This window comes from Mesotoga sp. UBA5557, assembly GCF_002425715.1.
Classification (GTDB): domain Bacteria; phylum Thermotogota; class Thermotogae; order Petrotogales; family Kosmotogaceae; genus Mesotoga.
In genome coordinates, this window is sequence record NZ_DIMV01000018.1 from 1 (window position 1) to 176,504 (window position 176,504).

General features: G+C 45.1%; 179 protein-coding genes and 4 tRNA genes. 112 read left to right on the forward strand and 71 right to left on the reverse strand.

Annotated features, from left to right (window positions below; all coding sequences use genetic code 11):
* The 9 genes from rpsB to B3157_RS01350 all read right to left on the reverse strand — a co-directional run.
* Positions 1-728 (reverse strand): 30S ribosomal protein S2 (gene rpsB, locus B3157_RS01310; RefSeq protein ID WP_292588267.1); only part of this gene is annotated, 728 nt, incomplete at its 3' end.
* A gap of 78 nt (positions 729-806) precedes the next feature.
* Positions 807-1,193, reverse strand: a complete 387-nt coding sequence (rsfS, locus tag B3157_RS01315; protein ID WP_103133826.1) for a ribosome silencing factor — start codon at positions 1,191-1,193, stop codon at positions 807-809.
* A gap of 106 nt (positions 1,194-1,299) precedes the next feature.
* Positions 1,300-3,126, reverse strand: a complete 1,827-nt coding sequence (gene glmS, locus B3157_RS01320; protein WP_292588270.1) for a glutamine--fructose-6-phosphate transaminase (isomerizing) — start codon at positions 3,124-3,126, stop codon at positions 1,300-1,302.
* Between the two features lies 1 nt (position 3,127).
* Entirely contained in the window at positions 3,128-4,126 is a 999-nt protein-coding gene (gene plsX, locus B3157_RS01325; protein WP_292588272.1) for a phosphate acyltransferase PlsX, read from the reverse strand.
* A gap of 3 nt (positions 4,127-4,129) precedes the next feature.
* On the reverse strand, positions 4,130-4,312 hold the full coding sequence (gene rpmF, locus B3157_RS01330) for a 50S ribosomal protein L32 (RefSeq protein ID WP_099829059.1): 183 nt from the start codon (positions 4,310-4,312) through the stop codon (positions 4,130-4,132).
* Positions 4,313-4,329: 17 nt separating this feature from the next.
* The gene (locus B3157_RS01335; protein WP_103133829.1) at positions 4,330-4,866 is read right to left on the reverse strand and encodes a YceD family protein; all 537 of its coding nucleotides are present in this window, start codon (positions 4,864-4,866) and stop codon (positions 4,330-4,332) included.
* Positions 4,867-4,924: 58 nt separating this feature from the next.
* On the reverse strand, positions 4,925-5,614 hold the full coding sequence (locus B3157_RS01340; RefSeq protein ID WP_099829061.1) for an ABC transporter ATP-binding protein: 690 nt from the start codon (positions 5,612-5,614) through the stop codon (positions 4,925-4,927).
* Positions 5,598-6,359, reverse strand: coding sequence for an ABC transporter permease (locus B3157_RS01345; RefSeq protein WP_214078705.1), 762 nt, complete (start codon positions 6,357-6,359; stop codon positions 5,598-5,600). Before B3157_RS01345 ends, B3157_RS01340 begins: the two co-directional genes overlap by 17 nt.
* Positions 6,343-7,263, reverse strand: coding sequence for an ABC transporter substrate-binding protein (locus B3157_RS01350; protein WP_292588281.1), 921 nt, complete (start codon positions 7,261-7,263; stop codon positions 6,343-6,345). Before B3157_RS01350 ends, B3157_RS01345 begins: the two co-directional genes overlap by 17 nt.
* Positions 7,264-7,479: 216 nt before the next feature.
* Here B3157_RS01350 and B3157_RS01355 point away from each other — a divergent pair, with 216 nt between their 5' ends.
* Genes B3157_RS01355 through B3157_RS01375 form a run of 5 tightly spaced genes read left to right on the forward strand, consistent with a single transcriptional unit; the run spans position 7,480 to position 13,290 of the window.
* Positions 7,480-7,752, forward strand: a complete 273-nt coding sequence (locus B3157_RS01355; RefSeq protein ID WP_103133832.1) for an HU family DNA-binding protein — start codon at positions 7,480-7,482, stop codon at positions 7,750-7,752.
* Between the two features lie 48 nt (positions 7,753-7,800).
* Positions 7,801-8,697 carry a DUF881 domain-containing protein gene (locus B3157_RS01360; RefSeq protein WP_292588286.1) on the forward strand — a complete coding sequence of 299 codons (897 nt, stop codon included), beginning with the start codon at positions 7,801-7,803 and terminating at the stop codon, positions 8,695-8,697.
* 5 nt (positions 8,698-8,702) lie between these two features.
* Positions 8,703-10,520: a peptidoglycan DD-metalloendopeptidase family protein gene (locus tag B3157_RS01365; protein ID WP_292588288.1), complete on the forward strand. Its 1,818-nt coding sequence runs from the start codon at positions 8,703-8,705 to the stop codon at positions 10,518-10,520.
* The gene (locus B3157_RS01370) at positions 10,517-11,614 is read left to right on the forward strand and encodes a YncE family protein (RefSeq protein WP_292588290.1); all 1,098 of its coding nucleotides are present in this window, start codon (positions 10,517-10,519) and stop codon (positions 11,612-11,614) included. The genes B3157_RS01365 and B3157_RS01370 overlap by 4 nt, the downstream gene beginning before the upstream one ends.
* A 14-nt stretch (positions 11,615-11,628) precedes the next feature.
* On the forward strand, positions 11,629-13,290 hold the full coding sequence (locus B3157_RS01375; RefSeq protein ID WP_292588292.1) for an Ig-like domain-containing protein: 1,662 nt from the start codon (positions 11,629-11,631) through the stop codon (positions 13,288-13,290).
* An 11-nt stretch (positions 13,291-13,301) separates the two neighbouring features.
* On the opposite strand, the gene cysK is transcribed toward B3157_RS01375, so the two are convergent.
* The 3 genes from cysK to B3157_RS01390 form a co-directional block, all read right to left on the reverse strand.
* Positions 13,302-14,189, reverse strand: a complete 888-nt coding sequence (gene cysK, locus B3157_RS01380; protein WP_292588294.1) for a cysteine synthase A — start codon at positions 14,187-14,189, stop codon at positions 13,302-13,304.
* Positions 14,186-14,719 carry a serine O-acetyltransferase EpsC gene (epsC, locus tag B3157_RS01385; RefSeq protein WP_349680352.1) on the reverse strand — a complete coding sequence of 178 codons (534 nt, stop codon included), beginning with the start codon at positions 14,717-14,719 and terminating at the stop codon, positions 14,186-14,188. Before epsC ends, cysK begins: the two co-directional genes overlap by 4 nt.
* Before the next feature lie 89 nt (positions 14,720-14,808).
* Positions 14,809-15,972: an MFS transporter gene (locus B3157_RS01390; protein ID WP_292588298.1), complete on the reverse strand. Its 1,164-nt coding sequence runs from the start codon at positions 15,970-15,972 to the stop codon at positions 14,809-14,811.
* Positions 15,973-16,018: 46 nt separating this feature from the next.
* Between B3157_RS01390 and B3157_RS01395 the strand changes: the two genes are divergently transcribed.
* Positions 16,019-17,398, forward strand: coding sequence for a hypothetical protein (locus B3157_RS01395; protein WP_292588300.1), 1,380 nt, complete (start codon positions 16,019-16,021; stop codon positions 17,396-17,398).
* Between the two features lie 13 nt (positions 17,399-17,411).
* Complete coding sequence (locus tag B3157_RS01400) at positions 17,412-19,043, forward strand: capsule assembly Wzi family protein (RefSeq protein WP_292588302.1); 1,632 nt, start codon at positions 17,412-17,414, stop codon at positions 19,041-19,043.
* 130 nt (positions 19,044-19,173) lie between these two features.
* On the opposite strand, the gene B3157_RS01405 is transcribed toward B3157_RS01400, so the two are convergent.
* Positions 19,174-20,268 (reverse strand): AI-2E family transporter, encoded by a 1,095-nt coding sequence (locus B3157_RS01405; protein WP_292588305.1) that lies wholly within the window; start codon positions 20,266-20,268, stop codon positions 19,174-19,176.
* A gap of 74 nt (positions 20,269-20,342) precedes the next feature.
* On the opposite strand from B3157_RS01405, the gene B3157_RS01410 reads away from it, so the two are divergent.
* Positions 20,343-20,987, forward strand: a complete 645-nt coding sequence (locus tag B3157_RS01410) for a hypothetical protein (protein ID WP_292588306.1) — start codon at positions 20,343-20,345, stop codon at positions 20,985-20,987.
* A gap of 84 nt (positions 20,988-21,071) precedes the next feature.
* Here the strand turns inward: B3157_RS01410 and B3157_RS01415 are convergent, their stop codons facing one another.
* The 3 genes from B3157_RS01415 to argF all read right to left on the reverse strand — a co-directional run bounded on the left by B3157_RS01415 (position 21,072) and on the right by argF (position 23,605).
* Positions 21,072-21,623 (reverse strand): TetR/AcrR family transcriptional regulator, encoded by a 552-nt coding sequence (locus B3157_RS01415; RefSeq protein ID WP_099829074.1) that lies wholly within the window; start codon positions 21,621-21,623, stop codon positions 21,072-21,074.
* A gap of 93 nt (positions 21,624-21,716) precedes the next feature.
* Positions 21,717-22,655: a carbamate kinase gene (arcC, locus tag B3157_RS01420; protein WP_214061357.1), complete on the reverse strand. Its 939-nt coding sequence runs from the start codon at positions 22,653-22,655 to the stop codon at positions 21,717-21,719.
* A gap of 8 nt (positions 22,656-22,663) precedes the next feature.
* A complete protein-coding gene (argF, locus tag B3157_RS01425) occupies positions 22,664-23,605 on the reverse strand; it encodes an ornithine carbamoyltransferase (protein WP_214061358.1) in 942 nt (313 codons plus the stop codon).
* Positions 23,606-23,768: 163 nt separating this feature from the next.
* On the opposite strand from argF, the gene argS reads away from it, so the two are divergent.
* From argS to B3157_RS01460, 7 genes are all read left to right on the forward strand, one after another.
* The gene (gene argS / locus B3157_RS01430; RefSeq protein WP_292588311.1) at positions 23,769-25,400 is read left to right on the forward strand and encodes an arginine--tRNA ligase; all 1,632 of its coding nucleotides are present in this window, start codon (positions 23,769-23,771) and stop codon (positions 25,398-25,400) included.
* On the forward strand, positions 25,400-26,716 hold the full coding sequence (gene rlmD, locus B3157_RS01435; protein WP_292588529.1) for a 23S rRNA (uracil(1939)-C(5))-methyltransferase RlmD: 1,317 nt from the start codon (positions 25,400-25,402) through the stop codon (positions 26,714-26,716). Before argS ends, rlmD begins: the two co-directional genes overlap by 1 nt.
* Before the next feature lie 311 nt (positions 26,717-27,027).
* Entirely contained in the window at positions 27,028-28,116 is a 1,089-nt protein-coding gene (locus tag B3157_RS01440) for a hypothetical protein (RefSeq protein ID WP_292588313.1), read from the forward strand.
* A gap of 58 nt (positions 28,117-28,174) precedes the next feature.
* Positions 28,175-28,852, forward strand: a complete 678-nt coding sequence (locus B3157_RS01445; RefSeq protein ID WP_103133847.1) for a PspA/IM30 family protein — start codon at positions 28,175-28,177, stop codon at positions 28,850-28,852.
* Between the two features lie 481 nt (positions 28,853-29,333).
* Entirely contained in the window at positions 29,334-29,477 is a 144-nt protein-coding gene (locus tag B3157_RS01450; protein WP_292588316.1) for a hypothetical protein, read from the forward strand.
* Positions 29,477-30,190, forward strand: coding sequence for a hypothetical protein (locus B3157_RS01455; protein WP_214060473.1), 714 nt, complete (start codon positions 29,477-29,479; stop codon positions 30,188-30,190). Before B3157_RS01450 ends, B3157_RS01455 begins: the two co-directional genes overlap by 1 nt.
* Before the next feature lie 85 nt (positions 30,191-30,275).
* The gene (locus B3157_RS01460) at positions 30,276-31,181 is read left to right on the forward strand and encodes a bifunctional enoyl-CoA hydratase/phosphate acetyltransferase (protein ID WP_292588318.1); all 906 of its coding nucleotides are present in this window, start codon (positions 30,276-30,278) and stop codon (positions 31,179-31,181) included.
* Positions 31,182-31,377: 196 nt separating this feature from the next.
* Here the strand turns inward: B3157_RS01460 and B3157_RS01465 are convergent, their stop codons facing one another.
* Entirely contained in the window at positions 31,378-32,229 is an 852-nt protein-coding gene (locus B3157_RS01465) for a PHP domain-containing protein (RefSeq protein WP_292588319.1), read from the reverse strand.
* Here B3157_RS01465 and B3157_RS01470 point away from each other — a divergent pair.
* Positions 32,206-33,135 carry a serine/threonine protein kinase gene (locus B3157_RS01470; protein WP_292588321.1) on the forward strand — a complete coding sequence of 310 codons (930 nt, stop codon included), beginning with the start codon at positions 32,206-32,208 and terminating at the stop codon, positions 33,133-33,135. The genes B3157_RS01465 and B3157_RS01470 overlap by 24 nt on opposite strands.
* Position 33,136: 1 nt before the next feature.
* Here B3157_RS01470 and B3157_RS01475 read toward each other — a convergent pair whose 3' ends face one another.
* Genes B3157_RS01475 through thiI form a run of 4 tightly spaced genes read right to left on the reverse strand, consistent with a single transcriptional unit; the run spans position 33,137 to position 36,445 of the window.
* Positions 33,137-33,976, reverse strand: a complete 840-nt coding sequence (locus B3157_RS01475) for a polyprenyl synthetase family protein (RefSeq protein WP_292588323.1) — start codon at positions 33,974-33,976, stop codon at positions 33,137-33,139.
* Positions 33,963-34,493 carry a bifunctional nuclease family protein gene (locus B3157_RS01480; RefSeq protein ID WP_214061547.1) on the reverse strand — a complete coding sequence of 177 codons (531 nt, stop codon included), beginning with the start codon at positions 34,491-34,493 and terminating at the stop codon, positions 33,963-33,965. The genes B3157_RS01475 and B3157_RS01480 overlap by 14 nt, the downstream gene beginning before the upstream one ends.
* A gap of 10 nt (positions 34,494-34,503) precedes the next feature.
* Positions 34,504-35,256, reverse strand: a complete 753-nt coding sequence (locus tag B3157_RS01485) for a lysophospholipid acyltransferase family protein (protein WP_214078724.1) — start codon at positions 35,254-35,256, stop codon at positions 34,504-34,506.
* Positions 35,231-36,445: a tRNA uracil 4-sulfurtransferase ThiI gene (gene thiI / locus B3157_RS01490; protein ID WP_292588328.1), complete on the reverse strand. Its 1,215-nt coding sequence runs from the start codon at positions 36,443-36,445 to the stop codon at positions 35,231-35,233. The genes B3157_RS01485 and thiI overlap by 26 nt, the downstream gene beginning before the upstream one ends.
* 81 nt (positions 36,446-36,526) lie before the next feature.
* Here thiI and B3157_RS01495 point away from each other — a divergent pair, with 81 nt between their 5' ends.
* The 22 genes from B3157_RS01495 (at position 36,527) to lepB (ending at position 50,671) form a co-directional block, all read left to right on the forward strand.
* Positions 36,527-37,243, forward strand: coding sequence for a tetratricopeptide repeat protein (locus tag B3157_RS01495; RefSeq protein WP_214059999.1), 717 nt, complete (start codon positions 36,527-36,529; stop codon positions 37,241-37,243).
* Positions 37,243-37,737 (forward strand): hypothetical protein, encoded by a 495-nt coding sequence (locus B3157_RS01500; protein WP_292588331.1) that lies wholly within the window; start codon positions 37,243-37,245, stop codon positions 37,735-37,737. The genes B3157_RS01495 and B3157_RS01500 overlap by 1 nt, the downstream gene beginning before the upstream one ends.
* Positions 37,730-38,533, forward strand: a complete 804-nt coding sequence (locus tag B3157_RS01505) for a carbon-nitrogen hydrolase family protein (RefSeq protein WP_214059997.1) — start codon at positions 37,730-37,732, stop codon at positions 38,531-38,533. Before B3157_RS01500 ends, B3157_RS01505 begins: the two co-directional genes overlap by 8 nt.
* Before the next feature lie 49 nt (positions 38,534-38,582).
* Positions 38,583-38,658 (forward strand) — tRNA-Lys (locus tag B3157_RS01510).
* A gap of 124 nt (positions 38,659-38,782) precedes the next feature.
* On the forward strand, positions 38,783-39,349 hold the full coding sequence (infC, locus tag B3157_RS01515; protein ID WP_292588531.1) for a translation initiation factor IF-3: 567 nt from the start codon (positions 38,783-38,785) through the stop codon (positions 39,347-39,349).
* Positions 39,318-39,521, forward strand: coding sequence for a 50S ribosomal protein L35 (gene rpmI / locus B3157_RS01520; protein ID WP_214059995.1), 204 nt, complete (start codon positions 39,318-39,320; stop codon positions 39,519-39,521). Before infC ends, rpmI begins: the two co-directional genes overlap by 32 nt.
* Positions 39,522-39,544: 23 nt before the next feature.
* Positions 39,545-39,904 carry a 50S ribosomal protein L20 gene (rplT, locus tag B3157_RS01525; protein WP_214059994.1) on the forward strand — a complete coding sequence of 120 codons (360 nt, stop codon included), beginning with the start codon at positions 39,545-39,547 and terminating at the stop codon, positions 39,902-39,904.
* A gap of 40 nt (positions 39,905-39,944) precedes the next feature.
* Entirely contained in the window at positions 39,945-40,367 is a 423-nt protein-coding gene (locus B3157_RS01530; RefSeq protein WP_292588335.1) for an OsmC family protein, read from the forward strand.
* A 23-nt stretch (positions 40,368-40,390) separates the two neighbouring features.
* Positions 40,391-41,170: an Mrp/NBP35 family ATP-binding protein gene (locus tag B3157_RS01535; RefSeq protein ID WP_292588337.1), complete on the forward strand. Its 780-nt coding sequence runs from the start codon at positions 40,391-40,393 to the stop codon at positions 41,168-41,170.
* Complete coding sequence (mtnA, locus tag B3157_RS01540; RefSeq protein ID WP_292588339.1) at positions 41,170-42,216, forward strand: S-methyl-5-thioribose-1-phosphate isomerase; 1,047 nt, start codon at positions 41,170-41,172, stop codon at positions 42,214-42,216. Before B3157_RS01535 ends, mtnA begins: the two co-directional genes overlap by 1 nt.
* A 22-nt stretch (positions 42,217-42,238) precedes the next feature.
* Positions 42,239-43,528 carry a serine hydroxymethyltransferase gene (glyA, locus tag B3157_RS01545; protein WP_292588342.1) on the forward strand — a complete coding sequence of 430 codons (1,290 nt, stop codon included), beginning with the start codon at positions 42,239-42,241 and terminating at the stop codon, positions 43,526-43,528.
* Positions 43,515-44,153, forward strand: a complete 639-nt coding sequence (gene upp / locus B3157_RS01550; RefSeq protein ID WP_165775336.1) for a uracil phosphoribosyltransferase — start codon at positions 43,515-43,517, stop codon at positions 44,151-44,153. The genes glyA and upp overlap by 14 nt, the downstream gene beginning before the upstream one ends.
* A complete protein-coding gene (locus tag B3157_RS01555; RefSeq protein WP_292588345.1) occupies positions 44,122-44,916 on the forward strand; it encodes a carbohydrate kinase in 795 nt (264 codons plus the stop codon). Before upp ends, B3157_RS01555 begins: the two co-directional genes overlap by 32 nt.
* A 4-nt stretch (positions 44,917-44,920) precedes the next feature.
* Entirely contained in the window at positions 44,921-45,487 is a 567-nt protein-coding gene (locus B3157_RS01560) for a thymidine kinase (RefSeq protein WP_099829096.1), read from the forward strand.
* A 243-nt stretch (positions 45,488-45,730) separates the two neighbouring features.
* Positions 45,731-47,047, forward strand: a complete 1,317-nt coding sequence (ffh, locus tag B3157_RS01565; RefSeq protein ID WP_214078733.1) for a signal recognition particle protein — start codon at positions 45,731-45,733, stop codon at positions 47,045-47,047.
* 31 nt (positions 47,048-47,078) lie between these two features.
* The gene (rpsP, locus tag B3157_RS01570; protein ID WP_214078734.1) at positions 47,079-47,369 is read left to right on the forward strand and encodes a 30S ribosomal protein S16; all 291 of its coding nucleotides are present in this window, start codon (positions 47,079-47,081) and stop codon (positions 47,367-47,369) included.
* Entirely contained in the window at positions 47,369-47,602 is a 234-nt protein-coding gene (locus B3157_RS01575) for a KH domain-containing protein (RefSeq protein WP_099829099.1), read from the forward strand. The genes rpsP and B3157_RS01575 overlap by 1 nt, the downstream gene beginning before the upstream one ends.
* Entirely contained in the window at positions 47,599-48,159 is a 561-nt protein-coding gene (gene rimM, locus B3157_RS01580) for a ribosome maturation factor RimM (RefSeq protein WP_292588351.1), read from the forward strand. The genes B3157_RS01575 and rimM overlap by 4 nt, the downstream gene beginning before the upstream one ends.
* Positions 48,156-48,899: a tRNA (guanosine(37)-N1)-methyltransferase TrmD gene (gene trmD, locus B3157_RS01585; protein ID WP_292588353.1), complete on the forward strand. Its 744-nt coding sequence runs from the start codon at positions 48,156-48,158 to the stop codon at positions 48,897-48,899. Before rimM ends, trmD begins: the two co-directional genes overlap by 4 nt.
* Positions 48,889-49,473, forward strand: a complete 585-nt coding sequence (locus B3157_RS01590; protein ID WP_214060766.1) for an RNA methyltransferase — start codon at positions 48,889-48,891, stop codon at positions 49,471-49,473. Before trmD ends, B3157_RS01590 begins: the two co-directional genes overlap by 11 nt.
* Position 49,474: 1 nt before the next feature.
* The gene (gene rplS / locus B3157_RS01595) at positions 49,475-49,822 is read left to right on the forward strand and encodes a 50S ribosomal protein L19 (protein ID WP_099829103.1); all 348 of its coding nucleotides are present in this window, start codon (positions 49,475-49,477) and stop codon (positions 49,820-49,822) included.
* Positions 49,823-49,828: 6 nt separating this feature from the next.
* Positions 49,829-50,671 carry a signal peptidase I gene (gene lepB / locus B3157_RS01600; RefSeq protein WP_214060765.1) on the forward strand — a complete coding sequence of 281 codons (843 nt, stop codon included), beginning with the start codon at positions 49,829-49,831 and terminating at the stop codon, positions 50,669-50,671.
* A gap of 18 nt (positions 50,672-50,689) precedes the next feature.
* Here lepB and B3157_RS01605 read toward each other — a convergent pair.
* Positions 50,690-50,778: transfer RNA gene (locus B3157_RS01605), tRNA-Ser, on the reverse strand.
* 50 nt (positions 50,779-50,828) lie between these two features.
* Between B3157_RS01605 and folE2 the strand changes: the two genes are divergently transcribed.
* From folE2 to B3157_RS01625, 4 genes are read left to right on the forward strand one after another with little or no spacing between them, the layout of a single operon-like run.
* A complete protein-coding gene (gene folE2 / locus B3157_RS01610) occupies positions 50,829-51,593 on the forward strand; it encodes a GTP cyclohydrolase FolE2 (protein WP_300980214.1) in 765 nt (254 codons plus the stop codon).
* Positions 51,594-51,596: 3 nt separating this feature from the next.
* Positions 51,597-52,274 (forward strand): 16S rRNA (guanine(527)-N(7))-methyltransferase RsmG, encoded by a 678-nt coding sequence (gene rsmG / locus B3157_RS01615; protein WP_214060763.1) that lies wholly within the window; start codon positions 51,597-51,599, stop codon positions 52,272-52,274.
* Positions 52,271-52,975 carry a 16S rRNA (cytidine(1402)-2'-O)-methyltransferase gene (gene rsmI / locus B3157_RS01620; RefSeq protein WP_214060762.1) on the forward strand — a complete coding sequence of 235 codons (705 nt, stop codon included), beginning with the start codon at positions 52,271-52,273 and terminating at the stop codon, positions 52,973-52,975. The genes rsmG and rsmI overlap by 4 nt, the downstream gene beginning before the upstream one ends.
* Complete coding sequence (locus tag B3157_RS01625; RefSeq protein WP_292588360.1) at positions 52,965-53,603, forward strand: site-2 protease family protein; 639 nt, start codon at positions 52,965-52,967, stop codon at positions 53,601-53,603. Before rsmI ends, B3157_RS01625 begins: the two co-directional genes overlap by 11 nt.
* On the opposite strand, the gene B3157_RS01630 is transcribed toward B3157_RS01625, so the two are convergent.
* Both B3157_RS01630 and B3157_RS01635 read right to left on the reverse strand, forming a co-directional pair.
* Positions 53,600-54,586 (reverse strand): DHH family phosphoesterase, encoded by a 987-nt coding sequence (locus tag B3157_RS01630; protein ID WP_292588363.1) that lies wholly within the window; start codon positions 54,584-54,586, stop codon positions 53,600-53,602. The two genes, B3157_RS01625 and B3157_RS01630, sit on opposite strands and share 4 nt — an antisense overlap.
* The gene (locus B3157_RS01635) at positions 54,583-55,404 is read right to left on the reverse strand and encodes a purine-nucleoside phosphorylase (RefSeq protein WP_214060760.1); all 822 of its coding nucleotides are present in this window, start codon (positions 55,402-55,404) and stop codon (positions 54,583-54,585) included. The genes B3157_RS01630 and B3157_RS01635 overlap by 4 nt, the downstream gene beginning before the upstream one ends.
* Before the next feature lie 136 nt (positions 55,405-55,540).
* On the opposite strand from B3157_RS01635, the gene acpP reads away from it, so the two are divergent.
* Genes acpP through B3157_RS01660 form a run of 5 tightly spaced genes read left to right on the forward strand, consistent with a single transcriptional unit; the run spans position 55,541 to position 60,775 of the window.
* Entirely contained in the window at positions 55,541-55,792 is a 252-nt protein-coding gene (acpP, locus tag B3157_RS01640) for an acyl carrier protein (protein ID WP_099829110.1), read from the forward strand.
* A gap of 29 nt (positions 55,793-55,821) precedes the next feature.
* Positions 55,822-56,727, forward strand: a complete 906-nt coding sequence (locus tag B3157_RS01645) for an RluA family pseudouridine synthase (protein WP_292588365.1) — start codon at positions 55,822-55,824, stop codon at positions 56,725-56,727.
* Complete coding sequence (locus tag B3157_RS01650) at positions 56,724-57,488, forward strand: hypothetical protein (RefSeq protein ID WP_292588367.1); 765 nt, start codon at positions 56,724-56,726, stop codon at positions 57,486-57,488. Before B3157_RS01645 ends, B3157_RS01650 begins: the two co-directional genes overlap by 4 nt.
* Positions 57,416-58,927 carry a DUF5693 family protein gene (locus B3157_RS01655; protein ID WP_292588369.1) on the forward strand — a complete coding sequence of 504 codons (1,512 nt, stop codon included), beginning with the start codon at positions 57,416-57,418 and terminating at the stop codon, positions 58,925-58,927. The genes B3157_RS01650 and B3157_RS01655 overlap by 73 nt, the downstream gene beginning before the upstream one ends.
* A gap of 24 nt (positions 58,928-58,951) precedes the next feature.
* Entirely contained in the window at positions 58,952-60,775 is a 1,824-nt protein-coding gene (locus B3157_RS01660; protein ID WP_292588371.1) for a PEGA domain-containing protein, read from the forward strand.
* Positions 60,776-60,806: 31 nt separating this feature from the next.
* On the opposite strand, the gene B3157_RS01665 is transcribed toward B3157_RS01660, so the two are convergent.
* The gene (locus tag B3157_RS01665; RefSeq protein ID WP_292588372.1) at positions 60,807-61,517 is read right to left on the reverse strand and encodes a pseudouridine synthase; all 711 of its coding nucleotides are present in this window, start codon (positions 61,515-61,517) and stop codon (positions 60,807-60,809) included.
* A 91-nt stretch (positions 61,518-61,608) separates the two neighbouring features.
* Here B3157_RS01665 and recJ point away from each other — a divergent pair, with 91 nt between their 5' ends.
* From recJ to B3157_RS01685, 5 genes are all read left to right on the forward strand, one after another.
* Entirely contained in the window at positions 61,609-64,752 is a 3,144-nt protein-coding gene (recJ, locus tag B3157_RS01670; RefSeq protein WP_292588374.1) for a single-stranded-DNA-specific exonuclease RecJ, read from the forward strand.
* Between the two features lie 4 nt (positions 64,753-64,756).
* Positions 64,757-65,017 carry a DUF3343 domain-containing protein gene (locus tag B3157_RS12840; RefSeq protein ID WP_366934675.1) on the forward strand — a complete coding sequence of 87 codons (261 nt, stop codon included), beginning with the start codon at positions 64,757-64,759 and terminating at the stop codon, positions 65,015-65,017.
* Entirely contained in the window at positions 64,998-65,708 is a 711-nt protein-coding gene (gene ruvX / locus B3157_RS01675) for a Holliday junction resolvase RuvX (RefSeq protein ID WP_292588377.1), read from the forward strand. Before B3157_RS12840 ends, ruvX begins: the two co-directional genes overlap by 20 nt.
* Positions 65,687-65,762: transfer RNA gene (locus B3157_RS01680), tRNA-Arg, on the forward strand. Before ruvX ends, B3157_RS01680 begins: the two co-directional genes overlap by 22 nt.
* Before the next feature lie 24 nt (positions 65,763-65,786).
* Positions 65,787-66,797: a rod shape-determining protein gene (locus B3157_RS01685; protein ID WP_214060755.1), complete on the forward strand. Its 1,011-nt coding sequence runs from the start codon at positions 65,787-65,789 to the stop codon at positions 66,795-66,797.
* Here B3157_RS01685 and B3157_RS01690 read toward each other — a convergent pair whose 3' ends face one another.
* On the reverse strand, positions 66,798-67,616 hold the full coding sequence (locus B3157_RS01690; RefSeq protein ID WP_292588379.1) for a DUF368 domain-containing protein: 819 nt from the start codon (positions 67,614-67,616) through the stop codon (positions 66,798-66,800).
* A gap of 143 nt (positions 67,617-67,759) precedes the next feature.
* Between B3157_RS01690 and sufC the strand changes: the two genes are divergently transcribed.
* Genes sufC through sufU form a run of 5 tightly spaced genes read left to right on the forward strand, consistent with a single transcriptional unit; the run spans position 67,760 to position 72,754 of the window.
* Positions 67,760-68,512: a Fe-S cluster assembly ATPase SufC gene (gene sufC / locus B3157_RS01695; RefSeq protein WP_292588381.1), complete on the forward strand. Its 753-nt coding sequence runs from the start codon at positions 67,760-67,762 to the stop codon at positions 68,510-68,512.
* A gap of 2 nt (positions 68,513-68,514) precedes the next feature.
* Entirely contained in the window at positions 68,515-69,909 is a 1,395-nt protein-coding gene (gene sufB, locus B3157_RS01700; RefSeq protein WP_099829120.1) for a Fe-S cluster assembly protein SufB, read from the forward strand.
* Positions 69,910-69,919: 10 nt separating this feature from the next.
* Positions 69,920-71,116 (forward strand): SufD family Fe-S cluster assembly protein, encoded by a 1,197-nt coding sequence (locus B3157_RS01705; RefSeq protein WP_292588385.1) that lies wholly within the window; start codon positions 69,920-69,922, stop codon positions 71,114-71,116.
* Positions 71,094-72,317 (forward strand): aminotransferase class V-fold PLP-dependent enzyme, encoded by a 1,224-nt coding sequence (locus B3157_RS01710; protein ID WP_292588388.1) that lies wholly within the window; start codon positions 71,094-71,096, stop codon positions 72,315-72,317. Before B3157_RS01705 ends, B3157_RS01710 begins: the two co-directional genes overlap by 23 nt.
* Positions 72,314-72,754: a Fe-S cluster assembly sulfur transfer protein SufU gene (gene sufU, locus B3157_RS01715; RefSeq protein WP_214060751.1), complete on the forward strand. Its 441-nt coding sequence runs from the start codon at positions 72,314-72,316 to the stop codon at positions 72,752-72,754. The genes B3157_RS01710 and sufU overlap by 4 nt, the downstream gene beginning before the upstream one ends.
* Before the next feature lie 48 nt (positions 72,755-72,802).
* Here the strand turns inward: sufU and B3157_RS01720 are convergent, their stop codons facing one another.
* Both B3157_RS01720 and B3157_RS01725 read right to left on the reverse strand, forming a co-directional pair.
* The gene (locus B3157_RS01720) at positions 72,803-73,075 is read right to left on the reverse strand and encodes a chromosome segregation protein SMC (RefSeq protein ID WP_214060750.1); all 273 of its coding nucleotides are present in this window, start codon (positions 73,073-73,075) and stop codon (positions 72,803-72,805) included.
* Entirely contained in the window at positions 73,072-74,775 is a 1,704-nt protein-coding gene (locus B3157_RS01725; RefSeq protein ID WP_292588391.1) for a tetratricopeptide repeat protein, read from the reverse strand. The genes B3157_RS01720 and B3157_RS01725 overlap by 4 nt, the downstream gene beginning before the upstream one ends.
* 97 nt (positions 74,776-74,872) lie before the next feature.
* Between B3157_RS01725 and secG the strand changes: the two genes are divergently transcribed.
* From secG to B3157_RS01750, 5 genes are all read left to right on the forward strand, one after another.
* Positions 74,873-75,124 (forward strand): preprotein translocase subunit SecG, encoded by a 252-nt coding sequence (gene secG, locus B3157_RS01730; protein WP_099829126.1) that lies wholly within the window; start codon positions 74,873-74,875, stop codon positions 75,122-75,124.
* A gap of 12 nt (positions 75,125-75,136) precedes the next feature.
* A complete protein-coding gene (tyrS, locus tag B3157_RS01735; protein WP_292588393.1) occupies positions 75,137-76,330 on the forward strand; it encodes a tyrosine--tRNA ligase in 1,194 nt (397 codons plus the stop codon).
* Between the two features lie 89 nt (positions 76,331-76,419).
* Complete coding sequence (locus B3157_RS01740; RefSeq protein ID WP_292588395.1) at positions 76,420-78,108, forward strand: S-layer homology domain-containing protein; 1,689 nt, start codon at positions 76,420-76,422, stop codon at positions 78,106-78,108.
* A 116-nt stretch (positions 78,109-78,224) separates the two neighbouring features.
* Positions 78,225-79,481, forward strand: a complete 1,257-nt coding sequence (locus B3157_RS01745) for a hypothetical protein (RefSeq protein WP_292588397.1) — start codon at positions 78,225-78,227, stop codon at positions 79,479-79,481.
* A gap of 53 nt (positions 79,482-79,534) precedes the next feature.
* Positions 79,535-79,963, forward strand: coding sequence for a hypothetical protein (locus B3157_RS01750; RefSeq protein ID WP_292588399.1), 429 nt, complete (start codon positions 79,535-79,537; stop codon positions 79,961-79,963).
* Between the two features lie 1,140 nt (positions 79,964-81,103).
* Here B3157_RS01750 and B3157_RS01755 read toward each other — a convergent pair.
* The 5 genes from B3157_RS01755 to B3157_RS01775 form a co-directional block, all read right to left on the reverse strand.
* The gene (locus tag B3157_RS01755; RefSeq protein WP_214079299.1) at positions 81,104-82,765 is read right to left on the reverse strand and encodes an ABC transporter permease; all 1,662 of its coding nucleotides are present in this window, start codon (positions 82,763-82,765) and stop codon (positions 81,104-81,106) included.
* 10 nt (positions 82,766-82,775) lie between these two features.
* Positions 82,776-83,747, reverse strand: a complete 972-nt coding sequence (locus B3157_RS01760; protein ID WP_214060443.1) for an ABC transporter permease — start codon at positions 83,745-83,747, stop codon at positions 82,776-82,778.
* Positions 83,748-83,832: 85 nt separating this feature from the next.
* Complete coding sequence (locus B3157_RS01765) at positions 83,833-85,557, reverse strand: ABC transporter substrate-binding protein (RefSeq protein ID WP_292588403.1); 1,725 nt, start codon at positions 85,555-85,557, stop codon at positions 83,833-83,835.
* Positions 85,554-86,726 (reverse strand): ABC transporter ATP-binding protein, encoded by a 1,173-nt coding sequence (locus B3157_RS01770; protein WP_099830624.1) that lies wholly within the window; start codon positions 86,724-86,726, stop codon positions 85,554-85,556. Before B3157_RS01770 ends, B3157_RS01765 begins: the two co-directional genes overlap by 4 nt.
* On the reverse strand, positions 86,723-87,709 hold the full coding sequence (locus tag B3157_RS01775; protein ID WP_300980517.1) for an ABC transporter ATP-binding protein: 987 nt from the start codon (positions 87,707-87,709) through the stop codon (positions 86,723-86,725). Before B3157_RS01775 ends, B3157_RS01770 begins: the two co-directional genes overlap by 4 nt.
* Positions 87,710-87,874: 165 nt before the next feature.
* Between B3157_RS01775 and B3157_RS01780 the strand changes: the two genes are divergently transcribed.
* From B3157_RS01780 to B3157_RS01800, 5 genes are all read left to right on the forward strand, one after another.
* The gene (locus B3157_RS01780; RefSeq protein ID WP_292588411.1) at positions 87,875-88,996 is read left to right on the forward strand and encodes an alanyl-tRNA editing protein; all 1,122 of its coding nucleotides are present in this window, start codon (positions 87,875-87,877) and stop codon (positions 88,994-88,996) included.
* Between the two features lie 12 nt (positions 88,997-89,008).
* Complete coding sequence (gene dnaB, locus B3157_RS01785) at positions 89,009-90,355, forward strand: replicative DNA helicase (protein ID WP_180979883.1); 1,347 nt, start codon at positions 89,009-89,011, stop codon at positions 90,353-90,355.
* Positions 90,355-91,116 carry an ABC transporter ATP-binding protein gene (locus B3157_RS01790; protein ID WP_214079301.1) on the forward strand — a complete coding sequence of 254 codons (762 nt, stop codon included), beginning with the start codon at positions 90,355-90,357 and terminating at the stop codon, positions 91,114-91,116. The genes dnaB and B3157_RS01790 overlap by 1 nt, the downstream gene beginning before the upstream one ends.
* Positions 91,113-91,676 (forward strand): multidrug transporter, encoded by a 564-nt coding sequence (locus B3157_RS01795; RefSeq protein ID WP_214079302.1) that lies wholly within the window; start codon positions 91,113-91,115, stop codon positions 91,674-91,676. Before B3157_RS01790 ends, B3157_RS01795 begins: the two co-directional genes overlap by 4 nt.
* 89 nt (positions 91,677-91,765) lie before the next feature.
* Positions 91,766-92,191: a hypothetical protein gene (locus tag B3157_RS01800; RefSeq protein ID WP_292588417.1), complete on the forward strand. Its 426-nt coding sequence runs from the start codon at positions 91,766-91,768 to the stop codon at positions 92,189-92,191.
* Between the two features lie 46 nt (positions 92,192-92,237).
* Here B3157_RS01800 and B3157_RS01805 read toward each other — a convergent pair whose 3' ends face one another.
* The 10 genes from B3157_RS01805 to B3157_RS01850 form a co-directional block, all read right to left on the reverse strand.
* On the reverse strand, positions 92,238-93,266 hold the full coding sequence (locus B3157_RS01805) for a M42 family metallopeptidase (protein ID WP_292588418.1): 1,029 nt from the start codon (positions 93,264-93,266) through the stop codon (positions 92,238-92,240).
* 16 nt (positions 93,267-93,282) lie between these two features.
* Entirely contained in the window at positions 93,283-94,239 is a 957-nt protein-coding gene (locus B3157_RS01810; RefSeq protein ID WP_292588420.1) for a SufB/SufD family protein, read from the reverse strand.
* Positions 94,232-94,969, reverse strand: a complete 738-nt coding sequence (locus B3157_RS01815; protein WP_292588422.1) for an ATP-binding cassette domain-containing protein — start codon at positions 94,967-94,969, stop codon at positions 94,232-94,234. Before B3157_RS01815 ends, B3157_RS01810 begins: the two co-directional genes overlap by 8 nt.
* A 101-nt stretch (positions 94,970-95,070) precedes the next feature.
* The gene (locus tag B3157_RS01820; RefSeq protein ID WP_292588424.1) at positions 95,071-97,821 is read right to left on the reverse strand and encodes an O-antigen ligase family protein; all 2,751 of its coding nucleotides are present in this window, start codon (positions 97,819-97,821) and stop codon (positions 95,071-95,073) included.
* Positions 97,822-97,893: 72 nt separating this feature from the next.
* Positions 97,894-98,283, reverse strand: coding sequence for a secondary thiamine-phosphate synthase enzyme YjbQ (locus B3157_RS01825; protein ID WP_214061199.1), 390 nt, complete (start codon positions 98,281-98,283; stop codon positions 97,894-97,896).
* A 5-nt stretch (positions 98,284-98,288) separates the two neighbouring features.
* Positions 98,289-98,564, reverse strand: a complete 276-nt coding sequence (locus B3157_RS01830) for a cell division topological specificity factor MinE (RefSeq protein WP_006491911.1) — start codon at positions 98,562-98,564, stop codon at positions 98,289-98,291.
* A gap of 16 nt (positions 98,565-98,580) precedes the next feature.
* The gene (gene minD, locus B3157_RS01835) at positions 98,581-99,393 is read right to left on the reverse strand and encodes a septum site-determining protein MinD (RefSeq protein ID WP_214061182.1); all 813 of its coding nucleotides are present in this window, start codon (positions 99,391-99,393) and stop codon (positions 98,581-98,583) included.
* Positions 99,394-99,470: 77 nt separating this feature from the next.
* Positions 99,471-100,649 (reverse strand): class I SAM-dependent rRNA methyltransferase, encoded by a 1,179-nt coding sequence (locus B3157_RS01840; protein WP_292588434.1) that lies wholly within the window; start codon positions 100,647-100,649, stop codon positions 99,471-99,473.
* The gene (locus tag B3157_RS01845) at positions 100,646-101,746 is read right to left on the reverse strand and encodes an iron-containing alcohol dehydrogenase family protein (protein ID WP_292588436.1); all 1,101 of its coding nucleotides are present in this window, start codon (positions 101,744-101,746) and stop codon (positions 100,646-100,648) included. Before B3157_RS01845 ends, B3157_RS01840 begins: the two co-directional genes overlap by 4 nt.
* A 4-nt stretch (positions 101,747-101,750) precedes the next feature.
* On the reverse strand, positions 101,751-102,818 hold the full coding sequence (locus tag B3157_RS01850; RefSeq protein WP_214061185.1) for a polysaccharide pyruvyl transferase family protein: 1,068 nt from the start codon (positions 102,816-102,818) through the stop codon (positions 101,751-101,753).
* A gap of 98 nt (positions 102,819-102,916) precedes the next feature.
* Between B3157_RS01850 and B3157_RS01855 the strand changes: the two genes are divergently transcribed.
* Positions 102,917-104,278 (forward strand): ComEC/Rec2 family competence protein, encoded by a 1,362-nt coding sequence (locus B3157_RS01855; RefSeq protein WP_292588438.1) that lies wholly within the window; start codon positions 102,917-102,919, stop codon positions 104,276-104,278.
* On the opposite strand, the gene B3157_RS01860 is transcribed toward B3157_RS01855, so the two are convergent.
* The 4 genes from B3157_RS01860 to B3157_RS01875 form a co-directional block, all read right to left on the reverse strand.
* The gene (locus B3157_RS01860) at positions 104,209-104,676 is read right to left on the reverse strand and encodes a Fur family transcriptional regulator (protein ID WP_292588440.1); all 468 of its coding nucleotides are present in this window, start codon (positions 104,674-104,676) and stop codon (positions 104,209-104,211) included. The two genes, B3157_RS01855 and B3157_RS01860, sit on opposite strands and share 70 nt — an antisense overlap.
* Before the next feature lie 28 nt (positions 104,677-104,704).
* Positions 104,705-105,733: a transcription termination factor NusA gene (gene nusA / locus B3157_RS01865; RefSeq protein WP_214079309.1), complete on the reverse strand. Its 1,029-nt coding sequence runs from the start codon at positions 105,731-105,733 to the stop codon at positions 104,705-104,707.
* Between the two features lie 21 nt (positions 105,734-105,754).
* Positions 105,755-106,213: a ribosome maturation factor RimP gene (gene rimP / locus B3157_RS01870; RefSeq protein WP_292588442.1), complete on the reverse strand. Its 459-nt coding sequence runs from the start codon at positions 106,211-106,213 to the stop codon at positions 105,755-105,757.
* Between the two features lie 106 nt (positions 106,214-106,319).
* Entirely contained in the window at positions 106,320-107,456 is a 1,137-nt protein-coding gene (locus tag B3157_RS01875) for an ABC transporter permease (RefSeq protein ID WP_292588444.1), read from the reverse strand.
* 241 nt (positions 107,457-107,697) lie between these two features.
* On the opposite strand from B3157_RS01875, the gene B3157_RS01880 reads away from it, so the two are divergent.
* Both B3157_RS01880 and B3157_RS01885 read left to right on the forward strand, forming a co-directional pair.
* Positions 107,698-109,032, forward strand: coding sequence for a hypothetical protein (locus B3157_RS01880; protein ID WP_214061189.1), 1,335 nt, complete (start codon positions 107,698-107,700; stop codon positions 109,030-109,032).
* A gap of 110 nt (positions 109,033-109,142) precedes the next feature.
* Complete coding sequence (locus B3157_RS01885; protein WP_103133904.1) at positions 109,143-109,367, forward strand: S4 domain-containing protein; 225 nt, start codon at positions 109,143-109,145, stop codon at positions 109,365-109,367.
* Here the strand turns inward: B3157_RS01885 and B3157_RS01890 are convergent.
* Both B3157_RS01890 and panB read right to left on the reverse strand, forming a co-directional pair.
* Complete coding sequence (locus B3157_RS01890; RefSeq protein ID WP_292588448.1) at positions 109,357-110,085, reverse strand: biotin--[acetyl-CoA-carboxylase] ligase; 729 nt, start codon at positions 110,083-110,085, stop codon at positions 109,357-109,359. The two genes, B3157_RS01885 and B3157_RS01890, sit on opposite strands and share 11 nt — an antisense overlap.
* Positions 110,086-110,133: 48 nt before the next feature.
* Complete coding sequence (panB, locus tag B3157_RS01895) at positions 110,134-110,934, reverse strand: 3-methyl-2-oxobutanoate hydroxymethyltransferase (RefSeq protein WP_214061190.1); 801 nt, start codon at positions 110,932-110,934, stop codon at positions 110,134-110,136.
* A gap of 225 nt (positions 110,935-111,159) precedes the next feature.
* On the opposite strand from panB, the gene B3157_RS01900 reads away from it, so the two are divergent.
* The 8 genes from B3157_RS01900 to gltX are packed head-to-tail and all read left to right on the forward strand — an operon-like array spanning position 111,160 to position 118,573.
* Positions 111,160-112,245: an FtsW/RodA/SpoVE family cell cycle protein gene (locus B3157_RS01900; RefSeq protein WP_214061191.1), complete on the forward strand. Its 1,086-nt coding sequence runs from the start codon at positions 111,160-111,162 to the stop codon at positions 112,243-112,245.
* Positions 112,246-112,267: 22 nt separating this feature from the next.
* Positions 112,268-113,182, forward strand: a complete 915-nt coding sequence (gene ftcD / locus B3157_RS01905; RefSeq protein WP_214061192.1) for a glutamate formimidoyltransferase — start codon at positions 112,268-112,270, stop codon at positions 113,180-113,182.
* A gap of 2 nt (positions 113,183-113,184) precedes the next feature.
* Positions 113,185-114,396 (forward strand): imidazolonepropionase, encoded by a 1,212-nt coding sequence (gene hutI, locus B3157_RS01910; protein WP_292588453.1) that lies wholly within the window; start codon positions 113,185-113,187, stop codon positions 114,394-114,396.
* The gene (locus B3157_RS01915; protein ID WP_214061194.1) at positions 114,393-114,860 is read left to right on the forward strand and encodes a 23S rRNA (pseudouridine(1915)-N(3))-methyltransferase RlmH; all 468 of its coding nucleotides are present in this window, start codon (positions 114,393-114,395) and stop codon (positions 114,858-114,860) included. Before hutI ends, B3157_RS01915 begins: the two co-directional genes overlap by 4 nt.
* Positions 114,861-114,880: 20 nt before the next feature.
* Complete coding sequence (locus B3157_RS01920) at positions 114,881-116,248, forward strand: hemolysin family protein (protein WP_214061195.1); 1,368 nt, start codon at positions 114,881-114,883, stop codon at positions 116,246-116,248.
* The gene (locus tag B3157_RS01925) at positions 116,202-116,594 is read left to right on the forward strand and encodes a cytidine deaminase (RefSeq protein ID WP_214061196.1); all 393 of its coding nucleotides are present in this window, start codon (positions 116,202-116,204) and stop codon (positions 116,592-116,594) included. Before B3157_RS01920 ends, B3157_RS01925 begins: the two co-directional genes overlap by 47 nt.
* A gap of 1 nt (position 116,595) precedes the next feature.
* Positions 116,596-117,132: an NUDIX hydrolase gene (locus B3157_RS01930; protein WP_214061197.1), complete on the forward strand. Its 537-nt coding sequence runs from the start codon at positions 116,596-116,598 to the stop codon at positions 117,130-117,132.
* Complete coding sequence (gene gltX / locus B3157_RS01935; RefSeq protein WP_214061201.1) at positions 117,125-118,573, forward strand: glutamate--tRNA ligase; 1,449 nt, start codon at positions 117,125-117,127, stop codon at positions 118,571-118,573. The genes B3157_RS01930 and gltX overlap by 8 nt, the downstream gene beginning before the upstream one ends.
* 35 nt (positions 118,574-118,608) lie before the next feature.
* Here the strand turns inward: gltX and B3157_RS01940 are convergent, their stop codons facing one another.
* From B3157_RS01940 to B3157_RS01970, 7 genes are all read right to left on the reverse strand, one after another.
* Positions 118,609-119,568 carry an ABC transporter permease gene (locus B3157_RS01940; RefSeq protein WP_214061198.1) on the reverse strand — a complete coding sequence of 320 codons (960 nt, stop codon included), beginning with the start codon at positions 119,566-119,568 and terminating at the stop codon, positions 118,609-118,611.
* Positions 119,565-120,620, reverse strand: coding sequence for an ABC transporter permease (locus B3157_RS01945; RefSeq protein WP_214079315.1), 1,056 nt, complete (start codon positions 120,618-120,620; stop codon positions 119,565-119,567). The genes B3157_RS01940 and B3157_RS01945 overlap by 4 nt, the downstream gene beginning before the upstream one ends.
* On the reverse strand, positions 120,617-122,158 hold the full coding sequence (locus B3157_RS01950) for an ABC transporter ATP-binding protein (protein ID WP_214079368.1): 1,542 nt from the start codon (positions 122,156-122,158) through the stop codon (positions 120,617-120,619). The genes B3157_RS01945 and B3157_RS01950 overlap by 4 nt, the downstream gene beginning before the upstream one ends.
* Positions 122,159-122,298: 140 nt before the next feature.
* Entirely contained in the window at positions 122,299-123,321 is a 1,023-nt protein-coding gene (locus tag B3157_RS01955; RefSeq protein ID WP_099830655.1) for a BMP family lipoprotein, read from the reverse strand.
* A complete protein-coding gene (locus B3157_RS01960; RefSeq protein ID WP_214079316.1) occupies positions 123,318-125,639 on the reverse strand; it encodes a hypothetical protein in 2,322 nt (773 codons plus the stop codon). The genes B3157_RS01955 and B3157_RS01960 overlap by 4 nt, the downstream gene beginning before the upstream one ends.
* Positions 125,640-125,657: 18 nt before the next feature.
* On the reverse strand, positions 125,658-126,263 hold the full coding sequence (udk, locus tag B3157_RS01965) for a uridine kinase (RefSeq protein ID WP_099830657.1): 606 nt from the start codon (positions 126,261-126,263) through the stop codon (positions 125,658-125,660).
* Entirely contained in the window at positions 126,263-126,916 is a 654-nt protein-coding gene (locus B3157_RS01970) for a redox-sensing transcriptional repressor Rex (RefSeq protein WP_214079317.1), read from the reverse strand. Before B3157_RS01970 ends, udk begins: the two co-directional genes overlap by 1 nt.
* 148 nt (positions 126,917-127,064) lie before the next feature.
* On the opposite strand from B3157_RS01970, the gene B3157_RS01975 reads away from it, so the two are divergent.
* From B3157_RS01975 to B3157_RS02095, 25 genes are all read left to right on the forward strand, one after another.
* Positions 127,065-127,400 (forward strand): hypothetical protein, encoded by a 336-nt coding sequence (locus B3157_RS01975; protein ID WP_214059767.1) that lies wholly within the window; start codon positions 127,065-127,067, stop codon positions 127,398-127,400.
* Positions 127,400-127,936, forward strand: coding sequence for a DUF4416 family protein (locus B3157_RS01980; protein WP_214079318.1), 537 nt, complete (start codon positions 127,400-127,402; stop codon positions 127,934-127,936). Before B3157_RS01975 ends, B3157_RS01980 begins: the two co-directional genes overlap by 1 nt.
* The gene (gene rimO / locus B3157_RS01985) at positions 127,933-129,234 is read left to right on the forward strand and encodes a 30S ribosomal protein S12 methylthiotransferase RimO (RefSeq protein WP_214079319.1); all 1,302 of its coding nucleotides are present in this window, start codon (positions 127,933-127,935) and stop codon (positions 129,232-129,234) included. Before B3157_RS01980 ends, rimO begins: the two co-directional genes overlap by 4 nt.
* Positions 129,221-129,760: a CDP-diacylglycerol--glycerol-3-phosphate 3-phosphatidyltransferase gene (gene pgsA, locus B3157_RS01990; protein ID WP_214059770.1), complete on the forward strand. Its 540-nt coding sequence runs from the start codon at positions 129,221-129,223 to the stop codon at positions 129,758-129,760. The genes rimO and pgsA overlap by 14 nt, the downstream gene beginning before the upstream one ends.
* A 1-nt stretch (position 129,761) precedes the next feature.
* Complete coding sequence (gene thpR / locus B3157_RS01995) at positions 129,762-130,334, forward strand: RNA 2',3'-cyclic phosphodiesterase (RefSeq protein ID WP_099830662.1); 573 nt, start codon at positions 129,762-129,764, stop codon at positions 130,332-130,334.
* Positions 130,318-131,367: a recombinase RecA gene (gene recA / locus B3157_RS02000; RefSeq protein ID WP_099830663.1), complete on the forward strand. Its 1,050-nt coding sequence runs from the start codon at positions 130,318-130,320 to the stop codon at positions 131,365-131,367. The genes thpR and recA overlap by 17 nt, the downstream gene beginning before the upstream one ends.
* The gene (locus tag B3157_RS02005; protein WP_099830698.1) at positions 131,367-131,804 is read left to right on the forward strand and encodes a regulatory protein RecX; all 438 of its coding nucleotides are present in this window, start codon (positions 131,367-131,369) and stop codon (positions 131,802-131,804) included. Before recA ends, B3157_RS02005 begins: the two co-directional genes overlap by 1 nt.
* A 55-nt stretch (positions 131,805-131,859) precedes the next feature.
* The gene (gene rny / locus B3157_RS02010) at positions 131,860-133,395 is read left to right on the forward strand and encodes a ribonuclease Y (RefSeq protein WP_099830664.1); all 1,536 of its coding nucleotides are present in this window, start codon (positions 131,860-131,862) and stop codon (positions 133,393-133,395) included.
* A gap of 44 nt (positions 133,396-133,439) precedes the next feature.
* Positions 133,440-133,515, forward strand: a tRNA-Thr gene (locus B3157_RS02015).
* Positions 133,516-133,557: 42 nt separating this feature from the next.
* The gene (tilS, locus tag B3157_RS02020) at positions 133,558-134,949 is read left to right on the forward strand and encodes a tRNA lysidine(34) synthetase TilS (protein ID WP_214079320.1); all 1,392 of its coding nucleotides are present in this window, start codon (positions 133,558-133,560) and stop codon (positions 134,947-134,949) included.
* A gap of 4 nt (positions 134,950-134,953) precedes the next feature.
* On the forward strand, positions 134,954-136,855 hold the full coding sequence (ftsH, locus tag B3157_RS02025) for an ATP-dependent zinc metalloprotease FtsH (protein ID WP_214079321.1): 1,902 nt from the start codon (positions 134,954-134,956) through the stop codon (positions 136,853-136,855).
* Positions 136,856-136,868: 13 nt separating this feature from the next.
* Positions 136,869-137,276, forward strand: coding sequence for a thioesterase, FlK family (locus B3157_RS02030; RefSeq protein WP_214079322.1), 408 nt, complete (start codon positions 136,869-136,871; stop codon positions 137,274-137,276).
* The gene (locus B3157_RS02035) at positions 137,269-138,744 is read left to right on the forward strand and encodes a B12-binding domain-containing radical SAM protein (protein WP_214079323.1); all 1,476 of its coding nucleotides are present in this window, start codon (positions 137,269-137,271) and stop codon (positions 138,742-138,744) included. The genes B3157_RS02030 and B3157_RS02035 overlap by 8 nt, the downstream gene beginning before the upstream one ends.
* Positions 138,716-139,435: a response regulator transcription factor gene (locus B3157_RS02040; RefSeq protein WP_214059776.1), complete on the forward strand. Its 720-nt coding sequence runs from the start codon at positions 138,716-138,718 to the stop codon at positions 139,433-139,435. The genes B3157_RS02035 and B3157_RS02040 overlap by 29 nt, the downstream gene beginning before the upstream one ends.
* A 4-nt stretch (positions 139,436-139,439) precedes the next feature.
* Positions 139,440-140,690, forward strand: a complete 1,251-nt coding sequence (locus B3157_RS02045; RefSeq protein WP_214059777.1) for a sensor histidine kinase — start codon at positions 139,440-139,442, stop codon at positions 140,688-140,690.
* Positions 140,687-141,988: a thymidine phosphorylase gene (locus B3157_RS02050; RefSeq protein ID WP_214059778.1), complete on the forward strand. Its 1,302-nt coding sequence runs from the start codon at positions 140,687-140,689 to the stop codon at positions 141,986-141,988. Before B3157_RS02045 ends, B3157_RS02050 begins: the two co-directional genes overlap by 4 nt.
* Positions 141,989-142,000: 12 nt before the next feature.
* Positions 142,001-143,674 carry a phosphodiester glycosidase family protein gene (locus tag B3157_RS02055; RefSeq protein WP_214079324.1) on the forward strand — a complete coding sequence of 558 codons (1,674 nt, stop codon included), beginning with the start codon at positions 142,001-142,003 and terminating at the stop codon, positions 143,672-143,674.
* Between the two features lie 28 nt (positions 143,675-143,702).
* Positions 143,703-145,775 carry an elongation factor G gene (gene fusA, locus B3157_RS02060; protein ID WP_214079325.1) on the forward strand — a complete coding sequence of 691 codons (2,073 nt, stop codon included), beginning with the start codon at positions 143,703-143,705 and terminating at the stop codon, positions 145,773-145,775.
* Positions 145,756-146,154: a DUF503 domain-containing protein gene (locus B3157_RS02065; protein WP_292588479.1), complete on the forward strand. Its 399-nt coding sequence runs from the start codon at positions 145,756-145,758 to the stop codon at positions 146,152-146,154. Before fusA ends, B3157_RS02065 begins: the two co-directional genes overlap by 20 nt.
* A gap of 16 nt (positions 146,155-146,170) precedes the next feature.
* The gene (locus tag B3157_RS02070; RefSeq protein WP_292588481.1) at positions 146,171-147,397 is read left to right on the forward strand and encodes a hypothetical protein; all 1,227 of its coding nucleotides are present in this window, start codon (positions 146,171-146,173) and stop codon (positions 147,395-147,397) included.
* Positions 147,369-147,962: a bis(5'-nucleosyl)-tetraphosphatase (symmetrical) YqeK gene (gene yqeK, locus B3157_RS02075; protein ID WP_292588483.1), complete on the forward strand. Its 594-nt coding sequence runs from the start codon at positions 147,369-147,371 to the stop codon at positions 147,960-147,962. The genes B3157_RS02070 and yqeK overlap by 29 nt, the downstream gene beginning before the upstream one ends.
* Positions 147,949-148,659, forward strand: coding sequence for a hypothetical protein (locus B3157_RS02080; protein WP_292588485.1), 711 nt, complete (start codon positions 147,949-147,951; stop codon positions 148,657-148,659). Before yqeK ends, B3157_RS02080 begins: the two co-directional genes overlap by 14 nt.
* Complete coding sequence (locus B3157_RS02085) at positions 148,659-149,861, forward strand: LCP family protein (RefSeq protein WP_292588486.1); 1,203 nt, start codon at positions 148,659-148,661, stop codon at positions 149,859-149,861. The genes B3157_RS02080 and B3157_RS02085 overlap by 1 nt, the downstream gene beginning before the upstream one ends.
* 4 nt (positions 149,862-149,865) lie before the next feature.
* Positions 149,866-150,816, forward strand: a complete 951-nt coding sequence (locus B3157_RS02090) for a GAF domain-containing protein (RefSeq protein WP_292588488.1) — start codon at positions 149,866-149,868, stop codon at positions 150,814-150,816.
* A gap of 126 nt (positions 150,817-150,942) precedes the next feature.
* Entirely contained in the window at positions 150,943-152,106 is a 1,164-nt protein-coding gene (locus tag B3157_RS02095; protein ID WP_292588490.1) for a type III PLP-dependent enzyme, read from the forward strand.
* 31 nt (positions 152,107-152,137) lie between these two features.
* Here the strand turns inward: B3157_RS02095 and B3157_RS02100 are convergent, their stop codons facing one another.
* Genes B3157_RS02100 through B3157_RS02150 form a run of 11 tightly spaced genes read right to left on the reverse strand, consistent with a single transcriptional unit; the run spans position 152,138 to position 164,430 of the window.
* Positions 152,138-152,986: a rhomboid family intramembrane serine protease gene (locus B3157_RS02100; protein WP_214060421.1), complete on the reverse strand. Its 849-nt coding sequence runs from the start codon at positions 152,984-152,986 to the stop codon at positions 152,138-152,140.
* Between the two features lie 14 nt (positions 152,987-153,000).
* A complete protein-coding gene (locus B3157_RS02105; protein ID WP_292588494.1) occupies positions 153,001-153,921 on the reverse strand; it encodes a hypothetical protein in 921 nt (306 codons plus the stop codon).
* The gene (locus B3157_RS02110; protein ID WP_292588495.1) at positions 153,918-155,606 is read right to left on the reverse strand and encodes an Rqc2 family fibronectin-binding protein; all 1,689 of its coding nucleotides are present in this window, start codon (positions 155,604-155,606) and stop codon (positions 153,918-153,920) included. Before B3157_RS02110 ends, B3157_RS02105 begins: the two co-directional genes overlap by 4 nt.
* Positions 155,588-156,457: a 4-(cytidine 5'-diphospho)-2-C-methyl-D-erythritol kinase gene (gene ispE, locus B3157_RS02115; RefSeq protein ID WP_292588497.1), complete on the reverse strand. Its 870-nt coding sequence runs from the start codon at positions 156,455-156,457 to the stop codon at positions 155,588-155,590. The genes B3157_RS02110 and ispE overlap by 19 nt, the downstream gene beginning before the upstream one ends.
* On the reverse strand, positions 156,418-156,996 hold the full coding sequence (locus B3157_RS02120; protein WP_292588499.1) for an NUDIX domain-containing protein: 579 nt from the start codon (positions 156,994-156,996) through the stop codon (positions 156,418-156,420). Before B3157_RS02120 ends, ispE begins: the two co-directional genes overlap by 40 nt.
* Before the next feature lie 18 nt (positions 156,997-157,014).
* Positions 157,015-158,085, reverse strand: coding sequence for a hypothetical protein (locus tag B3157_RS02125; RefSeq protein ID WP_292588501.1), 1,071 nt, complete (start codon positions 158,083-158,085; stop codon positions 157,015-157,017).
* On the reverse strand, positions 158,082-160,676 hold the full coding sequence (locus B3157_RS02130) for a CBS domain-containing protein (protein ID WP_292588503.1): 2,595 nt from the start codon (positions 160,674-160,676) through the stop codon (positions 158,082-158,084). Before B3157_RS02130 ends, B3157_RS02125 begins: the two co-directional genes overlap by 4 nt.
* Positions 160,651-161,997, reverse strand: coding sequence for a sigma-54-dependent transcriptional regulator (locus B3157_RS02135; RefSeq protein WP_292588505.1), 1,347 nt, complete (start codon positions 161,995-161,997; stop codon positions 160,651-160,653). The genes B3157_RS02130 and B3157_RS02135 overlap by 26 nt, the downstream gene beginning before the upstream one ends.
* On the reverse strand, positions 161,972-163,282 hold the full coding sequence (locus tag B3157_RS02140) for a sensor histidine kinase (RefSeq protein ID WP_214079338.1): 1,311 nt from the start codon (positions 163,280-163,282) through the stop codon (positions 161,972-161,974). The genes B3157_RS02135 and B3157_RS02140 overlap by 26 nt, the downstream gene beginning before the upstream one ends.
* Complete coding sequence (locus tag B3157_RS02145) at positions 163,269-164,051, reverse strand: SAM hydrolase/SAM-dependent halogenase family protein (RefSeq protein WP_099830689.1); 783 nt, start codon at positions 164,049-164,051, stop codon at positions 163,269-163,271. The genes B3157_RS02140 and B3157_RS02145 overlap by 14 nt, the downstream gene beginning before the upstream one ends.
* Positions 164,032-164,430 carry a GIY-YIG nuclease family protein gene (locus B3157_RS02150; RefSeq protein WP_292588509.1) on the reverse strand — a complete coding sequence of 133 codons (399 nt, stop codon included), beginning with the start codon at positions 164,428-164,430 and terminating at the stop codon, positions 164,032-164,034. Before B3157_RS02150 ends, B3157_RS02145 begins: the two co-directional genes overlap by 20 nt.
* A 118-nt stretch (positions 164,431-164,548) precedes the next feature.
* Between B3157_RS02150 and B3157_RS02155 the strand changes: the two genes are divergently transcribed.
* The 4 genes from B3157_RS02155 (at position 164,549) to B3157_RS02170 (ending at position 167,770) form a co-directional block, all read left to right on the forward strand.
* Positions 164,549-165,610: an alanine racemase gene (locus B3157_RS02155; RefSeq protein WP_214079340.1), complete on the forward strand. Its 1,062-nt coding sequence runs from the start codon at positions 164,549-164,551 to the stop codon at positions 165,608-165,610.
* Complete coding sequence (locus B3157_RS02160) at positions 165,607-166,422, forward strand: GNAT family N-acetyltransferase (RefSeq protein ID WP_292588512.1); 816 nt, start codon at positions 165,607-165,609, stop codon at positions 166,420-166,422. The genes B3157_RS02155 and B3157_RS02160 overlap by 4 nt, the downstream gene beginning before the upstream one ends.
* A 475-nt stretch (positions 166,423-166,897) precedes the next feature.
* Positions 166,898-167,176, forward strand: a complete 279-nt coding sequence (locus B3157_RS02165) for a hypothetical protein (RefSeq protein ID WP_292588514.1) — start codon at positions 166,898-166,900, stop codon at positions 167,174-167,176.
* Between the two features lie 336 nt (positions 167,177-167,512).
* Positions 167,513-167,770: a hypothetical protein gene (locus B3157_RS02170; protein WP_292588516.1), complete on the forward strand. Its 258-nt coding sequence runs from the start codon at positions 167,513-167,515 to the stop codon at positions 167,768-167,770.
* Between the two features lie 20 nt (positions 167,771-167,790).
* On the opposite strand, the gene B3157_RS02175 is transcribed toward B3157_RS02170, so the two are convergent.
* Genes B3157_RS02175 through B3157_RS02185 form a run of 3 tightly spaced genes read right to left on the reverse strand, consistent with a single transcriptional unit; the run spans position 167,791 to position 170,816 of the window.
* Positions 167,791-168,603, reverse strand: a complete 813-nt coding sequence (locus B3157_RS02175) for a carbohydrate ABC transporter permease (protein WP_099830523.1) — start codon at positions 168,601-168,603, stop codon at positions 167,791-167,793.
* Complete coding sequence (locus B3157_RS02180; protein WP_349680353.1) at positions 168,600-169,529, reverse strand: sugar ABC transporter permease; 930 nt, start codon at positions 169,527-169,529, stop codon at positions 168,600-168,602. Before B3157_RS02180 ends, B3157_RS02175 begins: the two co-directional genes overlap by 4 nt.
* Before the next feature lie 54 nt (positions 169,530-169,583).
* Positions 169,584-170,816 carry an ABC transporter substrate-binding protein gene (locus B3157_RS02185; protein WP_292588522.1) on the reverse strand — a complete coding sequence of 411 codons (1,233 nt, stop codon included), beginning with the start codon at positions 170,814-170,816 and terminating at the stop codon, positions 169,584-169,586.
* Between the two features lie 293 nt (positions 170,817-171,109).
* Between B3157_RS02185 and aglA the strand changes: the two genes are divergently transcribed.
* The 4 genes from aglA (at position 171,110) to B3157_RS02205 (ending at position 174,270) form a co-directional block, all read left to right on the forward strand.
* Positions 171,110-172,528 carry an alpha-glucosidase AglA gene (aglA, locus tag B3157_RS02190; RefSeq protein WP_214079343.1) on the forward strand — a complete coding sequence of 473 codons (1,419 nt, stop codon included), beginning with the start codon at positions 171,110-171,112 and terminating at the stop codon, positions 172,526-172,528.
* A 140-nt stretch (positions 172,529-172,668) separates the two neighbouring features.
* Complete coding sequence (locus B3157_RS02195) at positions 172,669-173,232, forward strand: DNA-3-methyladenine glycosylase I (RefSeq protein WP_180977929.1); 564 nt, start codon at positions 172,669-172,671, stop codon at positions 173,230-173,232.
* Positions 173,233-173,585: 353 nt separating this feature from the next.
* Complete coding sequence (locus B3157_RS02200; protein WP_292588540.1) at positions 173,586-173,726, forward strand: hypothetical protein; 141 nt, start codon at positions 173,586-173,588, stop codon at positions 173,724-173,726.
* Positions 173,727-173,874: 148 nt separating this feature from the next.
* Positions 173,875-174,270 carry a DUF5700 domain-containing putative Zn-dependent protease gene (locus B3157_RS02205; RefSeq protein ID WP_292588524.1) on the forward strand — a complete coding sequence of 132 codons (396 nt, stop codon included), beginning with the start codon at positions 173,875-173,877 and terminating at the stop codon, positions 174,268-174,270.
* A 7-nt stretch (positions 174,271-174,277) separates the two neighbouring features.
* On the opposite strand, the gene B3157_RS02210 is transcribed toward B3157_RS02205, so the two are convergent.
* The gene (locus B3157_RS02210) at positions 174,278-175,465 is read right to left on the reverse strand and encodes an anaerobic nitric oxide reductase flavorubredoxin (protein WP_292588525.1); all 1,188 of its coding nucleotides are present in this window, start codon (positions 175,463-175,465) and stop codon (positions 174,278-174,280) included.
* 410 nt (positions 175,466-175,875) lie between these two features.
* Here B3157_RS02210 and B3157_RS02215 point away from each other — a divergent pair.
* The coding region (locus tag B3157_RS02215; RefSeq protein ID WP_292588527.1) for an HAD family hydrolase at positions 175,876-176,504 on the forward strand (629 nt) is incomplete at its 3' end.

Genomic DNA, 176,504 nt, shown 5'->3' on the forward strand with positions numbered 1-176,504 from the left:
TTTTCGGCAGTCGATTCTTTCTTAGTTTCGAGAGCAGCGGCGTTTAGACCCTCTCTGCCCTCAAGAATAGCATCGGCCATGGTATGAACGATCAACTGAATTGCCCTTATGGCGTCGTCGTTTCCGGGGATTATGAAGTCTATTACATCTGGATCACAGTTGGTGTCTGCTATACCGATAACCTTTATGCCGAGTTTGTTGGCTTCTGCAACGGCGATCTCTTCTTGTTTGGGGTCAACAATGAAGATAACATCGGGAAGCTTCTGCATTTCTTTGACACCGCTCAGGTTCTTTCTAAGCTTATCGAGCCTTTTGTTGATCATGCTCTGCTCTTTCTTGGGTAGAGCGGCGAGCTTTCCCGACTCTTCCATTTCTTCGAAGTTCTTGAGAGCCTCGATTCTCTTCTTGATCGTAGCGAAATTCGTCAAAAGGCCACCGAGCCAGCGGCTGTTGACGTAAAAGGAGTCACATCTCTTCGCTTCTTCCTGTACGATTTGCTGAGCCTGTCTCTTTGTGCCAACAAAAAGGAACGTTGCACCTTCCTGAGCAGAATTTCTCACATACTCATAGGCCTCTTCAATGAGCTTAAGTGTCTTCTGAAGGTCTACGATGTAGATGCCTTTTCTCTCACCATAAATATACGGCTTCATCTTGGGGTTCCATCTTCTCGTTCTGTGACCGAAGTGAACTCCGGCTTCGAGAAGCTGTTTCATAGATACTACCGACACAAATACACCTCCGTTTTGGTTTTCCTCCGGCTTTGCGCCGATCGACCCCTACAGAAGGGGCACCGGGATCGACTGCGATTACTGCCGTGTGTTGTCCTCGTCAGCGACGAGATCTCTATATGTGTAACGCTTTGCATTCAACCAAAGGTCTTCGAGAGAATAGAACTCTCTTCCCTTCTTACTGAATATGTGGACGATGAAGTAACCGCCATCTATTACCAGCCAATCATAGCCTTTTCCTTTGTCATAGTAGATGATCTCGACGGTTTCCTTTTCGATGTACTCGAGTATCGCCTCTCGAAGAGCACCCATATGGGGGTCAGAATTGGCGGTTGCTACGACAAAGTAATCAGATAGATTTGACACCTTGGAGACGTCCAGTATTACGATGTCTTCTCCATGCTTTTCATCCAAAATGTCTGCGATCTCCTTAACTACGTTATCCAAATTGATTCTCCTATTCATATCATGGTCATCCGTTGACGGTTCACCGTACTCCGAAAAAACCCTTCAGAAAACGATCCATGCAAAATCACTTCCAGAACCGCGCCAAAATCGATCTTGATTCTCTCTATTCAACAGTGACGCTCTTAGCCAGGTTTCTCGGTTTGTCTGGATCTAGCCCTCTCTTAACCGCGATGTAGTATGCGAAGAGCTGCAGATAAGGTGACATCACCAGCGGATATAGGGGATCGAGAACACGAGGAACCTCGATACGACTGTTCACGGTCTTTGAGACTTCTTTATCGTTCTCTGAACAGATAGCCAGAACCTTTGCATCTCTTGCTCTGGTCTCCATTATGTTGGAAATCATCTTCGACTTCAATTCATCCTCAGGAACTATTGCAAAGACCGGAAAGTCCTTATCCAGTAAAGCTATAGGGCCATGCTTGAGCTCTCCGGCCTGATAACCGCTTGCGTGAATATAACTGATCTCTTTGAGCTTCAAGGCGCCTTCAAGGGCAGTTGCATAGCTATACCCTCTGCCCATGTACATGAAATGTTTGAAATCGGAGTATTCCGCTGCCAGTCTTTTACACTGTTCGTTAGCGGCTGGGAGTGTATTCTCAAAAACCGTGGGCATCCCTTCCAGCTCATTAACAATCTTTGCGATATCTGAACTGCTTTGACCTATGATGCTGGAGATGCAGGCTCCCAGAAGAAGCAGGACTGCAACCTGTGCGACGTAAGTTTTGGTGGCTGCCACACCTATCTCCGGACCGGCATTTATATAAATCACTGCGTCGCTCTCTCTCGAAATTGTGGACCCAACAACATTTGTAAGAGATATGATTCTGGTTCCAAGTCTTTTCGCCTTACGAATCCCCTCAAGAGTATCTGCCGTCTCACCTGATTGGGAAATAGCTATGACAAGGTCACTGAATCCTTCCGGCAATCTTCTGTAACGAAATTCTGAAGCCACTTCAACTTCTATCCGAATCCCAGAATAGTCCTGTATGAATCTCTGGAAGACTAATCCTGCGTGGTAACTTGTTCCGCAAGCCAGTACAGTTATCGATCTAGCCTTCGCGATCTCTTCTTTCAGATGATCAACCTCTTTGAACCTGGGAGCTCCATCCTTGATTCTGGACATGAGAGCATTTCTAAGAGTCTGTGGCTCTTCGAATATCTCTTTGAGCATGAAATGATCATAGCCGCCCTTTTCAGCCGAGTCCTCGCCCCAGGTTATCCTAGTTGACGATTTTCTAACAGATGTGCCGTCCAATCTGGATATACTTACACTGCCTGGACGAATTACGGCAAGTTCTCCATCATCAATGAAGTAGACGTCTCTAATATGCTTCAATAGAGGCGTAACGTCTGAGGCAAGATAGCCGCTTTCGCCAGTAGATCCTACGACAAGGGGACTCCCTTTGCGAGCTGCAACGATTACGTCGGGATGGTCCTGATGAACTACGCCAATTGCATACGCACCTTCAAGATCCACCAAAGTATGCCTTACGGCTGAAACAATGTCACCGGAATAATGGTCTTCAATGAGATGGGCTATTACCTCTGTGTCGGTAACCGACTTGAAAATGTGGCCCTTCTTTTCTAGATCTATTCGCAGAACGTCGAAATTCTCGATAATACCATTGTGCACAACCGCTATCTTTCCCGTGCAATCGGTATGAGGATGTGCATTGAAATCGGAAGGCCCTCCATGAGTTGCCCATCTGGTGTGGGCAATTCCCTGAACAACGCTCGAATCCAGCTCGTCTCCAAGAATCTTTTCGAGAGCGGAAATCCTTCCAACGGCCTTCGTTACTCTTAGACCTTCTCGACTGTTCACGGCAACTCCTGCGGAGTCGTAGCCTCTATATTCAAGCTTCTTCAGGGCATCTACAAGCTTTCTTATTGTGAGGTCTTCTCCAACCATTCCAACAATGCCGCACATACTACTTTTCTCCAATCTTCATTTCGAGGCTCTTAACTAGATCGCCCTTGACTCCCTGGTAAGCAACTCTAATTGCGTTCTTTATGGCGAGGGCATTAGAATTGCCGTGGGCCTTCACAACGGCCCCTTTAACACCAAGGATGAAAGCACCTCCGTACTCACTCGGGTCCATAGCTCTTTTCAGCCGTTCCAGCGCGCGTTTGAGAAAGAGAGCACCGATCAGTCCGAAAAGACCGCTCCGCTTGATTTCTTTCTTAAGCGTTGCTGAAATCAGCTTTCCCGTGCCTTCCATTGCTTTCATGGCAACGTTGCCGTCGAATCCGCTGCAGACAACTACATCTACATCTCCGTAGTTGATATCACTGCCTTCAACATTCCCAGCAAAATCATCGCCAAGTTCAGCTTTCAGATAGTCGAATGCCTGCTTAGTGAGTTCAGTACCTTTCTCTTGCTCCTCACCAACATTAAGCAACCCAACCTTCGGGTTGGTTCTTCCGAGAAGCTTCGCGTATTCATAGCCCATTCTGCCGAAGTCGCGCAGGTGCTCAGACCTGACTTCGGAGTTTGCTCCGGCATCGACCAGTATGGTGAATCCATTCTTGGAGGGAGTTAGAACGGCGATAGCGCCTCGATCAACGCCTTTTATTCTTCCCACAATGAAAAGTGCGGCGGCAAGAACCCCGCCCGTATTCCCTGCAGAAACAAGAGCATCGACCTTTCCGTCTTTCACCTGCTGTGCGGCTTTGTAAAGAGAGGTCTCCTTTTTTCTCAGCAAAAGAGAAGGCTTCTCCGACATCGGAAAAACCTCTCCCGCATCAACTATTCGAATTCTTGAGCTTTCAGGCGTCTCTTTCAGCAAAGGCTTGAGACTTTCTTCTTTTCCTACCAGAACTATCTCAAGATCGTGAAACTCTTCGAGAGCAAGAAAAGCACCGTCTATGTTAACTTCGGGAGCATTATCTCCACCAAAAGCATCGAGGGCAATTCTTACGCCTTGCATCTGTTACTCACCAATCTCAAGAATCTGTCTTCCTCCATAATAGCCACAGTGCAGGCACACTCTGTGTGGCTGTTTTGGTTCGCCGCAGTTTGGACATGTAGAAACAGCCACTTTGATCGCACTATATGTCTTTGCGCGCTTCAAGCGGGTTCTGCTCCTGCTTCGCTTTTGCTTTGGAACGGCCACTCTAATCCCTCCTATATCTAGCTCTTCAATTTCTCTCTCAGGTCGGAAATAGCCTTGTGCCATTCATCCTGAATCTCTTCCCTCTTCTGGCACGAATGGTTTTGCTCATCGTTAAGGTTTGCTCCACAATATGGACACAGACCTGCACAGTCTTTTTCGCACAGAACCTTCTGAGGAACCTCAACAATTATAGCCTCAATAACGCGTTCTGACAAGTCCAGCAGATCTCCCTCAAGCCTCAGAACATTATCCAGGTCGGCGCTTGTGCCGTCTTCTGCAAAAACAACACTGTCTTGAAGTACGTAGGTGGCTTCAATTGTTCCTTCAATCGGGATTGAGACTTCTTTCAAACACCTTGCGCAGTTCTCTTCGAGGATTGTTTTCACCGAACCTGTTACAATGATCGAATCCTTATCTTTATACAATTCGATGTGGGTCTCTGCAGCGCTTGTCAGCTTTATCTCTTCTGTGAAGTCTGGGTCCAGAACGACATCTATCGTCTTCTTGAATTCGAAGCTGTTCAGATCAACGATTAACTCATGGATTTTCGCCATTTCAATCACCTCTGTGCCAGCAAATACTACATCACTGCTATTTCAATTTACTCACGTTTCATTGAACAAATGAAGAAGATTCCTTCATTCTAGATAACAGGCTACGAGCTATTCGATCGATTTCGTCCATTGTTCTCTCTTCCGGACTGCCGAGATCTATAGAATCAGTCTTCGAAAGTTTGTCCTGTATGATTATTATGTCTGTCGAGAGCCTCGCTGCCTCCGCAGGATCATGTGTAACCATTATCACACTGATTCCCCTCCTCATCCAGATTTTCTGGATGTCTTCCATCAGCCTGTCCTTAATTACAACATCTAGAGAACTGAACGGCTCGTCCAAAAGAATGATATCAGGGTTGAAGGCTAACGCCCTCGCTATATTGACTCTCCTGCGCATCCCTCCGCTTAGCTGAGAAGGATACTTGCTCTTATGCTTCTTCAGTCCAACAAATGAGAGAAACTCAACCGGGTCGCACCCAGGTGAGACAATCGAGATATTCTGGGCAGCCGTCAACCACGGGATTAACCTATCGTCCTGGAATACAAATCCCAAGCGTTTGCTGTCAAGTTCAACAGTTCCGCTATCGGGCTTCAGGATACCGCCGATGATTCTCAGTAGTGTGGTTTTACCGCAGCCGGAGCTGCCGAGGATCGTTAGGAAGAAATCACCGTCTATAGAGTAGCTGAAACCATCAATTATCTTCTCCCCGTCAAACTGCTTATGCAGATCTCTAATTCTTAAGTGCATAGCGGGCACTCCTTCCTATTAGCAGATCTAGAAGCTTCTCGGTAAGTATGCCGAGAATCACAAGGATCAGAGTGTAAGCGAAGACTCTGGTAGTGTTTATTGAGTACTTCGCATCGGACATTGCTCTTCCTATACCGGATGCCCCAACCATGAACTCAGCTACTGCGACTGATTTCCACATGATTCCAACCCCCACTCTCATTGACGACACTATGAAGGGAAAGGCAGAGGAAAGATAGATCTTCCTGAGAACAACCTTCCTGGAGAGCCTGTAAACTTTTGCCATCTCTACCAACTTCTTGTCTACGTTTCTGACTCCCTCTGCAATATTAATTGTGAAGATAGGAAATAGCGTAAGCAATACAATATATACTGGAGAAGAGAACCCTACCCCCCACCAGAAGATCGCCAGAGCAAGCCAGGATACGATAGGAATAGACTGGAGAATCACTACCAACGGTCTGAGCAATTCATACAATACATCGATCAGACCCATAAGAAACCCGGTCACCATGGCCATCCCCAGCGCGAGAAAAAGCCCAATAAAAGCCTTTGAGCATGTTTCGACAATATTCGACCAGCCTCTAGCGCTTGAGAGTATTTTCGTGAATTCCGCTATTGTTTCGCCTGGACCAGGCAATAGAAGGTTGCTTGAAACCAGCAGAGATGCGACAAACCACACCAGTAGAAGAAAACCTACCGAGAGAATTGGCGCAAGCTGTTTCCTTCTAGAAGAAGAGAGCATCTAGATCAATATCACCCGTCAGTTCCTGATCGAGTTCCCGCAGCTTTTCAATGTATATCGTTGTTTCTTCCCTGGCTTTTTCGGAGTCTGCAAATAGAAAGCCTGCTGTATCCATTGCCTTCTGCAGTACAGGAATGGGGAAGCCACCCATCTTTTCTGACACTATCTCCGCAGTCTTCTCCCTATTAGCGAGCGACAGGCTCATGGACTGCTGGTAAAGGAGAAGGAATGATTCGACAACACTTCTATCGAGAGAACCGCTTACGAATATCCCCGATGTAGGAATGTTGATTCTCCTATCGTTGAAGCTTTCCCATAGATCTTCAATCGGCATGGACCTTATTACACTCTGAACACGAGCCTCGGCAAGAGAAGCAAACGGTTCAGGTACAAGTATGAGCTTGGCTTTTCCGCTCGCAAGAAGCTGCACAGACTCGGCGCCGCCTACGTAGACTATCGACACATCTCTTCCGACTTCATATCCACGGGACTCAAGGGCGCCGCGAAGAATGGTGTCTGCTGTCTGACCGGGTGCCTGCAAGGTGTAGATCACCGTTCCTACCAGGTCTTTTATATCATCTATCGGCTTCTCTGTAGATATGAAATAGAAGCCATTCCACATGCTCACTGCCGCGAGCTTAATATCTACTCCAGAAGCTGCCAGCTTAACTCCGACGGTTACGGGAAGAAGGCTTATCTGTGCCCTCCCTGTAACCAGCATTGAAATCGCTTCGTCTACGCTTCTCCACAAATTGATTTCGAGACCCGGGACTTCATTAGAGATATCCGAGGAGAGTAACTCAGCAATTGGAATTAGAGTAGGACCAACTGGATTTATGTAATTGATGCCAAAAGATACGAGGGCTAGAGACACCACTAAAACTGTAATAATGAGTTTCTTCATATAGAACCACCTCCACTAGCAATTATACACTCAATTCGCCTGCCTGACGACGGCTTAACAGCTTTGAAGGCCAAATCGCGAGCCTGAAGCCGAATCAGAACTCTCAGGGCCGATTTCTTCCCGATGAAGGCTAGAATCGCCCTCTATAAGGAGTTTGGTAATTTGAGCTCTGAGTGGTAGAATAATAGCGACATCTCATGCGAAGGGGGGAACAGTATGAACAAAAAAGAACTCATCGCTGAAATCGCTGAGAAAACGGGTGTTACTAAGAAAGATGCTGGAAAGACCCTTGACACAGTGATCGAGATCATCGAAAAGACACTGTCTAAAGGTGATGTTGTGAGACTCGTTGGTTTTGGCACATTTATGGTAGCTTCAAGGAAGGCCAGAAAGGGTGTCAATCCGAGAACCAAGAAGCCCATTACGATACCGGGCGGAAAAGTTCCTAAATTCGTACCTGGAAAGGAACTGAAGGAAAAGGTAAAATAGTGTCGTAGACTCTGCGGCGGCCGGAGTTGCCGCCGCTTTTGTTTTGGAGTGAAAGACTTGAAAGGAATCTGGGTTCTCTTTGTTATCTTCATTATTATTGTGGCTTTGGGTGCTTTCTTGAACATCTACTTTCTCAGGCAGTTTGGCGATGAAATGGTTTCAAGTCTCAGTACAAGGGAAATAGAGAACAAACTTCAGACCATGTCCGAAAGAGTTTCCCAACTCAACCTGAATCTCGACTCACTCTCTTCTCTTGAAGTGAGACAGGATCTTTCGAAGATAATCACCGATTTTCAGGGGATTATTGCAAACCTGAACTCAGTCTCGGCTGCTGTTAGCAGTACTTCCGTTGGGGACTCGTTGACAAATCTCTCAAATGATATGCAAAACATTCGGAATCTTCTCACTTCACTGGATAGAAGAGAGACTCTAGACTACTCGACCCAGATAGAGGGAATAAGAGGAAAGATTGTCTCTCTTGAGTGGCAGCTGGAAGAGCTCAAGTCGCTTGTAGAATCCAGTATGGTTGATGTCAAAAACGCCGTTTCGGGAACTGTTGTCCCTTACAGTACTCGGAGTGAGTTTTACGAGGAAGAGGTTGGAAAAGGTGTACGAATAAGAATTGAATCTGGCTTCAAAGGAAGTAGCATTATCCATGACAGCGATATCCTTATGATTCTGAACGAAATATATGCCTTGAGGGCAACTAAGATCTCATTAAATGGGAAGAGAATAATGCCATATACTTACGTGCGTTGCGTAGGAGCAACTGTTATAATTGATGATGTACCTACTCAAATTTCGCCTATTGTTATTGAGGTGTTGGGCGATTATGATTATTTGGTTTCCGGTCTGGGTCTCTTGAAGGAGTTTTTCAAGGGCAGGGAGATTGAAATGACTTTTCTGCCTCTTGAGTTTATTACCATTCCCGCGGGAGGGGGTTGATTCAGTTGAAAAAGGTTACCCTTCTTACTCTTCTTATACCTGTTTTCGTGCTCTTCACGGGGTGTAACTCTCCGTTCATTACTAGAGATGATTTTCTTGCAAAGATGGATGCTATTGAAGGGAAGATTGACTCTATTGCTCTTAGTCAAAGGAAGATAGTTGAGCTTGAAGATGCTGTACAGGAGCTTGCCTTTCGCATAAACTTTGTTCAAGCAATAGAGCCCACCTATGCAGGCTATGATGAGCTTGAAGCGCTGAGAGCAGAACTTCAGATAATAAAGAATATGCTTGCTGAATCGGTTATAGACTCCGCCTCGTCTGCAGCAATCGTTAAGACGCTCTATGACAAGATCGACGGAGTATTGATCAGCTCGGTAGAAACCAACATAATGACGCGGGAGATCGACGATCTTAACAGAAAAGTCCAGGCCCTAGAATCTCTGAACTCTTCAAGATACACAGAGCTCGTCCAGAGAATCTCCGAAGTGGGTAGCTACGACAGCTCAATTGATGAGGCGAAATTCGAAGAGCTCCTCAGAAGAATAGAAGAGATAAAGAACACTGAAGTTGTTGTTGTTCAACAGGAGCCTGAGCGAGATGACGGGAAATACGAAGAACTCGTGCGAAAGATCGAGCAGCTTGCAGCAAGAACGGATACTTCAGCCATCGATAGCGCAAGATATGATTCGATTGCAAGGAGGCTTGCAGAACTTGAAGAGACTGTTGGATCGGCCGTTATAGATGCAGAGGTTTTCAACGAACTGGTATTGAGGATTGAGGAAATGGACTCCAGGACACGCGAGCTTGCGGTTAATCTGGAGGCTATTGAGCAACAGGAACAGCCTGAACAAAGGGATTATGTGACAATGACCACCTTTCTTGGAGAGATTTCCGATATTCGCAGCAGACTTGGCGCGGCAGCTTACGAGACCATAGAACCAATGTCTTACGTGTCATACATAGTCAAATCGGGCGACAGTCTGTGGAACATTGCACAGGCTTACGGTGTCACAGTAGATCAGCTGAAGGAAATGAATCCTCAGGTCAAGAACTGGGACCTAATATTCCGAGGGGATGAGATAAAGATACCTCTCTCACTGGATAATCTCATGGCTAAGGCATCAATCGCTACTCATTTCGGCTTGAATCTTGGGGTAGACTTTCTCGTTGATTCAATTGAATCGAACTTCGGAAGCTATGATTACGGCTATGCCAACCCGGGAATGGATCTGACCGTCCCGCCGAATTCCAGGATAACCGCCTTTCTTCCCGGTAAAGTTATTCTCTCGGAGCGTGTAAACGATCTTTACGGTGAGATGGTTGTTGTCGATCATGGGAACAACCTTAAGACTGTCTATGCACGCCTGGGAAGCCGAACGGTTATCAAGGGTGATTTTGTAAGGGTTGGAGACACCATTGGATTGGCATCAGATGCAAAGGGAAATCTCCACTTTGAATTCTGGAAGGCAGATGTCCCTGTGAATCCAGCCGATATAATCTTCGATAATGTGGGAACTTTTGAGGTTACAATGTACACTGAGTGGGATGATGCAAAGAATCCGACATCGCCTTCTTTCAAAATGACTGCAAGTGGGGATTTCGTGAAGGGATATCGAACGGTTGCCGCCGATCCCAGCGTAATTCCTCTTGGCTCGATTGTCTATATTCCGTTTTTCTCGTCCTCTCCAAACAAGGGATTCTTTGTTGTTGAGGACACCGGTAGTTCTATAAGGGGTAACAAGATCGATGTTTACACCCATGATTTCAATATCGCGTCGAGTTTCAAAGAAGATCTTCTGGTATATGTGGTGAAGCGCCCTTGAAAAGATCAATGATGCTCTTTCTTCTTTTCATCGTGATTCTTAAAGGTAATGTACTCGGAACGATCACTTTCGGGCAAAGATATCCCCTTGGAGTTATGCCCTCGAGAATTGTTGAGGTCGAAAACAGCAGCGGAACGTACTACGTTACTCTTGTAAAAGGCGACTCTGAACTAGTTGTTTTCGACGCCAGTTTCAGGCCCATCACGATTTTCGATACTATGAGAAATGACGGAATTAATGATCTAATCTGTAGAGATGGGAAGCTGTACTGCTTTGGATTCTACAGCGGTAGGCTGGTTGTCGTGGATGCTTCTTTACATCCGAGTAGATGGAAGAAGATCGATGAGATTCCAACATCGAGCAGACTGATTACGGGATCGTTCATTGATGGAAAAATCGGAATACTCACAAATGACTATGAGTTCCTAGTGCTTGATATTGCTAAGAGAGAGATAATCAAGAGGCACAAACTCCCGGTGATTGGACTCTCTGTGGCAGAGGATTCAGAGCATTTTTTCGTCTCGCTTTTTCACAATTACAATATGTTAACCCGGTCTCACGAAACCGAAAAGGGACTGCTAGTATTCGATGAATGGGGAAATCTGGTAAAGGAAGTGAATATCGGAAAGAGACCTTCATACATACATCTCGAAGGCGATAGGCTCTTTCTTATCTCCTACGTTGAGGAGAGTCTGAAGATCCTTTCCAAAACTGATTTCAGCGAAATACACACAGTCTACCTTGGCAGGTATCCGAATTTCCCGATAGTCCATAATGGAAAGATATGGGTTGCTCTGACCGGCGAAGACCAGATAATGACTGTGGAACTTTCAAGTTACCGGACGGAGTATTATGATCTATTAGGTCGTGGCCCGATAAAAGTCTTTCATAACGGGGAAAGAATTTACGTTCTTGAGACCATTACTGGAACACTTGAGATTTTGGATAGCAGAGGAAATACGATAGAATATGTAGAGTTAGATGGCTATCCGGTAGATATTGTTTTCAACGGAAAGGAAATCGCTGTTTTGCTTCAGGAAGACTGGCAGACAGGAAAAAACACTGGAGCTCTGCTGGTTCTCAAAGCACAATAAGTCGGAGGTTTGAAATGGGTCTCAAAAACATTCTGAGAATCACTCTTTGCTTGTTAATCGTTCTGATGGTTTCTTCTTCATGTCTGGTTCCCAGAGCTAGATTACTGAAGCAGATAGATCCTCAGGTTGTCACTGAGGGAGAAACTCTTGAATTATTGCTGGCCAGTTACATTTTGTCAGGGAACGCCGAAGATCTGAACTTTCAGGTTTTGGAAGGAGTTGGCGAGATCAAGGGAAGTTATTATCTTTACGCTCCCGGTTATGATGAAGCTGGAGAGTACTGGGTAAAACTACAAGCAAGTAACGGGAGTGATTCAGATTTCAGAAGGTTCAAGGTGACGGTTATAGATAACAATAGAGCTCCTTCTATAGAAATCAGTGATCTTCGGATTTCAGTCGGCGAGGAAATGACCATAGACTTGAGCGAATTATCGACAGACCCTGACGGTGACTCTCTTACTTATGAGCTAGTAGGTCAGTTTGGGCAGATAATTGGAACAGAACTGTTTTTCGATGCAAGAGAAATGCAAGTTGGAGTGTACCAGGTAGAAGTTCGGGCGTCGGACGGCAAAGGGGGCCAGGGGAGCTGCACTTTTCTGGTCACAGTGTTTGACTCGAATCAGCCTCCCGAAATAGTCATTCCTGATTTTACAATCAAAGAGAACGAGACCCTTTATCTGGACCTTCTTGATTATGCATTTGATCCCGATGGGGATGAGATTACCTTCGCCTTAATCACCGGTGTGGGAGTTATTGAAGGCATTCAATACGTCTTCGCTGCCAATTACGAGAGTTCAGGAACGTATGATGTTGAGATCGCTGTAAGCGATTCAGAAGGAGCGTCTTCTTCAGGAAGCTTCGAGATAACCGTAATTGATGTCAATAGACCACCTAGCATACCATTCGATCCTGTCCCCAAAATGGCCGAAACAATTGTTCCGACAAACACTTCACTTAGCTGGTCATGCGGAGACCTTGATGGGGATTCTTTGTTGTACGATGTCTATCTCGGTAAGACTCCGAATCCTGTCCTTGTTGCTTCAGGAGTTTCCGGAGAGACTTATACACCGGTTCACCTTGAGGAGGGAACCCACTACTACTGGAAGGTCGTTGCTTCAGACGGTGAAGACGAAACAGAGGGCCCCATATGGGAATTTACCACCGTAGTCCCGCCTGTGATTCTGGGAATTGTCTCCGACAAGGAATTGATAGTCTCGTCCAAGGTTTCTATTGATGGTCAAGACCTGAACATTCCATTGGATTATGTTGTTGAAAGGGATCAGACTCTAGTAGTTGAAATAGATGAACTTCAAGAGTTTGATTATAGAAAGCCTGTCGGAGATGATGTTAGGGTCAGCTTTATCGAGTGGGACGACGGGGAGACTTCACCTAATAGAGAAATCCTCATGGATCACTCTTTGAAATTAACTGCAAGATTTTTAGTGACCTATTACTTGAATATTGCTACATCGGCCCGATATGAACATGAAATACCTGGCGAAGGGTGGCATGATGAAGGAGCCACGGTTGTTGTTACCGCTCCGAAAATCGAGGGGTACACTTTCAGAGACTGGGATCTCAACGAAACTTATGGGATAGTGTGTGGAGAAGTAATCGTTGTCAAAATGGCTGGTCCGGTGAATCTAGTAGCAAACTATACGCACGATTGCCCATAGGATCGATACTTCTAGGTCAGACTTAGGTATCTTTCATAAGTGTCCGGAGCAACGGTTGCGATTCTTCGAAAGCCCTTTTCGGCGAGTTTGAGAGCGCCGGCAACGTTGGCTCCGGACGATATTCCGACCATCAACCCCTCTTTTCTGTGAAGCCATTTCATCATAGAGAGAGCTTCTTCGTCCTCAACTGTTATTACTTCGTCCAGCACTGATAGGTCGAGAACCTTCGGTCTGAAACCGGGGCCGATTCCTTGAATTTTGTGAGAGCCTGATCTACCCTGCGAAATGAAGGGCGAACCTGCAGGTTCGATGCCGGCAATATGAATACGTTGAGCTTCCTTTTTGAGAAAGCGTCCAATCCCGGTCACTGTTCCTCCCGTTCCCATGCCGCAAATGAAAGCGTCAAGCTCTCGGTTGACCTGCCGAAAAATCTCAGGACCGGTAGTAGAGAAGTGAAAAAAGGGATTAGCCTCATTATTGAACTGATCAAGCATTATTGAACCGGGATTATTCCGGAGAAAGCTCTTGGCTTCGTCATATGAACCGGATATTCCTTTATCAGCGAGAGTTCTTATCACTTTTGCACCAAAGGCTTCCATAAGCTTAACTCTTTCGATACTTGCCGATTCGGGCATAAAGATAACCGACCCGTAACCTCTAGAAGCGGAAAGCATTGCGATGGCTATTCCCGTGTTGCCACTAGTTGGCTCCACTATGGTCATCCCGTTTTTGAGAGCGCCACTTCTCTCGGCTTCAAGAATCATTCCAAGCACCGTTCTATCCTTTATGCTTCCTCCGGGATTATTTTTCTCAATTTTAAGCATTATCGATGAAGCATCTCCAAGAGATCGAAGCCTAATGATCGGGGTGTTGCCTATTAAAGAATCAACAGTTTTCATTGTCGTGATCCCAGTCTTTCAGATATCCTATGGACTCTCCCCGGTATCCCGGTAACAAGAGAGTCTTGAGGGACGTGTTCAAGCACCACGCTGTTCGCTCCGACTTTAGAATTGTCTCCAACATATATTGGGCCAAGAATCTTCGCCCCCGCCCCAAGTACAACGTTTCGGCCAATGTCCGGGTGACGCTTTCCCTTCATTACGTTCTTTGAGCCTAAAGTAACTCCGTGATATATCAGCGTTCCAGTTCCCACTGAAGCTGTCGAGCCTATAACAACTCCCACACCATGATCAATTACAACGCCGCCTTCTATTCGAGCTGAAGGGTGAATGTCCATTGAATAAAGTATCCTTGAAACGTAATGTAAGCCTCTTGCGAGGAACCCAAGCTTGTTTTTCCAGAAAAGGGTAGAAATCCTGTATAGCAAGAGGCCGTGAAAACCCGCAGAGAAGAGAATTATGTGCCATTTACCTGAAGCTGTCGGGTCCTTCTCAAGATAGGCGTCTATGTCCATAGAGATATCTATCATTGTTTGCTTTATGCGGTTCTTCCCTTTCACTGTATCACCCTCAATAGAAATTATGTATTTTAAGTATACCATATTTATCGGCATTAGAGTTAACGCTTTGTGAAGGCAGTTCGTTTGTGAAACGCTGCAAATATCAACGAGAAGAAGATGGCAATCGCCATACCGGTTATTCCTGTAGCGTTGTACACCCTTACAATCCCAAATGTACGAATGAGCACCCCGCCAAGTACGGAGCCAAGAAGATAGCTCAGTCCGGTAGTCGACATCCAGTAGATTGTGAGCGCCCTGGTGACTTTGCTGGCTTCAAATCTTGTGTGAATGTAATTCATGACAGAGTAATAGACTACGATGTAGTTTATGCCGTGAAGCATTTGAAGAAGTAGAAAGATGGGAAAAGAAGTCGCCATGGATGTCAAAAACCATCGAAGACCTGTTGCAAAGATTCCTATCACGAGAAGGCGCGTGTTACCCAGTCTCTCAACCAAATTTTCTGCGAAGAAAAGGAAGGGAACTTCCGAAAAAGCCATCAACGAAAACGCGAACCCTGCTGAGGAAACACTGAAGCCCCTTTCACTAGTTAAAACAGGCAGAAAAGTTGATCCGAAGGCTCCAATAGTAATGGATGCGACACCGGCCAGTACAAGCAGGTAAAACTGAAGTGGCAAAGATGATCGATCGGTCTCTTCATCTGTCCTTTTTAGCTTCCGGCCAGTCGGATAGGCTCTACTAACCAAGGCTACTGTAGATAATGACACTGTGGCCATTATGAAGAAAAAGACAAATCCGTACTTCAACACGATTCCCGAGATAAGGGCGGTAATGGAATAGCCAACCGTTCCGAACAATCTCACGCGATCAAAGCGTTTGCCCTTGTTTCTCAAAGAAGGAACGACCACAGACTCAGCGATAGGTATTATGCTCACAACAAAGAATGAGAAGAAACACATTGCGATCAATGAAGTTTCAAAGGTTGGTGAGAAGAAAACTGCCCAGACAGAGACTGCCGATACAATAGAGACTATTCCCATGACAGTTGGTCCGCCTGCCCTGCTTGATTGCCTGAACCAAAAAGGATTTGCAATAATTGAGAGGGTAGGAGTGACCGCCATCAGAATCCCGATCTCTATTGCTGAAAAGCCTTTGCCGTGAAAAAGCTGACTAAAGAGAGCGGTGATGCTGAGATTTGAATATATGAATATTTCGGTAAAGATCTCACGGATGCTGGAAGAGGTTCTAAAAAGAGAAACACGCACTGAATATCAAACCTCCTGGTGTAGAATTCTAGTGGGGGTGAATCTCTTGTCGAAAAAACATGCGCTGCTTTTGATGCTTATCATACCACTAGTGGCTCTTGGGAGCACTGGACTTCATGTGATTCTGTCACCATCACTGTCGATTAACAGCTTTCCTGCAGTCAGCAACAGCTACAAGCCAAGCCTTGAAGACCTCAATCGCTATTTGAGTGTTCCTGCAATCTTCTCGGGCGGCATGCAGATTTCCCTGGGGAAGTCAAGGCTGTATTTGAATATGGATCTGAGACAGGAGTTTTCCGATTACTTGATGGGCAACTGGTTCTCGAATCTCCCGCTGTCGACGACAAATTTCCTTCCTTCGGTAGACATGAATTTTCCCAGGCTCGGTTACTTCGAGAGAAGAGATGAGAATTCGCTGATCTCTTTGGGCAGGCGAAAACTGAGTCTTGGTGGTTCTACTTACAGTTTTGTTCTCTCAAATACTCTGCCGTATTTTGATCACCTGTGGATTGAGTTGAATGGAAAAGCCAAATCAGGGGAGTATCTTTATAATTTCTTTGTTATATCTTCCGACAGAACAGTTAGCGGGGGACCCAAGACACTCCTTGGTCACCGGTTCGGATATATGAACGACAATCTCAAGGTCACTTTTGGCGAAGAAAACCTCGTTTACGGTGTCTATCCTGATCTGCAGGATATTGGGCCATTTCTAATCTATCATCATACCTATCAGGATCATTCAAACGTAACTGCAACCATAGCGGCCGAGGTTAAGATTGACCGCGCTATTGCCTACGGTGAGTTTACACTTGATGATTTCAGACTTTCGACGGAGAGTCCTAATTCCAATCCCACGGCCTTTGGTTGGCTTGCAGGTTTTTCATGGAAAATATCTGATGGCTTGCCCTATTCCGGACTGAGATTCACTGAAGCGGAGAACGAAGTCAGAGATCAAACACTTCTGAATAGCGGCGGACTTAGAGTGCGGATGGAACACTACCACGCAACCACCTATCTCTACAATAGGGGTATAAGCATCGGCAAGTTCACTTATCAATACCGGTTCAATGTCTTGCATCTTGATTCTTGGCCAGTTATCACTGGTTTTTTTGGATTTCCTTTTGGACCTGACTCAACGTTGAGCCTTGTCGGCATCGAGTACGAGAGTCAGAATATATCTCTTAGCGTCAAGGCAGAGCTTCTCAGAACTGGCTCAGCCAATATCGATTCTCCTTATGAGCCACCTTTTGACCAGAACTGGTACGGTCCAAAGAAACCGATCAACAGATCTATGATTCTGTCTTTGGCGAGTTTCTTCGCTTACTGCCCAGATACAGCGCTCTTTGCTGGCGGTAAAGTAATTTTCGCCGATCACATTGATTTCTGGATTAACGTGGGTTTCATAAAAGGTTTTTCACTATTTTAGGGAGGTAATTCCGATGAAGAAGATTGTTTTGCTGTTTTTCTTGGTGTTGTCGGTGGCAATTCTTGCAAGCCAGGGTACGTTGATATTCAAGGGTACAGATCAATATGACTTGTTTTTGGGCAGAAACTTGATTGAAGGAAAAACTCTCTTTACACCTAATACAGGGATTCCTGAGGGTTTTGCTACAGTCCAGCTTAAGCAGCCCGTTGTGAAGACTTCTCCAGGAACAGAAATCCACTTGAGAGTTACTCCTCAGTTCCTCATCCACAATTTCGAGCCTTTCAAGGAGAAGGGCTGGCTAAAATCCGTGGTTCCGCTCTATTTGAGATACCGTTATGATACTCTGAAGCCCTGGCTTGTACTGGGTTTTGAAAGTGAAGTATCCGACTATATCACAGGGTATATAAATCTAGATATTCGAAAAGACTATCGGAGTTACATTAGTCACGGTGATGATTTTGATTCGAAGCCCTACATGAATTTTCCAGTGGAGTTTTTTGAAGGAAAAATCGAGGCGCTAGATATGAGCTGGCCTACTTTCGGCTATGTATCCTACGCAAATGAAAGCTTCTACGCTTCTCTAGGTAGATATAAACTTGCCTGGGGTCCGATGAGAAATGGACTTGCAATAAGCGATGCGTCATCTTATTACGATAATATCTCTTCTTCATATACTACTCCCCTCTGGAAAAACGGCCGGTTCACATATTCTTTTCTGGTCATTACCCCGACTTCTCTCCTGAACGATGAAGAATGGATAAAGCAGGGAAAGGTGTGGGATCTCAATCAAAGAAGACCATACACTGAAGGAGCGAAGACGATCATAGGGCATCGGTTCGATGTTCAGTTTGCAAGCTGGGGAAGGGTCGGGGTAGGCGAGATCAATGTTGTCGGTGGGAAGCACCCGGATTTGAACGACGCCAACCCATTCATCATCTTCCACAATACTTACGGTGAAGATTTCTCCAACGTCATGGCTTCGCTCGATTTTTCTCTAGCGCCGTTTAAGGGAATCGAGGCCTACGGAGAAATCGCCATCGATGACGTTTCGTTCGGTTCGACAGAGGCCGGAGCGCGGGGCAAACCAACGGCCCTGGCTTACGGTGGGGGTCTTAGATACGCGACGGATATAAAGGGAACGTTGCTTCTTGCCTCTGTGGAGCTCTATCATACAGACACGTGGATGTACAATCGCTGGCAGCCGCTTCTCACATTTACAAACAGAATCTACACAAAATCCGAACTTCCCGGAAGCAGGGATTTCACGGACTATCCGCTCGGCTTCAAATATGGCCCTGATCTGAACGGTTTTTCTCTTATGGCTAATGCGATAATGACGAACGGGCTTTCAATCTCCTTCGTTTATGATCATTTCAAACAGGGAGAGGTTACTCTTAAGACACCATACTTGAACATGGAAGAACCTGAAGACGACCCCGGTCAGTTTACGAATCCGGAAGATTGGAGTGGCCCCGTCGGTGAGACCGTAAATGCAAATATCATGACACTGAACATAATGATTCCTTACAGGGACTTCACTTTCGGAAGCGACTTCTCGATTTATTTCGGAGGTTATTTCAAGAAGAACGGTGGTTATGACAAACCGATTTTCGAAATAAGGCCTTATGTATCTTACGTTTTCTAGATGAAACTGTGTGCCTATGTGTTGACCGGTACTCAGAAGGGGCGACCAGCTAGCCGCCCCTTTTTTGTACTTGATCAAATAAAGCCAAAGACCAGGAACCCGATGATGAATCCAACTACTAAACCAACAATCAGTCCTTTTGTGAATTTGTCTGGTTTTCTTCCTGGAGTTGGGGATTCTCCTCTTTGACTTTCTTTGTACCAGTCTCTATCGTAGATTCCCAATTGTTTTCACCCCTTTCCTTGAGGACGAAGTCCATCCAGAATCTCTTGACGAATATCAGAATTGGAACGGCAAAAACCACTCCGAAGACACCTAGGAGTTCTCCAAATCCAATTATAGATACAAGAACTATGAACCAGTTGATCTTGACTATATTCGACAGGATTTTCGGAGAGAGAAACCAAATCTCTATCTGGTTTGCGAACACAAGCAGAACAATGGCTCCGACAACCCCCCAAAAACCCTTGCTGACGAAAGAAAGCACTATCATTGGAATGGATGTAAGTACTACTCCCAAATACGGGATGAAATTCGTTATTCCGGCGAGCAATCCGAGGAATATTGCGTTTGGGACTCCGATTATTGCAGATCCGATACCAATAATGGTCCCTACAAAAAGCGCAATGATCAGCTGGCCACCTATGTAGGTCTGAAAATCCTTGTAAAGTGAGTCAAAAAAACTGCCAACCTTATTCTGGTCGCAACCGGGAAAAAGTATTGGCGCGACTTTTTGAATCAAACCGGTTCTGCGAGCAATAACAAATCCCGCTATGATAAGCAGCACAACTCCGGTAATCCATGAAGTTATGTTTGATGCAACGTACTGTCCGATCGTGATCGCTGCATCACTCAGCCACTGAGACGCACTTTCAACGATATCGACTGTAATTTCGGAAACAAAAGGAGGAAGCTTCTCTAACCACTTGTCAAACGCTCCGTCATTGAACAATGAACCTAACTCGGTAGATAGGCTGCTCACTCCTCTTATGGTTATTGGAATAGCGCTGTATATTAGGAAGACCATGAATGTAAGAAGGGCAATACCTGTGATGATCTTGAGAGCTCCTTTAGGGATCTTTCTGCTGACGAACCGTGCCGGTGTATTGATTATTAGCGAGAATATAAATGCCAAGCCTAAGACTCGAGAAGTCATAGGAAAGAGAAAAAGAGTCATGAAGATTGCTATGAAATACCCAAGAACCCAGAATTTTGTTGTCTTCATATTGGCCCTCCGCCGGAGAATAATGGCAAATCTGTTGTATACTCATTATGTATATTTTGGAACTGAGGTGTCCTATGAGAAGAGTATATATTATGGTGATCGTGTTTTTTTTAATTTCTGTGATGTCATTTGGATCAACTCACTCTTCAAGAATACTGTCTCCCGGATCGGTGAAGGCTATGCTGGGTTTCAAAGATGTGGGATTGAGGATCGGCATACTTCCCTTTCTAGAGGCCGGTTGGTTCATCGATGAGGGTTCATACTTCACTCTTGGCTACGATGGCAACTTTCATGTCGCGTCCCGCGTCTCATTTTCTTCACTGGAGGAAGCGAGGGTGGTTGCAGAGTTAGGATATGACTTCAATGTTGTGTATCTGGAAGTTAGCGGCCTGTATGAATATTCTGCGCCTGACGCATCCTTCCTTGGTGGGCAACTGAAAACAGAAGTATTCTTTGACAACTATTTGAGTACTGTCAGTGCCACTCTGGGAAGATTTCAGAAGGTAGCCGGCGAGACTGAAAAGAAAAGCTACACCTCTGTGGGGTTCTCAGCGAGGAGAAGACTGGATATTGACAAGAAGTTTTACTTTGTAAATATTGAAAGTATTGAACTGGTCGGCACACTGAAGTGGGAAGTCAAAGACGATCTCGCCTCTTTCAACCCTTTTCCTGCTTACAGTTTCGTGGGGATACAGCTGAATCTAGGATTTCTTAACTGAGAAGCGAAGTCTTTTCCTGCTCCTTGACAGGAATGGCAATATATGTATCTGCTCCTGTGATGAATAATCCTCATACCGACAAGTTCATGAAAGGAGTTTTGCTATCTCATCTACTTCTTTTTCGTCGGACATCTCTCCATCGACGGACATCTCCATAACCTTACCCGCCATGTAGGTTAAGAGGCGATGGGATACCTTGGAAGCTCTCCTCATGGACATAGAAGCTCCTAGAGCCCTCTCGACTCTATCGTAGAAGTCGGCTCTTGCGTTGATTAGAATCTCTCTTACCCTTTTGTTCTTCATTCCATGAAGCCAAAGATAAACAAGAGAAACCATTATGTCAGATCTTTCGGAATAAAGCTTCAGCACCTCGGCATAGAGATCCCTGGCAATCTCAACGGGTTGCTTAGCTTGATCGATTAGTGGTTCGAGTCTTGGAAGTACGTAGTTGTTCAGAATGTGCCTGGATAGATCTATGAGCATTCCCTCTTTGGAGCGATGGTGATAGTGAATCGCAGCAAGATTGACTTCTGCGATGCTTGAAACCTTTCGGGTACTCAGTCCTTCAATTGTTTCCTCGGCGATCACCTGTATAGCTGCTTCCATAATTCTCTCTCTCGTTTCTTGTCCACGCACTGTCGTCACCCCTTTCAATCATTCGTATAACACATATTATATCACATTGTGTTAGAAAGTGAACGGCAAAGCCGGGAAATACCCGGCTTCTTTTTATGGAATAATCCTTGTGCCCGACTTTCCCCTAAGTGCCAGGTCGACCTTCTCCAGAGAGGTTATTATTGCTTCCTTTCCCGTTCTTGAAGCAAATTCAATTGCTGATTCTATTTTCGGAAGCATGCTTCCCTTTGCGAAGTGACCGGCATCGATCAACATTTTACCTTCTTCGACAGTAACTACCTTCAGTTCTCTTTGGTCTTTCTTTCCAAAGTTGATGTATGCGTGGTCGACACCGGTAAGAATTACTAAGGCATCGGCATCAATCAGTTTCGCAAGCAGTGCGGACGCTCTATCTTTATCGATGACCGCCTCTACACCTTTTATCATTCCCCTCTCATCTCTAGCAACCGGAATTCCTCCACCGCCTGCCGCAACAACAATTGTCCCATCGTTGATCATCTCTCGTATCGGTTCAATCTCCAGCACATCAAGTGGTATCGGAGAGGGGACTACACGACGAAAACCCCTACCCGCATCTTCTTTCACAGTCCAGCCTTTGGTTCTTTCAAGTTCCTTAGCGGTCTTCTCATCATAGAACGGTCCGACCGGCTTTGAAGGGTGCAGGAATCCCTCGTCTTCCTTATCTACTACGATTTGAGTCAGAACGCACGCAATGTCTCTTCTTTTGCCTCGCTTCAGAAGCTCATTGTTCAGGGTCTGAGTAATCAAGTAGCCAATAGATCCCTGAGTCATTGCATCGTTTACATCGATCGGAAAAGGAGGGAATACGTCTTTTGACATATCCTGTTGAACCAACAAGTTGCCCACCTGTGGGCCGTTTCCGTGTGTGATTATCAGTTCATAACCTTCCTCTACAAGATCTGCGAGATAAGAGGTAGTTGAGAGGAGGTTCTTCTCCATAATTTCTGCAGTTGGTTTTTCATTTGGTTTATTTAGAGCATTGCCACCTATTGCAACAACGATTCTCTTCATTTTTCCCCCTATAGCAGTGTGGCTATCATTACTGCCTTAATTGTGTGCTTTCTGTTCTCGGCTTCTTCAAAGACTCTTGAAATGGGACTCTCAAAGACATCTTCAGTCACTTCGTTTCCTTTGACTGCGGGGAGGCAGTGAAGGAAGATCGTCTCTGCCTTTCCAGTTTTTCTCATCATCTCGGTATTCACCTGATAGGGCTTCAAAAGGGCTATTCTTTCCTGCAGCTTTGCTTCTTCTCCCATAGATGCCCAAACATCGGTGTAAACCGCATCGGCATCCATCAGTGCCTTCTCCACGTCTTCAGTAACCTCAACTTTAGCTCCAGACTCTTTCGCAATCTCCCTGCACTTATGAACTATCGCCGGGTCTGTGTGAAGACTCTTCGGGCCGCATGCAACGAAATGCAAACCCATCTTCGCAGAACCTATCATAAGAGAGTTGGCCATGTTGTTCCTGGAATCGCCAACGAAGACAAGCTTTCGACCCTTAAGGCTGCCCAGGCTCTCCTCGATCGTCATGAAATCGGCGAGAATCTGAGTTGGATGGTACAGGTCAGTAAGACCGTTGTACACGGGAACGCCCGACCACTGGGCAAGCACATCAACTGTCTCCTGTTTGAAGCCTCTGAATGCTATCGCATCAAACATTCTTCCCAGGACTCGTGCGGTATCCTTAAGGTCTTCTTTCACTCCCAGATGAATGTCGTCTTTCGAAAGAAAGACAGCATGCCCACCTTCTTCTCCGAAGGAAGTCTCGAATGCAGTTCTTGTTCGTGTGGAGCGCTTTTCAAAGACAATTGCCAGAGTCTTCCCTGCAAATCTGACGGTTGGTGTTCCAGCTCTCTTCTCGACCTTAACCTGTCTGGCTACATCCAGAAGATAACGAATCTCGTCGCTTGTGAAATCAAGTAGCGTCAAAAAGCTTCTCCCTTTTAAGTTTACGCCCATCTTAACCCTCCTTGTTTTGGTTATCTCTAATATAATACATATATAAGTGCCGGCTTTCAATTGCGTTTATTGGCGCGAGGAAACGTAGACTAAACCATATCACAACAATGCGGTGTTATGCTTTTGTATGCTAAGGTATATTGCCCTAATTCGGAGGTGCCCGGTGTTCAAGGAGAAGTTGGAAAGTTCAGTAAAAAATGCAATTAGGGAGTTCGCCATTGAAGACGAGACGATTGACTTTAAGATCGAGATGCCTCCTGAGGGATTTGGGGATTTATCGACAAATGTTGCTTTCATGCTCTCAAAGACTCTCAAGAAAAGTCCGAGAGAAATTGCCGCGTTGATTTCGGAGAGTCTCAGCAAGGAGCTAGATTACAGCAGAGTTGAGGTAGCTGGTGCGGGGTTCATAAATGTTGATTTCTCTTCGAAATATGTTTCATCGGTCTTGGAGAACATTCTTCAAACTCCGGATTTCTGGAAAAAGACGGGCGAAACAAGCATTCAACTCGAATTCGCAAGTGCAAATCCAACCGGTCCCTTCACTGTTGGTCATGGTCGTCAGGCAGTATTCGGAGATGTTCTATACAGGGTCTTCTTTTCGAGAGGTTACAGGGTTCAAAGGGAAATGTACATCAACGATGCAGGTAGACAGATAGGGCTTCTCGGGCGCTCTCTTTGGGTAAGGTATAATCAACTCCTCGGTCTGGAAGAGGAGCTTCCTGAAGATGGCTACCAGGGAGGGTATCTAATTGACATTGCGCGAGATCTTGCAGGAGAAGTAGGTGAGCGCTTTAAAGGTGTCTGGAATGACGACTCTGAGAGTTACTTCAAGAAGTACGCTCTTGGGAAGATGCTTGAAGATATTCTTGGAACCTTGAGGACATTGAGAGTGGAATTTGACAACGTGTTTTTTGAGAGTTCGCTAATTGAAGACGGAACTGTGAAATCAGTCATTGAGATACTAGATCGAAAGGGGCTTACATATGAATCAGAAGGTGCAAAGTGGCTCAGAGTCTCAAGTTTTGTTGAAGATGACGATAAGGTTCTAGTCAGATCTAACGGGACAAACACGTACTTCATGACCGATATTGCATACCACTACAATAAACATCAAAGGAATTTCGAGAAAGTTTTCGACATTTGGGGAGCGGATCACATGGGTCACATACCTAGAATGAAGGCCGCAATGAAAGCTCTCGGAATTGAAGACGATTTCCTCAATGTGATAATTCACCAGTATGTGAACCTGAAGAGAGAGGGCGAAGTTGTCAAGATGTCAACTAGAAGAGGTGAATTCACGACACTCGATGAACTTGTAGAAGCGGTCGGTGTCGATTCGACGAGGTATTTCTTTGCGATGTTTGATCCCGACACTCACATGCTGTTCGATATTGACCTGGCAAGACAGAAGTCCAATGACAACCCGGTATTCTATGTCCAGTACGCAAATGCAAGAATAAGCAACGTCTTCAGGACTGCACAGGAGAAGAGCGTAGCTGTCTCAGGCGATTCTCTAGAATTGCTTGACAGTCAGGATGACAGAAGAATTATAAAACTGCTGACGATCTTCCCTGAAATACTTGATTCAGTAGTTGCCGATTACAGGACGAATCGCCTGACTTCCTATCTAGAGGATATATCAAGAGCTTTTCACGCATACTACAACAAAAACATAATTGTCGATCCCGCGAATCCGGCTTTGTCGGGGGCTCGATTAGCTTTGTGCAAGGCGCTTCAGAATATTCTCAAAGGCGGGCTGGAGCTTCTTGGCGTTGAGGCTCCCGACAGCATGTGATGGAAGAACTGAGGATCGAAAAGCTTATCGCAGGTGGGTTCTCACTTGCCAGGACAAAAGACGGGAAGGTTGCCCTGCTTGATGCCGGTTATCCCGGAGAAGCTGTGCTTGCTAGCAGAAAGAAGGGAAAGAGCGATTTTCGCCTGATGAAAGTTGAGAAGATCATAACCCCTTCAAATTCAAGAAGAGAGAGACTCTGTAGAAGCTTTCCGATATGTGGGGGTTGTGATTGGCAGACTCTGGAATACCCGGAGCAGCTTTTATGGAAGAAGAAGGTCATTGCGGAGCAGTTCGGCAGAGTTGGCAAGATCGATCTAGACGAGTTCGATATAGTCGCTTCACCAAAGGAGATCAATTACAGACTGAAAATGGAGTATGTTTGTTTTCAGGGAAAAAACGGACTCTCTCTTGGGCTTTACAGAAGAAAAAGCAAGTCACCGGTTAGCTGTCAAGGATGCGTATTGGGTCTTGAAGGTTTTGAAAAGGTGAGGGCCTTTATGGAAGGCATTTTGAGAAGAACCTCAGTCAGACCCTATAACCAGGCGAACGGCAAAGGCGAACTCAAGCACCTAATTCTCAGGGGTAATGGAAGCGGGATAATGGCAATACTGGTTACGAAGGGTGAGCATCTCCCTGATGAGAGCAGGTTGGTTCATGAGGTGAAGAATAAACTTGGAGAGGTAACTACTCTTGTACATCTCATGAACGCAAATGACAGGGTTGTTATGCGTGGGGTTTCGAGAACGCTTTTTGGAGAAGGTCTCCTCGAACAGGAGCTTTTTGGAAAGAGATTCGAGGTTCCTCCTGCTGCATTCTTTCAGAATAATCTCCAAATAACAGAGTCGATTATTAGGCACATATCTTGCGAACTTGGGTCATCTCAAGGCGATTCACTTCTTGATCTATACAGCGGGATAGGAACCTTCTCCATCACTATTGGCAGCCAGATGAAGAACGTCACATCCGTCGAATCAAATCCAATTTCAGTAAAGGCTCTCAAAGCTAATTCGAACATCAATGGAATGTTCGGCGCTGACCTGATTATGAGCGATACCATTGAATACTTGAAGTCGATCGAGACCCACTTCTCGACGATAATCCTTGATCCTCCTAGGTCAGGAGTCGGCGATGATATTGTGTTGCTCCAAAAGGTTAATCCTTCTACGATATTCTATGTTTCCTGTGATCCGGCTACTCTTGCGAGAGATGTTTCCAGGTTAGTAGAAGCAGGATTCAAAATCTCTTCGATAAAGGCCTTTGACATGTTTCCTCAAACGTGGCATGTGGAGACTGTTGTCCGTCTCGAGAAAGGCTAGCGGCTTGAGGACCTGGTCTTCTTGCAGTTGATAGCCGAAAGAGGAGACTTTTGAGGAAAAGAAAGACGAGTATACTTGCAGAGATTCTCACTGCCCTGAAAATGAGGCACACAAAAAAACAACCATCTAGTTCAATTGGATATGCTTACGAGAATCAAGGTTGGTAGATTTCGAAAAAGAGCATCGCATCTCCAACTCACATTTCGGTACTCGATAGATTTGCCAATCGAATACTCGTTTCTTAGGGTACAATTATCGTTCCGTTCACCTATAATAGGCTGAGAGGTTCTCTGCTTGAAAGGAGATAAGAGATGAGTAAAAGGAGTGGGGGTTCTTCGAGCAGGAGTAGTGGTGGATCATCATCCAGCAGTAGAAGCAGTGGTGGAAGAAGCGGTGGCTCACTTAGCAGTAGTCGGAGTGGAGGTTCCACAAGAAGCAGTTCCAGTAGTAGCTCAGGAGGAAGCACTCCCAGCAGGACAAGCAACAAGAAGCCATCAACAGGGCTCGGCGGTTCTCCTGGAAAAAGGATATCTGCGTTTCCTTTCAGGGTTCCAACTTCAGGTGTAAGAAGATCTGTTTCAACTAGCTCAGGGTCTAGTGCGGCAGCCGGTTGTGCGGGGTGCGGGGGTTGTAGCGGTTTCGGATTCGGGGTAATTATAATCGCAGTTGTGTTAGTCATCCTTGTTTCTTCAGGTGCCTTCTCTTCGTGCAGAAGGACAAACACAAATGTGGAAATAACGAGATCGACTATTGCAAGAGAGCCTCTTCCAAAGGGCTCAGTAAATGAAACTCCATACTATACCGATGAGCTTGGCTGGATAAACAACCAAACGACCCTTCTTGATGGAATGAGGTATTTTTATCAGAAGACCGGAGTTCAACCCTATCTCTTCATTACAGATACGGTAAATGGATCGCACTTCCCCAGGGTTGAGGACCTAGCTGCTTTTGCTGAGAGCCTTTACGATGATCTTTTCACAGATGAGGCTCATTGTCTTCTAGTGTTTTTTGAATATGGTGATGCGTATATGGATCGGTATGTGTGCGGAAGTCAGGCCAAAACTGTAATCGACGATGAGGCTGCGGACATTCTGCTCGATTATATAGACAAGTACTATTACTACGAAGGACTTTCAGATGAGGAATTCTTCAGTAAAGCCTTTAGAGATGCGGCAGATCGAATAATGACTGTCACAAGGTCGCCATGGATTCCGGTGTTCATTATTATAGGAATAATTGCGCTCATCGCATTGCTGCTTTTCTGGTGGAGCAACGTGAAGAAACAGAAGAATATCGAAGCGAAGCGAACTCAAGAGATTTTGAACACTCCTCTTGAGACATTTGGCGATAAGGAAGTCGATGATTTGGCCAAGAAGTATCAGGAAGATAAAGAAAGTTAGTGTTAGAACATCAGAAACAATAGCACGAGCCATAATGGCTTGATTACAGGAGGACAAAATGGGAATTCTCGACAGGTTCAACGACATTATTAAGTCAAATGTTAATGCTCTTCTCGACAAAATGGAGAATCCTTCGAAGATGATCGATCAGTATCTTCGAGAACTGACAGAAGATCTCGCGGAAGTGAAGCGAGGAACGGCTGGTGTAATTGCGGAAGAGACTAGAACAAAGCGCTTGGTTGACGAGAACATGGGAGAAGTCGCGAAATACTCGGATTTTGCTAAGAGAGCTTTACTAGCGAAAAACGATGAGGATGCCAAAGTCTTCATTGCCAAGAAGCAGGAACTGGAGAATGTCGGGGCGGGCCTGATGACTGCATATGCGTCGGCCCATGAAAACGCCGTGAAAATGCGGCAGCTTCACGACAAGCTGGTTTCGGATATCGAGTCTCTAAAATCGAAGAGAGCGATGATAAAGACGAAAGTAGCAGTCGCTAAGACACAGAAGAAGATCAATGAAGTCAGTTCTGCCGCAGGGAAAACCAAGGGCGTAGTGGACGCTGTGGGAAGAATGGAAGAAAAGGCTCAGAAGATGCTGGATGAAGCAAATGCCATGTCAGAACTCAATACTGAACCTATAGACAAAGCAAAATCACTCGAAGAAAAATACGCCGCCAAGAGTTCGTTCGCGGTTGATGAAGAGCTTGAACAGATGAAGAAGGAATTGGGACTTTAAAGTTTTGGCCTCTGTGCAAGGGATATGGCGGCGGCGAGAGTGTGTCATTTCTCTGAAGGTGTGGAGAAACTACTGGAGCTAACTAAGATTAGATTCATCAGTTGCTTGCATACGATGGTTCTGTTGTTCTCGTCTTTCATGAAGTGCTAGATGAGAGATGCAGCTCATGAATCTGCGCGATGAATAATGTTTTGAGAATCAGAGGCATAGAATATCCCGGGGCCGAACCCGGGACTTTTTTCAGAGTAAAGTCTGTGAGTGAAGCTTTCTTGATAAGAGACTGATGTATGAATTCTCACGGGGTGTCCCGAAGTGACTGAGCTGATTCCCACTCTTCCGGCAGTTTGGCGAGACGTTTCCCCCGTACTGGTGGAGGGTTACTTCTAGGTGTATATCTGGAATAGGAGGATGTGTACTTCTAGCCGCCGCCCTTCATAGAAGTTTGTTCTCAAGAATATGGTACAGTAAACCTGAGGTTTCTATGATTGAGATTCCAGAGGTTGTGGTACTGGCAGATCAGATCAATGAGAGCATGGCTGGTAAGAGAATCAAAGGTATTAAGATCCCGCAAGTCCTGGCAGGTTCTCTTTCTACCTTGGCGACCCCAACGATTACGATACTCTAATGCGCGATTCATACATCTGCGGGGGTAGGGCAATCGGTGGAATGGTTGAAATCATGGCTGACGACAAGCGGATTGTATTCTCCGATGGAGCCATTCCCAGGCTGTTTGATCGAAATGAAGAACCGAATCGGAAGTCACAACTAACAATTGAGTTCAGTGATGGTTCATTCTTGTGCGTAGGCATTCAGTTATACGGCGGACTGTGGTGTTTCAGCCAAGGAGGCTTTGACAACATCTACTATTCAGTTGCACAGGAAAAACCTTCTCCCCTGCACAGTGATTTCGATGAGAGCTACTATTTGAGACTCTTCGAGACTGAGAAGTCCGAGAAGCTCAGTCTAAAGGCATTTTTGGCAACCGAACAGCGAATACCGGGTCTTGGTAACGGCACTTTGCAGGATATCTTATGGACTGCGGAGCTTCATCCAAAGGCAAAGGTGGATTCGCTTTCTTCCGACGATAGGCAAAGGCTATTAAACTCAATAAAGAACGTGCTCAAGAACATGGCCGACAACGGTGGTAGGGAAACTGAAAGAGACCTGTTTGGAAAAGCTGGCGAATACACTATGAAAATCGGAAGAACTACCTATGATGGGCCCTGCCCTAGATGCGGCAGAAACATTGAGAGACAAGATTATTTGGGGGCAAGATCTACTTCTGTCCTAAATGTCAAAGGATATAACGCGTATACCTCTCGTTGGCTAGAGAGATAACTCCTTTCAGTACACGGTTTGCATAGAATTCTCAAATCATGAGCTATACTTATAACGAAAGTAGTAAAGGCGAGGAGGGTTTCAGTTGAGAGATTTTTCTGAGATGATTTCTTTGGCTAAAGCAAGGGGGCCACGAAAGGTAGTTCTTGTTGGTTCTGACGACCGCGAGGCCATCAGGGCTCTTAAACTTGCATCCGATGAAGGAATAGCGAAGCCTTTTCTGGTTGGAGAAAAAGAAAAGACTAGAGCTATTCTCAGTGAAGAGGGACTCTATGGTGAAGTAATCAATGCGTCAACTCCCGAAGAAGCCTGCGAGAAGGGTATTAGACTTGTGAGGTCAGGAGACGCCGACATTGTTATGAAAGGCCTTGTCAAGACATCGACACTGCTCAAGGCTGTTCTTAACAAGGATTGGGGTCTGAGATCGGGGAAAGTTCTGAGCCATGTTGCGGCTCTAGATGTTCCGGTACTTGATAGGGTGGTTTTTGTTACTGATGGCGGTATGGTGATCCGACCAGATTTGGCGACAAAAGTATCGATAATTGAGAACGCGGTCGCCTTTCTGAAGTCCATCGGGTACGAAAGACCAAGAGTGGCATTGGTTGCTGCTGTAGAAGTTGTAAATGAAGATATGCCGGAAACGCTTGATGCTGCGGTTATCTCGAAGATGTCTCAAAGAGGACAGCTCACCGGGTGCGATGTGGATGGACCTCTAGGAATGGATAACGCACTATCGATTATAGCAGCAGAGATTAAGAGGATATCTGGTCCAGTTGCAGGAAAGGCAGATCTGCTTGTTGTTCCGGATATCGTAAGCGGAAACATCTTGGGAAAATCGGCAGTATACCTTGCAGGCGGAACAATTGCGGGGCTGATTCTCGGAGCTGCGGCGCCCATCGTCATTGTTTCCAGAGCCGACTCCGCTCCTTCAAAACTTGCTTCGATAGCTTTGGCCAGTTATTCCATACTTTCTAGTAACAAAGATGACTGAGTCTACTTCTGGCAAGTCGGAAAGCATGAATGACTTAGGTCGCTGATCGGGCGAGAAAGAAGAATCTCGGCAGTTTAACCGTNNTGAATTCACTTTGAAAGGGAGCGCCTCGAAGAACCGCTTTCCGCTGCACTCAAAGGACACAGCAAAAGATTCAGGTATGCTCTTCCGATCTCTTCACACCGATCTCAAAACGCTATTGAGACTTTTGAGGAGCGTTATCGTCCGCAGATAGCGACTCAAGAAATCTGTAAACAATGTCGTCTGGAATCTCTATGCCCAGCTCCAGATTCTTTTTGTGCTCTCCATGGTAGTCGCTGCCTCCCGATGCAAGCAACCCCAGATCTTCGGAAATCTGAAGAAGCTCGTTTCTTGTCTCTAGATCGTACACCTTGTAGAAAACCTCGATCCCTCTCAATCCGTAGAACATCATTCTCTTAATCATCTCCACTGTATCCTCTCGATTAAGCATCATGGAAATAGGATGAGCAAGGACCGGAATCCCCTTTGCCGAAAGGATAAGTTCAATCGCTGACTTTATTGACAGCCTCTCCTTCTCAACATAGGCAATTCCGTATTTGCCAATGAATCTTTCAAAGGCATCTTCATTTGATTCTGCGTAACCCTTCTTGACAATCAGGCTTGCAATGTGAGGCCTTCCAAGACTCTCGCCCGGAAACGAGCTTTCCAGCTCTTCATCAGTTATATCGATTCCAAGTGAACGCAACTTATAGAGAATCCTTGTATTTCTTAGGTTCCTCTTTAGTCGTATCTGTTCAAGATGTTTTTCGATTGAGTCTTCTGTAGAAACCATTCCGTAACCCAATATATCCAGAGTCTCGTGAAAATCACAACCAATCTCCACTCCTTTTACGTAAGCAATACCCATCTTCGAAGAAAGCTCTGCAGCATCTTTCTGACCGGAAAGCGTGTCGTGATCTGTGATAGAAAGAACAGATATAGCTTTTTCATGAGCCTTCTCAACTACTATCGTAACCGGGTCAGTTCCGTCCGAATGATCGGAATGACAGTGAAAATCAACTACCATTTGTCTACCGCCTTTTCTTGCAATGATGATATTATTCTACTAGAGGTGATCATAATAGAATACTACCTCGGCGAAGGGACGATTTTGAAGAAGCGCTACAGAGTGATCGAGCCATTGGGGAGGGGCGGGTTCGGGCTGACCTATTTGTGCTCGGATTTTCACATGGGAACTAAAGTGGCCGTGAAGGAGTTCTTTCCAAGAGGTGTTGAAAGAGAAAACAACAATGTAAAGCCAGTAGACAGTGATCTGAAGGATGTATATTATGAGAAACTTTCTTCTTTCTCAGAGGAGTTCACTATTCTGTCCAAAATCGAAGATGACAGGGTTGTGAAGGTTCTTGATCTTTTCACAGAAAACAACACCGCCTACTACGTTATGGAGTTCGTAAGCGGAAAGACCTTGAGAGATGCAGTGAGAGCAGATGGGGCAATGGAGGATTCGAGGGCTTATGAAGTAATCGATGAGATTCTGAAGGGAGTCGCATCTATTCACAATAGAGGCTATATTCACAGTGATCTAAAACCAACAAACGTGATGATGACGGACTACGGTAAAATCAAGGTGATGGATTTTGGTGCGGCCTGTCTGAAGGATGTCTACCTTATCAACTCTCTCTCGAAAGTGGTCTCCCTGAGTTATGCCTGTCCTGAGAAGTTCTTTTCGTCCTCGCGTCCCAGTTCTTCATGGGATGTCTATTCTGTAGGAGGGATTCTATACTTCCTTCTTTGTGGAAGAGATCCAGTTCCTTCGACAGATAGAATGAAAGGAATTCCGCTTGTATTTGATGAGTTCACAAGAAAAGCGAGGCGCATTCTAGACAAATCGATGTCTCTGGTTGCAGAGAAGAGATACTCAGACGCAAACGATTTCAGAAGAGCCTTGAAATCAAGGTTTCTTGGGTTTTAGCTTATCTTCTCGCGATGAGGTCGTAGATTTCCACCATCTCGCTCTTTAGATCTGTGAAGACGGATATTTCTTCTAGAAGCTTATGAAACATCCCTTCAACTCTTGACTGAGCACTTTCAATCGATTCAAATGAAAGAATGGTCAGTTTGTCTTGGATTCCGTCTTTTCCCGGAGTCTTTCCGAGTTCTCGCTCTGTGGAGGTTACGTCTTTTATGTCGTCCAAAAACTGAAATAGCTTACCGAATTTTAAGCCTAATCGATGCATCTCATTGAGCCTCTGTTCGCTCTCTACCACAAATGGAGCCGCGAAGCAGAAGCCGAAAAGGGCGCCGGTCTTTGCGGCATGAATTCTCTCCATCTGTTCTCTGGATCTTTCTTGGGGAAACACATCTTCAAATTCGCCTTCAACAACTTTCAGCGAAGTCTCATGCCATAGTTTGATCAAAGTCTGTTTGAAATCACAGTCGAGGTTCAGAGAAGAGAGGAGTCTTTGAGGTAACAACATAAGATAGTCCCCGGCAAGTATGGCTTTGCACTCGCCGAACTTCACATGACTAGAAGGCTGACCACGCCTAATACTGTCGTTGTCTATTTCAGGTAAGTCGTCGTGGATGAGGCTTCCGCTGTGGAAGAGTTCGACAGCCATGCCGGCTGTCATGGAGTTTTCATCTCCAAAAGCCGTAACCTTTGAGAGCTCCCAGATAAGATATGCTCTAAGTCTCTTTCCCCCTGATAGGGGAGTGTAAGAAACGACCTCTTTCAAGGGTCCGGCGACCGGCAACCCATCTAGAAACTGTTCAAGTCTTCGATTGAAGAATGGTATGAACTCAGCTAGTCTCATTATCCTGGTCTCTTCTGAAGTGTTTTTTCAGTTCTTCGATGTCAAGGTTCTCAACGAATTTCTTGAAGCTATCATTGTCTTCTTCTTGACCCTGGTGAAGAGCATCGGCCTGAAGACTGCTCAAATCAATAGAGCTTTCCATGAAAACGGCATCTTCCACGAATATCGGAAAGCCTTTCTTCACTGCAAGCACCAAACAGTCTGAAGGACGCGCATCAATAACATGCAGCTGACCGTTTCTGTCCTGTAAGTGCAAGGAAGCGTAGTATATGTTGTCTTTCACCTGGCCGATAACCGCCTTTTTGAAAGTCCCGCCAAGCTGTAAGACTGTATTCAAGAACAGATCATACGTCAACGGTCTGGGAAAGTCCTTTCCACTCACTGCAAGGGCAAGGGCCTCCGCTTCAAACGGACCTATCCATATTCCAAAGCCTTTGTTTGTCTTTTCGACTTCTAGTATGACTACCGGAGAATTGCTCTGATCAAGAGCCAGACCCCTAAGTCTTACCTGTAACATAAAACCCACCTCAATTTCTAAGTGATTCCAGTGACCCCTTAATTATATTATAGACTGCTTCACTGAACTCTTCCTCGGATTCGAAATCTTCGGGCAAGACCGGTTTACATATCGAAAGAGATATCCTTGACGGAGTTATTAGGAAGCTATTCTTCTTAAGGAGATTTCGTGTTCCGTCCAGGGCAACAGGCAGAACCCTTATTCCAAGCTTAAAGGGTATCGAAAGACTTCCCTCTTTGAATTCCCCAATCTCGCCGCCGGTGCTCCGCGTTCCTTCTGGAAAGAGCAGAATCGTTCCGTCTTCTTTCAGTATCCGGAATATCTTTCTCATTGCTCCTGCGGTCTGCGATTTGTTTCCCCTTTCGATGTACACTCCGTCGAGAGCGCTAACAAACCAATTGATTCCCGGAATCTTCGATAATTCCTTCTTCGCAATAAAAGAGATTTCTGCGTACACATAGCCGGGAATCAGAGGAATGTCGAATGCGCTCTGATGATTTGCTACTATCACCATAGAGCCTGTCTGCGGCACGTTTTCTTTGCCTACTACCTTAACTCTTGAACCTGAAAGAATAAAGGCCGCACGGCCAAACCTCGACACTTCGCGGGATATGAATGTCTTCCGCTCTTTCTTCCCCTTGAGCTTACCTATGAGATTTCCGATGAGAATAACGATTCCCCCGTAAACGTAGATATAAAGAACCCCGATTACGGCTATCCAGATCGTAACGAGCAGACTAAGAATCTTCTTGAGGAACCCCAATGACTCCTACCTCCAATACCTCTCCATTCTTCAACCTGTACATTCTCGACTTGTCAAGTGCTCTTGCACCTAAGTCTTCGAAGTCAAGACCGGCCTCAACCCGGTTGATATCGAATAATCTCGCTTTGGTAGCTGGATTTGAAGGAACAAACACAGTACAACAATCTTCATACGGCAGTATCGATGTACCGAATGTGCCAATTCTCTTCGCCAGTTCTATCGTCTCGATTTTATCGTAAGTAACGAGCGGTCTGAGTACGATCAGCCCTGTCTGTTCTTCTATGACCCTAAGGTTTTCCAGGGTCTGGCTGGCAACCTGCCCAAGGTTCTCTCCTGTTACGATAGCAACTATCCCATTATTCTCGGCAATCTTGCTGGCGATTCTCATCATGAGCCTTCTCTGGCATAGAAGGCTGTATCTCTCTTCAACGTGCTTATGGATAGCAATTTGAGCTTCGGTGAAGTGAACGGAATACATTCTGAACTCCCTGCCCCCGTTGTACAGAGAAAGCGTTCTTGCAAGAGAGAGAACTTTGTCAAAAGCTTTCTCTCCCGTGTAAGGTGGACTGGAGAAGTGAATGGCATCTAGATCCAACCCCCTTTTCTGAGCGAGCCACCCTGCCACAGGACTGTCTATACCTCCAGAAAGCATAAGCATTGCTCTGCCACTTACTCCAACCGGGAGACCTCCGCTCGCGGTTGTCTTTCCGCAAGAAACGAGAACTCCCTCATCTCTTATCTCGATCTCGATTTTGAAATCGGGGTTGTGAAGATCAACAGATGTCTCAGGGATTTTCTCAAGAATCCGCTCACCTACTAAAGGGTTCAGTTCAATGCTCTTAAGCGGGAATCTCTTGTCCAGTCTCCTTGTTTCAACCTTGAAGGTTCTTCTTCCTCTCATAATCTCTTCATGAGCGAGGTCAACGGAAGTTCGATAGATGTCCTCCAGATCATATGAAGTCCATGTGCCGACACTGAAGTTCTGAATTCCGAATGTTCTTGACGCAACTTCTGTAGCAGCTTTGAGTCTCTCGGAGGGTACCGAAACAATGATTCGGCCTCTGATTCTTTCTACTGTGGAGCTTCCAAGCTGTCTCTTAATGTTGTTCACCAGGGTTTTCTCAAACAACTTCCTGTTTCCTTGCTTAAGGGCGATTTCTCCATATCTAACCACTAGAAATTTATCCATCAGACTTCCTCCGGCATCTTTTGATCATGTAGTTATATAATATTCCTATCATACAATCTTCTTTGGGAGGTGTACCTTTACATGAAGAAACTGCTTACAGTTGTATTTTTGATCGTGTGTTCAGTCATGATCCTCGCTTCTGATTATGAGACTCTGTATTCTGAATTCGTTGGAATAAGAGCTTTAGAGAATGTAGAGATGATGTCAGCGTTCATAGGAAAGCTTGAGTTGGAGGACATGGGAAACATAGAGATTCTTACTTTGTTAGCTGATTCGCACAGAGAATACGCGAACTGGATCGAAGACAAGAAATCGAGAGAGACTCATTATAAGAAGGCAAGAGAGCTTGCCGAGAAGGCTATAGAGATGGATGCCTCTTACGGAATGGCGTATTACGTGAAAGGGGCGGCAATCGGTCAGCTGGCACAAATGGCGGGCATAATCCAGTCGATGTTCCTGATAACTGACTTCGACAAGAGTATTGACAAAGCTATGGAACTGATGCCCGACAGCCCGTTTCCGTTTATTGCTAAAGGCATGAGAGATAGGGATACTCCCTGGCCATACCGAAATTACGGAAAGTCGGAAGAACGATTCCTGAAGGCCATTGAAAATGATCCTGAATACATCAACAGCTACTACGAGCTGGCCGTTCTGTATGAAGTATGGAAGAAGAAAGATCTGGCGGCGCAGTACTACAAAAGGGTTGTTGAGTTGGATCTGCAACCGGCTTTTGTTGCTCAAGGACAGGAGTCGAAGGAAAAGGCCCAGAAGTGGCTTGAAGATAACGGTTACTGATGCTTTATAGGATACTTTTCTCGCTTGTTCCGCTTTTCCTGATGCCATTTCTCAATTACCAATTCTTAGACTCGGTGATAGCCGTGTTAGTAATCCTTCCGGGAATGATTCTCGGAAACAAGACGGATCGAGTGGCTAGAATACAGAATCTCACGATGATTCTTTTCTATGTGGTTCTCATATTCGGCTACTTTCATGATACAACCGGCACAATCTACAGAACCGAGGTCATGATTCTGGTTGCGGCTCAAGGTGTGTCTGGCTTTTACGGCTTACTTCACCAGAAAAGACGGCTGGCAGTGGTCTTCTCGCTGGGATACTGGATTCTGGTAGGAGTTGCTATGGGAAGAATAGCTTATTTTCGGCTGGGAAATAGTGGAATCGTTCTTACGGTAGTACTAATGCTGCTAGTTGCTGCGCAGGATGTCAGAAGGATTTTCAAACCTTTGGCTAAGAGCCCTTTTATGCAGGGTGGTGAAGACAGTAATGAGTAGTGCAGGTAAAGTAAGAATCGGAATCGTGCAGTTTAGAGCGTATAACGATGAACCTGGAGAAAACCTTGAGAGAGCGACTAACTACATAGAGAATCTAGTAGAAGAAGAAGTGGATCTAGTGCTCCTTCCCGAGATGTTCAATAGTGGATACGGAACGGACGAGACCACAGTGAACAACGCGATTGAGATGCAAGAAGAAACCGTGGAAGTTCTGTCTGCACTTGCGGATTATAACGATATCGCCATAGTAGGTGGGATGGTCAACAGAAAGGATGGGGCTGTTTTCAATTCCACGGTGATAATGTTGCCGTACCTCGAACCAATCTACTACAACAAGACTCATCTCTTTCGAGACGAGAAAAAGGTCTTCACTCCTGGAAGCGAATTCAGGTCATTCGAGTATTCTGGAGTCAGTTTCGGAGTGCTAATGTGCTACGAAGTAGGATTCCCCGAAATCTCAAGAAAACTCTGTCTGAATGGAGCAGAGATTCTATTGATTCCCTTCGCTTTTGGGAGAGAGAGAAGAACGATTTTCGATGTTGCAACGAGAGCTCGTGCGATAGAAAACGCATGTTTTGTCGTTGCTGCAAGCCAATGTGGAGTCGGTAGATCGATTAACTTCGTCGGAGAGAGCAGAATTGTGTCTCCCTCAGGCGAAATTCTTGTAGATTGCGGTGGTGCAGAAGGCTTCGCTTCTACCGATATTGATACCAAGCTTGTGAAGAAGTACCGGTACAGTGAAACCCGCGATTCACACGGGTATTTTTCTAACTTCAGGGATGACCTTTATCGTTGAAACCCGGTTGACAGGTTCATTCGCATGGGATACAATAAATACCGTCAGTGGGCCGTTAGCTCAGCAGGCAGAGCGATTGATTCTTAATCAATAGGTTGCAGGTTCGATCCCTGCACGGCTCACCAGAAAGTAGTATTAAGTGGAGATCTTCTCCCACCCCCGCCCAAAGGTTGAGGGGTCAATAGCTTGAAAACTGGTTATTGACATGGCGGGTTGTTCCGCCAATTTTTTTATGAGAGGTGATGTAGTATCGTAAGAGGTGATTCAACACCGAAAAACAACGAAATAATGACGAAGACTGTTAGACTCGTTGACATTGACGGAGAACAGCTTGGAGTAGTACAGACAACGGAGGCATTGAGAATCGCAAGAGAAAAAGGACTCGATCTGGTTCTTGTTGCTCCATCAGCAAATCCTCCTGTAGCAAGAATTATGGACTACGGTAAGTATAAATACGAAAAGGACAAGCGCAAGAAGGAAGCAAAGAAGAAGACGAAACAGTCTCAACTCAAAGAAATGAAATTCAGGATCAGGATCGATGAGCACGATTTCCAGACGAAGACGAACAGGATCAAAGAGTTTCTTGAAAAGGGAAGCAAAGTTAGGGTGGTCATAATGTTTAGAGGAAGGGAGATCGTCTTTTCAGATAAAGGGAGAGAGATTCTCGAAAGAGTTGCAGATCAGCTTCAACTAATTTCCGATATCGACCGTCCTCCAAAGTTGGAGGGAAGAGATATGTGGATGATTCTTAAGCCAAAGGCAGCTCCTCAAGGAGGTAAAGATAATGGGCAACAAAGTAAAGATGAAGCCTCATAAGGCAAGTGCCAAAAGATATAAGGTAACCGGTAGTGGAAAGATAATGAGAAACCAGTCTGGAACTGGTCATAATACCGGTAAGAAGAGCGAAAGCAGCCGCCGAGAGGCCCGAAAATGGAAATTGGTCGAAGGCGGATATGAGAAGAAAGTAAAGAAAAGCCTGGGCATTTGACCCTTCTGAGAGGTGAGATTTAGATGCGAGTAAAAGGTGGAGTGAACTCCAAAAAGAAAAAGCTGAAATACTTGAAGGCCGCGAAAGGCTATAGAGGTGCGTTGAGCAGAAGATACAGACTTGCAAAGCAGTATTACATAAGATCGGGAGTCTACGCATATGCTGGAAGGAAGATCAGAAAGAGAGATTTCCGAAAGCTATGGATAACCAGGATAAATGCTGGTGCTAGAATTGCCGGTACGAAGTACAACGATCTCATTCACGGTTTGAAATTGGCCGGTGTGAACATCAACAGAAAGATGCTGGCTGATCTTGCGGTCAATGATTTCGGCACATTCAAAGAGTATTGCGAGATTGCCAAATCGGCACTGAACGGTAACTGAAAGGGGCTTAGGCCCTTTTTTTTTGTGAGGGGATGAGACAATGGAATACTCTGCTAAGAGAATAGGGAAGATGGCCTTCTACGCGAAGACTCCTTCTGGCCATGATATACATATGGATGCAAAGGAAAGTTCCGGAGGCGATGGATCGGCACCGACTCCAATGGAGACGGTAATGGCTGCCTTGATGGGTTGCACTTCAATGGATGTTGTTTTGATTCTTTCCAAGATGAAGGTTACAGATTACGAGTACTGGATTTCTGCAAACTATGAGTATGCGAAGGAACATCCGAAGGTTTTCACGAGTATCGAACTCGTATATCACTTCTCGGGCAAAGATCTGCCGAAGGATAAGATTGAAAAGGCAGTTGTCCTTTCTCAGGAAAGATATTGCTCCGTCTCGGCAATGCTGAAGAATTCGGTAGATCTTACAATGAGGATTGAATATGGGGGCGAAAGAAATTGAATCAACAAGAGATGGCGGAAACAATGGAGAAGATCAGAAACAACGTCAATTCAATAAAGAACAAGATACTTGTGATGTCTGGAAAAGGTGGGGTAGGAAAATCTACTGTTGCGGTTAATCTGGCGCTGGCTCTTGCGGATGAAGGCTTCAAGACGGGTCTGATGGATATTGATCTTCATGGACCAAACGTTGCCAGGATGGTAGGTCTGAAAAAGCAGCCCGAAGTCGTAGAAGGACAGATTTTTCCTCCCGAAGTTCTACCAAATCTTAAGGTAATAAGCATTTCAAGTTTCGTTGAAGAAGATGCTCCGGTTATTTGGCGTGGTCCAATGAAGACAACGGCGATCTATCAGTTTCTTGGTGATGTTGCGTGGGGAGAGCTCGACTTCCTCGTAATTGACTCTCCTCCAGGTACCGGCGACGAGCCTTTGACAGTTCTTCAGACTCTTCCTGATATAATGGCGCTTATAGTTACTACACCTCAAGCCGTTGCAGTTCAGGATGTGAAGAGAGCGATCAATCTGGTAGAGACAATGCACAGGAACCCACTGGGAATTGTGGAAAACATGTCATATATGAGATGCCCGCACTGTGGAGAAATCACGAAGTTATTTGGAGAAGGTGGAGGGAAGAATCTCGAGACTCTCTTCAGCATCCCCCTTTTAGGGTCGCTCCCCTTCGATCCTACGCTAGTAGGTTTTTCGGACAACGGCAAAAGCATCGTTACTCACATGAGAGGGTCTGAACTTGAAGTCGCATACCGCTCAACGGTGAAAGAGATCGTTAAGAGGGTGAATATCTAGTGGGAAAGTTCAAGAGTATCACGCTTGAATGGAAAGAAGATCGACTGATACTAATAGACCAAAGAAAACTACCTTCAGTTGAAAAGTATGTTGAATGCCAGACCCACGAAGACGTGTATCATGCGATAAGGGATATGGTGATCCGAGGAGCCCCTGCGATAGGAGCAAGCGCGGCATTTGGTTATCTCCTTGGTGCTAAAGAGGTTCTGGCAAGCTCTAAGGAAGTGTTCTTCGACCATATGGATTTGGTGAAGAGAAGGCTCTCAGAAAGCAGACCTACGGCCGTAAATCTTTTCTGGGCTCTCAACAGAATGGAAAAGACACTCAACACCCATCGTGAATTAGATAGAAAAAGGTTAGCAGAGAGTCTTGAGAGCGAAGCGCTTGCAATTGCAGAGGAAGATATTGAGATCAATATGACGATTGGGAAAAACGGTGCAACTGTTGTGAGAGACGGTGACGGAATACTTACTCATTGCAACGCAGGAGCACTCGCGACTGTGGATTATGGAACGGCACTAGGTGTGATGAGGGCGGCCGTGGAGCAAGGCAAAAAGATATCGGTTTATGCCGATGAGACTCGACCGTATCTCCAAGGGGCTAGGCTGACGGCTTGGGAGCTTATGAAATCAGGAATCGATGTTACTCTTATCTGCGACAATATGGCAGGATGGGTTATGAAGAAGGGGTTAGTCGATCTAGTGTTGGTCGGGGCAGACAGGATCGCCGCTAACGGTGATACGGCAAACAAGATCGGAACCTATTCGGTTGCCATTCTTGCTCAAAAACACGGGATTCCCTTCTACATTGTTGCACCGCTGAGCACAGTGGATCTTCTGACCAAAAGTGGTGATGGGATTCCGATAGAGGAGAGAAGCCATCTTGAGATAACACAAATTGGGGATTATCAGATAGCCCCCGAGGGTGTCAAGTGTTTCAACCCTGCATTTGATATTACTCCATCAAGCCTTATAACCGGGATAATTACTGAAAAGGGAATTGCTCGTGCACCATACGATGTTTCGTTGAAGAAGATGTTCGAATAGAATCCTTTAGGAGGTTTTTTGCATGTGGGAATCTTTGGAGAGAACCGATAGACAAGTATTCGATATTATGGTCAAAGAGCTTGATAGACAAAGAAATGGGCTCGAACTGATCGCTTCTGAGAATTTCGTCTCTAAAGCCGTCATGGAGGCGATGGGATCAGTGATGACAAACAAATATGCGGAAGGTTACCCGTCCAAAAGATACTACGGAGGCTGTGTTTTTGTCGACGAGGTCGAGGAGCTTGCACGAGAGAGAGCCAAAAAGCTTTTCGATGCGGGGTTTTCAAACGTTCAGCCTCACTCGGGCTCCCAGGCAAACATGGCTGCCTATCTGGCTATTGCCAAACCGGGCGATACTATAATGGGAATGTCTCTTAGTCACGGGGGCCACCTCACCCACGGATCACCGGTAAACTTTTCTGGAAAGCTTTTCAACGTTGTCGCTTATGGAGTTGATGAGGAGAGTGAGGTAATCGATTACAAAGAAGTCAGAAGGATTGCCCTCGAGTCGAAGCCTTCAGTAATTGTGGCTGGCGGGAGTGCTTATTCTAGAATAATCGATTTCAAGAAGTTCAGGGAGATCGCCGATGAAGTCGGTGCAGTACTGATGGTTGACATGGCGCATTTTGCCGGCTTGGTTGCGGCAGGAATTCATCCTAACCCGCTTGATTTCGCCCATATAGTAACCACTACTACTCACAAGACATTGAGAGGACCTCGCGGTGGAATGATACTTACCAATAGTGAAGAAATCGCCAAAGCGGTTGACAAGATGGTGTTCCCGGGAACTCAGGGCGGTCCGCTGATGCATGTAATCGCCTCGAAAGCAGTATCATTTGGAGAGGCTCTCAGAGATGAATTCAAAGTCTATCAGCAGAGTATTGTCGAGAATACTCGTTATTTGGCGAAGTCTCTTGAAGAGAAAGGTCTAAGGATAGTCTCGGGAGGGACGGACACACATCTCTTCCTGGTAGATTTGACTCCAATAAATGTCACCGGTAAGTCTGCCGAGAAAGCACTTGAAAAGGCTGAAATTACGGTTAATAAGAACACAATACCTAGGGAGACAAGATCTCCTTTTGTAACCAGTGGCATAAGAATTGGAACCCCTGCGGTTACTACAAGGGGAATGACTGAGAAGGAAATGCCAATTATTGCGGACTTGATAATCAGAGTCCTTAAGAGCATAGAAGGAGATAAGGGAGAGATATCTCAGACAAAGGTGAGAGAGATAAGCGAAGAGGTCAAGGCTTTGGCTGAGAAATTCCCGCTCTACCCGGATCTGGTCCACAGGAGTGATGCAGGTGTTTGATCAGCTCACGATAGTTAACCATCCGCTCATTCAGCACAAGCTAGGAATAATGAGAGATGATCAAACCGGTCCAAAGGAGTTTAGGGAACTCCTGAAAGAAATCACTCTGTTACTTACTTATGAGGCTACAAGGCATATCCCAACTTTTGAGAAAGAGATAACTACTCCACTCGTGAAGATGATCGGTCAAAGTATCGAAGATAAGAAGGTGACTGTTGTCCCGATTCTTAGAGCTGGATTGGGCATGGTTGAGGGCGTTCTCTCCCTAATGCCTAACGCATCAGTCGGTTATATCGGCATATACAGAGATCCCGACACGATTCAACCCGTTGAGTATTACTCAAAACTGCCAAAGATCGACGAAACGACTCAGATATTTGTGCTGGATCCAATGCTGGCAACGGGTGTTTCGTCATCTTGGGCCCTTAAACTGGTCAAGAAAGCAGGAGGGAAACAGATCTCTTTGATGTGTTTGATTGCAGCTCCCGAAGGAGTTAGTTTCATACAGAAGAATCATCCCGATGTGAAGGTCTTTACCGCAGCTCTTGATGAAAAACTGAATGATCATGCCTATATCATTCCTGGATTAGGAGATGCAGGTGACAGACTCTACAGAACGAAGTAGGGCTCGGGCTCTTGTTGTCGGCGGATATCTAGAGGATATTGAGGTCTCAGGCAGTGGACACAATGCCAGAATAATCCAGGCTACTGGAGGATCGGGCTTCAATGTGGCAAACTGCCTTTCCTTGTTTGGTGTTGATGTCCTTTTTCTGAGCTGTTTTGGCCCTGGTGAATCGAGCCAATGGGAGTTCAAGTCTATCCCAATTAGATCAGAGTGTTCAAGAGGAAAGTTTCTTTTTAGGAAGAATGAAGTTCTCGCCGTGGAAAAGCCGTCGATAGTCGGTATTGAAGAAGAGCTGATCGGCATTTTGCTAAAAGAGGAGTTTGATCTTATTTACAGTACTCTAGAGATAGGCCAGTCGGCTGCTGCGACGGTGAGCGCCATTAAGTCTCGTTTAAAGGTGCTCGATCCTTCTCCTGGGCACGAATATAGGGGGAACGGAGGACTTTCGTTGTACGACCTTATTCTCGCCAATGATTATATGGCCTTTGACAAGAAAGACAAGAGAGTGATTACTAAGGCATCGTCAAAAGGAGCCTCTTACGGGGGACATGATTACAAACCCCGTAGAATCGGTGAGAGTCGTTTCGGCAGCGGAGATTTGTTTGGAGCGATCTTGTCGATCATGATTCTTGCAGGAAGGACCATCGATGGCGCCATAAGAGAGGCCGTTGAGATCAGCAGCGAGTTCTGCTATCAGGAACGATCGCTAGAGCAGTTCGTGCTTCATAAGAGAGCCGTCATTGATAACTCTATAAGGGGTTGAGCATATGTCTGGGAAACTAACAGTTGTTGCGGGACCAATGTATTCCGGGAAGACTTCGACACTTCTATCCATGATAGAGATATATACACTTGGAAGAAAGAGAATAAAGGTTTTCAAGCCGATAATTGATAACAGATACTCCTCTAATCATGTGGTTAGTCACTCGGGACAGATGGCAGAGGCCATTAACGTGGAAGACTCTTCAAAAATCCGAGAAATCGTTTCACTGGAAAAGGAGAAGCTCGACGCGATTTTCATAGATGAGACTAACTTTTTCGATCAAAGTCTGCTAGAGGTAGTGGAAGAGATAGTATTTAGCGGGATTGATGTCTTCTGTGTGGGGTTAGATCTCAGTTTCAAACACAGGCCTTTTACCGTCACTGCAAGTTTGATGGCGGCTGCAGATGAAGTCGTCAAAAAGAAGGCCGTATGCCACAGGTGTGGCGAGTACAATGCAACCGTTACGCACAGGATTTCGGGTTCGATAGATAGTGAGATAGATGTGGGTGGAATGGAGAAATATATAGCCGTCTGCAGGGATTGTTACAGAGAACTTAATTCATCTGACTAGATAGCACGCGCCGCTTCGATGCCATAATCTTCTTTAGAAGAATGTTTAGCCTCTTCGCCATTTGGCGGTTGATAGCATTGCTTAAGAAATTATTTGCAAGTATATAGGTGAATTAAGTATATTGATATTAGTGTGGTAATTAAAAATTAATATAAGTAGATGATAATCGCAGTTGTTGTTCAGATAAGTTCAACATTCTTGCGCCGGCCCGTTGTATACTTTTCAGGCTGCGGAGGTGTTTAGATGTTTGAGAATCTCCAGGACAAACTTGGCAGAGCATTTAAGCTGCTGAGTGGAAAAGGAAGGATCTCGGAAAAGAATATAGAAGACGCCGTTAAGCAAGTTAAGCTGTCGCTCCTAGAAGCCGATGTCAACTACAAGGTTGTCAAAGAGTTTATAGGAGGGGTAACAGAAAAGGCTCTTGGTGAAGAGGTGCTGAAGTCTTTCACACCGGATCAACAGTTCATAAAGATCGTTAGGGATGAGCTGATCAAGATGCTTGGTGAGAAGTCGGTTCCGTTGAGGCTTTCTAGTCAGCCTGCCATAATCATGATGGTAGGTCTTCAGGGCAGCGGAAAGACGACGACTACTGCCAAGCTCGGTGCTCTACTGAGAAAGGAAGGCAAGAAACCTCTCCTTGTTGCAGCAGATGTTTACAGACCGGCTGCTATTGATCAGCTTATTCAGCTCGGAAAGCAGATAGATTTGCCCGTTTTCACCGGCGAAAGAAAGAATCCGGTGAGAATTGCTAAGGAAGCGGTTCAGCAGGCAGTAAAGAATATTAACGATGTGGTAATTCTAGATACGGCCGGACGGCTTCATATAGATGAAACAATGATGAGTGAACTCAGAGAGATCGTTGCCACGGTCAAGCCCGACGAGATCCTAATGGTTGTTGACGCGATGACTGGTCAGGATGCAGTGAATTCTGCAAAGGCATTTAATGAAGCGCTTGAGCTGTCGGGGTTCGTTGTGACGAAGCTAGATGGAGATGCCAGAGGCGGAGTGATTCTATCGATACGGCATGTGACGGGCAAACCGGTCAAGTTCATAGGGATTTCCGAGAAGCCCGATGGGATTGAGACTTTCTATCCAGACAGAGTGACCGGTCGAATACTTGGCATGGGAGACGTACTATCACTAATAGATAAACTGCAGTTGAACATAGACGAGGAAAAGGCAAAAGAGATGGAAGAGAAGTTTCTCAAGAACAAGTTCGATCTTGAGGACTTTCTAAACCAGCTTAAGGAAGTGAAGAAGCTGGGTTCCATAGCAGACATCATGGAAATGATTCCCGGAGCACCCAAAGACGTGGATCTTGCGGGAAGCGAGAAAAGCATGAAGCGAACGGAAGCGATTATAAGCTCAATGACCTCGAAAGAGAGGAGAAACCCCAAGCTTCTGAACTACTCAAGAAAACAAAGGGTTGCAAGAGGCAGCGGTACGACTATCCAGGATGTGAACAAGCTCTTGAAGTCATATGATCAGATGAGAAGCATGATGAAGCAGTTTGGAAAGAAGGGAAAGCTGTTCAAAAGTATGAAAGGATTTCCATTTTAGATAGTAAAGAATCAGGAGGTGTACGCAAAGAATGGTAAGAATAAGGCTAACAAGAATGGGTAGAAGAAACAGGCCGTTTTACAGGCTTGTCGTGGTAGATTCTCAGAAACGTAGAGACGGAGCATATATTGACTCTCTAGGTTTCTATGATCCCATAAGGGATCCGGGAATCATGAGTGTTGATGTCGACAAGGCTGTAGAATGGATTATGAAGGGTGCGCAGCCAACGGAAACCGCGAGATCTATTCTCGCAAAGTTTGGAGTTATGAAGAAGGTTCATGAACTCAAACTCGTAAAAGAGTCAGGAGAGAAAACGGAGTAATGAAGGAAGTGCTTGAACATATTCTGAAGGGAATAGTTAGAAACCCTGATCAGATTGCCGTAGATCAGACAACTGACGAAAACGGAAACACGGTCTTTGAAATAAGTGCTGCAGAAGAAGATGTCGGCCAGATAATCGGAAAAGATGGCAGAACCATAAAGTCAGTGAATGTTCTTCTCAATGCTCTCGCAGGCTCGTCGAAGGAGAGTTTCATCCTAAAGGTGGTTCGATGAGCGATTTGAGAGGCGGCCTTTCTGAGGACATGATCCCTGTGGGAAGGATAGTCAAGCCACACGGTCTTCGGGGCGAGATGAAGGCCAAGATTTCTCTAGAAGACGAAGAAGTGTTCAGAGGTATCGAGGATGTCTTACTGTACAACGAGAAAACGGGATCTCAGCTTAGAGTATCTTTAGACGGAGTCAGGAAAGCAGCGAAGGGATGGATTGTACACTTTGACGGTGTTGACTCGATGGTTCAGGCAGAGAGGTTTGCGGGCTTCCACATATATATCGAAAGGCAGGCCTTGCCTGAACTTGGAGAAGGAGAGTATTACTACTTCCAGATTCTTGGTTGCAGTGTCTACGATGAAAAAGGTCGACTTATTGGTATGGTGAACGACATCATCGACACCGGCGCAAACGATGTTATGGTTGTTGTTCGAGATCAGAAGGACTTAACCGTGAAGGAAGAGCTGATACCTCTAATAAAGGATTACATTGTCGAGTTGAATGTAGATGGGAAGACTATAGTTGCGAAGACTATGGAATTTGAAGAGGTTAAGTCTGGATGAGAATCGACGTCTTGACGATCTTCCCACGGCTCTTTGAAACGGTTTTCAGCTGGGGAGTCATATCGCGAGCAATAGAAAGAGAGATTATATTCTTTAGAGCCATCGATATAAGAGATTTCACGGAGGATCGTCACAGGACCACCGACGACTACCCTTTTGGAGGGGGAAGCGGTCTAGTAATGAAGGCCGAACCAATTCTGAAGGCAGTTGAGAGTCTGTCCGACGAAGGAACCAAACCCTACGTAATCTATGCATCTCCTCAGGGTAAGGTCTTTGACAATAACAAGGCTCAGGAACTAAGTAGGTTAGAAAGTATTGCCTTCATCTGTGGTCGATATGAGGGAATAGACGAAAGAGTTATGAATGTAGTTGACGAAGAGCTTTCGGTGGGAGACTTCGTACTTAGCGGTGGAGAAGTTCCTGCAATGCTCATGATAGAGGCTATCTCAAGATTTGTGCCCGGTGTGGTGGGAGATATGGAGTCGGTGATAAACGATTCATTCTTCTCTGAACTCCTTGATCATCCTCATTACACAAGACCGAGAGAACTGAACGGTATGAAGGTGCCCGACGAGCTCCTTAGCGGGAATCATGAGATGATAGAGATTTACAGAAGGATCGAGAGTTTGAAGAGGACTATGGAGAGAAGACCGGATGTCTTTTTGAAGCATGATTTCGATTTGACGGATAAGAAGGCCTTGCTTGCGCTCTTCAAGGAGCTGAAAAGAGATGCTGAATAACATATACCTTGCTCTAATTCACTACCCAGTTTTGGGTAGGCATGGAAATATCGTTTCCAGCGCGGTTACTAATCTCGATGTGCACGATATTGCCCGAACATGCAGAACGTACAACATCAAGGGCTACTTCGTAGTGAGCAATCTTCCCGCGCAGAGAGAAATAGTAGATAATGTTCTTAATTACTGGCTTGAGGAGTTCGGAAGAGAGTACAATCCTAGTAGAAGTGAGGCCCTTACTGTTGTTAAGAGGGCGTCGTACATCGAAGACGTTATTGAAGAAATCGATAGGATTGAGGGTAAGAAACCGGTTCTTATATTCACTTCGGCCAAGAAGGGAATAGACAGACTAACTTATGAGGAAATGAGGAAGGTTATCATATCAAGTGAGAAACCTCATCTTCTTCTTTTTGGAACAAGTTGGGGCTTGCCCAAGGAAATTGAGAAGACTTGCGACTATTCGCTTGAGCCGCTGAGAGCAGATTCGGATTTCAATCATCTCTCGGTCAGGGCGGCGGTTGCGATAATATTAGACAGATTAATTCACGAGGATACAATAGAAGTTAGGAGGGATTAAGATGGATCAGTACATAAGATCTCTGGAAAACGAACATTTGAGAGAAGATCTTCCACAGATTGGCCCGGGCGATACTGTACGGGTAAGCGTAAGAATAAGAGAAGGGAACAAGGAAAGGATACAGGCCTTTGAAGGTATTGTTATGGGCATCAGGGGCAGTGGAACGGGCAAGTCGTTTACTGTTAGAAGAGTGGGGGCTGCAGGAGTTGGAGTAGAGAGGATTTTCCCATTTACAAGTCCTTCTCTTGAAAAGATTGAGGTTCTGAGAAGAGGAAAAGTTAGGAGAGCGAAGATCTACTACATTAGAGACGTGCAGGGTAAGGTAAAGATAAAAGAGAAAAGGGACTGAGGCCTAGTGTCTGCTAAGAAGTCGGAAAAGGCCTCTGACAAAAAAGGATCGCGCTTTCTCCACGAAGTGAAGGAGTGGGGAAAGGCGATTCTTTACGCGATTGTCTTTGGAACGATAATTCGTCTGTTTGTTTTTGAGACTATGCTAGTTCCGACGGGTTCTATGATACCTACCATAAATCCTCCCGCCAGGTTATTTGTGGAGAAGATTACATACGAATACAGACAGCCTGATTACGGAGATATCGTCGTATTCTGGACACCTTACGTAGACATCGAGTCTCAGAAGTATCTCAGGGCCTTCGACAAGTTTATGGATTTCTTCGCACCCGCAGAATACAGGGGCCACGTGAAATACGTGAAGCGGTTGGTTGGAAAGCCCGGTGATGTTCTTGAACTCAAGAGGGCTCCGGACTATACTGCGGCTAATCCAGTTTACCAGCTGTACGTTAATGGAGACATTCCTCCTTCGCTGGAGGAAAGGCGTTATGTCAGGGAAGGGGTCTTTTATGATCCGATGTTCTTCTTTGGGTTGGCTCACCCGGATGACCCTTCGGTGAGGTTTTCACCATATTACAGACTGTATCAGGCATACAAGGGGCTTATTGAGTACGCGGAGTTCTACGATACGGTGTTGGAACCGCTCGGTCTGGAAAAGTATATTCGGCAAGATCCTGCAACGGGAGAAGTAAAGGTTATTGTTCCGGAAGGGTTTAGATTCATGATGGGGGATAACTCTACCAACAGCTTTGACAGCAGGTATTTCGGTTTTGTGCCAGAGGAAGCTATAATTGGGAGTCCTATGCTCACAATATGGCCATTATCTGATTTTGGGCCATTAAGAAAATAACCGGGGAATCCCCGGTTCTGGCGGAGGCGGTGGGACTCGAACCCACAAGGGGCGTCAACCCCACCGATTTTCAAGACCGGCTCCTTAGCCAATTAGGATACGCCTCCACTTAGCTGATTATACCTCTTCGAAAGAGCAGATTCAAGGGGTGTTGATCTTGAGAGACGTACAGAATGAGAGAGACAAGAGAAACATCAGAATCAACATGGTCGGGATAAAGTCAATTGAATATCCCATCGTGGTTTTGGATAGGGAATTTGGAACACAGCATACGGTAGGCAATTTCGATCTCTTTGTGGATCTCCCGACGGATTTTCGAGGCACACATATGTCGAGATTCGTTGAGGTTCTTGAAAGACATCACAAGAAAATCACGCCGAGAAACATGGAATCGATTCTGAACGACATTAGAGATTCACTTAGGGCAGATGTTGCGCACATCAAGGTGCAATTTCCATACTTCATAAGAAAGAAGGCGCCTATAAGCGGCAGTGAGAGTTTCAGCTCGTTTGGCTGTTCGTTTTCCACAACGAAGGATGGAGAGTTCGATTTTGTGCTCGGAGTTAAGGTTCCGGTGATGACTGTCTGTCCCTGTTCTAAAGAAATCAGCGATAGAGGAGCTCACAATCAGAGAGCCGAGGTGTTCGTTTCCGTTCGAATGAACTCGCTCGTATGGATAGAAGAGATAATCGAGTATGTCGAGAAATCTGCGAGCGCTCCGATCTTCTCTCTTCTCAAGAGAGAAGACGAGAAATACATTACCGAACACTCTTTCGATAACCCCCGATTTGTTGAAGACCTTTCTCGGGAGGTAGTTCTGTTTCTGCAAGAAGATGACCGCATCGATTGGTATAGAATCGAAGTAATAAGCCAGGAGTCAATTCATAATCACGAGGCTTACGCTTGCATAGAAAAGGAATAGCACATGTGTTTCCTGAATGAGCAGATCGACTCGCCTAGTCGCATCAAACTAACAAGGCTTCTGGAGCTAATAACATCTTCTCAACACAACCTTACGTCTGTTAGGGACTTCGAGAGAGCTACGATTGTACACGTGGAGGATTCTCTAAAACCATTCTGCGGTTCAACATTTAGGGGTCGCTTCGTGGATATTGGAAGTGGCGGCGGGATTCCCGGTCTTGTCTTGGCAATTGCCTTTCCAGAAGCGGAATGGGTGTTGGTAGACTCTATTGCGAAGAAGACAAAGGAGATAGAGAGATTTGCCCATGAGCTGGAACTGAAGAACGTCGTTGTGAAAACAGCAAGAGCGGAGGAATTGGCGCTGGAAGAAAGAGAGAAGTTCGATGCTGCGTTCATGAGAGCTGTCGCCAGATGTGATACTTCTTTGGAACTGGCAACTCCTCTTGTGAAAACCGGAGGCATCGTATATCTTTACAAAGGACCGGGATGGTGTGAGGAGAGGGTATTCTCGCGCGTTGCTGAAGAGAAACTAGGTCTTGGCCTGTTGCAGGAGAAGGAGTACTGTCTATCAGACGGATCTATCCGGTTCATGATAGTCTATGCAAAGAAGAGAGAGACCCCAGATGGGTTTCCGAGAAGGTGCGGAATGGCTTCAAAGTCTCCTTTGGGAGGTTCAAAGTGACTGCTGAAAAAGGGAAGCTTTGGATTGTGGGAACACCTATAGGAAATCTAGAGGATATGACCATAAGAGGAAAGAAAATTCTGGAAGAGGCAGACCTGATTCTCGCCGAAGACACTAGAAGGATGAGGTCTTTGCTTTCTTCTATGGGAATAGATAAGAAGGTTGTTCTGTCTCTGAACATGCATAATCAGGACGAGAGAGTTCCGTTAATAATTGATCGTCTGAGCAAGGGAGAGCAAATAGCGCTTTCAAGTGATGCCGGTATGCCTGTGATCTCGGACCCGGGAGCTCATGTCGTCAAAACTTGTCGTGAGAGAGGCTTCGAAGTGGATGTTGCGCCCGGCCCATGTGCTGTTTCATGTGGGCTCGCGATAAGCGGCTTTCCGGGGACTCACTTCACTTTTCTTGGGTTTCTGCCAAGAGGCAAGAATCGCAGAAGGGTTTTCAGGAAGATTGCTCAGGGTCTTTATGGAGACGGCGTCATCGTCTTCTTCGAGTCTCCATTTCGGCTCGTAGATACCTTAGGAGAGCTTCTTGAGATAGTTGGCGATAGGGAGGTCTTCGTTGGGAGAGAGATGACTAAACTCTTTCAAGAGAGTTATTTCGGCAGTCTTTCTGACGTAGTCGAGAGATTCAAGGCGACCGAGCCAAAAGGGGAGATAACCGTAGTTCTCTCTGGAAGGGAGAATAATGATGCTTGAGATGATGAGAAACTTCTTCAGCCTCACCCCTGCCATAGCGGTGGCCATAATCTCTCACGAGTACTCTCGTTTCATAACCGCGAAGAGATTCGACGCGGTGAAACCCGAATGGGGAGGACCCGGATTCATAAGAAGGATAGACCCTGTAGGTCTGCTCATGTACTACTTCTTCAAATTCGGCTGGTCTCGACCTTTCCCTGTGAACTACTGGAAGCTGAGAAAAGCCGGATATTTCAAGGGTATACTCACGGCGATTTCTGGTTCTATTGCCAATTTCTCGATCGGTCTTATTGCCGGTCTAGTTTTCTACCTTTCGGGTCTCCACCAGTACTCCACGTTTATGCCGGAAGCCGTCAATTCATTTCCATTGAGCTACATCGCCGATGTAGTGTACTGGATGATGGTAATTGATCTCAATACAGCCTTGTTCAACCTAATTCCAATTCCGCCTCTTGACGGAGCAAACATTGTTACAATGATTGTTCCGGAGAACCAGGTCAATTGGCTGGTGAAATATGAACTGTACGGAATACTTACACTTCTAGTGCTTTCACTTATGGGCATAATACAGCTAGTAATGTGGCCGATAACGCAGTTCATTCAGCTACTGGCGAGGCTGATTGCTTAAGTCCTTTCATTTTGCAGTCGAGAGTCAATCATTTGAACTGCTTCGGAAAGCGCGCTCTTAAGGTCACCTTCGTATTTGAGGGTGAAGCCGGAAGCTTTCTGGTGACCTCCACCGCCAAATGCAACGGCAATCTCACTGACATCGAAGTATTTCTTCGATCTAAGTGAAACGTGTGCCTCACCTGAACGGGCTTCTGAAGCAAAAAGAGCTACTTCTACGCTCTCTACTGATCTCAATTCTCCAACGAAACCCGTGAAATCATCGTCTGTAAGTGAATACTTTTCAAAATCAGCCAGTGTCAGATATGAGTAAGCAAATCTGTTGTTTGAAAGCAGCGTGATGTTATCAATAGCATCTCTTTCAAGAAACAGCTCCTCAATCTTTCGGGTCTCGAGAATCGCTGTTGCCACGAAATCGGGATCGGCTCCCAAACTAACAAGCTCAGCAGCAGCTTGAAATACCGAGCTGTCCACGTTTGAGTATCTGAAGAATCCCGTGTCTGTTGCAATCCCTAAGTAATTCATCAACGCAAGATCCCTGTCATATTCAATATCCATAAGCCTCAGAAGATCGAGAATCATTTGAGCTGTCGACGAGTATGAAGGGTCTACCCAGCATTCGTTTGCGAAGTATGTGTTTGTTGCATGGTGATCGATCACTATCGAAGGAACTCCCATTCTGAGGAAGTTTTCAAACCTTCCGATTCTGTCCGGTGATGATGCGTCAACCACGATAATCAAGTCTGGCTTAGGAATCTCCTCGTCAAAACCTTTGATCCTTTCTATCCAGGGAAAGACTTTGAAGTTCGGTGAAATTTTCCAATCAATTGCGGGTGTGCCTTTCTTCCCGAATCTTTCAATACCCACCGAAAGCGAGACCACGGAAGAAATGCAGTCTCCGTCGGGCATTATGTGGCCAGCTACAAGGATGTTTTCAGCTTTTTGGATACATGAGACAACACTGCTTGCTTTTCTGATCATCATTTGCTCTCCAACAATGATTCGATGGCGTATCGAACTATAGAACTGAACTTTGGTCTGATTCTTCTGGCCGTGCTAACAACATCGGCATGGGAGAGTTTCTCCTTCAGGATTCCCGATGCCATATTCGTAACGCAGGATAGAACAAGAAGCTTGATACCGCAGTGCCTGGCAGCGATTACTTCTGGTACTGTCGACATTCCAACGAGATCTGCTCCGAAAAACTCAAAGGCCCTTATCTCTGCCGGAGTCTCATAATTTGGACCAAGAGCCCAACAATAAGTTCCCTCCTTCAATTCTATCCCCGTGTTTTGAAGACGGGTTTTCAAGTCCGCCAGCCAGAGACTGTCTACGATTTCCGACATATCTGGAAATCTCACGCCATATTGCTCGTAATTGACTCCCCTGAGAGGATTTCGAAAGCCGAAATTCACTACATCAGTCACTGCGACGATATCTCCTGGAGAGAAGCTTCTATTTATGCCCCCCGCAGCATTCGTAATCAGCAGATGTTCTATTCCGAGCTCCTTGAACAAATACACCGGAGAAGTGACATCTCTGATGTTATGACCCTCGTAGTAGTGAAATCGTCCCTCCATTGCTACAACGGGAAGACCATGAAAGTATCCGAAGACCAATCTTCCAGAATGACCTTCAACGGTTGTTTTAGGAAATCCCGGAATTTCAGAATACTCTATTGCTATTGGTTCGGAGAAGTGTTCCGTCAGATAGCCAAGGCCGGATCCGAGAATTAGTGCCGCCTTTGGAGTCATTTTGATTCGTTCAGTTACCTCTTCTTTCATCACTTCGAATATATTCATAGAAAACCTCCGAAAGTAAAGCCATTCAAATTATTATATAATAATGAATGCTTTTGGGAATCGAGAGCCGTTTGACTTTGAAGCTCTCGGTTAATATAATTGTTCCGATTTTCAGAATTCGAAGGGAGGAAATCCTTTGACGGCCGATGAAGTTTTCGACAGAGTGAAGAACATAATTTCCGAGAAACTTGGAGTCGAAGAAGATGAAATCGCTATGGATTCCAGTTTGACAGAGGATCTCGGAGCCGATTCTCTCGATCTGGTCGACCTGGTGATGGCATTTGAAGATGAATTCGATTTTAAGGTCGAAGATGAGCAGATTGAGAGCATCTCTACGGTGGGAGATATTGTGGAAAGTATCAGCAAAGGTCTGGGAGTTGAAGACTGAGTCTTTCAAGGGGGCTTAAGGCCCCCTTAATGTTGAGTGGAGTGGTATCGATAGATAGAGAATTCAGAGTATCAAAAGAAAACTTCTATGAGAGATTAGACAGGTTCTTGAGAAGGGAGCTCTCAGACCTGAAGTTGTCATCTATCTACAAGTTGCTGAGAAAGGGAAATGTGAAAGTCAATGAGAAGAAAGTCAAGGATGGCTCCTTCAGGCTTGAGATAGGAGATTTAGTTCGAGTAGCTTTTTCTGGAGATCCTTCAAGACTGAAGCGTCTTAGAGAATCGCGTGAACTGATTCCTCACGAGATTCCCCTTAAGATACTATTCGAAGACGATTCAATAATCGCGGTCGACAAACCGGCGGGGATATCCGTTCATCCCGGAAAAGGCATCCAGATTGTAACGTTGGTCGAGGGACTCATGGCATATGGAGAGGCAAGAGGTTTCTTGCCGCGGCCCGTCCACCGGCTCGATAAGCATACCTCAGGAGTGATAGTCTTCGCCAAATCTCCAGAGTCGGCTAGAGAGTTGTCATCACTGTTTAGGCTGCGAGGAATGGAAAAGGGTTACCACACGCTTGTGAAAGGAGTGCCGGAAGCTAAAGGAAGACTTGTTTCCGAGAGAGAGAAACACACTGAGTCATTGACGTTCAGAATTGAAAAGAGTTTTGCCTCGGTTTCACTATTGTGGATAGATCTTCACACAGGGAAGAAGCACCAGATACGTCGTCAGCTGAGCGAAGCCGGGTATCCAGTTGTTGGGGACGATGTCTATGGAGACAGATTGTTCAACAGGGAGTTCAAGAAAGAGACCGGGCTCAGAAGATACTTCTTGCACTGTTCGAGACTCTCCTTTATTTGGGAAGGTGGAAAGACGATCGAGATTCTTTCGGGACTTCCCGACGACCTTGAGAAGGTGTTGGTCAAACTCAAATGAAGTCAGCCCTTCTGCTTTTGACGGTCATTCTCATTTCGATCTACGCATTCAGTCAAGTGGAGATCAGGAGAGAGATTGAAGAAGCAAACGCTGAACTCTCACAGATATACGGCTTTTCGGTCAAGTATAATCTTACGATTCTCAAAGGCGAAGGCCATGAGCAGCCAGCAGCAATTGATGATAATGGAATCTACCAGATCTTTCTTTACACGACTTCCTATAGATCCGGAGTCGCAAGACATGAACTCGCACATGTCTATTTCTTTGAGTACCTTAGGAGCATCGGCTTCACTCCTAATGAGATTCCTGTATGGTACCATGAATTAATGGCGGAAGGCTTTCAGAGTCTTCATTCGAGGACGAGAATTCCGATACTCAGAGTTGCCTTCTATGATTTCACAGAGTTTGACAGAAGGTACCCTGATAAGGATGACCAATCTGTTTTCTATGGAGCTGTTTCGAGCTTCGCTGGATACATTCTGGAGAGGCATTCATATATTGATCTGACGAGCGTCGCAGAAGAGTTCTTACAAGAAGGGGATATGAGTGCAGCCTTTTCGAAGGTTTTTGGATCGAGTCTAGGGTCTATGATTCTAAAGTGGAGACTTATCTTCTTGCTTCCGTATTCTCCATTTCTCATCGGTGTAGTATTATTTCTTTATCTTCTGATTGGGAGGAGAGACAAGTATTGGCGGAAGTTCCCGTTAGACCTAGAAAGCCTCAGAGAAGACGAAGAAACGAAAAACAGAAGAGCGCACTAAGACTCGGCAACGGTATAGTCGTTGTTGCCTTCATTTCCGGATTGCTTCTGTCTTTGTTCTACATTCCCTGGAGAGTTTCCCTGGATTTCAACTACAACGATGCTGTGGTAATTACAGAGAAGGCGGTAGACGCAGTCCCTTCAAAGCAGCTGGTTTACGTGGAAGATCTGGAGAACGTCTCGAATTTGGAGTCTTCGGTTATTCTGGTGGATCTGAGAGACGACTGGCATAGGCTGGAGGAGATATTGGCTCTGCAGATCCCGATGATCCTTACTGGAGTCTCCCCTTACACAGTCTCGGAGCTTGCATCGATTCTTGACAATCACTTCGCATACACGGGATACATGGAGTTTGACGAAAGAGGCCATTATGTCCTTGATGTGCTGAGGGCAAGGGAGAACAAATCTCTGGTGTTTCGAGTGCACAATCTGAAGAAGAAAGAGTATCCAAACTATGATGTTGACAAGGCAGTGACCAGGTACCTTAGAGCTGTCAGGGAAAGGAGCATTGATGCACTTCTCTTTTTGACTCCCGACAATGATTTTGACTATGATGAGCTGGTATCTCAAGTTTATGGAGTACTCGACGGAATGGGATTCGCTTCGACCGAATTAGTTTCTCCAAGGACTGGTTCATCCAGGTTCGCCTTGCTGGCATCCCTGTTTGTGTTTGTTCTCCTGTTATCTGTCAGTCCTTTGCTTGCAGCTGTTGTCACAGCGTTGTTCGTGTTGTTTCCAACTGTTGGTCTTCCCGCGGCCGCTGTCTTCGGTGAGTTTGCCATATATCGGAGGGTTTCTTCCTTGAAAACCGGGGTGATCAAGGGTCTCCTTCTTTTCTTTTCCTTCTCGATTTTCCTCGGAATAGCAATCAACGCCTCGATGGTAGGTGCCTCCTATCAGAATGGACTGGAGCTCTTCAGAGGCGTGAAGATCTCATTGGTAGCCCTCCCCTTCTGGCTTTTTGTCACTGGTTTTGGTAGAAGCGTTTCGAAAAAGGTTTCTAGGGGAGATATACTTGTCGTTCTTCTTGCAGGGCTGGTAGCCGTCTATTACATCCTTAGAAGCGGGAACTTCTCTTTTGTGCTTGATGTGGAAAGAACAATGCGAGACTATCTTGACAACGTCCTCATAGTCCGTCCGCGTTTCAAGGAATTGCTCGCATATCCGCTTCTGGCAGTGATGATTCACTTCTCTTTTGATCTCAAAGGGAAACTCGGACCGATAATTGCTGCAGGTGGATCACTTGTAACTGTATCTATAGTTAATACCTTCTGCCACGCTACTGTTCCTCTGTGGACAGGCCTGCTGAGAAGTGCGTATGGTTTAATCTTCGGTACAGTGCTTTCACTTCTAATAATCGCGATCATCAAAAAGTATAATAGATCAAGGGACATCGCTAACAACTTGTTGAACGTGTCTGATGAAGACAAGTCTAATTAGTATCTGATATGGGAGGGATAGTCTATGAAGAAAACAATACTGGTTATTCTCAGTTTTTTCTTGGCAGTATCACTATTTGGGATTGTAACTTATGACATGCAGAAGGTAATTATTGTACCGGAGCAGCCGCAGGGGGGGCTGGAGGTTTCCATTTGGCTTGACAGAGATAACGGTTCTCTTTACTATTCAGGCGAAGAGGTTAAGACTTACTTCAAAGTCAATAAAGATGCATATATAGCGATATACGATATCACACCAAATGGAGAAATCCAGCTGATATTCCCTAACGGTTATGATCGCAGCAATTTCGTCAAGGCTGGAGTGACCTACACTCTTCCAACGGAGAACGCCACGACGAGATACCGTCTTCAGTTGACGAGTGAGACAGGTGGAGGAAAGGAGATCTTTCAGATTGTTGCATCGACGTCTTCCCTTGGATTTCTTGACGATTTGATGGTGAGAGCTGAGGCAGGAGATATCTTCCCCAAGGCCAGTTCAGGGGCGGAGGACTTCGTAGTTTTAAAAGTAATACCTGTTATTGATAAGCAGGAGTATGCCGTTTCCACTGCTTGGTTCTATCTCGACGTGATGCCCAGCACAGGACGAGCGAGGATAACAACAACTCCTTCAAACGCAACAATTTATGTTGACGGTAAAATGATAGGTACCAGTCCGATAAACATTGACCTCGACGTGGGCAATCATATTGTTACTGCGTATATGAGCGGGTACAGGACAGAAACGAGGCAGTTCACTATCGAAAGTGGGAGAACGCTGGATGTAAGACTTGATTTGCAGAAGTTAGCAAAAGAGTATCAATTCTCTCTTGTCACAAATCCAAGCGATGCAACTGTGCATATTGATGGCAAGCTTGTAGGAAGAACACCCCTGAATGTCACCTTGGAAGAAGGCACGAAGAGTATCAGCGTTTCTAAGGCTGGATATCAGACATACACAGAGACTTTTGTCCTGAATCGTAACATTTCCAAGTCTATCACTCTGACTTCTATGGTTCAGAATTATCAACTGTCGGTAATAACGAGTCCTTCAGGGGCAGATATTTATGTGAATAACGCTTACATTGGCAGATCCCCGTTGAATGTGACTCTGGAAGGCGGAACAAAGAACTTGAGAATTGAGAGATCGGGATACGAGACATACACTGAAAACTTCATTCTTGATCGCTCGATTTCGAAATCCATTACCTTGACTCCTCAAGTGAAAGAGTACAGATTGAGCGTAACGAGTTCACCTTCCAACGCCCTTGTGTACATAAACGGAACATATCAAGGCAGAACCCCGCTTACTCTTACCTTGAGGGAGGGATCTTACGCCATCAGAGTAACCGCAGATGGCTATGAAGATTTCTCTACTAATGTAACACTTGCTAGTGATAGACAAGTAAGTGCCACTCTTTATGCAAAGAAGGCAAGACTGACAGTAGAAACAGAGCCGACAAATGCATCGGTTTTTGTAGATGACGTTTATGTGGGCAGATCTCCACTATCCGTTGATCTTGATGCGGGGAGGCATACGATCAGAGTAGAGAAGTCTGGCTATATAACGGACAGCAAAGATGTCAATCTCGCTGCCGGAACCAGTTCATCGACGAAAATCACTCTGATTGAAGAAAGGCCGGTTGCCAGGATTACAATTTCCTCTGATCCGAGCAATGCGAGAATCTTCATTAACGGAAAAGATTATGGTAGATCAAACAGGGTAGTTGAACTTGATCCAGGATATTATGAAGTAGTGCTTGTTCTGGACGGATATCGCGTGTCGGTTACATATAGATACTTTGGCAAGGGAGATCACAATCTCTCCTTCAACCTTTCAAGAATCGACTAATGTCTTTTCCTGTTACCCGAATAACCGGGACTCAAGTCCCGGTTATTCTTTTTCTGTCTGTCTCAGATAGGTATATCCACTTTCCGGGGCTCAATCGATCGGGAAGGTAATATGCGCCGATCCTGTTTCGGTGAAGGTTTCTCACCTTGTTTCCCACTGCCAGAACGAGTCTCTTGACTTCGTGATACCTGCCCTCCGTCAGTACAATTCTCAGATGAAAAGAATCTAGTTCTTCAACTGATACCGGCATAGAAAACTCTTCATCGCCTATTGAGACTCCTTGCGAGAGAAGTGAGAACTCATCTGAAGTAATCTCATTGACAGTCTCTACTAAATACTCCTTCTCGACCAGCTTGTTCGGCGAAATCACGTTGTGAATGAACTCGCCGTCGTTTGAGAGTATTACAAGTCCTGTTGTGTCTTTATCAAGCCTTCCGGCAATGGACAGTTCGGCAGAAAAGACTTCATCTATCAGGTCGAAGACATTCTCTCCTTCGTCTCTCTCTCTTGAGCAGACAAAACCTCCAGGTTTGTTCAGAGCTATGTAGACCATTCCAAAGGTTTTTATGTGCTTTCCGTCCAGAAGTACTTCATCGTTCGCGCTAACACTTGCAGACGGGGTATCGACGACTCTTCCATTAACGACTACTCTTTGACTTCTTATCATCTTTCTGCTCTGGCTTCTGCTGAAGCCAGAGAACTTAGAAACATAGCCATCCAATCTCATAAATAGATTGTACAATACACCTTCTTGAGGTACCAGTATCACGCACCTCCAAGCTATTGTGCATGATGTTATAATCTTTTAAAAGAAAAAGAGAGGGTGGATCTATATGAGAAAGGAGTGGCTTCTCCTAAAGCCTGATGATGAGGCCGTAAACAGATTGGTCGAATTCATGGGAATCGATGTGTTTTTGGCAAGATTACTGGTAACGCGAGGAATTGATGACGAAGTTGAAGCAATGAGGTTTCTGAATCCAGATAAGACGATTCTTCATGATCCCTTCATTCTTGAAGGTATGCAGCTTGCAGTTCGTACAATAATAGAGACTAGAGAGAGAAACGAGAGCATCGTTGTCTTCGGTGATTATGATGTCGATGGTGTAACCAGTACAGCGCTCCTGTATCTTGCAATGAAAAGAATGGGGTTCAATGTTAGTTATTACATTCCCTTAAGGCTTGAGGAAGGGTACGGTTTGAGCAAGGACGCAATAAAGGATCTAAGAGAACAGGGCCATAAACTACTGATTACCGTTGACTGTGGAGTCACTTCGTTTGAGGAGATCAAGTATGCAAAGGAAATAGGATTCAATGTTGTCGTAACCGATCATCACGAGGTGAAGGATATTCTTCCGCCCGCCGACGCCATAGTCAATCCCAAAAGACCTGACGACAACTATCCCTTTAAGGGACTTGCTGGAGTTGGCGTAGCTTTCAAATTGCTTGTTGCGCTTAATGAGACTCTACACTGTCCTATCGATCCGGAGGAATATCTGGATATCGTGGCGCTAGGTACTATAGCGGATATTGTACCCTTGAGAGATGAAAACCGCTACATAGTCAGGCAAGGTACCGCAAAGATCCAGAGCAGCCCGCTTCTTGGACTAAAGGCACTTTTGTCGTATCTTAGAATCCCGTCTGAAAACCTTACTGCGCAGGATATTGCCTTCAAGATTGCGCCCAAACTTAACGCGGCAGGGAGAATGGATTCAGCTATTGTTGCCCTCGAACTATTAATAAGTGAAGACATGGATTCAGCAATGAACACTGCTAGCCGGCTTCTGAAGCACAATCAGAATAGACAGACAATAGAGGCGAAGATCTTCGACCAGACTGAAAGAGATATCGACAGCACGTCCAGTTTCAAAGATGACTATGCGCTTGTTGTTGACGGCGATAACTGGCACCTTGGAGTTCTGGGGATTGTTGCCTCCAGACTTGTATCAATTCACAACAAGCCGGTTTTCTTGATATCTACCAACGGTTCCGACGGTAAGGGTTCCGCAAGAAGTCCTGCCGGTGTAAGCATAATCAGTCTCCTTAACGAAGTCTCTCACCTTTTGAGGGAGTTTGGCGGGCATGAGATGGCTGCAGGATTCAGCATAGACAAGGAGAACATCACTGAATTCCGAACGGCAATAAACGATGCTTACATAAGACTTTATGGGAAAAAGCAGCCGGTATTCAAGATAGACATCGACGATGTCCTCTCTATAGATTCTATTACATCCGCTATTCTTGATAAACTGGAGCTCTTGAGACCCTTTGGCCACTCAAATCCCGAACCGAGATTCCTTATAAAGGGACTTAACATAGAGAAAGCGAAGATGTTTGGCAGCGGCAGCGATCACGTGAAGTTGATTCTACGTTCTGGAGATAGAAAGACGCTTGCGATAGGTTACAACATGGGTTCAATGTTTGATGACTTCAAATATGTGAAGCCAAATCTCCTAAAGGTGGATGCGGTTGCTTCAATTAAGAGCGAGAACCTTTATGGACTGCAGAGTGTCAAACTCTCTCTTTCGGATGCAAAGCTTTACATTGATCCAGTCTTTGAAGAGGAAGTAAGGGACAAGAATTTCGTTTTTGAGTTTATAAGAGATTGGAAGAATCAGCAGCCCGGTTCGCAGGTAAAAACTGATGTATCCGCTCTGATAAGCGAGCTTGAGAAGAAGCTCTCTCATAAGTGTCCGGAGTTCATGGAAGTAAGTATCAAGAATCCATGGGGAGTGTTTGGCAACATCAGACTGAAGAACCCTTTTCTCGCTCTCAAAATACTTAAAAACTATCAGCAAGGCAAGAAGACTTTCGTTGTGTCTGCAATAAACGGCACGCTTGCACATACCTATTATTCTCTGCAGCACTATCTGGATTCGATAAAACCAGTCTTTGCCAACTCTCTGTACAGAGGAAGGTTGGATGAACCCGTTGTTTTCACCACTCTGCCCTTCTTCGTTGAAAGGTTTAACGAGATTGCTGAAATAGCCGGAGAGATTATTTTCGACGAACCTACTTATATTCTCTCGGGCATTTTCAAGGACCATCCAGATCTTGAAGGTTTTTTCTCAAACATCGATAAGGTCCTAGGAATATCTGGATTTGCAGGAAGTGTCTACTATGATGATTTGAAGGATTTTCTATCGGATAGAAGGATATCTCACGTATATAAGCCAAGTCCAATCAAAAGGGTGGGCATAATCGACAACCGAGGCTCCAGAAAGAAGGTCGAGCAGGTGATGTCGATCGTCGGTCATGGTGAGAATGTCGCTGTGATTGTTGATTCCCCACATAAGACAGTCACTCTTGCCAAATCTATGGGATCAAGATTATCCCATGCTCTTCAGAATGGAGAACTGATTTTCTACAATTATCTGCTGAAGGACTTTCAGAGGTCGGTAATATACTCACTTGTTGAGAGACAGAAGATCAGGGTCCTGATTACTACTCCATCTAGCGACGGACTTGGTGTCACTTTAGGTAACTCGAATATTGTATTCTACAGTGCGCCAAGGAACTTCCTGGAGATTATTGATTCTGTTTCGACCAGACCCGGTGAAGATTCGGAGTTGTTCTTGAATCTATCTTTCAACAAGGCCGACTTGATTTCTAATACCGGTGAAATGGACAGGCTTTTTCCGACAGTTGAAGAGCTTGAAGCCGTTTATCAGGATCTTAAGGATGTTCTGCCAGCGTCTGAGAGGGATATCAGAAAGGCCCTTAGCTTTGAAGACGGAATCTCGAAGGTCTTTCTTTCTATGTTGGAGGAGATGAAGCTTGTAAGTGCTGACGAAGGAATCTGGTACAGCAGTTCGAGCTCGGAACTCGACTCAGTTGAGGTGAAAAAGACATTGCGGTACAGAGAGGGAGTCGCTGAAAAGAGAATGACCAGATGGTTCGCCACCAAGCTTTCGACGATGACGACAAGAGGACTGCTTCGGAGTCTTACAAATGCAGAAGAGGTGCTTAAGGTTGGTTGACACCATGGTGCTGGATTCTCTGATAACAGTCTCGCGGCAAGAAATTATGAAGGCGCTGTCGCTGATTAGGGACGGAGGTTTGAATGCGAAGATCTTCCCTACTCCACCAGATTTATTCTTGGGTTGCTCGCTTTCAATTGCGGTCTCATCTGGAGATCTTTGCGCGAGCGTCAGCCTCCTAAAAGAGGCAGACATCGAGATTCTCCTTACTAACCATTGTGACGAAAACCCGGTAAGGTCCTTCTATGGTAAAACTTGGCATTGACTTTGGCACATCAAGAATCGGCCTTGCTTTACAGATAGAGGGTGTAGAAATCCCTCTAAGAACCGTTGATCACTCAGGTTATCGCAAAACACTCTCAAGAATACTAGAGGAGAAGAAAGTCGAGATAGTTGTTATTGGATTACCAATCTCAATGTCTGGCAGATTCAGCGAATCTACTATGAGAGCAGTCTCATTTGCTGAAAAGGTGAAGAACATCTATTCTGGCCCAGTCTTTCTGGTGGATGAATCTCTAACTACAGAGACGGCGATGAGAATGTCTCAAGAAGTTGGACAGGATTTCTCGAAAGTAAAGGATGTTTTCAGTGCAATGCAGATTCTTAGAAATGAGTCTTCTATTACGGCCAGAAGGTGGGAAGTACGTGAGAGAAGAGTCGTCTGCCGTGATCTTCGTGAAATCCCTTCAAATAGCAGGGTATTGCTGTACAAACCAGAATCTGCTCGAATAGAAGGTATTGACTCTCTGGAGACAGACCCAGGAGTTTTTGTCGAAGATCCTCAGATCTTTCTGGCATTCAAGAGAAAAGGAATGAACCCGGTAAACCTTATTGATGACATAGACTTTTCAACTTACGATATAATAGTAATCGCTTGTGGAGAAGAGCTTGATGGGAAGTTAGATCTGAACTCAGAAGGTCCGCAGGTTATTGAGTGCTCGTGGCTCAACGGATAGAGCGCTGGACTCCGGATCCAGAGACTGTGGGTTCAAATCCCACCGAGCACACCATGTTTGCAACGCGGGAGGTTTTGTATGAAAAAGGGTGATCTTGGCATCGATTTGGGAACCGCTTCTCTCTTGGTCTTTCAGAAGGGCAAGGATATAGTGATTGATGAGCCTTCGGTCATCGCTGTTGAAACGAAGACGGGAAAGATAATCTCAATTGGTTCTGAAGCTAAGGAAATGATCGGTAAGACACCAAAGGACATAAAGGCTGTAAGGCCAATTCGAGATGGGGTTATTGCAGACTATCAGATTTTAGAACAGGCTCTCAAGGAACTTGTGAAGCGAACTCGCACGAAATTCTCCCTGTCCAGACCGGCGGTTGTTGTCGGTGTTCCAGCCAAGGTTACAAGTGTTGAGAGAAGAGCAGTTATCGAAGCCACAACGGCTGCAGGAGCAAGCAGAGTTTACCTGGTTCTTGAACCTGTGGTCGCTGCAGTCGGAGCAGGCCTTCACATATTTGATTCAGTGGGTAATATGGTTGTGGATATTGGAGGAGGGACTTCCGACATTGCCGTAATCAGCCTTGGCGGGATAGTAGTCTCGCGTTCTCTGAGAACTGCCGGAGATGCAATGGACGACGCGATAATCAAGTTTGTCAAGCGCAAGTACAAGTTTCTTATTGGCAGCTCGACTGCAGAGGACGTCAAAATTAAGATCGGGAAGGCTTTTCCCACTCTGGAAAGCTACGAGCTTGAGGTAAGAGGAAGAGATGCTCTGAACGGTCTTCCGGGTAATATTAGAATCACCTCTGACGATATTCATGAGGCGATATCTCAGATCTTGCAGGACATTGTTCTTAATCTTAGACAGATTCTGGAAGAGACACCTCCGGAAATCGCTGCCGACATAATGGATACAGGCGTTGTGCTCACAGGAGGTGGTTCTTTGATCCGAGGATTACCGGATTTGATAATTCAGGAGACCGGTATCAAAACCATAGTCTCCGAGGATCCAAGAACTTGCGTTGTCAAGGGAATAGGAGAGCTCCTTGAAAGCGATAAGCATCTTCAGAGAGTAGTGATAAATCACAGCAAATAGCTAGGTTCTTACTCTATTTCTCTTTTCGAGTATTACTATAAGGTATGAGAATGCTAGTCCCGAGAGAATTCCCACCGCTATTTGTATCAGATTGAAGTTGATCCCCGGTCTGGAGAGTAGATCGGGTATTGAGCCTAGCATAAGGCCAAGAAGGAAGGAGAAAGTCGCACAGCGGCACCTCTTCATCAAGAACTTCAGAAGTCTGCTTACGAAGACCACGCCAAGAATAACACCGACTCCGATGGAGGCAATGATTACTAAGTCTAGGTTCTTGAGAGCAGATATTGCCCTAGTGTATTCACCGAGCAGTAGAAGTATGAAGGCACCGCTAAGTCCGGGAAGGACCATAGCCGCCGCTCCAAAAAAACCTGCTACCAGATCAAAAACGAGATTAAGAGCACCGCGATCAGAAACACTACCTTCTACCGACCTTGAACCAAGCAGAGATATTATGACAACGAGTACTACCCCGGCAGCGAAAGAGATAATCGAAGTCGCGCCGATTTTTTCAATGCGCCTGAATACAACTGGAATTCCTCCAGCAACGAGTCCGGAGAACATCCCATACATTAGCGAAGGGACGACTGAAAGAGAGAGATCTATTAGAGCTGCGAAAGCGAAGATCCCTATCCCTATGCCCGCGATAAGCTGAATCAGGAATACGAACTCTTTCTTCTTGATCCTCAAAGCTGTCAGCGATGAGACTGAATCCACAAATCGCTCATATATGCCTCCTAGAAGAGCGATTGTACCACCACTTACACCTGGAATGAGATTGGCTAGACCCATTAGTACACCTACAAAGATCACATAGAGCATTAGACACCCCCAGATCGCCATATCTCTAATTATATATCCTGTGACTTGTTTTCCTCACTTTGTGTACTCTTCTTTAATCTCGTCTATAATAGTCGGTATATGTTATAATTCAGATAATAAATAACGGATTTGGAGGGATTGACTTGACTCTTCTGGAAGTGAGGAATCTTCACGCTGTTCTTGCTGAGAATAATGAAGAGATATTGAAGGGAGTGAACCTAACCGTTAGGAGCGGAGAGATTCATGCCATTATGGGGCCTAACGGAAGCGGGAAATCCACCTTTGCAAATGTGCTGATGGGCAACCCAAAATACACAGTGACCGAAGGCACCATGAGGTTCATGAACAAGAACATATCAAGATTGTCTGTTGACGAGAGGGCTAGGCTAGGCATCTTTCTCTCTTTCCAACAGCCGCAGGAAATATCCGGAGTCAAGCTCAGAAGTTTTCTCATGGCTGCCTCTCAGAGCTTTGGGAACAAAACGCCTTTGCTTAAAATGAGTCAGGAAGTTGACAGATTGGCTTATAATATAGGTTTGGAGATGGAACTCATAGATAGGTATCTTAACGTAGGTTTCTCTGGTGGAGAGAAGAAAAAGGCCGAAATAGTTCAAATGTGTTTTTTGAAGCCTAAGTTGGCTATCCTTGACGAAATCGATTCCGGGTTGGATATAGATGCACTCAAGAGCATCGCTCGATCCATCAATGAATTCAGATACTCGGAGAACGCGATTATTCTGATCACACATTACAAAAGGTTGCTTGAACATGTGGAGCCGGATTATGTGCATATCTATGTAAATGGAACGATGACAATAACTGGAGGTAAGGAGCTTTCAGTAGAAGTTGAAGAGAATGGCTACGAGGGGATCTTTGGGTCAGCAAAGGGGGCCTGAGGATGCGAAAAGAAGGATTAATCGACAGTACAAGGTTCGATTTTAGTTCAGATTCCAGGTACAGGTTTGTTAGCGAAAGAGGATTCAGGGAAGACCTAATAATCGATGTCTCGAAAAGGAAGAGCGAGCCTGAATGGATGCTTCATAAACGCCTTGAATCTCTGAGAATCTTCAACTCTTCGAGAGATCCTGAGTTTGGAGTTGATACAGAAAGTCTAGACCTAAGCAGGATAATCTCTTATCTAAGTCCCGATGCAGACAAGAAGAGATCATGGGATGATGTGCCTGAGGAGATCAGAGAGACATTCGACAGATTAGGTATTCCAGAGGCAGAGCGGGAATCGTTTGCAGGGGTAGGAGCTCAATATGATTCTGAGATAGTGTATCAGAATATCAGAAGGGAGCTTGAGGGTCTAGGCATAGTCTTTTTGGATATGGAGACGGCTGTTAAAGAGCATTCGGAATTGGTTAGGAGATATTTTATGAAGGCGGTTCCACCTGGCGATCACAAATACGCTGCGCTCCACGGGGCCGTCTGGAGTGGAGGTTCTTTCGTATATGTTCCCAAAGGGGTGAAGGTACCGCTCCCGCTTCAGGCATATTTCAGAATGAATGTGGGGGGCAGCGGACAGTTTGAACACACGCTTATCATTGCTGATGAGGGATCTGATCTTCAGTTCATTGAGGGCTGTTCTGCACCGAGATTCAACGATCTGAACCTCCACGTAGGAATGGTAGAGATATTCGTTCTGAACAAAGCCAGGGTCAAGTACTCGACTATTCAGAACTGGTCGAAGAACACATTCAACCTCAACACCAAGAGAGCGATCGTTGAGGAAGATGGAACAATCGAATGGATATCGGGCTCTCTTGGAAGTCTGAAAACAATGTTGTATCCTACATCCGTTTTGAAGGGAAGAGGTGCAAGAGCCGAGCATCTTGGAATAACTTACGCCGGTCCCGGTCAGCATATGGACATTGGATCCAAAGTGATCCATCTTGCTCCTGAAACCAGTTCACTTGTAGATGCTAGAAGCATAAGTGCGGGTGGAGGCTGGGCCTTCTATAGAGGTCTACTAGAAATATCTTCAAGAGCGAAAAACAGCAGGTCTTCAGTTCGATGTACGGCGCTGATGATAGATAACGATTCGAGATCCGACACAGTTCCGATCATTGAGGTAATGAATGACTCAGCAGAAATCGGCCACGAGGCGCGAATAGGAAGATTAGGGGAGGATGAAATATATTATCTCATGAGCCGTGGTCTGAGCGAATCGGAGGCCAAGGCAATGATTGTCAGGGGATTTATGGAACCCGTATCGCGCCAGTTCCCTGTGGAGTATGCGGTGGAACTCAATAGATTGATAGATATGGAGATTGAAAGCAGTATTGGTTGAGGTGACTACGATGGAAGTAACAACTGATTTCGTTCACAATAATTACAAAATGGTTAGACCACCCAGAAGAGAAGAGGTTTCAGTTGGGGATTTTGCCGATAGAGACTTTCTTCTCGCCGCAGATTTGGCTTCGCCTGCGATGTCTGCTTTCATTAGCAACAGGTATTCCGAATACAAGAAACTGTCATTTCCTTTATGGAAGCGGTTTAAGTTAACTGGAATGACCTTGCCTGACATCTCTCTCAGGCATCGCACGAAGTATACAGATCCAAATGCAAAACCCATGATCTCTCTTAGCAGTGACGAAGTAGAACTTCTTGACAGGCTGGATTTTGAAGGTTCTGACAGAAAACTTCTCTTGCTTGGAGACATTTGCTTCTCTGAAGGTACAATGATCTCCGTCCCGCCTCGAAAGAGAGTAAGCAAACCATATGTGATTCCGTTTAGTAGGGACTCAAGAATTATGAACAACCTATTTGTTTCTGGGAAGGGCTCGTCCATAAAGGTAGTCATAGATAGCACGTCTTCAGGTAACTGGCTTCTCCAGAACAACAGGTTTCTTATCAAGGAGGATTCCACTGTGGAGGTCCTTTACATAAATAGAATGACTGAAAGAGGTTATGGATTTTCGAACAACCTGTACTTTCTGGAGAAGAACGCTAAGCTAAGAGTAGTTGAGGCGAGTACAGGAAATGCCTCAATGGCGGTTTTCCATATGGTTCTCCTCGAAGGTGAAGGTGCGCAAGCATCTGTAGAACCTCTATTCGTTGCTCGCGGAGATACTGTTCTCGATATGCATTATGTGGTGAAAGCAATTTCGCGTAACTCGGAAGGCATGATTTCCGGATCAGGTGTTCTCCTTGACAACGGGAGAAGTGTCTTCAGAGGAACATTGGACATGAGGAAAGGCGCAAAGGGATCAAAGGCAAGTGAACACAGCAGCGTCTTGATGCTCTCTCAAAAAGCTAGAGCAGATACGATACCATCGCTGCTTGTTGGAGAAAGTGAAGTAGAAGCTTCTCATGCAGCGACCGTAGGATCTGTAGATGAACAAAGAGTCTTCTATCTAATGTCAAGAGGGTTTTCCAGAGAACGGGCGATCCGATTCATTGTTCAGGGAACTTTTGAGCCAGTACTCAAAGAGATCGACAAGATCTTTCCTACCTTCACAGAGGTGGTAAGAAATGAATTCGCAAAAGAAGTCTGAACCCAGGGTGAAAGACCTTAGAAGAGATTTTCCGATCTTCCGTAATCATCCGTCTCTAGTGTATCTGGACAATGCAGCCACAACCCATAAACCCGCGTCCATAATAGATCTTGTAAAAAGTTTCTACGAAGCCGAGAACGCTAACGTTCACAGGGCGGTATATCCTCTTGCGGAAAGGGCTACCAGTCTTTATGAGTACAGCAGACAAGAAATAGCACATTTTGTCGGGGCTGACCAAGATGAAGTAGTCTTCACAAAAGGTGCCACCGAGAGCCTCAGTCTTCTGGCTGCTTCGCTTGCCTCCTCAGGTGAGTACGGGACCTTCGTAGTTCCAATAATCGAACATCACAGCAATTTCCTCCCATGGCAGTATTACGCCCGGAGAAACGGGTTAGACTTTGTGGCTCTGCCCGCCGTTGGCGCAGAGTTATCGGTTGAAGATTTACATAGGTCGCTTCGGGATATCGAAGGACCTTTCGTTTTTTCCATCGGTGGCTTGATGAATTCTACAGGTTACAGGACTCCCTTTGAGGAGATTACGGAGATTGTCCATTCTCTCGGTGGAATTATTGTCATCGACGGAGCTCAACTAATTCCTCACGAGAGTTTCGATTTCAGAGAATCGAAAACGGACTTTCTTGTCTTTTCCGGGCACAAGATGCTTGCCGAAACCGGTATCGGTTGCCTTGTTGGTCGATCGAGCCTAATAGAGGAGCTTTCACCTTTAGTTCTTGGAGGAGGAATGGTCAACCGTGTTGATGTTGAAGATTCCTCTTTCTCGGAGGGGGTCTCTAAACTCGAAGGGGGGACTCAGAACATAGCGGGTGCGGTCTCCCTTGCCGGAGCAACAAAGTATCTCAAAGGGATTGGCATGAATTGGATAAATGATCACGTCTCCTATCTTACGAATATCGCAAGAGAGAGATTGGCGGAAATACCTGACTTAACTATTCATAGCCCATCATCGAGCCATGCCATACTGCTGTTTTCTCACAGGAGAATACACTCTCATGATCTCGCCGAGTTCCTTGGTAGAACCCAGAACGTTGCCGTAAGAAGCGGCCATCACTGTGCACAGTTGCAGATGGGTGCTCTTGGAGTATCTTCGGCATGCAGAGCGTCTCTATATCTGTATAATACCCTTGAAGATATCGAAAGGCTTTTTGAGGGAATAACTAAAGCGGAGAGGTGGTTCTCGTGAACTTCGAGCAGCTTTATGCCGACTTCGTAATGCATCACTATAAGAACAGCATGTACAGAGGACTTCTGCCGGCCTCTACATGCAGTGTAGAAGGATCGAATACGTCTTGCGGTGACTCGATCATCATTCATCTCGAAGAAGGCGAATCCACGATTCAGGCAGTGAGATTTGAGGGCGAGGGCTGTGCGATCAGCCAGGCATCGGCTTCAGTCATGGCTGAGATTCTCGAAGGCAAGACTTATGACGAGGCCCGGGAGATAGTAGAGAGTTTTGAAAAGATGTTGCGAGGGGAGAGCTTTAACGAATCGCTGATTGGTGATGCGTTATTCTTTCAGGGACTGAAGGATCACCCGATGAGAGTCAAATGTGTGAATCTGCCCTGGAAGACGGTAGCCAAAGCTCTGGCTTTGAACGAGCAAAAAAAGACCGGTGCATAACACCGGCTATACTCTGCGCTGAAGTAACCCTACAGTTTGATTATACACTTATTGGTCTGTAGAATCAACTTTTTTGTCTCTCTCCGCCAGATACTTGTCCAGTTTCTCTTGCTCGTTGCTGAAAAAGTAATTCTTAGGGTTTTCTGCCATTTTCGTAACTTCGCCAAAGAGAGAATCTAATACGCCCATAAGCGTCTCTCGCTCATTTTCACTGAATTCAGTCTTCAGCGCTTGCTTAACCTTTTCTTCATCTGTTCTATCACTAGTGTCGCTTTCAAGTGCTTCAAAAAGCCTCTCTAATAACTCGTCAATATTATTCACTGTTCTCCTCCTGATCGAGAAAGCCTCATTATGTACTTACCTAGCGAATCATTGTTAGTCTTAATCTCACTGACCGTGCCCTTCTCTAACGCACAGAGAATTGCCAGGGTTACTTCTTCGGGGTTCTCGTTCGCTTCTTCTTCAAGTGTATCAACGTCTGTTCCGCCATACTCAGAAAGCTTCGCGATCCTAAGCGCAAAATCGAAGCTCAAATCCTTTAGCTCTTCAAGGTACTCATCTATAAAGGAGTCGGTTCTGAAGGGCAAGCCCGAGAGTACCCATCTCTGAACGTACAATAACGTCCTGAATATCCCGGTAGTCTTGCCACTTCCAGATATAAGGAAGGCCATAAGGTATGAAAGATATTCTTGCTGGGAAGGATAAGCTTCCATTTGAGAGATAAGTTCTGTGAAGAAACCCATTTCAGCCAAAGTAATCTCCCTGATTTCCTTTGGGATAGCTCCTTCAGAGAACGCAGAGATCCTTTTGGTTACTTCGGCATTGTCAAGTTCAGAGAGCAACCCAGTAAGAGATTCAACGTTAATCTTTCCCGATTCGATCAAGTTACAAGTCGAAAAGTCTTTGCTGAGAAACCGTCCTCTCAAGTACCTGTAATAAGACTCATTCAGTGTGTTTTCGAAGACAAGCTCTCTCTCAATAACTCCCTCTGACAAATACTTATGAAGGAGCAGAAGCGTCTTGAGCTCGAGGTAAGTATCATCGAGCAACTCGAGTGCAACGTCGTACTCGCCCATCATGTCAAGCACACGTGATTCAAACATCAGAGCTTTTTGATCGGCGGTGTTGTTATAGTAACTTCGGCAATGCGAAAGAGAGTCCTCGAGCATTCCCATATTCTTCTCATTGATCGCGAGTTCGTATAGGACATCAGGGTTCCCGCTTATGGCATAGGCTGTCTTTAGGTCTTCGTAGGCTTCATATAGCTTGCCCTGTCTAGCCTTCGAAAAGGAGCGATTGTAGAAGCTCCTCCAGTCTTCATTACTACCGATGCTTTCAGTGAACGTCTCTTCTGCCAAGGCAAACTTTTGAACTTCGTTTAGGATAACACCCTTTCTCAGCAGGATATCCGAATAAAGGGGGAATCCCTTTCCTATCTTTCCGGCTATCTCCAACGCCTCATTGTACTCTCCCTTAGAGATGAAGCAATCAATTACTGCGACAAAAGGAAGGGCAAACTGCCCTCCAGACTCTTCTATTGATTTCAGGTAGGAAACAATTGCATCATCAAATTCCTCTTGAGACTGGAGCAGCCTTCCGAGTTCAAAGTAACCGATGTAGAATTCATCGTTCATCTCAATAGACCTTCTCAGTTCGATTTCGGCAAGTTCAGTCCTTGCCTCTTCCCTAAACATCAATCCTCGATAGAAGTGATATCTGTAATCCTTCTTTATCTTGCCTGCCTTATCTAAATACTCCTTTGATTCCCCGATAGCCCCAGAGTTCAAAGCTCTTTTGAAGGCCTCGAAGTAGTAGTAGAGCAGATAGGATTCGTAGTAGTCATCTCGTTCGATCTTACATTGGGCTTCAAGTCCCCTGATTATTATGTCTAGTTCTATCCTGTCCCTGTCTGCGATTTTCTCCAGATCTTCTGCAAGGACGGGAAGCTTCACCGGAAGATTGTTCGCCTTTGCCATTTCTGGCTTTATTGGAAGATAGATTAAGACAGTTTTGTCCTTCAAAAAAAAATCACCAACCGCTTTCTGCTCTCATTTGCTACAAACTCGCACATATTGTATAATACCAGAAGAGCGATAGAAGATACAGGAGGTTTTCTTGATGGTTGTTCTTGCTTATGCACTTATTTCCCTGCACATTGCAATAAGTGTAGGACTTGGAATTGCTGTGATGCTGCAGATGTCTAAGTCTGCAGAGCTCGGTGGAGCTTTCGGAGGTGGTGCTTCCCACACTATGTTTGGAAGAAAGAAAGGTCTGGATACCATGGGAAAGATAACACTTGGCCTTGCCATAGGATTTATGGCAAACAGTATTTTGATTGCATTTGTAGTTTCCAGAGCATTTGGCGCTTAGGTGGTAGAGTTGTTGAACCCTGAAGAACAGTTTAAGGAGCTTTCGAAGAATCATGTTTCACTAATTTCTGAAGAAGAGCTTCTTGGAAAGCTTAAGAATAAGCGGTCGTTGAGGGTTAAACTGGGAGTTGATCCATCTAGACCGGACTTACATCTTGGTCATGCGGTGGTCCTGAGGAAGCTTCGTCTCTTTCAGGATTTCGGGCATCAAGTGGTGTTGATCATCGGAGACTTCACTGCGAGGATCGGCGATCCTTCGGGGAGATCAAAGACCAGACCCATGCTTTCAAGGGAAGAAGCGAGACTGAACGCTGAATCCTACAGCAAGCAGGCGTTCAGGATTTTGGACAGAGATCGCACCGAGATTAGGTTCAACTCGGAATGGCTTGACCCAATGAGTTTTGAGGATGTGATTCGTCTTTCTGCAAAGTATACTGTGGCCAGAATGATGGAAAGGCATGATTTCGCCAGGAGATACGCTGATAACGAACCAATTGCTGTCTCGGAATTTCTCTATCCTCTTGCGCAAGCTTACGATTCTGTCGTTGTTAAAGCCGATGTAGAGATCGGCGGTGATGATCAATTTTTCAACCTTGTTGTTGGCAGAAAGATACAGGAAGAGTACGGACTTGAGGCTCAGGCAATTCTCACCGTTCCTTTGATCGAAGGGACAGATGGAAAGCTGAAGATGTCGAAGAGCTACGACAATTACATAGCTTTTGATGATTCCGCGAGGGACATGTTTGGCAAGGTTATGTCAATTCCAGACTCGCTGATGTCAAAGTATTTCAGACTGTTAACCGATAAAAGCGATCAGGAGCTTGAGGAGATAGATAAGAAACTCCAAGATAAAACAGTGAATCCAAGAGATCTGAAACTAGAATTGGCTGTGGAGATCACTTCTCAGTTCTTTGATAGAGAGATTGCCGAAAGCTCAAAAGAGGAGTTTATAAACATTTTCCGAAATAAGGAGCTTCCTGAGGAGATGCCGGAAATAAAACTTGTGGAAGACAGTATTTCAATTGTCGATCTTCTCGTTTCTCGTGCTAAGATTCAATCAAGAAGCGAAGCAAGAAGATTGATAGATCAGGGTGGAGTGAGAATAAATGATCAAGTACTAGAAGATATCCATTCAGTTCTTGAGATTTCCGATGGTGATGTTCTTAGAATCGGAAAGAAGCGTTTCTATCGCCTTGTTAAGTGCTGAATACTCTTGAATATAGACGCATTTTTACTGTATAATTAATACGTAGTTTGCTGTAGAAAATGACAACATTTTGAAAGGGGGTAGGATCCATGAAGAAGCTTTCTATACTGGCACTTTTCGTTGTTGCTTTTGCAGCCCTAACTCTGGGTGTAGAGTACAGCGATTTGTCAGAGAATCACTGGGCCTACGATAGCGTTATTAAGACGACATCCGGTGGATTGTTCATTGGTTTCCCTGATGGCACATTCAGAGGTACTGAATTTGCTACGCGTTACCAGCTTGCCATGACTCTTGCCAGGTTCATGGATTATTCTGATGCCGGGGATGCTAAACTTCAGGAAGTGGTATTTTCCCTCACTAAGAAAGTTGCGGGACTCTCCCTGGAGATCTCTGACAACAAGAAGAATTTGGTTGACTTAACGGCGGAACTGAGGGCTCTTGAAGCAACTGTCGCATCTCTGAAACAGAGTTCAGTAACAGGGGATTTCGTGTCGCTTAAGACTTTTGACGACACAGTTGCATTTCTCTATGATGAGATCGACAGACTCTCTGAGGAAGCAGTAAGCGCAAATGAGGGTATTGAACTCATTAATGAGAAGCTGAAAGCGTTGACAGGCGTTCCCTCGGACATTGAGGCTCTAAAGAATAGGGCCACCGACCTTGAAGTAACGGTTAAACTCCTCGGACAGGCGATTGCCAACATGAAGAAGAATGAAACTGCTCAAGAAGCTGATTTCGCTGCGCTTGCCTCAAGGGTCGATGTTTCCGAAAATGTTATCAATAGCTTGACTTCTGACCTATTTGCACTAAGGAGAGGGATGGCTACGAAGGCTGATCTTGCCGATTTGGAAGCGAGACTGACGGGCGAAATGCCTGATCTCGAGCCTTTCGTGACCAATGAGGAGTTAAATGACAAGCTTTCAGTAATGTACACGCGGATCCTCATGATTCAGGACAGCATTGCCAAGATGCCCGAAGTCAAGTACTACGACTCAGAGATAGTTAAACTGGAGTCGGCTATCTTTGATGCGGAAGAAATGCTAGAAGTTGCTTTCGATCAGGTTGACATGAACATTGCAAGACTTGACGACTTGGACGGAAAGCTTGCTGAAATTAAAGCTGATCTCTCAACGAAAGCAATGGCGAGCGATGTCGATCCGATTAAGGCAAGAGTAACGGATCTCGAAGTAACAGCTAAGATGCTTAGCAATGCTGTGATGGCTGCGAATAAGCGGATTGCAGAGTTGAACTATGTGACTCCTGATCAGCTGACAGCAAAAATGAATTTCCTTTACAAGAAACTTGGACTCACAGAAGAGAGACTGAAGGCAGAGATCGGAATTCTCGGTAATGAGCTATCCTCGCTGAGAAGTGACGTTTCCGACAACTACGAGATGTTAGAAGTCGCCTTCGATCAGATTGATGCCAACATCGCAGTTCTTGACGAACACGCCGATATGATCGCTTCTATCAAAGGCAGAACAACTTCTCTTGAGGGAAAAGTTGGAGTTCTCGAGGAAGAAGTCGACAGTCTGAAGAGCATTACCAACACAATGGCCATTCAAATGTTCAAGCTCGACAGGAACAAGGCAGACAAGACTGCTCTTGCAGCTGCAGAAACGAGGATCTCTGCGCTCGAAGAGAACGACGTGGCCTTGGAAAGCAAGATATCGGCTCTGGAAGAGATACAGAAGCAGAATGTGATCAATACAAATGCAGCTATTATTCTTTCTTTTGTGGCACTAGCATTTGGAGCGGTAGGGTTAATCCTGAAATGATCTCTCTGTGCAACTTAGCAACACGTGTGTTTGCTTTTGTTACATGAAATGTGGTATATTTACGTTATGCGCATCACCAAAAACCAAAAACACTCTTATAAAGGGGGTAAGTGTGCATGAAGAAGCTTGTTGGAATCTTAGTGGTACTTCTGGCCATCTCGGTCGCTTTCTCGGCTACCATAACTTTGAGCCCTACAATCAAAGGTACTCTCTGGGGCCATGCGGAACTTAACAAGGATGGGCTAAATACCGCACTCGGAATCAAGAGTTTATCAGTTAGTTTCGGTGCCAAGGCAGACGTTTCGGACATCACTCTCAGTTTGACCATTACACTTCCATCTGACAAGACCACAGTTGTCCTGAATTCTTTCACTGCGGAGAATGATGCGGCGTCTTTAAGCTGGTACGCTGCGAAGTCTTTTGCTGGTGGAACAAATGCAAATCCAGGTTTGAAGTGGTTCAAGTGGTATGATGACAACGCGGCAAATGTCACAATGGCTTTGGTGCTCAAAGACCTCGGGTTGAGCATTGGTACCCAAGAAGCTGCTACGGACAAGATTGCATTGTTCGGTTCATGGGATATATTCTCTTTTGCCGCTCAGACAGGTCTTGATGCTCTTAAGTGGGGCGGAGATGTAATTGCCGAGGCGACTCTAAAGCCATTGGCAGGACTAGTTATTTCTGGCGGCGTGAAGGCGACGGATCTTCTAGGTGCAGCTACATTCAATTATGTTGTTAATGCCGAGTACACACTAAACGTCGGTTTGTTGACATTGACTCCTCGTGCAAGATACTCCGACACACTAGGCCAGTACGTTGGTCTCGAAGTCGCGTATGAAATAGGGGTTCTCAAGATCACAGGTGACGTGAAGTATGATATTGAGGGAAATGCAGTTAAGACCTGGATTCAGCCCGTTATTTCCAAGTCTGGAATCGGTTGGGCAGGCGTGAAGTTTGGTTACGACTATGATTTCGGAGCCACAACCCAGACTATGACTTTAGGATTCTTAGTGAAGTCAAACGGTTGGGCAGCTGGACCTGTCAGTGTTGACCTTTATGTGGGATCCGGCGATTACAATACGTTCTACGCAAATGGAGCAAGGAAATTCGGTGCAGAGATCATTGGCGATGTTCTTGCCGATGTTAAAGACATATCAGTCTATGGAGAGGCAGCTCTCGATCTTGCGATGGGCGATTTTAAACCTTCTATCACAGGAGCTGCTGGATACTATTTCCTCGACGGCTCGAAGGAACTTGTTCTAGGTTTGAGTTTCCCTGTCCTTATTGATGGGTTCAACTTTGAAGCAGGGGTCGATGTGTTTGATCCAGCAGACACCTGGTTCGCCGGTCTCTATTACAATTACAAGTTCTGATCTACGTTTTATACAACCGGCCCAACACGGGCCGGTTTTTTTTAGGTGAGAGCATGAGAGGAATATATATATTTCTGGGAAATCTTTTGATGATAGTTGCGGTAGTCATTGCACTCTTATTTGGAGGTGGGCAGGTTGTCAATTCTTTGCTGGATGGAAAGAGCATTGATATAGACATTATGGACTTTCTCTTTCCATTTGCTCTGTTTATTACCGGTTTCTTCCTTCAGTATTGTTCTCTTGCTAAGAGAATAGCTCTGCCGATCTTTGAAGAGCTGCTGCTTGCCGCCACTCTGTTTCTATATATCAGAGATAGCCTTGCAGGCGGCTTCACCTGGTGGCTGACTCCTCTGAGAGACTACATCGCCTCTTCTCTTGCCTTTACGATTATTGGCTACCTGTTGCCGGGAGTAATCGTCTTTGTCATGGCGACGCTAATAGTACTTATGATCATAGTCTCTGGAGAAAAGGAAGAGGAGTAGAGAGGCTAACTTTCAAGAAGAGTATCGCTTTGGCCTGTGAACTGGCGGAAAACAGGAAATAATCAGACTTGACTTGTTCGAGGAGTGATTGTGAGAAACATCTATCACGCAATTATCGACTTCATCGGGAAGTCTGAGAAGTCTAGAGTTGATGCACAATCGATTTTGAACGCTTACTTGTTAGGGCTTATAGAATTAGCAACTTTCAATAATGTGATTACAAGTATTGTCAGACTATGTTGGTGTGTTTTACTTCCGATAAGACTCCCCCGGCTGCTATGATCTCACTTAATATTGAAAAAGGGTCGAAGTAACATTTCAATATCTAGCTTCAATACTTCTCGGAAGACCGATAGAGCTTTCAGAAAAAGTACTTTCTGAACCAGTATAGGTTTGTGGATAAGGATCAGCCCTTTCTGTCTGTTGAAAGAGAGGTGATTATCTTCATCATTAGGCAGGTCAATAAGATGACTGAGATCGTTTATGTATATGAAGCCAGATCTTATTGGGACAAGTATAAGAAACAGCCAAGGAATTAGCAGGTGTTATTGGAAAGATAGACCCCAAGACAGGTGAATTCATTCTACCTAAATTGGATCCCAAGCAAGCAGCTGTGAGAGATCCGAGCTTGACTGCAACTGCTAGGATACTCGGTCGCTCACTTATACTGGACAGTATAATTGATGATGCTCACTTTATCAAGATTCTTAGCAGCAAGCTATCGACTGGACTGCAATATGCTTTCTGAATGAAGGTAATCTCTCCGATTATGTCAGGGATTCCCGAAAGAAAGCCGAAAAATACTTCACGGATGATGGCCTACTCCGTGTCTGTGTCTTTAGACTACCTCTTTTTCATTCGGAATCTGCATAACTAGATTTCGCCCCAAGCTTGAGGTGCATCTCTTATGAGAACAAACATTGTTTTTGACTGCTGGGAAGAGAGAAGGAGCGGCTGGAATTTACAGAGTGGAGTTACTATTATTGTTTTCGCGAACCTGAAAGACCTGGTTACACAAACCCGTTGCTTCTGACGAGAATGTCTTATCTTCTGAAAACGAGTCCGTGGGGGATAAAATATCGCTTAAAGAAAGCGGGTCATTCGACCCGCTTAAAATCAATCTATTAGCTTCTTATAGGTTTAGTACCCTAGAGATCTGGGATCGAGAGCATCTCTCAGTGCATCTCCGAGGAGGTTGAAGCCCATAACAACTATGAATATGAATATCCCCGGTATTAGTAACCAGGGAGCTTCTGTCATTGCCTTTATACTCTGGGCCTGCGACAACATCAATCCCCAGCTTGCCGAAGGTTCAGTTATTCCCAGCCCAAGGAAACTTAAGCCTGCTTCTCCAAGAATATATCCGGGTATCGACAGAGTTGCTGCAACGATAATGTACGTTGCCGTGTTCGGGATTATGTGCCGTAAAATAACTCGTGATGATGGATAACCCATAGCAACGGCCGCTTGAACGAACTCTGTCTCTTTCAGTCCCAGAACCATGCCTCGGATTACCCTTGACATCCCGGGCCAACCAATAAAACTCAGAATTACAACTATCAAGAGATAAGTCATATGCGAAGGTATGCTTGTAGGTAGAATCGCACGCAGCGAGATCAAGAGATAGAAACTGGGTATCGACATCAGAACCTCGGTGACCCTCATGAGAATTTCATCGGTAATACCACCAAAGTATCCGGCGGCACCTCCAATCGAAAGTCCAAGAGAGAAAGTGATAAGTATGGCAAGAAGTCCAATACTCATAGAGATTCTAGACCCAGCAAGAATCCTCGAGAATACGTCCCTTCCGTATCTGTCTGCCCCAAACAACAAGAGTTTCGATGGCTGGTCTGTTCCAAATAAGTGAATGTTAGTTGGAAATAACCATAAGAGCTTGTAATCCCAGGACTTGGCGAAGAACTTGATCGGGTACTTAACAGTTTCGTACTCTGTAATTTCGGGTTCGACGACTACTCCAAGAAGATTAGGTGAGATTTCAAGCTCGGCTAGAAACTCCTTTGCTAGCTCAACGTCTTCTCCATCAATGTCGATAACTTCATTGTAAATACTTATAGCCTCGAGAACAATGTCCTTGATTTCTGCTTCCTTTTGAGCAAACACTCTGTGAAGAGAACGCTCAGTTACGACTTTTACTGGCGACCCAATCCTTTGAAGTTCTCTGAACCTGCTTGGGCTAAGGGAATCTATGGTGGTTCTATTAGAAGTCTCACTGACCATCATCTTTTCGAAGAGCTCCAGTTCGCTCAGCTTGATGTTCTGGATAACCGAGTAGTCGGGTTGTCCCAAATTAGCCCTATTGCCTTCTGCGTCAAGAGCATATCTGACCGTTTTTATGGTAAGAAATATATCTATTACCCCGTCTTCACCCTTTGTGAAAGTGGTTTCTGTGCCAGTTGACCTATCCAACGCAGTGATCGAACCTATAGAAACACCTTCAACAAATGTTGTTCTGTACGTTTCGGGGTCTCTTTCCATTACCCAGGCGTAAATGTAAGGAGCAGTAAGCTTACCGCTCTCGTCGGTCCAATGAACTCTTGAAGGTGGCGCAAAAGAAAGTCCCTGTGTCTGTTCATAAGGGTTGGTAGGGGACAAGAAGTCGGCCAGCAATGCTATGACGTACATGATTATCAGGATCCATAAAGAAATCATCCCCAACTTGTGTTTTCTCAAAGCTCTCCACACAAGCTGCCATCTACTCATGTACTTTACTTCAAAGAGGTCTTCTTTACTGACTTCAGCACTTTTCAATGTATTGTTATCATTGGTTTTTTTCTTCTTCATTTTACACCCCTCAGCTCAGTCTATAACGAATTCTGGGATCGACCCATGCAAGCAGAAGATCGGCCAGCAGATTGCCGACTACCAGAAGGACAGCAGAAAGGAGCAACGTGGCCATGACAAGGAACAAATCCTGAGCATTCAGGGCTTCAATGACTAGTCTTCCCATTCCTGGCCAACCGAAAACCGTCTCTGTAAGAACTGCACCGCCGAGCAAACCAGAAAGTGCATATCCAAACATTGTGACTATAGGATTGATAGCATTTCGAACTGCGTGCTTGTAGATAACGTTCTTCTCAGGCATTCCCTTTGCCCTAGCAAAAAGAACATAGTCTTGCCTCAGCTGATCGAGCAACTGACCTCTCATTTGCCTCATCAGACCGGCAAGTCCAGAAGTACCCAAGGTGACCATTGGTCCGACCACGTGCCAGAGATAATCACCGATCTTGCCGATAATACTCAGTTCGTTGAAGTTTTGCGAGATCAATCCTCCTATTGGGAACCACCCTGTCTTCGCCGCCATAAAGAGCCATAGCAAAGCAAAGAAGAAGTTTGGAATAGAAATACCAATGAATGCAAGGAAGGCAAAAGCCTGATCACTGGGCGAGTATTGATGAAGGGCTGAATATATGCCAAGAGGAATGCCGATTCCCCAGGTAAAAATCAGTGTGGTGATGCTAAGCAGAAGAGTTGCTCCCAGTCTCCTGAAAACCAGTTCGAAGACAGGAATCCTGTAACTAAATGAATAACCGAAATTCCCTGTAAGAACGTTGCCCAACCACTTGAAATACTGCACGAAGACATTCTGATCAAGGCCAAACTGATTCTCAAGAACCTTTATCTGATCTCTCGAAATAGAAGGGTTTAACCTGTATGCATCCAAGAAATCACCGGGGGCAGCGGATATAATCATGAAGGCCAGTATAGAGACTCCGAGCAGAACCGGAATTGCTAGAATCAGCCTTCTAACTATATATTTCAGCACCTTATTCCCTCCTCAAAACTCACACTAAGTCTCTCGATGATACGAAAAGCGGGAGGGAAACCCTCCCGCAACGAGAATCAAGATATTACTCTTTCCACCAGCCTTCTAACTGGAATAGCAGGCCTGTTGCAGGTGTTAGTTTTTCGACCGGCATCTTAATATTGTTCTTGTAGACATAAAGGAAGTTCTGTGCAATTGTGAACACAATTGGCTGATACTCAGCAAAGAGCATCTGGAATTCAGCAAATAGGTCATATCTGTCTTGTGGATCAACCGCTGACGTCTGGAGTCTGTAGATTTCATCGACTCTCTTCTCCCAGTCGGGGAGAATGTACATGTCCTCAGTTATGTGATCGTCAGGATTGTAGTCCGGAGGATAGTTCCAGAAGTGCAGTCCGCCGTCAAGCCTGTAAACGTTCCAGCCTGTTCCGGGGTCAACACTACCGGTGAGTCCAATGACGACAGCGTCGTAAGTTGCGTCGTTAAGTCTTGAAACAACGGTATTGAAGTCAATAGGTCTGAAATTGACCTTAATTCCAAGTTTTGCAGCCCCATCGACGATGATGTTGCTTATTGCCTCTCTGACTATGTTTCCAGCATTTGTAGTGAGCTCAAACTCAACCGGGTTTCCATTTGCATCAACACAGGTTCCATTTGGAAGCCAGTCGAAGCCGCCTCTTCTGAGTTCGAGTCTGGCTCTTGTTATCGAGTACTTGTAATCGAATTTCTCGATTTCAGGGTAGTAGAAACCGCTTGACGGAGAGACCGGACCGTATAGAGGAGTGCCAAGCCCATTGTATAGAGATTCAATTATAGCGTCTCTATCCATCGCGTAGACGAAAGCTCTTCTGAACCCATCGTTTCTGAACCATTCTCGCTTAACGGGATCTGGGTTGTTGAAGTTGAAGGTAATAAACTGCGAGCCGAGAGCGGGACCACCGACACCGGTTATCCAGCCCTTATCTGCGGCCATTTCTGCTAGCCTTGGGAACTGCTCGGCAGTCGGTCCGTAGAGATCGATCTGTCCTGCTTCAAATCTGAGCAGAGAGGTATTCTGGTCGGCGAGAAGCTCGTAATTCAGCTTATCGAAGTAGGGCAATCTTACACCGTTGCCATCGACTTTCCAGTAATATGGATTTCTCTCGAAAACGATTCTGACGCCTTCGACGTAATCCGTAATCACAAAGGGCCCCATTCCAACAAGCTTGTCAAAGTCAGCGATCGTCCAGAATTCCGGATAGGTACCGTTGGCGACAACTTCCTCGAGCACATGTTTTGGCATGATGGGGCGGAAGCCGATCTGCCTAAGGGCCGTTACCTGGGGAACTGTCCAGGTGAAGGAAATTGTGGTGTCATCTACAATTTCTACAACCGGTAGCTGGTCGTTAGAATCCAGATAGGACCCGTTGCCGTTTGCCGTGTTTTCCGGGACAAAGGAAACATTTACGAATGTCCAGTAAACATCGTCAAGTGTGAATGGTGCTCCATCGGACCACTGAATGCCCTCCCTTATCTGCACGAAGAAAGTCAATCCGTCATCAGAGAACCACCAGTCTTTTGCAAGACCGGGAAGCGACGGCATACCACCCTCATCGGCTTCAATAAGAGTTGCCAGTATGAATCCTAGAGGATCTGTTGAACTAGTTTCCTGTGCCCAGTCATAGTTAAATGTCTTTGGATCTCCCAAGCCCCAGTAATAGAAAGTACCTCCGGGCTTGCCGTTCCATGTCTCTTCTACGTGATACTCGGGAGCTGCGAAAAGGATTCCAACAGCAATGAGTACTACGAGAAGCACTAAGAGTTTCTTCATTTACTTTCCCCTCCTTGTTCATGAGATGTGGAATAAAGATGGCACGCAACATAATGGTTTTCATCCGCCTTGAACATGGGCGGATATTCCTTGGTACAAATATCCATTCTGTACTTGCATCTCGGATTGAAGAAACAGCCAGACGGTCTGTTTATTGGACTGGGAACCTGTCCGCCAACCAGGTCTTTCCGGTTACGTTTCTTCTTTGGATCGGGTATTGGAGCAGCCGCCAGGAGCGCCTTTGTGTAAGGATGCAATGGGCTGCTGAAGATCGACTCACTATTGCCCTGCTCTACGATCCTACCAAGATACATGACAGAGACTTCTTGAGAAATAAACCTTACCAGAGAAAGATTATGAGAGATAAATACATAACCTGCATTGAGCTGCTCCTGCAGTTTCTCAAAGAGATTGACTATCTGAGCTTGAACCGAAACATCCAAGGCAGAAGTCGGCTCATCGAGAACGATGAGATCGGGGTTTACACTGATAGCCCTTGCAACGGCTATTCTCTGCCTCTGACCACCGCTGAACTGGTGCGGATATCTGTCCACGTGATATTGCTTAAGACCGACTTTTACAAGCAGTTCCTTCACCATTTCAACTGCTTCGTCAAGGTCTTTAGCAAGTTTGTGAAAAAGAAGTGGTTCAGTTAACATCTGCCCAACTGTCATCCTTGGATTCAGAGAAGACATTGGGTCCTGAAATACTATCTGTGCCTTTTGCCTGAGAAGCTTCTTCTTGTGATCTGACTTATCAAATAGAATATCGATTGCCTTGGAAGAGTCCTTATTGACACTATTGTAGATCTCGTACATCTTCTTTTCGAAAGGCTCAAAACCAACTCCGTCACCATTATTAAATTTCTCCGTATCGAAATACTTCTCTTTCAGATACTGTTTTGCCCTTCGCTTCTTCATGAAGTAGAAAGTGGTGTCTTCTTCATCAATAAGCATTTCTCCATCAGTCACTTCATGAAGGCGGATAATCGACTTACCGATTGTAGTCTTGCCACAACCTGATTCTCCAACTATACCGATTGTCTTTCCTCTATCTACCGAGAAAGACACATCATCAACTGCCTTGACGAATCCTACGACTCTCTCGATGAGGAAACCTTGCTTGACTGGAAAGTATTTTTTCAGATTTCTAACTTCAAGAAGCTTCATTCTTGAGCCTCCTTGACCAGCAATACTTTGTTAGTAATTGGGTTCCAGCATCTGACGAAATGATTATCCTTCATTTGCTCAAGCTGTGGCATCTCTTTGTAGCATTTGTCTGTTGCTCTTGAACACCTTGGAAGGAAGGGACAGAGATTCGGAGGATTCAACATTACTGGCGGCTGGCCAGGGATAGGTAATAGCTTATCTTGCTTTATGTCGAGTCTAGGAATGCACTCAAGAAGTGCAAATGTATATGGATTCATTGGGTTTTCGAAAACCTCAAGAGAATCAGCCATTTCCATTTGATAGCTTCCATACATAACGCTGATTCTCGTAGCAATTTCAGCGATTACTGCGAGATCATGGGTAATGAAAATCATGCTGCTGTTGAACTGCTCCTGAAGATCCTTCATCAGTTCTAGAATCTGAGCTTGAACTGTCACGTCTAGAGCTGTTGAAGGCTCATCGGCAACCAGGATTTCAGGATCGCACGACAGCGCTATCGCTATTACTACCCTCTGGCGCTGTCCCCCGGAGAGTTGAAAGGGATAATCATCGATTCGTTCGGAAGGCTTAGGAATTCCTACCTGTTCGAGAAGCTTTATCGATCGTTCTCTTGCTTCCTCTTCGGTAACTTTCTTGTGATGAACAATGGTCTCTATCATCTGGTTACCAACTGTGTACATCGGGTCAAGGGAGGTCATAGGGTCTTGAAAGATCATCCCTATGTGTTTGCCCCTGACTCTGGAGAAACTATCTTTCGGAAGCTTTGCCAAGTCAATATAATCCTTTTCACCGCTCTTACTGAATTCGTCGGTTAAAAAGAGAATCTCGCCACCAGCAATGAAGCCTGGGTTATCAACCATTCCGGCTATTGTTTTGACTGTTACGCTCTTTCCAGAACCGGTCTCTCCAACTATTCCTAAGACATCATCTCTATAAAGATCAAAAGAGACATCTTGAACGGCCTTAACAACTCCTTCTGCCATACTGAAATGAGTAGATAGATTCCTTATCGAAAGGATTGGCCTTTCCTGCAACCAAATCACCCCATATTCATTTTTCACGAATTATACCCACGGAGTTTAAGTAAAAGCTTACTGTATAATTATTACATATATTTGCACTTAATATCAAGTGGCTGGGGGCGATGTATGTTAGAAGTAGTAAGGGAAATATGGTTTGGAGAAGGTACTACCTACGTCAAGATATGTTACGGTAATGTGTATGCTGATGGAGAAGCAGGACAACTAGGAGATCGTGGAAAAGTGGACGAACTGGATATCTTGTCAGTAAATGAGTCGAATAATGAGATTCTTATCAAAGTAGATGGAATAATAGATAAGGACAGAGGTGAATCGGTGGACATCAGGATCGATGAGACGAGGAGACGGGACATCTCGCAGCAGCACACTGCGCAGCACCTGTTATCGGCAGTGTTTCTTCGAGAATTGGATGCCGAAACCGTTGGGTTTCAGATGGGGGAAGAACACACGACAATCGACCTTTCGCTTGGTGTTCTCACAGATGATATGATTTTTCATGTTGAGAGAATCTGCAACGATTTGATCGGTGAGAATCTTCCAGTAAAAAGCTTCAGTGTCAAAAGATCTCAGCTTCAGGAGTTGGGATTGAGGAAAGAGATAGATCAGAGAATCAGCGAAAGTGACAAGGACATCAGAGTGATTGAGATTGAAGGGATAGATGTAAGCGCCTGCTCGGGTCTTCATGTTGAGAGGACGGGGCAGATTAGGCTCGTGAAAATCCTGAAACGCGAGAAAGTCAAGGGTTCTCTCACCAGAGTCTTCTTTGCCGCGGGAAATAGAGCCCTAGATGACTATGTCGCAAAACACAATCTCACAACCAAGTCGGCTTTATTTCTCACCTGCAAATACTCCGATCTGCCGAATCGGATCGAATCCTTAATAGGCGAGCTCAAAGCAAGCAATTCGATAATAAGAAGCCTCTCTGAAAGACTAGGTCATTATATAGCGGAAGATATTGATAGATCGCGATCGAGGATTACTTTTCTTGAAGAAAAGGAGAGTGTTCTAGCTGCAATTACCAAATTCGTCACACTGGAAGAGTATCTTATTATTGGAAAGGCAAATGATAGATTCCTGCTTTTTGGTAAAGGCTTTGACTGTCAGGAGGTCCTTACAAGAGTCAAGGAAGAACTGGAAGTTAGAGGTGGTTCTGGTAAGGATAGAGGGCAGTTTCTTTTCGAAGGAGATTTTTCAGCGGTAAAGGAGCTTATTCTAAAGAACTTCTCATAATTGGAAGAGTTGGTGAATGAATTGAAGACGAGAATTCCTCCGAATAGTATTGAATCTGAAGAGGCTGTTATAGGGAGCATCTTGATTGATCCAGATGTGGTCCCGGATGTGATGGAGCTTCTCACAAGTAGGGATTTCTACTCTCGAAAGAACCAGTTGATCTTCTCCGCAATGGAGAAGTTGTTTGATGAGGGGAGTCCGGTGGATATTGTGTCAGTTACTGAAAGACTAAGAACCGGCGGAGTGCTCGAAGAAATGGGAGGCGAAATCGAGCTTGCCAAACTCGCGGATGTCGTTCCAACTTCTGCCAACTTCTTTTATTACGGTAAGACTGTAAAGGAGAAGGCTCTTCTGCGATCGCTGATAACTGCGGCCAGCTCGATAGTTGAAAACGCATATGAGGGAGAAGAAACAGACGAGATCCTTGACAATGCAGAGAAAGCGATATTCCAGATTACAGAGGCGCAGATTTCGAAGACGTATCAGCATATTGGTAAGATAATGCATGAGCTATTCCAGAATCTTGAAAGGCTGAAAGAGAATGCGGTGACCGGTAGGATCACGGGTATCGCATCTGGTTACAGGAAATTGGATGAAGTTACCACAGGATTTAGACCGTCGGATTTAGTTATTGTTGCTGCACGCCCATCGATGGGAAAGACTGCTTTTGCTCTTAGTCTGGCAACCAATATGTCTCTGAGATTTCAGTTGCCAGTAGCTGTCTTCTGTCTTGAGATGTCGAAGGAACAGCTTGCACAGCGACTTCTGTGTAATGTCACTAATTTTGAACTATCTCGCCTCAGGGCAGGAGATATTGGCACTGAAGATTGGAAACGTTTGACAAATGGTGCCAGTACCCTGCAGACGGCTCCTATAATTATAGACGATGAACCATCCCTTGATCCCAGAACGCTCAGAGCAAAGGCGAGGAGAATCAAGATGGAGCACAACGTTCAGGTCATATTTGTCGATTACCTCCAACTGATGCATACGAAAGGCAGATCCGACAACCGTCAGCAGGAGATCTCGGAGATCTCGAGATCTATGAAGCTCCTGGCAAGGGAATTGAACATCACCGTTGTTGCACTTTCACAGCTTTCCAGAGCGGTGGAGCAAAGAGAAGACAAGATGCCGCGTCTTAGTGATCTCCGTGAGTCTGGAGCTATTGAACAAGATGCTGACACAGTGATGTTCCTTTATCGTGATGATTATTACAAAGATAAGAGCGATGTAAGCAATTTTCCACAGGTTACCAAAGTGATAATCGGAAAGCAAAGAAATGGTCCGGTAGGTACCATAGAACTGATGTTCCATCCAAAAACGGCAACTTTCTACGACAAGGCGTTTGAAGAAGAATGATGATAGAAGCAGTTGATTTGACAAGGCGTTTCGGGGATCTAACAGCCGTTGATAATCTGAATCTGAGAGTATCGTCAGGAGAGATATACGGTTTTCTTGGGCCAAACGGCGCGGGCAAGACAACTACAATAAAGATGCTGACCGGAGTAATTGCTCCTAGCTCGGGAAGTATACGAATTGCGGGGCTCGATATTGAAAGAGACCTCATGGAGATCAAACAGATAATATCTGTTGTTCCAGATGAACCTAAGATGTACGAAAATCTAAAGGGAATAGAATTTGTGAAGTTCATAATCGACATATACAAGCTTCGACCCGAAGAGACCATATCAAGGCTTAGAAACCTGGCAGACGCGTTCAAGATCGATTACCTTGGAAAGTACATAGGAGATTACTCTCATGGGATGAAGCAGAAACTCATGGTTGCCATTGCTCTCATGAGAGAATCATCTGTGATATTCCTCGATGAACCTACCGTTGGTCTTGATGCCTCAAGCGCAGGGAAGCTGAAAGCATGGCTTAGAAACATTGCAAATAGGGGAGCAACTGTATTCATGACAACTCACGTGCTCGAAGTAGCGGAAAAGATGTGCGACAGAATTGGAATTATCGATAGAGGTAGGATGATCGCCGAAGGCACGCTTTCTGATCTGAAAGAAAGCTTCGGCAGTGTGGAGTCAAGTCTTGAGGATCTCTTCCTGGACATTACCGGTGATAACGGTGTGAAGGCCGTGATAGAGAGTCTGGAGGAGGAAGAGTGAGGGTTTTTCTGACATTTCTGCACGAGATTCTTGTTGGATCGATAGCAATCTCTCAGCTCTTCTTCTGGGAAGCCTCACTTTCAGCCGGATTGATGCCTTTATCGATTCTTATGGGAATAGTCGTCTACAGACAGGAGTTTGAAAAGAACATATGTTCAAAAGATATGCTTACTGATAGTGCAAAGGGAGTCTTAAAGAAGCCATCTGTCCTGATACTCTTGATTTCGTTGTTGATCTGCTGGAGCAGGAGTCTCTTTTCGATTCTTGGTTTTGTTTCATCTATGGCCTTAGTGATCTCACTCGCTTCGTTTTCCTTTCTTCCATTTAGAAAGCTGAGGAGAATAGAGGAGGAATCTGTAGCGGTCTTCATTGCAGCTACCACGCTTATAACAGGTTGGGTATTTCCGTCAATTCTGAAATCTTCGCTGTTTACCAGCGGATATCTTCCTTCTTTCTGGCTTCTCCAAATTGCCTCTGGCGACGTTACTGCTTTCATCCTTGTTGTTGTTTTGTCCCTATGGCTTATTAGAATCAGATATCGATTCGACAAGAAAGGCTAAGATTACAAGCAAAACATGAGCTTAACTATAGTCGGCTTTCTAAGTAGTAAAATCGTTATGAGAAACCATTGAAAGGAGCTGAACAATAAATGCAGATTTCACTTGATCAATTCTTGGGTGCGATAATGTCCAGAGTAGATAATCTTGAGGCAACCATAGATGATCTGAGACTCAGAACAAACATCGCTATGCGTTTGGTAAAGTCGGCCGTTCCTCAGCTAACGAAAGATGATGTTGAGAGGGCAGTAAGTGAAGAGCTGGAGGTAACGAAAGAAGCAGGAATGATGGAAGAAAACGACAGAATAGAGGCGATTTCTGAGAAGCTTACAGATAGTATCTATGGGTGGCTTGAAGGGGACGTATCTGAACTCAGAGAGAAAATGGATGCCTACAGAAAGAAGCTTCAGGAAGCTATGGAAGCTGAGAAGAGCAAAGTAATCGATGTCGCTCCTGCCGGTTTTGTTAACCAGCTTGGTCAGGAGATAGGTAACAAGAAGGGCAAGATAATTTTCTAGAACCATGGTTGCGGAGAGCTAGTAATGACTGAGGCGCTTTTGCGCCTCAGTTTTCAATATATCCCTTAAGAAGCTTCAAAGTATTTTCGAGCGCTCTGTAATGAGTCCTTTCGTATCCATGAGAGGCTTCAACTCCGGGACCGACTAGTCCAAACCTGACATCGTATCCGGCTCTCAGAGATGCTTCCACATCAGATCCATAAAAGGGATAGATGTCTACTGAGTATTCGGCTTTCACTTTCTTTGCAGTTTCGATCAATCCCTTAACGATTGAGTGATCGTAAGGTCCACCCGAATCCTTAGCACATATCGAGACCACAAATTCATCGGTCTTCAGAGTATCGCCTATCGCTCCCATATCAACAGAGATTATCTCTTCGCAATCATCTGGCATCGCAGCCGATGCGCCATGTCCTACTTCTTCATAGTTCGAGAAAAACAAGTAAGTTTTTCTTCCGCAGATCGCTTCGCCAGAAGAGACTTTCTTTGCTAACTCTAGAAGGATTGCTGCGCTTGCTTTGTCATCAAGATGTCTTGACTTCACAAAACCACTATCGGTAACCATCACTCTAGGATCAAATGAAACGAAATCCCCTGCTTCAATACCAAGGTTTTTAAGATCTTCTTCGCTTCTTACCAATTCGTCTACCCGGATTTCCATATTTGATATCTTGCGTTCAAGAGTCCTTGCGTTTTCAAAGACATGAACGGAAGGTGATATGGACTGGATTGTTCCTGTGAAGGATTTTCCAGTTTTCGTGTGAATTACGCAGTTCTCGTTTTCAATGCTATTCATTGTGAATCCGCCAACGTTGGTTATCTCTAACCGGCCATTCGGCTTCAGGGATTTAACCATAGCCCCAAGCGTGTCAACGTGTGCAGCCAACACCAGAGGTCTTCCTTTGCCGCCGAGCTCTGCCACCAGAGCTCCCTTTCTTGTTCTTCGCGGACTGAACCCCAATTCCTGCAGTTCAGACTCAAGATAGCCAACAACGGTGTTGGTGAATCCGGATGGACTTGGTATGTTGGCTAGATCGACTAGTTTCTTCACAATGTACATCTCGCTGTATTTCAAGTAACTCCCTCCACTTCTATCTGAGCATACCTTTGACAATCATATCAGTGGCTTCTTCCTCGCTCAACCCTTTTGACATCAAGGTTTCCATCTGCTTGACATTTACTCTGCCGATAGAGGCTTCGTGTGTCAGTTCGGCCTTCTCGTTTTTTACATACAACTCAGGCATAGTACCTACTTCTACAGAATCGCCCTTAATGATTTCGTTGCACTCAATATGGCCTCTCGAATATGGTGCGTTTCCATAGGCTTTGTTGATGATTTTCGCCTTACTTCTGTCTGTGGCAAAAACAGTAGTTTTTGCAATTCCGGATGAGCCTTCGCCATTCAGATGGAGCTCTTCATCAATTTCGAGATAATCGTCTTCACGCTCATATACTTTTGATTCGATATGCGCTGTAGAATTCTTCTCAAGATTGACGTTCATCCTTACAAAGAGCTTTCCTACTCTAGTCTTGGTAAGACAGAACATATTCTGGAATCTGCCACCTTCTCTAACGACTGTATTGTAGGTTGCCCTAACCGTTACTCCGCCGTCCTTGCTGTGCATGTGAGTGTCTTCGTAGAACATCTCAGCGTTTTCTCCAACATCGGTGTCGGCAACCATCGAGTGCGTGAAATTCACTCCGCTCGGGAATACGCAGTGTGATATGAATTTCGCCCGGGCTCGACTTCCAAGACGGTTGTGAATAAGCACTTCCTGTGTTCCTTCAGGTTTCAGATAACCTGTGCATAGGTGAATAGGGTTTTCGATAACAACGTCATCTTCAATATCGAGCCAGATTTCCACTCCGTTATCCAATTCTTTTGCTCTAACATGGACACCTTCGACCGTATTCCTTCCGATCACTTTGTTCCCGCTCACTATAATAGAGACGATGTCTTTACGCAGAAAATCAGAGACGTTACCACCTGATTTTTCGTACTCTTTTGCGATAGCAGTGAATTCCCTCTCAAAACTTGATTCAATCATTGGCAAGACCGCCTTCTATAATCGGTTCATTTATGTGCTGACAAGTGTCACAGAGTTTCCTGTAGAAGCTGACAATCTCTTCTGGCTCGCCGGAGGCAATTATTCTTCCCCCACAGAGAAGATATGCTTCATCTGCCATTCGCGCAATCTCTTCACGATGAGTGATGATTATTACTACCGAACCCTTATCCCGCAGTCTTTCAAGAACTTGTTCAATCATCTCCATGGACATAATGTCAATGCCTGAGTCTGGTTCGTCAAGAATCGTTACTCTAGGATTTACCAGAATTATCGAGGCGAGTTCCACTCTCTTTCTCTCCCCTCCACTGAGTGACTCATCGACAAGTCTATCTAGATATTCCTTGTTGAGTCCCACAATTGATAGGGTCTCATCGAGTTCTTCTCTCGAGAGTCTTAGTTTTCCGCCGAGCGTCAGATACTCTTTCACAGTAAGTCCTTTGAACCTGGCCGGTTCCTGCCAACTCAGAGAAATTCCCTTCTTTGCCCTGTCAGATACTGATAGAGTGTCGATTTCTTCGCCATCTAGAAGTATCTTTCCTTCGTAGTCGTTGTGAGATTCTAGCCCCATCAGCACATATGATAGAGTTGATTTTCCTACACCGTTGTTTCCAAGAATCGCGTAAACACGTCCTTTTTCAAAGGAAGCAGTGAGACTGTTCAGAATGTTTCGTTCATCTCGGATTAACTTGACCTCTTTAACTTCCAGCATTTATATACCTCCATCTTCTTCAACACTATCATAAGTCCGATCAATAACGTCAGCAATACCCGATGTATTACCTGTGTAACACCCAGGTGACGTTTAACGGGTTACCAAAGTGAATAAAGCTGAAGGAACTTCTCGATTTCGTTTAGGGCTGATTCGGCCTTCTCAAGTGCTATTCCTGAGAACTGTTCTTCTTCCATCTCTCTCATAATTAGGGATGAAGTTTCCTCGCTCCAGAAATATACTTCTTCGTAAAGATTGTCGAACCATTCTCTTGAAACGTAATCCTTTAGAGGAGTTAGCTGGCCAATGCTGCCTAATGGGACGACTCGATTCGTTGCTTTCATCGTATTCCAGGCAAAGACCTCTCTCTCTGCTATCTCTTGAACCTTATCCAGTCCATCGAGACCGTAGAGAAGAAGTACGTTTCTTGAATACTCGCCGTAGATGTTGTTGCTTCCCTTCAACCATCCACCAGGGTTGTATTCGATGGCGGTTTCGTAGAGTGTCTCGAGATGCCCTCTCTTAGATTTTGGAAGCTTTCTGATCGAATCTACTAGAGAGGTTAGAGAGCCGCTGTCTGCAACAAAACCTTCGAGTTTCTCCAGTTCTTCTGAGACTCTCTCGGCAGCAGCCATCGCGCGGAAAAGCAAGCTTGCCACATTTCTCACTACCTGAAGATCGGGAGATATCTTTGTGGACCTCAGAAGAGCATCTATCGCATCCAGAGTCACTTGATAGTCGATAAGCAGATTGATATCCAAGACCTCTAGCAGAGCAGAAACATCGGTAGCCGTAAGGTCTGCTCGCAACAAACCGGGTAACTCTCTAAGGTATGAGTGATCGATTTCCAACTCGCTGAGCATACCTCCCGGCGATGTGTCTTCGTTAAGCCAGGTCGAGAAGACATCTTCTCTGGCGAATATCTCTGTGAAGGCATCGGCTAATGCATTGCCCGACATATTGAGCTTTAGACGGAAATCTTCCTTTCTCTGAGCAGTCAAATACATGTATCCTATGTAAGCCTCTGACAAATATTGGCCTCTGGAAATCTCTCTAGATGTCGACAGATTACGCATCGCGGAGTAGAAACTGTTTGACGAGTCCTGCCTCGCCCTTAGAAGCGCTGAAGAAGCAGATCGTAGCTTAGAATCCAGCGCGGATAACGTTGACGCAAAGGCATTTTCTCGTTCTTCAGAAGCCATATGTTGAAGCAACTCTGAGGGTGCCTCAGGATAAGTCTTCTGCAATTCAATCAATCTATCGGGAATATAGTCATCATGTTGAAGATAGGAGTACCTTCCCTCATAGTCCTCAAGATTCTCGATTTCCCTCTTGATACTTCCGATCGAGTTTACTAACTCTGGAATCTGCGGGTTTATGCTTTCAATTCTTCTGTAGTCAATGTAGCCTTTTGTGAAAAGGCCTTCCGCGAAAAACGTTCTACTCATCAGAACTGATGTACTCAGCGCGAATACAACCAGCAGTAGCGGAAGTACCTTTGACATAGGAACAGTGACTCCCTTCGCTTCGGAAAACTCAGGGCTCATGATGAATCCAAAAAGGAAGACAGCTAGCAATGCGTTTGGCATCAGATGACCAGGAAAGGAAAGTACTGAATGAACGAATATAATCAGTAACCCGGCTTCGAGAAAGAGATACTTTGTGACCTTCTCGACAGAGGAGGAACTCTTCACCACCCCGACAGTGTAGAAAAGCATTGCAACTATGAAGGTCATAATTAGAACGATTCCGATTATTCCAGTTTCACTCATCTGCTGAAGATACTCGTTGTGGGTTCGGATGCTGTTCAGACCTGCAACATACATGTACTCTGGCTCTTCAGTCAGTACCTTTCCCATGTTCTCCGTAGAAAGATACTTGTATGATCCGAAGCCTGTACCCAGAAAGGCTGAACTCTCCCACTGTTTGATAGCTGCTTTCCACTGAAGAATTCTGACGTCGACGGAAACGTAGTCGTCAGTGGTATACGTTAACCTCTCAGAGAAGCTGAAACGGCCGCTTGTCAAAGGGTTGTCTCCAGAGTAGACGATCATAATTACTATCGTGGAGATAATAAGAAGAATGAGAAATAGCCTGCTAAATACAGAAATGAAGGATCTGAGTTTGAACCTCAGAATTGAGAAAATCAAGAAGACTACTAGAAAGACTATCGATATTATTACTGAATAATAGACTGCTCTTGTTTGGCCTATCACTATTACTATCAAGAAAAGTGAGAAGAGTGAAAGGTAGAAGTAGTGCCGAATCTTCTCGTGCTTCCAGATCTTCTTCTTGGAAACGGTTAGAAAAGCAGCTGGAAATAGCAGCATTGCCATTAGGTCGGTCGTGAAGTTCACGTTTCCTATAACGGATGAGAGATTTCCTCTTGTGAACGGATCGTTCTCAGTCCCCCAAAGCAAGCCATATCCCGTGTAGAATGAAAATACGGCATCAAAGGCTATGATAAGCCCCGCAAACAGGAAAAGTTGGAGAATAGTCAGTAGAGTTTCCTGTTTCTCTGCCGAGATGAGCAATGAAAAGAGGAGAAAGAGAAGCAGATTCATTGCAAAACCGAGTGAAGTAAGAAAGACGTTTGGCAGCGTGTTCAGAAGTTGGAAGGTAGTCAGACACGCATGGAATCCAAACAACAATGAAAGAAGCTGCGGAAGCGTTACTCTGACACTGCAGGGATTTCTCACAGCTTTCAATGAGAAAGAGACTATGAAGATCGCTATTGAGACCGATGCAAAATAGAACTTAGGTATGCCCATGTCCCAGGTGAAGCCCTTGATTGCGAAGAGCGAAGATCCGAAAACTAGAACAGCAAGAAACAAGAATCTTCCTTTGCGCATTGTGTCCCCTCCCCACAGTCTTCTCTCAGAGCCCCAATTACTGTAAGTGACGAAGACTCATGAGAGAAATTGCTACTCCACTATCGTAACGATTACCTCACGGCTCCTAGGACCGTCAAATTCGCAGAAATAAACGCACTGCCATGTTCCCAGCGCGAGTGAATTGTCTCTGAAAGGTATTGTAACTGAAGAACCAACCAAGGAAGCCTTAATATGTGCATCAGAATTCCCTTCGCGGTGTCTGAATCTATCACTTTTTGGAATGCTTTTTCCCATCCATTCTAAGATGTCCTGAACAACATCTGGATCGGAATTCTCGTTGATTGTTACTCCTGCCGTGGTATGCGGAACAAAGACATTAACAATACCGTGTGAGACCCTCGACTCTCTAACTGACTCAACTATGAAATCGGTAATGTCTATCAGCTGATTTCTAAGGCTTGTTTTTACAGCATATCTCATAAGAATCAATGGAAGACCACGTTTGTAATAATTACCACGTATCCGTTGTGCTCTTCAAGCTGAACTTTGACGTTTTCTTCCTTAACCTTATACTTATCGGCAACGTAAGTCTTTATCTGGTGTACCATATCCTTACCGCTATTCTGGAGGATATCTTGAGGGATCACTTCTCTCACCGGTACTGAATACCTCCTGCCACCAGTTATGGAATCAAGTCTATCCTTTGCTTCTTTTCTGCTTCCTTCGGTTTTCTTCTTCTTCCTGAAAAGTCCAAAGAACATACACTTCAACTCCCTCTTAGTCTCTTCTGAAGATGCGCTTAAGGAATTCAAGGAATCCTTTCGATCCTTGCTCAAGGATATCCCGTTCAACGGGGATCGGTTCTCCCTTCATCCTCAAAGCAATGTTCTCGAAGACCTTTCCGATTCCTTCTCCATTTCCGTTCAGGATAACCGGTACACCTTTGTTTGTTGCTATGATCACCTCGTCACTATCTGGAATAATCCCGATCAGGTCGATTGCGAGGTTAGTTTGAATATCCTCTCTTGTAAGCATATCACCACGTTTGACCATCTGAACTTTGAAACGGTTTATCACGAGTCTGATATTCGCTTCCTGCATCCCGGAGTTCTCCAGAAGTCCGATGACCCTATCAGCGTCAGTAATGGCTGGAAGTTCGGGAGTAGTAACAATCAAAGCTTTTTCAGCTGCAGCTATGGCGTTCCTGAATCCTCTCTCTATTCCCGCAGGTGAGTCCACAATGACATAGTCAAACTTCGGATACAGCTCACTAATCATTTTCTTCATATCTTCGGGGGAAAGCATTTCTTTCGTTGCGATTTGTGAGGCCGCGAGTAGATAAAGTCCCTTGATTTGCTTATGCCTCACTAGCGCTTCAGAAGCAGTTACCTTACCATTTGCAACATCTAGAATTGTATGCACAACTCTATTCTCAAGACCCAATGTGATGTCCAGATTCTTGAGACCTATGTCTGCGTCAATAAGGCAAACCTTCGCCCCTGAATTGGCAAGAGCACAACCAATATTGGCCGTGATTGTTGTCTTGCCGACTCCCCCTTTTCCGGAAGTCACAACGTATACTTTGGCCATTTCTATCTACCTCCAGCCGTTAGACTTTTCTGAATTATAGCATTACATTAATACTTCAGCAGTAACTAGCCCGATTTTCAGTAATTTATCAGTTCAAAGATGTGAAATAGACAGAACTTAAGATACTTGGTCTCGAATATCGAAGTAACCTCTGGATGATCCAGTGATTGTCCACCCCTGAAAGCTACTAGACCCAATTTCTTACAATCGTGAAAAGCATCATTGATCGTTCTCATCCAATCTTCTTCCGAAACGATCTGTGTGCAAGAAGAAGAAGCAATCAATGCCCCGTCGTTTAAACTCTTGATTACTCTCAGGTTCAGTTCTTTGTAGCCCCTGAGAGCGTTCTTCTTGGAAGATGGAGATTTCGCCATTGCCGGAGGGTCTATTACTGCAAGACCAAAGCCTGAAAGACTGTTCTCTCTCAAGTAATCAAAAGCATTTGTCTTGATGAACTCACACTTATCAGAGAACCTGTTTATCTCTGCTACTTCCTTTGCGACGGAGAGCGCACGCTCAGAGGAATCGACCAGTATCGCACTTCGTGCTCCTTTGTTTATGCAATGAAAGGAGAAATTACCTGTGTAAGAAAAAACGTCGAGTACTCTTCGACCGGCGGCGTAGTCTGATAAGCGCTTTGCGTTTTCTCTCTGATCGAGAAAAAAACCGGTCTTCTGCCCTTTTGTGTCTGCAAGAAAACTGATTCCGTTTAAGCTGAATGGCAGAAGCTCCGGCCCGTTGCCGTACAACCATCCTTCTTTAGCTTCCAGGCCCTCCTTTGCAAGGGAGGTTCCTTCGCTCTTTTCGAAAATCCCCTTTGGTTTCAAAACGAGGATCAAGGCTTCGATGATTTCCTTCTTCATTAGCTGGATGCCAAGAGTATTGAATTGAACTACGAGCCAATCGGAGAATCTATCAACTATCAATCCTGGTAGACCATCCGCCTCGCCGAATACGATTCTCAAGGCGTCACTATCTTCTAGAAGTAGAGACTTCAGTTGTATTGCTCTTCGGATTTTTCCTGAAAAGAAGTCTGTATCGAGTTTGCAGTTCCTTCTTGTAATGAATCTTACTCTTATCGTGGAACCAGAGTTGTAGTAACCCTTTCCCAAGAATTGCCCAGAATACGTAAACACGTCCACTATGCAACCATCATCGAGCGGGTCGTGTTTTTCGATTTCGTTGTCGTAGACCCACGGATGGCCAAAAGCTACCCTCCTCTTGATTTCTTTCTTGAGGAACACTCTGGGGCTCAATCGCTTATTATCCTCTTGTAAAGATTAACGAAGAATTGCTTGTCGAAGTCACCCGGCGTCTTTTTCAGATGAGATGCTTTAGAGGTCTGATCGGACCATTTCTCAATCTCCTCTTCAGAGAGCTGTAATGAGACTCTTCCTACACCAAACTCCTGTAAGAAGGCGTTAAGCTCATCTAGATCAGTGAAAGGTTCTATTGCACCGCTTATTCTATTCGGGTCGGTTTTGGCTATTCTTTCGAATATCCCAATCAACATGAGTGCATTTGCCATTCCATGCTTTATGCCTTTGAAGGATGAGAGAGGATAACCTGCGGCATGAACTGCAGTCGTTCCCGTGTGGGCAATAACAATCCCGGCAAGTGTCGCGGCGAACTGTATCCGCTCTCGGGAAGAGACATCATTTTCATTCTTCAAGACTTCACGGAGTGATTGCTTTATAATCTTCGTTGCTTCCTTCGAAAGCATCTTCACCAGGGGGTTCTGTCCCTTGTTGACTGCTTCGCCTTCTATAGAATGAGATAAGGCATCAAGTGCAGTTGAAATTGTTACATCCACGGGCATTGTTACAGTGTATCTCGCATCCAAGAAAGAGATTCTAGGAAATGTTGAAGGCATGCCAAAGCCCTTTTTCGAACCTTCAGGATCGGTTAAAATCGAGTACTGTGTAACTTCACTTCCGGTCCCAGACGTGGTGGGGACTGTGACTATTGGAAATGCAGGAAGATCCTTTCCTCCGAATAGATCTCTGCAGCTGCAGTTGGCATTCTTCCCAACTACTGAGATAGCCTTGGCAGCATCTAGCGGACTGCCGCCACCGATTGCCAACACGAAATCGCACGCGCTATTTGAGAGCATTTTTCCGCCCTTCTCAATTGTTGAGAAGGAGGGATTCTCTTCCACTTCATCAAATAATGTGCTTGGAATATCCAACGCGTCAAGCACTTCCTGCACATCGTCAAGTGCCCCGCTCTTTATTGCTGAAGACCTTCCAGTGACTATGAAAGCATTAGTTCCGATCTCTCTGAAAAGCTCATTATTATGACTTATTGTTTTAGTCCCCGAGAAGACCCTAGTTGGCAGGAAATATTTCCACATTCAATCACCTTCTATAGATCAACTTAATCAATACTTCTTTTGATTCGGTTGCCGTTTTCTCAAGTTGAGACCAGTATTCGTCTTTGAGATTAACAGGCTCTTTCAGAGAACTGTTGATGGCTAGACTCAAGCTCTCGCAGCTTCCTTCAAAGGAGAGTTCGCAATCCTTGTTAAGAGATCTCACAAATCTATCGAGTTTCGTGTTCTTCTTCCACACAAATGGAACTCCTAATGAGATAGCAAGAATTGCTCCGTGAAGACGCTCAGTAATTATCAGTTCTGCATTGTTGAAGATTCTTATCATGCCTTCGAGGTCTTCGGGAGGCTTTCTAACTTTGAATCCATTTGATCTGGCCTTAGATTCGAGCTCACTTCTCTTTTCTTCGTCATGATGATTGTGAAAACCCACAGCGCACACTTCAGTCAGATTGTTCAGCCTCAGCGAATTGAGGACGTCATCAACACTTGTTCCATTCTTCAATACAATTACCGCAAGACCACTTTCGGTTGTTCGTTTTTCCGGAATTATTCCCTTTTTCTGCAAATAGTAGGGGCCGTAGTCAGTACCTGAGATAACTCTCTTCGAGATAGAAGAGAAATATTTGTAGCTGACTAAGTCTCTCATTACACCAAAGGTAAGAGGATTATTCAGTAGCTTATTTAGAGCCTTTCTGTTGATCTGTCTGTTCAACGGTCCAAAACCTTGAGAGAGAAGAAGCAGAGGTTTCCCCCTGTTAAGGGTATGCCTGGCAATCTCATAATAGTAAAGGAAGCTCCTCCAACTAGTCTGGTCCTGTAGGAGATTTCCCCCTCCGAAGATGGTGACAATTGAGTGCCTAATTGAGTTTGTGATCTCACCAATACTAAAGCGACTAACCAATCTGATATCGAGTTTCGAAGGGAATCTATGAGTTATTTGCTCTATGTGAGAAGATGCGGGCAAGTATATTGGCCCTTCAAACCCTATCTCATCAATTAGGGATAGTGATGAAAGCAATAATAGATCGTCGCCAAGGTTATTATATCCATAGTAACCCACCAGCGTCAGCCCGCCAAAAGAAAACTGTCTCACCTCAAAACCTCCAGGAACATTCAACGATAATATTCTATCACATGTGAATCATCGAACACGCTGTTCACAAAGCGTTGCAAGGGATGTACAATCTATTTATGCTAGGTGGACTTCTGAAAAGGAAAACCTCTTTCCCGTTTCTATACTATCTCCTTGCAACGATGCTTGGGGAGCTGTTGGTATTTGCACTTGCCTGGACGGCAGGTGCATGGATACCACTCATCCTTATATCGACAGCCGTCATTCTTCTTTCTTCCAGATGGGTCAGCCCTTTCATTTGGCTCATGTTCTTTGTGGTCGGTTGCCTCGGTCAGTCTCTAACGTTGAAGACACTTGATCCTGGAAAAGTAGAATATGTGGGATACATATCCAGAGGCGGAACGGGAAACGTTGAGGCAAGCATGGGAAGAGTGCTTGTTGAGGGAAAGTGGATGAATCTTCCCGTCGCTGTAAACATAAGGCTTTCCGACAGAAAAGCTGCAGCTTTTGCGGGCCAGATAATCTGGACAGCGGGAACTCTTACAAGGCAAGAATCATTTCCTCTTTTCAAGATCGAATCGAATATTGAGGCCTGTGTCGAGAGGCTAGAGGTCTTCTCTTATCCTGGAAAGTATGTTACTGAGTTACTTTCGAGGTACCAACTAAATGATACGATTGCTGCAGCCGTCTTCACCGGCGATAGAAGCCACATTGATTTTGAGACCAGGGAGAGGATTTCTAATCTTGGAGTTGCGCATTTGTTTGCGGTTTCTGGTTTGCACATCGGTCTTATGTATTTGCTGGTCCATTCCGCTCTCTCTTTTCTCATGTTAGGTAGGAAAACGAAGCTGATACTTTCTATTGTCTTGCTCTTCTTCTATACCTTATCTACTGGTCCAGCGATATCTGCTACCAGAACATTCTTGATGTTACTGTGTTATTCACTACTGAAGATCATTGATTATCGACAGCACCCGCTTAATATTCTGGGATTTTCCGGAATTATTATTGTTATGGCACAACCATCTATTGTTGCGTCAATTTCATTCCAGCTGAGTTTCTTTGCAACAGCTGCGCTTCTAATCTTCTTGCCTGCAATCGAGAATAAGAATCTGCTGAGTCAGACATTGCTTGTTGGAGCGATCGCTCAGACGGCTATCATCCCGCTTTCTCTCAGTACATTTGGCACGTTGTCTCTAGCAGGAATACCGTTAACCGTAGTAATGGTTCCAGTCTTCGTTGTGCCTTCGTATCTTGGAATGATTTTCATCTTGGTAGCAGATCTTGTTGGCCTGCAAATAGTAGGCAGTTTTATTGCTGGTAGTCTCAGAGCCATGTCCTCGTTACTTGGTGAAGTCACTAGTGTAATTGGGGGAGTCATCCCGGCGATACGCTTTGAACCTCTTACTGCCTATCTATTATCGTTGCTGTCACTTTTCTTATTCTTCACTTTGCTCTGGCATTCTGGACACAAACCGTAGAATTTAAGCTGATGATCGTCTATACTATATCCTGTTCTTGACTTCACTAGCTCTTCAAGTTCTTCGAGATTGTCAAGGTGAAACTCGACAACGGAACCGCAGTTGCTGCAGATTATGTGGTGATGATGATGCTCTCCCCTTTTCACCGGTTCGTACCTTACAATTCCATCTTCGAAAACAATCTTCCTTAGAAGGCCTATCTCTACGAGCAACTCAATGGTTCTATAAACGGTTGCTTTGCTTATCCCGAATTTCTTGCTCTGAATCTTGTGATAGACTTCGTCGGCGCTTAAGTGATCTGTCTCAGCTTCAAAGAAGAATCTTAGCACGTACTCTCTTTGAGCTGTCATTCTCTGGTTTCTTCTCTTAAGTTCGGCCCTTAGTTGGTCTTTCTTCATAATCAGTCACCGTCCGTTCCAGACTGAGTTACATTATGGGCTTTATGTCGATCTTCCAGCCTGTCAGTTTTGCGGCAAGTCTCGCGTTCTGCCCGCCTTTTCCAATTGCTAGAGATAATTGTGTTGGAGAAACGTAAACCACCGCCTCGTGGGTTTCTACATTCACAATTTTCACTTCTAAAGCGGAGGCTGGTGCAATCGAATTGCCGATTAGTTCGGCCGGAACATTGCTCCATCTTAGGATATCGACCTTTTCGGGTTTTATCTCGCGAAGAACCTCGGCAATTCTTGCACCGCTTTCCCCTATGCAGGCTCCTACGGGATCAACCTTGGTATTATCGCTGAAGACAGCTACCTTAGACCGGACCCCTTCCTCTCGAGCTATTGCTTTGACTGTCACATCTCCGCTTTCGATCTCTGGAACCTGAAGTCTGAGCAGCTCGATGACGAATTCAGGTGTACGTCTCGTCACAAGCAAACGAGGACCTCTTGCAGATCTCGCAACATCCACAACAAAGACCTTCATCAGAGAGTTCAGCCTCGGCTGTTCTCCAGGAATTAGTTCCTTTGTGGGAATCCTGGTCTCTAACTTTCCTATTCGAAGGTCAACCCATTCGGAAGTGACTCTCAATATCTCAGAAGTGGTTGCTGTGCCTTTCATATCTACATACTTATCGAACAGGTTTTCTTTTTCCTTTTCACGGATCTTCTGAATTAGCACCTGCCTAGCTGTCTGTGCAGCGATTCTCTTGAACTTCTTGATATTCAACTTTCTCTCAATTGCGGTGCCTATCTCAGCGGCAGAGTTTACCTTGAGAGCTTCTTCCAGAGTTACTTCCAAAGAAGGATTCTCTACTGTATCAACAACAACAAGTCTTTCGAAAACCTCAATGTCACCTGTGAGTCTGTCTATTCTCACATCGACATCGCTTTCCGAAGCGAAATTCTTCTTGTAGGCGCTTTGCAGCGCTTTCTCAAGTATATCAATGACCTCTTCTTTTTCGATACTCTTTTCGTCCTGCAGTTGGTCAAGGGCTTCCAAGAGATTGAGATTCATATGAACACCTCACCATCCAAATCATAGTTTTAGGTTAGCACGCTTAACATTTGAAAAGTGGAATGCTATCTCTTTACCTTTCTCAGAGCTCTCGACAGTAACAACTTCACCTTGGCACGAGACGATCTTTCCAATCACAACTGAAATCCCTTCAACGGGTTCCTTGAGTATAATCTTTGCCTTCTCTCCAGTGAATCTGACATAATCATCAAGATCTCTTAATGCACGTTCAAGCCCCGGGGATTCGACTACCAGATCATAAGAGAAGGGAACGAGGTCCGCTGAATCAAGTGCTCTATCAAACTCGGCCGAAAACGATTCACAGTCGCTTATTGAGATATATCCGTCCAGCTTATCGATCGTGACTTTCACCAGTCTCTTCTTTCCTCTTCTTGAGAGACCTAAGTCATAGATCGAATACCCCAGGTTGTTTGCGACTTCATTTGCCAGTGCGAGCAACTCTTTCTTCAGGTCCTCCACAAACAACACCACCATAATAAAAAATAGAGGGCAAAACAAGCCCTCTCCCTTTGGGAGCATTTCAACTAAAGCAATTATAACTCTTTTGTCAGCAGCAGTCAACGACCTAATCTGCTAGTGATATGTCCTCTCTCCTTACCACAATTCCGCCAAGAAGAACTATTATAACTGCCAGTGAGAAATTCAGAACGGAAGGAACAATCACCTTGGAGAGACTGAAATCTAGCATCGAGATGCCTTGAAGCGCTACGAGAAGAGATGTTACGGGAAGGTTTTTACTGAAGATCTCAAGCCATTCGGGGAACATTGAATGAGGTATCAGGATTCCACTGAGAATTAGCACGGTCGTAACAATAGAAACAGATGTAAGCTGCGCACTCCTAGCAGAATTGAAAATCGTGCCGATCAGAATCCCTATGGATGTGAAAAGGACAATGAATACCTCAATTACCGCTATGTAGAGAAAGAGATTAGAGGCTATCTGGAGCCCAAAAAGGCTTCCAGCAGTTATGAATATCAGAACCTGTATTGTGGAAAAAACCGTGAAACTCAAAACCTTGGCTCCTGTATACTCTATTGCTCCAACGTTTGAAAGCCGTAGAAGGTCAATCACTCCACTTCTGCGATCCTCGAAGATTCCCGTTGCGGCTCCGACTGTTGAAACAAACATTATCGTCGTAACCAGGACTATTGGAAAGAGAAGGGAAGAGAAACTGAGTCTTGATTCGGTTATCCCTTCGACGGAGAGAGAGGGTGCCACATAATTCGGGTCGATATCCACTGTTTTCATGAATTCTGGATCTGCAACAACGGGGAGAGCTTTGAATTCTCTCAATACGTTGCTCATCACTTGATAGATTGCAACCGCAGTCTGCATCGAACCGGGATTGGGAATGAAGATTAGCTCCGACGGTTCCTGAAAAAGGAGATTGTTTGCAAATCCCCTTGGAATAACAAAGACACCATCTAGATCATCGATTACGGAGTCGATTTCACTCCTGCTTGAAAGCTGGACGATATTTTCGCCTTTAAGCATTGATGTAGCGTACTGTACGAAAAAAAGCCCTACAAATGTCTTGTCTTCATTTACAATACCTATCCTCAAGTTTGAGTAACCTCCCGTATCGGAAGTTATGGAAGAGATTGATGCAAGAACTACCGGCAGCAATACCAGCATCAGAAGAAAAGCTCTTGACTTGAAAATGAGAAGAAGATCATTTTGGACAAGCTTCAGAAACCTCAAGCAACGCTCCTCTCTTTCTAGGTCTTGGCACCAAATCACGTTTGACAACAATCATTATACTATATACCAATTAGAATCATTAGCTCAAGACCTTCTTTTGCCAATTACTACACTCATAGTTTGGAAGTCACAACGAGGATGGCAGTCACACCTACACAACTATCTAGTGGTAGAATCACACCAGGAACAGTTCAGGCTGTTCAGTCGTCTAAAATCAGAGTACGATCTTGGAGGTGAATAAATGAAGAAATTGACGGTGCTTGTTTTACTTGTTGTCGGAGCACTATCACTAGCTAGTGTTGATTCCATGGCTGAGAGACTGCCAGTGTCGTCACAGAGCGTCCTGGTAGTAGAGCACTTAAATGATAATTACAAAGTTTCGAAGCAAACAGTTCTATTTGATATGGTGCTCAATCAGCTGGCCATAGAACAGCTGATTGCTCAGTACGTTGAGATGCTGGCATATAATAATGGTCTTGATCCGAAGGATATTTTTAGGGCTTTCGATGGAGATTTTGGGCTGGCCGCATGGGTGGATTCAGAGGGCTTAGATCGCGTGATAGCAATCCTTGGCCCGATATCAAACCCCAGAACTGTGAAGACGGCAATTGAGAAATTGCTTCCACAGTTGCTGCCTTCTGATATCAAACTGAGTATTGCCGTGGATCAAGAGTACCTTTACATTGGCGACATCGAGGCATATTCGATGGTTGGAAAGGGATACAACCTCTCTCTGGTTAAGTCTGATCTCTCGCCGGGTTTCGGCTATTTCTACGTGGATATGGGAGGCACTATTCAGAAGGGCTCTGTTTGGAATGAGGAGGGGATATTGATTGCAGAGGCATTGTCTATTCCTCTTTTTGAAGAAAGCAGAGAGAGGTTTCATGTTGCTCTAGAAGGAGCCTCTGTTGACGATCTTGAAGTTACGCGCCACCTCCCACTTGTTTCTGGATTTGCAAGGATTGACGATCTTTCCTTTCTATCGGAACTTGAATTTGTCGGTCTCGGCTTGGTTCCTCTAGAGTTGGAAGCTCTCAGAATAGGTAATGTGAGCTTCGTAGATTTCTCAAAAGATATGACAGGCGAGATTATGATCGATGCAAATATCTCGGTTGACGATATCTTCTCAAGCCTTATGGGAACGCAGGGGACTGCTTCCGATGACTCTGAATCAGTTGGATATTCTTATGTAGTTAGGGCAGGGTACAAAGGATCAATAGATGATGCTAGATCTATGATTGAAAAGACTGATCCCGATCTGCAAGTATTGGTTTCAGGCGACGTTCTCATTGTTGAGGGCCAGTACATTTGGATTCAGGATGGTTGGTTGTACGTTTCTTCGAAGAATGAAATCAGAACCAACGAAGAGCTTCAAAATGGAGTGGTAGTCTCGGAACTGAAAACATACAACAAACTCCTCGGGTTCGTAGGTTCTGATGGGTTTGCGCGTCTCTTTATTGATTCCGGCTACATATTGACCGGGCTTATGGGATTGGAGATTGAGAGCGGAGTGCTTATAAATAGCGAGTTCATCGAAGATATGAGTGTAATCAGAAGCCTTGTGGTAATCAAGTAAAAAAAAGAGCCCCTGCACTTAGCGGAGTGGCGGGGGCAAGAACATCTCGTTGACATAATTATACCTTTTTGAAGATAGATAGTCAAGCGTATACTTATAGGAGATTTGATTTGCGCCTGGATAAATTTCTTAAGGTTAATGGAATAATAAAGCGAAGAGTAATTGCAAAAGAAGCGATTGATAAGGGCTATGTTGAAAGGAACAATGTTCCGGCGAAACCATCTTCCGAACTAAAACCCGGAGATGTCGTTTCAATAAGCTTTTCGAATAGGACTCTTGTAGTAAGAGTCACAGAAGAATTTCTTTCAGAAGTGATTAGGGAAACTAGAGAATAAGCTCGCCGGACTTGATATCAAGGATCTCCCCGTCTTCTCGTTCGATCTGTAACGATGATGGGTTGATCCTCTTTATTATACCTGTCACTTTCTCCTCTTTGTGTAGGGATACAGTTATTTCGTCTCCCTCGGAAAAAGCAAGGTGTTTCTTCCAACGTCTCGTCAAGTATTTGTTCTTCCCTCTGATGATGTATCGCTTCCTCAGAAGTTCAATCCTTTTGTTGAGCTTGCCAAGAAGCAATTCTAGGGATATGTAGGTTCCTTTCACCGAGTTAAGAGATGTGGCAATCTTCTTCAATTCAGCGGGGATCTCGTTGTTCACGTTTATGCCTATGCCAACCACGATACCATTGAGCGAGTTCCCGGTGAAGACAGCTTCAGTTAATACGCCAGCAACTTTCTTGTTGCTAATGAGGATATCGTTGGGCCATTTTATTCTGACAGACTTGAAGTCCAGCTGCAATAGAGTCTCGACTATAGCAACAGAGACGGTCTTTGTGTATTCATTTGGCTCTTTGATTAGCGTTGGCTTGAATACAACGGAGAACCACAATCCACCTTTACCTGAATACCAGGCTCTTCCATGTCTACCATAACCCTCTGTTTGAGAAAGTGACCATATGACCGAGCCAGAAGGCAGCCTGTCCAGGTTATCAATAGCGAATCGATTTGTCGAATCGATTTCAGAGAAAGAAACTACATTCTCTCCTACCATCATGTCAACACTTCATCTTTTCCGCATCATCAAGCCTGGAACCGCCGCCCTTCAAACCTCTTCAACACCCTCAAATGCGTTTTCCTCATCGGGGAACATTCCCGACTTCACTTCTTCGTCAAACCTTGAAAGAGCAGCAATGATATCTGTTTTCAGGTTAGCGTATCTCTTTATGTACTTAGGTTTCGACTCGTCGTTTATGCCGAGAAGATCATGCAATCTAAGAAACTGTCCATTGCAGTAACGCCCTGAACCCAAGCCGAATGTTGGTACTGACGTGTCCTCAGTCAGCCTCCTGGCAACGTCTTCAACAACCATTTCCAGAAGAATCGCAAAGACGCCTGCTTCTTCGAGATCATTCACAGATTCAATAAGCCTCTTGATGCTTCTTTCATCTCTTCCCTGTATGTGGTACTCCCCATCCAAGCTGGCGTGTTCAGGAGTTATTCCAATATGTCCCATAACAGGTAATCCTCTATCAACTAGATACTTGATCAGGTCTGCAGTTTCGTAACCTCCCTCAATCTTTACAGCGTTGGCGCCGTGCCTTAGAAAGGCAATAACATTTTCAACTGCCTTCTCTCTTGAACATTGATAGGATCCAAAAGGCATATCGGCAACAATAAACCCCTGCTTTGAGCCCCTGCGGGCAGATTTAAGAGACCAGATCATTTCGTCCATTGTTACCGATAATGTATCTCTTTTGCCCATAACCATAGTTCCGAGGGAGTCTCCTACAAGGATTAAATCAACACCGGCCTGTTCTGCGAATTTGGCTTCAAAGTAACTGTATGCGGAAACCATGGATAGCTTTCTTTGATCCTTTGATTCAATGATTTCTCTTACATTCATAATCAACCTCACGTCCTTCAAAAATCGAATTTGCCTGTCTCGGGTTCTAATACTCAATATCTCGCTCTTTTTGAAAAATTGACCCTAACAATGAGATTATACATTTTTGCCTACCTCCAGAGCAAAGCAATCTGAGACGACGTGACCACTGTCGGCGAATCAACATCTAGAATCTCAAGTAGAATAATTAAGATATATAATTGTTTCGGGCGAGAGGAGAGCATAATGAGGAGAAGAGCAGAGTTTTTACTTCCAATATTTATGATTTCTATAATGGTGTTTGGCCTCATCGTGTTGTTTAGCGCAACTTTTGGTGAGAGAGAGGAGTATCTGTTCGGAAGGCAATTAGTTTGGGTGCTGCTTTCTTGTGCTGTCTTCGTTTTCACGGCGTATGTGATTAAGAGAAACTTTTGGAAGAGTATGTCTATTGTCTTGATTTTTGCTTCAGTGGTCACTTTGGTCGCAGTTCTCTATTTGGGTTCTGGAGAAGGTTCAAGAAGATGGATAGACCTGGGCATCGCCAGTTTTCAGCCATCCGAGCTGGCCAAATTCTCTCTGATACTTTTCTTGGGGTTCATCTATTCTAGGGAAGCGAAAAACAAATACGGCCTTTTCTCTCTTGGTGTTCTCTCTGCCGCCATCTTTGCAGGTCTGATTTATCTGGAACCCGATCTCGGTTCGACCATCATAATTGTAGTAATCTGGTACTTTGTTACTCTCATCAGCAAGAGATTTGATAAACTGATGATTGCGATGACTGCTTTGATTGCTTTCGTTGTTCCAGTTGTCTTTATGTTCGGGCTCAAGCCATATCAAAGGGATAGGCTCCTCAGCTTCCTGAATCCAGAAGAATATGCGTCAGGTGCCGCCTATAATACTATTCAGGCAATCAGAGCAATTGGTTCTGGAGGTCTTAAAGGTACCGGAATGCTTCAGGGTACTATGAACAGACTTGGATACGTTCCAGCAGATCACACAGATTTCATTTTCTCGGTTCTGGGGGAGGAATGGGGTTTCATAGGCTCCGTTTCGCTTATAGTGTTGTATTCTTTGCTCTTATGGAGAATCTGGTCGATTACCAGAAAAACCACAAGTGAGTTTGGTAGAATAGTTCTAAGCGGGATATTCGCTGTTTTTGCCTTTCACGTGGTAGAGAATATCGGAATGAATCTGGGGCTTCTGCCAGTCACGGGCATCCCTTTGCCATTTGTAAGTTACGGCGGATCGTCATCGATGATATTTGCGCTACAGTTGGGTATTGTCCAAAGTTACACAGGTAAAGAGGTAGAGTACGATAGAGAACATGAATAGCAGTTTGTTTGAGGAGGTACAGATGAGACTCATTGAATCAGTGCCAAATTTCAGTGAAGGAAGAAGGCTGGATGTGGTCGAGCAGATTGTCGAAGAGTCCAGTAAGGTAAAGAATGTATGGGTTTTAGATTATTCAAGTGATGCTGATCACAATCGTTCTGTCGTTACGATTGCCGGTGAACCCGAAGCAGTTGAAACTGCTCTGTTCAATATGACTCTTAAAGCAAAAGAACTGATCGATCTAAGAAACCATTCTGGTGAACATCCGAGGATGGGGGCAACTGATGTTATTCCTCTCGTTCCTGTTATGAATACGACAAAGGAGGAATGCGTGGCTCTCTCCAAGAAACTGGGAAAGAGAATTGGTGACGAGCTACAGATTCCAGTCTACCTGTATGAAGACTCCGCGACTTGTTCGGAGCGTGTAAGTCTCTCAAACATAAGAAAAGGAGAGTTCGAAAACTTTGCTTCGAAGATCGCTGACGAACAGTGGAAACCTGATTTTGGTCCTTCAGAGATTCATCCTTCTGCCGGTGTTGTGGCGGTAGGTTGTAGAGAGTATCTTATCGCTTTCAACGTGAATTTGGGAACTGACAAAATCGAGATCGCAAATAAGATCGCGAAGTCAATCAGACATATAAGCGGAGGATTTCGGTATGTGAAGGCGCTTGGCTTCAGACTAGAGGACAGGAATATGGTTCAGATCTCGATGAACATGACCAATTACAAAAAGACTCCTCTATTCAGGGTATTCGAAGTGATAAGGTTGGAAGCTGAAAGGTACGGAGTTCCGATTGTAGGATCTGAAATAGTAGGACTTACTCCACTTCAGGCACTTGTTGATGTTGCTGATCATTATCTTAGGCTCGAGAGATTTTCCAGCTCCTCAATTCTTGAGAAGAAGGTGCTGGATTTCATTGCAGACAAGGATAGTTAGAGATGTTGGTTGATTTGGCAATTGTCGACGTCTTGCAGACTGCTTCACCTCCAGAATTGGGGCCGTTAAGGGGCAAGAAAATGTCCTCTCTTGAAATCAAACGCGGTGTGAACATTGCAATCGAGGGAGGCAAGATTGCTTATGTCGGTAGCGAATTTGTGAAGGCGAACGAGTATGTTGATGGCAGCCAGCTGGTGGTTATTCCCGGATTTGTCGATTGTCATACCCACATCCCGTTTGTCGGCAGTAGAAGTGATGAGTTCATAATGCGGCTTTCTGGGAAGAGTTATATGGACATAATGAATGCAGGAGGGGGTATCAGGTCAACCGTAAGAGAAGTAAGAAGCGCTCCTGCTTCCAGAATTGTGGCCGAGTCAATGGGATACCTTGACGCGATGCTTTCTCTTGGAGTTACTACTATTGAGGGCAAAAGCGGTTACGGTCTCGACAGGGATAACGAACTCAAGCAGCTGAAGGTTCTTAAGACATTGAATTCCATTCACCCAATGGACATTATTCCCACTTTTCTGGGTGCCCATGCATTGACAGAGGAGTATCGATCTGAAGAGGAATTTCTGGATTCGATGGCAGACATGTTCTCTGAACTTGGAGAATACACCGATACGGTTGACGTTTTCTGCGAGAAGGGTGTGTTCAACGAAATGCAGTCGCGAAAGTATTTGAGTAAGGCGAAAAAAATGGGGTTCAAGACGAAACTCCATGCGGATGAACTTTCATCATCAGGAGGCGGAAGGTTAGCGGTTGAGCTTGGAGCCACCTCCGCCGATCACTTGATCTCCGCAGACAATGAGACATTAGAACTCCTGGCGAAGAGCGATACAGTTTGCACTCTTCTGCCTGGAACATCTTTCTTCCTTAATGAGGATTTTGCACGAGGTCGCGAATTGATAGATAGGGGAGCTATAGTTGCATTAGCCTCAGACTTCAATCCCGGTTCCTGCAACATCTATAACCCTTTCTTAATAATATTCTTGGCGGTTTCGCGTTGTGGTCTTTCCGTAGAAGAAGCGATAAATGCTTACACTGTGAATAGCGCATACGCTTTGCGTCTTGAGAGTAGAAAGGGTAGAGTAGAGGAAGGATACGATGCCGATTTGCTGCTTCTGAAGGTGAAGGATTACAGTGAAATCGTCTACAATTTCTCTAGAGATCTCGTAAAGGGAGTAATCAAGAGCGGAAAGAAAGTAAGATGAATATCAGGATTTTTGCAACGGGGAAGCCAAAGTCGGGTTTTGTTGTTGAGGGTATCGACCAGTATAGAAAATGGCTCAGCAGCTTTGGTAAAGTTGATATTGAGTATCTCCCTCTAGGAGGCAACACCTCCAGGAACAAGGAGATTGTCAAAGAGAGAGAAGGCAAGAGGTATTTGAAAATTGCCGACTCGAGCGACAAGATACTCCTTCTTGACGAACTAGGAGAACATCGCTCATCGGAAGAGTTTGCACGAATGCTTGAAAAATGGCAAAATATAGGAGTAAGCAGCCCGACTTTCTTCATTGGGGGACCCTTGGGTTTTAGTGAAGAGGTTCTATCGAAGGGCTGGCAACAGCTGTCCTTGTCAAGAATGACATTTACGCATGAAATGGCCGTTCTAATTCTTTTGGAGCAGCTTTTCAGGGCACATACTATTCTTGACAACAGACCGTATCATTATTGATTTGGAGGTGCAAATAAGAAGTGGAAGACCCTACTAGTAGCGGGGACCCTGTTTCGCTTATACTGAATCTGGCACTGCTTGGCTTCCTTCTCTATCTTTCGGGCATCTTCTCTGGAACTGAAACGGCTCTCATGTCGATGAGCAAATTGAAGCTACGTGATCTCATGGATGACAAAGAAAAGCGGTTCAGCAAGTCTGTTAGGTATTTCGTAGAGAACCCTAATTCTGTTCTTACGGCTATACTTGTCATGAACAATGTTGTGAACATACTATCTTCATCACTCGCAACCTTGCTTGCACTGCAGCTCCTTCCGAGCAACTCCGCAGGGATTGCCGCAGCGCTTGTTACGGGAGTTATGACATTCTTAATACTTGTGTTTGGAGAGATCACTCCGAAGATCTTTGCAAGAGAAAACTCTGAAAGACTCTTTAGAAAAATGATAACGGTAATTTCCGTAATCACGATGATTCTGAAACCTCTTTTGTGGCTTCTGTTACGCATCTCGAATTTCTTCATAGTCTTCATTGGAGGTAAGAAAGCCGATTTTGCTCCCTTCATAACCGAAGACGAGATCAGGTCGGCCGTCGATGCCGGCCATGAAGAAGGGGTTCTTCAGTCGGAAGAGAGAATGATTATGAAAAGGACGCTCGAATTGAAGGACATCTCGGTGAAGGAGATTATGACTCCAAGGGTGGAAATCGTTGCACTTGAAGAGGAAAAGCCGCTAATTGACCTAATGGAATTAGTAGAATCGGAAGGCTATTCTCGCTATCCTATTTACAGAGAAAACATTGATAGAATTGTCGGAGTTTGCTACGCGAAAGATCTGCTAAATTTCATACTCGATAGGAAGGATAACGATGTCCTGCATAGCATTAGTGTCGAGGAAATTATGAGAGCCCCGTATTTCGTGCCCGAGACGAAGAAAGTCGATGATCTGTTAAGAGAATTCAGAGAGAAGAAGAATCATCTCGCGGTAGTTATCGATGAGTATGGCGGGACAGCAGGGATAATAACAATGGAAGATGTAATTGAAGAGCTTACCGGTGAGATCCTGGATGAGTATGACGAAGAGTCCGAAGAGATTATGATAGAGAGGCTAGGAGAAGGCGAGTTCATTGTTGACGGAATGACACCAATAAATGATATCGAGAGAGAACTTGAGCACCATTTTCCAGATACTGAGTTTGAGACAATAGGAGGCTATCTTCTGGAAGTACTTGAAAGGTTTCCGGAAGTCGGAGAGAAGATAATTGTTAATGGCTTTACTTTTGAGATCCTCGCTGCCGGAAAGAATAAAGTTGAGAAGATCAGGCTCATTGTTGACAGGAGGAAGGTTGATGAAAGACAGATCAGAGGAGATAATGCTAATTCAGAAAGCTATTGAGGCAAAGGATAGATCCTATTCGCCATATTCAGGGTTTCCTGTTGGTGCGGCCTTGCTTACTGAGGAAGGCGAAGTGTTCGTTGGAACCAATGTAGAAAACAGTTCTTATGGACTTTCCATCTGTGCCGAAAGATCTGCGATTGTTTCGGCTGTCTCACAGGGTTACAGGAAGTTCAGGAGTATTGCAATAGTTAGTAACAGAAAGGAACCGACTTCTCCGTGCGGGGCCTGCAGACAGTTCATGGCAGAATTTGGCAATTTCGAAGTGATTCTAGTGGGCGATGGAATAACCAAGAGAACTACTTCCTATGAGCTCCTGCCACTGCATTTTGAGATGGAGAAGTAAGATGGAGCATTCGATAAGAAAGGAGAAAATCTTTTCGGGCAAAATTCTTGATCTTGAAAGACACACCGTCTCGATTCAAGACGGTACTACGGCGTTTAGAGAGGTTGTTCGTCATCCCGGTGCCGTTGCTGTCGTTCCATTCGTAGATGATAAATTGCTGCTCGTGAAGCAATACCGTTTCCCCGTTCAGAAGTTCATGCTCGAGATACCTGCCGGAAAGCTTGATGCCGGTGAGAACCCAGAAGACTGCGCCAGAAGAGAACTGCTGGAAGAGACGGGATATGTTACAAGATACTTACGCAAACTGACTACGATTGAGACTTCGCCGGGATTTTCCGATGAGATAATTCATATCTACCTTGCAGAGGTGGAAAGGGTTCAGGATCCCTGTCCCGATGAAGGAGAGTTTGTGGTACCGATTCTGATCGACTCAAGAGAGGCGATCAGAATGATTGTTGACGGACAAATAACTGATAGCAAGAGTATTTCGGGGATTTTACTTGCTTTTGCTGGAAGGGAAAGTGATGATGATGATTAGAGTAAGGTTTGCGCCCAGCCCTACTGGATACCTTCATGTTGGTGGTGCCAGAACTGCGTTGTTCAATTACCTGTTTGCGAAGCATTACGGCGGCAAGCTCGTCCTTCGTATTGAAGATACCGACGTTTCAAGATCCACAAAGGAATTTGAGGAGCAACTCATGGAGTCACTTTTGTGGTTGGGGATCACCTGGGATGAAGGACCCGATGTGGGTGGGTCCTTTGGGCCCTATAGACAAAGTGAAAGAGGAGAAGTTTACAGGGAGATGGTATTCGATCTCCTTCAAAGGGGGCTAGCCTACAATGTCTATGCTTATCCTGAAGACATTGAAGCGCTTCACGATAAAATGCTTTCGGAAGGAAAGGCACCTCATTATTCTCAAGAGATGCTGGAGGTCTTCAACTCGCCAGAAAGGGTTTCGGAGTTCGAAGCCAAAGGACTTAATCCGGTTGTCTTCTTTAACATGCCACGCAAGGAGTACAGGCTTCCCGATAAAATCAAAGGCGAGGTCGTTTTCAAAGAGGGAGCAATTGGAGACTTTGTGATAATGCGGTCCAACGGTCAACCAATATATAATTTTGCGGTAGTTGCTGATGACGTTTCTATGGAGATTTCTCACGTTTTACGAGGAGATGATCATCTATCTAATACCCTAAGGCAACTTGCTCTTTATGAAGCTTTTGGAGCACCAATACCATCTTTTGCACACTTGTCGATGATTCTTGGGCCTGATGGAAAGAAGTTGAGCAAAAGACATGGAGATACATCTGTAGAGCAATTCAGAGAGAAAGGCTTTTTGCCAGAATCTTTCTTCAATTTTCTTACTTTACTAGGGTGGTCACATCCTGATGGTAAGGAGATCTTACGACACGAGGAGATAATCGAAAGCTTTTCGATTGAGAGAGTGAATACGAGCGCTGCAATCTTCGATGAAACCAAGGCAAGATGGATGAACGGGGTCTACATTCGTGAATGCGATTTGGATAGGATAACCGATCTGACGATTCCGTTTATTGTGAGAGCAGGTCTAATGTCTTCAGAAGAAGTCATCGCCAATAGGAAGTGGTTGAGAAGGGCAATTGACTCCGTTCGAAAGGGAGTGGAAACCCTATTGGAAGTGCCGGAGAAAATGCATCTTTATTTTGAAGAGCCGGAAATCTCTACCTTCAACCCCTCTAGTGATATCGATAGGGGAATCTATAGGGCTCTTGAGGCCTTCAAAGACAGAATAGAGTATCTTGATGCATGGAACAACGATGAAATAGTCGGGACGATCAGAGCAGTTCTCAACGAATTCAAACCCGATAGAAAGGGGTTCTACATGTCCTTGAGACATATTCTAACAGCGGCCGATGAAGGGCCAGAACTTGTTGATGTTATCTTTCTTCTCGGTAGAAACAAGACTTTGAACAGACTTCAACAGGCTCTGAGATTTGTGTAAAACAAGAGGTCCCGAAAGGCCTCTTGTTTTCGTAATCAGGATTCTTTTTCGTAAGGTGTTCCCGAAGCAGCAGGTGATCGCGTCTTGCCAATAAAACCGCCCACTACTATCAGCGTGACAACAAATGGAATCATATTGAATAATGGTTTCACACCTGCCGACACCGACACAATTGAACTACTCTGTAACTGCAGGTTCATCGCTTCCGCCGCTCCAAAAAGTATTGCAGCCCACATGGCCCCAACCGGATTCCAGTTTCCGAGTATCATAGCGGCAAGAGCAATAAATCCCCTTCCATGAATCATATTCTCAACGAATCTTCCCAGTTCACCGACCGAAAGAAAGGCCCCGGCAAGACTTGCGAAAACTCCACTCATTAGAACTCCGAAATATCTGATCTTGTAGACGTTTATTCCTAGAGTATCAGCAGCTTCAGGATTTTCTCCGACCGCTCTCATTTGAAGACCAAGAGGTGTTCTGTACAGTAAGAACCAGCTGGCAACAACCGCAATTACTGAGATATACGTAAAAGGACTCATAGAGCCGAAAATCTCGCCTATGAAAGGGATACCCTTCAACCAACCTGCGTCAAGGTATGGAACTCTTCCAATGAAATCGGTCTGGCCTTCGTTTCCAAAGATCGGAATCATCAGGAATGAAGTTGTTCCCTGAGCGATTATCACAAGAGCGGTAGCACTAACTATCTGATTAGCCGACCACCTAATACTTGCCCATGCGTGGAACCAGGTGAACCCCGTTCCTATGATGACGGCCATTAGTACACCGATCCAGGCGTTACCAGAAAGTAGGGTGAAGACGATCGAGGTAAAAGCTCCCATGAGCATAATACCTTCAAGAGCGATGTTCGTAACGCCGGTGACTTCGCTGTAAGTGCCTCCAAGAGCGGCGAATATTAAAGGAGTCGCAGAGAGCAAAGTGAGTTTATAGAATAGGGGGTTGACAAGTATTGCGAAGATCGCTTCGATCCAGCTCATATAGCAGTCACTCCTTTCTTTCGCTTCCACAGAATAAGAGTGGAGACAATTCTCTCAGCAGCCACAAGGAAGATTACTATCCCCTGAATGATAGATACGATGTCGTTAGGGATTTGGGCTCTAATCTGCATCGCGTTGGAGCCTGTTCTTAAGGCTGCTATCAGAAGAGCCGCAAAAATTATTCCGATTGGGTGGTTTCTCCCAATTAACGCAATGGTGATACCGTCAAATCCTCTTCCTCCTGTGAGTTCGCCGACGAATCTATGAGGAGGTACTCCAATGAGGTCGACGATTCCTGCCATACCAGCAAGAGCACCACTAATTGCCATTGTAAGAATTATGCTCTTTCTAATACTAATACCGCCATACTCAGCCGCATGCTGGTTGAATCCTACGGCCTTTAACTTGTAACCGATGGTGGTCTTCTCTATCAGGATGTACATTATGATCGCTACAGCAATGGCAATGAAAATCCCAACGCTTAGTTCAGTAGCCTGAACTTTTAGTATTACCGGAAGCTTCGATGCTTCTGCAACTTCCGGACTCTTCGGAGTACCGGAGCCGACCGCCAAGGGTCCGGTCACCATATATGAAGCAAGGTTAGCTGCAATCCAGTTGAGCATGATCGTTGAAATAACTTCATGCGCTCCAGTGAAAGCTTTCAGAAAACCAGCTATTGATGCCCAGAAGGCACCTGCGAGCATTCCGGCTATAATTGAAAGAGGGATGGCAATAACCGAAGGAATTCCCCCGATATTCATGGCTACTATTGCACCTATTAGGGCACCCATCGTCATCTGGCCTTCAGCGCCTATGTTGAAGACTCCTGCTCTGAATCCGAACCCGACTGCAAGACCGGTTAGAATCAGGGGTGTCATCTTCATAATAGTATCTGCAAGTGCTTCCTGACTACCAAACGCGCCGTCAATCATTATGGAATACGCAGTAATTGGGTTCTTGCCGATCATGATAATAATCACGGAAGCTATCAGGAGAGCTATCAAAACGGAGACGATCGGTACTAGTAATGCGTAGATCTTGCTGGTATTCATCCTTCATCACTCCGTTCCCTAACGACTTCGGCCTTTTTATGCCCTGCCATCATAAGTCCTATTTCCTCTCTGTCGACTTCATCTGGAGTAACTTCTCCCATAATCTCTCCTTCATAGAAGACAAGTATCCTGTCAGAGAGAGAAAAAATCTCATCGAGTTCCATTGAGATCAGAAGCATGGCAATGCCCTTGCCGCGCATCGAAATCAAAGTCTTATGAATAAACTCGATTGCTCCGATATCCAGACCTCTGGTGGGCTGAGAGACTACCACAACTTTCGGTTCTATCGGAACAACGCTCAGTTCTCGGCCCACGACAACCTTCTGTTGATTCCCGCCCGAGAGGTTGCCAGCGAGCATGTTTATGTTCTTTGGTCTCACATCGAAAGCATCTACTACGCCTTTTGAGAATTCCTTTACGTTTCTAAGGTTTATGAACCCCTCTTGAGAAAAGGGCTCTTCGTCTTGTTTACCAAGGATGAGGTTGTAATAGACTGGATACTGGGCTATCATTCCCCTTCTCAGTCTATTCTCCGGGATGTGTGTCAAACCAGCTTCTCTTATTTCAAGCGCCGTTTGATTAGTAAGATCAACGCCACTCAAGTATATTTTTCCTTTCTCAACTTTCCTAAGACCGGTGATCGCCTCGATAAGCTCTGTCTGACCGTTACCTGCTACGCCGGCGATTCCCACAATTTCCCCCTGACGAACCGAGAACGAGACACCATTGACCGTATCTAAGTTTCGATTATCCTTCACATGGAGATCTTTGACTTCTAGAACGGTTTCGCCGGCGCGTTTCTCTTCCTTTTCGACTCTTAGGAGAACTTCTCTTCCGACCATCATGTTTGCAAGTTGTCTGGGATTTGTGTCTTTGGTGTTCACCTTACCGGTTACTTTCCCGAGTCTCATCACTGTCACCCTATCGGTAATAGCCATGACTTCATTTAGCTTATGAGTGATGAAAATAAGCGTCTTTCCATTATCTCTTAACACTCTAAGTATTTTGAAAAGCTCTTCGGTCTCCTGAGGGGTTAGAACGGCTGTCGGTTCATCGAAAACGAGAATCTCGGCACCCCTGAATAGGATCTTCAGAATCTCAACTCTTTGCTGCATACCAACTGGAATGTCTTCAATAAAAGCATCCACATCAACGGCTAGTCCGTACTTTTTAGACAAGTCCGTAACGATCTTACGCGACTTGTTAGTGTCCATGAACATTTTTAAGGGACCGTGCTTCGGTTCTGAACCTAGAACTACGTTTTCAGCGACAGTCAGGTTATCCACCAACATGAAATGTTGGTGGACCATCCCGATTCCTATGTCAATAGCATCCTTTGGCCCGTTGATAACTGTTTTCTTACCATTTATGAAGATCTCTCCTTCGTCAGGAGTATAAAGCCCATACAACTGATTCATGAGAGTAGACTTTCCTGCTCCGTTCTCGCCCACAAGCGCATGTATTTCGCCTTTCTTAACAAAGAAATCCACATGATCATTAGCAACAACGGAAGGGAAGGTCTTCACAATTCCTTTCATAGCTACTGCGATACCTGAGAGATCGAGGCTTTCAACGTAGCTTTCTTCCACACGCTCACCTCCATCGTTCATGATACGAAAGATCGGGAGAGGTCGCTCTCCCGATCTTTGATATCACACGATTGTGTGAATTAATTCCATTACGGAAGGGTTATATCTGGAACAACGAACGCATCGAGCTTCTCTTGAGTATCAGGAACAATAAGCGTTCCGGCTTTTAGAAGACCCTTAAGGAACTCAACTTCGCCGAGAATAACCGGTCCAACAACATCCTTAGTGTAGGTCATCGGACTAATTCCAACACCTTCATCCTTTATTCCGAGTGTCTTTGCTCCGGGTTCGAAAGTTCCGAGAGCGATACTCATAACGGCTTGATAGGAAGCCATGTCAACTCTCTTGACAGAACTTGTTAGGACTCTTCCAGGAGCCATGTAATCCTGATCAACATCGACACCAACTGCAAAGAAACCTTCTCCCTTTTCTGCTGCAGCTTCAATGACACCATTTCCACACGCGCCAGCTGCATGGAAGACAATGTCGGCGCCTTCTGCGAACTGAGCGATGGCAAGGTCCTTACCCTTCTTAGGATCGTTGAAATCCATAGTGTATCCCTGAAGCATGCTTATCGTCTTTCCGTGTATCTCTTCGTAGACTCTTATTCCGGCCTCATAGCCGTAGCGGAATCTTTCAACTGGGGGAATTGGAAGACCTCCAACGAAGCCTACCATGTTGGTCTCTGTCATGGCCGCTACCACATAACCTACCAGGAAAGCTCCTTCTTGTTCTTTGAAGAGATACGTTGCTACATTATTCGGCATGTTCTCAACAGGGTCAATGTCTATGCCTACGAAGTAAGTATCCGGGAACTGAGGAGCAACCTTATACAGCGCATCGGCCATCATGAAGCCAACTGCGAAGATAATGTCTGCTTCCTTTGCTGCGTTTGACAGATTAGGGATATAGTCGGACTGTTCCTTTGATTGTACGACTTCTCTGTCAATTCCCAGGAAGTCAGAGGCCTTGACAATTCCTTCCCAAGTTCCATCATTAAATGACTTGTCTCCGAGCCCCCCAACGTCAGTAATCATGATTACCTTCATTGCCATTACTGGGAGAGCAAACATGAGAATAAGTGAGAACACCAACAATAGTCTTAGTTTCATTCAACAACACTCCCTTTCTTATGAGATAGTAAGATCCATAGAACTGATAACACAATTATACCCGCAAAAACTACCAAAAACAAAATGTTTATCGAAGGTTCAATAGGCACACTCAGCATCGGAGAACCACCTTGGACAAAGAGATTTAGATCGCTCAGGCCCGGGAGCTGTATTAACAGGAATACTACAATTACTGCAAGGTGGATATAAGAGATAACAGGTTTCTTTACAACAAATAGCGTAATCGTCAGCAAAAAAAGAGCAACTACTAGCGCCGCAAACTCTGGAACTCTGTAGACTTTGACCGGGATTGGCAAGGGTTTGCTTTCTAGCAGCGGATCGATTCTTTGATGGTAATCGTCCAAAGCGATGGAAAGCTCAGGTCTTGATCCTAGAGTATCTTCAAGTGAAGTGGTGAAATCCTTTCTCATTGTTTGTCCAGCGTATTTGACAATTGTCTCTGAAGTGGCCAGTAATTTTGAAACGGCATTGGCGTAACCTTTGCTATTTCTGTTGCTGTCTCTTATGAAGCTATTGATATCTTTTGTGAGGTCCTGCAACTCGGATGCATATACGGCCTGGTTCTCAATAGACAAATACTCGCTAAAGGTCGGGGCCGTTACCCTCAATCTTCCGTTGGCATCTATACTGTAGGTCAACCCTGCCTCGGATGAAAAAGAGTTCAGTTTGTTGGTGATGATTATCCTCAGGACTCTTTTCAGAGTGTTCAACTCACTCGAAACAAGTGAGTTCAACTCTCTTGTCTGCAGGCTGATCATCGACTCAGGGGCAAGAAACACATCGTTCTTCAGAGTTGAATAGTAAACTGAATCGTAGAATCCATCGAAACTGTCCATTGAAAGCTCTGTTTGCTCGTTAAAAAGATTAAGGAATGGCAGAATGGCTATGAGAACAAGCATTAGCAGTTTCAAGAGCAGAACTCTGTTTCTCTTTCTCCTATTCATTAGCGAAGAAACGGTCAGAATGAACGCGAATGCAAAGGCGGGCAATGCCACTATTGAATGCAGAGAAAGATCGAAGATGCCAACAGTAATGTTACCAATGAAGAATATGTACAAGGTTTCAAGAATGATGATAGTACCTAACAGATACTTCTTGACAGAGTCGAAGAGAGTGAATCCCAGAACAACCATCAATGCGTAGGCAACAATTCTCAACCACCAGAGATCGATTTTCTTTTCAACGCTTGAAACGAGGTTGGCTGAGAGCTCGTTCCTTATCCGACCCATTATGTTTGTTTGAATGGGTATGATCTTTCTCACTTCACTGGTGATGTCGTTCTCGATTAGGCCGACCGGAGTGAATTGCTTAATTGAAAGCAGCTGGGCGCCCATCTGAATCTTTTCAAAGACTTGAGCCTTTACTTCTGGATTCTCCTCAAGGACGTCCATTAGTTCTCGATACTCAGAGTCATCTGGTTCAGTGCCAAGCTCAAACCCTGCCAATTCTTTCGGTTTCACCGGGATCGACTCCGGGAAAAAGGGAGCATAATCAATCAGAGCCATAGATCTCAGAAGCCATAGCCGGAAGAGTTCTCTCCCAGATGCCATCATCTCAGGACCGGAAATCTGAGCTAGATCCATAGCAGTCTGAATTGCTAATCTGTTTACTTCTTCATCAACAAGAGTGTCCACTCGGTACTCTTTCGAACTCAAGGTCGAGATCGTAGAGTTAAGGGCTTCAAGTATCCTGGTATCTGAAAGACTCAGAATTTCTTGTTCCGACTCTGCAGGAGCGTCTACTGCAAGGTTGAAGGAAGAAAAAGAGTTTGTTATAGTCAGTTCCTCGGGAAACGCTTCAGGTTTGCTCTTCACGAGGCCAAGAGCGAATGCTATCCACTCCTTATAGACAGTCTCTGCCATACTCCTGACTCTTGTCGTGTAGGAGTTGAAGACCTCAAGATATGCCGGCATCTCATTTAACGTATAGGTCTCAAAGGGTTTTCCTGACATGTCTGTTAGAACCCACGCAAGAAAGGCGCTATAGGCTATCCTGTCGTCGTTATCGCGAAAGTCAATGTCTGTGAAAGCTCCGAGATGCCTGGTCAGCAACCCGGCGATAGTCGTTGAACTCTCTTTCTTTTCAATGCTCCCAACCATCTGGAGTTTGTACATCCTGTAGATTGACAGATAATCAAGGTCCTGATTGAGCCTGACAACTTTGGGCAGCTGCGGCTCTTGGCTTACATAATCACTAATGTAATTCTCGAAATCCTCAATGATCACTTTCTGGCTAAAGGAAAAGGAAAGAATTGCGATTACCAGAAACACAATGACCGAGAGTATTCTATTTGGCACTCTACACCTCCAGCCCGATCACTTGTTCAACATGTTCTCAATGGCGTTGATTATGACATTAAGACCGGTAGTGTTCGCGGCCCCGTCAGGTAAAACTATATCACAAAAGTATTTCTGGGGTTCAATGAAACTTTCAAAAGACGGAGCGACAAACTTTCTATACTGTTCTATTATGCTGTCTACGGATCTACCTCGCTCTTTAGTATCACGTTCTATCCTTCTAATAAGCCTTTCATCTGCCGGCGCATCTATGTATATTGAGAAGTCGAAGAGATCCCTCATTTCCCTCTTGAACATTACCAGGAGCCCTTCGACGATAATCAGCGGTTTAGGCCGAAACTCTCTACAGATTCCTTCTTCTCGCCTGTACGTGACCATGCTATAGACTGGAACCATAATGCTTTTGTTCTGCTTAACGGATTTGAGGTGCTGTTCAAAGAGTTCAAAGTCAAAGGCTTTCGGAGAATCGAAATTGAACTCTCTCGGATCAGTTCCGGGATCCAGGTTCTTGTAGTAGTCATCCATCGAGAGAACAGCTGCTCTTTCGTTGAAGTGATTGAAGATTACGTTGGTTACGGACGTCTTTCCGGCCCCGCTTCCTCCGATTATTGAAACAAGAACCATTAAGCTCTTCTCCCTTTTCTGGAAGAACCGAATGTCATATTGAAAGCAAGTGATCTGAATGAGACAGAAATGTCAATTTCCTCATTGCTTATGCCAGGAGGCAGAGTAAGGCGGATTGGAGCGAAGTTGACAATCCCCTTGACACCCGCATTTGCCAATAAATCAGCGATGATTTGGGCCGCGTTCGCGGGAACAGTGATTACACCTATCTCTATTTGCCTTTTCTTCACAATTTCCTCTAACACTTCTGTTGATTCTATTACAAGATCGTTAGGCATTGGAATACCGATTTTGTTTGGATTGTTGTCGAAGAGCGCTTTCGAAATGAAACCGGAGTTCTCAAGTCCGGGGTAGTTGGCCAACGCCATACCGAGGTTTCCCATCCCCACTATACAGGTTTTCCACTTCTTCCTTATTCCAAGGATTTCGCTAATACTATCAAGAAGATGCTTTGTACTATAACCGACACCCCTCTTTCCGAACTCTCCAAAATATGAAAGATCCTTTCTCACTTGACTGGCTTTAATCCCGAGTCTTTCTGCCAGATCATTTGAGGATACGCTTGCCACTCCTGAGATAACCATGTTTTCCAGGCACCTGTGGTATACGGCGAGTCTCTTTATAGTAGGTTTTGGGATTTTTGTGTTATCCATTGCTGATCACCTCCCGGCAGGCGTATTTGTGAAAATTATATCACGGTTATTTACATACATCTTTTGATGGCGCCACTCAGAAAATGTGCCATAGCAACGTGCTATAATTATCCGTAGAATATCCATAATTTCGACTGGAGCGCTTTTTATGGGAAAGAGAGCAAGACTTAATAGCCAGGTAGCATCGGTAGTACTGCTGATAATTTCTCTCTTCCTATTTATAGAATCGCTTTACATTTTTAGATACATAAGAGAATCGCAGTCTACCGAATTTGAAGTCGGTTTTTTCGACCTCTCGTCTCGTCTCAGAATTCTTCTCGGTGATGAGGGGTATGTTCTTGAACCTGGTGAGCATTTGGTACTCAAGATAAGACGAAACGATAAATTGGTTGTTGAGCAAGATCTGCCCGGAAGGTATACGGTTAGGGGCGGAGGCGAGATGGTGAATGTGAGTATTCCACTGGCGGAAGTGAGTGTAAAGTGATGGGAAGCTATAGAGAAACGGAAATGGTCAATCTCGTTGTCTTCGCTTTCGGTTCATACATAGATTACAGGCTTCAGGAAATTCAACCTGTTCTTGAGAAGGAGTTTGGACCGGCAGACTATATATCGAAATCGCTGGATTTCGATAAATACACGTCTTATTATAACGATGAGATGGGATTTGGTCTTAAAGGTAAGCTGCTTTCTTTTAAGAGGCTCGTACACCCTCAACAACTTTCCCTTATAAAGAGAATTACAAACGATATTGAAGAGAAATTTGGACTGGAAGGGAAGAGAAAAGTAAATCTAGATCCGGGCTATGTTCATCATGCTCAGTTTGTTCTCGCATCAACTAAGCATTGGGCGAATCGTATTTATATCGGAGACGGCATCTCTGCTGAGATAACTCTCATTTTCGTCAATGGTGCTTTTGCACCACTTCCATACACTTATCCGAACTATCGGGATCGGGAGTATATTGAAGAACTCATGCGAATCAGGGAGCTGTACCTCTTCAAGAGAAAGGAAAGACTATGAAGTTTGGTGTTCTCTCTCTGGGATGCTCAAAGAATATTGCCGATATGGATAATTTCATAGGCATTATGAGAAGCAGGGGCCATGAGATAGTAAAAGATGCTTCGCGTGCGGATTTACTAGTTATAGACACCTGTGGGTTTATCGACGATGCAAAGAAGGAGAGCCTGGAAGAGATCTTCAGGGCCCTTTCCTACAAAGAGCACAATCCGAATCTAAGAGTACTTGCAGTCGGGTGCCTTGTTCAAAGATATTTCGAAGAATTGAAATCTGAGATCCGCGAAGTTGATGGGTTAGTTGGAGTCACAAGCCCGGCAACGCTCGCTGATCTTATCGAGAGAAACGAGGTATTCTTCATTGGTGAACCTGATGGAGTCTACGAGTACTCCACCAGAGTCGCTGAAAAATATAGTGCTTATGTGAAGATTGGAGACGGCTGCAACAGAAATTGTGCTTTCTGTTCAATTCCCAACTTCAAGGGTTTTGCGGCAAGTCGTACTTCAGAAAGCATAGTTAAAGAGACTCTTTCTTTGGTGCGACAAGGTGTGAAAGAGATCGTTCTAGTATCTCAGGACTGTACGCAATATGGTTTAGATCTGGATGAGGGAGTCACTCTTGCCGGACTTCTCGGTAAATTGAATGATCTTGAAGGAGATTTCTGGATACGGGTTCTTTATCTTCACCCAGATCATGTGGAAGATGAACTGATAGATTCGATTCTCTCGCTTTCAAAGGTGGTAGATTATTTCGATATACCTGTTCAGAGTGGTTCCGATGAGATCCTGAAGAGAATGGGCAGGTCAAAGAACTCTAGACAGTTACGCGATTTGCTCCTTGGAATCAGAGAAAAAGCACCTCATGCTGTGTTGAGAACGACAATAATGGTCGGATTCCCAGGTGAGAGTGAAGCTACATTCAACGAGACTGTCAATTTTGCAAGAAGTGTTAGGTTCGATAGACTCGGAGGCTTTGTCTACTCAAGAGAGGAAGGAACGCCAGCATTCGATAAGAAGCTTACTGTAAGCAAGAATGCGGCAAAGGAGATGCTTGAGCTTCTGCTTGACGAACAGGATCGGATTTCGGCGGAGCGCCTTTCGGACTTTAAAGGAAAGGTAGTTACTGTGTTGCTTGAGGAGAGCGGTGAGAGTTACACGCTGGGAAGAGCATATAACAGCGCTCCTGATGTTGATGGAGTGGTTGTTTTGAAGGGCCATAAGCAGGAAGGAGTTTTCTTGAAAGCCAGAATCACAGATACTTACGAGCATGACATGGAAGGTGTTGTTCTTGATGAACTTGCCTAACATTCTTACCTTGTCGAGAATGGTTCTCGCTTTACCTACCCTTCTATTGCTAATGAGTGGGAATGTCGTCGGTTACTACTTTTCATTCCTTGTCTTCGGAATTGCTTCACTTACAGATTTCTTTGACGGGAGAATAGCAAGAAAGCGTGGTCTCGTTACGGATCTGGGGAGGTTTCTAGATCAGATCTCTGACAAGATCCTTGTTACATCAGTCTTCCTGGGCTTCATGGCGATTTCGAGAGTCAGTCTCTGGTTCCTTTTCATACTGATCGTAAGAGACACGCTTGTCTCAGGGATAAGAATGGTTGCCTCGAGCAGGGGAAAAGTGATCGCGGCTGATGCTCTCGGAAAGGTTAAGACGTTCTCTCAAATGATTCTCTTGGTAATTCTCTACATGAATTTGCTATGGGAATTCCCCTCTCAAGCATTGGTGCTGTGGCTTGAGGTCTTCGTCGCAGGTGTCACGGCAGCGAGTGGAGCCAACTACCTGTTTAAGAATCTAGACATTTTCAAAGGGGGGGAGTGACTTGCGCTCTTTTATCGCAGTTGATACAGGCGACAGGGTTTCCGCTATGATAGACAGTATTTCGGAAAGGCTTAGAAGGATGGGGTTCAAGGCATCATGGGTTCCGGGAGTAAACTCTCACGTTACTCTTGCATTTCTTGACAACATAGAGCCGGAAAGACTCTCTTTACTGGCATCGATGTTGTCGCGTAGACTGAGAGGGTTTCCTTCATTCACTCTGGAAACTGGAGGCATAGGTTACTTCAAACATAAGGACTTGCCAAAGGTTATTTGGGTAGGAATTGAAAGAAATCAGAGTCTCATTAATCTACAGAGAGAGACGCGAGTAGTTCTTGAAGCAATGAATCTGCCTGTTGAAGATAATTTTAGACCGCATTTGACTGTAGGCAGGATGAAATTCAGTCCGCCAATGTGGCGGAAATTCTTGAGTACACTTGATAGTGAACGAGTGATATTTCCTGTTGGAGAAGCCACAATATTCGAATCGATTCTCTCCAGGGAAGGAGCTAGGTACAGAAAGGTCTTCACATGCAGCTTTGAAGGAGGACTGATTGAACATGCTGTCGAAGGATAAGAAAAACGCACTTGATAGAGCAATAAAAGATATCGAGAAACAGTTTGGCAAGGGTTCGGTAATGCTTATGGGAGATAAAGAAGATCAGAAGAGTATAGAAGTGATCTCAACCGGCTCACTTGCTGTCGACATTGCCCTTACAGTGGGGGGTTATCCAAGGGGCAGAGTAGTTGAGGTTTACGGTGCTGAATCGAGCGGAAAGACGACAATTGCCTTGCACGCTATTGCAGAAGTTCAGAGGCGGGGTGGGATAGCTGCCTTCATCGATGCAGAGCACGCTCTCGATATCCATTATGCGCAGAATCTTGGGGTGGATGTTGACAATCTCTTGATATCTCAGCCTGATTACGGAGAACAGGCTCTGGACATTGTTGATGGCCTAATCAGGTCTAGTGCGGTCGATCTAATTGTAGTGGACTCTGTTGCAGCTTTAGTGCCTCGCACCGAGATTGAGGGGGCGATGGGCGAACTGCAGGTTGGTCTTCAGGCTCGGCTTATGTCACAGGCACTTAGGAAGATTTCTGGGAACGTAAGTAGATCGAAGTGCATCGTGATTTTCATTAACCAAACAAGAATGAAAATCGGGGTAGTCTACGGTAATCCTGAAACAACAACCGGGGGTGTCGCACTGAAATTCTATGCTTCGGTAAGACTTGAGGTTAGGAGGGGCAGTGCTATAAGAGAAGGGAACACAGTTCTTGGAAACGAGACAACCATTAAAGTTGTGAAGAACAAAGTTGCCCCGCCATTTCGAGAAGCCAAGGTTGACATAATTTACGGGCAAGGGATCGAGCATGCAAACGAGCTATTCAATCTTGCGGTTTCTGAGAACATGATAGATAGAAAGGGAGCATGGTACGCTTACATGACTCCTGATAATAGTGAAGTAAGCCTTGGGCAGGGCAAGGCCAATGGAGTAGAATTCTTGAAGGAAAACCCTGAGCTGATGCTCGAGATTGAAAACAGGCTAAGGACGAAGTTTGGTTTGCCGCTCCTGGAAGTCAAGAAAGAGGAGAAGGAAGACGACAAGTGATGGGTTCAGATCCAATGAAAGATGCTTTGAGATATTTGAAATACAGGTTGAGGTCAAGAAGGGAAATCGAAGTACAGCTCTTCAAGAAGGGGTATTCTGAGAAAGAGATCAAAGAGGTCATTGAAAAGCTGGAAGAGCAGGGCTTAGTTAACGACGGCATTTTCGCCAGACTCTATGTAAGCGACGGACTGAATGTGCATTACAAAGGCCCGTTCAGGCTTCGACAGGAGCTTCTTGGGTTAGGAATCTCAGAAGAGGTAATTGACGATACAATTAAATTAGAACTGGACAGTTGCGACTTGAAAGAGATTGGAAAAAGAGCTGCGGGCAACACAGAATTGACTGATCCTGATAAGATAAGAAGAAAACTCTACAGAAGAGGGTTTTCCTCTTCGATAATCGATGAGATTATTGAGGAGATCAAAGAGAAATCATGAAGGGAGGGAGCTGGTTTCCTCGAAGGCTAGGTGAAAGGACCAGCGATGAGAAACTATGATGCTACTGATTGGTATAATAGCCGGCCTGGCAGCGGGTATTGCGCTGGCTTATTTTATACTCACCCCTTTGGCTGTGAAGAAGGCAAAGGATGAGCTTGAGCTTCAACTGAAATCCGCAAAACAGGATTCAGAGTCGATAATCAAGAGGGCTCAGGAAGAGGCGGATCATCTTAAGAAGAAGGCACTCTTAGAAGGCCGTGAAGAACTCCACAGGCTTCGTGAGGAGCAAGAGAAGGATTTCAAGAGAGATCGAGAAGAACTGAAGCAATGGGAAGAAAGGATTTCCAGAAGAGAAGATAACATCGATAAAAAGGAAGAAGCTATTGAGAGGACTCGACAACAGTTGGATATCGAAAGGGCTCGTGTTGAAGAGATGAAAGAAGAAGCAGAGAAGAAACTGTTCAGCCTTGCCGACCTTTCGATGGAGGATGCCAGAGAGATAGTCCTGAGGAGAGCTGAAGAAATCTACGAACATGATCTTGCTCAGAAGCTTAAGGAGATGAAAGATCACTACGACGAAGAAGGCAATCGATACGCCAAATGGGTAATCGTCAACTCAGTCCAGCGCTATGCGGCAGATTATACGGGCGATATAACTGTAAGCGCGGTAAGCCTTCCTTCCGATGAGATGAAGGGAAGGATCATAGGCAGAGAGGGAAGGAATATCAGAGCATTTGAGAAGTTGACCGGTTCGGATCTCGTGATCGATGATACACCTGAAGTTGTTGTGGTATCCTGTTTCAATCCTCTTAGGAGGGCGATCGCAAAGATGACACTGGATAGGCTCGTTGAAGATGGAAGAATTCATCCTGCTAGGATTGAGGAAATGTACGAAAAGTCAAAAAAGGAGATCTACAGTGAAATAAAAGAAGCGGGTCAGGAAGCTTTGATGAAAGTAGGTATTCCCTCGATGCACCCAGAGCTTGTCAAACTACTAGGAAGGCTTAAGTTCAGGACGAGTTACGGTCAGAACGTATTGCAGCACTCTGTTGAGGTTGCTCATCTTGCGGCTCTAATGGCTTCCGAACTGGGTTTGAACATTGACAAAGCGAAGAGGGGGGCGATCCTTCACGATATTGGAAAGGCAATTGATCACGAAGTTGAGGGATCTCATGCGATTATTGGGGGAGAGATTGCCAAGAGGTACGGGGAAAAGGTTCAGGTTGTCAATATGATACAGTATCACCATGGTGAGACGGAGGCTTTGACCCCTGAAGCGGTTCTTGTGGCCGCCGCAGATGCTGTATCTGCTTCAAGGCCAGGAGCTAGAAGGGAGTCGCTTGATATGTATATTAAACGACTTGAAAACCTGGAGAACATTGCGACCGGATTCAAGCATATAGAAAAGGCCTACGCAATTCAGGCAGGGAGAGAGATTCGGGTAATTGTAGAGCCAGAAAAGGTTGATGATCTGCTGGCCGAGAAAATGGCCGTAGATATTGCCAAGAAAATTGAAGAGGAACTCGAATATCCCGGTGTTATTAAGGTGACTGTTATAAGGGAACGAAGAAGCGTCTCTTATGCGTCATGACAGATTGACATAGGAAAAGCGGTGATATAGAATTGGAACCAGGTGCCAACGTAGCTCAACCGGTAGAGCGGCTCATTCGTAATGAGCAGGTTGGGGGTTCAAGTCCCTTCGTTGGCTCCAGATGCGCCCTTTACGGGCGCATTATTATTGGTGGTGGTGCAAATGAGTGATTTCGAGAAGGAAGTCCTCGAATTCATCAAGAAATGGGACCTAATAGAAAGTGGTCAGAAAATTCTTGTAGCAGTTTCTGGAGGGAAGGACTCAATGTGTCTTCTCAATGTTCTGATAAATCTTAAATCGGAGCTGGGAATAGACCTCTTTGCCGCAAATCTCGACCATGGTCTTCGAAGGAAGGGACCCGTCGAGGAAGCAGGTATGATTGGCGATTTCTGTCGGGCGCGGTCGGTACCCTTCTTTCACGAAAGACGAGATGTTAATGAGCTTTTGAAAAAGAGGCGCGGTTTGTCGATAGAGTCTGCGGCGAGGGAAGTAAGATATGTTTTTCTGAGAGAAGTTAAGTTGTCTATCGGTGCAGATTTAATCGCCGTAGGGCATAATCGAGACGATCTTGTAGAAAATATCCTGCTAAGAATCGTGAAGGGAACTGGCATGAAAGGCGTGATTGGACTGCGCCCGTTAGGTGGCGATTTGATAAGACCTCTGCTATTCAGCGATATGCAACGTATTATAGATTATGTTACAATTAACAGGGTTACATTTATGGAGGATGAAACCAACTCTGAGGATGATTTTGAGCGCAATTACGTTCGTCTGAGAATCATTCCGGAGCTTAGAAAGATAAACTCAGCACTTAATGAGGCCGTGTGGAGGTTCTTTGAAAACATCAATGATGGATATGCACTGATCCATGAAAGGGTTGAAGAGGTTCTGGAGCAGATCGAATTCGCAGACGGTGTTTTTTTTGTGGAGGCCTTGAAGCTTAAAGAAGTTGAAAGGGCCGTTTTGTTGGAGATGGTGAGAGAGATCGTTTCTATTCTTAGTTCTGACAAGTATCCACCCTCCAGAGAGCGAGTTGTTGCCTTTTTCGATCTCCTGATTTCTAGTAGAGGAGGGTGGACTGTTGAGTTTAGAGAAGATATCAAGGCCTCGAAGATTGGCAGATATGTCTTCTTCTACGGGGGAGAACTTAGATTCAAGCGGATCGAAAGGCAAAGTATAGACTCTCTCCCTTTCAGCCGTGAACTAGAAGGATGGAAGATTTCCCTGGAATGCAACGAAGAAATTCCGGAAGCGATGATCGAAAGATTGGACGGTGCCTTTAATAGCATATGTTCGAGCGATAAGCTCTCCTTCCCTTTGAGCTTGCGGCCGATGGATGAAAGAGACAAGATCATCCCGTTTGGAATGTCAAGAAATAAGAAAGTTATCGATGTAGTTACAGAGAAAGGTTTGAAGGGCTTCTCAAGCAGAATTATGGTTCTTGAAAACGCTTTTGGAGATATCCTCTGGATTCCAGGTGTTGTCACGAGCGAGCTTTGCAGAGTTTGCCCCTCCAGTCTCGACAGCGTAGTTTTTTGCCTTGAAAGGAGGTAGTTCTGTGGATCAAAAGCCCAAGATTGGAATGATTCTCTTCTATGTTGTTTTGGGTATATTCCTGCTAATTGCACTCAGGGGCCTATATCCAACTGAGACAAGTGTTGTAGTTCCCTACACTAAGTTTTTGGATGACTTTAATAATATTATTGATATAGTTGTTTACGATAATGGAAAAGTCGTGTACATAACAGGAGACAACCCCAGAAGATCGCTTGAGACGTATGTCCCCTCTCAGACTCTTATGACTCAAACTTTTCAGAATCACATAGACCGATTGGCGGAGAGAGGAGTAAACATCACATTCGAAAGAGGAAGCGATTCTCTCTTCTGGGTGAATCTTCTTGGAACTATGATTCCTCTTGCAGTAATCGTATTCATCTGGTTCTTCTTGATGAGATCTATGTCTGGCCGCAATTCACAGGCCTTCACATTCACTAAGAGTCCGGCAAAGAAATATGTCAACACTGACAAACATGTGACTTTCAAGGATGTTGCGGGAGTTGAGGAGGCCCAGCAGGAGCTAGCCGACATTGTCAGTTATTTGAAGGATCCCTCGGTGTTCACGGAAACAGGGGCAAGAATGCCCAAAGGTATATTATTGGTGGGTCCTCCGGGAACGGGGAAGACGCTCCTTGCAAGAGCTGTGGCCGGAGAAGCAGGGGTTCCCTTCTTCTTCATAAGCGGATCGGACTTCGTCGAACTCTTCGTTGGAGTTGGAGCGGCAAGAGTTAGGGATCTTTTCACTCAGGCTAAGTCTTCAGCGCCTGCGATTCTGTTCATTGATGAAATTGACGCCGTGGGTAGGCACAGAGGAGCAGGACTCGGGGGCGGCCATGACGAGAGAGAGCAGACGTTGAACCAGATTCTTGTCGAAATGGACGGATTTGATGCTAGGACCGGAGTTGTAGTTATTGCGGCCACGAACAGACCAGATATTCTGGACAAAGCTTTGCTGCGCCCAGGTAGATTTGACAAGAAAATCTCAGTTGATCCGCCAGATCTGAAAGGAAGAACAGAGATCCTGAAGATACACATGCGAGGTAAACCTATAGACCCTGAAGTTGATGTCCAGCTGCTTGCCAGGAGAACTCCAGGGTTTGTTGGAGCGGACCTGGAGAATCTGATCAATGAAGCGGCAATTCTCTCTGCTAGAAAGAAGAAGAAGATGATTGGAATGGTTGAACTTGAGGAAGCTATCGATAGAGTTCTTGCGGGACCGGCTAAGAGATCTCGGAGAATAAACGATCGTGAGAAGAAGATACTTGCCTATCACGAACTAGGACATGCCGTAGTCGGTCTGATTCTTCCAAAAGCCTTTCCTGTGCACAAGGTTACAATAATTCCTCGCGGCACTTCGATTCTCGGCTTCACGGAAAGTCTGCCACTAGAGGACAGGTATCTAATAACTAAGTCTGAGCTGATAGACAATATGGCTCAGGCCCTGGGTGGAAGAGCGGCGGAAGATCTGGTGTTTGGCGAGATTACCACTGGTGCTGCAAGCGATTTGGAAAGAGCAAGTGCGATGGCCCGGAGTATGGTCACTCAGTTTGGAATGAGTGAGAGATTGGGACCAATCGCTTGGGGCAAAGAGGAAGAGGAAGTATTTCTCGGAAGAGAGCTCACAAGAATGAAGAACTATTCTGAAGAAATTGCCAGTGAGATAGATTCAGAGGTTAAGACAATAGTTCTGACGTGCTATGAAAGGGCGAAGAGAGTTCTTTCGGATTACAGGAAGAAACTGGATGAAGCGGCCGACTATCTTCTTCAGAAGGAGACGATTTCCGGCAAAGAACTGGCCGAAATCCTGGGACTTGAAACCGGCAACTATTATAGAGATGATATTGAGACTGTAGAGGTTGCTCCTGGGGCGACAGCAGGCGATCCCGAGATCACAAAGGAGTAGAGGTGAAAGCGAAATGTTGGATTTTGAGCGGCTGAAGTCGCTACAAGGTAAGACTTTCACGCTAGCAGTTACTCCGTCGGATGTTTCGCTTAGGTGGTCGGAACGGTATGACTTTGAACTATTGAACCTGCTGTCGACTAGTGGTTTGATGAAGATTATCCATAACTGCGGCCATTCACTGATCTCCGATTTTGAGTCAGAATCGTTGATTTCAGTGGTTTCCGAGACCTTTGTCAGGCATCAGTCTCCGATATTGATGGAAAGAGAGATGGTTGTCAACATAAAGATCGAATCTGTCTCCGACAATGCTGAAGTCTGCTTTTCGGGGTCAGTTACTCAGCTTGGTTCTGAAGCTGGTTCTTTCGAGTTTTCGCGTAAATTCATATCTGCTGATTTTCTCAGGAGAGTTTTTAGTGCGTAAACCGAGAGACAAAAGAAGCTGGAGTGAGTACGAGCAAGTCTCGAGTTTGAAATTCAGAGAGCGGTTTGTTAGGGAAGTAAGTGGATTTGGCGATGTTAGGGTAGCGCTTATTTACCCAAATTCGTACGAAGTAGGAAGTGCAAGTCTGTCTACGCACGTTTTGCTGAGAAAGCTTAACGAATTAGGCAGCGTGAGGGCTGAGAGGTTCTTTTACAATAAGGACTTCCTGAAGTACTATTCTTTTGATTCACTCACGCCGCTTGACGAGTTCAAGATTTGGGCTTTTTCTGTTCACTTTGAGCTTGATTTAATGAACGTCTTTGACATTCTTAATAAGTTTTCTGTTCCACTTAGAAAAGAGGAGAGAAATGAGTTTCACCCGGTGATCATTGCTGGTGGAGCCATGACTTACTTCAATGATAACCTCCTCACAGAAGTTGCCGATGTGGTTCACAGGGGAGACTTAAGTGAGGAGTTCCTTGATGGTCTATCCGCTGTTGACCACTGGATGCACAGAAAGGAGATAATTGCTTCTCTAGAGACGGAACATGTGACTCCTTTCTTTTCTGATGTTCTTGGTGAGAGCGTATTCATCAGTCCCGATTCAGTATTTGGAGACCGGTACCTAATTGAGGTAGGCAGAGGATGCTTTAGAAAGTGCAGGTTTTGTGTGGCTGGTCACAGATACGGAAGACCAAGATTCAGAAAGTCTGATGAGGTATTTGACTTGATGGATTCTGTAGCTGACTTCACGAATAGATTTGGACTTGTGGCAGCAACCGTTACTGACTATCCGGGTATCGATGAAGTAGCCGAACACTGTATTGAGAAAGGGTACGAATTATCAGTTTCTTCTCTTAGGCTCGATTCCGTTTCGGATACTCTAATGAAGTCACTCAGATTGTCCAATCAGAGTATTTTCACTATTGCCCCAGAAGGTGGAAGCCAGAGAATGAGAGATGCCTTTGCTAAAGGAATAAGCAGAGGAGATATCCTCAGCGCTTTGGAGCTAGGCAGAAAGCACGGTTTCCGTAGAGTGAAGATGTACTACATCTATGGAGCCGTCTTTGAAAGGCGTGAGGATAGACAAGAGATAGCCGAGATGGCGTTACAGGCTTCAAGCATGGGTTATACAAGTGTGGTTCTTAGTTTGAACCCTTTGATTCCGAAACCGGGTACTCCATTTGAAGAGATGCCGATGGAGTCTCTAAGCGGACTGAGAAAGTACGAGAAGGAGATCAGATCGGAGTTGTTGGTTGAGGGCGTAAAGCTTGATTTCGAGAGTTTGAAGGAATCTCAAGTTCAGTTTGCGCTTGCGAATATCGATAAGAGTCATTCCCGGGAGCTATTGGCACACGTGGAGCGTGGAGTTGATCCAACACCTATTCTGAAAAAATATGCAGAGGAAGTGAATTCGAAACGGAAGGAGTGGAAGAAGCATGGCAAAGAAGAGTATTCTGGTTGTTGACGATGAGCCTTCGATCGTGGAACTCCTTACTTTTAACTTGAAAAAGGAGGGCTATAACGTCCTGAAAGCATATGATGCTGAAGAAGCGCTTAAGATCGCCGAGGACAATGAAACTGATATGTTCATCGTTGATATTATGCTTCCAGGAATGGATGGGTTCGAACTGGTCAGAAACCTGAGAGCAACCGAAAAGTTCAGACAGACACCTGTTATATTCTTGAGTGCTAAGAGCGAAGAATTCGACAAGGTGTTGGGACTCGAGCTCGGAGCAGACGACTATATTACCAAGCCTTTCAGCGTGCGAGAAGTTCTGGCTAGAATAAGAGCGGTTTTCAGAAGGATTCAGCAGAGCGCACAGGCAAAAGAAGAAAGGCCAAAGAAGATACTTGCGAGAGACCTAGAGATCGATACCGAGAAATACGAAGTAAGGGTAAAAAACCGAATGGTCAGCCTTACTCCTCTGGAATTTGAACTTCTAAGATTCCTGGCAGAAAATGAGGGCAAAGTCTTCAGTAGAGACGTTCTCCTGGACAAGCTGTGGGGATATGATTACTACGGTGACACAAGAACAGTTGACGTCCATATTAGACGCCTAAGAACTAAGATCGAAGAAGATGCCTCTAATCCAAAGTACATAATCACTGTTAGGGGTAAAGGTTACAAGTTCAGAGATCCTGGAAAGGAAGATTGATCCGTTGTTCTATGCTGTCCTCGCTACTGTTGCGGTGATAGCTTTTCTCTTCTTGATTCTGTTCAGGCATGAAAGACAGAAAAACGAGAGATTAGAAGCCGCCAAAAGGCGCTTTGCGGACCTTGTAGAAGTTCCGAGAAGCGCCGAGTTTATTTTCATCTATAAGAAGGTTCAGCAGCTTGTTTCGAGCATTAAAGAGGAAGTAACTTCTTTAAATGCAAGAATCGAAGATCTTGTGACGATTTTTGATAATCTGAGTGATGCCTTCTTGATAGTATCAGAGGATGGAAGGATTGATTACGCTAATAAAGCCGCGCAAGAGCTTTCGAGCAAGAAGCTAATTGGAAGGAAGATAAGTGAAGCGATAGACAATTATTACATTGGCGATTTGTTTGAAGATTCGGTAAGAACTAGAGAGAATCAGGAATCTGAGATAACGATCTACTACCCGAAGAGAACGATAAGAGAGTGTAAGATTATGAGAGTCTCCCTGAAGAACGATGTGAGATATCTCATTCTTCTTAGGGATATTACCAAGGAGAAGGAAGTTGAGGCGATGAGAAGGGATTTCGTTGCCAATGTCTCTCATGAGCTTAGAACACCGCTAACATCTATTCATGGATATGCTGAAACGCTTGCAGAAGATGATCTTGAGGACAAAGACACAGTTTACAGATTTCTTTCAATAATCGAAAACGAATCGGCAAGAATGACAAGATTGATAAACGATTTGCTTGACCTTGAGAAACTCGAATCGGGCGAAGCCTCCTTCAGCAAGGAGGACGTAGAGCTCGGAGAAGTCGTCAAATATGTTATTCGAATTGTCGATCCCCTTGCAGGTGAGAAGGGTGTTACAGTAAATGTTGACGTAGAAGAAGGGATTTTTGTAGAAGGAGATTTCGATAGACTTGTTCAACTTCTTCTGAACCTGATCGATAATGCCGTTAAGTACACCTCCGCTAAGGAGCACGGGCCTAGAGAGATATGGCTAAGATCTTATGCTCAAAACAACCATGCAATGATTGAAGTTGAAGACACGGGTGTTGGAATACCTGAAGACTCTCTGAAGCACATATTTGAAAGGTTTTACAGGGTTGATAAGGCCCGATCAAGAAAGATGGGTGGTACAGGTCTTGGATTGGCTATTACACGCTTTATAGTCGAAAAACACGGCGGAGTAATTTCCCTTGAGAGCGAGTATGGTACAGGAACGATTCTGAAAGTTAAGTTACCACTGAAGAAGGTGTTTAAATGAGAACTTACGACATAATCATCAAGAAGAGAAACGGCTATTCCAACACTAGAGATGAACTACGATCGCTGATACGGGGTTTTGTAGATGGCAATGTTCCAGACTATCAGATGGCGGCGTGGTTAATGGCCGTGTATTTCAATCATCTTGATGCAGAAGAAAGACTTTGTCTGACAGAGATCATGACTGACTCAGGAGAAAAGATCGATCTTTCGTCCATTAGTGGCACAAAAGTCGACAAACACTCTACCGGAGGAGTGGGCGACAAAGTGACTCTGGTAGTTGGACCGATCGTTGCGGCAGCAGGATTGGTTTTCGCAAAGCTGTCGGGAAGAGGTTTGGGTCACACAGGAGGAACGATCGACAAACTGGAATCGATTCCTGGCTTCAAGACTTCACTTGATATTGATGAATTCAAGCAGCAATCAGAACGAATAGGAATTGCTCTTGCTGGTCAAACCGCACAGGTAGCCATCGCTGACAAGAAGCTCTATGCTTTGCGAGACGTTACGGCCACAGTTGATGAGATTTCACTAATCGCCTCAAGCATAATGAGCAAGAAACTAGCTATCGATTCCGATGGAATTCTTCTTGACGTCAAGATCGGTTCGGGCGCCTTCATGAAAGACCTTGAAGAGGCTAAAGAACTTGCGTTGGCGATGATAGACATTGGAAAAAGGAAGGGAAGAACCACGAAGGCTGTGATAAGCGATATGAACCAGCCACTGGGAATCGCGGTAGGAAACTCGCTTGAGGTAGTGGAAGCAATAGAAACTCTTAAAGGGAAAGGTCCAAATGATTTCAGCTCACTTTGCAGAGTGATTGCAAGCCAGATGTTGGTAGTTGGTGGTGTTGCAGACGAAGATGATGCACAAGTAATCGTTGATCGCATGATCGACTCTGGTGAAGCCATCGAAAAGTTCAACGAATTCGTAGATGCTCAAGGAGGGCCAAAGGATTTCTCGGAGAACTATGAGAGTTGTTTTGACAGGGCCGCCCTCATCGAAGAGGTTAGATCTCAGGTGAGCGGATATGTGAAATCGGTTGATGCCGAATCAATTGGATTGATCTGCATGAGGCTTGGCGCAGGGAGAGAACGAAAGGAAGATAGAATAGACCCGGCTGTGGGTTTGAGAGTTCTTAAGAAGATTGGAGACAGAGTTGAGAAGGGGGAAACGATCGCCATAGTCTATGCTAATCAAAGGGATAGGTTTGAAAGGGAAACTGTAGCAATTCGCGACTGTTTTTGTGTTTCAGAGGAGAGAGTGCAGGCTCCTCCGATAGTCTACGAGGTACTGTAGGGAGTGCATTCAATGAGACGTATCCTGTTCATTTGTTTCCTGCTAATTTCATTGGTAACTTCAGCAAAGAATCTGATCTACCTTGACGATAGAGGACAGACAAGGGTCTTCGCCGATGCGGTAGTTGTTGAGCGTTCAATGGATTTCGTAAAACTGGACATAATTGGTGAGTTGATAAGGGGGATAGTTGTTTCTCAGTCTCTTCGCCAAGAAGAGACGATAATGATTCTTCCGTCAGGGATTATCGTCTCACTTTCACATGAGACAAAAAGAGCAACCGTGGAGTTTGGAAGCGAATTTGAGAACTCACTTATTATCAGAGATAGCAAGGTTCTAGTCAACGCAGAGTTGCTTGCAGCTATTACAGACAAATCTTTCTTCAGCGAAGCAGAGGCGCTGATCCTCTATTCTCAGCCGGTAACTGTGAAGGGTATTCAAAACACACAGGAAGCGATCTATGTGACCCTTGATAGAGATGTTCTCCCGGACTTTTTCACAATTTGGTGGACCGGAAGCGGATCACTTGCCCTCACTCTGAAGCCTGCGAAAGTAGATCCATTTCTTTCATACGAAGGGATGTCTGTGACGACCGGGAGGGGATTTGTGAAAATCTCTGCTGAGAAACCGTGGTCGGACGTTGAGTATGAGATCAAAGGAATGACGCTGATTATTAGAGGTAAAAGTGGTATGGGAAGAACAATACAGCAGGAGGCCAGCTTAGATTTCGACCTAAACGTATTCGAGTCTTACTCGGGCGGCCAGAAGTTCACAATGTCTTATCTCGAAATAGACGGCTCGAAGTTCTCTTTTGGAGTTGAACTCGCTAACAATGAAATTGCAGGTCTTGAGAAGGCAACGGATACTCTGAAAAGAAGCGGTGCAGAGATAATGATTAATGGCGGATACTTTGATCAGAATCATAATCTACCAATAGGTCTCCTTGTTCGAGATGGCAAAGTGCTAGGCCTTCCAACTCTCGGAAGACCGGCGATTTACTTCACTGAAGGTGGTGAAGTATATGTTTCAAGAATGGATGTATTCTACACGGCCAAGTTTGGAGACCGTTTTCTTCAAATCACGGGAGTTAACTCTCCGTATAGAGGAGAAGCCGTCTTGTACACAGATGAGTATCGAAACAGTATCCCTGATTTTGATGACTTCACCTATCTTGTAATAAGGGATGGCATGGTTACCAAAAAGGGTTTCGTATCCCGTGTGGAGAAGGGTTCAGATGTGTTGGTTCTTTCGCCATCTTCCGTACAGAAGATAGGGAACAAGGCTTCAGTTGGAGAATTTGTTTCATTTGAGTTGTTGAATTCATATGGGAAGAAGGTAACAGGAGCTGTTGAAGGTGGTCCGATGATAATACATGGAGGCGAGCCTGTAACCAGTTACGAGCGAAACTACTATTCAGCATCTCTACTGGATGTCAGAGCTCCAAGAACGCTTGTTGGAGTCAAAGAAACCGGAGAAGTTGTTTTCATCGTAATTGATGGCTATCAGCAGACTAGCTATGGCTTAACCTTCAAAGAGATGATAGAATTCTTCAAAGACAAGGGATTTGAATCCCTCATGTGTCTTGATGGAGGGAAGTCATCGATACTATCTGTCAATGGTGAAATAATCAATTCGCCGTCCTCGGGAGTGCCTTCTCTTCCAGTAATTATAACTGGATCGCGAAAGTAGACTGAAATAGATTTGGAGGTGGTCAGATATGGACAAGATTCCTGTCGATGCCAAGAGAGACATTACACTAATTGGGCACCACGGGTCTGGAAAAACTCAAATTGTTGATGCGATGCTTTATAACGCTAAGTTGATTGATCGTATAGGCATCCTTGCAACCGATTCTGAAGAAGTTGAAAGAGAGAAGAAAGCAAGTTTCTCAATGGGGGTAACAAGTGTTCCCCACAACGATAGCAGGATATACGTCATCGATACTCCCGGTATGTCGGACTTCTATGCTGAAACTGCAAACGGAATCTTAGTGTCAGAGAACATCGTGGTGGTAATAAATTCTACTGCCGGGATTGAGATACAAACCGAAAGGTTTGGTTCGGTCGCCAAAGAGCATGGAAAAGGGATAATTGCATTCTTCAACATGCTGGACAAAGAGAGGTCCGGTTTCGCAGATACACTCGCCGATCTAGGAGACACCTTTGAGAGAACACCGGTTCTTGTGCAGCTTCCAATAGGCAGTGAAGCTGGTTTCAGAGGTCTGATTGATCTTGTGAAAATGAAGGCGTTCATTTTCGAAGATGGTGGCGTGTTCAAAGAAGAAGATATCCCGGCAGATCTCAAATCGGCTGCCGAAGAGGCTAGAACAAAAATGATCGAGGACATCGTTCAGAACGATGAGGAGCTGATGATGAAGTATCTAGAGGGAGAAACCCTCTCGACAGATGAGCTTACCTCGGCTTTCAAAAAGGCCTATCTTGCAAATGAAGTGATTCCGGTTCTTCTTGGTTCGGCAGCAAAAAATATCGGAATTTCGCAGCTACTCGATTTTGTGATCGAAGTTGGAAAGAAGCCATCAGAGACATCGCCCAAGGCAGCCACACTTCTTTCCGGAGAGAAGATAGAAGTCAACGCTACCGAAGAAGAGCCGCTTGTGGCTTACATTTTCAAGTCAGTCGTTGATCCCTTCGTTGGAAAGCTGACTTTCATGAAGATACTTTCAGGGACACTCAAACAAGGAGACACTTTCATCGTGGTTGATCAAGAATCCTTGGAGAAAGTCGGGCATGTTATGCTTCCCGAGGGTACAAAGGAGATTGAGGTAGATGAGGCTACTGTCGGGGATATCGTCAAGTTAAGTAAGCTCAAGAAGAGCGCTGCAGGTAATACGGTAGCTCACAAGGACAGACAGCTGAAACTCGAATTGCCGGAAATGCCTGAACCAATGATTTCTAAATCGATTCAGCCCAAGTCAAAAGGAGACATCGATAAGATTAGCGGAGGTCTCGCGAGACTTGCAGAGTCCGATCCTACGTTCAAGTGGGAAAACGATCCCGAAACCAATGAAACGGTTATCAGCGGTCTGGGTTCTGTGCATCTAGACATAATGATAGAGAGGCTGAAAAAACTCTTCTCCGTCGATGTCGAAGTAGGAAAGCCGAAAATCGCCTACAGAGAGACAGTGAGAAAGACCGTTGAGGCTGAGTATAAACACAAAAAGCAAACCGGTGGTCACGGTCAATACGGACACGTTCAGATCAAAATTGAGCCTAATGAACGTGGTGCCGGTTTTGAGTTCATTGATAAAATCGTCGGCGGGGTCGTTCCGAAAAACTATATCCCTGCAGTTGAGAAAGGTGTCGTTGAGGCAATGAAAAAGGGCATGCTGGCTTCTTATCCGGTAGTCGATGCAAAAGTAACGCTTTTCTACGGTTCTTACCACGATGTAGATTCTTCAGATATGTCTTTCCAGATAGCTGCCAGGCAGGCGTTCAAGAATGGTATGGGAGAAGCCAATCCGGTAATTCTTGAACCTTTGATGGATGTCGATGTCTTCGTTCCCGAAGAAGCAACAGGGGATATAATGGGTGAGATAACTTCTAGAAGAGGCAGACCGATGGGCATGGAACCTCAAGGGAAGGGCACTTCGAAAGTCGTCGCTCAGGTCCCACTTGCGGAAATGCTTGATTTTGCTAACAAGCTGAGCTCTATAACTAGCGGAAGGGGCTACTTCACCATGAGATTCAACTCTTATCAGGAGACCCCGCCAGATGTCCAGCAGAAAATCATTCTTGAACGACAGAGGGAGCTTGAAGAACAGCAGAAGTAAGGCTTTTCAGATTGACGAAGCGGGGGTTATCCCCCGCTTTCTTTTGAACGGCAGTCAAGCGCCAGATGTCATAGATTCGAGAGAACTTGGAGGAGACAAGATGCACGTAGGTTATGTGACCTATCTATTGAGACTCTACGGAATAAGCTCATTGAAGGAAAAACGGTCCATCATAAGGCCGATCCTTAGCGACCTTCGAAGAAACTTCAACGCTTCCGTTGTGGAGACGGGAAAGCACGATTCGAAGCTGGAAGCAGAGATTACCGTAAGCATGGTTGCGTGCAAAAGAAGCGAGCTGGACTCTCTATTTCAGTCTGTTTGGCAGCGAATGATCTGGAACGGTGTCGAAGTCTATGGAGAGGAAGGAGAGATCTGGTGATAACTGGAGGTGGGGTATGAAAAGGTTTCTGATTCTAGTTGTTTTCATTATCGGAGCATTTGTCGCATTTTCTGAGCAACTCTATATTTTCAATGGTTTCTCGATTCTTACCGGGGAGGTAGCTTTTGAGAAAGGAAGAGCGGTTATTGAGGTTCCTTATGGTGTCCAGGTTCAACCAGAAACCTTCTCGGTATTTGGGGTGCCTGAGTCTACTACGATCAACTTTGTTCCAGGTGACAGCGTGGAATCGCTATACGAAAGAAATCTGGGAAGACCTGTTAAGTTTGTTTATGAAGACGGTAGAGTTGAGAGACTTGAGGTTGTCTCGCCTCTTCCAGTATTCAGAAATTCATATGGCGAAATCATCGTGAATCCAAAAGGGTATCCTGTTTTCTCCGATGAGTTCAGCCCAAACGCCCGTTTTCTGTTGAACTCCCAGGATAGCTTCAGCGGTCAGTCTTCATTTGCGTATCAAGTTAGGAACAACAGCTGGACCACGAGGTACTCGCTCTCACTTAAGGATTTCTCTCTAACGGGTCTTATGATAGTGCATCTTGAAATGGAAACCAATGAAAACGTGACTCTGGTCTCATCAAATCCAGGTTACGGTTATGCAACCAGGGACATGGCGGCAAAGATGGTAAATGAATCTTACTCAGTATCTCCTACTACTTCCGATGCTGAGACGAGACTTTACGAGATTTCCGTTCCTCTGAAACGTGGCACCAACTATATTGCGTTTCTCTCCGAACTCTTTTCTGGAGATAAGAGGCTAGTCTTCAGAGCAAGTAGAGGCGGAAGTAGCTTCACCGGAGTTGAAATTGACGTTTATCTGAATGAAGTTCCAATTGATCTTCCGTCCGGCGTCATGGAGGTCTGGAGCGAATCTGTATACTTAGGTTCCGCAGGAATTGGAAATATTGCAAAGGGAGAGAGTGTTGTTCTTCAAAGCATAGCAAGATCAATAGAAGTTTCGGGTAGAAAGACGACTGTGACAACGCTTGGTGATTCAAAGTATAGATATTACAAGAACACTTATTACGTTAGGAACCTTTCCGAGGAGACTGTTACAGTTGAAATTGAAGACTACCTTGGTCAGAACGCCGAACAATTCCACCTGAATTGCGAAGATTGTGATTTCGAGTACATAAAAGAAACAGGTATGTGGACTTACACGGTATCGGTCGATCCAGGCGAGGTAGCGGAGGTAGAGGTTGAATATAGGGTACGATTTGCTAACTGAAGCTGTTCGTGAGAAGGCAGAAGAGACTTGCTCTCCAGAGAGACTAGAACACATTTCGGGGGTCGAGAGATTGGCAAAGAGACTCAGCGTTGTACATCACTCTGACCCTTTTAAGTCAGCACTCGCAGCCTTGTCGCACGATCTCTTCCGAGATGCGGATGGAGATGAACTTATGCGAAAGGCAGTCTCATACGGGATAGAGCCATCAGATATCGAGAGAAACTTCCCAATTCTTCTTCATGGCAAGGTTGCTGCCTGTTTTCTAAATGAAGAGTTCGGACTGCAAGGTGACGTGTTTGAGGCAGTGTACTGGCATGTCAGCGGGATTCCCGGTATGTGTATGCTTGGAAAGATACTTATGATTGCCGATATTAGCGAGGAAAGTAGATCCTTTCCCGAGGCCCTCCAGATTCGTGTGACGGCCGAAGCTGATCTGGAAAAATCGTTTGTTGACGTGATAAGATTGAAAATAACATGGGCCGTAAAGTCGGGCAGTCTCTTGCTTCCTGAGACTGTGTGGACGTGGAATGAATTACTTGGAGGTGCCAATCATGTCTCTAATTAAGCCAAAGAAACGACGTGGTCCGAAGTTGTTGTGGCTGATTATTGTTATCTTAGTAATCGTTGCTGCCGGTGCCGGTTATGTGTATTTCACAATCAGCTCAGTCAGCGGAAGCGATGAGATGAAGGCAAGTTATGTGGACTATCTCTTCCACTGGCAGGAGGGCAATGAACACGTGTACTACTATTTGAGAACCACTGTGAGCGCCCGGACTTCTGTGGTAACTTTTCCGGTATTTGCAACGATCGAGAACTCCAAAGAGGTCCTTGATCCTCAACTTGGTGCAGAGGCAATGAGATTGGTGCATAGTTGGTTGAACACCAACAGTGACTTCTCATACTTCGTGAATCTTAGTCCTAAGCTGATAAGTGAACTCGCATCGGGATTAGGTGTGAATGCTTCGAATCCCGTTCAGCTAATTGATGCAATGGCATTAAGAGGGTTCAAGCTGTTCGATTACTGGAAGATAAATGGACTTGCAGAAACAGTAAAGGAAAACGACGGTTCCACTACTCTTACATCTAGGGGGATTGCCGTACTTCTCGACAGACTTGGAAGCTCTTCAAGGATGGCGTATCAGCTGGAAACACTAACTCAGTTTCCTTTGAAGATCTCTGTAGGGGTTGGGGGAGAAACCGTTAGCCGTCTATATCTAAAGCCCGATTCTCTTGACAGTGTGAAGAGAGCACTCTCAAACTGATGAAGTCTGTTCACTTTACCCTTGCAACCATTTCGGTTCTTCAGGTCTTTCTCTTCTTCTTCCTAGTTTTTCTGGTTTTCAGGGATGCATACGGTTCTATGACTGGAAGAGACCTTGCGGGAGAGACAGTGCTGATAGTTGGCATAGATTCTGGAGGTAACTCAAAGGCTGCCGTTGGCGGAAGAACTGACTATATTTCCATAGTCTACTTTGGATCCTCTGGAAAACTTCTCTTGAAAAGTATTCCGAGAGATACAGTTATTTCTTATGGATCTGAGAAAAGGAAGATCAATTCGCTATACAACTCATTTGGAATGGAGGCACTTATCAAGGGAGTCGAGGAACTCACAGAAAGAGAAATAACCGGTTGGGTAGTTGTTGATTTCAGCACTGTGACTGAACTGACAAGGTTCACCGGTCCTATAAGAGTTGAAGTGAATTCCTTGATGCATCACGATGACTTTCAGCAGGGACTCCACATTCACTTTGAACCTGGAATACACTTTCTTGAGGGTGAAGATTTGCTCAAGTTTCTGCGTTATAGGCAGGCGGATTCTGGGGATTTGGGCCGGATAGAGAGGCAGAGACAGGTGGTGGAGCAGTTCTTGAAGAACCTTGTTAACGCAGGACCCTCAAAGATAATCGAGATGATTGACTTCTTGCTTGAAAAGACAGATATCAGCATCGACAAGAAGTCTCTCACGGATTTCGCCGTCGGCTTTTTCACTGGACCGAGGTCTGTCAGCTTTGCCCAGATAGACTACTACATAGATGGAGAAGGTCGGATAATACCTACAGGACCGGGAAGTGATGATCCAGAACCTACAAGGGGTGCAAGCTCTTCACCAAAAATCCTTGTAGTCAATAACATTCCTGATTACAGCACTCGTTTCGGAGATTTTGCCGAGACAATAAAGGCTCAGTGGTCTGCTCAGGCAGGCGTGAAGATAGATGCAACGGGTCTAGTTCCAGAAATAAATGGGATTGAAAAGAGAGGTACATATCTCTTCATTAATACTAGAGCAACGGAAATCAGGGAGCTATTCTCTAAGGCTCATGTATATCATAGACCTATAGTAATGGTTACTTCAAGCTTTGGGGGACTGGACTACTACTACGGCCTGATCGATTCGCTTTCTGAAAACAGATTCTACCCGTCCAATTATGATGCTTATGTATTGCTTGGCGTAGGAGGAAATTAGCTAGATGAGGAGCATTTTCAGGGATTTCACTTATGACTATTTCAGTATTCTAAGCTATCCGAAGGAAAAGTGGGGAGACTTCTGGGCTGCATACAGAGAAAAGCATCCAAGGGTACTAGAAGAATACATGTTCAAGAACAATCTCGATGACAGAACCCTCTCAGGAGAGATTGAGAAACTGGAAAGAAGGGAGATAGACAGACTTTCTCATTATTGGGAAAGTCATGGTCCTATCGAGAAAGGGAGGGTCCTTAAAAATCTTGGAAAGATATCGTCACAGCTTCACCTGGAAAGGGAAGACTTTGTGATCCACATTCTGGGTGCTCTGGGAAAACAAGAGCATCTTATCGTTCCAACGTCAAAGGGAAATGTAGTAATGATAGATCTTCTTCATTGCTGGAGTGAAGGCAACATAAAAGACTTCCCTGCCGTAGCCATGAGGGCATTGGAAGACTTCATAGAGTATTCCGAAATGAACGTTCGCATTAGTATGTCTCTGGAGGAGAAGGTACTGAGATTTGACCGTTTACTCAAGTACATAGAGATGAGCACTAAGGAATGCGGTTTTGATGAGAAGATGACGATTATCTCGAAACTTCTCGACAAGTATGTAGACTACTATAACTGGACAGGCTTCTATCTTTCCGATGGAGATAACTCCCTCATACTGGGACCGTATGTGGGCGAACCCACCGAACACGTCAGGATAGGCTTTGGTAGCGGAATTTGCGGCCAGGCGGCCGAGACGAAGAGTGTATTTCTCATACCAGATGTTTCACAGGAGACCAACTATCTTTCGTGCAGCGCGCGTACCAAGTCAGAGATCGTACTACCCTTGATTGTCGATGAAAGAGTCATAGGTGAACTGGATATTGACAGTCATTTTCAAAACAGTTTCGATGATATTGATCGGGAATTTCTAGAAAAAACTTGCAGACTCCTCATAGAAAGCTGAAAGCGCCTATTATTGGGCAATATGGTTTTGTAACGTTATTAAACTATAAATGACATTTTATCTTTGGCATTCCTTCATAGTATCGATGCTACAATAACTTGATTATTTTATAGGAGGGATGCCGTAGTGCACATTACCCCTGAGGTAAGAAAGGCCGCAAGAGAAGTAAAGACACCATTCTTGATAATGGATATGGATTACGTTAGAAACAACTATTTCGACATTGTAAGCCATGTTAGGAATGTTCAGGTGTTTTACGCGGTTAAAGCGAACTCACACCCCAGGATTATCGAGACTCTTCGGGACCTCGGCAGTAATTTCGACGTAGCTTCTCGCGGTGAGATTGAGAAACTCCTCTCGCTTGGAATTGGTCCAGAAAGAATGAGTTTTGGGAATACGATCAAGAAAGTAGAGGATATTGCATACGCTTATTCCGTTGGAATAGACTACTATGCTGTCGACTCGGAAATGGAAGTGGAGAAGATAGCCGCCCACGCTCCCGGAAGCAAAGTGTACGGAAGAATCGCTACCAGCGGCGGCGATTGCGACTGGCCTCTGTCAAGAAAGTTTGGAACCGATGTGAACCATGTCATTTCAATAATGGAATACGCCGATCAGCTTGGACTTGATGCATACGGGGTAAGTTTCCATGTCGGTTCTCAGAATTACAACGTCAATAGCTGGGACGACGCCATAAGAGATGCCTCGGAAGTATTCAAGACTCTGCGCTCTAAGGGTATAAATCTCAGGATGCTGAACCTTGGTGGAGGGATGCCGGTTAAGCATGTCAGAGAAATCAAGTCTGTTAAGTCATATGGCGACATTATTAACAAAGCACTCGACAAGTACATGTCTTCAGTTTCTAATCTCGAGCTCTTCATAGAACCAGGAAGATCGATGGTAGGAAATTCCGCTGTTCTCGTTAGCCAGGTTATTCTTAGAAGCAAGAAAGGTAATGAAAACTGGGTCTACATAGATGCAGGTGTCTTTCACGGCCTCACGGAGACAATCGAAGGGTTCAGATACGAGGTCCTTACCGAAGGAAAGGTTGATGACACAAAGATCTCTTTTCATCTTGCGGGACCCACATGTGATTCCGTGGATACGATCTATCATGAAATCGATCTTCCGAAGAACATTGGTTACGGAGACATATTATACTTCATCAATGCCGGTGCTTACACAACCGAGTATGCTACTAATTTCAACGGTATTGACGCTCCCCGAGTTCTCTTTGTAGAAGACTTTGTGGATGCTGAGATGCATATCGACGGCGACTTCATAGAATGAAAGAGCCCCGAAAGGGGCTCTTATTGTAATGTCAAAGAAATCTTCTCAAGCGTTCGAACTCCTCTTCTGAAAGTAGATCACGTCTGTAGAGCTCCCAGAGAACTTTTGAGGCTACTTCCTGATCCTTTAGACTGCTCAGCTCACTTCTCAACTGAACGATTCTCAACGTTCTCTCTTCTGATTTCACGTTTTTGAGATCGTTCAGAACAGGAATATACCTTACAAGAATATCTCTGGAGAACTCTTCGGGACTCTTCTCCTTCACCTTCGTAAAGACTTTTCTAGTACGGGCGAATCTAGCATAAGCAGGCTTTGCGAACCAACCGATTATCGCACCGGCCACAAGGCCACCAATATGAGCCGCGTTGCTTATCCCTGGAATACTGAAGCCGAGAAACAAGTTGATCAATATGATAGGAAGTAGGGAGTACCCGGTTATCGAGCGTAGCGCGACAGGAGTGTCATCTTTAAGTCCCAAAGTGAAAAGGATACCTACGAGTCCGAAGATTGCGCTGCTCGAGCCAATAGTGAATGCATTAGAAAACGCAGCAGCACTCAGGCTCCCGCTAATTCCCGTAATGAAGTAGAAGATAAGGTACCACTTCATACCATAAACTCCTTCAACTATGTGTCCAAGCTGAAATAGAGCCCACATGTTGAAGAGAATGTGCATCAGATTTCCATGAAGGAAGAGAGCGGTCAGAGGGGTGTAAATGAGGCCATTTGAAAGGGCAAGCCTGCTCACCGCACCATAAACCGTTATCAAGTCGCGATAACTGACACCCAATGGACCCCTGAAAAGCCCCATGATCATAACAAAAAGATATACGACGACATTTATTATTATCAAAGTTATGGTTGCACTTCTGAATCGGATCAATTTCCTTCCTCCTGCTAAACTAAAAGTCTTGTGAGCCTGTTGAACTCATTTTCCGTAAGTAACTGCCTCGAAAGTAGATTATTGAGCAGAGATAAAGCCTGGTCGGATTTCAGATCGCCCAGATCTCTGAATAGAGAAGCGATAATCTCTTTTCTTCTTTCGCTTTCGCCGGTCGTGGCAAGACTGGAAGAGTATTTGTCCAGGATTTCTTTGTCTTTCGTTTTTGGACTCTCTATTTCCTCTTGCTGTTGCTCCTGAATCGCCTTTTCCTTAAATGAAATATCTAGCTCGTCAAGCTTACTCTCGATCTGGTTGTGAAATCTTTGTATAGCGGCCAACCTGTATCTCATGAACCAGCTAAACAGGCCGTAGGTTACGAGCGTGAAGACTACCATCACAACTATAGACAGTGGCTTGACAATCAACTCAGGGATGTTCCTGTGTTTGCTCTCAAGTGACTGTATCTTCATCTCGTCGTTGTACAGCATTGTGATCAGCTTTCCGTAAAGAAACAGAGAAGCGATTCCTGTCAAGAAGAACAACCAGCTGGAAAGAACGTAGCCAGTGCCGAGCAGCGTCATCAGTTCTTCTACGCTGGGAACATCGAGGTTGATGTCTATGTTTTCAACAATGGCCTTGACGATATAAAGACCCGTCAAGTTCATTGTCAAATAGCTGGCGGAGTACAGAATTACCCAGACTCTGGAATTACTTGTGATTTTGAGCTCAAGAATTTGCTCCGGCTTAACGAGGCCCTTCGTTTTCATATTCTTTATGTGTCTATCGCGATTCCAGGCAAGAATATACCAGATATAGAGGCTTATTGTCATTCCGATAACCGACATCGTCATCGACACGGCAGCACTCGAAAAGAAGATCGAAGCGTAAGTTAGGAAACCTCCCAGAAAAAAGATATATGGATGAAGCTTTATCATTTTTTCGGTACCATCTCTTTGGTGAGATCTACCGTAACTGTTTCCGATTTTTTATATAGAACCATCCCTGGCTTAGCTCCTTTGGGCTTTCTTATGTTTTGAACTTCGGTATATACTACTTCCACCTTCCCAGATTGCTTTCCTCTTGAATACATTGCTGCAAGAAAAGAGCCGTAATGGAGAGCATCTGAAGTGATCTCTTTTCCCGCTCTCTTAAGTATAACATGGGCTCCGGGAATGCCTCGGGCATGAAACCACAGATCATTCCTGGAAGCGTTTTTCGTTATGTCGTCATTCTGAAGATTGTTTCTTCCCACGAGGTACTTCATTCCATCTCTTTCGAAGACTCTCGGTCCGTACTTCTGAACCTTCTTTTTCTTCTTTCTTTCGCTCTTGCCTTTGTGAATTATTCCTGCTTCTTCCAATTCCGATGAGAATTCCTGAATATCGTCAATTGTTTCTGCCTGAACGATCATCTCTTTCAGCTGCTCCAAGTAATCGCTTTCAGCACGAAGTATTCTCAGCCGTTTCTTCACTTGAAACTCTTTCCGCTGTGACTTGCTGAAGTACTTGAAAAAGAGTTGCGCGTTTTCCGATGGCGTCAGTCTCTTATCGAGCGATATTCTCACCTTGATAGAGCTTTCCCAGTCATCAAGCTCCACTTCTGACTGTCTTTCCTTCAACCGGTAAAGATTTGCGACGAGTAGCTCTCCGTATCTTCTGAATTCTTCGTAGTTTTCCACTTCTGCAAGCTCTTTCTCAAGCTTCTCGGCTAATAGGAAGAGTCGCTTTGAAGCTCTCTCGATTTTTCTGAGAATCGTTGACTTTCTCCTGTCAATCTCGGTTTCAACCCCTATCGATTCAAGAGTCTTGCTGATCGCCAGGGATGCCGGAATCTTCTCACAATGACCCTTGAAATCAAGAGGTATTGGAGAAAGCTCAGTTCCGTTCTTGGCTTCAAGAGTGAAAAGAAAGTCGTCACTGGAGTTGTCCACCAGACTCTTCAAGAATTCGGCAGTCTCGCGGAGCCTTTCCTTTCCAAGTGCAAGAGGAGGAACGTCTTCAAGCTGAAGATATCCGACTATGTTTTCAGTTGTTGCTCGTGAGAGGCCAGTAAAGGATACGCTGATTGCCTTCGAAAGAATCTGATTAGACTCTTGAAGGGTGGAGACAATTTCTTCAGCTGACAGTTTTCTCAAACACCTTCCGGGGCTTTCGGGAGAATAATACTTAAGTCCTCTAACCAGAGACCTCTTAGAAGTAATCATCTCTTTGAATGTCTGCTCTATCAAGCCTTCTTCATCAAGCACTATCATATTCGAGCCCGGGCCAATGAATTCAGTTACAATAGAGTACTTCGTCCTTTCGCCAAAGGCATCCCTTCCTTCGAAGTCTAGCCTCAGTATTCTGTCCATTTCCTTCTGCTCTATTCCTGTGACAAAGAAACCGTTCAAATGTCTTCTCAAGAAGATGCTGAAAGGGGTTTCTAGCGACGGGGAGTTCCGATCTCTTTCAGATGCAATTACATATGGAGAAGAGGGGTTTACGGAAATCTCGATTCCCATCTTTGACAGCTTAAGAAAGAATTCCGTCTTTCCAATCTGATATACCTGCCGAAGCTGCGTTCCAAGACCAGTTGAGATCTCTGCTAAGACTCTCTGAAGAGTCAACCCGTCGAATACCATATTCTATTCAGCTCCTCTGAACTAATGAACCTGTACTTTCCAATTCTGCCCTGAAAAAGTGAGAAGATGGTTGATCCTGATCCTGTCATCATCGTAACGACTGCATTAGGCTTCTCCAACGAGGATTTCGAATAATGCTCTTTGATCTCCGCAAAGCGACTGAAGATAGGATTCTGAAATGAATTTAGAGAAAGATTCTTTATCCCAAGGCTATCATGAGCCTTCAGAGCTTTATAGTATTGCTCGGCCCCTTCCTCATCAATTCCAGGAAAGAAATCCCCTTCATCTATTAATCTGTATGCCAGTACTGTCAAGACCTCAACCTCCGGAAAGCTCAAATCAACGGAATATCCCGTTACATCGCCAGGATAATTAAGAATCTCGCCTCTTCCCGAAACTATTGCTGTTCCACCTCTAAGAAAGAAAGGGACATCGCTACCGACCATCGATGCCATTTCAATCAGTCTTTCAGGTTCGATTTCGAATATCTGAGCAAAGAATCTCAGTAAAGAAGCGGCATCTGAACTACCTCCACCCAAACCTCCTCCTGGAGGAATCCTCTTCTTCAGTTCCATTCCAATTTTGATCTTTCTCCCAGTCTGCCTTTCAACTTCAGTAAGCGCTTTGTGAAGAGTGTTCTCTTGATTCCAGCTTATGTTGGTATTGCATTTGAAGTAAGTCTCACTGACTCCTGGAGTAAGGATCAGCTCATCAAATAAATCTATTGTCTGGAAGACGGAGCTTATGTTATGAAATCCGTCACTTCTCCTCTTATCTACCGCAAGATACAGGTTTATCTTTGCCGGACATTTCAACGAGACAGAAGATATCCCAAAACGATTTGAGACCATGTTTCCATCTTCTCCCTATATTTGTAAAGCATTGCCAGGTGGACCATCTCACCCGTGAACTTTTCTACTTCGTTAAATCCGTTGAAATCCACCTCTGCCAAGTATACAATACCCATGTGGACCCTGCTTACAGCCGTCTGAAGGTCATTCAAGATTCCCAAGTATTCAATTGAGTGAATTTCCACCGAGACTTCTTCTCGGATCTCCCGTTCGAAGCCATTCTCAAATGCCTCCCAGGGATACGCTCCGTCTTGTGGATTGATGTGACCCCCGACACCTATCGAATACATGTCGTGAAGACGCGCTTCTCCTTGCTTCTTAGTTCTCTTCATGAGGAGGTGTTCATTTCCATTCTTGAAGACCGCATAAGGTATTATTTGCCTCATTGATTCATCGTGCTCTGCATCGGAACGCGGTACGAACCTTCCGAATCTCCTGACGCGTTCTCTAATTTCATCCAAAGGAAGAGCCAGCAACCCGTTACGGGTTGCCAGCTCTCCTAGACAATCAACATCGACTACGAGAACTCTCTCTTCCAAGCCTTTCTCCTTCTGTGATTACCAGTCTATGCTTGGGAACAAAACCATTGCAGAACCCTTGAAAGCAACAATTGATGCCTGTTCTTCAAAGTCCGATCTGAGAACCGGCCTTTCGACTGCAATGACTCCGAAATAATAATTTTCGTCCCAAAGATGTTTGGACGGCCCAACGATGCTCGTCTCATTGAAGGTGAAATTCACATATGTGCCGACGGCTTCTTCTCCAAATTCCTCTGATGATGGTGTGTAGTAATTGTTTATTTTCACCAGGTGTGTTACGAGGTTATCGCTCTTCCTTGCTCTGAAGAGCCAAAGATCATCAGTGAAACGATCAATGTTTTGAACACTAACCTTCCAGCTGCTCGCTCTCCATGAAGTGAATCCCGTGGGTTGAATTCTTATGTTCCAGTCAGATGCTACCGGCTCGCTGTTCAGTATCGTGTTCATCTGAGCAGATGAGTAGGTACTGCTTGGTAACTTAGTCCAAGCCTGGAAGAAAACCTCTCCCCAGTCATATATCTCGCTTTTGGAAGTTGGATCGATTCCGAAGAGCAGTCTAGTTGCAAAAGGATCCATGCCTACAGCGGATTCAAGGAAACCTTCCCTGTACCGAACGAAAGTAGGAAGCCTTGAGTTTGAGAAATTGTAGCTGCCGAACCAAGCAGAAGGCTGGGAGAAAGTGGTTCCAAACTCCTCGAAAACCTCCACAAGAACAGGGGTTTTTGGACCGTAGGATATGTATCTGATTTGCTCCACATACCCATCTGCATAGTTTGCTCTTACCGTTATCCTAACTTCTCCGGATTCCGGTTCAGTCGGAAGATAAACAATAGCGGTATCATTCTCTTTTTGCTTCAGATTCTGAGAAGTAATATTCACCCAACCCCCCTGCTCTTTCTCAACTTTCCATTCATAGTTAGAAGTTGGTGTGAAGTTGAAGGGTTCTACGTTTACCATAATCGGCTTTCCAGGTTCTCTGTTGCTTTCCTGAACGAAGAAAAGCATAATGGGTATTCGAATACAAGAAGACAGAGACAGTACGATAACTACCAGCACACCCAATACCAAGAACAACTTCGCTCTTTTCATTTCGATCCCCTCCCTTTCAGGTATTTCCTGACAAATTCATCTTCCTCTTCTTCAGCAAGACCGTCCAGTCTCGCACAGAACAGTCTGTCAAGCGCTTCCCTGATCTCCGGTCCTTCTTTCATGCCGTATTTCTCTATTAGCGCGTTTCCGTCGATTGTCAATCTTGTTTCGCTCAATCTCTTCAGATAAGAGAAAAACAGGAGGTCATAATCATTATCGAGATGGCTGTCAATGAAGTTCAGGGTTTCCGGTTTCCTTGTTCTAAGCAAAACATGAAACTGAGAAGGCGTTTTGGGCTTCTCATTTACTATTCTACCAGCAGTGTCTATTGCATCAGTAAGCCTGTCGAGAAAGTTTCTCGTAAGTCCGTAGCGTTCGATACACCATTCAACAGCCTCATTATCGCTATTTCTAAGCATAATCATCAAGAGAGTGTAGAATATTTTGTCTTCTCCTATAATCGAAGCGTTTCTGTCTCTTCTGCAGAAGTACCTGTAAAGCATTATATCGGTTTCTCTATCAAATTTCGACTGTGGGAAGAGCTTCTCAGTTACGCCAAACCCCGAAAGCCTTCTCAAAGCCTTCAAAGGAAGAGGTTCATAGAGAGTCTTAATCAACTCATCCCTAAGCCGTTGCCCTGTCACTCTATCAAGATAGCCTTCGGCAGCGCACTGCTTCAGTAGTTCGGCAGTCCTCACTTCAATTTCGAATCCAAAGCGTTGTTCGAACCTAACTGCTCTGAGAATTCTGGTTGGGTCCTCAATAAAACTAAGTGGATGCAGCGCCCTTATCACTCCTTTTGAAAGATCCCTTCTTGAACCAAAAAAATCGATCAGTATCCCAAACTCTTCCTGGTTAAGTTTCACTGCCATTGCGTTTATTGAGAAGTCCCTTCTATATAGATCTTTCTTGATCGTGCTCATTTCCACTTCCGGAAGCATTGCAGGCTTCTTATAATACTCAGTTCTAGCGGTAGCTACGTCGATTCTCAGCCCGTCGTTGAAGAACATCGAGCTTGCAAGGAACTCTCTGTGCTCTACGATCTTGATGTTGAAATATTTCTTGAAAGTCTCGGCAAAAGCGTTTGCGTTTCCCTCAACCACAACATCCAGGTCAAGATTCTGTTTGTTAAGAAGTAAATCTCTGACAAAACCCCCAACGATATATGTCGGCATATTCAATTCGCTCCCGACCGCTCCAAGAAATCTCAACATAGTTACTATTCGCTTTTCCACACGTTCCTCAATGAGATCTTCGATAGGGAACTTCGAATAACTCTGATCACTGTCATTGCCTCCAGGGTCGATTATCCTCTTTCTTCCAAAAGCGCTTTTCAGCAAATCAGTTCTAGTAACGATTCCAATTAGTATGCCGTTGTCGATAATCAGTATTGCGGTTGTATCGTTCTCTACCATCTTGTCAGTCGCCGATTGAACTGAATCATCAGCAGAGGCTGTAACGAAAAAGCGGTCCATGACTTCGATTATTCTTCTTGTTGCAAGTCCGTGGCGAACGGCTTTTTCAACGTTTCTGTACTTCGAGACACCCACTATCTTTTCGTGGTCTACCACTGGAAGTGTGTGATGACCGGTTCTGTGCATTATCTTGAAGACGTCCTCCACTTTCATCTCGGCTAGTACTGTTCTTACAGGAGAAGACATTATCTCCCGGACCTTTATAAGACGATCAATGTTGTCTTCGAAGTTTCTAATTATCCTTTCTTCGGCATCTTCAACAGAGCAAGCTTCAAAGTAGCCGAGAGTGTAAGACCCGCCGCCGTTCCTTAGAACTCCCTCGAGTTTTGCCGTGTCTAGACTCATGTATCGTGATCTCATTGTGAAATAGACTCTGCTTTTGGTCTCGAGCAAGACCACTAGATTCTCGACCCCCAGAAACGACCAGAGCTTCTCCACAACGAGACTGAAGCCGCCGGGTAGAGAGTCTCTCTTTGCAGTTGCGATATTGACTTCCACGCCTCTGACAAGTTTGCTCTTCAAACCCAGGATCAGTGATTCAACAAGTCTCTGCTGGGCTGAACTTAACCTGTAACCAGAGTAAACTCCCAGGTCGTCCGGCTGGGCACCGATATCTATAAGCCACGCTGCCGTTCTGAGGTCCTGTGCTTTGGTCGAGGCATGGGTGAAGTTTCCCGTTTCCCTGTAGATGGCCGTTGCAAATAGAGTTGCCTCATTTCGGGAAATCTCCTTCTTCTTCTTCCGCAATTGGTTGCACAGTAGAGTAGTGCAGGACCCCAGTTCTCTGAAAACCCCGATCTGATTGCCCGAAAGACTTGTCCTGTGATGATCGAAAAACCTTAATTCTGTGTTCTTTCCGATTATTCTTTGCAAAGAAGAGGGAATCCTCTTTATATCTGATGTGTCAACAATAACCACAGAGGAGAGATCGGAGATCTTCAGCTCGTTGATGTAGTAGAAAGACAGCAGAAGGCTTTTCGAAGAAAGGAAGCTCTTCAACGCAGGAACAAGCTGTCCTCCAAAGACGATAATGTGATCTGGATAGAGCTTCTGAGCTGCAACCGCAGATGCGAACGCATCGAAATCCGGATTACGGTGAGTTGTTATTACTTTCAAAAATGTTCCACCTCTTAAGTTTTTCGTAAAGCGTGCTCTTGCTTATCCCGAGAATCTTCGCAACTCTTGTTTTGTTTCCTTCGTTTCTCTCAATTAGCCAGTATATGTAGCGCCTCTCCAGCTCGTCGAGAGATACTTCTTCGAATCTAAAATCGTCTTCGAGAGCTTGCTTACGTTCGGGAGTTGTCGAACGGGAGAGGCTTTTCAAGGTACCGTTCACCGCAAGGATTGACAACAGCCTGTTACGTAGTTCACGCACATTCCCTGGCCAATCGTAGTCCTTCATGCTTTCGGTAAACTCTTCGGGTACTTTTGAGATCCTCTTCATGCCAAGCTCGTCACAAAGCGTAGGCAAAAAGTGACTGATCAGAAGTGGGATATCTTCTCTCCTCTCCCTTAAGGGGTCAATCTTCAATCTCACGACGTTCAGTCTGTAGAAGAGGTCACTTCTGAAGACACCTTCAGCCACGGCGATCTCCAGGTCTCTGTTCGTTGCCGCTATTACTCTCAAATCAAGCTTGCGAGAATTGGTACCTCCCAGTCTCTGGCTGCTAGATGTCTCAAGCACTCTCAAGAGCTTCACTTGCATAGGAAGCGGCATCTCCGATATCTCGTCCAGAAAGAGTGTTCCGCGATGAGACTCCTCGATCAAGCCGGGTTTTGAGTTCATTGCTCCGGTGAAGGCTCCTTTCTCATAACCGAAGAGTTCGCTTTCGAATAGATTCTCAGGAATAGCACCGCAGTTTATCGGAACGAACTTCTTTCTTCCACTTTTTTGATGAATGGTTCTTGCAACGACTTCCTTTCCGGTACCGCTTTCGCCTTCAAGGAGGACTGTCACCTTCTTCGGAGCAATCATTTCAATCGTTTCCTTCATGCGAATAACGCTTTTGCTATTTCCAAGTATCTCTACGGGTGGTTCCGCAACTACCATTTCTGCAAGGTTATCTCTCTCCCGAGAAACCTCCGAGAACTCTATTGCTCGCTTCACTTCAAGGAGTGCGTGAGTCAAGTCGAAGGGTTTCTCAAGGAAATTGAAGGCGCCATTTCTTACGGCTTCAATTGCAGTGTTGATGTCTCCGTGTGCTGATACTACTATTACAGGTGCATTCGCCGAGGCCTCAGGAAGAATTTCAAGTCCCGAACCGTCGGGCAGTCTCACGTCAAGAATCAGACAGTCGAAGATTTCTTCGGATATCTGCTTTTTTGCCTGCGCCAGGTTATATACCTGTACAACTTCGTATCCCTCTTCTTCCAATGCTGCACCCAGCAGTCCGTTGAAAGCGAGATCATCGTCAACCAATAGAATTCTGCTCTTCATTTACTTGCCTCCTGAAGGTCAAAGCAAATACTGTTCCCCTTCCGGGTGCGCTCCTCATTTTCAATCTTACATCGTTCTCTTCGCAGAAACTGTGGACGAGGTACAGTCCGAGCCCCGATCCCTCTGACTTAGTTGAGAAGAAAGGTTTGAATATCTTTTGCTGAGCCTCTAAGTCTATTCCCTTTCCGTTGTCGGCTAGAATCAGCGTCAGAAGTTCTCTTGATGCCCTTACTTTTACGAGGATCAGACCTTTTCCATGAGTAGTTGCTTCAACAGCATTCATGAAGAGGTTTTTTATCACATTCTCGAGTCTACCCTTTTGTATCAACACAGTTCCCTTATCAAGAGAGACTAAACTAAGCTGAATCTTTTTTTCGGAGAAGATTGATGACATAAAGCTGGCGATTTTGCTCACCTGCTCTGACAGATCGACTCTTTCAAACTCTTCTCCATATCTGAAGATCTGTAGAATACCCCCAACCCTGCTTTGAAAAGAATTTAGCTCTCTCGACAGAGTCTCAATATATTCAGCTTTATTTGTTCTCTTGAACAGATCAAGTGCCAGTCTAACATTTGCGAGAGGTTGCTTGAGTCCATGTGCAAGGTCGGCGACTGTCTGAGCGTCTACTGCGTATCTTCTTGTCTTTTCAAGAAGCTGTTTTGTCTTCCACTGACTGGTCTTGTCGGTAAGAGTAAGCAAGAAACCGCTCTTTTTCTTATGTGCTACTGAAACTTGGTAGCGTTTTCCGAGTTTCTTACTGTAAACTTCGTACTGCCCTTCTTGAAGAGGAAAGATTAGGCCTGTTCTTCTTGTGAATCTGTCGATTCGCAGATACCTGGCACCCTGGCTTCCATAGGAAAAACTCTTGATGAATGCCTCGTTTACTAGGTCGAAATTCCCTTTCTCGTCAACCGAAACAACGGCAATATCGAGAGTATTAAGGAGTTCCGAGTAATCCATGTATAGTTTCTCATAGTAGTTTCTCTCTTCTTCCACCTGGAGAGAGAGATTCCTGTAGAAACCATATATCTCGTTGAACTGACCATCAAGCTCTCCAATAGTCTTTTTCTCACCTGTACGGACAAGTCTTATTAGCCTTTCGAGTTGCCTAACTAGTGTGAAATAAACGGTAACGGTCGATGTGGCCGCCAAAACAACTACTAGAAAAACTCTCTCGAGACTGAAACCGTATAAGAGGGAGAACAGGAATCCTGCGCCCAGCACTACTCCGCCTACGATGTAGTGATAGCCTGGTTTGAACAGACCTCTATCAGACTTTGACAAGCGTTATGGGTTCTCCTTCTTCAATAGAAAGGAAATGCTGTGCGCTTCCCTTGTTCACAGTTATCTCCAAAAAACCGGCTGAATCGAAGTGAGCCATCAGGTTTCCCGGGTTGACATCGTAGTAAGTGTTTCCAAAGGTCAGCTTGAAGGGTCTTCTCCCTTTAACTATCTCAAGAGTATCGCCTTCTTCCAGATCCTTTCCAAGAGATGCTGGAATATTGGTCTCGAGATTCCCAAAGTGATCATAGAAGGCGGTCTCTCCCATAATCGTATTTCCATCTCTGACAGGCTTCTTGTATTTCAAGTACTCGAAGTTCATAAGTCTTGAACCAAGCTTTTCTGGCTCGACTCCCGCATCCACATAGGCTGCCACTGGAGCGAAGATATCTCTACCGTGGAAGCTTCTCGAACTGCCTCTGTGGTATTCTCTGTTTTCCAATTCACGAATCTCGTGAATACCATACTCTTCCCCAACAAATGTGAACAAACCGTTGTCGGGGCCAACAAGCCGCCTTCCATCCTTAAGAATCATCATTATTGGCTTTCTCGAAGTTCCCACGCCGGGATCGACAACTGCGAGGAAGACTGCATCCTTGGGAAGATCCCGTATTACTCTTTGCACGACGTATGCTCCGTGTTTAATGCTGAAAGGTTTGATATCATGGCATATATCTATTATCTCGGCCTTTCTATTTACTTCTTTAATCGCGGCTTTAGCTACACCAACATAATAGCTGCTTAGTCCCCAGTCACTCAAAAATGCTATCACAGTTATCCCTCCATATTAGGACGATAGAAGAGAACACTCTTTCTACGCCTTCTGATTCCAGCTTATAAAGATTTGAATCGATCTTACAGTCTGTGGCTCCGAAGCCGGGAACTTGTTTGCCGTAATTCGAGACGAACCGGGAAAGCTGTTCTTCTCTACGGTGCTCAGATGGAAGTAGCAACACTGCAACAACTTCTGCCTTTTCTCTCAGGAAATCGATGTGCCAGTGCCGTTTCTTTCGCTCAACGAGGTGCCTCTTAACTCGTTCTGAAAGAGATTTCATTGCCGATCCAACGTAAAGATAGTATCCCGTTTCCAGAGACCAGGCCTTTCCACGAGAAGAAATCTCTTCCGGCTCCTTCAAAAAAAGTAGAATCAAATAGCTTCCCTTATTTTGATACATGATGTAGATATTATACGACAACAAGTTAGTCAGATAAGGAGATGGCAGCGAACGGAAGAGGAGCATAATATATAATTTACTAGAGGTGATTTGAATGGCTTTTGTTGAAGTGAAGAGGGACAGTATCGCAGAGAATGTAAGAAGGATTAGGGAACTGGCTAAGAACAATGGGGTAGAAATTGCCGGAGTGACTAAGGTCGTGTGCGGCGATCCCAGCATAGTAGATGTACTGTTGAAGAACGGCATTTCTGAAATTGGCGAGTCAAGGCTGGAGAACATATCGAGGATTAAAGGCTCTGGAATGAAGGCCGATTACCTCCTGCTCAGACTTCCTGAACAGGCTAGATTCAGGGAAGTAGTGGAGCTAGTAGACACGGTTCTGATAGGAAATTTGGAGACTTTGGTCAGACTCAATGAAGTATCGACTGAAAGCGGCAAAGATTTGAAATTCATATATATGATCGATACCGGAGACCTCAGAGAGGGAGTCATGTATTACGAGGCTGAGGCAATTCTTATGAAGGCATTCGAGATTGTCGGAACGAATCTCGATGGAATTGGGACAAACCTCGGGTGTTTCGGCGGAGTGATAGCCTCTCCCGCCAAATTCGAGATACTTTTAGACCTGGGAGAGTCGCTTAGAAAGGCAACCGGATACTCCATGAGGAGATACTCAGCAGGAAACACCGCTTCGCTTCCTCTTCTCGAAGATGGAACGCTTCCCAGAGGCATAAATCACTTCAGATTGGGTGAATCTATCATGTGTGGAACAGATGTCACTAACAACCGAAGAGTTCCGGGAACCCTACAGAACACATTCACTCTCGTAGGAGAGATTATTGAACTTGCAGAGAAGCCCTCCATACCAATTGGCGATATCGGTCATGATGCCTTTGGTCGGATTCCAAGGTTCGTAGATAAAGGGAAGAGAATGAAGGCAATACTTGATCTTGGTGAACAAGATGTGGTTCCCTCCGGATTGACACCTTTGGTAAGTGGATGTGAAATAATTCATGCTTCGAGCGACCATCTGATAGTGGATGTAACCGATTCCGAGAAGTCCTTTGCTGTTGGTGACTCGATTCCCTTCAGAATGTCTTATGGAGCTCTGTTAAGAGTTATGACATCTCCCTATGTGAGAAAGGTGTACTTATGATAAAGCTTCTGGAAAAGAGCGATCGGAGCAGAGTGGAGGAGATCGTAAAGACGATCTGGGAAGGAGATGACTATATCCCCTTGGTTTTTGACAAGTGGGTAGACGACCCCTCTTGCTATTTCATGGGTTTTTGGAGTGAAGGAGGATTAATTGGAATAGATAATCTAAGGCTATTCTCCGACAAAGTGGGCTGGATGGAAGGAATGAGAATAGACCCCGCCTTTCAGGGAAGGGGATACGGGAAAGAGTTGGGCAAAGAGATGTTGCAGTTGACCAGAGATCTGGGGCTTGAAAGGCTGTATTTTGCAACTTACTTTGACAACACGGCATCGATCAAGATGAACGAAGCTTTTGGCTTCGAACGAATAGCTGTCTTCACAAATCTGGAGAAGGAGATTGACGAATTGACTCCCTTTTCCATCAATCTTCTGGAAAGCGACGAGATTCCGGAAATCGATGATCACATCAGCGAAGACTGGTCATTTATTCCAAAAGAAGTTCCAAACAAGACCAGTTTCCTGATACATCCTGTGCAACTTTCAGATGGCGCTAACTGGGCGGTTTTGTCGATAAACTCCAAGTTCAGTGATTGTCTTGACATCAATTTCATTGAAATGGAGGACAGGGAGAGTATTGAGGTTTTCGTGAAGGAGCTTGTTTGTTACGCTAGGGCGAGAGGTTTCGGCCGTATGCATACCATGGCCAGCGAGGATTTTGATCTAGAACCCTTTCTACTGAATGGATTCAAACCTTTCGAGAGAACAAAGGATGTATTTCTCTATTACGCCGATGGTTCAACTCTTCAAATCTGATCTCCATAAGTCATTTTGGACTGTATCTGGTGATCGTGTACTCGGCGATCTTGGATAGTTTTTTTCANNGAGCTGAATGGCTGTTACAAACTCTGATTGCGTCAGTTTCGGATCTAGAGCCCGGGGTATCCTACAATTACCAGGACGGTTTCTGATGGCTTCAATTGTCGGGACTCAATGCAATAATGAAATCTACGCAAAGAGTCAGTTCTGCTTTGATTGCAATCTTTGGTATGATTCGATGATTGGAGTCTGTATCAAGATTCTTCCTCTTTCATAAAGACACACTCTGAAGATGAGATGGAAGATGAAGGTCGAAAGTGACAAGCGGATCCAAGTGATGGCAATAGCCCTTATGACATCAGAGCTGAATCAAAGTGCAAATCGGAAGCCCCACAGACACCACCCTCTCTGTTTGGATACAGAGAGCTTCATTCTAGGCAATAAGGTCCGCTTTCATGAGCTTTAAAGTTTATTGAGAGATGGAACACCGTCCTATTTCTTCTTCACTTACATTCTTAGCCATTCATGGCCTGGTCTCGAGCCAATTGAATTTCCGCCATTTCTCGAAAGATGCGAACCGGGTTTGCATAGGAGCGGTTTGAACAGGGAGATTAGGGGGGTTCTCGAGTCCGGAACTCTGGAGAAACTCCAGGAAAGCCAGAAGCCGCTATGGAATGAAGTTGAGAAAGACGCTATCGAAGCTTTGGTCGGTAATAGTATTGAGAGAGTTAGTGGCGGTTTTTTGGAATAGTTACAAAGAACTTGTTTTGCTCCAAATCCGCTTTTCCCTGAACTTGTTTCTCTTGGTGCATCTGGATCTGACGGGCTCTACAGTATTGCAAGATATCCAGGCAGAGCGACCGAGAAGTGGCCCTATGAGCCAGGGGTCACGGCGCCCGATGAAGAATTCTTCAGTTATCTTGAGAACTTCGTCTGGTCTAGAATCGTTGCTTTTTACGAGTTCTGTCACCCGCGTGCAGATCTCTTTCTCTCGCGGAACGCCGAACTCGTCAAAAGACTCGAGCACTCACCTTTCGCGCTTGGAATTCTCGAGTCTTACGGAGAGAAGTATCCTTCCCGGGAGGATATGTTCGCCGAGTTTCTTATCTTCGGGATGACATATGCCTATCTGCTGGACGAATTTGGAGAGGAAGTTGCAGAAAGCTTCCGTAAGACCATGGAAGACAAAGCAGGCTTCACGATGAGCAATGTTGTTGGAAGACAGCTTCACCTTTACCTGAAAGCTTCAAAAGAAGGGAGAGCTATGAAGTTTGAAGATGAGCTTGCCGAGATTTCGGCACAGAATAGACAGCATCTTCTCGACAGAGCTCTGAGTGTTAACTGAGAAGGATCGCCTAGAGTTCTCTAGCCTTTGACAGAGCCCGCAAGAAGTCCTCTCAGGAAGTATTTACCAAGCAGTACATAGACAACCAGCGTTGGTAGAGCAGCCAGCAGTGCTCCAGCCATCTGAACATTCCATTCAACAACCTGACTCCCGGCAAGATTGACCAAAGCGACTGTAATTGGCTGCTTTGTGGGATCACTCGTTACAGTTACCGCGAAGAGAAACTCGTTCCAGATATTAGTGAACTGCCAGATCACAACTACTACGAAGCCGGGTAGAGAAATTGGAAAGAGAACTTTCAGGTAGGTCCTGAATATACCGGCGCCATCTATTCCAGCCGCTTCAATTAGCTCCGTAGGTACTTCACTGTAGTAATTGCGGAAGATCAAAGTTGTTATCGGCAATCCATAAACTACATGGACCAAAATCAATCCCCAAAGTGAGCCGTAAAGACCTATGTCTTGCAGGAAACGAATAAGAGGGAAAAGGACACTCTGATAAGGAATGAACATCCCGAAGAGAACTAGAGCGAAAAGCAAATCGGAACCTCTGAATTTCAGTTTCGATAAAACGTAACCGTTAATAGAGCCAATTATGGCTGATAAGAGCGTTGCAGGAATCACCAAAATGAATGAATTCCTCAGGTTAGGAGCGAGACGGTTGAAAGCCTTTGCGAAGCCATCAAGAGAGGGTTCCTTAGGCAGGAACCACATTTTCTCCAGGCCGACTTCTCTGAGAGGTTTGAGACTTGTCGCCAGAAGGACATAGATTGGCATCAGAAAGAACAATGCAAATACAACCAGAAGAATGTAAGTGACGATTTTCTTGATCATACCCTCTTCTCCTTTCTGAAAGCCGAGGCAAGATATGGGATAATTACAACGGCGACCAACAAGAGCATAATGATAGCTATTGCCGATCCAGTTGCGTATTTGTTTGCTCTGAAAGTCGTTTCAAACATATACAGCGCAGGCATATCGGTAACGTTGTTTGGCCCGCTTCCGGTCATCGCATAGACCAGATCAAATATCTTCAACGATATGTGACCGAGAATGATCATCGCACTCAAAGTGATCGGCCTGAGAATAGGAAATTTGATTCTCCAGAAGATCTGCCAGCCCGTCGCTCCATCCACTTCAGCTGCCTCGATCAGATCTTGCGATATTCCGCGCAACCCTGCAAGGTACATTGCCATAGTATATCCTGACATTTGCCAGACAGCGGCAACTATTACAGGAATAAGCGCAACATTGAAGTTCAGGAAGCTCTCCGTACTTGTGAACCACTTCCACTGCAAGAGATCGAGCCCAACAATATCGAGAAGAAGGTTCATGCCCTGAGGGCTATTTGGAAGTATTCCAGGAGCGAATATCCATCTCCAGACGGCACCGGTTACTACAAACGATAGCGCCATCGGGAAGAGATATATGTTTCTGAATATACTGGATGCCTTGAGGTTTCGATCGATGAGTGCAGCAAGAATTATCCCTAGAATCAAGCATCCCAGTATGAAGAATAGAGTGAAATACAGGGTGTTCCATAGATCCGTCTGGAATCTCGGATCTTCGAAGAGTCTCAAGTAATTTCTTAATCCGACAAATTCAAATTCGCCTTTAAGGAGTCTCGCGAAACTATTCCAGTTGGAAACAGATGTTCTGATCGTCTGACCGATGAAAAAATAGACGAAGATTCCTATTGCTGCGAATGTTGGTGAAAGAATCAGGAAGGAGATAATTCCACGTCTTGTCTTCCTCTTGATTTAGAACACCCCCAAATAAGGGGCCTGCTACTTGCAGGCCCCTACTAACAAGGATTAATCAATATAGTCTTCAGCGGCACTTTTCATTGCTCTCATCAAGGCCGCTCTGTCCTTTGTGGTTATGAAGATGTTCACTGCATCGTTCAACTCCGTTACGAACCCTTCCGGAGCGGCTGATCCATGGGCAATAGAGGGACATAGAGCGTTGGTCGAGAAATCCTCCATCGACCAGATGAGATAGGGATCATAGAGAGACTTGTCTGCATCGAGTCTTGCCGGAATCGAACCCTTTATCGGGTTGAAGGCATCCTGCCCTTCTACCGAAGCGACAATTTCCAACCACTTGAGAGCATTCTCTCTGTTTGGTGCGTTCATAGGCAGTCCAAAAGTATCCGTAACAACCATGAAGGAGCCCTCTGTTCCTGGAACTGCCATCCAGCTGAACTCTACTCCCGGTGTCCAGCCAAGCGTCTTCAGGTAACCTTCTGCCCAGTCTCCCATTACATTGAACGCTGCCTTTCCTTCAAAGACCATTCTTGTTGCGTCCTGCCAGGTGAGAGCGGCATGATCTTCATTCACATACTTGATCAATTCTTCAAACACGACTATTGCTCTTTCAACCCCCGGGTCACTGAAGCTTGTCGCGCCGTTCCACAAACCATTATAACCATCAGGTCCGAGAGTTGAAAGCAAGATCGTCTCAAAGAGATGCCCAGCTTCCCACTTGTCCTTGTCTCCTAGCGATAGGGGTATATACCCTGCTTCCTTAATCTTTGCACATACTTCAAGGAAGCCGGGTACATCGGTAGGCACTTCGTCGATTCCCACCTTGCGGAGGATTTCATTGTTTATGAAGACCACGTTTCCTCTGTGCACGTTAACAGGAATCGAGTAAACCTCGCCTTCGTAGCTACAGATGGTCATAATGTCCTCAGGGAACTTGTCAAGAATTCCCCAGCTTTCTAGAATAGCGGTAAGAGGTTCCATCATTCCCGTAACAACGTACGTGTCGATCAACTCCATGCCCCCATGGACCTGGAATGAATCGGGAGGATTACCACCGAGCATTCTGGTCTTCAAGACTGCCTTAGCATTCGTTCCTGCTCCGCCGGCAACCGTTGCGTTGATTATCTCTACGTCTGGATACTTCGCTTTGAAGACATCGTAGATTGCAGCTAGTCCTTCCTCTTCCCCTCCTCCGGTCCACCAGCTGAAGATCTCAACACTTCCCGAAGAAAAAAGCAGACTTACGGACAAAAGAAGAACTGCCAACAAACACTTTTTCATCTAAACACCCCCTGTTATTCGGCATAAAGCCGATTGATAGTCTTCTTCGTCCCTCAAACCGAGTACAGCTCACTAGATATTATACTACGGTTAATATTGCAATAAGCATTTGCTTTGAAAAAGGTTCCAAAAGGTCCTGAATGAGACACGTCTTTCTGGAACATGTACAGCAATTTGACTGAGCGACGCATTTGTTTGTTTAACTGTCCATAAGTTGTCTACATGGTCTCGAGTTTCTGAGCAGCAGTAAATTAGTGGTATCATTTACTAAACGACGACTGGGAGGGATTGGTTTGTCTGCAGTGAATATCTGCATAATAGGTGCAGGAAGCGCAGTGTTTTCGCTTAGGCTAGTGAGCGATATTTGCAAGACAAAGGGACTTCACAAAAGCAAGGTAACTCTAATGGACATTGATGAGGGAAGACTTGAAGCGGTGCATGTTCTAGCCTCGAAATTAGCTGAAGAGATGAAAACTGATCTCAAGTTTTCGAAGACAACGGAGCTAGAAGAAGCGGTCGCGGGAAGCGACTTCGTGATTAATACGGCTCTAGTAGGTGGACACGGATTCCTGGACAGAATCAGGGCCATCGGAGAGAAGCATGGTTACTATAGAGGGATAGACACACAGGAATTCAACATGGTTTCAGACTACTACACACTGACAAATTGGAATCAGCTTTCGTTCTTTTTGAAGATTGCCGAGACAATGGAAAGACTGGCGCCGGAAGCATGGATGCTTCAGGCGGCTAACCCGGTATTCGAAGGGACCACGCTCATAAGAAGAAAATCAAAGATCAGAATGATCGGATTCTGTCACGGTCATTACGATGTTATGGAAGTTGCAGAGACCCTTGGTGTTCACAAAGATGAATTAGACTGGCAGGTTGCCGGTGTCAACCACGGAATATGGCTCAATAGGTTTAGAAGAAGAGGAGAGGACTTGTATCCATTATTCGAGAAATACGCTTCGAAATTCGATGCGAGTGAGTTCAGGCCGTCTAATCCTTTCAATATTCAGATGTCTCCCGCGACGATTGACATGTATTCATTCTATGGTCTGGTTCCTATTGGAGATACGGTTCGAAACAGCGGCTGGAAGTACCATTATGATCAAGATACTCTGGAGAAGTGGTATGGAAGTCCGTGGGGAAGTCCCGACTCAGAACTGGGATGGAAGTGGTACAAGGAGCAGCTGGGTGAAGTCACGAACGCAACCCTAGCTCTTTCGAAAGCTATCGAACAGTTCCCCGGAGCGAGTCTGGAGAAGCTAATAATCGAGGGATCGAAAGGTCTTTCGGGGGATTTCGCAAGAGAAGCTGCCCAACTATATGATAGAAACTCAATGAGCGGTGAGCAGCATATACCTTTTATCGATGCGATTGTCAACGGAAACTCTGCGAGATTCATTGTCAACACTCTTAATCAGGGTGCGATTAAAGGGATTGATGACGATGTTGCCGTTGAAGTTCCGGCAATCGTCGATAGTGATGGAATCCATATAGAAGAGATTGAACCTGCCTTGCCTGAGAGAGTTGTTCAATGGTATCTGAAACCAAGAATACTGAGAATGGAGTGGGCACTTGAGGCATTCAACGAAAGAAATCCCGAACTCATAATCGAAATACTGTTGAGAGATCCTAGAACGAAATCCTACGAACAGGCCAAAGCGGTTGTCGGGGAGATATTCGATTCAGAAGGTGAATATGTATAGATAGATGAACCTGTTCTTTCAAAAACTAGATGATCACATGAAAATGATCTCTTCTCTTCTTGGCGTGAATCTTCAACAGATGCCCCAGCCGAGTCATTTGGAAAAAGTATTTGGGTGACGGAGTGATTACTATTTCGGAAATTGAACGCTGTCCATGGTCGGAAGTAGACGAATTGTATATTGAATATCATGATAGAGAATGGGGAGTTCCAGTTCATGACGACAAGAAGTGGTTTGAGTTCTTAATTCTTGAAGGGGCCCAGGCTGGCCTTAATTGGCACACTGTGCTCAAAAAGCGAGAGAGCTATAGAGAAGCCTTTGCTGGATTCGTTCCTCGGGTGGTGGCTGATTTTGGAAGTGGCGAAGTCGAAGAGTTGTTCAAGAACGCGGGTATAATCAGGAACAGGAGAAAGATTGAATCGGCAATAAACAACGCAAAGAGATTTTTAGAGATTGAAGCTGAATTTGGCGCTTTCGATACTTACATCTGGGGTTTTGTCGGAAATAGACCTATAGTCAACAAATGGGAAAGTCTTTCTGAGATTCCGCCTCTCACCGAAAAGTCCGCTGAGATATCTCGCTCACTCAAACAGCGCGGATTTACTTTCGTTGGGCCGACAATCGTCTATGCTCTTATGCAGGCAACCGGGTTGGTGAACGATCACTTAGTGCATTGTTTCAGGTATACAGAGGTGTGGGACTGACCCGTCAGCTTCTATGCCTCGCCAAGATTGATGGTATAGTATCTCTTGCCTATTGACGACTTCACGAGGGATTCAAGTGAGCTGGCTTCATGCAGAGGAGATCTTCGCTCTTATTGATCTGGTAGATTCCGGTAGAGGTTCTTGCGAGGAGAAAGCGAGTAAGGTTCTCGATTCACCTCTTTCGAAGATGTTTACACAGTTTCGTGTGCACGCTTCGGAGGCAAAGGAATGCTTGCTTGCTGCCATTTCCCGGAGGGAGGATCTTTCGGGTCTTTCGAAGGATTGCACAGAGCTCATAGTTGGACAAGATCAGGGAGAGAAGGCCCGAGTTGAGGGTCTTTCTGGATCTAATTGTGAAAAACGAATCAAAGATAAGATCTTCAGCCATCTCAAAGGCGAAGATGTACCTTCCGGATCAAGCGTCCTTTGAGGGTTTTAACGTCTATCTCATTCCGATGCCTTACAATGCGAATGCCGATCATAGGGGAGTCTAGTTCGATCCTGTTTTTGCCCTGGATATAGGTTTCGATGCGATTGAGTAAGTTCTGGCTCACGAAACATATCGGAAGAAACTCTATCACTGACGAAAGGATTGTGTTTGACGAGACTCCTCTTGATCAGCTCGTGTAGAGATATGTGAGTGTGGAGTGCGAAGGAATAGCGAACTTTGTTAGTGATTCATCTAAGATACCTGCGATGAGACGTGTTGCACTGTCGAGATCGAAAGTCATGGAAGGTTTTGAGAAACATCTCGAGTTGCTTCAGGAAGTCTTCCTTAGTCTTGTGCAGAAGAGTATTTCCGACGATGAAGCTAGAATGATTATGGAGAGAAGTTGGTTCGGTATCGGTAGTTTGGTTCCGGTGGGGATGAAAATGGCCATGGAAACAAAGAAAGAGGTAGGCAAGAAAAGACTTGTGGAGACAGTTGGCGGCACAGTCGCATTTCTAGAAGCATACCAGGAGGCGGCACTGAAAAAATCTTACTACCTCCTGGAAGACGAAACATTTCACAAATTGAGAACACTACTCAAAGCTTAGGGGCATATCAGAGCATAGAAGCAAATTCAGAACCGAACTCTCTGCAGTCGGTCAAGTTTGCGTCGTCGGGGGACCACATTTTCTTCAGGCCAGCCTGGACTACTTCAAATCCGGCTTCTTCAACCATCTTTCCCAGGACTTCTACTGATTCTCCACTCCATCCATAAGTGCCGAACACCGCTGCCTTCTTGTTCTTAAAAGCCAGCCCCTTCACTTCATGAAGCATGCCGGAAAGAGGTGCGAGGATTCCCTTATTGACTGTCGGAGAGCCAAAGAGAACAGCCTTCGACTTGAATATCTCTGTTACAATGTCGTTTTTGTCTGTTTTTCCAGCGTTGTAGAGTTTCAAAGCCGTGTTTTTGCTTACTCTGCCTATACCATCGGCAATGGCTTCAGCCATCATCTTCGTGCCTTCCCACATAGTATCGTAAACGATAGTCACCTGATCTTCCTGGTAGTCGTTTGCCCACTGCAGATACTTTTTGACTATCTGTGTCGGATCTTCTCTCCAGATAATCCCATGGCTAGGGCATATCATGTTCACCGGTAAATTGAAGGAAAGAACTTCTTCTATCTTTCTTATTACGAGCTTGCTGAAAGGAGTTAAAATGTTGGCATAATACTTCACTGCCTCTTGATACAGCTCGGCTTGATCCACAAGATCGTTGTACAGAAGCTCTGTGGCGTAGTGCTGTCCAAATGCGTCGTTGCTGAAAAGAATCGCGTCACCATCCAGGTACTCAAACATTGAATCTGGCCAGTGAAGCATAGGCGCTTCCACAAAGGTTAAGGTCTTCTTGCCGAGAGTGAGAGTGTCGCCCGTCTTCACTGTCACGAAATTCCAGTCCTTATGGAACTGCCCTTTAAGAGACTTCACCGCATTAGCCGTGCAGTAGATTGGCGTGTCTGGAATCTCTCTCATTAGTGCAACGAGACCGCCGCTGTGATCAATCTCCCCATGGTTCGCAATGACATAGTCAATCTCGGACAGATCAATCTCCTTCTTCAGGTTCTCCACAAATTCCTCTGCAAAGGGTGCCCATACTGTATCTATCAGGGCTGTCTTCTCGTCCCTTATTAGGTAAGAGTTGTAACTTGACCCTCTGTGAGTCGAATAATCTTCTCCGTGAAACTTCTTAAGTTCCCAATCGATCTTGCCGACCCAAGTTACACCATCTGTAATCTTCCTTCCCATATCGACACCTCCCGTTTGTTCATTAATACTCTACCAAAAGTGACAGCTTTACTCGGTAACATTTGTTACGTGTACTTGAGTCTTATGTTGAAGGGACTCTTCTCCTATATTGCTCAGAAAGAGTGATGATGCCATTATCTGAGAGCATGAAGTTACCCGTCTCTTGACTGTGTCACTCACTTCTGCTTGCTCAGCGAAGAGCTCTGTTCATTATCCTCTATTCTTGCTGGTCTTGCCGGGTCAATGTCTGAACTGAAAGTGAAGAGATCTTCACTGTCAAGGTGGAAGGTCTGGCAGTATATGTCCGATCATGATAATCTTGAAATGTGAAATGTTTCTATAGGGACTGCCGGAAATTGTGATTTCTTACAGGCATTTGCGAAAAAGGGACTTGCGATAGGAGTGGAGATTTGAAAAGGTTAACAACATATCTGTTTGATCTTGATGGGACGCTAAGTTCTGTTTCTGACGAGGATTTTGCCAGACGTTATTTTCAGCTAATAGCAGACTTTGCTGAGGGTAGAGTCGATTTCGAAAGATTTATGGCATCCCTGCACACATCGCTGAAGAGTCTTTTCGGTGAAAGAGACGGACTCATAAATAACTACGATCATTTCATGGAGAATTTTACCGATTCTATGGGGCAGTGTGACAGGAAATGGTATGAACTGTTCTTCAACGGCTTCTATGACAGTGAGTACAACAGGCTTCGGGAACTGATTGTACCGCGCGAAAGGGTTGTTAAGTCACTTAAAAACCTGAAAAGGGCAGGAAGCGAGATTATTATCGCCACAAATCCGATATTCCCCGAGAAGGCTATTAACAAAAGATTACAGTGGGTAGGATTAGAAAGCGGATTCATCGATTATGTAACTACAATGGAAAACTCTCATTATGTGAAACCCGATGTTAGATACTATCGTGAGATTCTTGAGATAAATAACCTCGAGGCAAAGAACTGCGTGATGATTGGGAACGATATTACCATGGACGGTGTTTGCACGGCTGCAGGAATAGAATACATAGATGTATCTTCAAT

Coding starts and splice junctions, on each gene's coding strand:
- rsfS (WP_103133826.1), bottom strand. CDS start 1,193: ATGAATAGGAGAATCAATTTGGATAACGTAGTTAAGGAGATCGCAGAC.
- glmS (WP_292588270.1), bottom strand. CDS start 3,126: ATGTGCGGCATTGTTGGAATGGTTGGAGAAGACCTCACAATAAGAAAG.
- plsX (WP_292588272.1), bottom strand. CDS start 4,126: ATGCAAGGCGTAAGAATTGCCCTCGATGCTTTTGGTGGAGATAATGCT.
- B3157_RS01335 (WP_103133829.1), bottom strand. CDS start 4,866: ATGGCGAAAATCCATGAGTTAATCGTTGATCTGAACAGCTTCGAATTC.
- B3157_RS01340 (WP_099829061.1), bottom strand. CDS start 5,614: ATGCACTTAAGAATTAGAGATCTGCATAAGCAGTTTGACGGGGAGAAG.
- B3157_RS01345 (WP_214078705.1), bottom strand. CDS start 6,359: ATGCTCTCTTCTTCTAGAAGGAAACAGCTTGCGCCAATTCTCTCGGTA.
- B3157_RS01350 (WP_292588281.1), bottom strand. CDS start 7,263: ATGAAGAAACTCATTATTACAGTTTTAGTGGTGTCTCTAGCCCTCGTA.
- B3157_RS01355 (WP_103133832.1), top strand. CDS start 7,480: ATGAACAAAAAAGAACTCATCGCTGAAATCGCTGAGAAAACGGGTGTT.
- B3157_RS01375 (WP_292588292.1), top strand. CDS start 11,629: ATGGGTCTCAAAAACATTCTGAGAATCACTCTTTGCTTGTTAATCGTT.
- cysK (WP_292588294.1), bottom strand. CDS start 14,189: ATGAAAACTGTTGATTCTTTAATAGGCAACACCCCGATCATTAGGCTT.
- epsC (WP_349680352.1), bottom strand. CDS start 14,719: ATGATAGATATCTCTATGGACATAGACGCCTATCTTGAGAAGGACCCG.
- B3157_RS01400 (WP_292588302.1), top strand. CDS start 17,412: ATGAAGAAGATTGTTTTGCTGTTTTTCTTGGTGTTGTCGGTGGCAATT.
- B3157_RS01405 (WP_292588305.1), bottom strand. CDS start 20,268: ATGAAGACAACAAAATTCTGGGTTCTTGGGTATTTCATAGCAATCTTC.
- B3157_RS01410 (WP_292588306.1), top strand. CDS start 20,343: ATGAGAAGAGTATATATTATGGTGATCGTGTTTTTTTTAATTTCTGTG.
- arcC (WP_214061357.1), bottom strand. CDS start 22,655: ATGAAGAGAATCGTTGTTGCAATAGGTGGCAATGCTCTAAATAAACCA.
- argF (WP_214061358.1), bottom strand. CDS start 23,605: ATGGGCGTAAACTTAAAAGGGAGAAGCTTTTTGACGCTACTTGATTTC.
- rlmD (WP_292588529.1), top strand. CDS start 25,400: ATGGAAGAACTGAGGATCGAAAAGCTTATCGCAGGTGGGTTCTCACTT.
- B3157_RS01440 (WP_292588313.1), top strand. CDS start 27,028: ATGAGTAAAAGGAGTGGGGGTTCTTCGAGCAGGAGTAGTGGTGGATCA.
- B3157_RS01445 (WP_103133847.1), top strand. CDS start 28,175: ATGGGAATTCTCGACAGGTTCAACGACATTATTAAGTCAAATGTTAAT.
- B3157_RS01450 (WP_292588316.1), top strand. CDS start 29,334: ATGATTGAGATTCCAGAGGTTGTGGTACTGGCAGATCAGATCAATGAG.
- B3157_RS01455 (WP_214060473.1), top strand. CDS start 29,477: ATGCGCGATTCATACATCTGCGGGGGTAGGGCAATCGGTGGAATGGTT.
- B3157_RS01470 (WP_292588321.1), top strand. CDS start 32,206: ATGACAGTGAAAATCAACTACCATTTGTCTACCGCCTTTTCTTGCAAT.
- B3157_RS01465 (WP_292588319.1), bottom strand. CDS start 32,229: ATGGTAGTTGATTTTCACTGTCATTCCGATCATTCGGACGGAACTGAC.
- B3157_RS01475 (WP_292588323.1), bottom strand. CDS start 33,976: ATGAGACTAGCTGAGTTCATACCATTCTTCAATCGAAGACTTGAACAG.
- B3157_RS01480 (WP_214061547.1), bottom strand. CDS start 34,493: ATGTTACAGGTAAGACTTAGGGGTCTGGCTCTTGATCAGAGCAATTCT.
- thiI (WP_292588328.1), bottom strand. CDS start 36,445: ATGGATAAATTTCTAGTGGTTAGATATGGAGAAATCGCCCTTAAGCAA.
- B3157_RS01495 (WP_214059999.1), top strand. CDS start 36,527: ATGAAGAAACTGCTTACAGTTGTATTTTTGATCGTGTGTTCAGTCATG.
- B3157_RS01500 (WP_292588331.1), top strand. CDS start 37,243: ATGCTTTATAGGATACTTTTCTCGCTTGTTCCGCTTTTCCTGATGCCA.
- B3157_RS01505 (WP_214059997.1), top strand. CDS start 37,730: ATGAGTAGTGCAGGTAAAGTAAGAATCGGAATCGTGCAGTTTAGAGCG.
- rpmI (WP_214059995.1), top strand. CDS start 39,318: ATGGGCAACAAAGTAAAGATGAAGCCTCATAAGGCAAGTGCCAAAAGA.
- rplT (WP_214059994.1), top strand. CDS start 39,545: ATGCGAGTAAAAGGTGGAGTGAACTCCAAAAAGAAAAAGCTGAAATAC.
- B3157_RS01530 (WP_292588335.1), top strand. CDS start 39,945: ATGGAATACTCTGCTAAGAGAATAGGGAAGATGGCCTTCTACGCGAAG.
- B3157_RS01535 (WP_292588337.1), top strand. CDS start 40,391: ATGGAGAAGATCAGAAACAACGTCAATTCAATAAAGAACAAGATACTT.
- glyA (WP_292588342.1), top strand. CDS start 42,239: ATGTGGGAATCTTTGGAGAGAACCGATAGACAAGTATTCGATATTATG.
- upp (WP_165775336.1), top strand. CDS start 43,515: ATGCAGGTGTTTGATCAGCTCACGATAGTTAACCATCCGCTCATTCAG.
- B3157_RS01555 (WP_292588345.1), top strand. CDS start 44,122: ATGCAGGTGACAGACTCTACAGAACGAAGTAGGGCTCGGGCTCTTGTT.
- B3157_RS01560 (WP_099829096.1), top strand. CDS start 44,921: ATGTCTGGGAAACTAACAGTTGTTGCGGGACCAATGTATTCCGGGAAG.
- ffh (WP_214078733.1), top strand. CDS start 45,731: ATGTTTGAGAATCTCCAGGACAAACTTGGCAGAGCATTTAAGCTGCTG.
- rpsP (WP_214078734.1), top strand. CDS start 47,079: ATGGTAAGAATAAGGCTAACAAGAATGGGTAGAAGAAACAGGCCGTTT.
- B3157_RS01575 (WP_099829099.1), top strand. CDS start 47,369: ATGAAGGAAGTGCTTGAACATATTCTGAAGGGAATAGTTAGAAACCCT.
- rimM (WP_292588351.1), top strand. CDS start 47,599: ATGAGCGATTTGAGAGGCGGCCTTTCTGAGGACATGATCCCTGTGGGA.
- trmD (WP_292588353.1), top strand. CDS start 48,156: ATGAGAATCGACGTCTTGACGATCTTCCCACGGCTCTTTGAAACGGTT.
- B3157_RS01590 (WP_214060766.1), top strand. CDS start 48,889: ATGCTGAATAACATATACCTTGCTCTAATTCACTACCCAGTTTTGGGT.
- rplS (WP_099829103.1), top strand. CDS start 49,475: ATGGATCAGTACATAAGATCTCTGGAAAACGAACATTTGAGAGAAGAT.
- rsmG (WP_214060763.1), top strand. CDS start 51,597: ATGTGTTTCCTGAATGAGCAGATCGACTCGCCTAGTCGCATCAAACTA.
- B3157_RS01625 (WP_292588360.1), top strand. CDS start 52,965: ATGATGCTTGAGATGATGAGAAACTTCTTCAGCCTCACCCCTGCCATA.
- B3157_RS01630 (WP_292588363.1), bottom strand. CDS start 54,586: ATGATGATCAGAAAAGCAAGCAGTGTTGTCTCATGTATCCAAAAAGCT.
- B3157_RS01635 (WP_214060760.1), bottom strand. CDS start 55,404: ATGAATATATTCGAAGTGATGAAAGAAGAGGTAACTGAACGAATCAAA.
- B3157_RS01645 (WP_292588365.1), top strand. CDS start 55,822: ATGTTGAGTGGAGTGGTATCGATAGATAGAGAATTCAGAGTATCAAAA.
- B3157_RS01650 (WP_292588367.1), top strand. CDS start 56,724: ATGAAGTCAGCCCTTCTGCTTTTGACGGTCATTCTCATTTCGATCTAC.
- B3157_RS01660 (WP_292588371.1), top strand. CDS start 58,952: ATGAAGAAAACAATACTGGTTATTCTCAGTTTTTTCTTGGCAGTATCA.
- recJ (WP_292588374.1), top strand. CDS start 61,609: ATGAGAAAGGAGTGGCTTCTCCTAAAGCCTGATGATGAGGCCGTAAAC.
- B3157_RS12840 (WP_366934675.1), top strand. CDS start 64,757: ATGGTGCTGGATTCTCTGATAACAGTCTCGCGGCAAGAAATTATGAAG.
- ruvX (WP_292588377.1), top strand. CDS start 64,998: ATGGTAAAACTTGGCATTGACTTTGGCACATCAAGAATCGGCCTTGCT.
- B3157_RS01685 (WP_214060755.1), top strand. CDS start 65,787: ATGAAAAAGGGTGATCTTGGCATCGATTTGGGAACCGCTTCTCTCTTG.
- B3157_RS01690 (WP_292588379.1), bottom strand. CDS start 67,616: ATGCTCTATGTGATCTTTGTAGGTGTACTAATGGGTCTAGCCAATCTC.
- sufB (WP_099829120.1), top strand. CDS start 68,515: ATGCGAAAAGAAGGATTAATCGACAGTACAAGGTTCGATTTTAGTTCA.
- B3157_RS01705 (WP_292588385.1), top strand. CDS start 69,920: ATGGAAGTAACAACTGATTTCGTTCACAATAATTACAAAATGGTTAGA.
- B3157_RS01710 (WP_292588388.1), top strand. CDS start 71,094: ATGAATTCGCAAAAGAAGTCTGAACCCAGGGTGAAAGACCTTAGAAGA.
- secG (WP_099829126.1), top strand. CDS start 74,873: ATGGTTGTTCTTGCTTATGCACTTATTTCCCTGCACATTGCAATAAGT.
- B3157_RS01740 (WP_292588395.1), top strand. CDS start 76,420: ATGAAGAAGCTTTCTATACTGGCACTTTTCGTTGTTGCTTTTGCAGCC.
- B3157_RS01745 (WP_292588397.1), top strand. CDS start 78,225: ATGAAGAAGCTTGTTGGAATCTTAGTGGTACTTCTGGCCATCTCGGTC.
- B3157_RS01750 (WP_292588399.1), top strand. CDS start 79,535: ATGAGAGGAATATATATATTTCTGGGAAATCTTTTGATGATAGTTGCG.
- B3157_RS01755 (WP_214079299.1), bottom strand. CDS start 82,765: ATGAAGAAGAAAAAAACCAATGATAACAATACATTGAAAAGTGCTGAA.
- B3157_RS01765 (WP_292588403.1), bottom strand. CDS start 85,557: ATGAAGAAACTCTTAGTGCTTCTCGTAGTACTCATTGCTGTTGGAATC.
- B3157_RS01770 (WP_099830624.1), bottom strand. CDS start 86,726: ATGAAGCTTCTTGAAGTTAGAAATCTGAAAAAATACTTTCCAGTCAAG.
- B3157_RS01775 (WP_300980517.1), bottom strand. CDS start 87,709: ATGGCAGAAGGAGTTGTTAAGGCCGTTCAAGATGTCTCTTTTGATCTT.
- B3157_RS01780 (WP_292588411.1), top strand. CDS start 87,875: ATGTTAGAAGTAGTAAGGGAAATATGGTTTGGAGAAGGTACTACCTAC.
- B3157_RS01790 (WP_214079301.1), top strand. CDS start 90,355: ATGATAGAAGCAGTTGATTTGACAAGGCGTTTCGGGGATCTAACAGCC.
- B3157_RS01800 (WP_292588417.1), top strand. CDS start 91,766: ATGCAGATTTCACTTGATCAATTCTTGGGTGCGATAATGTCCAGAGTA.
- B3157_RS01810 (WP_292588420.1), bottom strand. CDS start 94,239: ATGATTGAATCAAGTTTTGAGAGGGAATTCACTGCTATCGCAAAAGAG.
- B3157_RS01815 (WP_292588422.1), bottom strand. CDS start 94,969: ATGCTGGAAGTTAAAGAGGTCAAGTTAATCCGAGATGAACGAAACATT.
- B3157_RS01820 (WP_292588424.1), bottom strand. CDS start 97,821: ATGCGCAAAGGAAGATTCTTGTTTCTTGCTGTTCTAGTTTTCGGATCT.
- B3157_RS01825 (WP_214061199.1), bottom strand. CDS start 98,283: ATGAGATATGCTGTAAAAACAAGCCTTAGAAATCAGCTGATAGACATT.
- B3157_RS01830 (WP_006491911.1), bottom strand. CDS start 98,564: ATGTTCTTTGGACTTTTCAGGAAGAAGAAGAAAACCGAAGGAAGCAGA.
- minD (WP_214061182.1), bottom strand. CDS start 99,393: ATGGCCAAAGTATACGTTGTGACTTCCGGAAAAGGGGGAGTCGGCAAG.
- B3157_RS01845 (WP_292588436.1), bottom strand. CDS start 101,746: ATGTGGAAATATTTCCTGCCAACTAGGGTCTTCTCGGGGACTAAAACA.
- B3157_RS01855 (WP_292588438.1), top strand. CDS start 102,917: ATGCTAGGTGGACTTCTGAAAAGGAAAACCTCTTTCCCGTTTCTATAC.
- B3157_RS01860 (WP_292588440.1), bottom strand. CDS start 104,676: ATGAAGAAAGACCAACTAAGGGCCGAACTTAAGAGAAGAAACCAGAGA.
- nusA (WP_214079309.1), bottom strand. CDS start 105,733: ATGAATCTCAATCTCTTGGAAGCCCTTGACCAACTGCAGGACGAAAAG.
- B3157_RS01880 (WP_214061189.1), top strand. CDS start 107,698: ATGAAGAAATTGACGGTGCTTGTTTTACTTGTTGTCGGAGCACTATCA.
- B3157_RS01890 (WP_292588448.1), bottom strand. CDS start 110,085: ATGATGGTAGGAGAGAATGTAGTTTCTTTCTCTGAAATCGATTCGACA.
- panB (WP_214061190.1), bottom strand. CDS start 110,934: ATGAATGTAAGAGAAATCATTGAATCAAAGGATCAAAGAAAGCTATCC.
- B3157_RS01900 (WP_214061191.1), top strand. CDS start 111,160: ATGAGGAGAAGAGCAGAGTTTTTACTTCCAATATTTATGATTTCTATA.
- ftcD (WP_214061192.1), top strand. CDS start 112,268: ATGAGACTCATTGAATCAGTGCCAAATTTCAGTGAAGGAAGAAGGCTG.
- hutI (WP_292588453.1), top strand. CDS start 113,185: ATGTTGGTTGATTTGGCAATTGTCGACGTCTTGCAGACTGCTTCACCT.
- B3157_RS01915 (WP_214061194.1), top strand. CDS start 114,393: ATGAATATCAGGATTTTTGCAACGGGGAAGCCAAAGTCGGGTTTTGTT.
- B3157_RS01925 (WP_214061196.1), top strand. CDS start 116,202: ATGAAAGACAGATCAGAGGAGATAATGCTAATTCAGAAAGCTATTGAG.
- B3157_RS01930 (WP_214061197.1), top strand. CDS start 116,596: ATGGAGCATTCGATAAGAAAGGAGAAAATCTTTTCGGGCAAAATTCTT.
- gltX (WP_214061201.1), top strand. CDS start 117,125: ATGATTAGAGTAAGGTTTGCGCCCAGCCCTACTGGATACCTTCATGTT.
- B3157_RS01940 (WP_214061198.1), bottom strand. CDS start 119,568: ATGAGCTGGATCGAAGCGATCTTCGCAATACTTGTCAACCCCCTATTC.
- B3157_RS01945 (WP_214079315.1), bottom strand. CDS start 120,620: ATGAATACCAGCAAGATCTACGCATTACTAGTACCGATCGTCTCCGTT.
- B3157_RS01950 (WP_214079368.1), bottom strand. CDS start 122,158: ATGAAAGGAATTGTGAAGACCTTCCCTTCCGTTGTTGCTAATGATCAT.
- B3157_RS01955 (WP_099830655.1), bottom strand. CDS start 123,321: ATGAAACTAAGACTATTGTTGGTGTTCTCACTTATTCTCATGTTTGCT.
- udk (WP_099830657.1), bottom strand. CDS start 126,263: ATGGTTCTTGTTTCAATAATCGGAGGAAGCGGGGCCGGAAAGACGTCC.
- B3157_RS01970 (WP_214079317.1), bottom strand. CDS start 126,916: ATGGATAACACAAAAATCCCAAAACCTACTATAAAGAGACTCGCCGTA.
- B3157_RS01975 (WP_214059767.1), top strand. CDS start 127,065: ATGGGAAAGAGAGCAAGACTTAATAGCCAGGTAGCATCGGTAGTACTG.
- B3157_RS01980 (WP_214079318.1), top strand. CDS start 127,400: ATGGGAAGCTATAGAGAAACGGAAATGGTCAATCTCGTTGTCTTCGCT.
- rimO (WP_214079319.1), top strand. CDS start 127,933: ATGAAGTTTGGTGTTCTCTCTCTGGGATGCTCAAAGAATATTGCCGAT.
- pgsA (WP_214059770.1), top strand. CDS start 129,221: ATGAACTTGCCTAACATTCTTACCTTGTCGAGAATGGTTCTCGCTTTA.
- recA (WP_099830663.1), top strand. CDS start 130,318: ATGCTGTCGAAGGATAAGAAAAACGCACTTGATAGAGCAATAAAAGAT.
- B3157_RS02005 (WP_099830698.1), top strand. CDS start 131,367: ATGGGTTCAGATCCAATGAAAGATGCTTTGAGATATTTGAAATACAGG.
- rny (WP_099830664.1), top strand. CDS start 131,860: ATGATGCTACTGATTGGTATAATAGCCGGCCTGGCAGCGGGTATTGCG.
- tilS (WP_214079320.1), top strand. CDS start 133,558: ATGAGTGATTTCGAGAAGGAAGTCCTCGAATTCATCAAGAAATGGGAC.
- B3157_RS02030 (WP_214079322.1), top strand. CDS start 136,869: ATGTTGGATTTTGAGCGGCTGAAGTCGCTACAAGGTAAGACTTTCACG.
- B3157_RS02040 (WP_214059776.1), top strand. CDS start 138,716: ATGGCAAAGAAGAGTATTCTGGTTGTTGACGATGAGCCTTCGATCGTG.
- B3157_RS02050 (WP_214059778.1), top strand. CDS start 140,687: ATGAGAACTTACGACATAATCATCAAGAAGAGAAACGGCTATTCCAAC.
- B3157_RS02055 (WP_214079324.1), top strand. CDS start 142,001: ATGAGACGTATCCTGTTCATTTGTTTCCTGCTAATTTCATTGGTAACT.
- fusA (WP_214079325.1), top strand. CDS start 143,703: ATGGACAAGATTCCTGTCGATGCCAAGAGAGACATTACACTAATTGGG.
- B3157_RS02070 (WP_292588481.1), top strand. CDS start 146,171: ATGAAAAGGTTTCTGATTCTAGTTGTTTTCATTATCGGAGCATTTGTC.
- B3157_RS02080 (WP_292588485.1), top strand. CDS start 147,949: ATGTCTCTAATTAAGCCAAAGAAACGACGTGGTCCGAAGTTGTTGTGG.
- B3157_RS02085 (WP_292588486.1), top strand. CDS start 148,659: ATGAAGTCTGTTCACTTTACCCTTGCAACCATTTCGGTTCTTCAGGTC.
- B3157_RS02090 (WP_292588488.1), top strand. CDS start 149,866: ATGAGGAGCATTTTCAGGGATTTCACTTATGACTATTTCAGTATTCTA.
- B3157_RS02105 (WP_292588494.1), bottom strand. CDS start 153,921: ATGATAAAGCTTCATCCATATATCTTTTTTCTGGGAGGTTTCCTAACT.
- B3157_RS02110 (WP_292588495.1), bottom strand. CDS start 155,606: ATGGTATTCGACGGGTTGACTCTTCAGAGAGTCTTAGCAGAGATCTCA.
- ispE (WP_292588497.1), bottom strand. CDS start 156,457: ATGGTCTCAAATCGTTTTGGGATATCTTCTGTCTCGTTGAAATGTCCG.
- B3157_RS02125 (WP_292588501.1), bottom strand. CDS start 158,085: ATGAAAAGAGCGAAGTTGTTCTTGGTATTGGGTGTGCTGGTAGTTATC.
- B3157_RS02135 (WP_292588505.1), bottom strand. CDS start 161,997: ATGAAGAGCAGAATTCTATTGGTTGACGATGATCTCGCTTTCAACGGA.
- B3157_RS02155 (WP_214079340.1), top strand. CDS start 164,549: ATGGCTTTTGTTGAAGTGAAGAGGGACAGTATCGCAGAGAATGTAAGA.
- B3157_RS02160 (WP_292588512.1), top strand. CDS start 165,607: ATGATAAAGCTTCTGGAAAAGAGCGATCGGAGCAGAGTGGAGGAGATC.
- B3157_RS02170 (WP_292588516.1), top strand. CDS start 167,513: ATGTTCGCCGAGTTTCTTATCTTCGGGATGACATATGCCTATCTGCTG.
- B3157_RS02175 (WP_099830523.1), bottom strand. CDS start 168,603: ATGATCAAGAAAATCGTCACTTACATTCTTCTGGTTGTATTTGCATTG.
- B3157_RS02185 (WP_292588522.1), bottom strand. CDS start 170,816: ATGAAAAAGTGTTTGTTGGCAGTTCTTCTTTTGTCCGTAAGTCTGCTT.
- B3157_RS02210 (WP_292588525.1), bottom strand. CDS start 175,465: ATGGGAAGGAAGATTACAGATGGTGTAACTTGGGTCGGCAAGATCGAT.